We start from the raw sequence: 181318 nt of genomic DNA on the forward strand, positions 1-181318 counted from the left end.
CAATCTGCTTGCCTTTTTCCTTGGCTTCCTGTGCCAGCTTGATATCAAGAAACGCGGCACCTTGCTTTTTCCGGGCCATTTCACAGGCGGGTAGGGCAAGCATGCTTGTGAGCATCCAGGGTTGCATCTTGTTTACAGAGCTCAACGGAATTCCCCGTTCTGAAAGGGCGGCTTTGACACCATCCAGCTTGTCTGCGGGGATGACCTTTTCCAAGGTCGTTCCATCTGTGAACATCATCAGTTCCGGCGACTCGGCCATTACCTTCATTATGCCTTTGGGATCCAGAATTTCATCTGTTTCGATCACAATTGGATCGGCGGCACTATAAGCCGCTTGAGCCGCATCGGAGAGCTTCAGAACGCGCGGATCAGTCAGATGCATTGTGCCGTAAAGCCAGGAAGGTTTGATGCCGGGCTTTTCGATTTTCCAGAGGAGCCCATGGCCATTGGGTGTGGCGGCGGCCTCTTTGCGCAATGTTTCAAGTTTTGCAGGGTCCGATTTGGCCATTTCCTCTATCAGATTACTGCCCGCGCACGTTTCGTCCGCGCGGGCATAGCCAGCGCTGAAAACCACGGCGAAAAATGATGCCAGCAGAAGCCAGCTCAATCCCGCGCAAAGCCGCAACAAGGCATCGGCATAACGGTCAAATGGAGACGAAATATTATTGTCCATCAATAGTCTCAACTGCTTCAATCACGCGCGGGGATGCGCTTTGTCGTAAATTTCCATCAGGCGATCCGTATCGACGCCCGTATAGACCTGTGTTGTTGAAAGGCTGGCATGACCGAGCAGTTCCTGAATGGTCCGCAGATCACCGCCACGACCCAGCAAATGCGTTGCAAAGGAATGGCGTAGCGCATGTGGCGTTGCAGTATCAGGCAGGCCAAGCGCTCCACGCATTTTCTGCATATCGCGCTGGATTATGGCCGAATGCAGATCGCCGCCGCGCGCACCGCGAAACAGCGGCTTGCCTTCCTCCAAATCATAGGGGCAAAGCTTGCGATATTCCGCAATCGCCCGGTGTACAATCGGAAGCAGGGGAACCATGCGTGTCTTGCCGCCCTTTCCGGTAATGGGAATTGAGCGGGCATCGGGATCGGTCAATGCTCCACCATCCAATCCGAGCGCTTCGGAAATGCGCAGGCCACAGCCATAGAGCAGTGTCAGCACGGCGGCATTGCGGGCTGCGATCCATGGCTCTTCATTGAGCTGCCCGCCAATCTCGACAACGCGCCGTGCGTCGATTGTTGTTAGCGGCTTTGGCAGTGATTTGGGCTGTTTTGGCGCACGCATGGCGATGGAGGCCGCTGCATTGGCCATCCCCTGCTTTTCCAGATAGCGCAGGAAGGAGCGGATACCGGCAAGCCCGCGTCCGAGCGTGCGTGCGCCCGCACCATCATTGCGCCGCCGCGCCAGAAATGAGCGAAGATCGGCAATCCGTAATGTCGCCACGTCTTTCAGCGCCGGAGGTTCACCCAGATGGCCGGTGAGGAACTGAAAGAACTGCCGCGTGTCACGCTCATAGGCTTCAAGCGTATTGGTGGCGAGGCGGCGCGTGTTCTTGAGCGACTTCAGCCAGTTTTCGCGCGCATCGATCAGATCGGGGCGCGCGGAAATAAGAAACTGTTCGGTTTTCGGTTGGACACCCACGGCATCGCTCCTCGGCTTTGTTATGCGGACAATGGCATAGGAACCCTTACGAGAACGTTTCGCCTTGGTTTTATCCGGCGTTTGCTCTAATTCGGGCAGAACAGATTTTAAATGGATAGACCAATGGCAAAGTTGAATGATCCGGTTCAGTTGGCGGTGATCGGTGCGGCACATGGAACGCGCGGCGAACTCAGGGTAAAAACATTTACCGGCGACCCCATGGCGCTTGCCGATTATGGGCCGCTTTATGATGTGACCGGCAGGGCTTTCGAAGTGCTGGATATCCGTCCGTCCAAGACTGTCGTTGTCGTGCGTTTTCGCGGCGTCAATGACCGTAATATGGCCGAGGCACTGAATGGAACAACGCTGTTTATTGAGCGTTCGCAACTGCCGCAGGATCTGGACGAAGACGAATATTACCACTCGGATCTGATCGGGCTGGAAGCAATCGACGCAGATGGCAACAGGCATGGCAAGGTGTCGGCCATGTTTGATTTTGGTGGTGGCGATCTGCTGGAGCTTTCGATTCCGGGCAAACGTCCCATGCTGATCCCTTTCACATTGGCTGCTGTGCCGCAGGTTGACCTCAAGGCCGGACATATCGTTGTCGATCCTGCCGCCGCTGGTCTTCTTCCCGATGAGAATGAGGATGAGGAGCGCCGCCGTCAGCTTGGCGGTGAAGGCAAAGACAAGTCCTGATGGCCGGCTTTCGCGCAACTGTCCTGACGCTTTACCCTGAAATGTTCCCGGGACCACTTGGCATTTCGCTGGCAGGCAAAGCCTTGGCCGAGGGGGCATGGTCGCTCGAGACCGTACAAATACGCGATTATGCGACAGACAAGCACCGCATGGTCGATGATACGCCTGCGGGCGGCGGTGCGGGCATGGTGATGAAACCCGATGTACTGGGGCGTGCGGTTGATCAGGTGGCGGACGAGCGTCCGAAACTGTTCATGAGTCCGCGGGGCAAACCTTTGACACAGGCGCGTGTACGCGAACTTGCGGCAGGCCCGGGGGCAATCTTGCTCTGCGGACGTTTCGAGGGCGTGGATGAGCGTCTGATCGAAGGACGCGGCTTTGAAGAAGTCTCCATCGGCGATTATATTCTGTCTGGCGGCGAAACAGCGGCCATCGTCGTGCTGGATGCGATTGTCCGACTTTTGCCAGGTGTCATGGGCAATGTGCTTTCAGGTGAAACCGAGAGCTTTGAGACGGGACTGCTTGAGCATCCACACTACACCAAACCGCAGGAATGGGAGGGACGCCGTATTCCGGATGTGCTTCTTTCCGGCAATCACGGCGCTATCGATAAATGGCGGCGGGCCGAAGCTGAAAGACTGACGCGCGAGCGGCGGCCGGATCTTTGGGATAAAAAGAATCGGTAAAACAGGTGACAAAGCGGCTTTTATGGTGTAATTGCCCGCCAACTCGGAAAATCCGAAGTCTGTTTAATCAATGGATGGTGAATTCGCCCCTGTCTCTCGCGAGACATAGAAACGCGGCCAGGATGCTGCTTTCAAGTGTGGACGCTCTGACTGTTTGAACAATAAAAGGATAAGACAATGGCCGTCGATATTATTCGTCAGCTCGATCTCGAACAGAGAGCAAAAATCGAAGCCAAGCGCGTGCTTCCAGATTTCAAGCCAGGCGACACAGTTCGTGTCAATGTTCGTGTTACCGAAGGTACACGTACCCGCGTGCAGGCCTATGAAGGCGTTTGCATTGCCCGTAATGGCGCCGGCATCAATGAGAACTTCACAGTTCGCAAGATTTCCTATGGCGAAGGCGTAGAACGCGTATTCCCGATCATTTCACCGCTGGTCGAAGGTGTTGATATTGTTCGTCGCGGTAAGGTACGTCGTGCGAAGCTTTACTATCTGCGTGGTCTTACAGGTAAGGCTGCTCGTATCGTCGAGAAAAAAGACAACCGCAAGAACAAGACTTCAGTTCCTGCAACAGGCACTGCCGAAACAGTGACTGAAGCAACTGTTGCAAAGGCACCTGCTGCTGAATAAGCGCTATGCATGAATTTTGAAAAAGGCGGTCCTTGGGCCGCCTTTTTGTTTTTGAGCGTTTTTTCCTCGTGACTGCCGTTAGAAGAAACAGACATGCTTGCGGGGATTGACGCGCTGGTGACAAGGTGAAATCAGTTTGCCAACTATTTCACGACAAGGGGGACTCCGATGAACTTGCGTTCCATTTTTTCGGCCGTTTTTCTGGCAGCGATAACGCTGGCCATGCTTCCCATTTCCGCTTTCTCCGCTGATCTGCCTGATCTGGGCGGCAAAGAGGTGACTGTGGTTACGGAGAATGCCTATCCGCCGTTACAATTCGTCGATCCCAAGACCGGTAAGCCGGTGGGCTGGGAATATGATGCGATGAACGAAATCGCCAAGCGCCTCAACTTCAAGATCGAGTATCTCAATACAAGCTGGGATGCGATGATCCAGGCGGTGTCTGATAATCAATACCAGATCGGTATGACCGGCATAACTATCAATGACGAGCGCAAGCAGAAGGTGGATTTTTCCGAGCCCTATATGCGCTCTGAGCAGTTCATGCTGGTTCGCAGCGATGAGAAACGCTTCACGGACGCCAAGAGCTTTTCGGAGTCCAAGGATACGCTGGTCGGGGCACAGCCGGGAACGAGTAATTTCTATGTTGCCGTCTACAATGTCCTCGATGGCAATGAGCAGAATCCGCGTATCAAGTTGTTTGAAACATTCGGCGCAACCATTCAAGCGCTGAAAACCGGCGATGTTGATCTGGTCCTGACTGACAGCACCGCGGGCAAGGGCTATGTGGATGCATCCGGCGGTGCATTGAAGCTGATTGGCGGGCCGCTCGGTGCGGAAGATTTCGGCTTTATCTTTCCAAAAGGCTCCGATCTAGTCGCTCCGGTTAATGCGGCCATTGCTGCATTGAAGGCTGACGGCACATTCGACGCGCTGAACAAGAAGTGGTTTCTCGACTACAAGCTTGGTCAATAGGTGAGTATGCGTTCTTGAAGCCCGAAGCCGCATCACGCCCGGCGGAAAAGGCTGACTTTCCGTGGTGGCTCATTGTCGCCGCGGGGATCGCTATCGCCTTGGGCCTCGCTATTCTCATCAATCCGCTTTACGGGCAGGTTTTTTCAACCGTTGCGCAAGGCATCTGGATAACCGTCTGGGTGTCTATCGTTGCGTTCTTTCTTGCATCGGTGTTGGGGCTCGTTTTGGCCATTATGAGCCGGTCGGAATATATCGCCGTCCGGCAGATCGCGCGGTTTTATGTGGAGATCATGCGCGGTGTTCCACTGCTGGTGCTGTTGTTCTATATCGCTTTTGTCGGCGCCCCGGCCCTGGTCTATGCATGGAATTTCATAACGCACCCATTGCAAAATGCTGGCTACACTGAGCCGCTGCTGGTGCGGGATTTCTCCCTGCTCTGGCGTGCGATCATTGCGCTCGTTCTTGCCTATTCAGCCTTTCTTGCCGAGATTTTCCGCGCTGGCATTCAAGCTGTCGATGCAGGCCAGATCGAAGCAGCCAAGGCGCTCGGGCTTCGGCGCTTTCCGCGTTTCCGGCTGATTGTGATGCCGCAGGCGATCCGCACTATTTTGCCGCCTTACGGCAATGATTTCATCGCCATGGTGAAGGATTCATCGCTGGTATCGGTCCTCGGGGTTGTCGATATTACTCAGATGGGCAAGGTCTATGCCTCAGGGTCATTCCGCTTTTTTGAAACCTATTCTGTGGTCGCCTATATATATCTTATCTTGACCATCAGCCTTTCTTTGCTGTTGCGATGGGTTGAACGGCGTCTTGCGCAACGCAACCGGTGATTTCACCTGACAGGTAGCGGCGCATTGTCACTTTTCATGCTTGTTTCTTGACGTTGAGAGGCCTCAAGTGCATATGTCCACGAAATAATCGAAAAGACCCCACTGCCAGGATATCGCGATGATTGCGCCACGCACACTTTATGACAAGATCTGGGATGACCATTTGGTTGACAGTCAGGATGACGGCACCTGCCTTCTCTATATTGATCGCCACCTTGTGCATGAAGTCACCAGCCCGCAGGCCTTTGAAGGTTTGCGCTTGACCGGTCGCAAGGTTCGCCATCCGGAAAAGACGCTTGCCGTGGTTGATCATAATGTTCCGACCTCGCCGGATCGCATCAACGGCATCAAGAACGAAGAAAGCCGCATTCAGGTTGAAGCATTGGCGAAAAATGCTGCGGATTTCGGCGTCGAATATTATTCGGAAAAAGACATTCGTCAGGGCATCGTTCATATTATCGGGCCGGAACAGGGTTTCACCCTGCCTGGCATGACCATTGTCTGCGGCGATAGCCACACTTCGACCCATGGCGCGTTTGGCGCATTGGCCCATGGTATCGGCACGTCGGAAGTCGAGCACGTGCTCGCCACACAAACGCTGATTCAGTCAAAAGCCAAGAACATGCTGGTGCGTGTTGATGGCGTCCTTCCGGAGGGTGTGACAGCCAAGGATATTATTCTGGCCATCATCGGTGAAATCGGCACTGCCGGCGGCACGGGCTATGTCATCGAATATGCGGGCGAAGCCATTCGCGCATTGTCGATGGAAGGCCGCATGACCATCTGCAACATGTCGATTGAGGGTGGCGCACGCGCTGGCCTGATTGCGCCTGATGAGACGACATTCGCCTATGTGAAAGACAAGCCGCGCGCGCCCAAGGGCGAGCAGTTTGATCGTGCTGTGGAATATTGGAAGACTTTGCAGAGCGATGAGGGCGCGCATTTCGACAAGGTTGTTGTTCTGAATGCTGCTGATTTGCCGCCCATCGTTTCCTGGGGCTCATCACCGGAAGACGTCATCTCCGTCATGGGGGCTGTTCCAAACCCAGACGATATTGCGGATGAAACCAAGCGCTCCTCAAAATGGCGCGCTCTGGATTATATGGGCCTGAAGCCAGGTACTCCGATCACTGATATCAAGCTTGATCGCGTCTTCATCGGTTCATGCACCAATGGTCGTATCGAAGACCTTCGCGCTGTCGCCAAAGTTGTTGAAGGCCGCAAGGTCAGCCCAACTGTGGATGCGATGATTGTGCCAGGCTCTGGTCTGGTCAAGGAAATGGCGGAAGCCGAAGGTCTCGATAAGATTTTCAAGGAAGCAGGCTTTGACTGGCGCGAGCCGGGCTGCTCCATGTGCCTTGCCATGAATGATGATCGCCTGAAGCCAGGTGAGCGTTGCGCATCGACATCAAACCGCAATTTTGAAGGCCGTCAGGGCTTCAAGGGCCGCACACATCTCGTGTCGCCTGCCATGGCCGCCGCCGCTGCAATTGCCGGACATTTTGTCGATATTCGTGAGTGGAAGTAGGCCTACGGTAGCTTTCTCTCCATAGGGAGCAGGGTTGTTACTGCACAGGATTGGAATCCAATCGCTTCCCTCTCCGTCATCCTCGGGCTTGACCCGAGGACCCACTCTTACCTTCTGTGCGAGTATTAGGGGGCAAGCCCCTCCTCAACTAGTTCCTCGGGTCAAGCCCGAGGATGACGGAGAGGCGGGGGCTTTATGAAACGAATTACCGTCCCCGGTAGCTCGGCACGCCCTGATCCGGCAACCACAACCCTTCCGGCATCGGGCCCGTTTGCCAGAACACGTCAATGGGAATGCCGCCGCGTGGGTACCAGTAGCCGCCAATGCGCAGCCATAAGGGCTTGACGGTTTCAACAATGCGCTTGCCAATACTCACAGTGCAATCTTCGTGAAACGCGCCATGATTGCGGAAACTGCCCAAAAACAACTTGAGCGATTTGGACTCAAGCAATGTCTCGCCCGGCGCATAATCGATGACGAGATGACCGAAATCCGGCTGGCCCGTCACGGGGCAAAGCGAGGTGAATTCGGGGCAGGCGAAACGTGTGAGGAATAATGTTCCGGCCTGCGGGTTGGGAACTGCTTCCAGAATTGCCTCATCGGGATGCTGCGGCAGCTTCACATCCTTGCCCAACATGGTTGAGCTTTCTGCATAATGGCTCATGCTGCGACCCTCCGCGTTTCATACTCACCCTGATATTCGCAGCCTTCGCCGCAAGTATCGCGATAGACACCGATCTGCGCAAGGCTCGGCAACTCAGGATAGAAATGCCGCCACAGCCACATGGCGATGTTTTCCAGAGTTGGGGTTTCGAGCCCTTCGATCTCGTTCAGATAGCGATGGTCCAGCTTTTCCCGGGCAGTGCCGAAAGCGGTCTCGACCTGTCCAAGGTCGGCGATAAGACCGGTCCTTTTGTCAGGTTTTCCCTCAAGCGTCACACGCACGCGGAAACTATGTCCATGCAGTCGCGTATTGACGTGCCCGTCAGGAAAAACATGCGGCAAATGATGTGCCGCCTCAAACGTAAATTCGTTGAAGATTCTCATAAGTGCTCCATTAGCCTTGGCGCAATACAGGCGCCCGCAAAGTCAAACACGGCACCGAAAGGGTTTGCCCTATGGAAGACCGTTCATCTTATGTGTCTGCGTGCTCAGCCGCCAAAGCGGGTGGGCGAGGCAATAGGCCGCTGCAGATGCCACATGCGCGGCGGTTTGCGCCGGATCACCGATGACGTCAAGAGGTTGAAGGTAGAAATGCTCAAAGGAAAGCTGCTCGAAACGTGAAGGATGCGCCTCAATTTCCTTTTGCGGGAAGACCAGTTTCAGTTCATTGCCCCGCGTCTGTACCAGCGGCGCTGCCGCTTTTGGCGAGACGCAAATCCAGTCAATGCTGCCCGGGGCTTCCAGCGTGCCATTGGTCTCGATCCCGACCTCAAAGCCCCGTGCGTGGAATGCGTCGATGAGCGGCGCATCAAGTTGCAGCAGCGGTTCGCCGCCCGTGCATATGACATAGGGTTTGCCACCGACACCTTGCGGCCACTGGGCGGCAACAGCATCGGCAAGCGCGTCGGCAGTTTTGAATTTGCCGCCGCCCGGTCCATCAATGCCGATAAAATCCGTATCGCAAAACTGGCAGGTCGCCTTTTCGCGATCCCGTTCGAGACCAGACCATAGATTGCATCCGGCAAAGCGCATGAATACCGCTGCGCGGCCCGTATGATTGCCTTCGCCTTGCAAAGTCAGGTAGATTTCCTTGACAGCGTAGGTCACGCGGCCTCCGCCTTGAACTTCTGCCAGCCGCTTGACCGCAACTCGCAGGCGGGACATGTGCCGCAACCATAGCCCCAGTCATGACGCTTGCTTCTATCGCCGAGATAGCAGGTATGGCTGTTTTCAACGATCAGGCCGAGCAGTGATTGACCGCCAAGTTCTTGGGCCAGTGCAAATGTCTGCGCCTTGTCCAGCCACATGAGGGGTGTTTCGATGGTGATACGGCGATCCAGCCCCAGCGAAAGAGCCACTTGCTGGGCTTTTAGCGTGTCGTCGCGGCAATCAGGGTAGCCGGAATAATCTGTCTCGCACATGCCGCCGACGATCACCCGCAACCCACGCCGATAGGCCAATGCCGCCGCCAGTGTAAAGAAAAGCAGATTGCGTCCCGGAACGAATGTATTGGGCAGGCCATTTTCTGCCATTTCAATGGCAATGCTCTCAGTCATGGCTGAGCCGCCCAGCTGGCCGATAATGCCGGCGTCGAGCATATGGTCCTCGCCGAGTTGCAACGCCCATTCGGGAAATTGTTTGGTCAGCGCCGCACGGAATTCCTTGCGGACCTCAAGTTCAATTTTGTGGCGTTGGCCATAGTCGAAGCCGACAGTTTCAACGCGGTCAAACTGCGATAGTGCCCAAGCCAGACAGGTGGCGGAATCCTGTCCGCCGGAAAATAGAACGAGGGCGCCCCCAGAGCGCTGAGTCATATTCAATACCTTTCAAATGTGCGGGTGCCATACAGGCGCTGCGCATTTGAGGCAAATTAAATCTGTCCTTAGATCAGTCGGGGCAGCCGGGATGTCCGAGGATTGCGATCTCGTTGCGGTCCAGTCCGTAACGATAGCTCAAGCCCTTGATGACGATTGGTGCATCACAGCTCGTATTGGGGGCGGGTATGACACCCACGACCAGGTGATCGGCAGCAGGGTAAATAACAGAAGGTCCGCTGGCGCGTTTATAGACAGGTGTTGTGCGCCGCACATCCCGTCCGATCACGTCGGACTTTGCCGCTCTTGACCCGACGAAGATGATCTTTGGACCGCCCGCTTCCTGCATGATGACATTGCCATATTCATCGCCATAGGTATTGCCGTCAGCAAACGCGATACCCGGTAGACCCGACAGGACGGACAAGACCAGAAGTGATGTGCGCAGCATGAAGCAGACCTCAAGACAGGTGGCGGTTACATCAGCTTTAACCATTTGTTAACGATTGTCATCTGCCTGAATGGATTCAAATCGATTTTCATTCCGGGTTAAGGTTGACGCGAACGGCACAATCAACCAATCCTGAAGCACCCCGGCAACGGTAGGCAGTAATAAAGGGACGGAAGCGACAATGACCAAGAAAGCTCCAGACGAACACGCCATTGATATATCCCTGCTGCATTTGAACGATGCGCATGAATTTTCACCACTGCTTGCCAGCTACGCGCAAGCGCTGAAGCGTGGCGCACCGCGCCGCCCGGACGATTACTATGCTGAAAACCTCTTGCGCGACCGTGCCGCGGAGATTGCTGGTGCGCGGCTGGATGGCAAGCTGGTCGGGTTCGTTATTTTCTATGATCTTCCGGAACCGGTTTCAGGCATGCGGGCAGGGCAGGTGGACCATATTTATGTACATCATGATCATCGCGGCAAGGGTATCGCCAAGGCATTGATCGACGTGCTTGCCGACAAGGCGGAAGAGCGCGGCTGGACCAAGCTGTCCCTCAATGCGCCGCGTGTGCCGGAGGATGGCCGCAAGCTATACGAGCAGGTTGCAGCGCCTGCGGACTGGACGAGCTTCGTCATCCGCTTCGGCAATCAATAGTCGGCAAATAGAGGATGGAGTCGCTCCAACCTGTGAGCGACTCTTATCGTCGCAGATGAACTTGCCCATATTGCGCTGAATTCAACCGCGCTAGGGTAAATCTGGATAGACTCACTCAACTATTTTTAACGGCATTTTGATTGGTAAATCTGACCTTCGGATCGTCAATTTTCCGCGTTTAAACGATTGAATTTTATAGAAAAACCTTATTGACTTGCTATTCGGGCCAATTCGCCGCATGAGGGTTTTGAATGGGGCTTTGACGCAGTGCAAAAACCGCATTAAAACCCTTCTAAATTGGCTTTAACAGCCTTTCGGCCCTGCCCGCCTTTCTGTCATCCCTATGGCGTGGCTTTTCTCATTGGGGACGCTATGAGCAAGACAAATTTGCATGCAAACCGGCCTTTGTCGCCTCACTTGCAAATCTACAAACCAATCCCGACCATGGTCATGTCCATTGTCCACCGTATTACCGGTTGTGCGCTTTATTTCGGTACATTGCTGGTTGCCTGGTGGTTGATCGCAACCGCGACGAGCGAACAGCAGTTCGATATTGTTTCCATGGTCTATGGTTCCTGGATCGGCCTTCTGGTGCTTCTTGGCTACACCTGGGCGCTCATTCATCACATGATTGGCGGCATCCGCCATCTGATCTGGGATACAGGGCGTGGGCTGGAAAAAGACACCACGACGAAAATGGCATGGGCGTCGCTCATTGCATCCGTTCTGCTGACGGCCCTTGTCTGGGTCGCCGTATTCACACTGCGTTGAGGAGCTTTAGCAATGGCTGATATGCGCACGCCGCTTGCCAAAGTTCGCGGATTGGGTTCTGCGAAAGAAGGCACCGAACATTTCTGGCGTCAAAGGCTGACAGCAGTCGCAAACATTCCGCTGATGCTGTTTTTCATCGGCCTGATTGTTTCGCTGCATGGGGCAAGCTTTGAGGAAACCCGCGCGGCACTCTCACATCCGCTGACAGCGCTGGTTCTCATTCTGGTACTTTTGTCCGGCCTTTACCATATGCGCCTTGGAATGCAGGTCGTTATTGAGGACTATGTGCATGCAGAAGGCGCAAAGCTCGCCTGCATCATGCTCAATACCTTCTTCACCATCGCAGTCGGTGTTGTTTCGCTCTTTGCGATCCTCAAGCTGAGTTTCGGAGTTTAAGCTCTATTATGGCAACTACAGAAAACAAAGCCGCAAAGCCCTACACATTCGTTGACCACAAGTTCGATGTGGTTGTCGTCGGTGCTGGCGGCGCCGGTCTTCGCGCCACGCTTGGCATGGCCGAACAGGGCTTGAAAACAGCCTGTATTACCAAGGTATTCCCGACCCGTTCCCATACGGTTGCGGCGCAGGGCGGTATTGCCGCCTCGCTCAGCAATATGGGTGCAGACTCCTGGCAGTGGCATATGTTCGATACCGTCAAGGGTTCCGACTGGCTCGGCGATACCGATGCCATGGAATATCTGGCCCGCGAGGCACCAGCTGCGGTTTATGAGCTTGAGCATTATGGTGTGCCTTTCTCCCGTACCGAAGAAGGCAAGATTTACCAGCGTCCATTTGGCGGCCATATGATGAATTATGGCGACGGTCCGCCCGTGCAGCGTACTTGCGCTGCGGCAGACCGCACCGGTCATGCTATCCTGCACACGCTTTATGGCCAGTCATTGCGCCACAATGCGCAGTTCTTCATCGAATATTTCGCGCTTGATCTCATTCAGGATGAAGACGGCACGATTACTGGCGTTGTTGCTTGGAACCTTGATGACGGCACAATTCACCGCTTTGCCGCCAAGATGGTGGTCATGGCAACAGGCGGTTATGGCCGCTCTTATTTCTCCGCAACCTCGGCGCATACTTGCACTGGTGATGGTGGCGGCATGGTTGCCCGCGCTGGCTTGCCTTTGCAGGACATGGAATTTGTCCAGTTTCACCCGACCGGCATTTATGGCGCCGGCTGCCTGATTACTGAAGGTGCGCGCGGCGAGGGTGGCTATCTGGTCAATTCCGAAGGTGAGCGCTTCATGGAGCGTTATGCCCCTTCCGCAAAGGATCTTGCTTCCCGCGACGTGGTTTCCCGCTGCATGACGTTGGAAATTCGCGAAGGTCGCGGTGTCGGCAAGGACAAAGATCATATTTTCCTGCATCTGGATCATCTTGACCCTGCGGTTCTGCATGAGCGTCTGCCCGGTATTTCTGAATCGGCAAAGATTTTCGCCGGTGTCGACTTGACCCGCGAACCCATTCCGGTTCTGCCGACAGTTCACTACAACATGGGCGGGATTCCCACCAATTATTGGGGAGAGGCGCTCAATCCGACGCCGGAAAATCCGGATCGCATCCAGCCCGGTCTGATGGCTGTGGGCGAGGCCGGTTGCGCTTCGGTTCATGGTGCCAATCGGCTCGGCTCCAATTCGCTGATCGATCTGGTTGTGTTCGGTCGTGCCGCTGCCATTCGCGCGGGTCAGGTGATCGACCGCAATTCAAAAATCCCGGAAATTAACGAGGCCTCGGTCAAGAAGATCATGGATCGCTTTGACCGGCTGCGTCATGCCAATGGCGGAACGCCAACGGCTGTGCTGCGCGAGAAGATGCAAAGGACAATGCAGGAAGATGCTGCTGTGTTCCGCACATCGGACTCGCTGAAGTCCGGCGTCATCCGCATGGAGAAAATCTGGAGCGAGTTGCCTGACGTGAAGGTGACCGATAGGTCGATGATCTGGAATTCCGATCTGGTGGAAACGCTGGAGCTGGAAAACCTCATGGCCAATGCTCTGACCACAGTTGTTGCTGCGGAAGCCCGCAAGGAAAGCCGCGGCGCGCATGCGCATGAGGATTTTCCGAACCGCGATGATGTCAACTGGCGCAAGCACAGTCTTGCATGGCTGACGCCTGAGGGCAAAGTTACGCTCGGCTATCGTCCTGTCCACCTTGATCCGCTGGTCAAGGAAGAGGATGGCGGCATCAGCCTCGCCAAGATCGCGCCAAAAGCGCGCGTGTACTAAGGGAATAAGAGCATTATGGTTGAACTTGCACTTCCCAAAAATTCGAAGATGCAGCCCGGCAAGACCTGGGAGCGTCCGGCCGGTGCCAATAATTTGCGCGAATACCGGATTTACCGCTGGTCGCCGGATGATGGTGAAAACCCGCGCATCGATACATATTATGTCGATCTGGATGATTGCGGCCCGATGGTTCTTGATGGGCTGTTATGGATCAAGAACAAGATCGATCCGACGCTAACTTTGCGCCGCTCCTGCCGTGAAGGCATTTGCGGCTCATGTGCCATGAATATTGATGGTACAAACACACTCGCCTGCACCAAGGGTATGGATGAGATCAAAGGCGCAGTGAAGATTTATCCTTTGCCGCACTTGCCGGTGGTCAAGGATCTGGTTCCTGATTTGTCGAATTTCTATGCCCAGCATCGCTCGATTGAACCCTGGTTGAAAACCGTTTCGCCGGAGCCTGCAAAGGAATGGCTGCAAAGTCATGAAGACCGCGCCAAGCTGGACGGCCTTTACGAATGCATCCTTTGCGCGTGCTGCTCGACATCCTGCCCAAGCTATTGGTGGAATGGCGACCGCTATCTCGGCCCTGCTGTTCTCTTGCAGGCCTATCGCTGGCTGATTGACAGCCGTGACGAGGCAACAGGCGAACGCCTGGACAATCTGGAAGATCCTTTCCGGCTTTACCGTTGCCACACGATCATGAACTGCGCGCAAACATGCCCCAAGGGTCTGAACCCTGCCAAGGCAATTGCCGAAATCAAGAAGATGATGGTGGAGCGCCGAGTTTAACATAGCAACGGGCGCTAGAGCGCCCGTTCTTAATTTTATGCAATTTTTGATTTATCAGATCAAGCCAGCTTGGCGTCCAGCGTAACTTCAATTGCACCGAGTGCCTTTGAAAGCGGACAGGTTGCCTTAGCCTGACCGGCAAGCTTTGCAAATGTATCGGCGTCAATGCCGGGAACATCGCCGACAAGCGTCAAGGCGCTTTTGGTGATCTCAAAGCCGCCGCCCGCTGCAGGGCTGATGGAAACAACTGCCTTGGCATCGAGGTTGGCGGCCGGTGTGCCGTTCTCAGCCAGAAAATGCGAAAGCTGCATGGCAAAGCAGCCGGCATGGGCAGCAGCAAGCAGTTCTTCCGGATTGGTGCCTGATTTGCCGCTTTCATCTTCGAAGCGCGCCTTGAAATTATAGGGAAGAGCTTTCAGGGCACCACTTTGCGTGTCCAGCGTTCCTTTACCGTCTTTCAGCGCGCCCTGCCAAATTGCCGTTGCTTGTCTGTCCATGAGTGTCTCTCCCTCGTTGAGATATGTATCGGTGTACGTCCGTTAACGTGTAATATCTATCAGTGTTCCGTATCAAATCCATGGCGGCCCTACCTTGGCATAATATACAAATGGATATCCTCCCTGTAGAACGAAAAAATCAAACGGGATCTTGTAAATGCATATTCTTCTGGCTTTGCTTGGAATTGTCGGGGGCGGTCTTTTCTGGTGGTATCGTATGCGCACCTTGGGTGACGCAGCAAGTGATGTCATTGATACTGCCGGAAAGGCGCGTGGCTATCTGCGTCGCAGAAAGATACGCATTCAGCATGAACACTCGCCTTTGACGGCGATTGAGGATCCGGTTCTTGCTGCGGCAACGCTCATCTTCGCCATTGTTTGTGAAGATACTCCGATCACAGAAAAACACTACGAAGCCGTCCGGAATGCGATTATCGATATTTGCGATCCTGCCAAGGCAGATGAGGCCGTGATCTATGCAAAATGGGCTTCAAGCCAGATCGATGATGCGGTCACCGTCATCGAAAAGACCGCGCCACTTTTGCGGCAGAGGTTAAACGATATGGAAAAGCTTGAATTGATTGATATGGTAGGCAAAGCTGCGGCTGCTGTCACCGTTCCTCCCACTTACGGCCAGCGTGTCAAGAAGCTCAAACAAAAGCTTGGCCTTGAGGTCGACTGATCAATCGAGATAGGAAACTTCCCTTGAAACTGAAGAAACTTGGCCGGACGGATATTGACGTCACGGAAATCTGCCTCGGCACTATGACCTGGGGTGTACAAAACACTGAAGCCGATGCACACAACCAGATCGATTATGCTCTGGATGCGGGCGTCAATTTCATGGATACGGCGGAAGTCTATGCAATTCCATCCAGTCCCGAAACCTATGGTAAAACCGAGTCCTATATTGGCAGCTGGTTCAAGAAGACCGGTAAGCGTGATCGCTTTGTTCTGGCGACAAAGATTTCGGGTGGCGGCAATAGCTGGATTCGTGAAGGCAACAAGCCAAGCCGTGCCAGTGTGCGCGAAGCGGTGGAAGGCAGCCTGAAACGACTGCAGACCGATTATATCGATCTTTATCAGGTGCATTACGCCGCGCGCGGCCATTATCATTTCGGTACAGCATGGAAGTACGCGCCGCATACCCAAAACCAGACGGAGGTTCTCGATCAGATCGAAGATGCACTGCTTGGTCTTGGCGATATGGTCAAGGAAGGCAAGATCAGGCAGATCGGCCTTTCGAATGAAACCGCTTGGGGTATCGGTCAATGGCTGAAACTTGCGGAGCGCAGCGACTTGCCGCGTGTTGTCTCCGTGCAGAATGAATACAGTCTGATCCAGCGCGTGTTCGATCTCGACCTTGCCGAACTCAGTCACCATGAGGATGTGGGCCTATTGGCCTATTCATCGCTCGCTTCAGGTGTGCTCACCGGCAAATATCTGGATGGAAAAATTCCGGCGGGTACACGCGGTGCGATCCAGACCGGCGGGCTCTGGCGCAATAATGAGCATTCCGAGCCAGCGGTGCGCGCCTATGTGGAACTGGCGCGGAAACACGGCCTTGACGTGGCACAAATGGCCATTGCTTTCGCGCTCACCCGGCCATTCATGACTTCCGTGATCATTGGAGCAACTTCAATGGATCATCTGAAGACCGACATAGCTGCGGCCGATCTCAAGCTTTCGCCGGAAGTTCTGGCTGAAATCGAAACGATCTACCGGAAATATCCGCGCCCGCTTTAGGCGGCGACTGTAGTGCAAATGTTAAATCGACTGCCCCTGCAACAGTTTGGGGGCGGTCGGTGACAATCCCGCGGCTTGGCGGATGAAGAACCCCTTGAGCCGCGGCATGCGCTCGACAAGGCCGAGACCAAAATCACGCAAGGCGCGTATGGGTACATTGTCGTTGGAGAAGAGCCGGTTGAGAACGTCCGTGGTTACTCCCATCTGCACCGTATCGAAACGGCGCCATGTCTGGTAGCGCTCCAGCACTGCAATTGAGCCAATATCGAGGCCGAGCCGATCCGAATCGACGATCGTTTCGGCAAGGGCGGCGGCGTCCTTGAAGCCGAGATTAAGGCCCTGTCCGGCAATTGGGTGGATGCCGTGTGCCGCATCACCGACAAGCGCGAAACGGGGCTTTATGAAATCCCGAGCCAGCGTGAGGCTTAGCGGGAAAGCTTTGCGCGCACCTTCCACGCGCAATTCGCCAAGCTTCAAACCGAAGCGTTGTTCGAGTTCGGCATCAAATACGAATTCATCTTCCTTGACGAGCCGGTCAGCATCCGCAGTCCGCTCAGTCCAGACCAGCGACGAGCGATTGCCTTTCAGCGGCAGCACCGCGAAAGGGCCTGCGGGCAGGAAGTGCTCTTCCGCGCGGCCATTGTGCGGGCGCTCATGGGCGACTGTGCACACGATCCCGGACTGGCCGTATTCCCAATTGACCGTCTTGATGCCTGCCATATCGCGCAGGCGTGATTTCACGCCATCCGCCGCAATCAGCAGCCGTGCCTGCAATGATTCCTCATCGCCATAGCGGACCGTCAGACCGTTATCACCTTGCTCAAAGCCATGCACCGGCGCGCCTTCGATAAATACAATGCCCAGCTTGTCGGCCTTTTCTCGTAGCGAAGCATTCAGAAGCCGGTTTTCTACCATATGCGCAAATGGCTCTCCCGGTTCAATCTCGCCATCAAAGGTCAGGAATACGGGCCGAACTGGATCGGCGGTGCGTGAGTCCGTCACGACCATCTCATTGATCGGTTGAGCCTCCGGCAGGATACTCTGCCAGCATCCAAGCTTGTCCAGCATGCGGCTCGCCGCCGCCGCGATAGCCGATGCACGTGTATCATTACGCCAGACACCAGCGGGGGCTGCATCGATAACGGTCACTCCGAGATGCGGTGCAGAAGACTTCAGCGCGACAGCAGTGGCCATGCCGACATAACCTGCTCCGGCGATAATAATGTCTGTGCGGGTTGCGTCCATGATTGCCTCCGGATGGTGAATACTTGACTTGTCGGGCTGTTCCTGTTGCAAGCGATGAAACAGACGAACTGGAGATGTCCGATCATGTCCGAAGCATCCAAGTCAACAGCTATGACCGAGCTTCTGTCCATACTCGACCTTGAGACGCTTGAACACAACCTGTTTCGAGGTCGCAGCCCCCAGGTGGGCTGGCAGCGCGTTTTTGGCGGCCAGGTTATCGGACAGGCGCTTGTTGCAGCACAGCGCACCGTTGACCCGCTCCGGCACGTACATTCCCTGCATGGTTATTTCATGCGGGCGGGCGATCCCAAAGTGCCGATTATCTACGAGGTAGACCGTATCCGCGATGGTTCGAGCTTTACCACACGGCGCGTTGTGGCTATCCAGCACGGCCATGCCATCTTCTCTCTGGAAGCCTCATTCCAGATCGAGGAGGAAGGACTCGAGCACCAAAAGCCGAAACCGTTGGATGTTCCCGAACCGGAAAATCTCATCTCTGACAAAGATATGAAGGAGCAATATCTCCAGAACGCTCCCAAGATTATCCGGCAATATTGGGAGCAGGACCGGCCCATCGAGATCAAGCCGCTTTCGCTTCGGCATTATCTAACCCGCGATAAGCTCCCGCCCGAGCAGAGCGTGTGGATAAAGGCCACCGGTCCCGTGCCGGAAGATCGTGCGATACAGGCAGCGGTTCTTGCCTATCTTTCAGACATGACGCTGCTCGATACGTCGCTTTACGCGCATGGCCGTAATATTTTTGATCGGGATCTGCAGGTTGCCAGCCTCGACCACGCTATGTGGTTTCACAGGCCCTTCAGTTTCGATGATTGGATGCTCTATACCGCCGATAGTCCCAGTACATCGGGCGCCAGGGGCTTTAATCGTGGCGCACTTTATAGCCGTGACGGCACTTTAATCGCCTCTACCGCGCAGGAAGGCCTAATTCGTGTGCATAGTACGGAGTGAACTCTGATCGCTACCTGCTAATCGCCTAAATTTTAGGCACATTGCTGCATTGCACTGATATTGTAAGCCGAACTTAAAAAATATCTTTTTGATTTCAGTATATTAGAAGTATTTTTCGAATCTGGCACGGAACTTGAATACTCCTGAGCAGTCACCAATGGCCTATGGCCAGAGGCGATGGGTTCAACGCGGCTGCTGAGAGTTCAGATAATTCCATCTGAGGGGCACCGCGCAAAGCGCAGGGGTATAGTCAATGAAAATTGTGATGGCCATCATCAAGCCGTTCAAGTTGGACGAGGTGCGCGAAGCACTCACCGCTGTCGGCATCCAGGGCCTGACCGTCACTGAGGTGAAGGGTTACGGCCGCCAAAAGGGGCACACCGAAATTTATCGCGGCGCAGAATATGCCGTCAGCTTTCTTCCCAAACTGAAGGTGGAAGTCGCTGTCGCATCCGATCTCGTCGATACCGCCGTCGAAGCCATCACTGCCGCCGCCAAGACCGGCCAGATCGGTGACGGCAAGATTTTCGTTCTCAGCATCGAGCAGGCCGTCCGTATCCGCACGGGCGAGACCGACACCGAAGCGCTGTAAATTATTGGGGTTCAAGGAGAGCATAATGAAAATTCCAAACAGTTTAACCAAAGCGGCAGGCAGCTCCCTTCTGGGATCGCTGGCTTTGACCGCATTCGGCTCGCTGGCCGCTTTTGCGCAGGAAGCAGCGCCCGCCGCTCCTGAAGCTGCAGCTGCAGCCGTGGCGACAATCAACAAGGGCGACACCGCCTGGATGATGGTTGCCACAATCCTCGTCCTGTTCATGATCCTCCCGGGTCTTGCCCTGTTCTATGGCGGTCTTGTCCGCGCCAAAAACGTTCTGTCAGTGCTCATGCAGTGCACAGGTATCACGGCTGTCGTGATGATCATCTGGGTTGTCTATGGTTATTCTTTTGCGTTTGGCGGCAGCACCAGCCCTTATTGGGGCGGATTGGGCAAAATTTTCCTTGCCGGCGTTACCCCTGATTCTGCCGCTGCCACCTTCACCGATGGCGTCCAGATTCCGGAATTGGTTTTCATCTGCTTCCAGATGACATTCGCTTGTATCACTCCGGCGCTTATCGTCGGTGCCTTTGCTGAGCGTATCAAGTTCTCGGCGACCATCCTGTTCGTCGCGCTTTGGGTTACCTTCGTTTACTTCCCGATTGCACATATGGTCTGGGATGCAAACGGCCTGATCTTCGGCTGGGGCGCTCTTGATTTCGCGGGCGGTACGGTTGTTCACATCAACGCGGGTGTTGCAGGTCTGGTCGGCGCTATTGTCATCGGCAAGCGCGCAGGTCTTGGCCGCGATATGATGGCTCCGCACTCCATGCCGCTTACCATGATCGGTGCTGCAATTCTGTGGGTTGGCTGGTTCGGTTTCAATGCCGGTTCGGCGCTCGAAGCCAATGGCACAGCAGCGCTTGCCATGATCAATACCTTCACCGCAACAGCGGGTGCTATCGTAGCTTGGGTTGCCATTGAAGCCTTTGCTCGCAAGACAGCATCCATGCTCGGTGCAGCATCAGGTATTGTTGCCGGTCTGGTCGCAGTCACGCCAGCAGCGGGTACTATCGGACCGGTGGGCGCAATCGCCCTTGGCGCGATTGCCAGCGCGATCTGCTACTACATGGTCGCAGTGGTCAAGCCGAAGCTCGGTTATGATGACAGCCTCGATGTGTTCGGCGTGCATGGCATTGGCGGTATCGTCGGCGCTATCGGCACTGGTATCTTCACCAGCGCGGCCCTTGGCGGCACAGGTTTCGCCGATGGCGTAACAATGGGCAGCCAGGTCTTTGTACAGATCAAGGCAGTTGCCGTGACCATCGTATGGAGCGGTGTGGGTTCGTTCATCCTCTATAAGATCGTCGACGTGCTGGTTGGCCTGCGTCCAACGGCCGAAAACGAGTCTATCGGTCTCGACCTCACCTCACATGGTGAAGCTGCCTATCATAATTGATAGCTGCACCCATGGATTTCGAAAGGCCCGGTTTTCCGGGCCTTTTGTTTTGAGGTTAGACCTTCGTTGAATTTACCCGCCCGAACTTGATGTGCAGTCTTACGCGCGGAGGACTGCATGCCGGGCTATGTCTACATCCTTGCCAACCAGCAATATGGAACGCTGTATATCGGTGTGACGTCCGATCTCGTCGCGCGTGTTTACGATCATCGTGAACGCAGAACTCCCGGATTTGCATGGAAATATGGCTGCAAGCGTCTGGTCTGGTACGAAAAGCATGACCGGATTGTCGATGCAATTCAGCGGGAAAAATCCTTGAAACGCTGGTACCGGCAATGGAAGATAGAATTGATTGAAGGAATCAATCCAAATTGGGACGATTTGTAGAGATCAGCGAAGCACCTTCTCAATATCCAAAATCGAAAACGGGCATTCAAGATCGGTCCTCGGGTCAAGCCCGAGGATGACGGAAAGGGGCGTGCCAAGATCAGGGCGAGGCGAAGTCTCCGTCAGCATCCTCTGCTAACCTGACAATTTCCATGACATTCGCCCATGGTTAATAGCCCCTTAACCATCCACCCCGTAAGTTTGGAATCAGCTCCGTGGATTGCACAGCCACAGGGATAGACTCACGTGGGACCGGATTTCATGCGTCAAGGTTATTCAGCCTCTTATGCCATCGATGACGATAGGACTGGCTTCTACAGCCTTTTCCGCAGGCAGATAAATATTCTGATCGGCTTGGCGATCCTTTGTCTTGTCGCTTTGGCTGTCGGTAGTCTGGCAACTTGGAATGTGCTTGATCCAAGCTTCAGTCATGCCACGTCCAATCCCACGCAAAACGCCCTTGGTTATGCCGGAGCAGTGTTCTCCGATCTTGGAATGCAGTTTTTTGGCCTGTCGACAGTTGTTGCTCTGATGCCTGCCGTGTTCTGGGGTGGGTTGTTCATGACCGGTCGCGGTGTTGACCGCATGGCGCGGCGCGCTGTTGCCTGGTTCTGCGCGTCGCTGCTTGCTGCAGCCATGGCCGGTTGTTTTGCCATACCCGAAAGCTGGCCAATGCCCATTGGTCTTGGCGGCGTTCTGGGAGATATGGTTCTCAAGATTCCTGCTATTTTCACGGGCACTTTCCCGCGCGGTGGCCTTGCCATGATCCTGGTCGGTGTCCTTGCCGTTCCTACTTTATGGATATTTGCCTTTGCCAGCGGTCTTACCTATCGCGGCAGCGAGCCTGCCATTGCCAAAAAGACAACGCGTCACGTGGCCGAAGCCGATGACTTCGACGATGACGAGGATGAGGATGATGAGCGCGAAGGCGGAGGCTTGCTTGCTCTGGGTGCTGTCACGCATTTCTTTTACAGTACGCGTGCCTTGTTCCGCCGTCTCTCCGGCAGGGGCGCTGGAATCTATAATAGCGCGCGTAATATTGGCGCTCGCCATGATGATGGGTTTGATGACATTCCGGTGTCGCGTCAAAAAGTCAGCAATAATGGCGAACGCCGCGAGCCAGGCTTTTACAGCGCATCGCCGCAAATTGAAGCTCCGTCGATTGAAATCGACAATGATGATTTTGACAGCCAAGCTGACCGCTTTGATCCCTTGGCCTTCAGCGACGAAGATGAGGCCGTGGATGACTGGGCACCGCAGGCAGCCCCCGCCCGCCCGTCAGCGAAGCCCGCGACCCGCGTAGCAACCCCGGCGCCAGCTCCAAAGACTGGAGCGCGCATTCAGCGCGAGGCGCAAGCCTCGCTTATCAAATCTGATGGTTTTGAAATGCCACCGCTGCATTTCCTCAGCGAACCAAAGAATGTCGTGCGCAACCCCAGCCTTTCCAAAGAGGCATTGGAACAGAATGCGCGTCTTCTTGAAGGTGTCCTGGAGGATTTCGGTGTACGCGGCGAAATAATCCACGTCCGGCCTGGCCCGGTTGTCACGCTTTATGAGCTGGAGCCAGCACCTGGAATCAAATCCTCGCGCGTCATCACGCTTGCCGATGATATTGCTCGCTCCATGAGCGCGATCGCTGCTCGCGTTGCCGTTGTCCCGGGCCGCAATGCTATCGGCATTGAGCTGCCCAACCAGACACGTGAAATGGTTTATCTGCGCGAACTGCTGGCCAGCCGCGATTTTGAGCAGACCAAAACCAAGCTCGCACTGGCATTGGGCAAGACCATCAATGGCGAGCCGGTCATTGCAGACCTTGCCAAGATGCCGCATTTGCTCGTGGCTGGTACAACAGGCTCGGGTAAATCTGTCGCCATCAATACCATGATCCTCTCCTTGGTCTACCGGATGACGCCGGAACAATGCCGCCTGATCATGATTGATCCGAAAATGCTCGAACTTTCCATCTATGACGGCATTCCGCATCTGCTCACTCCGGTTGTTACCGACCCCAAGAAAGCCGTTGTGGCGCTCAAATGGACGGTCAAGGAGATGGAAGACCGCTATCGCAAAATGTCGAAAGTCGGTGTCCGCAATATTGACGGCTTTAACCAGCGCGTTGAGCAAGCCCGGCAGAAGGGCGAGCGCATTGCGCGCACGGTGCAGACCGGGTTTGACCGCGCCACCGGCGAGGCAGTCTATGAGACCGAAGAACTCGATCTGACCGCGATGCCCTATATTGTGGTCATCATCGACGAAATGGCCGACCTCATGATGGTTGCCGGCAAGGATATTGAAGGTGCCGTGCAGCGTCTGGCGCAGATGGCGCGTGCCGCCGGTATTCATGTGATCATGGCGACGCAGCGTCCGTCGGTCGATGTTATCACGGGTACGATCAAGGCCAACTTCCCGACGCGTATCTCCTTCCAGGTTACTTCCAAGATCGATTCGCGCACCATCCTTGGTGAGCAGGGCGGCGAGCAGCTGCTTGGCATGGGCGACATGCTCTACATGGCTGGTGGGGGACGCATTCAGCGCGTGCATGGACCATTTGTTGGTGACGATGAAGTTGAGAAAATCGTTCAGCACCTCAAATTACAGGGCGTGCCGGAATATCTCGATTCGATCACCGAGGAAGATGATGAGGACGATGGCGGGGCAGGACCTGCAGGAACGTCCAATCTTGAGGATTCCGATGACCCCTATGATCAGGCCGTCGCGGTCGTGCTGCGTGATAAAAAAGCTTCGACCAGCTATATCCAGCGCCGTCTTGGCATCGGCTATAATCGTGCTGCTTCGATTATTGAACGCATGGAAGAGGAGGGGCTTGTCGGCCCGGCCAATCATGCGGGCAAGCGTGAGATTCTCGTACCAACGCAGGATGATGATTTTTAACAGGCAAAAAGGCATTAAACTGCTGAGACTGCTTAAAAATTCAAACATAACGTAACGGCACATCATGCGTTATGGAACTGAGTCCTTCCAGTTCCTGTGGCAGTCCGGTGTTACGTGACGGAAATATGGAACCGGGTGCCGCAACCCGCCGTTTCTTAGCCATACTCAAGCCAAACTGATCGAGTATTGCTTAAGGCAAGATGACAGGAGACCCTAAACCCATGAAAACCATCACAGCATTGTTTCGCGTTGCAGGCCCGCTCGCACGGCGCGTTGTAGCTGCTTCGATACTTGGCGTGGGACTCCTTGCTGCACCGGCTCTTGCTCAGAATGCGGTGCCGGGCGCAGCCCAGCAGATTGCCAATCAGTTTTCGAGCGTTAAAACCCTGACGGGTGACTTTGTCCAGTTTGGCCCGCGCGGGGAGCAGACCGAGGGAACGTTCTATATAGAACGTCCGGGCAAGATACGTTTCAACTACAACAAACCATCACCGATTCGTGTCATTTCGGATGGCGAATCCGTTGTGATCAATAATCGCAAGCTCGACACATGGGATTTGGTCCCGCTGTCGAAGACGCCATTAAAGCTGCTTCTGAGCGATCAGATTAATTTGACCGGCAATACGGTCAAATCGGTCAAGGAAGAGCCCGATATGACAACGATCGTTCTTGGCGACAAATCAATCTTCGGTAATTCGACCATAACGATGATGTTTGATCCAAAGACTTTCGAACTGCGTCAATGGACTATCACCGATGCGCAGGGTCTCGATACGACAGTGATGATAACCAATGTCCGTACCGGTGTTCGCTTCGCCAAGGATATGTTTACAATTGACTACACCCGCATTGCGATGAAGAACAAATAAGGCTTGAACAGTCGTTCAAGCTGGCGATATCCGGTTCCAATCATCCGTAACTTGTTTTAGTCTTGCTGCTCATTCACCACCCGCGAGACTAATTTTCCATGCCTTTTTCCGTTGCTACCTGGAACATCAATTCGGTGCGCTTGCGCTTGCCGCTCGTTCTGCAATTTCTGCGCGATTATCAGCCTGACGTGCTGTGCCTGCAGGAAACCAAATGCCCCGACGATTTGTTTCCGCGGGAAGCTTTCCACATGGCCGGTTATGAACATATCGAAATCAGCGGCCAGAAAGGGTATCACGGGGTAGCAACGCTCTCCCGCCGTCCTTTGACAGAACCGGCACGTGTTGGTTTTTGCAATATCCCCGATTGCCGTCATTTGAGCACAGTTGTCACCGCGGGTTCAAAGCGGATGCGTATCCATAATTTCTATGTTCCGGCAGGCGGAGATGAACCCGATCCGGAGATCAATCCCAAGTTCAAGCACAAGCTCGGGTTCCTTGACGAGATGAAAGCGATGAATGCGGTCTATGGGGATGGCCATGCCTCATTGCTGGTGGGCGATCTCAACATCGCACCGCTTGAAACCGACGTCTGGTCGCATAAACAGTTGTTGAAGGTTGTAAGCCACACGCCCATCGAAACGGAAGGTCTGGAAGCCTTGCGCAAAAATGGCGGCTGGAGCGATCTGATGCGCCATCATATTCCACCCTCCGAGAAAATTTATACATGGTGGAGCTATAGGGCCGCCGATTGGGCGGCTGCGGATCGTGGCCGGAGACTGGATCATATTTGGGGATCGCCCGACCTTGAGGCCGATCTGAGAGACATCACAATCCTGCGCGAAGCACGTGGGTGGGAACGACCCTCCGACCACGTTCCGGTTATCGCGCGGTTTGATCTGGATTAATCCGATTTTGAGCAGGATTTCCGCGACCTGACATTCAATTCCACAAGATGCGGCGATTTTTGCCGAGAAAAGGTCGATTCTTGCTGAAGATTTTCAATCGTAGCGAGAAAAACAGTTGTGTAGAGGCGAGTTAGCTCTCGCCAAACAGCTTTTCATACTTGGAAATTTCGGCGATCATTTCGGTCAGATCTGAGGAAATCTGGTCGTGCAGCGCAGCGGCAATTTCCGGATATTCTTCAAGGATACGCCGGAACAATGAGCGGTTGAGACGGATGACCTCGGTTTCAGTGTCTGCCATTGCGCTGGTGAGGCGCTTGGTCTGGGCAATGATTGCCATTTCGCCAAGAACCGCTCCTGGCCCCACGGTTTTCAGAGCGACGCGACCGGAAGGACCTTCGCGGAACAAGGAAATCGTACCGCGATCAATGACATAGGCGCAATCAGCCGACTGACCCTCGCGGTAAAGCTCGCGGCCTTCCCGCAGGACAAGCCGCTCTGTTCCGAAGGCGAGCAGACGCAACTGGTCGCGCGTAAACGTGCCGAACAGCCCCACTGTCTCCAGAATGCGAATATCATCTTCAATTGCCATGCAATTACAGACATATACCTAGATTGACCCGATCGGCATCAAGGAATGAGCTTGTATCCCCCGCTTTCCGTGACGAGTATGGTTGAATTCGATGGATCCTGCTCGATTTTCTGCCGTAGTCTGTAAACATGCGTCTCCAACGTGTGCGTAGTCACCCCAGAGTTGTATCCCCAGACTTCCTCCAGAAGAATATCGCGTGTGATGACCTTGCCACCGGCGCGATACAAATATTTGATAATTGCGACTTCTTTTTCAGTCAGCCGGATTTTGCCGCCCTTTGCATCGATCAGCATTTTCTGGCCGGGCTTGAACGTATAGGGGCCAACAACGAAGGTAGCGTCTTCGCTCTGCTCATGCTGGCGCAGCTGCGCGCGAATGCGCGCCAGCAGTACAGCGAAGCGGAATGGCTTGGTGACATAATCATTGGCGCCGGATTCCAGGCCAAGAATCGTATCAGAATCAGTATCATGGCCGGTCAGCATGATCACCGGAGCCTTGAAACCGCCCTTTCGCAAAAGCTTGATGGCTTCACGTCCATCCATGTCCGGCAAGCCGACATCCATGATCAACAGGTCAACAACGCCATTGCGGGCGGCCTGTATGCCTTTAGTCGCATTGTCTTCCTGAACAATCTGAAACTCTTCATAAAGGCTCAGTTGCTCAACCAGAATGGCCCGCAGGTCTGCATCATCGTCGACGATTAGAATGGTACGTGCTGTCATGGGATCTCCCGCGGATGGAAAGAAGTCGTTGGAATTTAAGTCGAATTCTACAGGAAAGAAAGAGCATCGACTTGATATTGCTTATGCGGCGCATCAGTCTGACATAAAAATGCTTTTTATGAGGCAAGCATGCCACTAACCACTTTGAAGTATATCGATGTCCGCCCGCGCCCCGGCCACAAAAGCCAAGGCCAGCTGATTGCTGGCCCGATCGTCTTGCGTTGCGCACTTGGCAAGGGCGGTATTACATCGAGGAAACGTGAGGGCGATGGTGGAACTCCCTTGGCATCCATGCGGCTTCTTTATGGGTTTAAAAGACCGGATAAACAGGTGAGGGCTACGGCGCTATTGCGGCTTAACCCATTGAAAATAAACGATGGGTGGTGCGAGGTCAGCAGTGACCGCAACTATAATAGGCAAGTTCAGGTACCCTATAATGCGAGCCACGAAACCATGTGGCGCAAGGACGATCTGTACGATGTCTGTATTGTTCTTGACTGGAATATCCGGCCACGCAGAAGGGCCGGGGGCAGTGCGATATTCTTCCATCTGGCGCGGCCGGGCTATACACCAACTGAGGGCTGTATTGCTTTGAGTCGCGCAGATATGAACCGACTTTTGCCGCTTCTATCGGATAAAACAATCATTCGTGTGCTGCGTTAGGTTGGAAAACGCCAGACCGTGGTTTTCTTGATATCAGCGTCCTCAAGAACGCGCGTCACCGGAACCGAATAAACAGCCAATGGCTGAAGAGAACCCTTGGGAAAATAAGATCGCCCCGGATCGCCGACGATTACCTCGGCGCCGCGTGAAGCAAGTTTGACAAACCAGGGAAGAAGCAGGTCTGCCAAAGGCTTATCATAGAAAACATCGCCTGCCAGCACGACATCCCAACCCGCATCTGTGCCGATGAGATCAGCTATTTGCACGTCCATCACCACATCATTGGCAGCGGCGTTGAGGGAGATTGCGGGTTGAGTAAAAGGATCGATATCGCAGCAAAGAACATGTTTCGCATTGGCCATTGCAGCGGCGATACCAACCAAACCTGAGCCTGAAGCGAAATCAATAACCGAGCGGCCACTGACCATTTGCGGGTTATCAATTACATAGCGGGCGACACCTTGCCCGCCCGCCCATGCAAAGGCCCAAAATGGTGGCGGAAGCCCGATCGTTGCGAGTTCGTCTTCCGTGCGTTGCCATAGATCATGAGCTTCATCGGCGAGATGAAGCTTTATCTCCGGAACGTGGGGCGGTGATTGTATTGACGTATTTGCCAGTATGAATTGGCGGTAGCGTTCACTGGTTGGATCTAGCGCAGTCTCAGTGATCATTTGGGGGCTGGAACGAGACCACCCATCCGGCAAACTTCTTCCCACTCGTCCTCGGTAACCGGTTGCACGGAAAGCCGCATCGAAGTGACAAGTGCCATTTTCTCAAGCTTTGGATTGGCTTTGACGTCCTTAAGAGTCACCGGCTTTGGCATATCTTGAACCGCGCGGATATCAACGCAATCCCAGCGCGGATCATCAGTTGTCGAATCCGGATGGCTGAGTGCGCAAACTTCGACGATACCGACGACTTCGAGACCCTCATTGGAGTGATAGAAGAAGCCTTTATCGCCAATCTTCATGGCGCGCATATTATTGCGGGCGAGATAGTTGCGCACGCCGGTCCATTCTGTGCCCTTAGCACCTGCAGCTTTCTGCTTTTCCCACGACCATGCGTCGGGTTCTGATTTGTACAGCCAATATGCCATGTTGAAACCTATTTGTTGTCCGGATTCTTGATTGCCCAATTCCAAGGGCGGATATCGACAGAGGCGAAAAGTCCTGCCTTTGCATAGGGGTCATTGGCAGCTATCTGCTTTGCTGCCTCCAGATCGACAGAATCTACGACGACCAGACTGCCATTTGGCTTTGTGTCATCGCCCAGAAAAGGGCCGGCGAATTTTAGCTGATCACCAAGGCCATTCAGATAATCAAGATGCGCGGTCCGCGTATCAAGGCGCAATTGCAGGCTATCGGGCTTGTCGTTGCATAAAAACGCAAAAAGCATGGTTTTTCCTAGTCTTCATTCTTGAGTGGCCGAGAAAGCAGGGCTTCCATGGCCTCATCGACGGTTATGTCTTCAGCCAGGATTTTTGATACAGCTGAAATGATCGGGACATCGATAGCATGGCGCGCGGCGAGTTCAACTGCAATGGCGGCAGTTGCCACACCTTCTGCTAATGGTCGCCCCGTCAAGTCTTCGCCTTTGCCCAATGCAAGACCGTAAGAGTAATTGCGCGATTGCGGTGTCGAACAAGTCAGCATGAGATCGCCAAGCCCGGAGAGGCCCATGATAGTCTCGGATTTTGCCCCCAAGGCATGCCCGATCCGGCGCAGTTCAACGAAACCGCGCGTCACAAGCGCCGCCTGTGCGCTGGCACCATATCCCCTGCCTATAGCGGCACCGGCGGCGATAGCGAGGACGTTCTTCAGCGCTCCGCCGATCTCGACGCCCGTCACATCATCTGTGGAATAACAGCGGAAAGTTGTGCCCGACAGAGCGACGGCAATGCTGTCAGCCAGCGCTTGATTATGGGACGCGACGGTTACTGCGGTAGGCAACCCCTTTGCAACGTCACTTGCAAAGCTTGGCCCCGAAAGTATGCCAAGCGGATGACCGGGAAGTATTTGACCTGCCACCTGCGACATGAGAAGTCCGGTGGATCGGTCAATTCCCTTGGCGCAGATGATCAGCGGTGTAGACGCGGGAATGTGATCTTTAAGCTCGTTTAAAGCCGTCGAAAGTGCCTGCGCCGGAACAGCGCACAGAATATATTGTCCATGTGCTAGAGCGGTCCGGGCATTGTTGCTGGCTGTCAGTAATGGGTGGAGGGAGATGTTCGGCAAATGGGCATCATTGCGATGCGTGTTATTTATCGCTGCGACTGTGGTGGAATCACGGGCGTAAAGCACCACTGAGCTGCCATTGGATGCAGCCATTGTTCCAAGCGCCGTACCATAGGCGCCCCCGCCCAATACGGCGATTGGTGGCCGCTCATTCATGCCTTTGCTCCACGACGGCCGGCGCCGATCAGGGGTGCGGAATACATATCCAATGGCCAGCGTGAGCGCGGCGCAATATTGAGGGAATCGGGAGGTGTCTGGTTTGCCCGTTCGGCACCCGCCCATGCGATCATGGCCGCGTTATCTGTACATAGAGCCATTGGAGGAGCAATGAAACGAAAGCCATTCTTGTCGCAAAGCTGCTGGAGCACGCTGCGCAGAACCTTATTTGCGGCAACACCTCCGGCAACGACCAAAACAGGATGATCTACAACAGGAAATGTTTCGCGAAACCGCATAAGAGAGCGTGCAACGCGGTCGTCCAGCGTATCGGCCACGGCGGTCTGGAAAGCTGCGCAAATATCATTGACATCCGTTTGAGATAGCGGTTCCAGACTGGTGGCCAGTTGTCGCACGGCAGTTTTGAGGCCAGAGAAAGAAAAATCCAGGCGTTCTTCACCCTTCAACGGGCGCGGGAGGGAGAAACGCGTCGAATCGCCGAGCATTGCCGCCTTTTCAACCTCAGGTCCGCCCGGATAGGCGAGCCCGAGCATTTTGGCGGTTTTGTCGAATGCTTCACCAAGCGCATCGTCAATGGTCGTGCCAAGTCGCTCATAGTCTCCCAGTCCCTTGACCAGAACCATTTGCGTATGGCCGCCGGAAACGAGGAGCAAGAGATAGGGAAATTCAATGTTATCGGTCAGGCGAGGTGTCAGTGCATGACCTTCAAGATGATTGATTGCGTAAAATGGTTTTTGGCTTGCCAAGGCTATTGCCTTGCCGGTCATCAGTCCGACAATCAGTCCGCCAACAAGCCCTGGTCCCGCAGTTGCGGCTATGGCGTCAACATCGTTGAGCGTCAAATGCGCTTCGTGCAGTGCTTGTCCGATAAGCCGGTCGAGCACTTCAACGTGAGCACGTGCGGCAATTTCCGGCACGACACCGCCATAGGGCGCGTGCTCTTCGATTTGGCTTAAGACGACGTTTGAAAGAATAGTGCCATGGCCAAGCTCATCACGCTCGACAATGGCTGCCGCCGTCTCATCGCAGCTTGTTTCAATACCCAGAACCCGCATCGATATCCTTCGTCGCATTGCCCGTCGAATAAAAGCCCGTTAGTAGAGGCCATGAACATGGAACTCGCGTAACACGGACTGCGGCCAATGCAAACAAAAACGCTCAAGATCGGTACACGTGGGAGTGCTCTTGCGCTTGTGCAAGCCCAGGAGACACGCGACCGGTTGGTCAAAGCTCATGGTTTGAACGAGTCCGATATAGAGATCGTCGTTATCTCGACAAGTGGCGACCGGATTCAGGACAGGCCCCTGTCGGAAGTTGGCGGCAAAGGTCTTTTCACATTGGAGATTGAAGAACAGCTTGCCGATGGGCGTATTGATTTTGCTGTTCATTCATCGAAGGACATGCCGACATTCCTGCCCGAAGGGCTGCATCTGTCGGTGTTTCTTGAGCGTGAAGATCCCCGGGATGCTTTCATCGGACGGAACGTTAAATCGCTGGCCGACTTGCCCTTGGGCGCAATTGTGGGCTCTGCATCGCTTCGGCGTCAGGCATTGATCAAGCGCCTTCGGCCAGATCTGAAACTTGTCAATTTTCGCGGCAATGTGCAAACGCGCCTGCGCAAGCTTGCCGATGGAGAAGTTGACGCAACATTTCTGGCCTATGCAGGCTTAAAGCGCCTTGATCTTGGCCATGTCGTAACGGAGTTGATGGATTCCAGGGCTTTTCCCCCAGCACCAGGACAAGGTGCAATCACGGTCGAAAGCCGTATTGGCGATGACCGGATCGACAACCTGCTCGCTCCGATCAATCATCTGCCAACTTCGACTGCCCTGGCTTGCGAGCGTGCGTTCCTTGGCACTTTGGATGGTTCCTGCCGGACCCCGCTCGCAGGGCTTGCGACAATTTCGGGTGAGGCATTGCATTTCCATGGAATGATCTTGCTGCCTGACGGTAGCGAGGTTCATGAGGTTACCGGTGAGGGATCTGTTGCCGATGCCGCACAGATCGGACGCGATGCGGCGCTGCGTGTTCGGGAAATGGCGGGTGCTCATTTCTTTACGGATTGGCTCTGATATGAAATCTGTTTTGGTTACGCGGCCCGAACCCGGAGCAACCAGAACAGCCCAACGACTGGCCGATTTGGGCTTCCAGCCTCTGGTTTTACCGCTTAGTGCAATCAAACCTCTGCCAATACCACAAGTGTCCGGGCACTATGATGCCGTTGCATTTACCAGTGCGAACGCGTTGCGGCATGTGCGAGAAGAATTTCTTGCTACGCTTTATGACCTTCCCTGTTTTGCGGTTGGTAGCTCCACCGCGCAAATAGCTCGTGCAAAAGGTTTCAAACAGGTTCTTTCGGGAAACGGGGATGGGCTATCACTGGCTGCACAGATTAATAATTCAACGTCTGAAAACGCACGGATACTTTACCTTACCGGGCGAGTCAGGGCGCCTCAGTTTGAAGATATTCTGGGGCAGTCCGGTCGAAGGGTGATAGCAATTCCTGTCTATGACACGATTTTGAACCATTATGAGGCCGATTATTTGGCCCAGTTTTTCGAGCCATCGCCCGTCGATATTTGTCTACTCTATTCGAAAAGGGGTGCGTTGGCGCTTCTCGCCGTCATTGGCAAAGCGAATGCTCATCATCTATTTGAAAATGCACAGTTTTTATGTCTGTCTGACAATATAGCGCACATCGTTTCAGACCAGGGTTTCCGCCATGTCCACGTTGCTAGAGTGCAAGATGAAGCAGGATTATTTGAATTGCTGCATACTTGATCCCGCCTGTTAGCAGCCAAGCTTGTACGACGGGTGGTTTCATATGAGGAACTTCCTTGCTAGCTTTAGAGTTCAATCGAAGCATCTGTTCCTGAAGAGAGTTTCCATGGCCAAATCTACTGTTCCGCGTCATTCCAAAACGACCCGCAAATCGATGACGATCGAACTGGAGCCCTCTTCGATACAAAAGTCCGCCGTATCCCCAAAAAATGTGCCGGAGCCGGAACCCGTAGGCTTCGATCCAGCGGCTAAAGCAACTGCAGCAGCGGCAGTTGAAACGGTCGAACGAAAGGTAAGTGCAGAGCCGCCATCCTCAGTGCCAAATTTCGGTCGCGCTGATCCGGCGCCGGACAAAAATCCGCCAAGGATGAGTTCTGTCAGCGCCGCCCCGCCCCAAAAGTCGACCGACTCATTGGGGCGACTCGTTTCAGGTCTCATTGGCGGTGTCGTTGTTCTTGCCGGTGCTGCTGCGATGCAATGGGCTGGTATATTTCCCTCACCCAAGACAGACGTTTCCGCTTTAGAACAGCAGATCGCGCAGTTGCGGGATGCGCCGGCAAAACCTCTTGATGAAGCCAGTCAAACGGCGCTGAATGAGGCTTTGGCGAGCGCCAAGCAGGCAGCTGATCAGGTTGCTGGGCTAGCGGCAGAGTTGAGTTCGGTAAAACAGAGCCTTACTGAGATCCAAAACGGTGCTTCGCCTACGGGTGCTGCTGTCGACACCAGCGCTATCGATGCACGCATCGCGACTCTGGAAAAGGAAATCAGTGACAACAAGCAGCAGGCTGTTCAGGCTGATGGTGCGGCTGCGGGCGCAACAACAAGGCTTGACGCGCTCGAAGCGAAGGTCAATGACACGTCCGGACAAGCCAATATGGCGCTCGCAATGGCCGCAACGGGATTAAAGGCTGCCGTTGATCGAGGCGAGCCTTACAAAGCCGAGCTTGATACCTATCTGGCTGTTGCTCCGGCGGCAGGAGAGGTTGAATCGTTGCGGCCAGCAGAAACTAAAGGCATACCCACCGTCAATGCGCTGGCAAGCGAATTTGGCGATGTCGCCGCTAGGATTATATCAAGCACCCGCACTGTCGACCCCAATGCCGGAATTCTGGATCGTCTCTGGGCGAGTGCATCTGGTTTGGTCGAGGCGCGACCAGTCGGTATGGTTGAAGGCGAGGGCGCCGACGCGATATCGGCGCGTATAGAAGCTCATTTAAATGCCGGTGATCTGAGCGCTGCGATTGCTGAGTGGGAAAAACTCCCAGATGCAGCTAAAACGGCGTCTGCAGATTTTGGCAGCGCTATGAAGGCACGGCAGAATGCAAGCGCAGTGGTGTCAAAAGCCCTGTCCGATGCCCTGAGCGGCATCAAGACCTCGACCGGTCAGGAGTAAGAAGATCATGATGCGCATTCTGTTCTTCTTCATTGTCGTGTTGTTGCTGGGTGTCGGCTTTGCCTGGCTGGCAGATCGACCCGGCGATCTGGTTCTGACCTTCGCTGGCATGCAATATAAAGTCAGTCTTATGGTGGCAGCAACGAGCATTGTTGCTATTGTTGCCGGCGTCATGCTGAGCTGGTGGCTGGTGAAAAGCATCGTCACCTCGCCCTACGCCTTGCGGCGGCATTTCCGTGCGCGCAAACGCGACCGTGGTTATCAATCACTTTCCACAGGCCTCATTGCCGCCGGTGCAGGCGACGGCCAAACGGCACGCTTGATGATCAAGCAAGCGGAAAAGCTTCTCAATGTCGATCAGGAGCCATTGATCAAACTGCTGGATGCGCAAGCTGCAATGCTTGAAGGCCGCACTGATGATGCGCGAGCCAAGTTTGAAGCCATGTTGGATGATCCTGAGACGAAGTTGCTCGGTTTGCGAGGGCTTTATCTGGAAGCACAAAGATTGGGTGCACGTGATGCGTCCCGCCATTATGCCGAAGAGGCTGCCTTGCTGGCTCCCAACGTCGAGTGGGCGGCTACCGCAGCACTTGGTCAAAAAACCACCCATGGCGATTGGGATGGTGCTCTGTTGCTGCTCGACAAGCAGAAAGCGACCAAGCAGATCGACAAGGAAAAGGCCAAGCGTGAGCGCGCCGTCATCCTTGCCGCAAAGGCAATCGAGACATATGAGAGTGATCCGACGAATGCGAAGCCACTGGCCATAGAAGCAAACAAGCTGGCTCCGGATCTTGTTCCGGCGGCAATCGTTGCGGCCAAGGCGCTGTTTGCTCAAGGCGATTTGCGCAAGGGTTCGAAAATTCTTGAGTATACCTGGAAGCGGGAGCCGCATCCCGGCGTTGCAGATACCTATGTTCATGCCAGGGTGGGGGATTCACCGATCGATCGCTTAAAGCGCGCACGCCACTTAGCCGGGCTCTATCCGCATCATGCAGAATCCAATTTGGCAATTGCTCATGCTGCTCTTGGCGCTGGCGAACTCAAGGAAGCGCGTGAAGCTGCCGAAGCAGTTCTGCGCAGTACGCCTCGTGAAAGTGCTTATTTGCTGCTTGCGGATATTGAGGAAGCGCAGACCGGCGATCAAGGCCGTGTCCGGCAATGGCTGTCCCGCGCGGTAAAAGCGCCACGCGATCCCGCATGGACCGCCGATGGCTACGTCTCCGAGCGCTGGGCGCCAGCCTCCCCGGTAACGGGAAAGCTGGACGCGTTTGTGTGGAAAGTCCCGGTAGAACAAATTGGTCCTGTGATCGATGCGGGCGATGATTTTGACAAAGCGTTGGCGACGGAGCCGTCAAGACCGGAGCAGCCTACAATAGAGGCAAAACCGATTTTACCCCCACGCAAACAGGACACAAAATCGCAGCCGGTGGAGCTTCCTGAGGATCAGGACGTGGTGGATGCGGAAATTGTGCCGTTTGAGTCGCCAACACAACAAACTGCAAAGGCTTCGTTGGACAAATCTTCGGCGAATTCGGATTCGCCCCAGAGAATTGCATCGGTTCTGCCACGGCTGCCGGAGAAGCCAGAGGAATCTACTAGCGAGCCATTTGTTGGACCGGTACCGGATGATCCAGGTGTGAAACCGGAGTATAAATCATCGCAATCGAACAAGAAATTCAAGTTGTTCTGATGGTGGTAAAAGCCATCGGGTCTTGTTTGCGGCAAGATGCACAGTAGCGGGATAGGACGACTCGGGCTATCAATTGAAAAGTGATACCAAAGCGGAAAGACTCCCATAAATGCTTGATCGCCTTGTTACTTTTTTTAAAACCTTACCGTCCGGTGAAAGTGGCGCCGAGCATTTTTCAAAATCTGATCCCCGTCTTGCGGCCGCTGCCCTCCTTTTTCATGTCATGGATGCAGACGGTTCAAGCAGCAAAGAAGAACGCAAGCGCGTCTCACAACTCATATCCAATGCTTATGGGCTGAAGGGCGAGGCACTGAAGCGCCTTTTGAATGAGGGTGAGCAGGCCGATCAAGAGGCAGTTGATCTTTACAGCTTTACCAGCATCATAAAGCGCAATCTTGACGAGGATGCCCGGATCAAATTCATTGAGTTGATGTGGGAAGTTGTTTTTGCAGATGGGGTTGCCCATGAACTTGAGGACAATGTTGTCTGGCGGGTTGCCGAACTGATCGGCGTATCCACCCGAGATCGGGTTACCATGAAGCAACGTGCTGCAGTTCGAGCCGAACGGGATGTGCCCGAAGAATAGGACAAAAGCGGATGTTCCAGACAGAATGGATGGAAGCGGCGGGTCATACACAGCGCCCAAAAATCCTCGCAGTTCTGCATCAGGAAAGATCTAGCACTGGACGCGTCGGACAGCTGCTGCTGGAAGCCGGGTTTGTGTTGGATATCCGGCGCCCGCCGCTTGGCGATCCATTGCCGGATACTTTGGAAAATCACGCCGGCGCTGTTATTTTTGGCGGGCCAATGAGCGCCAACGATCCAGAAGAATATATAAGGCGGGAAACAGATTGGCTGTCGGTACCGTTGGCTGAGGAAAAGCCATTTCTTGGTATCTGCCTTGGGGCCCAAATGCTGTCCAATCACCTCGGTGGAAAAGTTTCCCCTCATCCCGACGGGCTGGTCGAAATAGGCTGGTACCCTTTGGAACCGACAGAGGCTGGCAGGACCCTTATGGACTGGCCATCCATGGTCTATCACTTTCATCGTGAAGGCTTTGAACTGCCAAAATCAGCCACTTTGCTGGCTACGGGCAACACCTATGCCAATCAGGCTTTCCGCTACGGCAAGAATGCCTGGGGCGTGCAGTTCCATGCGGAGTTGACGCGCGCCATGATGCAGCGCTGGGTGGTTCGCGGGTCGGAACGGTTTTCGCTTTGCGGCGCCCAGCAGGGCCGGGATCATCTGGAAGGCCGGATGATCCATGACGCTGTTCTAAAAGCTTGGCTACAACGCTTTTTAGGTATTGTTTTCGGCGCTCCGGTTGCTGCCTAAAAGCTTCAGGTCCTGCCTTGCAAGTTACGAGCCTTGCGAAGCTGCGGAAACCACCAAGCCCACAATCCGGCAACGGCAACAGTTCCAATTCCACCAAACACCACGGCTGGAATTGTTCCAATCATAGAGGCCATGATCCCTGCGCGGAATTCTCCCAATTCATTTGAGGCGCCGACAAACACCATATTCACGGCATTAACGCGGCCACGCACATTATCCGGTGTCCAGAGTTGAAGCAGCGTTTCGCGAATGTAAACGCTGACCATATCTGCCGCGCCCATCAATGCGAGAACCACTATGGAAAGCCAGGCAAGGTTTGACACGCCAAACATGATGGTGAGCAAGCCAAACAGGGCTACGAAGACAAACATGATAAGTCCGGCATGATCGCGGATGGGATGGCCTGTCAACCAGACAGCGGTCAGGATTGCGCCGATACCGGGTGCCGCACGCAGCATGCCCAGCCCCCATGGTCCGAGCTCCAGAATATCGCGCGCATAGACGGGCAATAGCGCTACAGCACCACCGAGCAAAACTGCAAAAAGATCCAGTGAAATGGCACCAAGGACGACTTTCTCTTTCCAGATGTAGTGGAAGCCTGCCAGCAGGGTTTGAAGAGATTTTTTCTCATTCAATGTATGTTGCGTGGGTTTAGGAATGGAGAATATGGCGAGGACGGAAATGAGCAACATGATGCAGGCGACGCCATATGCTGCCACAGGCGATATACCGTAGAGCAACCCTCCGGCGACGGGACCAACCAGCGTAGCGATTTGCCAAGCCGAGGAGTTCCATGAAACGGCGTTCGAGAATATCTCTGCAGGCACGAGATTGACGACAAGTGACGAAGAGGCAGGGCCGAGAAATGCCCGCCCGACGCCGAAACCAGCCAGCACGAGGAAAACATGCACAGGGCTGAAGCTGTGTGTCACGGTAAGCAAAAGCAACAGCGCAGCGCAGATTAACTCGACGCCGATCGACAATCCCATGATGAGGCGGCGCCCGAAACGGTCCGATGCAGCGCCGGTAACCAGAACCAGCAAGAGCGCTGGTGCGAACTGCACGAGCCCCACCATGCCAAGATGAAAGGGATCGCGTGTCAGATCATATATCTGCCAGCCAACAGACACACTGATGATCTGAATGGCAAATGAGCCAAAAAATCGTGAAAGCCAGTAAAGTGTGAAGGAGGAGTGGCGAAAGGCGGCGTAACGATCGTGAACCGCATCCGTTGCAGGAATGGTCATTTCGGTGAGGAAAACTCCGGGAGATGGGAATTTCTTCTAGAACAATTTACTGCGGAAGTAGAGAAAAAAGCGGCACTTTATATTGCAGAGTGAAAGTAAGTGGGAGCGAGCAGGTTTTACGCGGCTCGCTCCGGCAGGTTGTTAGTCTTTGCCGAGCAAAGATTTCCAAATAACTGCACCAATGGCAGCGCCAATGAGTGGGGCTACCCAGAAGAGCCAAAGCTGGCCGAGGGCCGCAGTTTCGGCAAACAGGGCCACGCCCGTGGAGCGGGCCGGATTGACTGAAGTGTTGCTGACAGGGATGGAAACCAGATGGATCAATGTCAGACCAAGGCCAATAGGAATTGGCGCGAAGCCTGCTGGAACGGAAGCAGAAGTTGCCCCCAGGATAATGATCAGAAAGAATGCCGTCAGCACGACTTCGGCCACAAGCACTGCTGTTAGTCCATAGCCGCCCGGTGAGAGCGTATCATATCCATTTGATGCAAAGCCCCCAGCGGCAAATCCGGCCTTCCCTGATGCAACAAGATAGAGCACGGCTGCCGCAGCGATTGCTCCAATTACCTGTGCTATCCAGTATGGGATCAGCTGTTTAACGTCGAAGCGACCGGCTATAGCCAGTCCAAGCGATACTGCCGGATTGAAATGCCCCCCTGAGATACCGCCGACCGCATAGGCCATGGTGAGAACGGTAAGACCAAAGGCCAATGCAACGCCTAGATAGCCGATACCAACGTCAGGTAGCCCGGCTGCCAGAACAGCACTGCCACAACCACCAAGAACTAGCCAGAATGTACCGAAGAATTCCGCTGATAGTCTATTTAGCATGGTAAACCCCCTAGATGAAAAAGGGCCGGATTGGCCCGAATCACACGCTCTATATTTATTCCTGTTTTTTTGGTTCAACAATATCTAGTGGGTTACCTTGGTAAATGGACCGGCTCTAGTCTTTCTAAGACAGTACACGACATGGAAATACTATGAGCGACCTTTGAACGAGCAACTGGGAAAATACGCCTGGCCATTGGCCTCTTGCTCGTAGGCCAGTCAATCGCTACATAACCTGTGACTTTCAGGAGAAACAGATGCTCGCTATCATCCGAACCATAGATCTTGCCCTCGATATCTATACCTGGATTCTTATTGCCAGCGCGATTTTTTCATGGCTTTACGCTTTTAACGTCATCAATTCGAGCAACAGATTCGTCGCTTCCATTGGCGATTTTCTCTATCGCGTGACCGAACCCGCCTTGCGCCCGATACGGCGGTTCCTCCCCGATCTCGGTGGGATCGATATTTCTCCCATAGTCCTGCTGTTGCTGATCTTCTTCATCCGTCAGCTGCTATGGACCACTATTGCGCCAATCCTGCTTTAAACAGTGACGAGCCAGTACTTTCGCAAGGAAGTTGACGGTCTAACGGTTTTTGTGCGGTTGACCCCAAAATCTGCAAAAGACGCAGTGGAGGGTGTGGAAACAACGGATGATGGCCGTGCGCATCTCAAGGTGCGGGTGCGGGCAGTTCCCGAAGATGGAAAGGCCAATGCAGCACTTATAAAGCTATTGGCAAAATGGCTAGATGTTGCACCGCGAAGTATCACGATTGTTGCAGGGGCAACGTCGCGGCTTAAACAAATCAGATTTGAAGGCGATCCGGGCAGCCTGATTGCCAAGCTGTCCGGTTCAATAAAACTCTAAATAGATTACGCAGTGCCAACTTTAGCGTTATGGCGCTCAATCGCTTCTCTGATCAACTGGCGTGCGGCATCTTCATCGCCCCAATCGCCGATCTTCACCCATTTGCCGGGCTCTAGATCCTTATAATGTTCAAAGAAATGTTGGATCTGCTTTAGCGTGATTTCCGGCAGGTCTGTGTAATTGTGGACCTTCTCGTAACGCAGCGTCAGATGCGGCGAAGGAACAGCAATGATCTTTTCGTCCTGGCCCTTATTGTCTTCCATGACAAGAACGCCAATCGGACGAACATTGATCACGCTTGTAGGCATCAATGCGCGGGTATTGCAGATAAGAACGTCGATGGGATCCCCATCATCCGATAATGTATGGGGTACGAAACCATAATTGCCTGGATAGGTCATGGGCGTGTGTAGAAAGCGATCGACGAAGAGCGCGCCGGAATCCTTATCCAGTTCATATTTGATAGGTTGACCGCCGACGGGGACTTCGATGATCACGTTAACGTCTTCAGGAGGATTGTTGCCGACAGGAATGGCATCGATGCGCATATTCTAGGAGTCCTTGTTGGTTTGGGAGTGCTGTACTGATTTTTGGCCCTTTGCGCAACAAGGCGCCGCCTTTTAGGTCGTCATCCAACCTATTCTTGCGACGATTGGGCGCAAAATCAGGATATATCGTAGTATGATTGATGCAGAGAGATGATTTTAACTCCAGACGAAAGCGCGCTTCTTGAGCATCTTGCCGTCGAAACATTCGACACCCTCAGCTACGTCACGGCCCCCCGCACCGTGATAGAACGAAACGGCAAGATCATTGTCCTCAAGCACCCAGATGACCATACCCTTAAGACCTTGGTCGCCCAAGCTGCGCCTTGCTGCGCCGAGCAATCGTGAGCCGAGACCGCAGCCTTGATATTCCGGACGGATGTAGAGTTCGTAAACCTCGCCCTTCTCCGGCAATTGGCGGGCGCGGTTAGGCCCGAGTGTTGCGTAACCGGCGACGACGCCCCCAATATCCGCCACCAGAATTTGCGTAGAGCGCTTGATGGCTCGTGCCCACCAATCTGCGCCTCTGCGTTCCAGCATGGTGTTAAGAGCGCGATGAGGAATGATGCCGATGTAGGCACCGCGCCAAGCAGCCAGATGAATGGCAGAAATTGCCACCGCATCAGCCAAACCGGCTTTTCTTATCTCGGTTACGTGCGTGCTCATGGCAAAGAGCATAAACCTGCGACACGCGATTCCGCAACGGCATTACGAACGATTTTTGGGAGCATCAAAAAGAAAAGCGGCGATAAACGCCGCTTTTCCAAAGTCTATAAGTTATGGCGATTAAGCTGCGCCGGCAGCCTTATTGCTCTTTTCGAAACGCTTGCGTTCATTCGGATCAAGGTAAAGCTTGCGCAAACGAATGGACTTCGGCGTAACTTCCATAAGTTCGTCATCCTGAATCCAAGACAGAGCGCGTTCGAGCGTCATGCGGATTGGCGGGGTGAGCTTGACGGCTTCGTCCTTGCCGGCAGCGCGGATATTGGTCAGCTTCTTGCCCTTGAGGATATTCACTTCAAGATCATTGTCGCGCGAATGGATGCCAATGATCATACCGGCATAGACCTTAACGCCTGCTTCGATAATCATCTGACCACGGTCTTCGAGGTTCCACATGGCGAATGCCACGGATTCACCCTGATCGTTGGAGATCAGAACGCCATTGTTGCGACCTGCGATTTCGCCCCGGAAAGGCTCATAGGCGCGGAACAGCCGGTTCATGATCGCGGTGCCGCGTGTATCTGTCAAAAGCTCTGACTGATAGCCAATGAGGCCGCGTGTCGGTGCGTAGAAAACCATCCGGACACGATTGCCGCCAGAGGGACGCAGCTCAACCATTTCGGCTTTGCGCTCTGACATCTTCTGAACAACCGTACCGGAATATTCTTCATCAACGTCGATCAGAACTTCTTCGATAGGCTCGAGCAGATTGCCTGCATCGTCCTTTTGCATCACAACGCGCGGGCGGGAAACACCAAGCTCAAAGCCTTCACGGCGCATGTTTTCGATGAGAACGGCGAGCTGCAATTCACCGCGACCGGATACGAAGAATGAGTCCTTTTCGCCCGATTCCTCGACCTTGAGCGCAACATTGCCTTCAGCTTCCTTCATCAGGCGATCACGAATGACGCGGCTGGTAACCTTGTCGCCTTCAGTGCCGGCGAGCGGGCTGTCGTTGACGATGAAGGACATGGTAACCGTTGGCGGATCGATAGGCTGCGCATGAAGCGGTTCGGTCACTTCAACAGCGCAGAAAGTATCAGCAACAGTTCCTTTTTGCAGACCGGCGATTGCAACGATGTCGCCCGCATGGGCTTCGTCAATCGATTGGCGCTCAAGACCACGGAAGGTCAAAATCTTTGAGATACGGCCGGTTTCGATCTGTGTGCCATCGCCGTGCAAAACCTTGACGGGCTGGTTGGACTTGACTGTACCGGAATGGATGCGGCCTGTGATAATGCGACCCAGGAACGGATCGGCTTCAAGGATTGTTCCGATCATCTTGAAAGGGCCTTCGCCAACGGTTGGCGCGGGCACATGATCAAGAACCATGTCAAACAAGGCGGATAGGCCCTGATCCTGCGGGCCTTCTGGATTTTTTGCCATCCAGCCATTGCGGCCTGAACCATAAAGGATCGGGAAATCAAGCTGTTCGTCAGTAGCGTCCAGTGCAGCAAAAAGATCGAAAACTTCGTTTACGACTTCTTCGTGACGTGCATCAGGACGGTCGATCTTGTTGATCGCTACGATTGGACGAAGCCCAACTTTCAAAGCCTTACCGACAACAAACTTTGTTTGTGGCATCGGACCTTCAGCCGCATCGACGAGAACGATGGCGCCATCGACCATCGAAAGAATACGTTCGACTTCACCACCGAAATCGGCGTGGCCAGGTGTATCAACGATGTTGATGCGGGAATCTTTCCAGACTACGGAAGTGGCCTTGGCGAGAATGGTGATCCCGCGTTCCTTTTCGATGTCGTTGGAGTCCATCATTCTTTCGGCAACGCGCTGATTATCGCGGAAGTTGCCGGACTGTTTCAATAGTTCGTCAACAAGCGTGGTTTTGCCATGGTCAACGTGTGCGATGATCGCGATGTTGCGCAGTTTCATGAGGTTCTCTTTGGAGGATTGTGGACGCAAAATTGCATGCGACGCTTTACATTTGCGCGCTCCATACATGTTTTTTCGCAATTGCGAAAGGGGGCGGCACAGGAATATGCCGCCCAGATCGCATTCCGCCTGTCTTTTTAGAGCAAGGTTCCGGACAGGATAACCAGCGCAATGCTGAAATAAATCACCAAACCCGTGACATCGACGAGCGTTGCGACAAAAGGTGCAGAAGCACTTGCCGGGTCAAAACCAAGCCTTTGCATAGCAAAAGGCAGCATCGAACCGACGAGCGAGCCGAAGGTCACGATACCGACCAGCGCAGCGCCGACAGTGGCGGCAACCAATTGCCAATGCTGGCCGTAATCATAAAGACCAAGCATTTGCCAAGCGGCAATACGTGCAACGCCGATCAAGCCCAAGAATGATCCGAGCACCAGTCCGGTTGGTATTTCGCGCAGGGCGACCCTCCACCAATCCTTCAGCCGCAGGTCCTGCAAGGCCAAGGCACGGATAAGCAGGGACGTAGCCTGAGAACCGGAATTACCGCCGGAACTCATGATCAGAGGAATAAACAGTGTTAAAACAACAGCCTTTTCCAGTTCACCCTCGAAATGCTGCATGGCGCTGGCCGTTAACATTTCGCCCAGGAGCAAAATCCCGAGCCAACCGGCACGCTTATGGATCATCTGAAAGAAGCCGATTTGCATGTAAGGCTTGTTCAAAGCCTCCATGCCGCCAAACTTCAGAGTATCCTCAGTCATCTCCTGCGTCATGGTATCAATGACGTCATCAACAGTAACGATTCCAATTACTTGATTGTTGTCGGTCACAACTGGCACGGCCAAAAGATCGTGCTTGCGGAATAGACGTGCAACATCTTCCTGATCGGTCAGCGGGGTAACCACGACAGGAGCAACATCGCGCCCAACGCTCAATATGGAAGCCTCGGGCTCACTGCTGATCAGCCGACGCAATGCTACAGTGCGAAGCAAAACTTTCGTTGCAGGATCAATAACATAGATCGCATATATTGTTTCGCGGGAACGCTCTACCTCGCGGATATGCTGCAGGGTTTGCGCAACGGTCCAGCTGGATGGCACGCTGACAAACTCCGTCGTCATCAGGCTACCCGCCGTATGGGGTGGGTACCGCAGGAGTTTGCGAAGCGCAGCGGTGGTTTCAGGCCCGAGACCAGCAGCAAGACGCGCCCGGTCTTCTGGTCCGAATTCCTGAAAAATGTCGGTAACCCGATCAATTGACATCTCATCAAGAATGTCCCGGGCTTTGGCGGCAGGCAGACTCTTGATGATTGCCGGTGCTGAATGCAGCTCGGGTTGATCAAGAATAAGCACGGCATGTTCAAGCGGCATATCATTGAAAGTATCAATGATATCAGTAAGTTCTAGTTCATTGAGAAGCTCGATCGCATCGGCTGCATGCATGGATGCGAGGCGCTGCGTGATGTTCAGGTCTGCGTTTACCGCATCCTGATGTACGAGGATGTTGTTCATTTTACTCGCCTTTCCGTCGATCCGCCGTCAAGGGGGATCAAGGCGAGCTGATTTCAAATCAGGCCAGGATCACCGCTGACGGCGCAAACAATCGACTACTGTCGTCGTTGGGCATGGAAGTAGATTCCTGGTTAAAACAAGCAGGCGCGGAATGCGGACCCTGCATGGCGTCATTTGGCTCCGCGGCAAGGGAAAGTCAACCCCGCATGAACATTGCTACCGAGCACAACCAAAACACACCAACAAATAGCAAAAATTGGGTAAGAATCGACGATTCTTCGGGAAAAATCGGTGAAACTCCAGCCATGGTCTGCCATTTGAGGAAATTCTCCTCGAAAAACGCCGGAAGAGCGTTGAACTGATCCGAATTTTATTGCGGGCTCGGAAAGAACGAGGTGAAATTTCCGTTCAGGCTTTCACTTTCACGTTCTGCGGGTCGTAAAGCGGTTCGATGTGCAACTCTGCCGCGAAACGTTCATTGGCAATGATGAGTTCATATTTGCCCTCCCGAAGGAAGTCGCCGGTAACGCCTTCATCATTTCGCACATACCCATATCCGACCGGTTTTCCGATCGTATATCCGAAGCCGCCGCTGGTGAGGTATCCGGCAAAGACTCCGTTGCGCAATATTGTTTCACGGCCAAGCAGCACAACATTGCTGTCTAAGACGGTAAAAGCCGCAAGGCATTTCTTCAGCGGTTTGGCATTGATGGCTTCGCTGGGAGCGCGGCCGATAAAATCGGTATTCTTGCGGAGCTTGACCGCCCAGCCAAGTCCGGCCTCAAAAGGGGAATCATTGGGTGTAATATCCGAGCCCCAGGCTCGGTACCCTTTTTCGAGGCGGAGCGATTCAATGGCGCGGTATCCGACAGGCCGGATACCGAACTCTTCGCCCGCTGACATGAGTGCGTCGAATACCGCTCCGGTTGCAGCAAGCGGTACATGTAATTCCCAGCCGAGCTCGCCGACATAGGTGATGCGCAATGCACGAATAATCGTTCCGGCTATTTCAATTTCGCGAACATGACCGAACGGAAAAGCGTTGTTGCTGACATCGGCACTGGTAACCTTTGCCAACACCTTCCGGGCCATTGGGCCCATAAGCGAAAGCGTCCCGTAATCTTCAGTTATGTCGGTAAGTTCTGCGTCGAGATCTTGGCCGATATGATCCCTGATCCAGGCAAAATCGTGGGTGCGGAAACCCGTTCCGGTGACGATGTAGAACTTGTCTTCGGCAAGCCGCGCGACAGTCAGATCGCACTCAATGCCGCCTCTGGTATTGAGGAGCTGGGTATAGGTGAGGCGGCCTGCGGGCCTGGAAACATCATTGGCGCAAATGTAATCCAGAGCCTTGGCGGCGTCCTTGCCTGAAAGTTCAAACTTGGCAAAGGATGATTGGTCGAAAATGCCCACCTTTTCCCGGACCAGCCGGTGTTCTTCGCCCACGGCGTCAAACCAGTTCTGGCGACCCATAGAATAGACGTCTTCGGAAGGCGCGCCTTCCGGCGCAAACCAGTTGGGGCGCTCCCAGCCAAGTTTTGAACCAAAGACGGCGCGATACTTTTTCAAACGTTCATAAAGCGGCGAAACAATAGCGGGACGGCCAGAGACATATTCCTCATGCGGGAAGCCGATTGTGTAATGCTTGCCATAGGCTTCCAGCGTCCTGTCCCGTACCCAAACCCGATTGCGATGAAGATTGGAGAAGCGGCGAATATCGACGGCCCACAGATCGAGCGGTGCTTCCCCATCGATCGCCCATTGCGCCAGAACCCAGCCTGCACCACCGCCGGAGGCAATGCCGAAAGCATTGAAGCCAGCGCCAACAAACATATTCGAGCATTCCGGTGCGACACCAAGGATGAAATTGCCATCCGGAGTGAAGCTTTCCGGTCCGTTGATCATTTGCTTGACGCCTGCCGTTTCCAGCGCCGGAATGCGTTCAATGGCTTGAAGCATATGTTGCTCAAAATGATCGAAATCATCATCAAACAAGCGGAACTGCCAGTCATTGGGCACGTCGCCTGTCATCCAGCTTTGCGGATTGGGCTCATAGCCGCCCATAACCAGTCCGCCGACCTCTTCCTTGAAGTAAGTGCGCCGATCCGGATCACGCAATGTCGGCGCGTCGGCAGCAAGCCCTTCGATCTTTTCAGTGATAATATATTGGTGTTTTACCGGCTGCAAAGGCACGTTGATACCTGCCATATCCCCGACCTGCCGAGCCCATTGCCCGGCGCAATTAATGACTTTTTCGCAAGCAATATCACCCTGGTCCGTCTTGACCTTCATGATCCTGTCGCCGTCCATTTCGAAGCCGGTAACCCTTATGTTCTCGATAATCCTGGCGCCATTCATCCGCGCGCCCTTGGCCAGCGACTGCGTGATATCCGAAGGACTGGCCTGCCCATCCGTTGGCAACCAGCTCGCACCGACGAGATCATCGACATTCAAAAGTGGCCACATTGCCTTGACTTCTTTCGGCGATAAAAGCTCCATATCCATACCGAAGCTGCCAGCCGTGGTTTTAAGCCGCTTGTATTCGGTCCAGCGGTCCTGATTGGTGGCAAGCCGAAGGCACCCGGTCATTTTCCACCCGGTCTCAAGTCCCGTTTCCGCAGCAAGCCGCTTGTACAGATCAACGGAGTATTTGAGAACGCGCGTTATGGATGCCGAGGAGCGCAGTTGACCGACCAGGCCAGCGGCATGCCATGTGGACCCGGATGTCAGCTGACCCATTTCGAGCAGAATAACATCAGCCTTGTGATCCTTGGCAAGATGGTAGGCTGTGGAGCAGCCAATAATGCCGCCGCCAATGATGACAATTTGAGCGTGGGAAGGAAGGGTCATGATGTGAGCACTCTGCTGTTTATTGCATATCGATATTGCGTGGTTCGTCCTTCGATAAGCTCAGGAGGGCTCACCATGAGGAAGGTCAAAGTGTTGCAACGAGAGCCGCCAGCGTTGTGCACTTCACGCCCTGCAAGCAAACCATCATGGTGAGCCGCGTCGAACCACGCACAACTAGGATTGCAGTTTGGAATTTATCCATAACTTGTCCGATACCTCTCCATTGCCTGGTCGAGCCGAAGCAGGTTTTCAGCCGTATAGGCGGCGTAATCAACGCCCGGTGCGCTGAGATGAAGTTCTGAAACCATGCTCCACATGGCTTCGCGCAGCAGAGAAGCGCATTGCATCGCTGCGTGAGAACGCTGGATTTCAGGGTCCGGCGGACCACTGAAATAGGCCTCGAGCAAGGCATTGGATTCTTCGCCGTCAAGTCCGGCATTTGATGCGAGGCCTGCAAGATCAAACATCGCTGTAGAGAACCCTGCATATTCAAAATCAATCAGCCACAGCCGCTCGCCATCATCGAGAATATTGGCGGGCAACAGGTCATTATGGCTGAAGATAATAGGCAGCGGTTTTTGTACGGCTTCCATTTCCTCGGCTATTTCGAGATAGGAGGGAAGCTCAGAGACGAACCGGCTTTTACCGACTTCGAGCGTACGGGCATAATCGCGAATTACATGAAATGCCCAGAACATGAAGCCGGGCCCTTGGATATATTCCGGCATGCTGGTGTGAAACTGCCGGATGAGCCGGGCAATACGTGGGATGTTTGCCCGCACATCATCGGCATTCCATGTTTTCGCACCAAGGAAGGCGGTGACCATAATGCCATCTTCCGCGTGGAACAGCTCAGGCGCGAAGCCAGCGCGATGTGCCGCCTGCGCCGTCATTGCCTCGCGGGTGCGAAATACATGATGAAAAGGATAATCCGTGCCGAAACGAACCACATACTTGCCCGTATCGTCCTCGACCACATAGCTTTCATTGCTGATGCCTCCCTTAAGCAGGGCAATGCTTATATCGCCTTTCCACAAGGGCAAGGCGGCAATCCGCGATTCCGCTAGCCTGTTATCGGCAAGGCTTGTCACAGATTTCATGCTATGCATCCGCTCCTCATTGCTCGCTGACGGAGCGCAAAGTGCAGTCAGGCAGACTCATCATGAGCAACGAACTTGTTTCATGGGATTGTGAGCTCTCCATGAACAGAACGGCTATTCAAGATGTACTGCGTAGCATCCCACTAACTGCTTTTTATTATTTGAGGATGCTTCCCCTCACGATGAGCCTGTCTAACCACGCTTCTTATTTGTCCAGGCAGGTTCCCGCATCCCAAGACGTCTGTCAACAGAATTATGTGGGATTTTGTGGTTTTTGTGACTGGTAATATGAAATTCTGTGATATTTATGCCTGTATTCTTACGTTTTCGTCAAAGGTTCGGTCATGAGTTCGAAACGGCGCGGTGAAATTAAACGCCTTTTGCAAGATGAGGGGACAATTTCGATTGCCGATCTTGCCTTGAAGCTGGGTGTTTCTCTTGAAACAATCCGGCGTGACGTGAAGCCCTTATATGATGAGGGCGCAATTACCCGCGTCCATGGAGCAATAGGCCTGCCGCTCCACCTTGGAGAGGCGCCATTTGAGCTGCGTATGCGAGAGAATGCCGATGCAAAGCGTGTGATCGCGCATTATGTGGCGCGCACCATCCAGAATGGCGAATCCATCATGCTGGATACTGGAACAACGACAAGCTTTCTCGCCCGTCAACTTCTGCAGCATCGCAATCTGACGGTGATTACCAATTCGTCCGATATTGCCCGCACTCTGGCAACGGTTAACGGAAACAGGGTTTTCATGGCCGGCGGGGAATTGCGCAGCGATAGTGGTGCTGCGTTCGGAGTATCCGCAATGGAATTTGTCAACCGGTTCAGTGTCAATCACGCCGTCATTTCCATAGGCGCAATCGATGCCTCGGGCGGCATTATGGACTATGATCTGGAGGAGGCAGAATTTGCGCGTACCGTGCTTTCGCGGGGCGCCCGCAAACTGGCGATTTCCGATGCCACAAAATTCGGGCGGCGCGGATTGGTCAAAGTGTGCGGTTTCGATGGGTTTGACGAGTTGGTGACGGATCGGGAGCCGCCCGCGGATATAGCCCAGGCTCTGGCTGATGCCGGGGCGATTTTGACCATAGCCGCGCGCCAATAGCTATCGAGCAAGAAACGGATTGGCTCTGGAACATTCGCAGCTATTCTTAAGCTGAGTCGGAGCGCGCCTATGTCCAAACTGCTGCTTAGCAAATCCATCCATACCAAGATCGGTCCAATGATTGCCATGGCTACCGGCGAAGCCCTGGTTCTGCTGGAATTTCACGACCGGCCGATCCTGCCTTATGAGTTGAAAGAGTTGCAGCAACGCTACGGCTATTCGATTGCCTCGGGAAGCAATGCCGTACTTGAACAGACACAAGCAGAATTGGACGCCTATTTCGATGGGGAATTGACAAAGTTTGAAACACCTTTGGTGTTGCCAGCCATGCCTTTCCAAAAACAGGTCTGGACGGCGCTGCAAGATATTCCCTACGGAGAAACCCGCACCTATGGCCGTATCGCTGGCGATCTCGGAAGGCCGAATGCGAGCCGGGCAGTCGGGGCGGCCAATGGACAAAACCGTTTGGCGATTATTATTCCCTGCCACCGCGTGATCGGAGCCGACGGCGCCCTGACCGGATATGGCGGGGGCAAACATCGCAAACGCTATTTGCTGGATCTGGAACACCGCGTAGCTGCGGGTATTTCCGGAAGCCCGGTGTTTCACCCGATTACTGCGCAAAGCAGTATGTTCTAGGATGGTGACGCCGCTATCTCTCTTTAGCGCGGAGAGATAGCGGCATATTAGAGCGGCGGCAAATCAGATATTTGCGCCGCCATCAATGACGAAGCTTGACCCCGTGATGAAGCGGCCCTCTTCACCTGCGAGAAAGGCTACCAGTCCGGCAATATCCTTCGCTTCGCCAAATTTCGGGATCGCCATTCGGGCGCGTTGGACTTCCGCATGATCGCCATTTGCGGGATTCATATCCGTATCGGTAGAACCCGGGTGGACGATATTGGCTGTGATTTCCCGCGGGCCAAGATCCCGCGCAAGCGCTTTAGTCAGGCCAATGAGTGCCGCCTTGCTGGTGGAATAGGCGATCAGCCCGGCGGAGGGAACGATCTCGGCAAGATTGCTGCCGATGGAAATGATGCGGCCGCCGGCGCCCATATGCACTGCTGCGGCCTTTGAGGCGACGAAGCTGGCGCGGACGTGAATGGACATAACCCGGTCAAATTCAGCCAGTTCCAGCTGGTCTACGGTGTCCATGGTGTAGACGCCCGCATTATTGACGAGGATATCGAGACGGCCAAGCTTGGCGTGGGCTTCGTTAACAGCGTTTTCGAGGGCCTTAACATCAAGGTTATCCGCTTTGATGGCGAGGGCGCGGCGGCCTAGCTTCTCGATAGCCTTGACAGTTTCATCGGCTTTTGCTGCGGCGCTGGTATAGGTGATGGCAATATCTGCCCCATCCTGTGCCAGTTTAAGCGCAATGGCTGCACCCATTCCCCGGCTTCCGCCAGTGATGAACGCTACTTTATTCTCGAGACGCGACATGGTATTTCCTTTTATGTAATGATCGATACATAATGCTTGTCACGGTTGCATCCAGAGGTCAAGTGATTTATGTATCGATCACTATAGAAAGGATTCCATCATGTCAGCGAAAGGCCGTCCGCGCGCATTTGACCGCGATGCTGCGCTTGAGCGCGCGATGCAGGTTTTCTGGAAACGGGGCTATGAGAGCGCCTCAATGGCTGACCTGACGGCGGCAATGGAAATCAATGCGCCCAGCCTTTACGCGGCATTTGGCAGCAAAGCCGATCTCTTCAAGGAGGCCGTGGAGCTTTATACCAACAAGATTGGGCAGCGCATAAAGAACGCCTTGCCCAATGCAGCCACCGCAAAGGAAGGCGTTGCCGACTTCCTCATGCAAACCGCAATATCGCATACGGACCCCGACCAGCCGCATGGATGCATGGTGGTGCTCGGTGCGCTGCATGGTGACGAGGCCGTGGGCACGCCGTGCTCTCTATTGCGCGAGCGCAGGCTCGACAATGTAACATTATTGCGCGGAAGGCTGGAGCGCGGCGTGCGTGAGGGTGAAATTGCAGCTTCCGTCGACCTTCAGCAAGTGGCTGAATTCTATGCAACCGTGCAGCACGGCATGTCGATTACGGCGCGTGATGGAGCCACATTGGAGCAATTGACCAAGACCGCCCAAGCTGCGATGGCGGCGTGGGAAGGTCTGGTCTCGGGGTGACCGGCATTAAGGGTGCATGATTGCTCCCTTGGTGATTTTGTCGACAGCTCTTTTTTCACCCCGCAATGCGATTCCCACCAGCTTGGCATTGTCTGGTTCGAAACGGCCGAACATTTCGCGGTTGGCAACGTCATTGCCGGTTGCAAACATCTCCTCGACATAGGCTGAGGTGGTTATGTTGCGTTCAAGTGAACGTCTGTGAATTTTCCGCAGCGTCTCTTGATCTGCAGCCAGCACCACCATGGGCTGGATTGCCATCGCATTATAGACATTTCCCGCGCCATCCCTATATGGTTCGCCAATGATGGCCGGATACTGGGCCGTAATGCCGCTTGTCAGAAAGGCTGCTACATTGAGCTTTTGCCAAGTGGCAAGGTCATCGCGCAGAACGATAACAATCTTGGTATCAGACATGAAATCAAACTCCATTCGTGGATATGCTGAAACGTCGGCCATAGCAGTCGGGGGAACTGAGGGTCTTGTACGTTTGTGCAACACGGGGAGCGATGGAATCCTTCAGGCGCCGCCCTCCCGAGGTATTGAAAGGATTGAAGCCCGTTTCTCTGGCCAGGGTTTCGAACCACACCGGCATGACACCTATGCGCTTGGATTAACCCTTTCAGGCGTTCAGACCTTCCGATATCGCGGCGCTTCGCGCTTCAGTCTGCCAGGCAATATTATCATTCTCCATCCCGATGAAGTGCATGATGGTGCGGCCGGAACCGATAGTGGCCTGAGCTACCGGATGCTGTATCTCCCGCCGGAACGCCTTATCGAAGCGGCGGATACATTGCGTTCCCTGCCATTCGTCGCCGATCCTGTGATTTCGGATGTAACATTCCAACGCTGTCTCTCCGAGGCTCTTTGTCAGATTGAAACAAGGTTGGATGACCTTCAGCTTGACGATCTTATCGGGCGGTTCGCTGAAGGACTTGGTCGTCATTCCGGCCAACAATCGCGCACATCGAACCGAATTGCGGTAAAAGCGGTTCTGCTATGCCGTGAATTTCTCCAGGACAATTGCGACCGCGTTGTTTCATCTGGAGAACTGGAAGCAATCTGTGGTCTTGATCGATATACGCTGGCCAGACATTTTCGCTGTCTTCTTGGCACAAGCCCGCATCGTTATCTCCTGATGCGTCGTCTGGACAAAGCCAAGGCGTGGCTATCGAAAGGTGCCAATCTTGCCGATGTGGCAGTGAGTTCCGGATTTGCCGACCAAGCCCATTTTACACGGCACTTCAAGAAGACCTTCGGCATAACGCCGGGTCATTGGAAAGGGCTTACATCCGCCGCCAGCCGACGCGTCGCAATTTGAATGAAGACAATTCATGCGCCGAAAGCAAAACGGGCGGCACAAGGCCACCCGTTTGCATTCAATAAGTGAAACTGCCGATTAGCTGGCAGCTTCTTCTTCGGCAGGTGTTTCTGCAGGTGCAGCAGCAGCTTCGGCGGCAGCGGCCTTGGCAGCTTCAGCGGCTTCTGCTTCAGCGGCAGCCTTTGCCTTCGCATCTTCTTCAGCCTGCTTGGCCATAGCAACGCGTTCCTGCGCCTTCTTGCCTGGCAGTGCCTTTTCAGGATTGCTGCGGGTGTCGCGCTTGGCGATACCAGCCTGATCAAGGAAGCGAAGAACGCGGTCTGTTGGCTGTGCGCCGTGACCGATCCAGTAGTTGATACGCTCTGCATCAAGCTTGACGCGATCGCCATCCTTGGGGAGCATCGGGTTCCATGAGCCGACGTTTTCGATGAAACGGCCGTCGCGTGGCGAACGGACGTCAGCAACGACGACGTGGTAGTAAGGGCGCTTCTTCGACCCTGCACGGGCCAGACGGATTTTCAATGGCATTGTTAGTCTCCTAGCTTTCTTTTCTGTTGCCGCAATTCCTGATGGAAAACCGAAATTCGCTTTTCCTGGGATTGCTTAGCTGCCGTTTTCTTTGGCAGCTGTTGTTTCGTGATGCCTGATCACTTCCTTGACGATGAAGTTCAGGAACTTCTCGGCAAAATCGGGGTCGAGGTCGGCAGACAGCGCCAGAGTGCGCAGTCGTTCGACCTGTTGTTTTTCGCGGTTCGGGTCAGCCGGAGCCAGACCGTTCTTCGCCTTGAGAACGCCAACCGCCTTGGTGCAGCGAAAGCGCTCTGCGAGCATGTGGATCAACGCGGCATCGATATTGTCGATGGATGCGCGCAGTTCGAGCAATTCTTTTGGCAGGGATGATGAGCTCATGATCAGCCTTTCTTCTTTGGAAAGCCGGGCAGACCGCCGCCACCGAGCCCTGGAAGCCGGGGTAATCCGCCTGGACCGCCGAGGCCACCTGGAAGACCACCAAGTCCGCCCGGTAGTCCGCCGCCCTTACCAAAACCTGCTGCCTCAGCCTGTTTCTGCAAGGCTTCAAGCTGCTTGGGATCCATTTTCGACAGATCGGGCATTCCTCCCATGCCGCCGAGCCCGCCAAGGCCCATCTTGGCGCCGAGACCGCCCATCATCTGCTTCATCATGCCGCCTTTGCCCTTGCCCATCGACTTCATCATGTCCGCCATCTGGCGATGCATTTTCAGAAGCTTATTGATATCGGCGGCATTGGTGCCGGAACCTTTGGCAATACGCTGCTTGCGCGAATGCTTGAGCATATCGGGATTGCTGCGTTCGGCCTTGGTCATGGAGGAAATGATTGCGAGCTGGCGTTTGAAGATGGAGTCGTCAAGACCGGCAGCGGCCATCTGATCCTTCATCTTGCCCATGCCGGGCATCATTCCCATGATGCCACCCATGCCGCCCATCTTCTGCATCTGGCCAATCTGGTCCGCCAGATCATTCAGATCGAATTTGCCGGACTGCATCTTCTTGGCCATCGCAGCGGCTTTTTCCGCATCGATGTTTTCAGCAGCTTTTTCGACCAGCGAAACAATGTCGCCCATGCCGAGAATACGATCAGCAATACGGCGGGGATAAAACTCCTCCAGCGCATCCATCTTTTCGCCGGTGGCGATCAGCTTGATGGGCTTGCCGGTGACAGCACGCATGGAGAGAGCAGCACCGCCGCGTCCATCGCCATCCATACGGGTAAGAACAAGACCGGTAATACCAACGCGCTCATCGAAGGAGCGGGCAAGATTAACAGCATCCTGACCGGTCAGCGCATCGGCCACCAGCAGGATTTCGTGCGGATTGGCCTTCTTTTTGATGTCGGCCATTTCGAGCATAAGCGGCTCGTCAATATGGGTTCGGCCAGCAGTATCGAGAATGACGACATCATGGCCGCCGAGCTTGGCAGCCTGTACGGCGCGCGCGGCGATCTCTACAGGTGTCTGACCAGCGATGATCGGCAACGTATCGACGCCAGTCTGAACACCAAGCTGACGCAGCTGTTCCTGGGCGGCAGGACGACGCGTATCGAGCGAAGCAAGCAGAACTTTCTTCTTGGAACGTTCTGTAAGGCGCTTGCCGATCTTGCCGGTTGTTGTGGTTTTACCGGAACCCTGCAGACCAACCATCATGATGACAACCGGAGCCGGGGCGTTCAGATCAATGGTGACGCCTTCGGCGCCCAGCATGTCCACCAGTTCGTCATGGACGATCTTGACGACCATCTGGCCGGGCTTGATGCTTTTCAGAATATCTGCGCCGACAGCCTTGGCACGAACCTTGTCAGTAAAAGAGCGGACGACATCGAGCGCAACGTCAGCTTCGAGCAGCGCACGGCGCACTTCGCGCAGGGCTGCCGAAACATCGGCATCCGATAGCGCGCCACGGCCTGTAAGGCCGTTCAAAATAGAACCTAAGCGTTCCTGTAAGCTCTCGAACATTCAAACTTTCCTTTATCCCTTCGAAGACCGTTCCCCGAAAGATAAGTACCAACCGCGCCATGGCAAAGAGCCACAAGCAAAATGACACCCGAGGGCGCAACGCGCTGTCGGGTGTTGACCTCCGGGATCGTTTGAACCCTTGCGGGGTCCCGGTTGGCTGCTCGGAGTTTATTGCTCGTCGCGGATTGATGCGCGGCTTAAACAGGAAATAGGAGGCGGAGTCAAGATGTTTGGCTCCAACTGGCGCTCAGGCGTTCTTTTTCAACCCGGCTGCTTTGCGCAAGGTTTCATCAATACGGCTTTGCCAGCCGGGACCGGTTGAGCGGTAATAGTCGAGCACGTCGGGGCTGAGGCGGATGGAAACCGGCATCTTGGGCGCAGCGGCAATGGGACGGCCGGGGCGGCGTTTGGTCAAAGACGTGATCAATACGGTATCAGGATCATCAAGAGCAGCCTTTGTCAGAGCGGCATCTTCTTCACGCGTAATGCTATCCATAGCGCGTTGTATACGGGCACGGTGAACCTTGCGCTCTTCCTCAGTCATAGTTTTGTGCATATTTCACCATTTCCGTTTTTGTTGATTTTCGAAGCGAAATAACCCTAATTTTCTCCCCACGCTCCGTGTAGGTCAGGGTAAAAAGTGTACCGCCAATAAATCCCAGCGCGACAATGCGCTCTTCACCATAAAACTCCCTGTCATCTACATGCTAAACTCAAAGTCGTAAGCTTTGGCGAAGGCCACACCATGCTTTCGCTGGTTGCTTCGGTTCTTTTCTTCGTCCCATTCCAGCCTACTCACAAAAATCGCTTTGGTCAATAATTATTGTATATACAAAAATACGATGAACTCGCGGTTATCAGAATAGATTATCACACTGAAAAGCAGTCAGACCCTTATCAATTAGTACAAGATCCAGAAGCGAAAAACCCCGCAAGCACAACCAAGGATTGTACTTTGTGCGGCCCAAGAAACAGTCTGTGCTTGGACCAAAAGTGTGTGCTTTTAGCCAAAACCGCCTGAAAACCGCCGAAACAAGCGTCATTTCCGGGGCTATGGTGCAATTCACCCAGATGACAGGACACGTGAAAAGTGGCAGATAGGCATGAGACGATTCAACTTTTAAGGAGATATCCATGGCATTTGTTGCCAAAAGCAGATTTTTTGCGGGCGTAGCGACCGCTCTTCTCGGCTTGGCCGGTACAGCGCATGCGGCCGCTCAATGTGGCAACAATTCGTCTGGTTTCCCCGAATGGATTCAGCAGTACAAGCAGGAAGCACAGGCGCAGGGTATTGGCAGCCGTGGCATCCGGGCGCTGGACAATGTTACTTATGCCAGCAAGACGATCAATGCCGACCGGAATATGAAGAGCTTCAAATATTCGCTCGACAAATTCATGCAGGTCCGTGGCGCGCAGACAATTGTCTCCCGTGGCAAGAAGCAGAAAGCCCAGAACGCGGCATTGTTTGATCGAATTGAACAGCGCTATGGCGTGCCTGCAGGTCCTCTTTTGGCCATATGGGGCATGGAAACAGGCTTCGGCGCTTATCTTGGCAGCCAGAATACGCTTTCCGCAGTCGCTACACTTGCCTATGACTGCCGCCGTCCTGACTATTTCCGCCCGCATCTGAATGCAGCGCTGCAACTCGTCGACAATGGTACCCTTTCTCCCGATGCAAAGGGCGCAATGCATGGCGAAATCGGCCAGACCCAGTTCCTGCCGCTCAACGTGTTGAAGTATGGAGCCGATGGTGACGGCAATGGCCGCATCGACATGGTGCGTTCCAAGGCCGATGCACTGGCTTCCACGGCAAACTTCCTGCGCGGTCATGGATGGCAAAAGGGTGCTGGATATCAGCCCGGACAGCCTAATTATTCGGCTATTCAAGGATGGAATGCCGCGAGCGTCTATCAGCAGGCAATCGCCATCATGGGTGCACAGATCGACGGCCAATAGCCATCGTCGGACCCTGTAGACCCGGTGCAAAGCGCCGGGTCTACCCAAGCAGAACGCTCCTCAAAGCCCAAGAGTCCAAACTGCAATGAACGACCATATTGATCAAAGTACCGAGAGCGATACATTCGATCTCGCGCCTATTTCATTGTGGCTGGAAGATTTCAGCGATGTCCGGACTCTTTTCGAAACGTGGCGCAAGGCCGGTATTACGGACGTCAAAGCCTACCTGCTGGAAGATGTTGCGCGTATTCGCGAATGTTCGCGTCGAATCCGTGTTCTCAAGGTCAACAGGAAGACGCTTTCGCTTTTTCAGGCAGAAAGTTTCGAAAGCCTGACAGCCAATCTTGGCTCCATCTTCCGCGATGACATGCTTCAGTCCCATGTTCAGGAACTGGCAGCGCTGTGGAATGGAGAGACAGAGTTCTCCAGTAATACGGTCAACTATACTTTGTCGGGAGGGCGGCTGGATATTCAGTTGCGAGGTGCGATACTGCCTGGCTACGAACAGACCTGGGAACGTGTTCTGCTTTCCATCGAGGATGTTACGGACCGGGAAGATGCGCGCCGTCAGCAGGTTGCCAGCAAGCAATATGCAGAAGGGCTGTTCGAACATTCTCCCGTTTCATTATGGGTCGAGGATTTCAGCCGCATAAAGAAGCTGCTGGATGAAGTGCGCGACCGGGGCATAACGGATTTTCGGATATTTACAGACGTTCATCCGGAGTTTGTCGGGCAGTGTGCCAGTGAAATCCGCGTCATTGATGTTAATCGCGAAACGCTGAAGCTTTTTCTGGCTCCGGACAAAATGACATTGCTGCGCCGTCTGCCGGACGTTTTTCGCGACGTCATGAACACCCATTTTCGCGAGCAACTCATAGAATTATGGAACGGCAATCTGTTTCACACTCGCGAGACAGTGAACTACGCGCTCGATGGTACGGAGCGTCATGTTCTTCTGCAGTTTTCAGTCCTGCCGGGACATGAACAGGATTGGTCGCTGGTTCAGATTTCACTGACGGATATTACCGCGCGCAAGAAAGCGGAAGCCTATCTGGAATATCTGGGCAAGCATGACGTGCTGACGAAGTTGCACAATCGTGCATTCTATGTCGACGAGTTGAACCGGCTTGAGCGACGCGAATTTTTCCCGGTTTCCATCATCATCCTGGACCTCAACGGTCTGAAAGCCGTTAATGATCAGTGGGGCCATGGGGTTGGCGATGGCCTGTTGCGGCGCATGGGCGAGGTGCTCGGCGAAGCAGTAAAGTCTCCTTCCTATGCGGCACGCATAGGCGGTGACGAATTTGCGGTGCTCCTGCCATCAATCGATGAGCTCGGTGTAGCCAGCATGGTCGATGAAATACGCAGCCTGATCGAGATCAACAACCAGTATTATTCGAACATTGTGTTGAAGGTCTCAATTGGATGGGCGACGAGCGCAATGGGAGAAAAGCTGGAAGCCGTTGCCAAAAGGGCTGATCTGCTAATGTATGAGGACAAGCACCAGCACTATACGAAAGCCGGGGACAGCCTTCCAAGCCGATCCCCGCGGAACGATTCTATTTGAACAAAAAAGGCTTTAATCTGTGTGGGCGAACAGTTTCGGGTAAGCACGGGGCTGGCAGCGCAGATATTGCGGTGGTGCAAATGTCTGGGCACCGAGTTTGGCTGCTGCGTGCCATGGCCAGCGCGGGTTATAGAGAATTGCGCGGGCAAGTCCGATCGCATCCGCATCTCCATTGGCGACAATCGCCTCGGCATGTTCCGCTTCGTTGATCAGACCCACAGCAATAGTTGTCATCCCGGTTTCCGCCTTGATCTTTCGAGCAAGATTGACCTGATAGCCAGGGCTCAGCATCATTTGCTGCAAGGGTGAGAGACCACCACTCGACACATGGATCGCCGCACAACCAAGTTTCTCCAGCGCCTTGGCAAAAGTTACGGTCATATCGGCATCCCATCCTCCTTCAACCCAATCGGTTGCTGAAACACGGATCCATACGGGCCTATCGGCAGGGAAGGCCGAACGAACCGCTTCAAATACTTCAAGCGGAAAGCGCATGCGATTTTCCAGGCTGCCGCCATACTCATCCTCACGCTTGTTAGAAAGCGGTGAAAGGAATTCGTGCAGTAGATAGCCATGGGCGCCGTGCACCTCAATGCCATCTATTCCCAGCCGGGCGGAACGCTCGGCAGCAGTTGCGAAGGCATCACGAATGCGCGCAAGCCCAGCCTTGTCCAATGCGACGGGTGCATCATATTCATCCAGATAAGGAATTGCTGATGGTGCTTCGGTTTTCCAGCCATCCGCATGATCGGGTGCTATTTGTTTGCCGCCCTTCCAGGGCAGATCAACCGATGCCTTGCGTCCCGCATGGGCCAGTTGTATCGCGACTGGCATGGGCGAATGTTCCCTTATCGCCAGCAATACTCGGGCGAGAGCAGCTTCGTTGTTGTCGTTATAAAGTCCAAGGTCCTTGTAGGATATGCGCCCTTCCGGGGTCACGGCGGTTGCTTCGGTGATCAACAAGCCCGCGCCTGACAAAGCGAGATTGCCCAGATGCATCATATGCCAATCCGCTGCGTTGCCGCCTTCGGATGAATATTGGCACATGGGAGCAATGATAATGCGGTTTGAAAGGTCTAGCGTACCCAAACGCAATGGCTGGAACAAATGGCTCATGATCGTACCTCGGGAGATTTTTCGGAAGGAGATAGCTGCCCTGCAAGATGATGGGAGTCTGCGGTTAATTCAAGTCACTCAAGGCGGCTCTCAACTGGAAGGGCCATAGACAATACGGTCGCGCCCCTGTTCCTTTGCCTGAAAAAGACATTGGTCAGCACTATCAACAAGCTGCTCGAGAGTTTGGCCGGACGTGTGAAATGCGACGCCAATACTGACGGTGACCGATACATCGCGCTCGCCTGCGCGCCGCGTAACAGCCCGGCAGCCGGCAAGTATCCTGTTGGCAACCCAGGCCGCCTGGCCATAATCCGCATCGGCGAGAAAAACGGCAAACTCCTCGCCGCCAAAGCGTGCGCCAACGTCGCGGCGCCCCATCATTCCACGAATTAATATGCCGATATCCAAAAGGATGTCGTCTCCCAGCGCATGTCCGTATCGGTCATTGACCTGTTTAAAGTGATCGACATCGACGTAGAGAATAGCGCCTGCACTCAAAACGGGATTGCCGGACTGAATGAAATGGTCCACGCGCAGGTAAAACTCATGCCGGGTGAAGAGCCCTGTCATCCCGTCCTTGCGAAAGGCTGTATCCAACTCACCGGTCATTTGTTTCAACCGGTGATTCCAACTGACGAGAAACGCGCAAAGAGGCCCGCCGACAGTGAGGACAATGAGGGTTGTGAGATAAATTGTCTTATCGAGCCGGTTGTAACCGCCAAGCAAAAAGAACGCTGCAGCCATGGCATCTGCCAGCACAGTGCCAATCACTACCATGACCAAAACTTGCATTACCGGCGACAGACCTGCAAATCGTGTCGACCAGAGATTATAAAACCGCATTTCCACCTTTCAGCATTCATGGGCAAGCATAGGCTTTAGCCATGAAGAAACCTTTCCGAAACAAGGTGAATGATTATTGTATAAATTTTGTATGCGATCTTGAATTACGGGCAAAAAAAGAGCCGGACTAAAAAGCCCGGCCTGAATTGTGAAGGTTAAAAACCTCCAGAGGGGAACAGCCATCGCGGCAAAATGGGAGGAGTACCGCGATGACTGATTGCTACATAAGCCTCTTTTTGCAGCGCAACAATCGCTATAAATGCATAGCTGCTATGCATTGCGGTGAAATTATAATCATTGAAGGTGCATTTCTGAGCAGGTGCAGCATAATTACCCAATAGAATGCCCGGCCAGGCAACGGTATTTCCTCAACAAAGACGCTGAAAGATTGCGAATTAACGCGATCATCCGGCTGTTGCGTGATAGGCATGCGACGGATGTCACGTTATGTCCTCACATACCGGCAAGGAGATCAGGTAAATGGCGATAAAATTCGCACAAAAGACAAGCGACACGAAAACTCCGCCGGAAAGCAAGGCGACGCCAAAGGCAAAGCCAGCGGAAAACGCTGAAATCCCGGCTATTGAAGTAAATAAGAGTGAAAACGGCACGGATCTTTTCGAAACCAAGGCCGAAACCTCCAAGCGTAAAAAGAAACGCTAAGCCGTATCCTTGAATAATAACCGATCGTTCACACTCCGTTCATGAGTGAAGGCGCACTCATAGGTTGTGGAATTCAAGGAGCATTCATGAAACGAATAATCTCAGCGATTGGTGCCGGTGTTGTAGCCGTCATTATCGGCTTTACTTCGGTGGTGTCATCTTACGCAGCACCTGTTGCGCCATCACAGGTTCAGGTCACCTCTCTCGTCGAAAAGGCGCAGTATCGCGAAAAGCGCAAGCACCGCGCCGAGAGACGCCATGATCGCCGTGATCGATATGATCGCTACGAGCGTCGCTCACATTATGACAACAGGCGCGAGCGCCGCTGGAATGGTCACCGTGGTTACCGCGAAAAGCGCCATGGCTATCGCCGCGGTCATGATGGCTGGTGGTATCCGCGCGCGGCCTTCATTATCCGCGCCTATTGATAGCTGGATAAAAACTAAAGATTGTTACTAAAGAGCGGCCTCGAAGGCCGCTTTTTTTAACTCTGCTCTGAAATCTCGGCGACACCGTTCTCTTCCGGGTCCGGTCTTAGAAAATCGCCTGTTTCAGGATTCATGATCCACAGTTCACCGGTGGAAATATCGAACCAGGCACCATGGAGTGTGAGCCGGCCCTTTTTCTCCAGAATATCCACGCAGGGAAAACTGCGAAGGTTTTTCAGGGAGTAGCGGATAGAGATGCGTTCCAGTGCGGTCTGGCGTTCGAAAGGCGTCATCAGCTCATTGGCAGCAACAGCTTCTGCAGCAGGAGCCACAAGGCTCATCCATTTGCCGATAAAATCGCCCGGCGACAATGGCTGGCTATCCGGATTGAGCGCAGCTTTGATACCCCCGCAACGGCCATGGCCCATGACGACAATATGCTTGACCTTCAGGCTCTGCACCGCAAATTCGAGTGCGGCCGAGGTGGAGTGATATTCGCCGTCGGGCGAATAGGGCGGCACGAGATTTGCCACATTGCGAACAACGAAGATTTCGCCTGGTGCCGTATCAAAGATGATTTCCGGGGCTGATCTCGAATCGCAACAGGCGATGACCAGGGTTTCGGGCGTCTGGCCTTGTTCTGCCAATTGCTTGTAGCGCATCGTCTCGTTGGAGAAGCGATGAGCCATGAAGTTGCGATAACCGGTGAGGAGTCTCTCGGGAAGCAGGGTCATGGGCATGCTCTAATCCTGATTGCTCAAAAATTCAATTGGGCTGGCACCAGCGGCTGGGTGCTAGAACAACAGATACCAGAATAATGCTGTTTCATCGTGGGTAGCAGGAATAGCGGAGTAAATGCCTGTGTCGAAACCACGCAGGATAAAGCCGTAACGCTGATAGAAAAGGCAGGCATCAACATTGTTATCCTGGGTTTCGAGCATAATTCCGGAAAGGTTGCGTGACCTTGCCCATTCCATTGCCGCGTCAAGCAGCATTCGCCCGATACCAGCCTTGCGGTGGCTTATATCCACCTTGATACTGTCAATAATCGCATAGCCGTTCCAATTCTCGCTGACGAGAAGCAGGCCCGCCGGCCGCTGATTGTTATAGGCAATGATGGCAACCTTGGTTTCGGCTCCAATATAGCTGGCGAGATCGTCAGGGTTGTCATGCTCGTAGCGTTTTACGCGCGGCTCTGCAGGAACAACTGTAAAATCAACGATGTTTTGGCTCGATGAAAGCAATAGGCGGGACTTAATATGAAATGACCCGTCAATTGCCTCCACATCATCAGCATGTGCTGCTGTGAGGTTCTTCAGCACGATTGTCATGACTTCAGGCCCTGATGCCCTTGGTAGGATGAGTCAGACGGCGCATTTGCACCATTGCCATTGGTGTAGAGAGGCTCGAGGCATCGGCTTCGAGCATGAGTTCGTCCGCGCCGCGCTTGGCAGATCGCGCCATGATCTCAAAAACAGAGGCGGTGGTTCGTTGCAGCACCTGTTCCAATTCGATTCCTGAAAGCATGCGGGCAAGGAACAAGGCAGAAGTCAGATCACCCAGGCCATTGGTCGGCCCGGTGACGAGGCGATGCTCGGCAAGAAGCGCGAGCGTGTGATTGATCAGAAGATTACCTGTTCCGCCTGCCAGCATGGGATGGGCTGACGTGACAAGCATTGTGGCGGGACCCGCGTGAAGCGCTGCCTGCATGACAGCCTTGTTATCAGGCAGATCGGCTCCGGCCAGCCACGCAAGCTCAAACCGATTGGGCGTCGAGATATCGGCCAGCGGCATAAGTTCGTCTCTAATAGCGATTGCTGTCGCCTCGGGAACATAGAGGCCTTTTTCATCACCGATCACGGGATCACAAAGATAAAGTACTTTCTTGTTTTTTTCCTTGATGGTTTTTACAAGACGGGCCACGGAAGAGGCCTGTGCAGCATTGCCAAGATAACCACTCATGATGCCGGTTATTTCGCCGAGCCAAGGCGCGCGTTCAAGATCTGCAATCAGGTCGTCGAACTGTTCGGCAGGCGGCACAATCCGCTTGGCCGGGCCATGTCCCGGATGCCATGGCAGGATGACGGTCGGGACGGCCCAAACGGGATGCCCCAGTGTCTCCAGCGCAAAAACAGCAGCGCGATTGCCCACCGAGCCGCGCACCACATGACTGGAAATGACGATGACGGCATTGGAAGATATAGCGGGATTATTCATTGGGTACTCATGCGCGAGTTGGGAAAAGGCGGCCTAGGCGGTCCATTTTACTAGCCGAAGAACGAGATCAAAAACCAGATAAACATGGCAATGACGACAAGCAATCCCAAAGCCCTGCCAATGCGTGTGCCGAGAACCTCGATAGGGTCGGAAGCATCGGCGTCCTTGGCCGAAAAATGGCCTTTGGTGCGATCAGTAAATGAAAGGCCGCTTGAAACGGTTTCATCTCCTACACGTTGCAGGATACGCTGCGCTTCCTTGCCCTGCTGATTGTCTTTTTTGCTGCCTGTCATGGTGGCCCCGTTGCTTCACACTCAGCATAGCGCTTTGCCAGTTCCTTTTGGAATAAAAAATGGCTAGGCTCGCACATATGCGGTCATGGCCGCTTGGGGACGAGTAGAAATTGGAGAGTGGACTATGCTGTATATGAGCTCATCGCTGGCACCCCGTCGCAAGGGACGGGTTCTTTCCGTCTTGGCACTGGTCTTGCTTGTCCCGCTGCTATCGGCCTGCGGATTCAACACGATCCCGACCAATGAAGAACGCGCCAAGGCAGCATGGAGCGATGTCCTGAACCAATATCAACGCCGAGCCGATCTGATCCCCAATCTCGTGGAAACCGTCAAAGGTTATGCCGCTCAGGAAAAGGACGTGCTGACCTCCGTGGTGGAGGCGCGTGCCAAAGCCACTTCGGTCCAGGTGTCGCCGGAGACATTGACCGATCCCAATGCGATGAAAGTATTCCAGGAGAATCAGGCTCAGCTGACCGGCGCGCTGTCGCGCCTGCTGGCTGTGGTCGAGAACTATCCTGACCTGAAATCCAACCAGAACTTCCTGGCCCTGCAATCGCAGCTTGAGGGTACGGAAAACCGCATTGCCGTTGCACGGCGCGATTATATCGAAGCGGTGCGGGTCTATAATACGGCGCTGAAAACCATGCCGACAATGATCTGGGCGTGGATATGGTTTACCGGCAATGAGCCTTATCAGACTTTCAACATCGAAGATTCGGCGAAGCAGACGCCTCAGGTGAAATTCTAGGCATTTGATGTGAGAGCAATGCGTCCGATAGCTGCCGGTGCCAGTCGCCTTTGGCTGGCTCTTGTTCTGCTGGCTGTCTTTTCCGTTCATGCCTTTGCAGCGGAGCTGCCAGCGCTGACCGGCCGTGTTGTTGACGGTGCAAATGTCATCGAGCCTGAAACTCGCGAAGCGATAACACGTCAGCTCGAAGCGTTTGAAACGAAATCCTCAGATCAGGTCGTCGTCGTGACAGTGCCTGATCTCGATGGTCAAGATATTGAATCCTACTCCAACCGGCTTTATCGCCATTGGGCACTCGGACAGAAGCAGGAAAATAACGGCGTCTTGCTCGTCGTTGCCCCGAATGACCGCAAGGTCAGGATAGAGGTCGGCTATGGTCTTGAAGGCACGCTGACCGACCTGTTGTCAAAGCTCATAATTGAGAACAGCATTATTCCCGGTTTTCGGTCCGGTGATTATTCCGGGGGAATAGCGCGCGGTGTCAATGATATAGTCCAGGTTCTTTCCGGTGATTCAGCCGAGCTTGAGGCTCGCGCCAAGCGCAATATCAAAGAGCCCAATACCGATATCGACTGGTTCATGGTGATCTTCATCACGGTATGGGTCATCATTTTCTTCGGCGGTTTCGGCATGGCGGTATTGGCCCCGGTTTTCGGGCAAAAGATCGGACCCGGCCAATATCGCTGGCTCGGAATGAATATCGATACAAGGCCATCAAGGCGCAATGGCGGTGGCGGCAGCGGGGGTTGGTCTTCCGGTGGTGGTGGCTGGTCGTCCGGCGGCGGTGGCGGTGGTGGTGGATTTTCGGGCGGCGGCGGTTCTTCCGGCGGCGGCGGCGCATCGGGGAGCTGGTAGATTGGCCTTAATCACAGACATTGATCACAAACGTATTGCCGAGGCGATCCGGTCTGCTGAAAGTCGCACGAGCGGCGAGATCTATGCCGTGGTTGCACGGCGGAGCGACAGCTACTTCTTCGTTGCCGGTTTTACTGCCGCATGCGGTATTTTACTCGCCGCCGTGATCGTCGCGCTTGCCGCACATTGGTACTGGTTCATCATACCGCTACCGACATTTGGCCTTGCCATTCTTGCCGCATTCCTGACCGCAGTGCTGGTGCTTTGGCTTGTGCCCGGCATAACGATGCTGCTCGTGCCGCGGCAGGTCCGATATCGCCGCGCGCATCAAAATGCCGTTCAGCAGTTTCTTGCGCGCAATGTTCACCTGACAACGGAGCGAACCGGCATATTGCTGTTTGTTTCACAGGCCGAGCGCTATGCGGAAGTGATTGCCGATGCCGGAATCAATGCCAAGGTTGGACAGGAAGAGTGGAACGGGATTGTCAGCCTGCTTACGGATCACGCAAAAAAAGGCGAAGTTGCATCAGGATTTCTTCAGGCGATTGAGAGAGCCGGTTTGCTGCTGGAGGAACATTTCCCGATTGGTCATGAAGATGTCAATGAACTCGATGATCATCTCGTCGAATTGTAATATTCTTGCGTGTCACGCTATTTTCACGTTTGCATGCAATTTGAGGTCGAAAAGCCTTATTTAATAGCTATGATTAGCCAGTTTTGAGAATTCAGGGGGGTATTTTATGGTTTCCAGCGAAAATTCCGCGAAGAAATCCGCACCGACGTCGAAAACTGCAAAGTCTGCAAACGCCAAAAACAAGGTCCGGCTCTTCGAGGAACTGCTGTTTGTGCGCGCTCCGGAAGAGGATCTGGCGGTCTATGATGCGGGTGCTCTGACAGCTTCTGCAAAGCTGGCAGAAGATGCGCTGAGGCGCTTCAAGTCGGGCAAACCCCTCATAGATATTTCCGATGGAAGTGCTGTTTCCCGTGATGGCCGCCCGATCACCGTCATCACACTGATCAATGACAATATGCCCTTCCTGCTCGACTCTGTCCTTGGCGAGATCAGCGAGAGGGTCAGCTCTGTCTATCTGGTGCTGCATCCGGTGATGGATGTGGACAAGAAGAGCGGTGCCGTTATCGGTGCCGCTGGTCCCGATAAGCCCGGCAAGGACGAAGCTCGCGTCTCGGTGATGCAGATCCATGTGCCTGCGCTGGACGCTCCGGCGCGTGAGATCATGCTGGCTGCGCTTAATCTTGTGCTCAAGCAGGTCCGGGAAGCGGTCAATGATCGCGGCGCGATGGCGGCTCGTCTTGACGATGCAATCGAGGCTTACAAGACCGGCAAAACACCGATGAAGAAAGCCGCCTGCGATGAGGCGGTCGAATTTCTCGAATGGTTACGCGACAATAATTTCACCTTTCTGGGTGTCCGCGAATATGATTATCAGGGCGATGGCAGCCAGGGCGAGCTGGAACGTTCGGGCAAGCCTGGCCTTGGCATTTTACGCGATCCGGATGTTCGCGTGCTCAAGCGTGGCAATCAGGGCGTAACCACCACGCCGCAGATCATTGCCTTTCTCACCGGCCCTGAGCCGCTGATTGTCACCAAGGCAAATACGAAGTCGCTGGTGCATCGCCGTGGTTATATGGATTATATCGGCGTCAAAACCTATGATGCGGAAGGCAAGGTCAGCGGCGAACTGCGTTTTGTCGGCCTGTTTACGTCAGGCGCCTATACGCGCTCCGTGCTGAAAATCCCCTATCTGCGCTCGAAGACCGAAAGCGTTATCAGCCGCCTTGGTTTCAACCGGGAAGATCATTCCGGCAAGCAGCTGATCAAGGTTCTTGAGGGCTATCCACGCGACGATCTTTTCCAGATCGACGTCAAGACACTGACCCGAAATGCCGAGATCATTCTTGCTCTGGGAGAGCGGCCGCGCGTGCGTGTTCTGCCACGCATTGATCCGTTTGGCCGATTCGCCTCGATCATTGTCTATGTCCCCCGTGAACGCTACGATTCTGTTGTCCGCGAAAAGATGGGGTCCTATTTTGCCGCGGTCTATGATGGGCATGTGTCGGCTTATTATCCGGCTTTTCCGGAAGGCAATCTGGCCCGCGTCCACTTTATCATAGGTCATGCGGAAAATGACTTCCCCAAGGTCAAACGCGAGGTGCTGGAAGAAAATGTCCGCGCTATCGTCCGCACCTGGGAGGATGCTGTTGCCGAGGTTGGCGACCGCACTGGCGCGGCGGAATTTACCACTCTGGCTGCGGCCTTCCCTGACAGCTACCGTGAAAACTTTTCACCGGAAGAAGCGCTTGTCGATGCCGGGCGTATTGCCGGGCTGACGCGCAACAATCCGCTGTTCGTGGATTTTTATCGCCATCGCACCGATGGTCCGGGCGCCGCTTCCTTGAAGATCTATCATTATGGTTCGGCGGTTGCGCTTTCGCAGCGCGTGCCTCTTCTTGAGAATATGGGCTTTCGCGTCATCAGCGAGCAGACTTTCGCTCTGCCCGCAGCCGATGGCAGCCCGCTCTTTGTCCATGATATGGAACTGACCAGCACATCTGAAATCCCAATCGATCTTGCTGATGATGGGGATCTGTTTGAGGAGGTTTTCCGCAGTATCTGGGATGGTGCCTCGGACAATGACGGCTATAACGCGCTGGCACTCACGGGACAGCTTTCATCACGCCAGATCATCATCCTGCGCGCCTATGGCCGCTATTTGCAGCAGGCCGGCATTCCCTATTCCCAGGATTTCATTGCAGCAACGCTGAACCGGTATCCGGCTATTGCCAAGCAGATTTTTGGTTTGTTCGACCAACGTTTCAATCCTGCGAAAAACAAGGCCGGAGCAACAAAATCCCAATCGGCGCAGCAAAAGCTTCGTGCTGCTATCGAAGAAGGCTTGCAGGGTGTGCCGAGCCTTGACGATGATCGCATTTTGCGGCGATTCCTCAACCTGATTGAATCGACATTGCGCACCAATGCCTTTGCGCCGGAAGAAAATGGCAGCGAACGCGTCACCCTGGCCTTCAAGCTTGATCCACGGGCTCTGGATGAATTGCCTGCGCCGCGGCCCTATCGCGAGATTTTCGTTTACGGCCCCGAGGTCGAGGGTGTGCACCTGCGCTTTGGCCCGGTTGCTCGTGGCGGTCTGCGCTGGTCGGATCGCGCTCAGGATTATCGCACCGAGGTTCTCGGACTGGTCAAGGCGCAGCAGGTCAAGAATGCCGTCATCGTGCCGGTTGGTGCCAAGGGCGGTTTTTATCCGAAGCGTCTGCCGACAGGAAGCGACCGCAATGCGATCTTCGAAGCAGGGCGCGCGGCCTATATTACCTTCATTTCGACATTGCTTTCCGTGACCGATAATCTGCAGGGCGAAACTGTCGTACCGCCGGAAAATGTCATCCGGCTTGATGGCGATGATCCTTATTTCGTCGTTGCTGCCGATAAGGGCACGGCAACTTTCTCCGATACGGCAAATGCAATCAGTCAAGCCCATGATTTCTGGCTGGACGATGCTTTCGCCTCTGGCGGCTCTGTCGGCTACGATCATAAGAAAATGGGTATTACCGCGCGCGGTGCCTGGGAAGCGGTCAAGCGCCATTTCCGTGAAATCGGCACTGATATCCAGACCACGCCATTCACGGTTGTTGGTGTCGGCGATATGTCGGGCGATGTGTTTGGCAATGGCATGCTGCTGTCGCCACAGATAAAGCTGATTGCCGCCTTCGATCACCGCGATATCTTCATCGATCCGGAACCGAATGTAAAAGCAACGCTGAAGGAGCGGCAGCGCCTGTTTGATCTGCCGCGTTCCAGCTGGCAGGATTTCGACAAGTCGAAGATTTCCGCTGGCGGCGGTGTATTCTCGCGTTCGCAAAAGTCCATTACGCTTTCCAAGGAAGCGGCAAAAGCCATTGGACTTGGCAAGACCACAGCGACACCATTTGAAATCATGACGGCTATCCTTAAAGCGCCGGTTGATTTGCTCTGGTTTGGCGGTATCGGCACCTATATCCGCTCCTCGCTCGAAACCGATGCGGAAGCTGGCGATCGTTCCAATGATGCCATCCGCATTACCGGCAGCGATGTTCGGGCCAAGGTTATCGGCGAAGGTGCCAATCTCGGCGTTACCCAGAAAGCACGTATCGAATTTGGCCTTTTGGGCGGCCGCTGCAATTCAGACGCCATCGATAATTCTGCCGGCGTCAATACGTCGGACGTTGAGGTCAATATCAAGATTGCATTGGCGCAGGCCATGCGCAGCGGCAAGCTGAAGCGTGACAAGCGCGATAAGGTGCTGGAATCCATGACCAATGAGGTCGGTTCTCTGGTGCTGCGTAATAATTACCTGCAAACACTCGCGCTTTCGCTGGCACAGCGGCGTGGTATTGTGGATCTTGCCTATCAGGCCCGTTTTATCACCGATCTGGAAGCGCAAAAGCTGCTCAACCGCAAGGTGGAAACCTTGCCGGAAGACAAGGCATTGCAGGAACGCCAGATCGAAGGCATTCCGCTAACCCGCGCCGAGCTTGGCGTGCTGTTGGCTTATGCCAAGATCGTGCTTTCGGACCAGCTTCTGGCCAGCGATCTGCCGGATGATCCTTATTTTGAGCGCGAGCTGATGGAGTATTTCCCCATCCAGATGAAGGAAGGCTTTGCCGACGAAATACGTACGCATCGCCTGCGCCGGGAAATCATTGCAACGCAGCTCGCCAATGATGTGATAAATCGGGGCGGACCGACCTTTGTCAGCCGGCTTTCGGACCTGACCGGCCAATCGGGGCCGGAAATCGTTCGTGCCTATGTCATCGTTCGCGATGGTTTTGAAGTGGACGGTCTGTTCGACGCCATTGATCGCCTGGATAATCTCATGCCGGGCGATGTGCAGAACGGGCTTTACGCCAAGGTTGCGCAGATGTTGAACTGGACGACAGCCTGGGTTTTGCGCAATCGCAAGAGTGCCGACCTTGGAGGCGCTATTGCTGAGATCAAGGCTGGTCGCAATGCGCTGTTGCCACGGCTCGACAAGCTTCTGCCAGTAACGATGATGGCACTCATTCGTGAAGATACGGCCAATAATGTTGCGCTTGGTGCGCCGCAGGCGCTTGCGGAACAGATGGCGCGTCTGGAAATTGCGCCGATCATCCCGGATATCGCAGCAGTGGCGCAGGCGGCCAATGTCGATATTGCCGCCGCGGCCAAAGCCTACTTCGATATTTCGGAAGCGTTCCGTATTGGCCGCATCGAGGATGCTGCACGCAGCGTATCTGTTGCTGATTATTATGATGGTCTGGCGCTTGCCCGGGCCACAGATCTGATCAGTCAGGCGCGGCGGGGCATTGCGGTGTCAGCACTGACCCAGCATGGCAAGAAGGCCGACCCAGCCAAGGAATGGCTGGCAAGCCGGGGTTCGCGTTTGGATGAAGTGCGCCAGCGCATGGCAAATATCGTCGAAACCGGTGATCTTACAGTGTCACGTCTGGCTGTCGCAGCGGGGCTGCTGTCTGATTTGTCGTGATTTGGAGGTGGCTATCTCCCCCTTTGTGGGGGAGAATGTGATTTCCGCATCTTAGCTCTTGCTAAGTGCTAGAAATTACAAGTGAGGGGATTGTGTCCATCGAACTATCCCCCCACTTGGATTTTCCAAGGATTTAACAAAGAGGCTAAATCCAGGAAAATCCTATCTCTCCCGCAAGGGGAGAGATAACCAGTGCCATAGATTTGCGAAGTTGATCTTCCGATCACCGGAGTCTGCATGGAACAAGCACCAAAACGCGGTATCTGGGGTTGGATGTTTTTCGACTGGGCGGCGCAGCCTTTTTTCACAGTTGTAACGACCTTTATCTTCGGGCCTTATTTCGTTTCGCGCATGGCTGCCGATCCTGCAATGGGGCAGGCAGCATGGGGTTATGGCATCGCTATTTCCGGCCTGTTCATCGCCATATTATCGCCGGTCCTCGGTTCAATTGCGGATCAGACCGGACGGCGCAAACCCTGGATCGGCTTTTTCGCTGCTGTCAAAATCCTGTCACTATGCATGCTATGGTTTGCCGAGCCGGGTTCAGGACTGATAGCACCGCTGTTTTTCTTTTCGCTGGCCTCCATTGCCGCCGAATTTTCCATCGTGTTCAACGATTCCATGATGCCGCGCCTGGTGGCGCAAAAAGACATTGGTCGTATTTCCAATATTGCCTGGGGTCTTGGCTATCTTGGCGGGATGATTGTGCTGATCTTTGTCGTGGCTTTCATGGCTGCCTCCCCGGAAACGGGAAAGACCCTTCTCGGGGCGAGCCCTATTTTCGGGCTTGATCCAAGTCTTTCCGAAGGGGATCGGGCCACCGGCCCCTTGGCGGCGCTCTGGTATCTGATTTTTATCCTGCCCATGTTTTTCTTTACGCCGGATTCCCTGAAGGACTTGCCAGCGGGCAGGGCCGTGCGCGCTGGTCTGAGCGAACTGAAATCCACCTTGAAGGAAGCAAGGCAGAGGCCGGGTATCGTGCGCTTTCTCGTCGGGCGCATGATCTATCAGGACGGCGTTAATGCGCTGATTGCCCTTGGCGGGGCCTTCGCTGCAACGATGTTTGGCTGGGTAACAGCGGAGATCGGGATTTTCGGGATTATCCTGAATGTCATGGCTATTTTCGGCTGCCTTGCCGCCAGCAAGTTTGACACAGTGTTCGGGTCAAAAACCGTGGTCATCGCATCGCTGATCTCGCTTACCATCGCGACGCTTGGGATTGTTTCGACCGGACCCGGCTATACGCTTTTTGGCTTGCTGCAATTGCCTGGTGTTGACACTGGTGGCCTGTTCGGTACGCCAGCGGAAAAAGCCTATATCGGTTTCGGACTGCTGATAGGCATCGCATTCGGGCCGGTGCAGGCTTCATCGCGCTCCTATATGGCGCGTAGTATTTCCGCTGACGAAGCGGGGCGGTATTTCGGCCTTTATGCATTGTCAGGAAGGGCGACAAGCTTTCTAGCGCCCTTCATGGTAGCGACCGTAACGGTGCTCAGTGGATCGCCACGTCTTGGCATGGCGATGATCATGATCTTTTTGCTCATCGGTCTGGCGATCCTTGCAAGAACGCCATATCCAGCCGCAAAGATCAGTGCCTGAAATGGCGCATGCCGGTAAAGACCATGGCGATGCCATGTTCATCTGCAGCGGCGATCACCTCATCATCGCGCATTGAACCGCCTGGCTGGATCACAGCCGTTGCACCAGCCGCGACAGCGGAAAGCAAACCATCGGCAAAGGGGAAGAAAGCGTCTGACGCAACGACCGAGCCTTTTGTAAGTGGCGTTGTGTGGCCTGCAGCCTCGGCAGCATCTTCCGCCTTGCGGGCAGCGATGCGGGCGCTATCCACGCGGCTCATCTGACCGGCGCCAATGCCGACCGCAGCGCCATCCTTCACATAGACAATCGCATTGGACTTCACGTGTTTGGCAATGCGGAAAGCCAATTTCAGGTCTGACATTTCGGCCTCGGTTGGAGCGCGTTTGGTGACGACCTTCAAATCAAGATCATCAACAACGCCACTGTCGCGGGACTGAACCAGAAGGCCGCCTGCGACCGTCTTGGCGCTGATGCCGCCAGCGCGCGGATCAGGCAGGCCGCCTGTCACAAGCAGCCGCAGGTTTTTCTTGGCCGCAACAATGCCCTGCGCTTCGGGCGTCGCATCAGGGGCGATAATGACCTCGGTGAATGTCTTGACGATCTCTTCAGCGGCATCCGCATCCAGCGTCTTGTTGAGCGCGACAATGCCGCCAAATGCGGAAACCGGATCGCAGGCGAGGGCCTTCAGATAGGCCTCCTTCAAGGTCGCGCCTTCAGCCACGCCGCATGGATTTGCATGTTTGATGATGGCAACGGCGGATGTACGGGCGGGATCAAACTCGGCAACCAGTTCAAACGCCGCGTCGGTATCATTGATATTGTTATAGGAGAGCTGCTTGCCCTGTAGCTGGGTTGCCGTGGCGACGCCCGGGCGCTTTTCGCCGGTGAGATAAAAACCAGCCGATTGATGTGGGTTTTCGCCGTAACGCATGACCGAATGGAGATGCCCGCCGATCGCGCGGCGTGATGGTGTTTCCGTCATCAGCGCTTCGGCAAACCAGCCGGAAATGGCTGCATCATAGGTGGCTGTGCGCGCATAGGCCTTGGCAGCAAGGCTCTGGCGGAAAGAATAGGGCAGCGAACCGTCATGCTTGTCCAGCATTGCAATGACCATGTCATAATCGCCGGTTTCGGTAACAACGCCGACATAGGCATGGTTCTTGGCGGCGGCGCGGATCATCGCAGGGCCGCCAATGTCGATATTTTCCACGATATTGGCATAGTCGGCACCGGAGTGGCGGACTTCTTCGAATGGGTAAAGATTGATAATCACGAGATCGATTTCGCCAATGCCGTGGGCCTTCATCGCCTCGACATGCTCGGGATCATCGCGCACCGCAAGCAGGCCGCCATGCACCTTGGGATGCAATGTCTTGACGCGGCCATCCATGATTTCGGGAAAATCAGTAATGTCGGAAACATCACGTACCGGAATGCCTTCGGCGGCAATCGCCTTGGATGTGCCGCCAGTCGAGAGGATCTCGACGCCATGACGATGCAGCGCATGAGCAAGCGCAGTCAGGCCTGTCTTGTCGGAAACGGAAATAAGCGCCCGCTTGACCGGATGGAGATTGGGAGCGGGAAAAGATTTCGCGGCGACGGCCATGGATTCGTCCTTAAATTTCGTAGGGGTCAATGGATTGGCTTGGCCGTTAGCACAGGCCGAGCCGGAATCCTACCTTTTTGCACAAGTTCACACGGGTGATTTGGAGGCTTTTTCTGTAGCGAAGGCCCCGAGAACGATAAGCCCCATGATTGCACCGGTCATGCAGGTTGCCCACCAGCCGCCATAAAAATAGCTGGCGGCGGCAATCGCTGATCCGCTCGAGCCAAGCAGAAAGACGATGGTCATATAGACCGCATTGAGCCGTCCGCGTGCCGCGTCATTCAATGAAAAGATAATGCGCTGGCTAAGAATCTGGTTGGTCTGAACTGCACTGTCGATGAAAATCGCGCAAAGTACCAATGCGGCAATTGAGATGGCAGTGCCTGCCCAGCCGGCAATCAAAAACCACAGGGTCAGCGTTACCATCGCGATAGCTGTACCTTGGCGGGTATAGCCACGATCTGCCAGCCTGCCAGCAATGGGCGCGGCAAGAGCACCGGCTGCGCCTGCCAATGCAAACAAAGCAATCTGGCGCTGACTATACCCGAACTGTTCGCTCAGAAGCAGCGGAATGCCAGTCCAGAACAAGTTGAAGCTGGCGAAAATGATCCCTTGGTAAAAGGCGCGCCGCTGCAAGGCTGGTGTCGTGATCAAAAGGTGCCACATGGATTTGATGATCGCACCATAGCGCATTCCACCCTGCGGCTGGCGTTGCGGCAGGGCAATACGCAGGAGCACAAGTACTGCCAGCATTGCGGCTGCCGATATCCAGAAGATGGCGCGCCAGCCAAATTCCGACGCTACCAGATTGGCCAGTGGCCGCGCCAACATGATGCCGGTCAAAAGGCCCGCCATCACGTTGCCGATAGTCCTGCCGCGTGAGGCAGCAGGAACAAGATGGGAGGCAAAGGGCACAAGCACCTGCGCACCACAGGCGAAAAAGCCGATGGCGAAGGATGAAATAAGAAAGGTGGTTGCAGAGCCGGACACTGCAGCGCCTGCAAGACCCAGCGCCGTGCCGCCGAGAGTGAGCAGCACGAGACGCCGGTTTTCGAACAGATCCGCGAGCGAGACGAGCAGCAGAAGTCCCGCGCCATAACCGAGCTGGGTTACCGTAACGATGAAGCCCGCCATCCCGCCGTGCAGATTGAGATCGTCGCTGATCAGTCCGATCAGTGCTTGAGCATAGTAGATGTTTCCAACCATCGCCCCGCAGGCGAAGGCAAACAGGAAGGTCAGGGCAGGCGACAAGCCGTTGGGCTCTGCCGCTGCCACTTCCGATTTATCAGATTGATCGGCGGGCTTGTTTGAATAGGCCATTATGTTCTCTCTGCCGGTGGCCTCCCTCCGCCGGACCTTTTTACTTGCTGAGGTAAGGTTCGATGAGGGATAGATCTGCCGCAGAAAGGCGATCAGATGCAGTGCGTGCCTGATGCCAATAAGGATAGATCAATGGTGGCTGGCTTACTCTGTCGAGGTTTGCGCGCTCATCGGCAGTCAACACCAGGTTGGCAGCTTTAAGATTATCTGCGAGCTGCGCGTCCGTTCTTGCGCCGATAATGAGAGATGTCACCCCCTTGCGACCAAGAAGCCATGCGAGTGCTACCTGCGCCGCCGAAACCTTATGGGCTTCAGCAATGCCAATCAGCACTTCAATGATATCATAAAGGCGTTCCTCGTTGCGGATAGGTGGTTCCCCCCAATTGGCAAGCTGACGCGTACCTTCCGGCGTAGGAGTGCCGCGGCGATACTTGCCCGAAAGCAATCCTCCGGCGAGCGGGCTCCAAACGAGTACACCAAGCTGCTGATCGAGTGTGGCTGGGATCAGTTCATATTCTGCGTCTCGCGATTCGAGACTGTAGTGAATTTGCTGACTAACCGGCGCGATGAATTTTTCCAGTGCGGCAACGCCCATAGCCTTCATCAGATGCCACGCAGAGAAGTTTGAGACACCAACATAACGAACCTTGCCCGAACGAACGAGTGTGTCCAGTGCTTCGAGGGTCTCGTCGAGCGGTGTCATACCGTCCCACTGGTGGAGTTGGTAAAGATCAATGTGATCTGTGCCGAGACGCTTCAGGCTCACTTCGGCAGCACGGATAAGATGATAGCGCGACAGGCCCGCATCGTTGATTTCCTCGCCCATGCGGAAACGCGCCTTGGTCGCAACGAGAACCCTATCGCGCTTGCCCTTTAAAGCTTGGCCAAGGATTTCCTCGGATGCGCCGTTCGAATAGATGTCAGCGGTGTCGAACAGATTGATGCCTGCATCGAGTGCCATATCGACCTGTCGCCTTGCACCCTCAAGATCCGTGTCGCCGGTTTTGGCAAAATTGCCTTTGCCGCCAAAAGTCATGGTTCCGAGGCTGAGCGAGGATACTTTAAGACCGGAACGGCCAAGCTGACGATACTCCATGATCGGCTCCTGATAATATATCTGAGAATGGGATTGTGCCGGAAAATGCGGCGATGGCGTTAAGTTCCGTATAGCCGATCAGCGGGCATTTGTCGCCTCTTGCTCATACAAGATTCGGTGAATTCGGATCAGCCGTAAACACCGAGGGTCGTGCGGGTAAATTGCCATTCAACTTCCGGGCGATTGGCAGCGTTGACTGAAAGCGTGATCTGCCGGGTTTTCACGGGTCCGCGAAAACCGGCAAAGAACAGCGAATCTTCGACGAAGGGCTGGATCGTCGATGAGAACATCCAGATGTCGTCATTATCGGCTTGCAGCACAATCAGGCCGTGATCATCCACGCTGACATTCACGGATGGATGCAGGTGAAAACGGATGACGATTTCTTCTGCTCCGGTGTGGCGCAAGGGATTGCGTCCGGCAGCAAAGAAACTGTCGATACCTTCGATCACGCTGCCATTGTGCGACAGAACAATCTGGCGCTCGTGGTAAATGCCAAAGGGGCGGACATAGCCATTGTGATTTGCAACAAAGCCAATCACGCCCGGTTTTTCAATCCGCTCAATATTGACCTTGCTCGGGCCCGCAATGATGGGCGTGCCGATCATCGTCGAAAGGCCGGATGTGTTGCTGAAGCGGCAGGACGATGTGTCGTTGATCGTTGCTGTCGAATGCGCTGCGGTGGAGCGTGCCAAGGGCCGGAACTCCGCCGGTCCGTAACGGTCTACACCGGCATTTACGATATAGCGACTGCGCCCGGAGGACATTTCAAAGGAAAGGCAACCCGCATGTGCGTCACGTGATGCCGTAACGGGCGGCGCAAGGCCAGTATCGGCAATGATGGTTGTCGAATCCATGGAAAGGCGTTCGTAACCGGAATGAGCGGCATGTATAAGCGGGAGGCCGCCAATGTCGTCGTGCCGTAACACGGCGATTACCCGTTCCGGCATGGTCGCGCCAACGCCATTGAAGAGCGCCAGGCTACCATCATGATGACGGAAGAAGCGCAATGCAGGCAGCATGCGCTCGATTGCTTCGATGAGCGCTTTAGGCGGCGCTTCCTGCCCGCTGGCATAGGTTTGGCGCAGGGGCAGCAGATCGGCCAGCAATTCCAGAATCGCCAGCGGATTGCGCGAGATATGACCGCCATCGGGTAATATCTGCCGAACAAGTTCCAATTCCAGATTGCGGCGAGCCGAGCGGCTGGTGCTTGAAGAGACGGGCAGGGCCAGAGCGGCAAGAGCCAAGGCGATGCGCGCACGCAGCTTTTCTTCGCCATCATCCATAACGGCGGCCATGGTGCGCAGATAACGCACCTGCATGGCAAGTGAGCGCATAAATTGGCGATAGGTGCGAAGTTCTGCACCGGCCAGAATAAGGTTGGAGTGCTGCAGCCAGGCTATGATGCGCTGGGCCGTGACCTCGGGTGCCCAGGCAGGTCCGCTGATCGAGCGGCCATGGGTGGTGATCCAGTCACTGAGAAGCGCGCGGGCATTTGCGGTTGCAAGTTCTGTACCTGCTGCACGCAGATTGCGGAGCCAGCCGAAATTATGCAGCGCAGCTTGCCAGGCGGCATTGGGTGGCTCGACAAGGAAGGGCGAGCGTCCGCCGGTCTCGACCACGCGGCCAGCAAGCGCGAAACGGCCATGGTAAAACTCTTCGGCGAGCTGCGGATCGGCAGGGCGTAAATCTTGCGGTGCTATGAGCACACGCTCGGGCGTAAAGCCGGTAAAACGCCAGCGGTAAAGCGGGCCCATACGCACACGTCTGCGAAAACGGCGCCAAAGCTGCGCTGTTGCAAGTCCCCATAGTTGCGGTGTTTCGCTCAACGCGACCATATTGTTATTGCTTCGAATTTGCCGACAGTCAGTAATTATGCGGCCAGAAGAGTTAAAATTTTAGTATTTTCGGCGAAAACGTGCTGCAAAGAAGCCGTCCATGCCGGAAAGGGCGGGATTTTCATTGGGCAGGTCCGCTGGCGTCGAGCGAACAAATCCCTCCGCCGTGATCAATTCCGCAAGGCCGCCGACCTCATCTTTCGTTACGGGCACGAGTTCAATGGCGGGGTTCTTTGCAAGAAGATCACGGGAAACAGTTTCACCCTCAAGCGGGTCGAGCGAGCAATTGGAAAACACGACAATCCCGCCCGGACGAACAATGGTCACCGCATGATCAAGCAGTCTCGCCTGAAGATTGGCAAGCTTGCGCACATCCTCCGGCGTTTTCGTCCAAGGCACATCCGGATGCCTGCGAACTGTGCCTGTCGAAGAGCACGGGGCATCAAGAAGAATGGCGTCGAATGGTTCTGCGGGATTATAAGCAGAAAGATTGGCTTCAACGGTTTCAGCTACCAAGCCCAAACGTTCAAGATTGCCGCGCAGACGCTTCAGCCGGTTGGCGGAAAGATCAAGCGCGGTAACATTAGCGCCTGCATGGGCCAATTGTGCTGTCTTGCCGCCGGGCGCTGCACAAAGGTCAGCAACGCGTTGGCCTTTAATATCGCCAAAGAGCTTGGCGGGAAGGCTGGCTGCGGTGTCCTGCACCCACCAATCGCCCTCCGTAAAACCGGGAAGTTCAGTCAGTGAGCCCTCAACGGTACCAAGCCGCACCGACCCTGTGGGCAGAGCAATGCCGCCTAGCTTTTCCGCCCACTCTGCGGGGTCACCCTTGACCGTCAGATCGATGGGAGGCTCCTTCGCCTGGATGTCGAGAATGGCTTTCGCCTTATCCTTGCCATAGGCGGAAATAAGTGTCTCTTCGAACCATTCTGGCACATTGCTGGCGCCCGCTTTGAATGTATCTTTCTCACGGGACAGGCGGCGCAAAACGGCATTGACCATTGAGGCAAAACGGCGATTGCGCGGATCATTATTCGCAGCGGTCACCGCAAGATCGACGGCAGCGCGATCGGGAATATCCAGATAAAGAATCTGGGCTGCTGCAACGTGGAGCAGATGTTTCAAGGCCACGGCATTTTCAGGCAATGGCCGGTCGATCATCTGGCCGATCGCTGTCTCGATCGTACCGCGGTTACGCAAGGCAGCACCGAGAATCGCCCGCACAAGCGAACGGTCCCGGTCTTCAAGCTCCATATATTGCGGATGGCCATTATGATTATCGGTCAGCCCGTCGAGCGACGTATGTTTTTCAATCACAGCCCCTAGAAGCCGCGTCGCGCATTGCCGGGCAGCAAGACCCGGACGGTCTTCAGCGTCGATATAATCTTTTGGCTTTTTACCGAATGGCCGTTTCGTACCGTGCTCCACACTCATGCCCATGGGCCTTTACGCCCACCGCCATTGCGGCCCCAGGGCGAAGGGCGGTCGTCCTCCACTTCGTCTTCTGCGGGAGCTTGAACGGGACGTCCCTGCTGCGGCGCAGGTTGAGCCTGGCGAAATTCCTGCACCATGGCTTCCAGCGCTGCAATACGATTTTCCGTGGCCGGATGGGTTGAAAACAGACTATCCGCGCCACGACCGCTCAAGGGGTTGATGATGAATAAGGGCGCGGAGGCAGGATTGCGCTCGGCATCCTCATTGACGATTTGTTTTGCGCCACGCGCGATCTTGTTCAGCGCAGAAGCAAGCCACAGAGGATTGCCGCAAATCTGCGCGCCGCGCCGGTCGGCCGCATATTCGCGCGTCCGGCTTATGGCCATCTGAACAATCATCGCAGCAAAGGGCGCAACAATCATGGCGATAATAATACCGATAAACCCGACAGGATTATTGTTCTGCTGGCGGTTGCCCCCAAAGAACATGGCGAAATTGCCAAGCATGGAAATGGCACCAGCCAGCGTAGCCGTGATGGTCATTATCAGTGTGTCGCGATGTTCTACATGGGCAAGTTCATGTGCCATGACCGCTGCGACTTCCTGCGGGGACAGGGCTTGCAGAAGACCGGTACTGGCCGCAACAGCGGCATTTTCAGGATTGCGCCCGGTCGCGAATGCGTTGGGCTGCGCATTCTGGATCAGGTAAACCTTTGGCATGGGCAGATTGGCGTTGGCTGCAAGATCGCGCACGATCCCGTAATATTCGGGCGCATTCGCCTCATCGACCTCGACAGCATGGTGCATCCGCAACACCATCTTGTCGGAATTCCAATAGCTGAAAAGGTTCATGACCGCAGCTACAACAAAGGCGATCATCATGCCGCCGGTTCCTCCGATGAGAAACCCTACGCCCATGAAGAGCGCTGTCATGAAGGCGAGGAGCATGCCTGTGCGCATTACGTTCATGATAAAAGTCTCTCTTCCAGTAACAGCAGGATAGTCAAGGTTATTCCTTTTATTGCGTTTATTCCGCCTATATGATGGGGTTTCGCATCGCAAGCTTCAATGATCAGTATATTCGGAATGAGTATAACATGACCCCGTCCAATTTTGGTGAACAGTCATCCACGCCACCGCAGGCCGATAATGACGACCAGCGCCCGCGTCCAAGTTTTGACCAATTGCCACCGGCAGCGCAACGGGCATTAAAGGAAGCTGAAGCGCGGCATGCGGCGGAAAAAGCTGCATCTGATCAGCCCCGCGAAATCGGCGGACGAGGTGGTAAGGATCCCGCCCGATTTGGCGATTGGGAGATCAAAGGCCGGACAATCGATTTTTAGATCGCCGGGCGCCCTCACGGACGCAAGATGGCGATCTATCCTTTTGTTTTAGCGTCGGATTACCCGAAAACCGGGATTCACTTTTCGGTCCGATGCTAGCGGATAATCTCGATTCCGAGCTTCTCTCGTCTTAGCCAGCGACCCAGCAGCAGCACAGAAGCGGCGGCCAAGCCGCTCAAAAGGCCTAGCCAGATTCCAACGCCCTGCATGCCCAGCCAGAAGGCAAAGGCTACGGATAGGGGCAGGCCAATCCCCCAATAGGCAATCGCGGCATAGACCATCGGAATAGTCGTATCATGCAGACCGCGCAACATGCCGCTGGCAACCGCCTGCGCGCCATCGAAAATCTGGAACAGGGCAGCCAGAGCCAGAAATGATATGGCCAAACCAATCACTTCGGCATTGGCCGGATTATGAATATCGATGAAGGCGCGGATGAGCTGTAAAGGTGCCAGTATCATCAACAGGGCGGTAAGCGCCATGAAACCTGTACCGGCAGTGAAGGCGACCCAGCCGGCTCTTTTAATTCCGTCGGAATCCTGCGCGCCATAGGCACGACCGACCCGCACGGTGGCCGCTTGCCCAAAGCCAAGCGGGACCATGAAACTTATGGATGCGATCTGAATGGCGATGGCATGCGCAGCAAGGGAGCTTGGCCCGATAATGCCCATGAGGAAAGCGGCAGCATTGAAGATTGTAACTTCAAAGCTCAGGATCGCAGCAATCGGCAGGCCCAATCGCATCAATTGCGCATAACGCGGCCAGTCGGCGCGCCAAAAGCGACCAAAAAGCCGATAGCGCCGGAACCGCCGATCAAGCGAAATAACGGCCACAAGGCCGGAAAACATCAGGACCGAGGAGAGAGCAGTCGCTATTCCTGAACCGATAATGCCCATCTTGGGAAATCCGAAATGGCCGAAAATTAGGGCATAGTTTGCCAGCGCGTTAAAACCAACGGCCAGGAAGGCGATGACCAACGCCCAGCCGGGACGCTCCAATGCGGCCATGAATGAGCGCAAGACGATATAGAAATAGAATGGCAGCACGGCCCATTGCAGCGCCCGAACATAAGTGCCGGCTTCCTGAGCCAAATCGGCATCCTGTCCCATTGCCAGAAGAATGGGTGTTGCGTTCCACAGAACAAGCCAAATCGGTATGGAAATGGTGACGCCGATCCACAAACCCTGCCGTACGGTGCGACGGATTTCCCGCACCGTAAACCGGTTACGCCCAAGCTCGCGTGCGATCATTGGCGTTGTTGCCGTCATGAGGCCCAGACCGAAAATCATCGGGACGTAATAGAGATTTGTACCAAGAGCACCTGCAGCCAGCGCATGCGGACCCAGCCAGCCCAGCATCATCACGTCGGTAGCGGTCATCGCGACCTGCGCGACATTGGTCAGGATGATGGGCCAACTCAAGGTGAGCATCGCCACAATTTCATCACGCCATGCATGCTGCGGCACGGCTTCTTGAGTTGTAACCACCGACATTGTTCAGTCTTTCAAAAGGGAATGCCTTTTTAAAAGGCGAGATGCACCATTTTCAGGCAAATCAGGTGGTATCATTATTAAAATCGGAAGCAAAGCACTTCCTCTGCAATCGCGAGTTGGTGTCGTTTAAACAGGTATCCGATTACAGTGATCTTATATTGACAATATGTAATTTAAAAAAAATCAATACCACGAAGTTGAAGCAGACAAATACCTTCAGAAAATGGCGATTGGGTCTTAAAAATCCAAGAGTACGCGCATTGATATCCTCTCGACTCGACAGTCTTTCTTTTGGCCATTTTGGTGATGTAGCACCGGTAGGCCAAGGTGTTGGTGAACTGCGCATCCATGAAGGGCCGGGATATCGGATTTATTTCCAGCGTAGAGGCGACGTGATTGTCATTCTGTTGTGTGGTGGCGATAAAAGTACTCAGGCATGAGACATCAAAATGGCGAAGCGTCTTGCAGAAGAGTGGAGCGAATAAATGGCCGAAAAACTTTACGACTATGATCCGGCAGAAGATCTTACTTCCGATCAAGCGGTTGCTGTTTTTATGACGGAGGCATTGGACACAAATGATGCTGCCTATATCGCGCATGCTCTCGGCGTCGTCGCGCGAGCAAAAGGGATGACTGGAATATCCAGGGAGACGGGACTTGCGCGCGAGCAGCTTTATCGTTCCTTGAGCGAAAATGGCAATCCTACCCTTGAAACAACACTTGCAGTTTTGAAGGCGCTCAATGTCGGGCTCACTGCCCATGTCAACAAATCTGCGCTATAGGGAACGCCCCGCAACAACCCCAAAAGGAAAGGGCCACCCTTGAAGGATGGCCCCGTAATTCCGTCTGGCCTAAGGGCCTATACCCGGTCGCGACCGGGCTGCTGTTTTCAACGGAGAGATGATCTCCGCAGAGTAGCATCAGACGCCTTGTGGCACATATCGAAATCACTAGACATCGGATCACCTCCTTTACGTTCGTTGAACACACGAAGAGAATGGGGTGGCTTTTGGCGGATTTCAAGAGAAAAATCATCCGTGTGCGCCGGTTCGATTGCAAATGGGCTTTCTGCAAGCTTCTTTGTCGAGGATTTTACCGCAAAACCGTTGGACAGTTTTCAGAAACCTGCTTAGAGCAAATCAGGTTTCGTATTTATGCAAGCACTGTTTCAGTGCCTGGAGGCAAGAAATGGCAGCTGAGCACCGGGCAGCGCGAATTATCCGCACCGTGATTGATCTGATCGAACCGCAATTTTCGGTCGAACTGTGGGATGGCACCCGTATTGGCGATAGTGCTGACGGGCCTGTGCTGGTGATCAATGACCCGATGACCGTGCGCCAGCTGGCACTCAAGCCGAACATTGGTTCCATTGTCGAATTGTGGGTTTCCGGTCAGATCGATGTAAAGAATGGCACATTGTTCGATCTTGTCGAGCGCGGGCCAAAGGGCAAGCTGAAAGAGAAGATCAAGGCATTGCCGAAATGGCAATTGTTAAAGGACATTCCTGCGCTGCTTTTGAGCGGCGGCAAGAGAGGATCATCCGGCCTCGGTGGCAAAAATCCCTATGTCAGTGGCTCGAATAAAGAGGCGATCACACATCACTATGATGTCTCGAACGCATTCTATCAGCTCTTCCTCGATGATCGCATGGTCTATACCTGTGCCTATTTCACGGACTGGAACAACACTATCGATCAGGCGCAAGCGGATAAGCTCGAACTGATCTGCCGCAAGCTGCGCCTGAAGCCCGGAGAGCGGCTTTTGGATATTGGTTGCGGCTGGGGTGCCATGCTGATCTATGCGGCCAAACATTACGGTATTACCGGCACAGGTGTTTCCCTGTCGGAGGCGCAGACGGCGCTGGCGCGGGAACGGATCAAGGCGGAAGGTCTTGAGGACAAGATTACGATCCATGTCAAATCCTATGAGGAATTGGCAAAGGACCCGCAAATGCGCTTTGACAAAATCTCGTCTATCGGCATGTTCGAAGCGGTTGGTATCGCGCATTACGATACTTATTATTCGAGCGTGCACAGGCTTTTGAAGCCGGGCGGGCTTTATTTGCACCACGCGATCACCCGTCGCATGAAGCGCAATAAAAAAGCCTTCGGTCGCAAGAGTGCAGAGCATCTGGCGCTGGTGAAGTATATTTTCCCGGGCGGCGAACTCGATCATCTTGGCATGACTGTCGAGAACCTTGAAGGTCATGGTTTCGAAGTGCATGATGCGGAAAATCTGCGCGAACATTATGGCAAAACCTGTCGCATATGGGCTGACCGGCTGCATGCACGCTTTGATGAAGCAATTGCCGAAGTAGGTGCACCCAAAGCCCGGCTCTGGCTGCTTTACCTCACCGGCTGCGCACTGGCATTCGAACGCGGGACCGTACAGATCAACCAGACATTGGCATCCAGACGCAAGCGCGGGATATCAGCCGTGCCGCAAACGCGGGCTGATTTATATAAATAGAAGGTAGGATAGACAAATCTACTTCTGGTTGTAGCGTGGCATGAGAACCATTTTTTGGGGTATTCATGCGCCTGCCGAGTTTTGCCTGTGTGTTCATCGGAGTCGCTTGTTCAGTCGTAACTACGACCGGCGCGCTCCCAGCCCCGATTTTACAAACGCCTGCAAAACCACAGCAATCCCCCTGGTTGGTGCTGTCTGCCAGAACAACTTGCAAACAGGTCAACTCCTGCGAGGAGGCCGTGCAGATATGGTGCGATGGATATGCCCGTGCCGATGCTGATGATGACGGCATTCCCTGTGAGAATATCTGTCATTCGAAAGAACAAGTTGACGAGATCAGGCGGCAGATCGGCTGCTGATTGGTTCACGGAATTTGTATGCGAATTGCTGCAAAACGCACAATGCGTGGTTCGCCCTCCTGAGCTTGTCGAAGGGCGAACCACGCACGATAATTCCTGCAGCCTAGCCCTTCTTGTTCTGGCGATTGGCAATCAGATCATCGACAACTGCCGGATCGGCGAGTGTCGACGTATCGCCAAGTGAGCCGAAATCATCCTCGGCGATCTTGCGCAAAATACGGCGCATGATCTTGCCGGAACGTGTTTTCGGCAGGCCCGGCGCAAACTGGATTTTGTCCGGCGAAGCGATAGGGCCGATTTCCTTGCGCACATGGGTGACGAGTTCCTTGCGCAATTCATCCGACCCTTCAAGGCCAGCCATCAAGGTCACATAGCAATAGATGCCTTGGCCCTTCAGATCGTGCGGATAGCCAACAACTGCCGCTTCCGACACCGTATCATGCGAGACCAGTGCCGACTCAACTTCTGCCGTACCCATGCGGTGGCCGGACACGTTGAGAACATCATCAACACGGCCTGTGATCCAGTAATAACCATCCTTGTCGCGGCGACAGCCGTCTCCGGTAAAGTACTTGCCCTTATAGGTGGAGAAATAGGCTTCGATGAAACGTTTGTGATCTCCATAAAGGGTGCGCATTTGACCCGGCCATGAATCGGTAATGCACAGATTGCCATCGGCTGCGCCCTCAACAACATCGCCTTCATTATCGACCAATTGTGGTTGCACGCCGAAGAACGGACGTGTTGCAGAGCCGGGCTTGAGGGCCGTTGCACCGGGAAGCGGCGTGATTAGGATACCGCCGGTTTCTGTCTGCCACCATGTATCCACGATGGGCGAACGCTTCTCGCCCACTACCTGATAATACCATTCCCATGCTTCCGGATTGATCGGTTCGCCGACGGAACCCAGAACGCGCAGGGATTTGCGCGACGTCTTCTTGACCGGCTCATCACCTGCGCCCATCAAGGCGCGCAAGGCGGTTGGGGCCGTGTAGAAAATATTGACCTTGTGCTTGTCGATAACTTCCCAGAAACGCGATACGGAAGGATAGTTGGGAACGCCTTCAAACATGAGGGTGGTCGCGCCATTGGCAAGCGGGCCATAGACGATATAGGAATGGCCCGTAACCCAGCCAACATCGGCGGTGCACCAGTAAATATCGCCCTCATGATAATCGAAGACATATTCATGCGTCATGGACGCGTAGACGAGATAGCCGCCTGTGGTATGCAGAACCCCTTTCGGCTTGCCCGTCGAGCCTGACGTATAAAGAATGAAAAGTGGATCTTCCGCCTTCATCTTTTCCGGTTTGCACTCGCCTTTCACCGAGGCGATTTCCTCGTGATACCAAAGGTCACGGCTGGTCGCCCAAGTCGTCTTGCCGCCGGTGCGGCGGACCACCAATACGTTCTTGACCATAACGTGATGCTTGGCAGCAATGTCGATCGCCTTATCCGTATTGTCTTTGAGCGGGATTGGCTTGCCGCCCCGCATACCCTCATCGGCGGTGATGACAAATGTCGATTCGCAGTCGATGATACGCCCGGCCAGAGCGTCAGGTGAGAAGCCGCCAAAGACCACGGAATGAACAGCGCCGATACGCGCGCAGGCCAGCATCGCATAGGAGGCCTCGGGGATCATCGGCATGTAGATGGTAACCCGGTCGCCCTTCTTGACGCCGTGCTTTTTCATCACATTGGCGAGCCGGCAAACCTGATCGTAAAGTTCGTTGTATGTGATCTTTTTGTCGAGATAGGGATTATCGCCTTCCCAGATGATTGCAACCTGATCGCCGCGCTTTTTCAGGTGCCGGTCAATACAATTATAGGCAACGTTGGTGACGCCATCCTCAAACCATTTGATCGAGACTTTTCCGGAAAATGAAGTATTCTTGACTTTCGTGTAAGGCTTGAACCAGTCGATACGCTTGCCATGCTTGCCCCAGAATTTCTCTGGATCCTTGATGCTCTGCTTGTACCAGCTGAGATAGGTATCATTGTCGATAAGCGCGTTCTTCTTCGCGCTGGCCAGCACGGGATATACCTTCTCGGACATTCATTTCCTCCAAACTGATCTGACGGGCCTCCACCCGGAAACCTTCCCGGGGGAAGGCATTTGATTTCATTATCACCATGCAAATTGCTGCGTAAATACAGCAAATGATATCTAACGAAGGCGTTCCGTCGCAGATGTGCGACAACGGGCCATTATTTGTGTGGGCACAGTTATTTTGCGGGCAAAGGACGGCCCCCAAAGATTGCCGAGCCAACGCGCACGGAAGTCGCGCCGAAACCAATGGCAACCTCATAATCTCCCGACATTCCCATGGATAGTTTTTCCACCTTTGCCTCTCCTGCGATTTTACGCAGCAGGGCAAAATGAGGTCCGGGATTTTCTTCAGCGGGGGGGATGCACATCAGTCCCTCAATCGCGAGGCCATGCACGTCGCGGCACCGCTGCACAAAAGCCACCGCTTCCTTGGGCTCGATACCAGCCTTTTGCGGCTCAGAGCCGGTATTGACCTGAACATATAGTTTGGGAAAGCGGTTTTGTTTCTTCATTTCAGTCGCCAGTGCTGCTGCGATCTTCTCACGGTCGACAGTCTCGATGACATCGAACAGCGCGACAGCATCCTCGCACTTGTTGGATTGCAGCGGCCCAATGAGATGGAGTTCAAGACCAGAAAACTCAGAGCGAACGGCTGGCCATTTGCCTTGTGCTTCCTGAACGCGGTTTTCTCCGAAGACGCGCTGACCTGCATCAAGCACGGGGCGTATTTCGTCCGCGCCGAAAGTCTTGGATACCGCTACCAGCTGTACCGAATCCATCTTGCGCCCGGCTTCAATGGAAGCTTTTCCTATTGCGGCACGAACGGCAAAAAGTTGATCAACAGCAGTCGACATGGCAGGTTCTGTTCCTATTTATATGGTTCGAGCCGGTTTTCGCCCGCCCGAAAGTCTCAAGTGGTTGACGGTTCACTTAATACGTGGTGAAGGTCCGCCCAACTAGGGTGTGCGAGATTCACGCCATGGTGGCCTGCAAATGGCACTTTTCTGTGCTTCCGGTACTCATGAACCAAAAGTTCACTCCGTTCCGGTTCTCGAAAACTACCATTTTCGGCTCACCCTGACCTGAACTTCGACGCACCCTAATCCAGTATCCTTTGCAAGAGAATCCCGTTCATGGCAACCGAACGTTACAACCCGCGTGTGGCAGAAAAGCACTGGCAGAAAGTTTGGGACGACGCCAAGCTCTTTGAAACCAGCAATGATGATCCGCGTGATCCTTATTACGTGCTGGAAATGTTTCCCTATCCATCGGGCCGTATCCACATGGGTCACGTGCGCAACTATGCCATGGGCGATGTTGTAGCGCGCTACAAACGTGCCAAAGGCTTCAATGTCCTGCACCCGATGGGCTGGGATGCTTTTGGCATGCCTGCCGAAAATGCAGCGATGCAGAACAAGGTTCACCCGAAAACCTGGACTTATCAGAATATCGATTCGATGCGCAAACAGTTGAAGTCCATGGGCCTGTCACTCGACTGGTCGCGTGAGTTCGCAACATGCGATGTTGAATATTATCACCGCCAGCAGATGCTTTTCCTCGATTTCGTTGAGAAGGGGCTCGTGACGCGCAAATCCTCCAAGGTCAATTGGGATCCGGAGGATATGACGGTGCTTGCCAATGAGCAGGTCATTGACGGACGCGGCTGGCGCTCCGGCGCTCTGGTTGAGCAACGTGAGTTGACGCAGTGGTTTTTCAAGATCACCGACTTCAACGAAGAATTGCTGAGCGCGCTGGACGGGCTGGACCAATGGCCGGACAAGGTGCGCCTGATGCAGCGCAACTGGATCGGCAAATCGGAAGGCATGCTGATCCGCTGGGCGCTGGATGAGACGTCAGCCACGTCCGAAGCTAGCGAGATCGAAGTCTATACGACCCGCCCCGATACGCTGTTCGGTGCCTCATTCATTGCGATTGCTGCGGATCATCCGCTGGCGAAAAAAGCCGCTGAGCACAATGCTGCTCTGGCGGAATTCAATGAGGAATGCCGCCGTGCGGGAACCTCCGTTGCTGCCTTGGAAACGGCTGAGAAGAAGGGTTTCGATACGGGCCTGCGCGTTGTCCATCCGCTGGATGCGAGTTGGACATTGCCGGTCTATGTCGCCAATTTCGTCCTGATGGACTATGGCACGGGCGCGATTTTCGGGTGTCCTTCCGGCGATCAGCGCGATCTGGATTTTGCCAATAAATATGGTTTGCCGGTGGTGCCGGTTGTCATGCCGAAGGATGCGGATGCTGCGACCTTCCAGGTAACAGAGACGGCCTATGTGGATGATGGCGTGATGATCAATTCACGTTTTCTGGATGGGTTGACACCTGCTGAGGCCTTTGACGAGGTTGCAAAAAAGCTGGAGAACCAGACAATCGGCAATCGCCCGCAAGGCGAACGCAAGGTCAATTTCCGTCTGCGCGACTGGGGTATTTCCCGCCAGCGTTACTGGGGATGCCCGATCCCCATGATCCATTGCGATGATTGCGGTGTGGTGCCTGTGCCAAAAGCTGATTTGCCGGTAAAGCTGCCGGATGACGTAGAATTTGACCGTCCCGGCAATCCGCTGGACCGTCATCCAACATGGCGTCATGTCAATTGCCCGAAATGCGGCAAGGCTGCGCGCCGCGAAACCGACACGATGGATACATTCGTCGACTCATCGTGGTATTTCGCACGCTTTACGGCGCCATGGGAAAATGAACCGACCAATCCGAAAATTGCCAATCATTGGCTGCCGGTCGATCAATATATTGGCGGCATCGAGCACGCCATTTTGCACTTGCTTTATTCGCGCTTCTTTACGCGGGCGATGAAAGTTGCCGGTCATCTGGACATTAGCGAGCCTTTCAAGGGTCTGTTCACCCAAGGCATGGTCGTGCACGAGACTTATAAGGGCAAGGAAGGCTGGGTTACTCCGGCTGAAATCAAACTGGAAGAAATCGATGGCAAGCGCCGCGCGGTCTTGCTTGCCACGGGCGAGGAAGTCGAAATCGGCTCGATCGAGAAAATGTCGAAGTCGAAGAAAAACGTCGTCGATCCAGATGATATTATTGCTTCCTACGGTGCTGATACAGCCCGATGGTTCATGCTGTCTGATTCACCGCCCGAACGCGATGTCATCTGGACAGAAGCGGGAGCAGAAGGCGCGCACCGTTTTGTGCAGCGCGTTTGGCGGCTGGTATCGGAGGCAGCAGAGAGCCTGAAAGGTGTGGCGCCAGTGGCAGCGACTGACGGTGACGCCTTGCAGATTTCCAAGGTGGCCCACCGGACAGTCAAGCTGGTTGGCGAAGACCTGGAGAAACTGGGCTTCAACAAAGCCGTGGCCCGTCTCTATGAGCTGGTGAATCTTTTGGCTGGTCCCTTGCAAAAAATTGCCGCAGGCGAAGCAGATGCTGCGTTGACCGGCGCTTGCCGTCAGGCCACGGAAATGCTGCTTTCGATGATTGCGCCGATGATGCCGCACTTGGCCGAAGAATGCTGGAAAGCGTTGGACGGGCAGGATTTGATTGCGCACCGTCCGTGGCCTCAGTTCGATCCGGCATTGATTGTCGAGAACGATGTCACCATGCCCGTGCAGATCAACGGAAAGAAGCGCGGGGATTTGACAATTGCCCGCGATGCGGATCAATTGACGGTCGAAAAGGCCGTGCTTGCACTTGATTTCGTGCAGACAGCGTTGAATGGCAATTCGCCGAAGAAAGTCATTATTGTACCGCAGAGGATCATCAATGTCGTTGTCTGATCGTTGGATGCAGGGCTTTAGCTCCAAGCGTTTGTTGTCCCTATGCGTTGTAGGATTGGCGCTGGTTGCCAGTGGCTGTCAGGTGCGCCCGCTTTATTCTGATGCCGGTCCTGCTGTTGGCAGCAGCGTCGGTGTCGATGGCAGCATGCGCTCCAAACTTGCGAGTGTTTCCATCAACCAGCCTGGCGACCGCGTTACGCAGGAGGTGCGGAACCATTTGATCTTCCTGTTTGCAGGTGGTGCTGGTCAGCCAGCAAGTCCCGCATATTCGCTGCAGCTCGGTGTGAGTTCGAAGGACCTTTCTCTGGCCCTTATCCAGAACGCGACCAATGATAAATCAGGCCAGCCGACGGCGGGCTTGATCCGCATGACCGGCACTTACATTTTGAAGCGGACGTCAGACGGGCAGGTTGTTGGTCAGGGAACGAGAATTGTGACGTCGAATTATGATTCGCCACGGCAGCGTTTTGCGGCCACCCGTGCAGCGCGCGACGCAAATAATCGTGCCGCACGTGAACTGGCCGAGGCACTGAACCTGAGTGTCGCACAGGACCTTTCCAAATTTTGATTTGAAAATCTCTTGCCTAACAAAACGCCCGCCTTGATTGAACAAGACGGGCGTTTTTGTATTTATAGATCAGATCAAACTAAGCGATGGATTGGCCTGTCTTTGCCCAATCGGCCAGGAATGTTTCGAGGCCCTTATCTGTCAGCGGGTGCTTGACCAACGCCTTCAAAGTGGCAGGCGGTGCTGTGACGACATCAGCGCCGATCAATGCCGCGCTCTTGACGTGGTTGACGGTGCGCACAGACGCAGCAAGAATTTCAGTCGGATAGTCGTAATTGTCATAGATGGTGCGGATTTCGGAGATCAGCTCCATGCCGTCAATGCCAATATCGTCAATACGGCCAATGAAGGGGGAGATGAAGCTTGCACCGGCCTTGGCAGCAAGAAGCGCCTGATTGGCGGAGAAGCACAGGGTGACGTTGACGAGATGACCGTCGGAGCGAAGCGCCTTGCAAGCGCGAAGGCCGTCAAGCGTCAGCGGAACCTTGATGCAGATATTGTCAGCGATCTTGGCGAGAACAGCAGCTTCCTTCATCATCTGCTCATATTCCACGGCAGCAACTTCTGCAGAGACAGGTCCCTTGACGATACTGCAGATTTCCTTGGTGACTTCGAGAATGCTGCGGCCGGATTTGAGAATGAGCGAAGGGTTCGTCGTAACGCCATCGACCAGTCCTAGGTCGTTAAGCTCGCGGATATCCTTAACATCGGCAGTATCGACAAAAAACTTCATTGGGGCATTCCTTCCTAATATGACAGCTGGTCTGGAGAGGAGATAGGATATATCTCCGGAAAGTGGCTTTTCTTTAGACCAAAGCCGCGTCAAGGTCACGCACATATGAGTGAAGATTCGCGCCTCCCGCAAAAAATCGTTCCGGTGCTCGTGCCTATGCCGGCAGAGCGGCCCTATAGCTATGCCGTGCCGGAGGGAATGGATGTAAAGCCGGGATCAATCGTACGTGTGCCGCTGGGCCCGCGCGAGGTCGCTGGCATTGTCACAAGTGATGTGACCGATGATATTTCCGCCAAGAAATTGCGGCCAATTTCGGAGCTTTTCGATTGCCCTCCTGTTGATGATGGCATGATGCGCTTTATGCGCTGGGCCACCGATTATACGATTTCGCCGCCGGGAATGGTGGCGCGCATGGTCTTGCGAGTTCCCGCTGCATTCGACCCCGAGCCGCACGTGCCGGGCTTGCGCTTTTCGGGCAGGGAGCCGGAGCGGATGACGGGGGCACGCGCCCGCGTTCTTGAGCTTGCCGAAGATGGCATGGTGTGGACCCGCACGGGCCTTGCCCATGCTGCCGGTGTTTCCGCTACCGTGATCGATGGCCTTCATACGGCTGGCGTGTTTGAGCAGGTGATGATCCCGCCGCGTCCCATCGTGGCTGCGCCGGATATCAATTATGCCAAAGCGGTTCTTTCCAGCGATCAGGCCGAAGCTGCTGACAGGCTCGCGGAAGCAGTATCGAGCAAGGACTTTTCGGTCACTCTGCTTGATGGCGTCACCGGCTCGGGCAAGACCGAAGTCTATTTCGAAGCGCTTGCCAAGGCGATCGAGCAGGGCAAGCAGGTGTTGATCCTTTTGCCGGAAATCGCGCTGACGCAGCAATTCCTCGATCGTTTCCACGACCGTTTCGGGACCAAGCCTGCGGAGTGGCATTCGGACCTTGCGCCAAAAACACGCGAGCGTGTCTGGCGGCAGGTGATGGAAGGACAGGTCCGCGTCGTTGCCGGGGCGCGGTCAGCGCTATTTCTGCCATTCAATGATCTCGGGCTGATCATTGTCGATGAAGAGCATGACTCTGCCTATAAGCAGGAAGACAGGGTGTTTTATAATGCCAGGGACATGGCTGTGGTGCGTGGGCATATCGGCAATTTTCCCGTGATTCTTGCCTCGGCAACACCGTCAATTGAAAGTCAGGTCAATGCGATGCAGGGCAAATATACCCGCATACGCCTGACCGGGCGTTATGCCGAGGCGGCGATGCCTAATCTACGCGCCATCGACATGCGAAAATCGCCGCCGCGTCCGGGCGGGTTTCTGTCGCCTGCACTGGTCGAGGCGGTCAATCAAACATTACAGCGCAAAGAGCAGTCGCTGCTCTTTCTCAATAGGCGCGGTTACGCACCTCTAACCCTTTGCAGGGTTTGCGGTCACCGTTTCCAATGTCCCTGTTGCTCCAGCTGGCTTGTCGAGCACAGGTTTCGCGGGCAGCTAGTCTGCCATCAATGCGGACATCATGAACCCAAGCCGGACGCATGTCCTTCCTGCGGGACGCTCGACCATCTTGTCGCCTGCGGGCCAGGGGTCGAGCGTATCGCGGAAGAAGCCGAAAAGACGTTTCCGGATGCACGGATTATCGTGCTGTCATCAGATTTGATGGGCGTGAAGCGCCTGCGGCTGGAGCTTGATGCCATTGCGCGCGGCGAGGCCGATATTGTGATTGGCACGCAGCTTGTCGCCAAGGGGCATAATTTCCCCAATATGACGCTGGTCGGTGTGGTCGATGCCGATCTCGGATTGGCCAATGGCGACCCGCGTGCTGCGGAACGTACTTTCCAACTCCTCAATCAGGTGACAGGCCGTGCCGGAAGAACGGGTAAGAAAAGTACCGGCCTGTTGCAAACCTATCAGCCTGATCATCCTGTGATGCGCGCGATCGTTTCGGGCGATGCCCAGGCTTTCTATGATCGGGAAATAGAAGAGCGGGAACGCTCTGGCCTTCCGCCGTTCGGACGGCTTGGAGCATTGATTATCTCCGCAGCCACAAGGCCGGAGGCAGAGGCGCATGCGCGCGCCCTGCGCCGCGCCGCGCCCACATCACAACAGATCAATGTTTTGGGCCCGGCAGAAGCGCCGTTGGCGCTGGTGCGGGGCCGTCATCGCTTCCGGTTGCTTATCCACGGCACACGCAAAGCGGACATTCAGGGCTTTATCCGCGCGATGCTGGGTGCCGGTCCAAAAGAAAGAGGGTCGATTAGGGTGCAGGTTGATATTGATCCGCAGAGTTTCCTATAAAACCCGTCATGGAGGGCTGCAAATGGCGCTTTTCTGCACTACCGTGCTCATGTACCCCAAAGTACATTCCGCTCCGTGGTTCGAAAATCACCATTTTCGCCGCCCCATGACAAGTTTTAACGCGGCGCTATAAGAGGGGCTGTTAGAGCATCGGACCGTCCGGTGATCTATAAGCGGTCGAGTTGTTTGTTTAGAAAAGGGTGCAAGAAATGGAATTTTACTGGCCGGCAAGTCAGGGGGAGTGGATGGCCTGGTTATCTGCGGCCATCACTGTGGCGTTCGGTATCATCCTGTTTTTTGCGCCGCGCATAGCCTTGAAAGTTTTGCGCCTCCAAACTGTTCCCGCGCATCCGGAAGCTCTTTCGGCGGTTCGTGGCCCGCTTGCCGGTTTTTATCTCGGCCTTGGCCTCTCCGCGCTGATTTTCTCGCAGCCCTTTTTGTGGATCGCTTTGGGCGTATCCTGGGGAATTACGCTTTTCGGTCGCCTGATCTCGATGATGTCAGATCGTGGCAATACGATTTACAACTGGGTAATGGTCATTATTGAACTGGCCCTTGCCACAGGTCCATTGCTCTTTGCTTTCGGCTTTATCGCATAGTCAGAAAGGCCAGAGTGGAATAGTTGACTCAAGATTATCCAGAGTTCAGGCAATTCTGATCGCCATTTTACCGGATTCCCGTGTTGCGAGTCCGGTATTCCTATGCTAGACGGCAATCAAATCTCGTCAGGGATGGCCTTCGGGTCATGTTCTGAGGTTAAAAAAATCAATAATGCCAAAGATTTGACCCGAAATCCCTTCAGGTCGCCCGATTTTTGGCCAAAACGCAGAGAGCTTGTCGTTCGTGGCAGAAACTTCGTCGCTCATTTCCGGTGTTGCCCAGCGCTATGCGGGTTCATTGTTTGATCTCGCACTGGAGGCAAACTCCGTTGCGCAGGTAGAGAAAGATCTCGGCAGGTTCGAGGCTCTTATCGATGGCAGTCCTGAACTGAAGCGTTTGATCGTCAGCCCGGTTTTCTCGTCAGGCGATCAGGTCAAGGCGATCTCCGCCATTCTGACCAAGGCCAAGATTAGCGGTCTCGTCAATAATTTCCTGCGTCTTGTCGCGCAGAACCGGCGCCTTTTCTCGGTGCCTGCCATGATCCAGTCATTCCGCCAGATCGCAACCGCCCATCGCGGTGAAGTTGCGGCGGACGTTACTTCCGCGCATGCCTTGACGGCGGCGCAGCAGACAGAATTGAAGGCCACGCTGAAAAGCGTCGCCGGCAAGGACGTGACAATCAATGTCACCATTGATCCGTCGATCCTTGGAGGTCTCATCGTCAAGTTGGGGTCCCGCCAGATCGACACTTCGCTTCGCACAAAACTTTCTTCGCTTAAGCTTGCACTGAAAGAGGTCGGCTGATGGACATCCGCGCCGCGGAAATTTCCGCAATCCTTAAAGATCAAATCAAGAATTTCGGCCAGGAGGCAGAAGTCTCCGAAGTTGGTCAGGTTCTGTCCGTCGGTGACGGTATTGCCCGCGTTTATGGTCTGGACAATGTTCAGGCCGGTGAAATGGTGGAGTTTCCTGACGGAACTCGCGGCATGGCCCTGAACCTTGAAAGCGACAATGTTGGTGTCGTTATTTTCGGTTCCGACCGTGACATCAAGGAAGGTGATACGGTCAAGCGCACAGGCGCGATCGTTGACGTTCCTGTCGGCAAGGAATTGCTCGGTCGCGTTGTTGACGCTCTGGGTAATCCAATCGACGGCAAGGGCCCAATCAAAGCCACTCAGCGTTCACGCGTTGACGTCAAGGCTCCTGGTATCATCCCACGCAAGTCGGTGCATGAGCCAATGTCGACCGGCCTCAAGGCTATCGATGCTCTGATCCCGGTTGGCCGTGGACAGCGCGAATTGGTCATCGGCGATCGCCAGACCGGCAAGACTGCAATCATTCTCGACACATTCCTTAACCAGAAGCCAGCGCATGATGCGGGCGACGAGAACCAGAAGCTGTATTGCGTTTATGTCGCTATCGGCCAGAAGCGTTCAACTGTTGCCCAGTTTGTGAAGATCCTTGAAGAGCGCGGCGCGCTTGAATATTCGATCATCGTTGCTGCAACTGCTTCTGATCCTGCACCAATGCAGTATCTGGCACCATTTGCCGGTTGCGCCATGGGTGAATATTTCCGTGATAACGGCATGCACGCTTTGATCGCCTATGACGATCTTTCCAAGCAGGCTGTTGCTTACCGCCAGATGTCGCTTTTGCTGCGTCGTCCTCCGGGCCGTGAAGCCTATCCAGGCGACGTTTTCTATCTGCATTCCCGTTTGCTAGAGCGTTCTGCCAAGCTCAACGACGAAAATGGCGCAGGTTCCCTGACCGCCCTTCCAGTCATCGAAACGCAGGCTAATGACGTGTCGGCCTATATTCCGACCAACGTGATTTCGATCACCGACGGTCAGATCTTCCTCGAAACCAACCTGTTCTATCAGGGTATCCGTCCAGCTGTTAACGTTGGTCTGTCGGTTTCCCGCGTTGGTTCTGCTGCGCAGATCAAGGCGATGAAGCAGGTAGCGGGTTCGATCAAGGGCGAGCTTTCGCAGTATCGTGAAATGGCTGCTTTCGCGCAGTTCGGTTCCGATCTCGATGCATCGACACAGCGCTTGCTTAATCGCGGCGCGCGTCTGACTGAGCTTTTGAAGCAGCCACAATTCTCGCCGCTCAAGACGGAAGAACAGGTTGCTGTGATTTTCGCCGGTGTTAACGGCTATCTCGACAAGCTTGCTGTCAATCAGGTCAGCAAGTTTGAACAAGGCTTGCTGACATGGCTGCGCACGGAACATAAGGATGTTCTGAGCACAATCGCATCAGAAAAGCAGATCAGCGACGACACCAAGGGCAAGCTTAAGGCAGCAGTTGATGCCTTTGCCAAGTCCTTCGCTTAACCACTGACGGGATGAACGGATGCCTTCGTTAAAGGATCTGAGAAACCGGATCGCCTCGGTCAAGGCGACGCAGAAAATCACCAAGGCGATGCAGATGGTCGCCGCGGCGAAGCTGCGTCGTGCGCAGGAAGCTGCGGAAGCCGCGCGCCCTTACTCGCAGCGTATGGCTGCGGTTTTGGCGAATATTGCTTCCAATGTGGATGGTGATGATGCCCCGGTACTGATGAGTGGAACCGGCAAGGACGATGTGCACCTGTTGATTGTCTGCACATCGGAACGCGGACTTTGCGGCGGTTTCAACTCGCAGATTGCGCGTTTGGCCCGTGACCATACCCGCCGCTTGCTTGCTGACGGCAAGACGGTGAAAATCATCACCGTTGGCAAGAAGGGCGCGGACATTCTGCGCCGCGATCTTGGCAAGCTTATCATCGATCACGTTAATCTGCGTGAAGTGAAGCAGGTTGGTTTCACCAATGCTGACGAGATCGGTCACAAGATCATCGGACTTTACAATGAAGGCGCTTTTGATGTCGCTACATTGTTCTATTCCGAGTTCAAGTCTGTGATTTCGCAGATTCCAACTGCACAGCAGCTGATTCCGGCCAGCGCCATTGGCGATGCCGAACCGGAAACCGCGGGCGATGCAGTCTATGAATATGAACCGGATCCGGCTGCCATTCTCGGCGACCTGATCCCACGCAATATTTCTGTCCAGGTTTTCCGCGCTCTCCTTGAAAACGCGGCATCGGAACAGGGTGCGCGTATGTCCGCCATGGACAACGCAACCCGCAACGCCGGTGACATGATCAACAAGCTGACAATGTCGTATAACCGCCAGCGTCAGGCCCAGATCACCAAAGAACTGATTGAAATCATTTCGGGCGCGGAAGCGCTCTAATCGCGAAGGTAAGGATCGATGGCAAAAGCAGCGACCCCGAAAACACCCGCAGCCGCAAAAGCAGCTGCACCCAAGGCAGCCGCTAAGCCAGCAGCGGCGAAGGCAGCTCCAAAGGCTGAAGCCAAGGCTGCACCTGCCGCCAAGGCAGCAGCAACGAAAGCTCCTGCAGCAAAGTCTGCCAAGGCGCCTTCGGCACCGAAGACTGCCCTGAAGGCAACCGGCGTTGTCGGTCGTGTCAGCCAGGTCATCGGCGCTGTGGTTGACGTTGCCTTTGATGGCGGCGTTCTGCCAAAGATCCTCAACGCGCTGGAAACCGACAATCTCGGCAATCGCCTGGTTCTGGAAGTTGCTCAGCACCTCGGTGAGAACACAGTTCGCACGATCGCCATGGACTCGACAGAAGGTCTGGTTCGCGGTCAGGTCGTATATGATACGGGTTCTGCGATCATGGTTCCGGTTGGACCTGAAACGCTCGGTCGTATCATGAACGTTATCGGTGAGCCGGTTGACGAAGCTGGCCCGATCAAGACAACTTTGACCCGCGCTATTCACCAGCCAGCGCCTGAATATGTTGATCAGTCAACAGAAGCTCAGATTCTGGTCACAGGCATCAAGGTTATCGATCTTCTCGCGCCTTATGCTCGTGGTGGTAAGATTGGTCTGTTCGGCGGTGCCGGCGTGGGCAAGACCGTTTTGATCATGGAATTGATCAACAACGTCGCCAAGGCGCATGGTGGTTACTCGGTATTTGCCGGTGTGGGTGAACGTACCCGCGAAGGTAACGATCTCTATCACGAAATGATTGAGTCCGGCGTGAACAAGGCTGGCGGCGGCGAAGGTTCCAAGGCCGCACTTGTTTACGGTCAGATGAATGAGCCACCAGGGGCACGTGCTCGTGTTGCTCTCTCCGGTCTGACAGTTGCGGAGCATTTCCGCGATGAAGGCCAGGACGTTCTGTTCTTCGTGGATAATATTTTCCGCTTCACGCAGGCTGGTTCGGAATTGTCGGCTTTGCTCGGACGCATTCCTTCTGCTGTGGGTTATCAGCCAACGCTGGCAACCGACATGGGTCAGATGCAGGAACGCATCACCACGACGCATAAGGGTTCGATCACTTCGGTTCAGGCCATTTACGTGCCCGCCGACGATTTGACCGATCCGGCGCCTGCGACATCCTTCGCGCATCTTGATGCGACGACAAACTTGAACCGTGCGATTTCCGAGAAGGGTATTTACCCGGCTGTGGATCCGCTCGACTCGACATCGCGCATGCTTGATCCGCTGATCGTTGGTGAAGAGCACTACCAGATTGCCCGTCAGGTGCAGTCAATTCTGCAGCGCTACAAGTCGCTTCAGGATATCATCGCCATTCTCGGCATGGACGAGCTTTCGGAAGAAGACAAGATTGCTGTGGCACGCGCCCGCAAGATCGAACGCTTCCTGTCGCAGCCGTTCTTCGTTGCTGAAATCTTCACCGGTTCGCCGGGCAAGCTGGTTGATCTGGCCGACACCATCAAGGGCTTCAAAGGCCTTTGCAATGGCGATTATGATCACCTGCCGGAAGCAGCATTCTACATGGTTGGCTCGATCGATGAGGCAATCGAAAAGGCACAGCGTCTGGCAGCAGAAGCAGCCTAATTCGGAAATGATGGCGGGCTACGGCCCGCCCTTTTCTGTCTAATTTGGCAATTTCTATTGGGAAACCTATTCCCGCGTTTTGCAATTGCTTGAACTGATCGGGTCTAAAGCAATACCAGCAAAAATGTGAAACGGTTTTGCGTCCGGAGTTGCGTAGGAACAAAGGCTTAGAGTGCAGTTTTGATCCATCAAGACGTCAAGCGCTCTAAATCACAGGAATTGAGTGGATATCATGGCTGAAGCCTTCCAGTTTGAACTCGTCTCGCCAGAACGCCTGCTTCTTTCGGAGCAAGTCATTGAAGTCGTTGTTCCGGGCACGGAAGGCTATATGACCGTCCTGGCTCATCATGCTCCATTGATGGCAACGATCAAGCCAGGCGTCGTCACAGTAAAGACACCTGATGGAAAGCCCGACAGCTATGTTGTTTTCGGCGGCTTTGTTGATGTGACGCCAGATGGCTGCATTCTTCTCGCGGAATCGGCGGTACACGTCACCGATATAAAGGCTGATGAACTGCAAAACCGCATCAAGGACGCCAAGGAAGACTTCGAAGATGCGACTACACGCGAAGAGAAGTCGCGTGCGGAAGATCTGCTCGGTCAGTTGACAACATTGCAGGAAGCCATCAAGGCAGCTTGAGTACTTCAGCATGAGCTATGATGATGAAGCGGGCATTGGCCCGCTTTTTTATTATGCTTTTTCGCGAGCCACGATGTCGCGAATCTACAGTGCCGTATTGCGTTTCTTGAAGCGTCTGCTGTTCGCCTTGGGTTGTGCGATAGGTACTGTCCGGCTCGCAGCCAATCACTTTGTCAGGCGGCATCTGACGATGAATAAACATCGACTTCGCCACTTGCGCGTGAATTGTCGCGCCATACGAGAGAAAGAACGGTTTCCTATTTAGACCGGAAAAGTCTTTAGCCTGGGTTTGCCGCCAAATGCTTGAACGCGGCGACAACCTCTTCATAGACGGCGCGCTTAAATGGAACGATCAAATCAGGCAATTGCGCCATTGGCTTCCATGCCCATTCGTCAAATTCGGGGGTATGTCCGCCGGGCGGCGGGTTGATGGCGATCTCGCTTTCGTCGCCTTCAAAGCGATAGGCAAACCACTTTTGTGTCTGGCCGCGATATTTGCCCTTAAGAGCAACACCCATCAGATGCGGTGGCAGATCATAATTGATCCAGTTTGGCGCTTCGGCGAGCAAAGATACGGACTTCATGCCGGTTTCTTCGTAGAGCTCGCGCAGCGCTGCCGGTTGCGAAGCTTCACCTGGATCAATGCCGCCTTGCGGCATTTGCCAAAGCTGGGTCTGCCCATCCATCTCGTCATTGGGTATGACGATACGATGACCGGCCCAGACAAGTCCTTCCTTGTTGAGCACCATGATGCCGACACAGGGGCGATAGGGCAGGGATTGTGGATCGACAGGCTTTTTGTTCTTGCTCATGCGGATGCTCCAGTGCGCGCGTTCGAGGAGTGCTAGCCCTTTTGCGGATCGCGGACAAGCGCCGATATGGGGACGATTTCTATGCCACGCGCCTTGGCTTCATTCGCCCATGCGGCGACTGCTTCAACAGTTACATCGAACGCCGAGCCAGTCGCAATCGCGGTGCCTTTGGCGCGTGCAATGCGTTCCAGTTCATCCAGTTTCTTCAGGATGCCGCCGCGCTCCTGCGTTGCATCAATTAACAAGTCTGCGGCAGCGTAGGGCGTGCCTTGCTGTGTGGCAATTGCATCTGCTTGGCTGCGGGCCGAGGTGCCGTCATCCAGATAAAGCAAGCCACGGCGGGTAATCTCCTGCATGACAGGTGTCATTGCAGCAGCCTCCGACGTGAAACGCGCGCCCATATAGTTCATGACGCCCGTGTAGTTGGTAATGCGTCCCATTGTCTTGTGCAGGTTCTCAATCGTGGCGGCGGGTTGTGCATCCACGGTCAGTGTATTGCGGCCGGGATTCACCCGCGGATAGTCGAAAGGCTCCAGAGGCAATTGCAACAATATTTCGTGGCCTTCCTGACGGCCTGCCTGCATCCAACGGCCCAGGCTATTGCCTTCAGGCGAGAAGGCCAAAGTTATTTCGGGCGGCAAGACACGGATAGCATTTTGAGAACCGGTCTGAGACAGGCCCAAACCGCCGATAATAATCGCCACACGCGCACCGCGCGCGCCTGACCACGGTCTTGCATAGGCATCAAGCGGACGACGCCCGTCTGGTGCAATGATCGGAAGCGGCCCTTGCGGGGACTGCTCGAGCAAATCCGGTTCTGGCAGATGCGCGGTTCGAGGGTCTTGGGCGCGTCGTGCCGGGTCACCAACGACAATGACCTTTGGTCCGCCCGCAACCTCATTGGATATATTGCCTGGCAACTGGTTGGAGATTGTTGTTTTCGGCAGGGTAGGTGAAATCGGCTCGGGAGTAGGAGCTTGCGTGGCAATGGGGATAGCTGGTTTTGCTTCAGGCCGCCGGAAGCCTTGATGGCTGGTATAGGAAATTACGGATGACGCAACCAGCATGAGCGTAAAAACAGTCGAGGGCAGTATCCATGACCCTGCCGTTTTATTGCCCGCTCTGACGTTCGGCCCTTTGCCGGTTCGCCCCAGCGGCCTGTTCAATTCTGAATTCACGCTTATTGGCCGGAAAAAGGGAGGAAGTGCTGGCAGCAAATGCTGCGATAAGGGAGGAAAGCGACCGGGCTAATCAAGGAAGCCCGGCCGCTTTTATCATATTAGTTGGGTACACCCTTTTTGGGGTCAGCAGGAAAGGCTGCATTGGCCTGTTCGCCGCGTAACAACTTCATTGCCTGTATGAGCTGCAGGTCGTCCTTTGCTTCCGGTGGAACATAAGGAATGGAACCGGAACCTTCTGCATCTTCCTGAGCGCCCTTGATATGGCCCTTCAGGCTTGATTCGCTCATTGGCTCAACTTTGCCTTTCAGCTCTTCCGGCAATGGCTGCTCAACCGTGATGTCCGGTATGATGCCCTTGCCCTGAATGGACTTGCCGGCAGGCGTGTAATAGAGCGCTGTTGTAAGGCGCAGCGCGCCATTCTCGCCAAGCGGGATAATCGTCTGGACCGAGCCCTTGCCGAACGAGCGCGTGCCAAGAATCGTACCACGGCGATGGTCCTGCAAGGCACCGGCAACGATCTCGGATGCACTGGCGGAGCCGCCATTGATAAGCACGATCAGCGGCTTGCCATCAGTCAAATCCCCTGCGCGGGCATCAAACCGGGTGATGTCCTGGGGATCACGGCCACGAGTCGAGACAACCTCACCCTTATCGAGGAAAGCATCCGAAACGGCGACCGCCTGATCGAGAAGACCGCCCGGATTCAGGCGAAGATCAAGAACAAAGCCTTTGAGCTTGTCCTTGGGGATCTTGCTCTGGATATCTTTGATGGCCTTTTGCAGATCGTCAAATGTCTGCTCGGTGAATGAAATCACCCGAACATAGCCAACATCATTCTCAACGCGAGATTTGACAGCCTGGACCTTAACCACGTCGCGAATGATCGTCAGCACGATCGGCTTGTCGGCACCCTGACGGATAAGCGTAAGTTCAATCGGGGTTTTAATCTCACCGCGCATCTTGTCGACAGCGTCGGTGAGCGTCAGTCCACGAACTTCAACGCCATCGATCTTTGAAATGTAATCGCCGGCAAGAACGCCTGCTTTTGCGGCTGGCGTGTCATCAATCGGTGCGATGACCTTGACCAGTTCGTTTTCCATGGTGACTTCGATGCCAAGACCGCCAAATTCACCCTTGGTCTGAACACGCATATCCTGCGCCTGTTCAGCATTCATGTAGGATGAGTGCGGATCAAGCGAGGTCAGCATGCCGTTAATGGCATTCTCGACTAGCTTCTTGTCATCCGGCGGCGTGACGTACTGGGCGCGGACACGCTCGAATATATCACCAAAAATTGATAGCTGTTTATAGGTGTCGTTGCCCGCAGCCTCTGCAGCGGTAGTGGGCAGGGCACCCTGCACAACAACCATTGCCGTAGCGCCCATCAGTGCTCCAGCCATGAGAAGCGATAGTCTACGTATCATTTGCGGTCCTTCCAGCAAGTCGATCCGCCCACCATGGAGCGGGATTAACAGGTTTTGTATCTTTCCGGAACTCAATGTAAAGCATTGGAGCTCCATTTCCCATCGGTACAGGTGCACTGCTCGCAATAAGTTGTTCGTTCATTACACCGACCGGCTCTCCTGCCAGAACAAACTGGTTCTGCGAGACATTGATTCTGGACATTCCCGCCAAAACGACATGATAGCCATTGCCGGCGTCAAGTATCAAGAGTTGACCATAAGATCGGAATGCGCCCGCATAAAGGACAACGGCATCCGCCGGAGCTGTTATTGTCGCTCCGGGGCTGGTTTCCAGCGTGTCTCCCTGAAGAGCGCCGCCAAGACCGTCATTATCGCCAAAGTGCTTAACGAGTTTGCCCGCCGCCGGCATGGCAAGCCGGCCTCGCAAGGAAGCAAAATTTTCCTGCGCAACCAGGCGGTTCTGATTTGCTGCAAATTCTTCGGCCCGTTTGCGGCTGGCTTCCAGCCTCTGCTGCTCTTCGCTGCTGGCCTCGGTGGCGGCTTTTTGCACCTCCGCCATATCTTTTTCCATAGAGGCGATAAGACCTTGCAGCGAAGTGGCGCGCTTGGCCAAATTCTCTGCCCGCTGTTTTTCAGCGGCAAGAGTTGCCTCGGAGGTTGTTTGCAGCTTTTGCTTTTCAGCCAACAGCAGGTCGAGCCGTTTCTTTTCCTCTGCCTGACTGGACAGCGCCGCGGTCAACCGGGCTTGCTCTTCTGAGATCGACGTCTTGATCCTGGTCAATTCTTTCAGATCAGCGATCAAGACTTCCGTCTGTTGGCGCATTTCAGGAACAACGGCGCCCAAAAGGACAGCGCTGCGCACAGATGCCAGAGCATCATCAGGGCGTACCAGCAGGGCTGGAGGCGGGCTTAGGCCCATTCTTTGCAAGGCGGCGAGAACTTCGGCCAAGGCGCCCCGGCGCTGCCGCAAGACCAGCCTTACGCCGTCCTCGCGCTCCCGCAGGCCGGTAAGCCGGTCCGTAAAGCTGGTTATATCTTCGCTAAGTTTTTTTTCCGTTTTCGCCGCCTGAATAAGAGCGGCCGTAATTGTCGTCTGGTCTTTTTTCAAACCCGATATTTCTTTATCGAGCGAAGCGACCTTGTCGGCCGAGAGCGATATTTGACTGGTCAGATCCTGAAGCTCTTTTGCGGTTTCCGCACGTTTTGCCTCGATTGAAGATTGCTCGGCTGGAGTGATCGCCGTCTGGGCACGGGTAGCTGGACTGAAAGCCATGGCGCAGGCAAGAATAACCACTCCGGAAATGTTTTTCCCCGAACCGATAAACGCTCTGGTTAGCTCAACTTTCATTACCTGTCCGGAATCAAGATGTTGTTTGAACCACTCTAGAAAGCTCCGCCTAATGAAGCATTAACCATGATGGGTTCGTATCGATAGCCCTTTATCTACTAGCAATCGGGATGGCGGAATTGCGGCGTTAAATAACGAGCCACATAGTTGCACGGCGAAAGGCCTGATTTTGTCCAATTAGAAGGGATGGAAATCGTTTCGACGTATCTATACATAGCAAATTATCGTATCGAGTGTGAACTGGTTCTGCCGCCAGCACTCTGCCGGTATTGTTTAATGGTTTCCCGATATGATCGAACTCACAATCATTGTTCCTGTATATAATGAGGCTGGCAATATTGGTTTGCTTGTCAAAGAGATCAGCGCCGTCATGGCCGATGGTCCGGCCCATGAAATCATTATCGTTGACGACGGTTCGACGGATGAATCAGCGAGCGAAGCCTTGCGCGCGGACGGCAAGGTTCGCGTGCTGCGGCACGAAAAGCGTGCTGGCAAATCGCGCGCATTGCTCAGCGGTTTTCAAGCCGCGAATGGTCGGTGGATTGCCACGCTGGATGGTGACGGCCAGAATGATCCTGCCGATATAAAGAAACTGTGGAGCCGTATAGAAGCATCACCCCCTGTGCTTTTTGCAGGTGTGCGCAAGCGTCGGAACGATGGTTTGATCAAACTTCTCACTTCTCGCTTTGCCAATTTCGTTCGCAAGCGTCTTCTGAAGGATGATTGCCGGGATGCGGGATGCGGTTTCAAAATCCTGCCGGCTGCCGCTGCGCGGCATTTTCCTTATTTTGATAATATGCATCGATTTATCCCGGCGCTGTCACGACGCGCCGGGATGCCTGTTGTCGAAGTCGATATAGAAGATCGGCCAAGGCTGGCTGGCGTTTCGAAATATGGTTTCTTTGATCGGGCCGCTGTTGCTTTTCTCGATACGGTTGGCGTGTTCTGGCTTATCCGCCGTTATTCTGATCCGGTACAGGTGACGGAGATGAAAAGCGCTGAAAGCTGAAAGTTCGCAACTCTCCGCTGAAGTTTCTGACTGGTGCGGTAACACGGGTAACTGGGCTCGCGGGTAAAGCATTGGCGGGTAATTGAGCGAGAAGATTTTCGGCCGGGGCATCATTACCCTGCCAGACAAGCACGACATCGCTGGCTGTACCCCGCTCGGGCGGCCAATGCAGGAGAACAGAGATATTGGCTGCATCATCCTGACGATTTGAGATGACTGTCGCCGGAGCCGGATTTTGACCGCGAATGGCGCTGCTGATCGCATCAAAAGGAAATGTGAATCGCGGCGTCCCGAAAAGCGCTACGCCGGCAAAGCCTAGCGGGGCGAGCACGAACATGCAGGCCGCCAGAATCAAGAGGTTGCGTGCCCCAAGAACTTGTGGGAAACGCAATGCAAGCAAGATCGCCGTTGGCGCCAGAATGGGTGCCATGTAACGCTGGGCTACCGAGTGATAATCGGCCAGCAATACCAGCAGTGCGAAAGCGCCCAGACCAATCAATATCGTGCGCAAGAGCAGTTTCCGCACGTCTTCATCGCCGTCGGCTGCCGGCCGCGGGTGATCCCGGGTTCTGCCGATGACATATACGGCAAAAGCCCATCCGGACCAAAGCGCAGCGGAAACAATAAGGCTAAGAAACCCATCCAGACCTATATGTGGCAGGTCGATCACATTGAGATAATCTACGGGTTGATTCAACTTTACCATACGCCCTGCCGTTGCAGTAAGCGGGGCATATAGTGAGGCGATAGCAACCGGAGCGAACGCCGCCACGAAGATCAGGATTGATATCCAGATTCGCCGGTTAAAAAGCTGGCGGCGGATAGATGATGTCAGGACCGCGGCGACCAGGAAGCTGATCAGAAATATAAAGAAATTATACTTGGCCAGTGCACCTATGGCAGCCCAAAGCCCGAACCACATATAGGCAACATTGCCTGCACCGGATCTCAGCAGCGCCAGAGAATGAATTATTCCAATCGCGGCAACGAGAACAAGAACGGTGTGCGCCGTCGTTTGTATCGACATCCATACGATTTGCGGCAGAAACGCCGAAGCTATAAGTGCCAATACGCCCGCCCGGTCCCCCGCCAGACGTCTTGCTGAATCAAATACCAGCCAATGATAAAGACCGAGCAATGATAGGCGCACAAGCGCAAGCGACAGCACCCAATTCCAACCTGTCAGCTCAAGCGCCAGCCGAACCAGCCAATTGTATAGCGGAGGGTGTGAATTGCCATATATCCATGAAAAATCGACAGCGCCGACAAACTGGGCTTCATCAATTTCCATGAAGCGGGATAGTAACAGGCGCACGGCCAGAAGAAGGATAATGTAAACTGCGATTGTGCGAGGCGCGCGGCGCGCAAACCACGCCCAATTTATTTCCGGCCCGTCAAGTGAGGCCAAGTTGAATTTCCGCCAAATCACTCCCAAACCCCACCGCTTGCTTATTGGGGTGGACTACTACGATAGATGGACAGGTGCAATCCCGCCTCGCGATCAAGTTGAATTTAAGTGTAGGTGGCTACCAAAAAGCCGCCAGTTTTACTGGCGGCTTTACTCGATTCAGGCCCGTCGTATGATACTTGCTATCAGCGACACAACAAGCAGAGCCAAGAACACATAGAATATAATCTGCGCAATACCCGCAGAAGCGCCTGCAATTCCGCCGAAACCCAAAGCACCCGCGACAAGCGCGATGATCAGAAAAATTACTGCATAATAAAGCATTGTCATCTCCCTTTATTGTTGAATCAGAAACGAAACAGAGTTCGTTTGGTTCCCGCAATATTCAGGGAGATTGTTTGCTTTCCTATGCTTTTGCCTTACTGCTTTCTTTGAAGAACAAAGCTTGAGTGATAAGCGCCTTTACCATGTCCGGATTAAATGGCTTGGTAACAAGAAAGGTTGGTTCGGGACGCTCGCCCGTGAGCAGGCGTTCTGGAAACGCAGTGATGAAGATTACGGGGACAGCGTCCTGGCTGAGGATGTCGTTGACAGCATCAATGCCCGAGCTGCCATCTGCCAACTGAATATCCGCCAATATCATGCTCGGTTGCGTCTCGGCATATAGCTTCAACGCTTCATCTTTGGTGCGGGCAATGCCTACGACCTTATGGCCCAGGCTTTCCACCATGTGCTCAATATCCATAGCGATCAAAGGTTCATCTTCGATGATAAGAATATCTGTTGCGATCTGCCTGGAGATGCCGACGGACGCCTCATCAAGAAGTGCGTAGAGTTCATCATCGGAAACGTCGAGAATTTCCATCGTTTCGGATTGGCTGAATCCTTCAAGGCTTATAAGCAAAAATGCCTGACGCGCCTTCGGGGCAATCGAGGTCAGATTTGCAGCGGCGTGTTTTTCCCAGCCATATTCCGACTGCATCTCCAAAGGCCGGACATTGACCGAGTTGAAGTGCTTGACCAGCAATTTGTAAAGACCAACCCGATCCGATCCCGCGTCGGGGAACAGGGAAACGTCGGTTATCAAAATTTCGAGCGTCGCTGCTACGTAAGCATCGCCTGAAGACTGCGAGCCAGTGATGGCACGGGCGAAGCGGCGGAGATAAGGCAGGTGGGGGGCTATCCGGGTGGATAATGACATTCGTGAGCGTTCCTGTTCAGGCGATATTGATCAGAATAGAAAGAGAGTTCCGTCCTACAACACTTATCCAAAAAAAAAGTTCCCCCGCTCGGAACTTTTTCTGCATTCAGACATTATCGGCATTAATGTGCCTATAGACATCGCGTCGACATATCAGCAAAGATTTAGCAATGAACGCAAAAATGAAAACGTCCCCTGCGCCCGCCAAGGCGCGTGTTCTTCGCCGCGATGCAAAAAATGCTGAAACGGAAATTGGTTTAAAGCTCAGGGCGCTATATGCGTCAGTACAAGAAGAAGAGATACCGGCGCGGTTTCTCGATCTTCTTGAAAAGCTCGACGAGGCTGAACGCCTGCATTCGCGATCCTCGAAGTAAGCGGGCCCTTGAATGGTACATGAATCGAAGGACTTCAAAAGAAATCTGATTGCCTCGTTGCCTAAATTGCGAGCCTTCGCGGTTTCGTTGATCGGCAACCCTGACAGAGCAGACGATCTCGTTCAGGACACGATTATGAAGGCGTGGGCCAAGCAGGATTCGTTTGAGCTTGGCACCAACATCAAGGCGTGGCTTTTCACAATCCTGCGTAATGAGTTCTATAGTCAGATGCGCAAACGCGGTCGAGAAGTGCAGGATTCAGACGGGATTTTCACGGAACAATTATCGGTTCACCCTGCGCAATACGGGTCCTTGGATCTGCAGGATTTCCGAAAGGCTTTGGAAAAACTTCCCGATGATCAACGCGAAGCAATCATTCTGGTTGGAGCCTCTGGGTTTTCCTATGAGGAAGCCGCTGAAATCTGCGGATGTGCCGTCGGAACGATCAAAAGCCGCGTCAGCCGTGCCCGAACCCGGCTGCAGGAACTTCTGGAAATTGAGGGGGAGGTCGACTACGGCCCGGACGCGATCGCTACACAGGTTACTTCAAACAAGTTCGCCTGATGAATTGCCTTTGCTCGACGATTGATCGTTTGCAGAGCCACTGAGCGAAGCGACTGCCCGTATAATCTGGCTTCTGCCGTAAGGTTTTCCCACAACAGGGGTACCTGCGAATTCGGCAATACCACTCAGATCGGCATCATAGGCGCTGGTGAACAGGAGAGGTACGTCGCGCGTCCGAAGCAATGAGGCGGCTTTAAGGGAGGACACACCACGGGCTTCTACTTCAAGTATTGCGAGATCGCATATTTGACCGCTATTTATCCAGCTCATCAATTGGTCGATCGTAGAAACAACATGAACGGATTTGGCGCCGCACTCTTCTGCGATTCGTTCAAGTTCCAATCCTATCAAATATTCGTCTTCGAGCACCAAAAGGCGTTTGCCAGCCAATTCCATATTCCAATACTCCAATTTGGAGTTGGTTATGGGGCTGGCTTGACAGTTCTGTCATTTAACAAAGACATATCAATTGCGAAGAAAGCTCATATGAATTTTTGAAGGCATGCTAGGGTCCGGACCCTAGCTTGCGCCCAACAAAAACCGGACAAACAATGAAAAATAATGGAGCATCGACGGTAAGACAGTATCCTTGCGAAAGGTGCCCTTTACAAAATTATCCGCATTTCCAGCAGCACGAAAAAGACGAAGTCGAGTTTCTGTCCGGGTTCAAGATGGGCGAGCTGGTTGCCGATGTCGGCACGACCGTACTTGGCGAGGGCAGAAGCAGCGCGCATCTCTTCACCGTCCTTTCCGGCTGGGCGTTCCGGTATAAAACTCTCGAAGATGGCCGCCGGCAAATTCTGAATTATGTGTTGCCGGGCGACCTGATTGGCCTGCAAGGCTCGTTGATGAAAGAAATGCAACATTCAGTCGAGGCGTTATCGCCCTTGGTGATGTGCATGTTTCAGCGAGACAAACTGCCAGCCCTGTTTCAAAGTTATCCAACAATCGCCTACGACATTACCTGGTTAGCCTCACGCGAGGAGCAGATGCTTGATGAGATATTGCTAAGCGTTGGCCGCCGGTCGGCGCTCGAACGGGCAGCCTATCTTTTCGCATTCATATATCAGCGCGCCAAATCGGTCGGAATGGTGAAAAACAACACGCTGATGGTGCCGCTTCGCCAGCAGCATGTTGCCGATACTTTGGGTCTATCAATTGTTCACACGAATAAGACCTTGAAGAAACTTGCAGCCAAAGGCGCATTGCGTTGGCTTGATCGGGGTTGTGAAGTCATTGATCATCAAATTCTTCTGGATATTGCCAAATGGCAGGGGTTACCGCCTGCACCCCGGCCTTATATCTAAGGGCACCTCCATTTCAGAGGGTGGCGGCACCGGTTTCAGGCTTCTCCGCGTTTAATTGATCCAGAGCAAGTTCAATATCACGCAGATTCCTGGTGACTCCGTCATCGGGGTCCATCCCGCCCTCAGTGGCCGCTCTCTGCAGTCCGCGGGCTTCCGACAGAAGTTCTTCCAACTTTGCAATTTTTTGGACTTTGCTAAGGCCCGCGTCCGATAGAATGTCGTTTGCGTTGAGCATTTTGTCCTCCTTGTAATGGCAGATTAAAAACGAATGGGGTGATTAAATGTTCCGTGCGAGGAACAATGCCAACGTGGCGGCGTTGAAGTCGTTGGATATATAACTTAGTGAAGTAGGGGCGCCTTTCAGACGGGCTGTCACGTGGGATATGAAGTTGACCGACACTTCCGAGAGTAATTTTCTGTTCCTGGCGGAATCGTCGCGTCGTGAGGTTCTTTCTACGCTCCGGCCTATAGGCAAAGATGATAGCGATCTGGACAATCTAACGGAGCTGGCATTATCGATTTTCAATGTTGATGGGGCGCGCTTGTCTCTGGTGGACAGCGATCAAAGCCACGTTTTGTCTTTTTGCGGGCTCGTGGGTAATATCGATATATGGACGCTCGAGGCGCATTCAATTGCTGCATCGGAACCATGTTTCGTTGTTCCGGATGCTTCCGGGGATGTGCGGTTTGCTGAAACCAGCGCGGTCGTACAGGCACCGCGCATAAGGTTTCTGGCTATTGCGCCAATTCATGTAGCAAATGAGCGTGTCGGCACTCTAAGCATTCTGTCGCTCAAGCCGCATTCCGAATTTACCCATGAGCAGCAACAAAAATTGATACAATTGGCCCGTCTGGCGGGATCGCTTATGGAGTTGAAGCGCAACTCCCGCCTTGATGAAACCGCTGTCAAAAAACTGCACCTCGAAGAAGATCGCAATGCCATGGCGCTGGAGGTGGGAAACGTCGGCAGTTGGGTTTGGGATTTGAAAACCGGAATCTTTACCGGCAATAAGATGGCTTATTCCATGCTGGGCTTGAGCGAAGACAGCCCCGTTACAGGCGAGGACGTTTTCCGGGCAATGCATCCGGATGATTTTCCAATGATGAAGTCGTCAATCACCCGCGCTCTGGCACATGACCAGGATTATGCGGGAGAATTCCGCGCCGCCTCTTCAGGCCAATGGCTACTGGGTCGAGGACGGATCTTTGAACGCGATGAATCAGGCCGCCCTACTGTTGCTGTCGGTGTAAACATCAACATAACCGCGACAAAAAATGCTGCCGAGAAAACACGGCTCTTGCTTCGTGAGCTCAATCATCGCGTCAAGAATACTTTGGCCATGCTGCAATCACTGGCACGCCAGACCTTAAATCGGACAGCTGACCCAGCCGAATTCATGGAAGCCTTCTCAGGTCGGCTGCGCGCCATTTCTGAAGCGCACACGCTTTTGTCCGACCGCGAATGGAGTGGAATCAACCTCGTCGATTTGATCACGAGACAGGTTGAACCCTATGCGATCTACGATGCCGGTCAAATGGTGCTGGTTGGCGAAGATGTCATCCTGCCGCCTGATCACGCCTTGGGTCTGGGTATTGCCCTGCATGAGCTTGCGACGAACGCGGCCAAGCATGGTGCGTTCTCAGTGGCCGGGGGCCAGGTGCGCATCTCTTGGGAGATTGAGCAGGGACTGGACGGATCACGCGTGATTATTCACTGGATAGAAGCGGGCGGGCCGCCCGTAGCCACACCTGCGACACGTGGACTGGGCGAGCGTCTCATTGAGCGGAGCCTTGATAAGGTGATATCGAGCAGCGTCAGGTTAAGTTACTCGGAAAGCGGCATGGAGGCGATTATCTCCATGCCCATCAAGGATAATTCAGTCCCTGAGTTCCTCTGATACATCGCGGCGGCGCCGTTGCCGTGTTTTGGGTTTTTTCCCGAGCATCGACAGACCGCCAAAAGCAAGCACGGGTAGCGCCAGCATCAGCAAGCCACGTGAACGCAGGAGCATTGGTGCAGCAGCGATGGCAGCGACAGTCAATAGGGCTGTTGTGTCGGTTTTTGCCCGGTCACGCTGGCGTTTTCGAATGACGGCGTCGGATATTTTCATGATGATATACAAGATGATCGCCACGGCGACTGCGCCCCCGCCAATATAAAGGGCAGCCCGCAATTCACCGAAACGATCCGACAAGGCAATATAGGCTGCGACCAGCAAAAAGACGGCACCGATGGCGCCGAATATTCCGATAATGCTCAGGAAGATTGCGCTTCGCTTGACGCGACTGAGGGTCAGGCCAATCTCACCGGCGGCGAGACTGGTCAAAAAAGGAGTTAGCAGTTTCAACATGATCAGCGACGTGACATCAAAGCGAGAAGAAAGCCGACTCCAGCTGCCACTGCTATAGATGTCAGCGGTTTGTCGCGGATAGTTTCGGCCAACTGATCTTCAATGTCCAAAGCTTGCGATTTCAGTTCTTCGAACACTTCCTCGCCGCGCACCCTGGCTGTTTCAAAGGAATTTGCAGCATTGGCGCGCGCATCTTTGGTCGAATTTTTACCGATTTTTGCAAGCGTTGCAGCAATATTGGCAATATCTTCCTTCAGCGCCGCGACCTGCGCCTGCAAATCAGGGTTGGTTTCGGTGGCATCATCGACTGCTTTTTTAATTTTCGAGGAAACTGTGGCCATACGATAACTCCTTGGAAAATAGATGCATATGATTTCGAAACGTTGCTCGAAACTATTTGTTCCATGCGAAACCGGCCACCGCAAGCGGCGATGACCGGGCCGTTATCGCAAAGCAACTGCTTTTATTATTCGGCAGTGCCCCGTAACAGAATTTTCTCGCTGTCGGCCTTATAGGCTTCTGGGGTGTAAGCGGGCTGCGCCTCCAGTTCCTTTTTTGTGAAGGGCGTGAAAACCGAGATTTTGCCGCTGTCATCGGCAAGCAAATCGAGATTTTCAATGGAGACGGCGATAGGTTTTTTGCCCAGGCCCAGAAATCCTCCCACATCCACTACAAAGGCCTCGATTTGACCGTCCGGTGTCATCAGCGCGTCACCAACACTTCCAAGTGTTTCGTCTTCCGGTCCATAAACCGCCGAGCCGATCAGCTTATCGGCGCTCATTGCACTTGAAGGCACCGCTTTCAGGGCGCTGCGAAGTTTAGCGGGTGACTTTTTTATGTCTTGTTCCGTCGCGTTGATGGCTGGTTCAGGCGCCTTGGCGGGATCCGAGGCGCCATCTGTCAGCAATACGGAGCGGTCATAGGCAGGAGCTTTTTCCAGCTCTTCTTTGCTCGCGGCGATTACCAACCACCGTTTATTATCCGGCTTTTCCGCCCATGAAAGCTGATCGAGACTTACCGCCACTTCTTTCTGGCCGACGCCGAGAAATCCGCCCACAGCAATGACGGCACTTTCAGCGCGCCCTTCAGGATTGAGCACAACATCTTTGATCTCGCCAATGGAAGCCGCATCGTCATTCGAACTATTATAGACCGTCTGACCGATAAGACCGGCGGTCAATACCTGCCCTGGGGCCGCTACAAGATATCGATCCTGTGCGGGTGCTGCCACGATTGGTTGGCCAAATATGTCGGAGCCATCCTGTGCTGCTGCCGTGATAGTGAGAGCCACCACTATGGCAGAACTGGAGATAAGTCGTTTTAACATTCATGTTCCTTTGCACCGGAAGGGAAAACACCAGCCCATGGGGAGCTGGTGTTTTTGTAAATGACTGAATTTGAATGGTTTTATGAAAGATAGCCCATCAGCCAAAGAATAATGATTATTGGAAGCGGCAGGCCGATAAGCCAAAGTAAAGCGCCACGCATCATGGGTTTAATCTCCTTTTCGTTTATATCAGATACGGCCCATCAGCAGCAGAACCAGTAATATTACCAGAACGATGCCAAGAAGACCGGAAGGGCCATAACCCCAATTGCGTGCATGGGGCCAAGTGGGAAACACGCCAATCAATGCAAGGATGAGGATGACGACAAGAATTGTTGTTAGCGACATGTTCAAACCCTCCGATTTATTCTTCGGATAATAAACACCGCGACAGCGAATTTCGTTCCAAACCTTTGCAGTTAAAGATGAAACGCCGATGCCGATGCAACCAATTTGCTCAGGCGGCGTTGGAGTGGCGGGATTTAATGGAGAGGTGCGTTCTATGCATTTTGGATTAGGGGTATTTCATGCCTTCTGAAGATTTCAGCGGGCGGTCGCCGCGTGCCGTGGAGCGCGTGACGAGAAAGTCTGTCTCTTCACCAGCAATTGTTGGAGTGGATACCCGAGCGCAGTTTCCACCAATTATCGTCGCCATAGCTATTGTTGCAGCGCTTTATCTGGCCAGTGATGTCTTTGTGCCATTGGCATTGGCATTGCTTCTGACATTTGCTCTTTCGCCGCTGGTAACGCGGTTGCATCGTAACGGCATACCAAAAGCCGCGGCTGTCATCAGCGTGGTTGTCACGGCCTTTATGGTGATTGCCATATTTGTCGGAATTGTCGTGAGCCAGCTAACGGTTTTGGCGCAGAACCTGCCAAGCTATCAGTATAATATCGAAACAAAGATCCGGACGATCAAGGATGCTCAATCTGGTAACAGCATCTTCGACCGCGGCGCCCGCATGTTCAAAAAATTCAGTGAAGAGATCGGGCGATCGGATGAAGTGGAGCGTTTTCCCGTCGACAATGGCCCTGACAGTCGGGACCAGGCACGCAAACCACCGGAAAATGTCGAAGTACAAAATCAGGAAATCGGCACTCCACTGAAAGCACAAGATCCGAACAAGCCTGTGCCCGTCGAAATCCGTTATCCTCCGCCTGATCCGCTGAGCCTTTTGCAGACATTTGCCGGACCGTTGATTCAGCCATTGGCAACCATCGGTATCGTGATTGTCGTGGTTATCTTCATGCTCATGCGCCGGGAAGATTTGCGGGATCGCTTCATAAAGCTGGTCGGAGCAAGTGATATTCACCGAACGACGACAGCACTGCACGATGCCGGCAAACGTGTGGGGCAATATTTGCTGATGCAGCTTATCATCAATATCAGTTTTGGCGTGCCGATTGGGATCGGGCTATGGCTGATAGGTATTCCCAATCCGATGTTGTGGGGCATGCTGGCAATTGTCTTGCGGTTTGTGCCCTATATCGGTCCCATTATGGCGGCGTTTTTCCCCTTAATGCTATCGCTTGCCGTTGATCCGGGATGGATGCTGCTGGTCTGGACCGCAGCCCTTTTCATCGTGCTTGAGCTGATCAGCAATAATATTATGGAGCCATTGCTCTATGGGTCGAAGACGGGCCTTTCGCCCGTTGCCATTCTCATGGCGGCAATCGTGTGGACATGGATTTGGGGACCTATCGGTCTTATTCTTTCGACGCCGTTGACCGTGTGTCTTGTGGTCCTCGGCAGGCATGTGCCGAAGTTTGAGTTTCTAGATGTGCTGCTTGGCAACGAGCCTGTGCTTCTGCCACCACAGCAATTGTATCAACGATTGCTGTCGGGGGACCCCGATGAGGCAACAGAGAAAGCGGAGGAATACCTCCAGTCAAACTCCATCGTTGATTATTATTCCTCTGTGGCCGTTCCTGCACTTCTGTTGGCCGAACATGATCGCGGGCGCGGGGTGCTGGATGCTCCCAGACGCAATCGCGTTGCGCAAAGCATGGTGTTTCTCGTTGAAAACCTGTCTGACTATCATGAAATTCTCGAAGAAGAGATCAAGGTAGATGAGCAAGCCAAAACCGCCAAGGCAAAGACTAAAAAGGTAGAACCGACCAAACCAAAGACCATCATATCGGCTGGCGGACGCGGCAATCTGGACGACGCTGCCGCTGTTATTATGGGTGATATCCTTGAGCGCAATGATTGTGAGGTTGACGACATCACCCATGACGAGCTCGAGGCTGCGAATATCGCCAAGCTCGAACTTGCCGGTGTGAGCGCTATCTGCATCAGCTACCTTAACACCTCATCCATTGCCCATGCGCGATATTTGATACGGCGGATCAGGCGGCGGAACGCACGAATAAAAATCATAATCGGTTTTTGGGGTGAGGATGCCGAAAATGTGGACGCTGCAAAGATTGTCGGCTCCACACGCAACTGCATTTTTGCCTCTTCGATCGAGGATGCGATCGGCGAACTATGTTCCTGAGCCGTCGTTTTATGTATTTCTTTTTCGGGACGGATTTCAGCGGAACCAAGATATAGCTGCAGCGTTTCTCACAAGCTGATCGAGCCTTTGATCGGTAACATAAGACCCGGTGCCTGTTCCCCCGTGGGCGCCGGGTCGTTCGTTATTCGAATATTTTATCTATTTATATCAATAGCTTAATTGATTCTCTCTGGGAACAATCCTGCGTGATGCCCGTTTAGTGATGTAGTTGAAAAAGCTTTCAGGGAGTATCCAATGGGTAGTACTAGCGACAAGATTTCCGGCGCGGCCAACAAGATGGCCGGTAATGTAAAACAGGCAGCCGGCAAGGCCACTGATTCCAAGAAGATGGAGGCTGAGGGAAAGGCGCAGGAGCTGAAAGGCGATGTGCAATCAGCCAAGGGTAAGGCAAAAGACGCCGTTAAGAAGGTCGTCGACAAGGCTTGATAGTCCAAGAATGTGAAAAGTTTAACCGGTCCGCTTTTGGGCCGTTTGCTTTTTGCGCCAGACTCTGCCGATGCTGTTTCAACACAAATATAATCAAGGGAACCGTGGATGATATTACATGTAGGGTGCGAGCTAACATTTGAGTTCACGCAGGAAACACCCCTTGTAGCGATATTGAATGTCCATCATTCGCGTTTTGACGATCTGGAAGGTATCGAAACTTTTCAGACAAACTTTGATTCAACGATCACAGGCTATCACGATCAATTCGGTAATTGGTGCAACCGCATTGTCGCTATGCCAGGCACCTTTATCTGTTCTACGAATGCTCTTGTGCGGGATAGCGGGTTGCCGGACCCTGTTGTGCTGGATGCTGTCCAACATCGCGTACAGGACCTGCCGGATGAAACGCTCGTATATCTCATGGGTAGCCGATACTGCGAAACCGATCTGCTGAGTGACGAGGCCTGGCGCTTGTTTGGCAATACGCCGGAGGGATGGCAGAGGGTGCAGGCTGTCTGCGACTTTGTGCACAACCATATCACCTTTGGCTATGAGTTTTCCAATCCGACCCGCACAGCTTCGTCTGGCTATTATGAAGGGCGTGGTGTTTGCCGTGATTTTACCCATTTGGCCGTTGCATTTTGCCGGTGCCTGAACATTCCAACCCGCTACTGCACCGGCTATATCACCGATATCGGCGTGCCGCCGCCGCATGCCGAGATGGATTTTTGTGCCTGGATGGAAGTTTATCTTGGCGGTGCCTGGCACGCATTTGATCCGCGCAACAATAAGCCTCGTATCGGCCGGATAAAGGTAGCGCATGGCCGAGACGCGGCAGACGTGCCTTTGACCAATATTTTTGGCCCGAATTTGCTGACGAAGTTCAAGGTATGGGCGAAGGAAGCCCGCTAGATCGCCGGACGTCCTCATGGACTCAACATGGCGATCTATCCTTTTATTTTAGCATCGGATTATCCGAAAACCTGGATCCCGCTTTTCGGTCCGATGCTTTAATGCGCAACCTTATCGCTATCTAATTGTTTTACTGGATCGACGGGCAATAATTCCAGGAGCACAAAATGAGTCAGCGAGCTATTGATTTCGTTAATAACTGGATTGAAGCTAATATCGATACCAACAAGCCAGTTGATATGGAGCATCACGATCGTCGCCCTCAGCGTCTCGCGGAACGTTGTGCTGCCGATGCTGAGGCTGCGGGTATCACCGAAGCTGAGATCAAGGATGGTTTGGGTGATCTCGAAGTATGCATGATTGCCGCGGTCGACAGGGTTGCACTGGCTAAATCTGAGAAATAGGTCCGATCAGCGTTCTATGCGTGTGGAAAGGATGATTGACGACATCGTTCTTTCGACGCCTTCCAATGCGCCGATTTCGTCGAGCAACCTGTCCAGTTCCTGGATTGATGGGGCCTCAACAATAACAATCATATCGAACTGCCCGCTAACCGAATGCAGGGTTCTGACCCATGGTATTTTGCGCAACGAAGCTTCGACCCGTACAGCAAATTTGGGCAAGGCAGTGACCAGCACATGCGCCTTGACCAAATTCTGCTGATATTCCGGCGATAGCTGGACGCTGTATCCGCGGATCATTCCCCGATTTTCGAGCCGTTCGATGCGACTTTGCACTGTGGTGCGTGACAGCCCGAGCTTACGCGCAAGGTCGGCTGTGGAGGCCCGGGCGTTTTCCCGGAGCAGGGAAAGCAGGGCATGATCAGCTTGGGTCAGCATAATGACAAATCCACTCGGCATATTAGTTAAACTTAAGAGTTATATCGTCAGTATATACACTGCATTTCGCCGAGCAATATGAGAAAATTCCGAAAGGTTTATGCATATTCAGGGGAATCACATGAAAGAGATCGTCGTTGTAGGGGCAGGCAAAATCGGAGGAACGATTGCCAATTTGCTGAGCGAGACAGGGGAATATCACGTAACTGTCGTTGATCGCGCGCAGACACAATTGGATGCACTTGAAGTTTCAGCGCATGTGGCTACCAGCTGTATTGAAATTGCTGAAGCGGGCGTGCTTGAAAAAGTGCTGGACGGCAAGTTCGCTGTTCTGAGCGCGGCACCGTTCCATCTGACCACACGCATCGCTGAAGCCGCTGCCAAATCCGGCGTCCACTATCTCGATCTGACGGAAGACGTTGCCAGCACGCGCATTGTCAAGCAATTGGCGACAACAGCAAAGACTGCGTTCATTCCGCAATGTGGTCTCGCGCCCGGGTTTATCTCCATCGTTGCCAATGATCTGGCCAAGCGCTTCGATACGCTAGAAAGCGTTCGCATGCGCGTTGGCGCGCTGCCGCAATATCCATCCAACGCGCTCAACTATAATCTTACCTGGTCGACGGATGGCGTGATCAATGAATATTGCGAGCCATGTGAAGCGATTGTCGACGGTGAACTGACCGAAGTTCCACCGCTTGAAGAGCGCGAAGAATTTTCGCTCGATGGCGTAACCTACGAGGCATTCAACACATCGGGCGGACTTGGCACATTGTGCGAGAGTCTCTTGGGCAAGGTGCGTACGCTCAATTATCGTACGATCCGCTATCCCGGCCATGCCGCCATCATGAAGGCGTTGCTGAACGATCTCGGACTGCGCGATCGCCGGGATGTTTTCAAGGACATTCTTGAAAACGCCTTGCCATCAACCACGCAGGACGTGGTTGTGATCTTCGTAACGGTCAGCGGCCGCAAGAAGGGTCGTCTGTTGCAGGAAACCTATGCAAACAAGGTCTATAGCGGCCATATCGGATCGCAGCTTTATAGCGGTATCCAGATCACCACAGCATCGGCCATTTGCGCTGTTGTGGACATGCTTGCGAAGGGTGACCTGCCACAGCAGGGCTTCATCAAACAGGAAGACATCGCACTTGATGCATTTCTGGCTAACCGTTTCGGCAAGGCCTATGCCCAGACCGAGACTGCCGGGCGTCTCGTTGCCTAATAGTATTTGAGATCAAATAGATCGCCACCGCCTTCGCGGTGGCGATTGAATTGCGTGGTTTAACTATGCCCACTCGCCATTGCGCATAACGGGAACAGTCGAGCCATCCTTATGGATGCCATCCACATCGATTTCTCCAGATCCAATCATCCAGTCGATATGAATAAGGCTCTTATTTCCGCCCTTTGATGCTATCTCCTCCGGACTCAACGTTCCGCCATTGATGAAGCATTTCGAGTAGCATTGACCGAGTGCTATATGGCTTGCAGCATTTTCATCGAACAGCGTGTTGAAGAACAGCAGCCCTGAAGCAGAAATCGGCGAAGAATGCGGGACAAGCGCCACTTCACCGAGGCGGCGGGCACCTTCATCCGTACCGAGAATTTTATTGAATACTTCCTCGCCGCGTGTCGCCTTGGCTTCGACGATCTTTCCAGCTTCAAAGCGAACCTGAATATTTTCGATCAAAGTACCCTGATATGACAATGGTTTGGTGCTGGATACGTGACCGTCAACCCGAAGAGCATGCGGGGTGGTGAATACTTCTTCGGTCGGAATATTCGGATTGCAGGTGATGCCATTCTTGGCCCTTGAAGCGCCACCTTGCCATTCATGTTCATCGGCCAGCCCTACGGTCAGATCTGTGCCGGGGCCTTTGAAGTTTAGGGAAGCAAAGTTCAGGCCGTTCAGCCACTCCCTGCGCTTGAGCAATGCGGCATTGTGGTCGCGCCAGGCGCTGACCGGATCATCAATATCCACACGGGAAGCAGAGAAAATGGCATCGGCAAGCATTATGACAGCCGTATCGGGTTCCTGATCGGGAAAAACCTGCTTAGCCCAAGAGGGGTTTGGATAGGAGACGATGTTCCAGTTAACGTCGAAGCCAGTGATTTTTTCCAGCGCTGGTTGATAGGCTTTCGATTGCGCCCTGTTCGCCCGCGCGACTTTCTCGGGATCTTCTGCCGATAACAACATGGGATTATCGCCAGAAATGGCGAGGCGCGCCGTATTGGCAGAAAACGCTTTTGCCATCCCTTCGTAAAGCCAGCCCGCAGAATGGTCGAAACTATCCTCTGGCGCGTTGCGATAACGCATCAGCGTTGTTTCTTCGTCATTGTAAAAGGTCGTGACCAATCCCGCGCCTGCCTTATAGGCATGCTCAGTGATGCGGCGAACAAGAGGAAGGGCGGCAAGCGGTGCTGTGATCAAAAGGTCCTGTCCCGGCTGCAATTGCAAACCGATTTTCACGGCAACCTCGCCCAGCCGATCGAGTTTGACTGGGTCGATGGAAGGGATCTTTTGAGATGAATTCATAATATACCCATGCGGTTAAAAAGTTTGCGTCAACATAAAGCGGGTTTACCGCCCTCTTCAAGTCGGTAGTGTGGATTTATTCAGCCCACACGCCGGACTGATTTCTCAAGCATTTTGTTTGAGAAAATTGGCAAACCGGGATTCAAAATCCGGATGCCACCGCGAAAGCGGCGGACGGTTTTGGATAATATCATTTGCTGCCCAGAGAATTCGCTTCTCGTCTAAAGCGCGAGTAACGTCATTATCAGGGCACAGAATGTAAAAGTCGCCAGCCGCCACGCTCTCCAGCATGAAATCAACTGTCTGTTCCGGTGTCCACGCGCCAGCGGGTTTCTCAACGCGGTCGCCCTTTGTAAGGGCCGTATAAACAAAGCCCGGAATGAACAGATGTGCAGTTACGTGACAGTCTTTCGTGTTACGTAACTCGTGTTGCAACGCCTCCGTAAAGGTCTTTACCCCTGATTTGGAAACGTTATAGGCGGGGTCACCCGGTGGAGTGGTTATGCCTTGTTTCGATCCCGTGTTGATAATCAAACCCGGTGTCTGACGCTTGATCATTGACGGGCCGAATATCTGACAGCCGTGAACAACGGCCATCAAATTGGTTGCAATAATGCGATCCCAATTGCTGCCGTCGAAGACGCTGCTTCCAGGTTGGATGCCGGCATTGTTCATTAAAATGTCGGTCTGGCCGAATTTCTCATCGACAATCTGTTTCAAATTCCGCAGATCGTCGGGCCGTGTCACGTCTGTAGCAACTGCGATGACGGCATCCGGATGAGCTGGCTGCAAATCTGCAACTTCCCGACACGCCTGCTCCAACCTCTCTCCGCCCAGATCGGCAATGGCAACCTTCATTCCCAAACCGGCAAAACGCTTTGCCGCCGCCAGACCGATACCCGAGGCCCCTCCAGTAATTACGGCAACACTGGACGGGGATAAAGCGGGATGGTTCATGACAGTCGTCCTCAAATGCGTTGCGAAATGAAGGAGCTTTTCAAGGCGTTGAACTTACGAGGCCATCAGCCGAAATTGGGCACACGCAGATAATGAGGAAGCGGGGTTATTGGTTCCTTGGGCAGGCGGCTTTCTGGCGACACCCGCGTCTCAGGCTTGATAACTGCCTTTGCAGACTTCAGACGCCGGGCCTCAATGATTTCTCTTTCCGAACTCTCTCCCATTGAAAGTGCTTTCAAAAGGATCATTCGCGCTTCGTCGACTATCGACGACTGATTTTCATTGAGGGCGATGTCGAGTATAACGCGCCGGAAATCTGTAAGCTCGATCGGTTTTCCTGCGGCTGCGCGCTGCCGTGCAGCATTCTCTTTATCGATCAGAGCATAAAGTTTTTCTCGCAGATCGGCTCCCACATTTTCATACTGCATGGCGATATCGGGAGCTACGGCGGCCAGTTTTTGCTTCTGCCGTTCGCGGTGCCGTCTCTGTCGTTCTGCGTTGCTCAGTGCCATGTATGAATGTCTACGCCGTTAACAAACGAATCACTTACCCCACCTGTGATAGGCCTGCATGCCGTAACGGGCAAGATTCAGGAGGTGTTACGCACAAATCTGTTGCCCAATAAAGTGTGGTTAAATGTTACGTAACGTTTGAAAACATTGAATTTTTTGTCGAAAATTTATGCTGAACAAATTGTTAGGAACCTTGCTCGTATTCTTGCTCACGAATCAATGCAAACGCGGCAAATGCCGTTCGGGAATAAGCGAGCATGCAAAAAGTTAACCCTGCTACGAATTGCCAGATAATCCCTTTTCCGATGACGAAGAGACTAGCTACGGTTCGCGAAGTTGCGGCCACGCTGAAGGAAAAAAACGGTCGCCAAGCTGAAGCCTATCGAAACAAGGTCGCTGATGGCCTGTTCGAACATCTGGCTCGGATCGGCCTTTCCGAAGACGAGCAGGATGAAGAAGTTGGGGCGTTTTTCAGCGCGGTGGAGCTGGAAATGTTCCAGATGTACGATCCAAGCGGCATTTATGGAGACCGCTCCGTTTATTGACAAGGTGCGCCCGTCCCAGGGCGCTATACAATTTGCTTTTGGCCTTGCAATACATGAAAATGCTGCATGACAAGCGAACAGAGATGCTATGTGCACACCGACAAGAAAAGCGACGGCAAATGGTATTATGTCGTCGTTATCGATGGTGAGACAGGTGCCTTGATGGGGCCGCACGATACCGAAGACCAAGCTCTCGCTGCTGGCCAGAAAGATCTGGAAAATCTTAGTATCAATGATGATGAATAGCCCGTTTGCAGCCGGGCGAGCATTCCAAACTCGCCGGGCTCTATCTGTCAGCCAATGCTGTTAATTTGGGCTTGTGGAAAGCTTGTCGAAATCCTCATCCAGCCGTTTAAGCGCTGTGGTTACGACGCGCCGTCTGTCTGCGACCCAAGCTTCTTGCGAGGCGATTTTTTCTTTGGCCGTTTTGATCATCCGCGCCATTTCCTTGGGCTGCGGCCCGCCGCTAGTGGCTCGATTCCTAACGATTGCGACTGGGTCGAGCGTTGCTCGAAACTCTTCCTCGTTCATAGGGAGCTGGTCTGAAAAGCTCGATCCCTTGACAGCTTCCTTGTAGATTCGCTGCGCATCGGCATAGGGGAAGTCGAGTGGCTTGATATTTTGTGATTTGGCAAAATCCACGATCTCGGACGCAAAGTGATGCCCGACGCGGAAAGGCAGTTTATATTTGCGCATCAAAACATCCGCGAGTTCTTGCGAAGCAGTCCAGTCGCTGTTCAGCTCTTCAAGGGAACGGTTCGGGTCGATCACGAGCGAGCCGAGTATTTTTTCCCAACCTTCCAGCGCTTTGATCGCGCTTTCGACAATTTCTGTGTTGGCATCCTCGTCTTTTGCATCCGGCATGCCGGGCGTAATGTTGTGCGCTTGGATAATGGGTCCCATAGCCAATGTCACTGCGGTGGAAGCAGCTTGCCTTGTGGAATTGAGAATTCCAGGATTGCGCTTCTGGGGCATCGCGCTGGACACATATGTGTTGCCTCCCCCTGTTTGCAGCAATATCCACGGGCGGGGCTGCGCATATTGCGTCATGATATCTTCAATGAACTGTCCGGTATGGAGTGCGATACTTGTAACGATCGCTCCAACTTCGACCGGTTCATCTACCGGGGATATTTGTGAGGCGTCATATGCATTGTCAACGACGCCACTGAAGCCGAGATAATCCGCCATTCGGGTTCGATTGAGTGGCCAGCTTGTGCCGTTCAGTACGGTGGTTCCCATCGGGCTTCTGTCAACACGGGCATAGGCTTCCCTGATACGCTGAGCATCTCGCTCCAGACCTGCTGCATGGCCAAGCAGGTAGTGTCCGAAACTATTGGGTTGCGCCGCGACGCCGTTGGTATAGTTGGGTACGATCGTATCGACATGGCGCTCTGCAAGATCAACGAGGGCGCTTGTTGTTTTATCCAGCTGATGTGCAAGTCTTAGTAGATCATCCCGCATGATGGCGGCCCTGTAGGTCGAATGCATATCCTGGCTCGAACGCCCGGCATGGATTAACGTGACCTCCGGGCCTGCTGCTTCAATGAGCAAAGGCTCAAATGAGATTACGGTTGAGGGCCGCTTTGCTCCAGGTTGAGCCCCATCTGCAAGGACCTTCTTCAGCCCGGCGGCGATCTTTGGCGTGAGGTCTTTGTCGAGCAATCCTTCGTCGGATTTGATAATGATCGTCGCCTTGTTGATCATGCCCAACCAGAAGAATTCGTCCCTCGGTGGTTGTTCTGCAGCGATTGCAACGCCGCTATGAACACTCGCAACCAATGTCAGTGCATAAAGAAGTGTTTTCATGATACCTCCCAGCGCCTGCGGCGATACCAAAGGGAATGGCACACCGCAGGACTTTTATTACATGGACAAGCGATCAAACTGAATAATCAGTTTGCCAAGACCAGTGCTTCTTCTTCGGCCAGTTCGCCGTTAAGCGCCTGGGCCAGTTTGTCTTTGTCGAGCTCGCCTTCCCAACGCGCTACGACAATCGTTGCAACGGCATTGCCAACAAGGTTGGTCAAGGCACGGCATTCTGACATGAAGCGATCAATACCCAGGATTAGCGCCATGCCAGCAACGGGAACCGCCGGCACAACAGAAAGCGTCGCCGCAAGGGTAATAAAGCCGGCACCGGTTATACCGGCAGCGCCTTTGGAACTCAGCATGGCGACGAGCAAAAGCAGAATTTGATCCGACATGCTCAAATGGATGTTTGTTGCTTGAGCAATGAACAGGGCCGCCAGGGTCATATAAATGTTTGTGCCGTCCAGATTGAAAGAATAGCCGGTCGGGATAACGAGGCCGACCACAGACTTCTTGCAACCCGCCTTTTCCATCTTGGCCATAAGGGTTGGCAGCGCTGCTTCCGAAGAGCTGGTACCAAGCACCAGCAAGAGCTCTTCCTTGATGTAGCGGATCAGAGCCAAAATGGAAAAACCATTATACCAGGCAACCGCGCCGAGAATGACAAGCACGAACAGGAGTGATGTCAAATAGAATGTGCCGATCAACATGATCAAATTGGCGACAGACCCGATGCCATATTTCCCGATGGTGAACGCCATTGCTCCGAATGCGCCAATGGGGGCTGCCTTCATCAAGATGGCAACGAGTTTGAAGATCGGTGCCGAAAGCGTCAGAAGAAAGTTGGTGACTGGCTCGGCTTTCTCACCGACCATGGCAAGCGAAAGACCAAACAGCACCGAGAAGAACAGCACCTGCAGAATATCGCCGGATGCGAAAGCGCCGACGATCGTGGTCGGAATGATATTGTTCAGGAATCCAATGATGCTCTGCTCATGCGCCTGCTGCGTGTAGGTTGCAACCGCTTTTGGATCAAGCGAGGCAGGATCAATATTCATGCCTGCACCGGGTTGAACAACATTGGCAACGACCAGTCCGACGATCAAGGCAAGCGTCGAAAACGTCAGAAAGTAGATCATGGCCTTGCCAGCAACGCGGCCGACTTTCTTAAGATCGCTCATACCGGCAATGCCGGTGGATACGGTCAGAAAAATGACAGGGGCGATGATCATTTTTACCAGCTTGATGAAAGCATCGCCAAGCGGTTTCATACTGGTTCCAAGGTCAGGATAATAATGCCCAAGCGCGATGCCGATGGCGATTGCGACAAGTACCTGAAAATATAAATGGCTATAGATCGGAGCCTTTTTTGATGGCTGCAGGCCAGCATTGGCCGTGGTTAGTGTCACCGGACTCATGACTTCCTCCATGATGCGAGCCTCGTCTGACAGGACCAACCTGCTAGCCTCCCAGGCTCAATTACAGACGGACCGGCCGTCTGCAGCCATGGAATGCAAATGGCGTGCCAGTTATTTTTAATTCTATAACTATTTGAAATTAATGCATTTTTTATTCATAAGCTTCGACTCCGCCTCAAATTGTGTGGTATGCCGCACAGATTCATTGTATTTTGTGCGGATACATGCACACCTATGTTCATGGATGATCATCCACAAAAGGCCTCTGAAATCCTCACCCCGACAGCGCGATCTGGTTGGGCCAGCAAGGCTGTTCTAGCCACCTTTGCTGTAATCATAATTTTTGCGGCGCTTTTCGTGGCGGGCAATATTGGCCGCGAACGCGGGTATCAGATCGTGATGGACCGTGCGAAAAGCACAGCTGAATTAAATGCAGTTCTCCTGCGCACCGTGCTCGAAAAGCAAAGAGCGGTTCCTTTTGTCCTGTCCCAAGACAGGGATGTTATGAGTGCGCTTTCCATTCGCAGTGAGAGCCAGCTCCAACGTCTCAATCATAAATTTGAAAGCCTTATCGGTGGCACCGGATCTGCTGTAATTTACCTGCTTGATGCAAATGGATTGGCAATCGCTGCGAGCAACTGGAACGAGCCGATCAGTTTCGTCGGAACCAATTACAGTTTTCGGCCCTATTACACACGCGCCATCAGAAATGGCAGCGCAGAACATTACGCTCTTGGCACTGTCAGCAAGCGGCCGGGACTTTATATTTCAAAGCGCATTGATAGTTCAAACGGCCCGTTAGGTGTCATTGTTGTCAAACTGGAGTTTGATGAAATCGAAGCGGACTGGCGCCGCAACAGCGATCCGACCTTGGTGGTTGATCAACGCGGTATCGTGCTGGTCACAAGCTTTCCCGACTGGCGTTTTATGACAGAAAGTGTCATCCCCGCCGAGCGAATGGGGCCGCTTCGCGAGAGCCTGCAATTTGGCGGCGCGCCATTGGAGCCGCTGGATATTTCTCCGCCCATGCCAACGGTGCAGCCGGATATTGTTCAAGCCAGGTTGCCGGGCGCCCCGTCCCGAAGAGAATTCGTACGGGTTCAAACCTCGGTTCCGACCACGAGTTGGAAATTGCAATCATTGACGCCTGCCGCACCAACGGTGACCGAGTCTGTCCGTACCGCTCAGTTGATTACACTGCTCTTTCTTGCTCCCTTGCTGGGTCTCACTGCTTTTATTCTTCGCCGGCGCGGACTGGCATTGCGCCGGGCGCACGAACAGGAAGTGGCGAGGGTTGAACTTGAGCGCCGTGTTGCTGCCCGCACTGCGGATTTGAGTGCGGCGCATGCCGAGCTGGTCATGCAGGCGGAAGAACGTCAAAAGACGGAAACAAAACTCCAGTCCGTCCAATTGGAGCTTGTGCAGGCGAACCGCCTGGCAATTCTCGGTCAGGTGACTGCAGGGGTGGCGCATGAGATTAACCAGCCTGTGGCGGCCATTCGATCCTATGCTGATAATGCGGCAACGTTTTTGGGGCGCAATCAGGTCGATTCCGCCAAAGACAATTTGAAGGCTATTGCCGGGCTGACGGAACGCATCGGAAGTATCACCGACGAACTCAGGACCTTTTCCCGCAAAGGCACGGGAGATTCTGGGCCTGTCAGTGTCAGTGATATCATCGAAGGTGCAATGCTGCTTCTCGGAAGCAGATTTCGCCAGCGTGCCGGACAAATCCTGACTGAAATGCCCCCTCCCGAAGTGAAGGTCTATGGCAACCGCATCCGCCTCGAACAAGTTCTGATCAATCTCATGCAAAATGCGCTGGAAGCGACCGAAGGTGGACCCGCCAGCAAGATCAGCGTGCGCTATTCCATTGACGAAGACGAACTGCGATTGATTGTTGCTGATAATGGTCCCGGAATACCCGATTCAATCATGCAGATGCTCTTTACACCCTTCAACACGTCCAAGGATCGGGGCCTGGGGCTTGGGCTGGTGATCTGCCATGACATTGTCGCGGAGTATGGGGGGCGCATCGAGGTTGAAAGCAGCTCTGCCGGGACCGAGTTCACCGTGCATCTGAAAAAGGTGGTCTGACCATGGATTCAAATCATATTGCCTTTGTTGAAGATGATGACGACCTGCGTGCTGCAAATTGCCAGACGCTTGAACTGGCAGGCTTCAACGTGCAGCCCTTTCCCAATGCAATGCTCGCTTTGCGATTCCTGACGCCGGACTTTCCGGGTGTCGTCGTGACCGATGTGAGGATGCCTCACATTGACGGGCTTGAATTGTTTCGCCGTTTGCGTGAAATGGATTCTGATCTGCCCGTCATCCTTATAACCGGACATGGTGATATCGATATGGCTGTCGAGGCGATCCATAAGGGCGCCTATGATTTTATCGCCAAGCCCTATCCAGCCGATCGCCTTGTGCAAAGCATAATGCGAGCATTGGAGAAACGCCGGCTCGTCATGGAGAACCGCGAATTGCGTTTGGCGGTGGAAAACACGAATGAATCACTGCCGCTGATCGGTCAAACGCCCGTTATGCAAAACCTTCGAAAGACCCTGCGCCATGTGGCAGGTGCCGATGTAGACGTATTGATTGCCGGTGAAACAGGGACGGGAAAAGAGGTTGTTGCCGGACTTTTGCATGAATGGAGCAGGCGCAAACAGGGGAACTTCGTTGCGCTGAACTGCGGGGCTTTGCCGGAAACAGTCATAGAAAGCGAATTGTTTGGCCACGAAGCCGGAGCTTTCACGGGGGCTCAAAAGAAGCGTGTTGGCCGCATCGAGCACTCTAGCGGCGGAACCTTGTTTCTCGATGAGATTGAGAGCATGCCTCTTTCAACGCAGGTAAAACTTCTACGCGTTTTGGAAAGCCGGGAAATTACACCGCTTGGCACCAACGAACACCGGCCCGTCGATTTGCGCGTGGTGGCCGCGGCCAAGGTTGACCTTGGGAGCGCCGACCAGCGCGTCAATTTTCGCGAGGATTTGTTCTACAGGCTCAATGTCGTGACTGTTTCAATTCCTCCGCTGCGTGAGCGGCGCGATGATATCATGCTTCTGTTTACCCATTTTCTGCATCGCGCTTCGGCAAGATTCAAAACAGATGTGCCAGAGATCACAGCCGCGCAGCGCTCCTATCTCATGCAACATGACTGGCCCGGAAATGTGCGCGAGCTGGTGCATTTTGCCGAACGTGCTGCACTTGGTCTTGATGGTATTGAAACAACAAAATCAGATATTGAAAGCGACGGTTCAAGTTTGCCGCAAGCCATGGAACGATATGAGGCGCGGCTTATCCAGCAAGCATTGGCAGCCAATGGCGGGGATGTGCGCTCCACGATCCAGACGCTCGGTATCCCGCGCAAAACTTTCTACGACAAGCTGCAGCGTCACGGGATTGACCGATCCGATTACGTCTCAAGCAAGTGATAAGCGAGTTCTCTGAACGCGCCTGCTAGCGCAATGTAAATGGCGGAGAGGGAGGGATTTGAACCCCCGATGGAGTTGCCCCCATGCCGCATTTCGAGTGCGGTGCTTTCAACCACTCAGCCACCTCTCCGCATATAGGATCCACGTAAAGACCCGTATTTTTAGTGCTGCGATGCCCCAAAGGGCTTGGCTTGAGCGTGCGACGCGCTAGATAGCGGGCAAAGCGCGCAGATACAAGAGCAATTTTGCGTTAAATTTCTTGACTCCGCCTCGCTCCTGATCTTATAAGCGCGCAACGACTGGCGTGGGGGATTCTCCGCGCCGTTTGTTTTTGAATTCGGGTGCCTTCGTTCTTATGGATAAAAGTGCCTTTCGATCAATCTGTCACGACTGACAAAAAGACGGTTATTGCCGGGAAACTGGCAGAAAACCGAACCGAACGCCGAAAGGGCACAAAATGTTCGCAGTCATCAAGACCGGTGGTAAGCAGTATCGCGTTGCCGCCAATGACCTACTCAAGGTCGAAAAAGTTTCCGGCAATGCCGGCGATATCGTACAGTTCGCAGAAGTTCTGATGGTTGGCGTCGGTGCTGACGCAACAATCGGCGCTCCTGTAGTCAGCGGCGCGCTGGTCACAGCCGAAGTCGTTGAACAGGGCCGCGCACGCAAGGTTATTGCCTTCAAGAAGCGCCGTCGCCAGAATTCGAAGCGTACACGCGGTCATCGTCAGGAATTGACAACGATCCGTATCGCTGAGATTCTTACCGGTGGTGCCAAGCCTTCGAAGACTGCCGCTGAAAAGCCGGCCAACAAGAAGCCTGCAAAGGCTGAAGTTGCTGCTGCTGACGCGACAGAGACCAAAGCCGCCCCAAAGGCCAAAGCTGCGCCCAAGAAGGCTGCTGCCAAGGCTGAGAAGCCCGCTTCGGGCGAATAAGAACAGGTTTAAAGGAGCAATCCCATGGCACACAAAAAAGCTGGTGGTTCGTCACGCAACGGTCGTGATTCAGAATCAAAGCGCCTTGGCGTAAAGAAGTTCGGCGGCGAGCGCGTGCTTGCTGGCAACATTCTCGTTCGTCAACGCGGCACCAAATGGCACCCCGGTGTCAATGTTGGTCTTGGTAAGGACCACACTCTGTTTGCGCTTGAAGCAGGCACAGTTTCTTTCCGTACCAAAGCCAACGGCCGTAGTTTCGTGTCGATCGTCACCCCGATCGCCGAAGCAGCAGAATAGCCGGTCATGCTTGAAGCACCGGCGTCCCATCGGACCCGGTGAAAAAATGGCAATCGCCAAAAGATCAAAGGGAGATGGGGCACTACCCGTCTCCCTTTTCGTATCTGGAGGAATGAAAAATGGTTGCTGATATACTTGAAGAAGAAGATGAACGGCTGGATCTGATAGACTGTCCGGTTCTCGTTACGGACCGCCTTATCTTGCGGGCGCCTCATATTGAGGACGTGGACGCAATTGCCAATCTTGCCGATAATCTGCGCGTGGCAGAAATGCTGTCACGCATGCCGCACCCCTACACGAAAGCCCATGCGGTTGATTTCGTGCGCCGCGCCAATGCGGGCGAGATTGGCAAATGCGTCTATGCCATTACCCTTGCTCAAAATGGAACCTTCGTTGGTTGTTGCGGAATCAATTATCGACGTGGCGCCAGCAAGGATGAACTGGAAATAGGCTACTGGCTTGGTGAGCCGCATTGGGGCAAGGGTTATGCGACCGAAGCTGCTCATGCGCTGGTGGATCTGGTGTTCCGCGCAACGCAGGTCGAAAAGCTTTACGCTTCGTGCCGTGTGTCGAACATTGCATCGCGCCGGGTGCTCTATAAGAGCGGATTCCAGTATACGAATACTGGTATGATGGATTCCATCAATGCGGGCAATGTTCCAGTGGAGCGCTATATGCTCGACAGACGTACCTGGATTGGTCTTCGGAGTTGGACTTCCTAACGCCCTGGATGAAGTAAGATGGTGCTGGAGGTATTTTCGACCTCCAGCACTGACAATAAAAACTCAACGCGCTGGTCCCCGAATGCTCAAACTGACGGGAACTGGCCAGTTTTATTCTCGCTGGAATTGCTGTATTGCCTGCAAGCGACACAAAAGGACTGAATTTCCATGAAGTTTCTCGATCAGGCGAAAGTCTATATCCGCTCCGGCGACGGTGGTGCCGGTTCGGTATCTTTTCGCCGTGAAAAATTCCTGGAATTTGGTGGCCCTGATGGCGGGGATGGAGGTCGCGGTGGCGATGTATGGGCCGAAGCCGTCGATGGCTTGAATACATTGATCGACTATCGCTATCAGCAGCATTTCAAGGCCAAGACAGGCATGCACGGCATGGGCCGGGACATGACCGGCGGCAAGGGCGCGGATGTCGTTTTGAAAGTGCCGGTCGGCACGCAGATTTTCGAAAATGACAATGAAACGCTGATCGTCGATTTCACGGTGGTGGGGCAGCGCTATCGTCTGGCCAAGGGCGGTAATGGCGGCTTTGGCAATGCGCATTTCAAAACCTCAACCAATCAGGCTCCACGACGTGCCAATCCCGGTCTAGAGGGTGAGGAGCGTAATCTTTGGCTCCGGCTTAAGCTCATTGCCGATGCTGGATTGCTGGGCAAGCCCAATGCGGGCAAGTCGACATTCCTTGCCAGTGTCACAGCTGCCAAACCCAAGATCGCCGACTACCCGTTTACAACGCTCCATCCCAATTTGGGGGTCGCGCGGGTTGACGCTCGCGAGTTTGTTATTGCCGATATTCCCGGTTTGATCGAAGGCGCTCATGAAGGTGTAGGGATCGGCGACCGGTTCCTTGGTCACGTGGAGAGGACACGTGTCCTTTTGCACCTGGTCTCAGCTCAGGAAGAAAATGTTGCCGAGGCCTACAAGACTGTGCGCAATGAATTGAAAGCCTATGGCGGAGGACTGGCGGAAAAGCTGGAAATCGTTGCCTTGAGCCAAATCGATACATTGGACGCCGCAGCACGCAAAAAGAAGATTGCCGCGCTGAAGAAAGCATCCGGTGTTGAGCCGATGCTCTTGTCTTCAGTCAGCCGCGAGGGCGTCGAGCAAGTCTTGCGGGCATTGTCAGCGATTATTCTTGAATCGCGAAAATCAGAAGCGCCTGTAGAGGTCGATAACCGCTACAAATATTGAGTATCGCAATGTCTGTGAAATCCACACAACACAGCAGTGATAATGAGCATGGCGCAGCGGGCGCTTCGCCAACGCTGCGGAACTATCGGCGTATTGTTGTGAAAATCGGTTCGGCATTGCTTGTCGACCGGACCAGCGGATTGAAGAGGCCGTGGCTGGAAAGCCTGGGCGCGGATGTTGCCGCGCTTGCCGCTTCGGGCGTGGAAGTGATGATCGTCTCATCGGGTGCCATCGCTCTTGGACGTAATGTGCTGGGTCTGCCAAAAGGCGCGTTGCGGCTGGAAGAAAGTCAAGCAGCCGCCGCAGCCGGACAGATCGAACTTGCCAAGGCCTATGCCGAGGTCCTGAGTGGTCACAGTTTGCGGGCAGGGCAAATCCTTCTTACGCTGGCTGATACGGAAGAGCGGCGCCGCTATCTTAATGCACGTGCGACTCTCAGCACATTGTTACGATTGAAGGCCGTGCCTGTGATCAATGAGAATGACACGGTTGCCACAACGGAAATCCGTTATGGCGACAATGACCGGCTTGCGGCGCGTGTTGCAACGATGATGAGCGCAGATTTGCTGATCCTGCTTTCGGATATTGATGGGCTCTATACGGCTCCGCCGCATCAGAACCCTGACGCGCAATTCATACCAATGGTTGAGGCGATTACGCCCGATATCGAAGCCATGGCGGGAGCCGCAGCTTCCGAATATTCGCGTGGCGGCATGAAAACCAAGCTTGATGCGGGCAAGATTGCAAATGCTGCGGGCACGGCGATGATCATCGCTTCGGGCACGCGGTTGAACCCGCTTGCGGCCATTGACGGTGGCGAACGCTCGACTTTATTCCGGGCAAGCACATCACCGGTAAATGCCTGGAAAACATGGATTTCCGGCAATCTGGAGCCATCAGGCCGACTGGTGATCGACGATGGGGCTCTGGTGGCATTGAAATCAGGCAAATCGCTGTTGTCGGCAGGGGTTCGCGAGGTTTACGGACAATTCATGCGCGGTGATACTGTTGCCGTCGTGGGGCCCGATGGCAAAGAGGCGGCACGGGGGCTGATTGCCTATGATGCGGCAGATGCCGTAAAAATTGCTGGCCGCAAGACGAGCGAGATTGCGGAAATATTGGGTTATGATGCCCGCTCAGCGATGATACACCGCGATGATCTGGTGGTGCGCGCAGCAAAACAGCTTGCTGTTGCGAAGGAGTAGAACATGTTGACACGTACAGGTGCAAACACTCCAGAGGCTGAAGCCATTGTTGAATTGATGGCAGAGACAGGCCGCAAGGCACGAGCGGCTGCGCGTCCATTGGCTATAGCATCGCCGGAAGTCAAAACGGCTGCGCTCTTGGCAATGGCGGATTGCATTGAACGCCGCAAAGCGGAAATTCTTCAAGCCAACGAGCAGGATATGACCAATGGCGCAGCTGCGGGAATGACGCCTGCGCTGCTTGACCGGCTCAAGCTTGATGACAAACGGATCAGTGGTATCGCCGACAGTATCCGTGTCATTGCCGACTTGGCTGATCCTGTCGGTCAGGTTATTGCAGAGTGGGACCGCCCGAATGGTTTGCATATTGAGCGTGTCCGTACTCCGCTCGGCGTTATCGGCGTCATCTATGAAAGCAGACCGAATGTTACAGCGGATGCTGGAGCGCTGTGTTTAAAGTCCGGCAATGCCGTAATTTTGCGTGGCGGCTCGGATTCAGTGCATTCCTCACGGGCGATCCATGCGGCCCTTTCAGAGGGGTTGGAGTTGTCGGGTTTGCCGCGCGACGCAATCCAACTCGTATCGACAACCGATCGTAGCGCCGTTGGAGAGATGCTCAAAGGGCTTGATGGCAATCTCGACGTAATCATCCCACGTGGCGGAAAGAGCCTTGTTGCAAGAGTGCAGGCAGAGGCACGTGTTCCGGTTTTTGCGCATCTGGAGGGGCTCTGCCACGTCTATATTGATGGATCGGCCGACCTTAATCTGGCGCGCAAGATTGTTGTGAATGCTAAAATGCGCCGGACAGGCGTTTGCGGATCCGCGGAGACGCTTCTGGTCGACCGGCTCATTGCACCGACTTATCTCACGCCGCTATTGAATGATCTTGTTGAAGCGGGCTGCGAAATTCGCGGAGACGAGCAGGTGACCAAGCTTTACGGCAAAGCGAAAGTTGCGACGGAAGCGGATTGGTCAACTGAATATCTGGATGCGATCATTTCCGTGAAACTGGTCGATGGTATTGAGGGCGCGCTGGATCATATAAATCGCTATTCATCGCATCACACGGAAGCGGTCATCGCCGAAGATGAAAGTGTCGTGGAGCGGTTCTTCAATGAAATCGACTCAGCGATTCTGTTGCACAATGCATCGACGCAATTTGCCGATGGCGGTGAGTTCGGCATGGGTGCAGAAATCGGTATCGCCACCGGCAAGATGCATGCGCGGGGTCCTGTTGGAGTTGAACAACTGACTTCATTCAAATATCTCGTCCGCGGCACGGGTCAGATACGTCCGTGATATTTACACCGGCGAGTATCCCCGGCATTAGCGATGCGCATCTGCGTATGCCATTTGTTGAAAAGGGTATGGCTGTCGGCTTGTTCGGTGGATCGTTCAATCCCCCGCATGCGGGTCACGCGCTTGTCGCAGAAATCGCGATGCGCAGGCTCAAACTCGATCAGCTCTGGTGGATTGTCACGCCGGGAAATCCCCTGAAGGACAAGCGGGAACTAGCGCCGCTCTCCGATCGCCTGGAAAAATGTGAAGCGTTGATTCATGATCCCCGGGTGAAGGTCACGGCATTTGAAGCGGCTCACCACATTCGTTACACGGCGGATACGCTGGCTTTGATAAAACTGCGGAATCCCGGCGTGCATTTCGTATGGATAATGGGTGCGGATAGTCTGGCGGACTTTCATCATTGGCAGCGATGGCAGCAAATTGCCACGACATTTCCGATTGCCGTTATTGATCGCCCCGGATCAACGCTCGCATTTCTGTCGTCGCGCATGGCCAAGACATTTGATTACGCCCGTATCGACGAGGATGATGCGCCCATTCTCGCGCGAGCTCAAGCGCCGGCGTGGACGTTCATTCATGGGCCAAGGTCATTGCTTTCATCCACTGAAATACGCAACGGGAATATGAAAACAGGCGGCTAAAAGAACCTGTTGCGGGTTAGATCAAGATGACGTCTTGAAACTGCCATGCGACTCTGCCTATCTTATACGTGTGCAGTGAGTTTAGTAGCTGCGGCGCGTTGTTCTTAAAGGGAAAGGAATTACACTGAGAACAGCAATTCAAAAGAAGGAAGCTTTGGCTCCTTCAACGGCAGAGATCAGCGGTATCAATACCGTCGCTCGTGCCCTCAAATCAGTGCTTGATAGTCTCGATGACTCCAAGGCTGAACAAATTGTCCCCATCGACCTTCGCGGCAAATCTGTCATCGCTGACCATATGGTCATCGCGTCCGGACGATCGCATCGCCATGTCACGGCCGTTGCGGATCAGCTCCTTCGGACTCTGAAAGAGAACGGATATGGCAATAATGCCAAGGTTGAAGGTCTTACCAGCGGTGATTGGGTGCTGATCGACACGGGCGATATCATCATCCATATTTTCCGCCCCGAAGTGCGGGAGTTCTACAACATCGAAAAGATGTGGCAGGCTCCGGAACTTGACGGTGAAACCGTACACTAGCGCCGAATAGCTCTGGTGTTTTTTTAGCCGGCGAAAGGTCCGGTTGAGCAGTTTTAGGTCTGCCGGACTGGAGTATCATGCGTATCAGTGTGTTTGCCGTGGGCCGCATGAAGTCCGGTCCGGAACGTGAGCTGGCGGACCGCTATCTCGACCGGTTCAAAAAGACAGGCGCTTCATTGGGCCTCGAATTTTCGTCTGTGACGGAAATAGTGGAAAGCCGTGCGCAGCAGGCAGACCTGCGAAAACAGGAAGAGTCTGCTCAGTTATTGAAAGCTCTTGATGCTGGTGGTGTGTTGGTGCTTCTCGACGAACGCGGAAAAACCATGGCGTCTGAGGTATTTGCGTCCAGCATCGCGAAATTTCGCGATGAGGGGAAACGGCAGCTGCTGCTGGCGATTGGCGGGCCGGATGGTCATGATGCTGCGTTGAGGGAGCGTGCGGACCTCGTTCTCGCGCTCGGTGCCATGACTTGGCCGCACCAAATCGTCCGTATTCTTGTCGCCGAACAACTTTATCGGGCCACAACAATACTTTCAGGTCACCCGTATCACCGCGTTTAAGCGCGGGATTTTGAGTAAAAACGTTACAAATAAGTAATTCAGCCATCATTCATCTGAGCACTTCATAATAGGCGCTCTTGATCATTACAAAAATATAATGATCTCAAAGCTTTTCGAACGAACCACTCCTGTCCATTTCTTGATAGTATCAATCGAGGTGGAGTGCTTCATCTGCGAAGAAGGTGGAATGGGTCGATGACTAAAATTGCCAAGGTGACCGGTCATGAGAAGCCAACGCTGGAAGACTCGAACGTAACGTTTATCCCAGGCGCGGTTCCCCCAGGACGCAAGAAAAAGCGCTCGCGTCTTTGGATGTGGTTGCCCGTCGCTATCCTTGCAACAGGCGCCGGTTACTATGCATGGACGTCTTACAGTGCTTCCACATCAACAACCGCTGTGATCACCCAACCCGTTGTGAGAGCCGACATCGAGAACGCAGTCACTGCTGTTGGCACGCTGGATTCGATTAAGTCAGTCGATGCTGGTGCGCAGGTTTCTGGTCAGTTGAAAGCTCTGCATGTCGAAATCGGTGACAAGGTAACCCAGAATGAACTGATTGGTGAGATCGATCCGGCAACCATTCAAAACCGGATTGAGATCGATCAGGCGGAGCTTGCCAACCTACAAGCGCAACTCGTGTCAAAAAAGGCTCAGCTTGTGCTGAAACAGGCAAATATCGAACGGCAGCGTAACTTGGTGGCAACCCGCTCAGTCTCGCAATCGACGCTCGATCAGGCTGTTGCTGATCTGGCGACGGCGGAGGCTGATGTGAATGCGCTTGAAGCGCAAATCCGAAAGCAACAGGCGACCCTGGACGGCGATCAGGTCGATCTCGGCTATACGAAGATTTATGCGCCAATGGCTGGAACCATCGCAGCCGTGCCGGTCAAGGAGGGGCAGACGCTGAACGCCAGCCAGACAGCGCCGACTATTGTGACAATCGCCGATCTTTCTACGATGACGGTCAAGGCACAGGTCTCAGAAGCTGATGTCAGCAAACTCAAGCTGGGAATGGACGCGTATTTCACACTGCTCGGGCAACCGGGCAAACGATATACCGGCAAGCTTCGCCAGATACAGCCTACGCCTGACATTGAAAACAACGTCGTGCTTTACTATGCGCTATTCGACGTGCCCAATATTGATGGCGACCTTATGATTTCAATGAGCGCACAGGTCTTCTTCCTGCAATCAGCGGCGAAAGATGTGCTGGTGGTTCCGAGCTCGGCAATTCGCGTGAAAAAAGGTTCCAGCGCGGCTGCGGATGACAAACGCCAGTTCGAGGTCAGCGTCGTTGATGCCTCCGGAAAAACATCCACACGCGATGTTGAAGTTGGCATTCGCAATCGCGTGAATGTGGAGATCAAGAGCGGCCTGAAGGAAGGCGATCTTGTTGTTGTCGGTCAGGCAAGCGATTCCACCAATGCCGCAAACGGTTCCGGCAATCGCTCGCAGCGCGGCCAACGCATGCCACGGATGTTCTAGATATGACAGCGCTCATATCGCTCAAGGACATCAGCAAAACCTACTATAATGGCGACCTTTCAGTCGAGGTTCTGCATGGCATCTCACTCGATATAGAGGCGGGCGAGTTCGTTGCCATTATCGGGCAGTCCGGGTCGGGCAAATCAACGCTGATGAATATTCTGGGCTGTTTGGATCAGCCGACCAGGGGCAGTTATCAGCTGGATGGAGAGAGTGTTTCGGGGTTTGAGCCAGATGAACTGGCCGGATTGCGGCGACGAACCTTTGGCTTCGTTTTCCAAAGCTATAATTTGATTCCCACTGCCAGTGCGCAAGAAAACGTTGAAGTGCCCGCAGTCTATGCCGGTGCTTCGGCACAAGACCGGCACGATAGGGCGGAAGCGCTGCTGAACACACTCAACCTGGGTGATCGGTTGGATCACAGGCCGAACCAACTGTCCGGTGGACAGCAGCAGCGCGTTTCGATTGCACGGGCTTTGATGAATGGCGGGAGGATCATTCTGGCAGATGAGCCAACCGGCGCTTTGGATAGCCAAAGTGGCGAAGAGGTCATGGCGCTGTTGCGAAAAATGAACGAGAGCGGCCACACGATTATTGTTATTACCCATTCGCGAGAAGTGGCCGAGCAGGCGGATCGTTTAATCGAACTGCGTGACGGACACGTCGTCTCTGATCGTACCAAAAAAGGACGCAGCAATCCTGAAGCGGCTTTTGGTTTGAAGCAGAAGGCGGTTGATGGGGTTGCCGCGATCGCAGACGTATCCGAAGCAATCAAGATGGCGGTTCGCGCTTTGCGCGCAAATCTGTTTCGCACAATTCTCACCCTGCTGGGCATTGTGATCGGAGTCGGCTCAGTGGTGGCAATGCTGGCGATTGGCACGGGGGCCCAAAACTCGGTTCTGGACCGCATTTCATCAATGGGTTCAAACCTGCTGGTTGTGCGACCGAACATGGCGAATTTTCGCGGGGGGCAGGGCGGCAGCATTGTAACGCTGGTTCCGGCCGATGCCGATGCAATTCTGGACGTTCCAAATGTGTCATTCGCCGTTCCTGAAATGACCAGTACAGTGACTGTTCGTTATGGGAATGTTGATTATCAGACGTCAGCCAATGGGACAGTTCCGCAATTTACCGATGCCAAATCATGGAAAGTCGGAGCGGGGGAGTTCATCAATCAACAGGATATGACCAATTATGCGCCGGTGGCCGTACTTGGCCAAACGGTCGCCAAGACGCTCTTTCCGGACGGTGAAAGCCCGCTCGGAAAATATGTCCTCGTCAGCAAAATCCCTTTCCAGATCATTGGTGTCATGAGTGAAATGGGAGCAGGGCCGGGCGGAAATGATCAGGATGATACGATTATCGTGCCGCTGACGACGGGTAGCACGCGGCTATTCGGCCAACGGAATGTGCGCTCTATCACTGTGCAGGTTAAAGATGGGTCGCTCATAGACGCCACGCAAACGACTATCCAGCAATTGCTGGATGAGCGTCACAAAAAGCAGGACACGCAAATTACCAATATGGCTTCAATTCGTGAGGCTGTGACAGAGACTTCGAATACGCTGAAATTGTTTCTTGGCGCCGTGGCGGCCATTTCGCTTCTGGTAGGCGGAATTGGCGTGATGAACATCATGCTCGTCAGCGTCAGTGAACGGACGCGCGAGATTGGGGTGCGTATGGCTACGGGCGCGCGACAGCGCGATATTCTGCTCCAGTTCATCATAGAAGCGCTGGTCGTTTCGGCGGTAGGCGGAGCCATTGGCGTTGTAGCGGGCCTTGGCACAGGAGTTCTGGCAAAGCTGATGGGCGCGCCCATCAGCTTCACCGTTGGGCCAGTTGCGCTGGCCTTTGCCTGTTCGTTTCTCACGGGTCTGGTCTTTGGTTATCTGCCGGCCAGAAACGCCTCCAAGCTACAGCCGGCGGTTGCCTTGAGTTCAGAATAGATCAGGAAAAGCGGCTCGCTTCACTGTGAACCAGATCGGAAATAAAACCTGATACTGCGGTTATGCGGCGAAGCGTACGCACTGACTCGTGATAGGAAAGCCAATAGGAGCGGCGGATTTTTCGTTCTGGCATAATGGCTACCAGTTCTTCATGCTCGCGCGCGATAAAAGTATGAAGAATGCCGATCCCAGCACCAGCCTTGACCGCTTCGACCTGCCCCAAAGCACTCGATATCTCAAAACCGGGGTGCCATTCGCGGGTAATTTCCGGCGCATAATTCAGTGACTGGCTGATCACCAGATCATCGACATAGCCGACCAGTCGGTGCTGGGGTAGTTCTTCGATTGATTGGGGTGCGGGATGGGCGGCTAGATAAGCGCGGCTGGCATAGAGGCACAGACTGTAATCGACGAGTTTTCTTGCGACCAGACGACCCTGGTCGGGACGGTCCACGGTAATTGCAATATCGGCTTCCCGCCGTGACAGTGAGAAAGAACGTGGAACCGGAACAAGCTGAATCTTGAGATCCGGATAATTCGCCGTTAGCCGGGCAAGCCGCGGTGCCAGGAAAGTTACGCCAAATCCGTCCGGCGCGCCGATGCGAACTGAACCGGATATGGCCACGTCAGCATCTCCGAGGGAAGAGCGCGCAGCCAGCATTTCCGCTTCCATACGCTCGCCTGAAAGAAGAAACTCTTCTCCCGCGCGCGTCAGTTCGCAACCATTTGTGCGTCTGGTCAGCAGCTTGGTGTTGAGCGCTGTCTCCAGAGCCGTTAGTCGCCTTGCTACCGTCGCGTGGTTGACGCCCAGCCTTTTCGCTGCGCCGAGTATCTGGCCTGAACGTGCTACGCTCAGGAAAATGCGGACATCATCCCAGTTCATCAACCACCTCCTAATGTATCTTACATTGTTTTTTGCACAACGGATGCGCTTCTGCACGTCTTGCATTTAACATTTTGAAGCGCCTATGATGCCGCATACGAAGATCATCAAAGGGAGGTTGCTCGCAATGCGCGAAGTTGGACATTTTATCGGTGGCAAGCATGTCGCTGGCACAAGCGGTCGCACGACCGAAATTTTTCAGCCCATGGATGGTACAATTCAGGGAACGGTTGCACTGGCCACTCCGGCCGAAGTACGCGCAGCCGTGGAAAACGCCAAAGCAGCTCAGCCTGCATGGGCAGCAACCAATCCGCAGCGCCGCGTTCGTGTCATGCGCAAGTTTCTTGAACTTGTTGAAGCGGAATACGACTCATTGGCTGAACTCCTTGCCCGCGAACATGGCAAGACCATCCCTGATGCCAAAGGCGATATCCAGCGCGGTCTGGAAGTTGTTGAAGTTTGCCTGGGTGCGGCTCACATGCTCAAGGGCGAATTTTCCGACAGTGCAGGCACTGGCATTGATGTATATTCGATGCGTCAACCGCTTGGCGTCGTTGCAGGCATAACACCCTTCAACTTCCCGGCGATGATCCCGCTGTGGAAAGCTGGCCCCGCCATTGTCTCGGGTAACGCATTCGTCCTGAAGCCTTCAGAGCGTGATCCCGGCGTGCCGATGCGCCTTGCCGAACTCTTTATCGAAGCTGGATTGCCCGCAGGCATTTTCAACGTTGTCAATGGCGACAAGGAAGCCGTGGACACGCTGCTCGACGACCCGGACATCAAAGCAGTTGGCTTTGTCGGATCCACGCCGATTGCTCAATATATTTACAGCCGTGCCACGGCAAATGGTAAGCGTGCACAGTGCTTCGGCGGCGCCAAGAACCATATGATCATCATGCCCGATGCTGATATGGATCAGACAGTGGATGCGCTGATCGGTGCAGGTTATGGCTCGGCTGGCGAGCGCTGCATGGCGATTTCGGTTGCGGTTCCAGTGGGCAAGGAAACAGCAGACCGTCTCGTTGCAAAGCTTATTCCACGCGTTGAGGCTCTGAAGGTCGGGCCGTCTACTGACCTGACGGCAGATTACGGTCCAGTTGTAACGAAACAGGCGCTTGAGCGTATCCAGGGCTATGTTGATCTTGGCGTGAAAGAAGGCGCGAACCTCGTCGTTGATGGGCGCGGCTTCAAGATGCAGGGTTATGAAAATGGCTACTATATGGGTGGCTGCCTCTTCGACAATGTGACGCCTGACATGCGCATCTACAAGGAGGAAATCTTTGGGCCGGTGCTCGGTATTGTCCGCGCCGACACTTACGAAGATGCACTTCGTCTGCCTAACGAGCATGAATATGGCAATGGCGTCGCTATCTTCACCCGCGATGGCGATGCGGCGCGTGATTTTGCATCACGTGTGCAAGTCGGCATGGTCGGTATTAATGTGCCGATCCCGGTTCCAATTGCCTATTATACATTCGGTGGCTGGAAAGGTTCAGGCTTTGGTGATTTGAACCAGCATGGTCCGGACGCATTCCGGTTCTATACCAAGACAAAGACGGTCACATCTCGTTGGCCTTCGGGCGTCAAGGATGGCGCGGAATTTGTTATTCCAACAATGAATTAAGCTGTTCTGCTGGAACAGTATCAAGCCGCCTGCAATTTTGCCGGCGGCTTTTTTTATGGTGCAAGTACCCTGAGATGTTCGATCAGCTTGCTTGCCGCATCTTCGGCACGTTCCGGATTGCGGTTGATGATCGCTTCAATCAGCGCTTTATGCGCTGCGACTGACTGTTGCAGTCCGCCGGGTCGTTGCAGGCGAAACCAGAAACGCCGGCTATGGGTTTGCAAGGGCGAGGCAAGGCGGGCTGCAAATGGATTTCCAGCGGCCTGACCCAATACAGTGTCGAACGTCTTATCGGCTGTCAAAAACCCGGCAACATCCTCCGAGCTCACCGCTTTGCTCATCGCATCGGAGGCTTCTCTTAACCTGCGGTGATGCAACTGCGCACCAAATTGCGCTGCACCGCGTGCCAACACGCGTTCTATCCCTTCACGGGCATCGAGAACTTTGGAAAAATCCTGCGGATTCAGTTCGGCAATCGCTATCCCTGAGCGGGGTCTGATTTCCATCAACCCTTCCCATGCAAGCTTCTGCACCGCTTCCCGAACAGGTGTGCGCCCCATTCCCGTTATATCGGTTAGCGCACGTTCGTTGACGATCGCGCCGGGCTCAAGGCTGAGCATGACGATCATTTCTTCAATCTGCCGGTACGCCAGTTCTGCGAGGCTTTCACCTGATTGGACGGGTGTATGTGCAGTGGTTTGAAACATGTGCAAGGATCTTTCAATGAAACGATTGACAGTAATGCATCCTACAGATATATTTCTGATATATCAACAAGGAGTATGATCATGTGGTCAGGTGTTCTTCCCGCAGTTACCAGCAAATTCACCGATGATGATAGGCTTGATCACGGCGAAATGGAACGTTGCTTCTCCCTGTTGATGGAGGCTGGCTGCGATGGTCTGATTGTTGCCGGTTCGCTTGGCGAAGGCCCTATGCTTAGCCATGATGAAAAACTTGAAGTTCTGAAAATAGCGCAAGGTGTAGCCAAGGGTAAGCCGGTTCTACTCACAATCAATGAGGCCGCGACCCGCGACGGGGCAGCTCTTGCAAAACGCGCTGCCAAGGCAGGTGCAGACGGGTTGATGCTTGTTCCAAGCCCCATCTATCATACCGACCCGGAAGAGACGGTCACCACATTGAAAGCCGTTGCGGCTGCGGGCGATCTTCCAGTGATGATTTATTCAAATCGTATCGCCTATCGCGTCGACGTTACCAGCGCGATCTTGTCCGAGCTTGCTTCGGATGATCATTTTGTTGCGATCAAAGAGTCATCAGACGACATTCGCCGCACGACGGACATTATCAATGAGTTCGGCACACGTTTCGATCTGTTCACGGGTGTCGATAATCTTGCTTTTGAGGCATTGACTGCTGGTGCTGTTGGCTGGGTTGCAGGTCTCGTAACGGCCTTCCCGAAAGAAACAGTAGCCATCTACAAGCTTGTGCTCGCGGGGCGTTACGCTGAGGCGCTGGAAATCTATCGTTGGTTCCGCCCGCTTCTGGATCTCGATGTTTCAACCTATCTTGTGCAGAATATCAAGCTGGCAGAAGTGCTGGAGATTGGAACGAATGATCGTGTACGCTTGCCGCGTCAACCTCTGCGCGGAGAACGCCGAGCATCCGTTGAAAAGACAGTGAGAGATGCGATAGCTTCACGTCCAGCGTTGCCGTCGCTTTGAGTTTCGTGTCACTTTATTGATCATGCCAAGAGACAATATCGATATTCTGATTATCGGCGCCGGTATTGTCGGTGTAGCGACAGCAGCTATTCTTGCAGAGAGTGGCCGCAAAGTACTCGTCGTCGACCGTCAGGGTATTTGCGAAGGAACAAGCTCCGGCAATGCCGGAGCTTTGGCTTTTTCGGATATATTGCCGATGGCCTCGAAGGGCGTGCTTGCAAAAGTCCCTGGCTGGCTTATGGACCCGCTTGGTCCATTTACTATCCGCCCGTCATACCTCCCAAAACTTTTGCCTTGGTTGTATCGATTCTGGCGGGCCAGCAGCGCCGACATGCTTGAGCATACAGTACAGGCGCAAGGGGCGATGATGCGTCTCGCTGAGCCTGAGATGCTCGGGCTGATGCAGCGCGCCGGTCTCGGCCGGATGGTCCGTGAAGATGGTTCATTGGAGCTTTACGAGAGTGAAGATGAACTGAATGCGTCGTTATCCGGATGGAGTGCGAGACGCGCTGCCGGGATTGCCTTTGAGCATTTGCGGGGCAGTCAGTTGCGAGAGTGTCAGCCGGGCCTTTCCCCCCGGTTCATTGCCGGAACGTTTGTGCCTGGGTGGAAGACCGTCAGCGACCCAAAACATGTCGGTGAAGGTCTGTGGAATTATGCGCAGCGGAATGGTGCTATTTTTTACCAAGGGGAAGTTGCCTCAATAAGTGCAGGAGAGCAGGGCGCAATTGCGCATTTTGCCGATGGGCGCACAATCAATGCTGCCAAGATCGTGGTTGCTGCAGGAGCCTGGTCACATCATCTGGCCCAAAATCTTGGTGATCGGATTCCGCTGGAAACGGAGCGTGGGTACAATACGACGCTGCCCGTTGGCGCCTTCGATCTGAAACGGCAATTGATCTTTTCCGGGCATGGGTTTGTGGTTACTCCGCTGGAAACAGGTGTGCGTGTTGGCGGTGCTGTGGAGCTGGGCGGCTTGAAATTGCCACCCAATTACAAGCGCGCTGAAATCATGTTGAGTAAAGCTGAGCAATTCATGCCGGGATTGCAATCAAAGGGTGGGCGTCAATGGATGGGATACCGGCCTTCGACGCCAGATTCACTTCCTGTTATAGGTACTTCCCGATTGACGGATGATGTTCTCTACGCTTTTGGGCATGGCCATCTCGGACTTACCCAATCTGGGGTAACAGCCCGGCTGATCAGCGATCTGATTGGTGGTCATGCTTCCTCTATATCGATTGCCCCTTACAGTCCCAAACGCTTCAGGAGTTAGCTCAGATGGTACGTCATTCATTCTTCTGTATAGATGGCCATACTTGCGGAAATCCAGTTCGGCTGGTGGCTGGCGGTGGCCCAAACCTGACGGGCGCATCAATGATGGAAAAGCGCGCGCATTTTCTCAGCGAATTTGACTGGATCAGAACCGGTTTGATGTTTGAGCCTCGCGGACACGACATGATGTCGGGCTCGATACTCTATCCTCCAACACGGGATGATTGCGATATCGCTATCCTGTTTATCGAAACATCCGGATGCCTTCCCATGTGCGGTCACGGAACGATCGGGACCGTGACCATGGCGATCGAGCATGGACTGGTTACTCCAAAAGTGCCGGGTATTTTGCGGCTGGACACGCCCGCTGGTCTTGTCGTCGCCGAATATACACAAGAGGGGCAATATGTAACGAGCGTGCGAATCACCAACGTACCTGCCTTCCTTTATGAGGAGGGTTTGGAAGTCGAGTGTCCGGATCTGGGGACGCTCCTTGTCGATGTGGCTTATGGAGGAAACTTTTACGCCATCGTAGAACCTCAGGCCAATTATAGGGATATGGCTGATTACAGGGCGCTGGATCTGATCGGGTGGAGTCCTGTGTTGCGGGAGCGCTTGAATGAGCGTTACACATTCGTTCATCCGCAGAATCCCGGGATCAATACACTCAGCCACATCCTGTGGACCGGAGCCCCGATTCATCCGGAGGCTCATGCGCGGAATGCTGTTTTTTACGGCGACAAAGCGATTGATCGCTCACCCTGCGGCACGGGCACATCAGCGCGCATGGCGCAGCTTGCGGCCAAGGGAAAACTCAAGCCGGGCGATGATTTTGTGCACGAATCTATCATAGGCTCATTGTTTCATGGGAGGGTTGAAGAGGCGGTGACAGTGGGAGAAAAGCCAGCGATTGTTCCATCCGTGGCGGGATGGGCGCGCATGACCGGCTACAATACAATTTTTATAGATGACCGGGACCCGTTTGCCCACGGTTTTGTGGTGAAGTAACGCTTTTCGCTGCATTGCAAAATTATCGCTCATGTGGTGATTTCTGCTAAAATGGACGGATACGCTGTAAAAAACGCCAAGGATTGGGGCAAATTTGGTGCAAAATTCTGGAGAATCTGTGCCAGCAAATATAAAGTGTGTGGCGGGTCGCAAAAAAGCATTTGCTTTCTGTATTGCACGCGCTAGGTGTAATAATGTTGGGGCAACAGTAACCGGATAAAAAAACCGGACAAGAAACTTCCCAATAAAACGAGGGGTATCGTTGCAATGGAGTATTTCATCCAGCAATCGATCAATGGGTTGACGCTTGGTTCAATTTACGGCCTGATCGCCATTGGTTACACGATGGTCTATGGGATCATCGGTATGATTAATTTCGCCCATGGCGATGTATTCATGCTTGGCGCCTTTATGGCGATGATTGTTTTTCTTGCATTAACAACATTTATCGGTGGCGTTCCGGTTGTGCTGGCGCTGTTATTGATGATGCTTGTCGCCATGCTGTTGACCGGCCTTTGGAGCTGGACAATCGAGCGATTAGCTTATCGGCCCTTGCGCGGTTCCTTCCGGCTGGCACCATTGATCACCGCTATCGGCATGTCGATTGCGCTGTCCAATTTTGTGCAGGTTACACAGGGCCCTCGCAACAAGCCAATTCCACCGCTGGTCAATGGCGGCATTATAATTCCTGGTACCGATATCAGCATTGCTTACAAGCAGATGGTGATCATCATTGTTACCGCAATCCTTTTGGTTGCCTTCTGGTACCTCGTTAACAAGACGACGCTAGGCAGAGCCCAGCGCTCCTGTGAGCAGGACCGCAAGATGGCCGCCTTGCTTGGCATTGACGTTGATAAAACAATTTCCATGACATTCGTGATGGGCGCGATGCTCGCAGCTGTCGCTGGTACGCTATACCTGATGTTCTATGGCGTTATTTCCTTCACGGACGGCTTTACGCCCGGTGTAAAGGCTTTCACGGCGGCTGTTCTTGGCGGTATCGGCTCTTTGCCGGGTGCGGTGATCGGCGGACTACTGATTGGCCTGATTGAGGCTCTCTGGTCGGCCTATTTTTCTATCGACTACAAGGATGTTGCGGCATTCTCGATCCTGGCGATCGTTCTGATCTTCCTGCCGTCGGGCATTCTCGGCCGGCCCGAAGTCGAAAAGGTTTAAGCATATGGCCGATGTACAAACGTCTAACCCGGAATCTAATTTCGCCAAAGCGGTGAAAGAAGGACTGGTCGCTGCCGCCCTTGCCTTGGGATTGTTCCTTCTCATTGTCGGCTTTCGCACGGATCAGAATATTCGCAATGAGCTTGTGCTAAACCAGCGTTGGGGTCTGCTTGCGATATTTGTTCTGGTTGCTGGTGTCGGCCGGTTTCTGCTGACGGCATATGTCACGCCCTGGAATGCAGCACGCGCGCTGAGCAAGCGAACCGTTGCGGCAAAAGAGGCAAAAGAACAGTCTGCCTTTCGCAAGAGCTTTCCCAAAATTGGTCTTGCGCTGCTGTTTGTCTATCCATTTTTGGTGATCGGAACGCTCGCGCTTTATAATGGCTCGATGATGGGCGGACTGCAGGGCTCGCTCAAATATGTCGACAATTTCGGTATCCAGATTCTCATCTACGTCATGCTGGCATGGGGTCTGAACATTGTTATCGGACTGGCCGGGCTGCTGGATCTTGGCTATGTCGCCTTCTATGCGGTCGGGGCGTATTCCTACGCGCTGCTGTCGTCGCATTTTGGTCTGTCATTCTGGCTTCTCTTGCCCATGGCAGGTATCTTCGCTGCATTGTGGGGTATCGTGCTGGGCTTTCCGGTCCTGCGCCTGCGCGGCGACTATCTTGCCATCGTGACCCTGGCCTTCGGTGAAATCATTCGCCTTGTGCTGATCAACTGGACCGTCGTTACCAAGGGCACATTCGGTATTTCCGGTATCGCCAAGGCAACATTGTTCGGCATTCCGTTCACGCCCGGACCCGGTGGCTTCGCCAATTTGCTCGGCCTGCCCAATTCCGGCGTCTATTACAAAATATTCCTCTATTACCTGATCCTGCTTCTGGCACTTTTGACGGCCTGGGTGACCATACGCCTGCGCCGCATGCCGATCGGTCGCGCATGGGAAGCTTTGCGCGAGGACGAAATCGCCTGCCGCTCGCTCGGTATCAATACCACGACCACCAAGCTGACGGCCTTTGCCACAGGCGCAATGTTCGGCGGTTTTGCCGGATCGTTCTTCGCCGCGCGTCAGGGCTTTGTCAGCCCGGAAAGTTTCGTCTTCCTCGAATCTGCAATTATTCTGGCGATTGTGGTTCTGGGCGGCATGGGTTCGCTCGTCGGTATCGCGATTGCTGCTGCTGTCATGATCGGCGGTACGGAACTATTGCGCGAGCTTGAATTCCTCAAGCACATTTTCGGCAATGATTTTACGCCGGAGCTCTACCGCATGCTGTTGTTCGGTTTGGCCATGATTGTGGTCATGGTGTGGAAGCCGCGAGGTTTCGTGGGGAACCGTGAACCAAGTGCATTCCTGCACAAACGAAAACTGGTATCGAGCGAATTCACCAAAGAAGGGCACGGCTGATGGTTTCGGAAGTGCAAAAAAATAACAACGCAATTTTGCGTGTAGAGCGCCTGTCAATGAAGTTTGGTGGCCTGATCGCCATCAACGATCTGAACTTCGAGGCCAAGCGCGGTGCCATCACCGCACTGATCGGCCCCAACGGAGCAGGCAAGACAACGGTCTTCAACTGCATCACCGGCTTCTACAAGCCGACTGAAGGCATGTTGACCATGACCCGCCAGAATGGTGAGGAATATCTGCTTGAACGCATGGCGGATTTTGTCATTACCAAGAAGGCGAAAGTGGCGCGTACTTTCCAGAATATCCGGCTGTTTTCCGGCCTGACTGTTCTGGAGAATCTGCTCGTTGCCCAGCACAATCCTTTGATGCTGTCATCGGGCTATACGATACTCGGGTTGCTCGGCTTTCCGACCTACAAAAAGGCCGCGGCTGACGCGATTGAGAAAGCCAGGTTCTGGCTGGAAAAGATCAATCTTGTGGATCGAGCCGATGATCCTGCTGGCGATCTTCCCTATGGTGCGCAGCGCCGTCTGGAAATTGCGCGTGCCATGTGCACCGAACCGGAATTGCTTTGCCTTGATGAGCCAGCTGCTGGCCTCAATGCACGTGAATCGGCTGAGCTTAACAAGCTTCTGCTCGACATTCGCGACGAGACAGGCACATCCATCCTTTTGATCGAGCACGATATGTCGGTTGTGATGGAAATTTCCGATCATGTCGTCGTGCTCGAATATGGCACCAAGATTTCTGACGGCACGCCGGATAGCGTGAAGAACGATCCAAAGGTTATTGCGGCCTATCTCGGCGTTGAAGACGAAGAAATCGTCGAGATGCTTGAGCAGGCAGAAGCTGCTGGTGTTGACGATCTGACTGCTGCCGTCGATCTCATGTCGAGCGAAGCTATTCATGAATTGGAAGAAACCCATCCGGATGCGGCGGCTGTCAGCCTCGTTACCATGGGACCGGCTCGCCCGGCAAAACCCGCAGCAGCGAAAAAACAGTCTGTAGCCAAGCCGGCACGGACAACGGCGTCCACGGCGACGGGAACTTCAGAAGCCAAGCCAGCAGCGAAGAAAACGCCAGTGAAAGCTGCACCAGCCAAAGCTGAACCAGCAAAACCCGTCGCTACAAGGCCCGCTGCACCCAAGAAAGCCGCCCCCGCTGCAGCAGCACCAGCGGCTGCAAAAAAGCCTGCACCAAAGGCGCCAGCCAAAGCTGCGGCTTCGGCCTCACAGATCAAGGCAGGCGCGACAGCCAATGCGCTGGCGGCACCACGTGGCGGGAAAGCCGACAGATTGATCGATATCAAGGGCATTGGGCCGGTTAATGAGCGCAAGCTCAACGAGCACGGCATATTTCACTTCGATCAGATTGCTTCCTGGAAGAAAGCGGATGTTATTGCGGCCGAGGCCTATCTGGCATTTGACGGGCGCATTGCTCGCGAAGACTGGATTGGCCAAGCCAAGGCCATGGCCAAGGCAAGCCAAAAGAAACCGGCACCCAAGAAGAGCGGAGGAGCTGAATAATGGCGGAGAATAAAGCTCTTCTCAGCATCGAGAATGTCGAGACCTATTATGGCAATATCCGTGCGCTGAGCGGTGTGACCGTTCATGCGGATGCGGGTGAGATCGTCACGCTGATCGGCGCCAATGGCGCAGGCAAATCAACGCTGATGATGACGATTTTCGGCATGCCCCGCGCGCGCTCGGGCCGCATCATGTTCGATGGCAAGGATATCACGCAGTTGCCAACGCATGAGATCGCAAGGCTGCGCATTGCACAATCTCCTGAAGGCAGACGGATTTTCCCGCGCATGACCGTGCAGGAAAATCTGCAGATGGGTGCCAGTCTCGACAAGCTGGAATATTTCGATGAGGACGTGCGCAAGGTCTTCGACCTGTTTCCGCGTCTCAAGGAACGTATCAATCAACGTGGCGGAACGCTTTCGGGTGGTGAGCAGCAGATGCTCGCCATTGGCCGCGCGCTGATGGCCCGGCCCCGGCTGCTGCTGTTGGATGAACCTTCGCTTGGCCTGGCTCCCCTGATCATCAAGCATATTTTCGAGGCGATCAAGGAACTCAACAAGACAACCGGCCTGACCGTGTTTCTGGTCGAGCAGAATGCCTTTGGTGCGTTGAAGCTTGCCGACCGCGGTTATGTGATGGTCAACGGCATTGTGACGATGAGCGGCGCGAGCAAGGACCTTCTGGCCAATCCGGAAGTGCGGGCGGCCTATCTCGAAGGCGGGCGTCACTGACAAGACAAGACGGCTCAAAAGGGCCGCAAGGAGAACTTCGCCATGCAGGGCATATTATACGAAGAACCTTCCATCTGGCTGTTCATTCTGGTCACCTGCGTCATGGGTGGCTGGGCCGCATGGATGGCTGGACGGGCTTGCGCCAAGACGTGGCGGCCAATCGCTATCCTTGTCTTCTACATGCTGCTGCTGGGCGTCGGTGTACGCTTCATCCATTTTGCCCTTTTCGGCGGCACAATGGTCACGCTGCACTATTACATCATCGACACTATCGTTCTCATCATCATCGGAACACTGGGGTATAAGTACACAAGAACAAACCAGATGGTGAGGCAATATCACTGGCTCTACGAAAAAGTTTCTCCTTTCAATTGGAAGGAAAGAACAGGAGCCTGATCTATCCCGCTGATGCGAAATGAATCAGCGTGACAACCGCCGGAAAATCGGCAAATGTAGTCTTAAGCGATGCCAAAAATCGTCGCGAGGGGTTTGGTAAGTACCTAGAAAAAGGGGAGTTTTCAAATGAAGAAGTCACTGTTTTCAGGCGTTGCATTCGCTGCGATGCTCGCTCTGAGCAGCAACGCCTATGCTGACCTTCTAATCGGTGTTGGTGGCCCAATGACCGGCCCGAATGCTGCATTTGGTGCGCAGCTGCAGAAGGGCGCAGAGGCAGCCGTTGCGGCAATCAATGCCGCTGGCGGCGTAAATGGCGAGCAGATCAAGCTTTCGCTCGGCGATGACGTTTCCGATCCAAAGCAGGGTATTTCAGTTGCCAATAAATTTGTTGCAGACGGCGTGAAGTTTGTTGTCGGTCACTTCAACTCCGGCGTTTCAATCCCGGCTTCTGAAGTTTACGCGGAAAACGGCATTCTGGAAATCACACCAGCTGCAACCAACCCGGTATTCACTGAACGCGGTCTGTGGAACACATTCCGTACATGCGGTCGTGATGACCAGCAGGGCGTCGTTGCCGGCGGTTACATTGCCGAAAAGTTCAAGGATGCCAAAATCGCTGTCGTTCATGACAAGACACCATATGGCCAGGGTCTTGCTGACGAAACCAAGAAGACACTGAATGCAAAGGGTGTAACCGAAGCCCTTTATGAAGGTGTCAATGTTGGCGACAAGGATTTCTCCGCGCTTATCGCCAAGGCGAAACAAGCTGGTGTAACTGTTCTTTATTGGGGCGGTCTGCACACGGAAGCTGGTCTGATCATTCGCCAGCTCGCCGATCAGGGCCTGAAAGTTACATTCATTTCCGGTGACGGCATCGTGTCGAACGAATTGGCTTCAATTGCTGGTGATGCAGTTGCAGGCACGTTGAATACGTTCGGTCCAGATCCAAGCAAGGATCCTGCAAACAAGGAACTCGTTGAGAAATTCCGCGCACAGGGCTTCGAACCAGAAGCTTACACGCTGTATTCCTACGCAGCGACGCAGGTTATTGCCGCAGCAGCAACACTTGCCAAGTCCAATGATCCTGAAACCGTCGCCAAGACGATGAAGGAAAAGGGACCATTCAAGACTGTGCTCGGTGATATTGCTTTCGACGAAAAGGGCGATCCAAAGCTTCCAGGCTACGTCATGTACGAATGGAAGAAGGGCGAAGACGGCAAGTATACCTATACACAGCAGTAATTTTCCTGCTTTTGATATTAGCGAATGCCCGGTCTTGTACCGGGCATTTTGCTATTGGAAATTTCCTCTTCCTGTGATCAATATGTATTGTTTGCACTGCAGCAATCTTTCAGCCGCTTTAAAAACCTCAAATCAATTTTGATTTGCTTCTCGTCCGGAGTTTTCATTTTGCCCATCAAGAAAATCCTCGTCGCCAATCGATCAGAAATTGCCATCCGCGTATTCCGTGCGGCCAATGAGCTTGGCATGAAAACCGTGGCGATATGGGCGGAAGAGGACAAGCTTGCCTTGCACCGGTTCAAGGCCGATGAATCCTATCAAGTTGGTCGTGGTCCGCATCTGGCAAAGGATATGGGGCCGATCGAGAGTTATCTGTCGATTGAAGAAATAATTCGCGTAGCGCGGCTGTCGGGTGCTGATGCAATCCACCCTGGCTACGGACTTTTGTCAGAAAGCCCGGAATTTGCTGATGCGTGCGCAGAAGCCGGCATAACATTTATCGGCCCAAAGCCTGAAACCATGCGCCGCCTTGGCAATAAGGTTGCTGCCCGCAATCTGGCAATTGAAATTGGTGTCCCGGTTGTGCCTGCAACGGAACCTTTGCCGGAAGACATGGATACCATCAAGGAGATGGCGGAGAAGATCGGCTATCCGGTGATGCTCAAAGCTTCTTGGGGCGGCGGCGGTCGCGGCATGCGGGCCATCTTCAAGCCGGAGGATATTGCCCGTGAAGTCACCGAAGGCAAACGCGAAGCCAAAGCAGCCTTTGGCAAAGACGAAGTTTATCTGGAAAAACTGGTCCAGCGCGCCAGACACGTTGAAGTACAGATATTGGGCGACACGCATGGAAATGCGGTTCATCTGTTCGAACGCGACTGCTCGATTCAGAGACGTAACCAGAAAGTGGTTGAACGTGCCCCAGCGCCTTATCTCAGCGAGGAACAGCGCAAGGAGATCGCCGATTACGGCCTGAAGATCGCCAAGGAGACGGCCTATATCGGTGCTGGAACCATCGAATTTCTGATGGATGCAGATACCAATGAATTCTATTTCATCGAAGTGAATCCGCGTATTCAGGTCGAACACACGGTTACTGAAGAAGTAACCGGTATTGATATTGTCAAAGCGCAGATCCGTATTCTTGAGGGCGCAACGATTGGTACGCCGGAATCCGGGGTTCCTGCCCAAAAAGATATCCGGCTAAATGGTCATGCTTTGCAATGCCGCATCACAACGGAAGATCCGGAGCAGAATTTCATTCCCGACTATGGCCGTATCACTGCCTATCGCGGGGCAACGGGCTTCGGCATACGTCTTGATGGTGGAACTGCCTATTCCGGCGCGGTCATCACACGCTTCTATGACCCGCTGCTCGAGAAGATAACCGCCTGGTCTCCAACCGCTGAGGAAACCATCCACCGCATGCATCGTGCCTTGCGGGAGTTCCGCATTCGCGGTGTTGCAACGAACCTGACATTTCTAGAAGCAATCATTACCCACCCCAAGTTCACGGATAATACTTACACAACGAAGTTTATCGACACGACGCCAGAACTGTTTGAGCAAGTTAAACGTCAGGACCGTGCGACCAAGCTTCTGACCTACCTTGCTGATGTGACTGTGAACGGCCATCCAGAAACCAAGGGACGGGCAGTCCCGCCTGCCGAGGCAGCATTGCCGCGCGTTCCATTTATCGAAACGCCTATTCCGGATGGGACAAAACAGCTTCTTGATCAGTTAGGGCCGAAAAAATTCGCGGAATGGATGCGCAACGAAAAACGCGTCTTGTTCACCGATACCACCATGCGCGACGGCCATCAGTCGTTGCTTGCTACACGTATGCGCACCTATGATATTGCGCGTGTTGCAGGCACTTATGCGCGCGCTCTGCCACAACTTTTCTCACTGGAATGTTGGGGCGGCGCGACGTTTGATGTGTCAATGCGGTTTTTGACGGAAGATCCTTGGGAGCGGCTGGCGGAAATCCGTGAGCAGGCGCCAAACATCCTGCTCCAGATGTTGCTGCGGGGAGCCAATGGGGTTGGCTATAAAAGTTACCCGGATAATGTTGTAAAGTATTTTGTCCAACAGGCCGCACGCGGTGGAATTGATGTATTCCGCGTTTTCGACAGTTTGAACTGGGTCGAAAACATGCGTGTGAGCATGGATGCAGTGCTGGAGGAGAACAAGCTTTGTGAGGCCGCGATCTGCTACACGGGCGATATTCTAAACTCCGCCCGACCGAAATATGATCTCAAATATTATGTTGATCTGGCACAGCAGGTGGAGAAGGCCGGAGCGCATATCATAGCGGTCAAGGACATGGCTGGTCTATTGAAGCCAGGCGCTGCCAAGGTGCTTTTCAAGGCTTTGCGAGAAGCTACGGACTTGCCATTACACTTCCATACCCATGACACGTCCGGCATTGCCGCGGCCACTGTTCTGGCGGCGGTGGATGCTGGCGTCGATGTGGTCGATGCCGCTATGGATGCGCTTTCAGGGAATACTTCACAGCCTTGCCTTGGCTCCATTGTGGAAGCGCTGAAAGGAACGGAACGTGATCCGGGTCTTGATCCAGAATGGATTCGCCGGATTTCGTTCTATTGGGAAGCCGTGCGCACGCAATATGCCGCATTTGAGAGTGACTTGAAGGGGCCTGCCTCGGAAGTCTATCTGCACGAAATGCCGGGTGGCCAGTTTACCAATCTCAAAGAACAGGCCCGCTCGCTTGGCTTGGAAACGCGCTGGCACGAAGTCGCGCAAGCCTATGCGGACGTCAACCAGATGTTTGGCGATATCGTCAAAGTGACGCCGTCATCGAAGGTTGTTGGTGATATGGCTTTGATGATGGTGAGCCAGGATCTTTCGGTCGAAGACGTGAAGAATCCGGAGAAGGATATTTCTTTTCCCGACTCCGTTGTTTCGATGATGCGCGGTGATCTGGGCCAACCGCCACAAGGCTGGCCAAAGGAAATCCAAAAAAAGATATTGAAGGACGAGAAGCCTTTTACCGAGCGTCCCGGTGCGTTGCTGGCGGCTGCGGATCTTGCTGCGGAACGCAAGGAAATCGAAGAGAAGCTGGAGCGCAAAATCAGCGATCAGGAATTTGCGTCCTATCTGATGTATCCCAAAGTGTTCACTGATTTTGCTGTGACGCACAATACATATGGTCCAACCAGCGTCTTGCCAACGCCTGTCTATTTTTATGGTCTGGGACAGGAAGAGGAAGTCTTTCTTACCATTGAACGTGGGAAGACCCTGGTTGTGCGCAATCAAGCCGTGGGCGAGACGGATGAAAAGGGCATGCGCACGGTCTTCTTTGAGATGAATGGCCAACCGCGGCGCGTCAAAGTTCCTGACAGAACCCACGGGGCAAGCGGTGCCGGCGTAAGACGTAAGGCAGAACTTACCAATGAGAAGCATGTTGGCGCGCCAATGCCGGGCATTGTATCGACTGTTGGTGTCTCGGCAGGCCAGAAAATTAATGCGGGTGACGTTCTTCTATCGATTGAAGCGATGAAGATGGAAACTGCACTGCGTGCGGAGCGTGACGGGGTGGTCGCAGAAGTGCTTGTTCGTTCAGGCGATCAAATCGATGCAAAGGACCTTATGATCGTCTATGAATGAGTCGGTTTGCGCAGAATTCATCTCAATTTTGTTCATATATGATCAAAAAGAGTGATTTGACAGGAAATTAAATCGATTTAAAAATTCGGGCGACCGCAATTTTCGTATGGCAGTGAAATCAATGGATGCTTCTGTTTATCGCAAACGTGCCGTATATGGCCGTTGGGCTGTTGCCTGCGCGTTTTTCTTCAATGGTTTCCTCGTCGGCAGTTGGGCACCACAAATACCAGTATTCATGACGCGTTTGAATATTAGCGAATTTACGCTCGGTCTGATGATATTGATTTTCGGAGTTGGCGCGCTCGTTGCCATGCCTTGGTGCGGCTATCTGATAGGCAGGTTTGGTTCGCGTGCCGTGGTTAAAGGCTTTGCCTTCTTTTGTTCGTTTTCGCTTCTTCTGGTTGCCTTAGCGCCGAATCTCATCACCGCAGCACCGGCGCTCTTCCTTTTTGGTGCCGTCATTGGCGCCATGGATGTTGCGATGAATGCCAATGCAGTTGAGGTCGAAAAACAACTATCGCGTGCCGTCATGTCATCCTCGCATGGTTTTTGGAGTCTTGGCGGTTTTGCGGGAGGTGCTCTCGGCGGCTTCCTCATCGAAGCGCAGGGACATTTGATCCACGCAATTGTGGTGACGGCGATTGCAATTGTTCTGGGACTGGTGGCGTTCCGGCATATGATCACTGAAGATAAACCGGTCGTTCATGAAAAGCAGAAGCTCTCCTTCCCCACCAATCCGCTGATTTATCTTATTGGACTGATGGCCTTGTTCTCCATGGTCCCTGAGGGATCGGTTCTCGACTGGGCCGCCCTCTATCTGCAGCAGGAAAAAGGGGCGGATATAGCAACCGCCGGACTCGCATTCGCTGCATTCTCGGGCACAATGTCAATTATGAGGTTCCTTGGCGATGGCGTGCGTAACCGTTTTGGCGCTGTGAGAACCTTGCGCATCTCCGCTCTCATTGGCGCTTCCGGACTTTTGGTCGCGAGCATTGCACCGACGCCATGGATAGCAATTCTCGCCTTTGCATTTTCGGGCCTCGGCATTGCAAATATGGTACCGATCGCCTTTTCCGCCGCAGGCAATCAACCGGGCACATCATCCGGCATAGCGCTTAGCATGGTAACGCTGATGGGCTATTCGGGAATATTGGTTGCGCCTTCAGCGATCGGATTCGTCGGTGGACGCACAGGTTTCGGCCCTATCTATATGGTGCTTGCCGCGCTGCTCATCGTCGTTTTTCTGATGGCTAACCTTGCCGCTACCGCCGATCGGGCAAAGAATTAGAGCAAGTTTGTTTATGAAACCTCGCCAAAAACTGCTCTAGGCGGCTGGCGTTTTGCGCTGAATGAGGAAGTCAGTAACCCGTCTGCCAGGCTTCTTCTTCTTCAAGCCAATATTCATTTCCGGCGCAAGCTCATCTGAAAGGTCGAGTGTTTCGTGTTCGCCGATTGCGTCGAAATGTTCTTCAAGCCAGTCTTCGGCCGCTGCCCGGCCAAGATCGCGAAGATATTCGAGAAATGCCCATTCCGCATTGATTTTGGATGAGGCCGAAAGGCCTGCCAATGCTTCGTCCGCATCAATCCTGTGCATGCGAATGTTGCGGTATTCCCCATGCTCGATTCTGCCCGCTTTGATCAGCGAGTTGACAAAGGCAATTGAGCGGAACTCCCGTAGAAGCGCGGCATTGAAGGTAATCTCGTCAATGCGATCGGTAATATCGCGGGCCGTCTGCGGTGTTCCCCTGCGCTCGATAGGATTGATCTGGATCAGGAGTACATCTTCACTGGCGCCGGAATAGAAAAACGGAAACAAGGCCGGGTTGCCACCATAACCACCATCCCAATAGGGTTGGCCGTCAATTTCCACAGCCTGGAAAATATAGGGAAGACATGCGGATGCCATGATGACATCGGCATTGAGCTCACTCTGTGAGAAAACCCGCAATCGTCCGCTTTCGACATTCGTCGCAGAAATGAAAAGCTTAAGCGCCGAACAGGCTTTCACCCGTTCGAAGTCTATTTCTTTCTCCACCAGATCGCGAAGCGGGTTCAGATTGAGCGGATTGTATTCATAAGGCGAGAACATCCGGGTGATATTCTCGAAAATATTGTAACCAATGCCGTTTTCGACAGACCAATTGCCGAAGAAGACATCCCATGGCGTGCGTTGCACAGGGCTGAAGCGCCCGCTACGACCAACCGCCCGCCAGAACTCGTGAAGCTTGGCCCGCGCGCCTTCGGGACCATTTTGTGACCATCCGTCGGCAAGTGCTACGGCATTCATGGCACCGGCGCTGGTGCCGGAGATGCCTTCAATAGTCAGCCGGCCGTCTTCAAGAATGCGATCAAGAACGCCCCAGGTGAAGGCCCCGTGAGAACCGCCACCCTGTAAGGCAACATTGATGGTTTTGGGCTTGGCCATTATGCAGCAGTCCAACCGCCATCGACAGATATAGATGTTCCTGTAATCTGTGCGGCGGCATCACTGGCCAGAAACACGACTGTAGCACCGATCTGGTCTACCGTCGCAAACTCCTTGGTTGCCTGTTTCTCAAGCATAACGTCGCGAATAACGGTTTCACGATCCATGTTATGCGCTTTCATTTGGTCGGGAATCTGCGCTTCGACTAAAGGAGTAAGTACATAACCGGGGCAAATCGCATTGCTGGTGATATGCTGTTCAGCAACTTCGAGCGCGACAGTCTTGGTAAAGCCGATGACACCATGTTTGGCAGCAACATAGGCGGATTTGAAAGGCGAGGCACGCAGCCCGTGAGCGGATGCGATATTGATGATCCGGCCCCAGCCAGCCTTCTTCATATGGGGTAAGGCGGCGGCAGTGGTGTGGAAGGCAGATGTCAGATTGATCGCAATGATGGCATCCCATTTTTCAACGGGGAATTCATCGACCGGGGCAACAAACTGAATACCAGCATTATTTACCAGCACATCGACAGTGCCAAATTTCTCGGCTGATTTTTCGACCAGCGCGCGGCAGTCGGCGCCATTGGACATGTCGGCCTCGATATAAACAACACCAGTTGAGTATCTTTCGGCAAGTTCCTGGGCGAGTGCATGGTCTTCTGGCCGGTCGGTAAACGAATTTATCACGACATTATAACCCGCCGCCGCAAGCGCATGTGCTGCCCCAAGGCCAATGCCTGAATTCGAACCGGTAATAATAGCTGTCTTTTTGGCCATGATTTAAGCTTCCTGAACTGCAATAGGTTTCTGCGACCCGTGCGGGGAATATATTGCATTGCAGCAAAATTACTAGATTGCGATCATGAACACTTTGTCATGCGGTTTTTTTGCCAGCCATTGGGGCAATAGGCTAATGTTGCTTGGTGTTGACAAATGGCCGTGTCTGCGCCACCTGAACAGCATCTTTGGAGCTTGATGATGTCCGACTATATTTCGCAACCTTTTGCCCGGCGCTCGTCGATTGGTGTCGATGTGGGCGGCGTTATGGTTGGCGGCGGTGCCCCGGTTGTCGTTCAGTCCATGACAAACACCGATACAGCGGATGTGGATGGAACTGTTGCACAGGTTGCCGCGCTATCACGTGCGGGTTCGCAGATTGTGCGCATTACGGTAGATCGTGATGAATCCGCTGCGGCTGTTCCACGTATTCGGGAGAGACTCGATCGGCTTGGCTTGAATGTGCCACTTGTCGGGGATTTTCATTATATCGGGCATAAATTACTGGCCGATCATCCGGCGTGTGCCGAAGCATTGGCAAAATACCGGATCAATCCCGGAAATGTGGGCTTTAAAGATAAGAAAGATGCGCAATTCGGTGCCATTATCGAAATGGCAGTCCGCTATGACAAGCCTGTGCGTATTGGCGTTAATTGGGGATCGCTCGATCAGGAACTGCTCACAGTCCTGATGGATAAAAACAGTGAGGCAGGTTCGCCGCTGACAGCCGAAGCCGTTGTGCGCGAGGCGATTGTCCAGTCTGCCTTGATCTCATCGCAATTGGCGGAAGAAATTGGTTTGCCGCGCTCAAAGATCATTCTTTCGGCGAAGGTGAGCCAAGTCCAGGATTTGATTGCTGTCTACGCTGAGCTGGCACGCCGATGTGACCATGCATTGCATTTGGGGCTAACTGAAGCTGGCATGGGAACAAAGGGCATAGTGGCTTCATCAGCCGCCATGGGCATTCTCTTGCAGCAGGGTATTGGCGATACGATACGCATTTCATTGACACCCGAGCCTGGCGGAGACCGTACGCGGGAAGTACAGGTGGCGCAGGAACTGCTGCAAACCATGGGCTTTCGTCAGTTTATTCCCATCGTTGCTGCCTGTCCCGGCTGCGGCCGCACAACGTCAACAGTATTTCAGGAGCTGGCGCAGTCTATTCAAAGCGATATCCGGACAAACATGCCGATCTGGCGCGAGAAATATCCCGGCGTTGAAGCTTTGAATGTGGCCGTCATGGGCTGCATCGTCAATGGTCCTGGCGAATCCAAAATGGCTGATATTGGAATATCGTTGCCCGGAACCGGTGAAACACCATCCGCACCAGTGTTTGTCGATGGCAAGAAAGTTGCGACACTACGTGGTGCAGGCATCGCTCAAGAATTCCAGAAAATGGTTGCAGATTATATCGAAAATCGATTTGGACAGGGCAGCCAGGCCGCCGAATAGCAAGGCTGCTAGTTCTTCCGCTCGGCAATAAAGCGCGCTGCTTCCTTTAAAAGCCCGGCCTTCTCGCCGAAAGGTTCAAGCAAAAGCTGCGCTTGCTCGACAAGACCTGATAGCTGGCGCTTCGTCCATTCGATCCCATGAATGGAAACAAGTGTGGCTTTGCCGGCTGCCACATCCTTCCCTGTCGCCTTACCCATATTGCCAGCATCTGAAGTCACGTCCAGCAGGTCGTCGGCAAGTTGGAATGCCAGGCCGATAGCAGAGCCATATTCGGCAAGGCGTTCGCGCTCGCGCTGGTCAGCATTGCCAATAATGGCACCAGCTTCACACGCAAACCTGATAAGGGCTCCGGTTTTCATTGCTTGAAGCCGAATGATACCCTGCTCATCAGGCTTCACTTTTTCAGCTTCCAAATCAAGCGTCTGACCGCCTGTCATGCCGCCAATTCCTGCGGAACGCGCCAGCTCTGTTATGAGCGAGAGGCGCGCCTGAGCGCTGATTTCGGTTGCCTCGCTTGCGACGAGTTCAAAGGCATAAGTCAGAAGGCTGTCACCGGCAAGTATCGCTGCGGCTTCATCAAATTTACGATGAACAGTGGGCTGTCCCCGGCGCAAATCATCATTGTCCATAGCAGGCAGATCGTCGTGAACGAGCGAATAGCTGTGGATGCATTCCAGCGCTCCTGCAACCCGCAAAGCCGCCGAATTGTCGGCGCCAAACAATGCTGCGCTTTCCATGACCAGAAAAGGCCGAAGCCGTTTTCCGCCGTTGAGAACCCCATGTCTCATTGCCGCGAGCAATCTTGGTGGGCGCGTAATCTCACCGCTCTGCGGACGGTCGGATAAGAGCTCTGACAGCAACATCTCCACAGATGCTGCCCGTTGCTGCAAACTTAGCTGAAAAAGTGAGAAATCATTATCGTGCATGGTTGCCCAATGACCAATAAATGGTCTTTTGGTCAAGCATGAGATAAATTTTCTGCTCAATTGGCAAATGCTATGCAGATTCTTGCAGAAAGAATTCCCTTCTTCTTCCCGATGCTCTATGTCCGTGGTGGCAATTCAAGCGGAAGGTCTACGTGGCAAGGGTTTTGGTCAGAAACAAGCGGGGCAGGGGATATCTTGTCGATCCGGGACGCTCGCCTTTAGGGCGCATCATGCGCTATGTGATTCTGATCGGCATTGTATTGGTGATGCTGCCTTTAATTCTGCTGTGTTTGTACAGATTGCCCTTTGTCCATCCGATTTCCACCTTGATGGTCAAAGACCTCGTGACGTTCTCCGGTTATGACCGTCAGTGGGTTTCCATTGACGATATATCGCCAACCCTCGTCAATTCAGTTATGATGTCCGAGGATGCCAAGTTCTGCTCGCATGCCGGTGTTGATTGGGACGCATTAAATTCGGTCGTGTCCGATACAATCGATGGGGAGCAAACGCGAGGCGCTTCGACCATTCCAATGCAAACTGCGAAAAACCTGTTCTTGTGGAACAGCCGCTCATTTATTCGCAAAGGGCTGGAAGTTCCGCTGGCAGTCATGACAGATCTGATACTGCCTAAACGGCGCTTGATGGAGATTTACCTCAATATTGCAGAGTGGGGGCCGGGGATTTACGGAATAGAGGCTGCGGCACAGCACCATTTCAATACCAGCGCCGCAAAACTATCTGCACGTCAGGCCGCCTATCTCGCGGTCACGCTTCCTAATCCTATTATGCGAAACCCGGCTAAACCTGGCCGTGGCTTGCAAATGCTGGCAAGGGTGAATGAGCGGCGCGCGCGGGCCGCAGGAGCCTATGTCGGATGCATCGGTTAGGCGTCAATAGCGGTCAAATGCCTCGTTTAACAGCTTCATGACAAAAAATATGAGACTCATGCTGGTCAAAAGCTCTTTGGCGGTGTATAGCCCAGCCGAACTTTCCGGATTTTTGTCCATTGTGACAGGCTCAGTTGGGCCAGTGCCGGATTTTGACTGATTACTGGAGCTGGAACAATGGCTGTACCTAAACGAAAAACTTCTCCGTCGAAGCGCGGCATGCGCCGTTCCGCTGACGCGTTGAAGGCACCGACTTACGTCGAAGACAAGAATTCAGGCGAACTGCGTCGCCCGCATCACGTCGATCTAAAGACCGGCATGTATCGTGGCCGTCAGGTTTTGACGCCTAAAGAAGGCTGATCTTTCCTTCGAAAGCATGCTAAAAGGACCGGCCATGTGCCGGTCCTTTTATTTTGGGGCCAGCGGCTTTTGTGGGAGATTGCTTCGTGATTTCAAATATACCGTTGATGATCGTGCCGCTCATTGTTTTCAATCTGGTTATTGCCGGATTGGCTGGCATTGGTGGCGCTGATCCTTGGGCTACCCAGCTTTATTCAATGCAGATGCTGTCAGGTGGCAATTGGGTCATGACGCTCGGCGACCTGATGATCGTTTTGTCGCTCGCGCTTCTGTTCTTTGAGATCATGAAGTCAACGCGCACGAGCAATGCCTCAGTTGTCGATCATCTGCTCTCTACATTTGTGTTTGTGGCGTTTCTCGTAGAGTTTTTGCTCGTGCCAAGCGCTTCGCACTCACTCTTCTTCATTCTTATGGCGATGGCGTTTTTTGATATTCTTGCGGGCTTCACCGTATCTCTTCGGTCAGCGGGCCGCGACGTGAATTTTCGCTAGAAGCGGCTACTTCAGCTCTATTTCAATGAAGGCGTATTCGCCTTCATTGGCGTTTACAACATCGTGTTCCACGCCCTCGGATCGAAAATAGGGAACGCCCTTCTTCATCTCGGCTATTGATTCTCCGTCTTTGGTGAGGAGTTTCACTTTTCCGTCCATCAATGGCACGACAACGTAGTCATGGCCATGACGATGCCAGCCGGTATTATCCCCAATGTCAAACCGATATTCGGTTACAATGACTTTTTCATTATCGATGAAAACGGTTGCTTTGGCTGACCCGGTCATTCTTCCTCCCGCACGTGCTTTGAAAATTATTTGTCGAGAGAATCCAGTTTGCGCTGCATCGCTGCGATCTGCTCTTTTAGTTCATTCAACCCGGATGTATCGGCCGGTTTCTCAGTGGCGGAACTTTCGTCCGCCTCAACCGCATTCGTGGACTTGTTGAGCGGAAACGGGGTGAACATCTTCATCGCGTGCTGCAGCATCTCAGTGTTCCGGCGCACCTGCTCCTCGACCAGTTTAATCGGCGTGCTGACATTCATCATATCAATCGGCGACTTGCCAAAAGCGGTTGTCAGCTGTTCCCGCATGCGCTCCTGTTCCTTGGCAAAGGCAGACATGGATTGTTCGAGGAAAGTTGGAAGTACGACCTGCATCTGGTCGCCGTAGTATGCAATCAGCTGGCGAAGAAAAGGGATGGGAAGCATGTTCTGCCCATCCTTGTTTTCCAATTCAAAAATGATCTGGGTCAGGACGGAATGAGTAATGTCCTCACCTGTCTTGGCGTCTTGCACCGTGAAATCCTCATTACGCTTAACCATGCCAGCCAGGTCCTCAAGCGTCACGTAAGTGCTTGTGCCGGTGTTGTAGAGACGTCGATTAGCGTATTTCTTGATGATGATTTCGCCGGTCTTCGCTGCCATTACTTAACTCCCCAAGCATATCCCATTGCCGAACTCACGCGCCAGCTTGACGGTAGAAATAAAGGATAGGGGCAAAGCGCATCATTTCAAAGTGTTTTGTGCACTGCATACAACCGGTTACACCCAAACTTATGCTGCACTGCGGGAAGGATAAATCTACTTCTAGCTGGATTGGGCCTTGTCAAATGTACGAAGGGAGGGAATTCTGTTCGGCAGAAGTATTTTGAATTGAGCATTAAAAAATGAGGAAACGTTTATGACCCAATCCATCGTTATCGCCAGTGCAGCGCGCACCCCGGTAGGCTCTTTCAATGGTGCATTTGCCAATGTGCCCGCGCATGAGCTGGGGGCAGCGGTTATCAAAGAGGTGCTCAGCCGCGCTGGGGTTGATGGTGCAGACGTGGATGAAGTGATCATGGGTCAGGTTCTTGGCGCGGGCGAAGGGCAAAATCCGGCGCGGCAGGCCGCGATGGAAGCAGGAATCCCGCAGGAGGCTACAGCTTGGGGGTTGAACCAGCTTTGTGGCTCCGGTTTGCGGGCTGTCGCCTTGGGCATGCAGCAAATCGCCACCGGCGATGCCAACATCATTGTCGCTGGCGGACAGGAATCCATGTCGATGGCGCCCCATTGCGCCCATTTGCGCGGAGGCGTCAAAATGGGCGACTTCAAGATGATCGACACCATGATCAAGGACGGTTTGACTGACGCGTTTCATGGCTATCACATGGGCATTACTGCGGAAAACATCGCCCGGAAATGGCAGTTGACGCGGGAGGAGCAGGATAATTTCGCCTTGGCCTCTCAACACAAGGCTGAGGCTGCGCAAAAAGCCGGACGATTCAAGGATGAAATCGTGCCCTTCACCATCAAGACCCGCAAGGGCGATGTGGTCGTTGCCGATGATGAGTATATTCGTCACGGCGCAACGCTGGAGTCGCTGTCGAAGCTGCGCCCGGCCTTCGATAAAGAGGGAACAGTCACCGCCGGTAATGCATCGGGGCTGAATGATGGTGCCGCGGCTGTTGTCCTCATGAGCGAGGACGAGGCAAAGCGCCGTGGCATCACGCCATTGGCGCGCATTGTTTCTTGGGCAACGGCAGGTGTTGATCCGGCCATTATGGGAACAGGGCCAATTCCGGCCTCACGCAAAGCACTGGAAAAGGCTGGCTGGAAGGCAGAAGACCTTGATCTTGTAGAAGCAAACGAAGCCTTTGCGGCCCAAGCCTGCGCGGTCAATAAGGATCTGGGTTTCAACCCGGATATCGTCAACGTCAATGGTGGGGCGATCGCTATAGGCCATCCAATTGGTGCCTCCGGTGCGCGTGTGTTGAATACATTGCTTTTTGAATTGAAGCGGCGCAACGGGACCAAGGGTCTTGCCACACTTTGCATTGGCGGCGGTATGGGCGTCGCTCTCTGCGTCGAACGCATCAAGGAATAAACCAAATTTTGCCGGCTCTGCGCTTAGCGGGGTCGGCGTTTCTGCGGTGCGTCGTGCACTTCACACTTGTGATTTATTGACTGCATTTACGAGAGATTATTTCAGGGAGGGGAAACATGACAAAAACAGCTATCGTAACCGGTGGTACGCGCGGTATTGGTGCTGCAATCAGCATCGCTTTGAAAGATGCAGGCTACAAAGTCGCAGCAAGCTATGCAAGCAATGATGAAGCGGCAAAAAAATTCAGTGATGAAACCGGTATAGCGACCTATAAATGGGATGTGTCGAGTTACGAAGAATGTACAGCCGGTATTGCCAAGGTGGAGGCCGATCTGGGACCCATTTCGGTGCTCGTAAATAACGCCGGTATCACGCGCGACGCTATGTTTCACAAGCTCACACCAGGGCAGTGGACGGATGTCATCAATACCAATCTGAATGGCCTGTTTAATATGACTCATCCGCTCTGGACGGGGATGAGAGACCGCAAATTTGGACGCATCATCAACATATCGTCGATCAACGGGCAAAAGGGTCAGGCTGGACAGGTCAATTATTCGGCTGCCAAGGCGGGCGATATAGGATTTACAAAGGCACTGGCACAAGAGGGTGCACGGGCTGGCATTACTGTCAATGCGATCTGTCCCGGTTACATCGGAACGGAAATGGTGCGTGCAATTGATGAAAAGGTTTTAAACGAGCGCATCATCCCGCAGATTCCGGTCGGTCGTCTTGGCGAGCCTGAAGAGGTGGCGCGCTGTGTTGTTTTCCTGGCCTCAGACGAATCCGGTTTCATAACCGGCTCAACGCTCTCAGCCAATGGCGGACAATATCTGAGCTAAGACCGTTTTTACTGCAGGCGCTCTGCCGGCTGGAGAATACAGTCGGCAGAGGTGCTTGACTCTTGGTAAAAACTGATAATTCGCGGCGATGCGCAAAAGTTAATTTTTTTGCGCGATGTGGGCCTCCAACAAGTTGAGTGATTCAGCATGTAGTGATTATGCTTGGAAAAAATCTATATATCGCCGTGAACAAATCGGGAATATGAGCCTAAAGCTGATTCGTAGCCGATTCGTTCTGCTCGCGTTCTATTTCTTAACGGTATATTCCGTGAATCGATTAATGATTGTTTATCTGGATTGAGCCACTTACGTTCTGTAGATGCTGAGAATGCTGTTTGGATGAACGCCAAACTTTGGTTTGCTCATTTGGGCGGTACTGGATTGTAGTTGATGAACCTTATGCCCAAGACCGAACTGCCTCTCACACTGACTGGCCGCGATGTTACGGCAGTTTTGGGGCCCACAAACACTGGCAAGACTCATCTTGCGATTGAGCGCCTGCTCGCGCACCGATCCGGTATGATCGGTTTGCCGCTGCGGCTTTTGGCGCGCGAGGTTTATAATCGTGTCGTGGAGCGAGCAGGCATTGCCAATGTCGCGCTGATTACCGGCGAAGAAAAAATCAGTCCGCCTGGCGCCCGTTATTCAGTTTGCACCGTAGAGGCCATGCCGCGCCATACGGATATGGATTTTGTTGCCATTGACGAAGTTCAGCTTGCCAACGATCTTGAGCGTGGCCACATTTTCACGGATCGCATTCTGCATCTCCGCGGGCGTCAGGAAACAATCCTCCTGGGCGCTGCAACGATGCGTGGCATTCTAGAGAAGCTTTTGCCGGGCATATCCGTGGTTACACGGCCAAGATTGTCCAATCTCGCCTATTCCGGTTCGAAAAAGATTACCCGCCTGCCACCGCGCACGGCGATTGTGGCTTTCGCGGCGGAAGAAGTCTATTCAATCGCGGAATTGATCCGGCGGCAGAATGGTGGCGCTGCGGTGGTCATGGGAACGCTAAGCCCACGAACGAGAAACAAGCAGGTGGAGCTTTATCAGTCCGGGGATGTGGACTATCTGGTGGCAACCGATGCCATTGGCATGGGGCTCAATCTCGACGTGGACCACGTTGCGTTTGCACAGGACCGGAAATTTGATGGATATCAGTTCCGCGATCTTTCACCGGCAGAAATCGGTCAGATAGCCGGGCGAGCCGGGCGCCATTTGCGTGACGGAACATTTGGCGTGACGGGCCATGTGTCAGGTTTCTCCGAAGCGCTTGTTCAACGTGTTGAATCCCATGCTTTCGATGCAGTGAAGATTTTGCAGTGGCGGAGTGCTCGTTTTGACTATTCCAGCCTCGATGCGCTGAAGCGCTCCATTGACACTCCGGCACCGATTGATGGTCTGACCAGAGCTCTTCCGGCGGTTGACCAGCAAGCTTTGGAGTTTCTTTCGCGTGATCCCGATATTGCTCCACTCGCAAATGCGCCCGAACGTGTAGCACTTTTATGGGACGCCTGCGCCTTGCCGGATTATCGCAAGATTGCACCGGCGCAACACGCTGACATCATTGCGTCCGTATATACTGATCTTGTTGAAAAAGGTCATGTGAACGAAAATTATATGGCAGAAGAGGTTCGGCGCGCTGATTCCATTGATGGCGATATCGACGCTCTTTCGCGGCGTATAGCCCAGATCAGAACGTGGACATTTGTGTCTCATCGACCCGGTTGGCTGGCAGATCAGGCACATTGGCAAGAAAAGACGCGTGAAATTGAGGACAGATTATCCGATGCACTGCATGAACGGTTGACGAAACGCTTCGTAGACCGCAGGACAAGCGTGCTTATGAGGCGCCTGAGAGAGAATACAATGCTAGAAGCCGAAATTAGCCCTGCCGGGGACGTTGTTGTCGAGGGGCACCATGTTGGACGATTAGACGGGTTCCGTTTCACTGCGGATGCTCAAGATGATGGAGCGGACGCCAAGGCGATCAAAGCTGCAGCGCAAAAAGCGCTGGCGGCAGAGTTCGAAAATCGCGCTGAGCGGTTTTCGGCATCCGCCAATGGCGATTTTGCTTTGGCGTCAGATGGGACGCTGCGCTGGATCGGTGCGACTATTGCTTCCGTTGTATCCGGAGAGCAAGCGCTCAAGCCGCGCGCCGTATTGCTGGCTGATGAGCAGCTCACTGGCCCGGCTCGCGACAAGGTTGCCGCGCGGGTTGATCGCTTTCTCAACCACCATATAGACACGGTGTTAAAGCCGCTTGTTGATCTTGCCAATGCGGATGCGCTGGTCGGAATCACGAAAGGTCTTGCCTTCCGGCTGGTCGAAAACTTCGGTGTTTTGCAGCGCCGCGATGTTGCAGAAGAAGTTCGCGGGTTGGATCAGGACTCCCGGGCAGCCCTGCGCCGTCTCGGCGTGCGCTTCGGGGCGTATCACGTATTCTTGCCGGCTCTACTTAAACCGGCTCCCGCTGGTCTCTTGACGCTGCTCTGGGCGCTCAAAGAAGATGCCAAGGACCGTCCCGGGTATGGCGACGTCGTTCAGGTATTGTCCGCAGGCAGAACCTCTGTGGTGACCGATGCAAGCTTTGATCCCGCATTCTATCGTCTGGCAGGATATAGATTGCTTGGTCGCAGAGCTGTCCGCATCGACATCCTTGAACGTCTGGCGGATCTCATCCGTCCTGCGCTGGCCTGGAAGCCCGGCACGGGCACTCGTCCCGATGGCGCCTATGACGGATCACGCTTTCTGGTAATCCCAGCCATGATGTCGATCCTCGGTGCAACTGCCGATGATATGGAGGAGATCCTCAAAAATCTTGGCTATCGTCAGGAAGCCGTTGAACCTTCGATTGTTGCTGCCAAATTGGCGGAGCTAGAAGCGGTCGCAAGTGCTGCACCAACGAAAGAGACTGCAGTGCCTGCTGCAGAACCGGTTGGTCCGGGGTTTGCAAATGCGCCAGTGGTGCAAGCTGTAGCCAAACCATCCCAGCCGACTGCTGAAACAGCAACGCCAGCGGTGCCGGAAGAAGCACCAAAGCCAATTCTCTTGTGGCGTCAGGCACGTTTCGATAATCGCAATAATCGTGGAAATCACGAGAAACGCGATCATCAGCGCGGTGGGCAAGCACGAAACGGCCAATCTGAGCAGAGAGCTGCCCAGCCCAACCGCCCGGCTGCGCCGCAGAATGAACGTGGTGAACGCAAGGAACATTTCCGGGGCAAAGGCAAGCCCGCAGGCAATGAGCGCTTTAAACAGGATGGCGCGAAACATGGCGGAAAACCACAGGGACAACATAAGGCTCCAACCAAGCGTCCCGAGCGTGAGGAACGTCCAGTTAAAATCGACATGGACTCGCCTTTTGCCAAGCTGCTCGCTTTGAAGGAACAAATGAAAAAATAAAATGATGGCAGAGGCCGATAACGAAGGAAAGAAAGGACGGCGCATTGATAAATGGCTGTTCTTTGCGCGGGTGGTAAAATCCCGCTCCCTTGCGGCCAAGCTGGTATCCAGCGGGAATGTCCGTCTAAACAAAGTGAAAATTGATCAGCCATCGCAGAATGTCAAAGTAAGCGATGTGCTGACAATTTCCTTGGACCGTCGTGTCCTGGTTTATGAAGTTGTTGCGGGTGGAGAAAGGCGCGGGCCAGCTGAAGAGGCGAAGAAACTCTACAGGGATCTGTCTCCGCCGCCCATGCCGAAAGAAATTAGCCGTCTGGACGCTTTGCCAAAGCGTGATGCCGGCAGCGGCCGACCAACAAAAAGGGAGCGCCGGCAAGTTGATCGTTTGATGCAGGGCAAAAACGATGATTCCAACTCATAATGTGGCCAACGTTTAATCGAAATAAATTTTCTCGGTTTTGACCTAAGTAGAGTACACTATACCGATAATACACCATTCGCCGGGAATGAATTGCTTGTTTGCGCTTGTTGAAGATGCGAACAATGCGATCAAAGGCTCGCCGGTAAACCAACGCCCGCGTTCTGGTGCCGCAGTCTTGTTCTTACCTCTTGTCAGTTTGGCAGCAAATCGTTACCTCACGATTGTACCCCGCTGATCGTGGTGTCTTCTGGAGCCAGTAAATGACTTATGTTGTGACCGACAATTGCATCCGCTGCAAATATATGGATTGCGTTGAGGTCTGTCCGGTCGACTGTTTTTATGAAGGTGAAAACATGCTCGTCATTCACCCGGACGAATGTATTGACTGCGGTGTTTGTGAACCTGAATGTCCAGCGGAAGCCATCAAGCCGGACACTGAGCCAGGTTTGGACAGCTGGTTGCAGCTGAATGCCGAGTATTCCGAGAAGTGGCCCAATATCTCCACAAAGGGCGACGCCCCGTCGGATGCCAAGGAAATGGACGGTGTGGCGGGCAAATTCGAGAAATTCTTTTCTCCGGAGCCCGGCGAAGGCGATTAATAGCCCAGGAATCAGACTTGGCTAAACTGGAGTTGGTGCAATAAGCAAGGCTTTGAGCCCCATTTTTTGAGCAATTGCAGCAAAAATTTGATTCTACGCGGTTTTCATGTTATGGTGCTGAAATATGTTGATCATTGGACGTCAATTTCGTGGCGCTAAAGTATAAATCACCACTTGGCTAGATTTTTTTCGGACGCAACAGTTCAGGGTATGCTTGTTTGTCATTCAGCCCAACTGATCCGTCCGGATTGCTTTTGCGCGACACTATTGACGACCGACAAACCGGGTTCCGGTTTCCAGTGGTTGGTTTAACCGGTGCGTTTTGCCGGGCGCAGCAGGGAGTAATGAAGCGCATGACAGTAGTTCCGCAGAAAAAAGCCGCCCAGCGTATTGGATTTAAAACGGGCGAATTTATTGTATATCCGGCACACGGCGTTGGTCAAATTGTCAATATTGAAGAACAGGAAGTTGCGGGCCACAAGCTTGAACTGTTTGTTATTGATTTCCAGAAAGACAAGATGCGTCTGAAAGTGCCAGTTGCCAAAGCAACAGCCATCGGCATGCGGAAACTTTCTGAAACTGATTATGTAGAGCGCGCATTGAAGGTCGTCCAGGGACGGGCCCGTATCAAGCGCACCATGTGGTCTCGCCGCGCGCAGGAATATGATGCGAAAATCAATTCAGGCGATTTGATTTCGATTTCGGAAGTTGTGCGTGATCTATTCCGTGCCGACAATCAGCCGGAACAGTCTTATTCAGAACGCCAGCTTTACGAGGCAGCACTTGATCGCATGGCTCGTGAAATTTCCGCCGTCAACAAGATGTCAGAAACCGAAGCTGTCCGTCTTATCGAGGTAAATCTCGCTAAGGGTCCTAAGCGCGGTGCTAAGGCAGATGATGCTGAGGCAGAAGTTGAAGCAGATGTAGTTGCTGAAGACGAGCAGGAAGAGGCAGCATAAGAGCTGTCTTTCTCGCCAAAATACAGCCCGGCAGCGATGCCGGGCTTTTTATTATTCGCTGATAAGCTTCACCTTGTCGCCGACGGATACGGTTCCGCCGGGCGGCATGGCGTTGATCAGGCGAAAGAGGTCAAGCTTGCGGTCTGTACCCAGGATTTTACTTGAAAGTGATGAAAGAGTATCGCCCGGCTTTACTGTCACAACGCGGATGCGTAAAGGCTTTATGGCGGCTTTCTCTTCAGGCGTCAGGAGCTTGAAGCTCTGAACAACCGTTTGCGAGGCGGGTATTAGCGCTGAGCTTCCTGCTGGAGCCGCAGTCAGGAAGCGATAAATGCGATTACCGGCATTGATCACGAAAATATCAAACTCCCAGCGATCGGCCTTTGCCTTGGCGCTGGCCGCAGGCATGCCGTTAAAGGTCGTAGCGGTAACGCTGGCGTCGACAAGCCCGGTCACCCAGCCGCTGCGCATGTAGTCGGTCATTGACGGATTGCCGGATATTTGTGTCCCATCAAACCGGACGGCTACTTCTCCCGGGCCCGTCGCCATAACGGCATCGGCGCTGTTGTCGATGGTGAAGCCTTCAGGAACAGTGAAGCTCACGCCCAGAAGTGGATGGACGAAATTGCGGCCCCGCACATAGCCTTCTTCCGGCGTATCGCCATATAGGATGCCGTCTATACCCTGCAGGAACGATTCGCGGTCGGTCGTGCCAACGCCGGGGGCACCGATACGGCGGGCATGCCCACGCGCAAGTTCAATTCGCTGCGGTGCCGAGGGGTGGCTGGCAAGGAAATCGAGGCTGGCATCGGTAGCGCCAGACACGTTACGGAAATCAGCATAGGAAGCCATGGATTGCAGGAAACGTGGCGCAGCAAATGGATCATAACCCGCTTCGCCAATCATCTTGATGCCGATCGCGTCGGCCTGAAGTTCCTGATTGCGTGAAAACTGCGCCATCCGCAGCTTGCCGCGGATCAAGGCTTCCTGTCCGGCGGTGTCGCCCTGCAGAACTTCCGATACGACGCGTCCGGCAATAACGGCTTCCTGTTCGCGCTGCTGGCGCTCTATACCGTGATTGGCGATTACGTGGCCCATTTCGTGAGCAATCACGGCGGACAGCTCCGCGCTGTCATTGGCGAGGGCGAGGAGGCCGCGGGTGACATAAAGATACCCGCCCGGCAAGGCAAAGGCATTGATGTTGGGCGAGTTGAGAATCGTTATGCGATAGGTGTGGGTCGGGTTGTCCGAAACCGTTGTCAGATTGCCAACGACTTTGGCGACCATGCGCTCCAGTTTTGCATCCTTATACTCGCCGCCATAGGTCGCGAGAATACGGGGATGCTGCTCAGCGCTAAGTTTGGCGAGCCGGTCGTTCTTATTAACATTGTCTACCGTGACCGGGTTCGATGACGGGCCAAGCGCCGCATCTTCCTTGCTAATATTCAGCACTTGGCAACCTGAGAGAAAGGCAAGCATCAGCATGAGCTGCGCCGGCTTTCTGCCCTGCTTAGCTGCTTGAAACCATCCTGTATTCAAGGGAGACGTGTGCGAACCCAGAATCATATCCTTTTTGTATTAAGCGCCAGGAGACTCGTATGTCTTTGTTCTTGCTAGCCCGATGTGCGGCCCGGAGCAAGAATTTCATTGTTTTCCTGACCGGGGCAAGGCGTCGAAAATATGTCAAAGACCAGACTCTTTGCTACCGAGGTAATTTCGCAACAGGGCATGGCCATCGTCTGACAGAAGATCCTTGGCCGGGCCGGAAGCAGCAATGTGCCCATTATCAACGAAGATCAGCGTCGATGCCAGCCGCAAAGCGTCGTCGGGATGATGCGTGACCATGATAATTGTCATTCCGGTTTCTTTTTGAAGATTCTCAATAAGTTCCAGCATTTCGTGACGCAAAGCAGGGCCAAGGGAAGCGAAAGCTTCATCCAGAAGCAATACGGGACGGTTGCGCACCAATGCGCGGGCGATTGCCACGCGCTGACGTTCTCCCCCGGAAAGAGCCTCGGGCTTCCTTCCCTCTTTTCCGGCAAGCCCGACTTTCCGAATCGCTGCCTGAATTTCCACTTTGTCGACTTCATCAAGCCTCAAATCCGAACGGCGGCCCAATCCGACATTGGACATCACATCCAGATGGGAAAAAAGATTATTGTCCTGAAACACCATGGAGACTGGACGGAGCGATGGCGGAAGACTGGTCACGTCAACCTCATTGATTAGTACCGAGCCACCAACGGGCTTCTCGAACCCGGCGATGAGATTAAGCAGCGTCGATTTTCCCGATCCGCTCGGGCCGATGACGGCGGTTATTGTGGAGGCTTGAATGGACACATCAAAGTGCATTGCCATGTCCCCATAGTCGAAACGCACGGCGTTGAGACGAACAGAGACGCCATTTGTCTTTGCGGGCTTAGCCATTTGCACTGCTGTCCCTTTTGGCCAGTCGAATTGCGCCTCTATCGGCGATGATCATGAGAATGAGGCACAGCGCAGCAAGAATTAGTGCCAACCCGGCGGCGTCGGCGGTACGATAGCTTCCCATGCGTTGCAACAGCAAATAGGGCAGGGTCAGAACGGTGTCGTTGCCAAACAGGGCAATTGTTCCGAGATCACCGAGGGACAAAGCCATGGCAAACGCAAAGGCAATGCCGAGCGGATGTTTTAAAATTGGCCAATCGATAATTCGGAGCCGGCTCCAACCCGCAATGCCCAATTGCTCGCACAGTCTGTTGTGGCGGCTTGCCGCTGTATCCCATGACGGTCGAAGAATCCGGAACGCAAAAGGGATGGCCATAGCGGCATTGACGCATATTACCATGAAGGGTGCGAGGCTGAATGGATCGACAAAGTGGCGGGAAAGAATGAACCATCCCGCACCAATGATGATAGGCGGCACCACTATGATCAAGCTCGCGCCAAGATCAAGCGAGCGCTCAAATACTCCAGCTCTGGCGTAGCGCCGCCGGGTTGCCAAAAACTCCCGCGCAATCACAAGACTAAGCGAAATTATTAGTGAAAGTGCGGCGGCGATTGCACCAAGAACAAGACTGGTGACAATTGCGCGCCAGACGGCCGTTTCGGACAGGAGACGGGTAATATCTGCCGACAAGCCGGAAATGACAGTGCCTGCCATGGGCAAGGCGACGAACAGAAAACCGGATATAATCAGAACAATGTTCCATAGTCTTTGCGGCAATGAAGGCATGTCGAAGCGGCGGGTCGTGGTACGCAAGCTGAAGCCTTCTTCTGTCGGACGCCCAGCGAGCGATAGAAGGCCGAGCACGATAATTGTCAGGCAAAGCTGAAGAAGCGTCAGGGACACCGCTCTGGCTATATCAAAATCGAAATGAAGCGACTGGTATATTGCAACTTCGAGTGTCGTGGCGCGAGGCCCTCCGCCGAGTGTCAGCACCACGGTGAATGAAGTAATGCACAGCATGAAGATCAAGCCAGCTACACCCGATATACTGCGTAAAATGACCGGCCATTCGATTAATTTGAACTGTGTCCAGTTGCTCATCCCCAATTGTGAGGAGAGTTTCCAATAATCTTCGGGAATGGAATCCAGACCTGAGAGAATGAGCCGTGTGGCCAATGGCAAATTGAAAAATACATGGGTGAGAAGAATGCCCGTCAGCCCGTAAATATCGGGAACCAAATCAAGCCCCAGCCATCCGAGGATAGCAGCCAGCAAACCGTTTCGTCCGTAAATGCTGGTGACACCGAGCACGGCAACGAGCGCTGGCAGCGCCAGAGGCAAGGCAAACAGACGCAGGAGCATTGCGCGTCCCGGAAAGCTCTGCTGTGCATGCAGTGCACGGGCAAGTGGGATGGCAAAGCCGACAGAAAGCACCATGGAAAGGAGCGCTTGAAGGATTGTGAAGCGTGCAATCCGCCAAATGTAGCTGTCAAAAGTAGCAAAGCCCTCCGTGCTTCCACGGAAAGCTTCAATGGCGAGACTGAGGAGAGAGCCGCCCGCCAATATGCCCAGAAAGGCGAGAGCGAGACCTCCCGCCAAGGGTTTCATCGAAGAGGCGGCCATCTATGCTACTTGCTCATGGCTTCAAGCCACTCGTCGATCCAGGCTTTGCGATTTTTCGCCACTTCTTCAGATGTGAAAGTCAGTGTCTTTGCTGGCTTTACCAATGTGTCAAAGGCTGGATTGAGCGGATTTGAGGTTTTAGCTGCAGGATACATCCAATTGTTTTCGGGAATGGTATCCTGAAATGCTGTGCCGGTAACAAATGTCAAAAACTGCGCAGCAAGCGGGTTCTTGGCTCCGTTTACAGTTTGCGCTGCAACCTCGACCTGCAGGTAATGTCCTTCATCGAAGGATGCTGCCTTGTACCGATCGGTTTTGTCCGCGATCAGATGATAAGCGGGCGACGTAGTATAGGAAAGCACCATGGGCGCTTCACCTTTGGTAAAAAGCCCATAGGCTTCTGACCAGCCGGGCGTGACGGTTAAAACGCGATCCTTGAGTTTGGCCCAGGCTTCACCGGCCTTGTCGCCGTAAACTGATTTCATCCATAATACGAGACCAAGGCCCGGCGTAGACGTGCGGGGATCTTCAATAACGATCTTCTGCTTCGGATCGCCCTCAACCAAATCCTTCAGACTAACCGGTGCGTCTTTGACTTTCTCTGTGTCATAAATGACAGCGAAGTAGCCATAATCATAGGGAACGAAAATGCTGTCCTTGAAGCCGCCAGGAATGTCGATAGCAGTCGTATCGATGCCATGCGGCGCAAAAAGTCCGGTTTGCTGAGCTTCAAAAGTCAGGTTCGTATCCAGACCGAGAACAATATCCGCCTTTGTCGATGCGCCTTCAAGCTTCAGACGGTTAAGCAGCGCAACGCCATCGGCGACTGCTACAAAGTCAACAGTACAGGTGCATTGCTTCTCAAAGGCTTCTTTGACTTTTGGCCCTGGCCCCCATTCAGAGGTAAAGCTTTCATAGGTGTAGACTGTCAGCTTGCCATCCGCATTTGCTGGGCTGGAAAGGCCAAATGCCAATGCGCTGGAAACAAGGGCAAATTTCATAAATTCGAGTGGCTGCATAGGCGCCTCCTAAAGTTGAATTTCAAAAGGATAGGTGCGCCGGCTTGTGAAGCCGCATCTAATCCCTCCGCCGGTACAAACCGGATCAGGTTCCGCGGGTTGACTGGATTGGTTCCAGTCTCTCAGCCTGTTGATGCAGGCACCCCGTTAGAGCAAGGCCAGATTAGTGACTGTGTCCTGCCAACGCAAGCGCCCATCGCCTAGCTGGTTGTTTTTGTTATGCCTTCCCCTTGCCACGCCCGCTTTCCGCGTCTGGCTATTGCTTGGTGGGAAAGACGGGCGGTCATCGAAGCGCGTCTTTGT

At 53.8% G+C, this 181318-nt stretch carries 178 protein-coding genes, 1 tRNA gene, 1 pseudogene and 1 riboswitch (1 of these 181 running past the window's edge); of the genes and pseudogenes, 102 read left to right on the forward strand and 78 right to left on the reverse strand.

Going from position 1 to position 181318, the window contains the following annotated elements; translation table 11 throughout:
- Positions 1-673 carry the 5' portion of a TraB/GumN family protein gene (locus ACTJI9_RS12135; protein WP_440808257.1) on the reverse strand. Its footprint begins 389 nt before the window's first position, so the window shows 673 of its 1062 coding nt (coding positions 1-673); the start codon lies at positions 671-673; its stop codon lies off the left edge, out of view.
- 21 nt (positions 674-694) lie between these two features.
- A complete protein-coding gene (locus ACTJI9_RS12140; RefSeq protein WP_115054430.1) occupies positions 695-1651 on the reverse strand; it encodes a tyrosine-type recombinase/integrase in 957 nt (318 codons plus the stop codon).
- A 123-nt stretch (positions 1652-1774) separates the two neighbouring features.
- Here ACTJI9_RS12140 and rimM point away from each other — a divergent pair, with 123 nt between their 5' ends.
- The 6 genes from rimM (at position 1775) to leuC (ending at position 7002) form a co-directional block, all read left to right on the forward strand.
- On the forward strand, positions 1775-2350 hold the full coding sequence (rimM, locus tag ACTJI9_RS12145; RefSeq protein ID WP_307281301.1) for a ribosome maturation factor RimM: 576 nt from the start codon (positions 1775-1777) through the stop codon (positions 2348-2350).
- Positions 2350-3036, forward strand: a complete 687-nt coding sequence (trmD, locus tag ACTJI9_RS12150) for a tRNA (guanosine(37)-N1)-methyltransferase TrmD (RefSeq protein ID WP_440808259.1) — start codon at positions 2350-2352, stop codon at positions 3034-3036. The genes rimM and trmD overlap by 1 nt, the downstream gene beginning before the upstream one ends.
- A gap of 177 nt (positions 3037-3213) precedes the next feature.
- On the forward strand, positions 3214-3666 hold the full coding sequence (gene rplS / locus ACTJI9_RS12155; protein WP_115054427.1) for a 50S ribosomal protein L19: 453 nt from the start codon (positions 3214-3216) through the stop codon (positions 3664-3666).
- A gap of 222 nt (positions 3667-3888) precedes the next feature.
- Positions 3889-4641 carry a transporter substrate-binding domain-containing protein gene (locus tag ACTJI9_RS12160; protein WP_435530123.1) on the forward strand — a complete coding sequence of 251 codons (753 nt, stop codon included), beginning with the start codon at positions 3889-3891 and terminating at the stop codon, positions 4639-4641.
- Between the two features lie 14 nt (positions 4642-4655).
- A complete protein-coding gene (locus ACTJI9_RS12165) occupies positions 4656-5474 on the forward strand; it encodes an amino acid ABC transporter permease (protein ID WP_307281292.1) in 819 nt (272 codons plus the stop codon).
- 118 nt (positions 5475-5592) lie between these two features.
- Entirely contained in the window at positions 5593-7002 is a 1410-nt protein-coding gene (leuC, locus tag ACTJI9_RS12170; protein ID WP_115054424.1) for a 3-isopropylmalate dehydratase large subunit, read from the forward strand.
- A 205-nt stretch (positions 7003-7207) separates the two neighbouring features.
- On the opposite strand, the gene queF is transcribed toward leuC, so the two are convergent.
- From queF to ACTJI9_RS12195, 5 genes are all read right to left on the reverse strand, one after another.
- On the reverse strand, positions 7208-7639 hold the full coding sequence (gene queF, locus ACTJI9_RS12175; RefSeq protein ID WP_370878842.1) for a preQ(1) synthase: 432 nt from the start codon (positions 7637-7639) through the stop codon (positions 7208-7210).
- A 23-nt stretch (positions 7640-7662) separates the two neighbouring features.
- On the reverse strand, positions 7663-8049 hold the full coding sequence (locus tag ACTJI9_RS12180) for a 6-pyruvoyl trahydropterin synthase family protein (protein WP_115054422.1): 387 nt from the start codon (positions 8047-8049) through the stop codon (positions 7663-7665).
- Positions 8050-8118: 69 nt separating this feature from the next.
- Positions 8119-8772, reverse strand: coding sequence for a 7-carboxy-7-deazaguanine synthase (gene queE / locus ACTJI9_RS12185; protein WP_440808263.1), 654 nt, complete (start codon positions 8770-8772; stop codon positions 8119-8121).
- Positions 8769-9479: a 7-cyano-7-deazaguanine synthase QueC gene (gene queC / locus ACTJI9_RS12190; RefSeq protein WP_440808265.1), complete on the reverse strand. Its 711-nt coding sequence runs from the start codon at positions 9477-9479 to the stop codon at positions 8769-8771. The genes queE and queC overlap by 4 nt, the downstream gene beginning before the upstream one ends.
- A 73-nt stretch (positions 9480-9552) precedes the next feature.
- Positions 9553-9930 carry a hypothetical protein gene (locus ACTJI9_RS12195; protein WP_440808268.1) on the reverse strand — a complete coding sequence of 126 codons (378 nt, stop codon included), beginning with the start codon at positions 9928-9930 and terminating at the stop codon, positions 9553-9555.
- A gap of 181 nt (positions 9931-10111) precedes the next feature.
- Here ACTJI9_RS12195 and ACTJI9_RS12200 point away from each other — a divergent pair, with 181 nt between their 5' ends.
- The 5 genes from ACTJI9_RS12200 (at position 10112) to ACTJI9_RS12220 (ending at position 14388) form a co-directional block, all read left to right on the forward strand.
- The gene (locus tag ACTJI9_RS12200) at positions 10112-10585 is read left to right on the forward strand and encodes a GNAT family N-acetyltransferase (protein ID WP_115054418.1); all 474 of its coding nucleotides are present in this window, start codon (positions 10112-10114) and stop codon (positions 10583-10585) included.
- A 372-nt stretch (positions 10586-10957) separates the two neighbouring features.
- A complete protein-coding gene (sdhC, locus tag ACTJI9_RS12205) occupies positions 10958-11356 on the forward strand; it encodes a succinate dehydrogenase, cytochrome b556 subunit (RefSeq protein ID WP_307281276.1) in 399 nt (132 codons plus the stop codon).
- A gap of 12 nt (positions 11357-11368) precedes the next feature.
- On the forward strand, positions 11369-11752 hold the full coding sequence (gene sdhD, locus ACTJI9_RS12210) for a succinate dehydrogenase, hydrophobic membrane anchor protein (RefSeq protein ID WP_115054416.1): 384 nt from the start codon (positions 11369-11371) through the stop codon (positions 11750-11752).
- Positions 11753-11760: 8 nt separating this feature from the next.
- Positions 11761-13593, forward strand: a complete 1833-nt coding sequence (gene sdhA, locus ACTJI9_RS12215; RefSeq protein ID WP_440808273.1) for a succinate dehydrogenase flavoprotein subunit — start codon at positions 11761-11763, stop codon at positions 13591-13593.
- A gap of 15 nt (positions 13594-13608) precedes the next feature.
- Entirely contained in the window at positions 13609-14388 is a 780-nt protein-coding gene (locus ACTJI9_RS12220; RefSeq protein WP_115054414.1) for a succinate dehydrogenase iron-sulfur subunit, read from the forward strand.
- 59 nt (positions 14389-14447) lie between these two features.
- On the opposite strand, the gene ACTJI9_RS12225 is transcribed toward ACTJI9_RS12220, so the two are convergent.
- Positions 14448-14885 carry an OsmC family protein gene (locus ACTJI9_RS12225; RefSeq protein ID WP_115054413.1) on the reverse strand — a complete coding sequence of 146 codons (438 nt, stop codon included), beginning with the start codon at positions 14883-14885 and terminating at the stop codon, positions 14448-14450.
- Between the two features lie 157 nt (positions 14886-15042).
- On the opposite strand from ACTJI9_RS12225, the gene ACTJI9_RS12230 reads away from it, so the two are divergent.
- Together ACTJI9_RS12230 and ACTJI9_RS12235 are read left to right on the forward strand one after the other, a co-directional pair.
- The gene (locus ACTJI9_RS12230; protein WP_115054412.1) at positions 15043-15567 is read left to right on the forward strand and encodes a hypothetical protein; all 525 of its coding nucleotides are present in this window, start codon (positions 15043-15045) and stop codon (positions 15565-15567) included.
- A gap of 23 nt (positions 15568-15590) precedes the next feature.
- Positions 15591-16631 carry an aldo/keto reductase gene (locus tag ACTJI9_RS12235; RefSeq protein WP_336440368.1) on the forward strand — a complete coding sequence of 347 codons (1041 nt, stop codon included), beginning with the start codon at positions 15591-15593 and terminating at the stop codon, positions 16629-16631.
- Between the two features lie 21 nt (positions 16632-16652).
- Here ACTJI9_RS12235 and ACTJI9_RS12240 read toward each other — a convergent pair whose 3' ends face one another.
- Entirely contained in the window at positions 16653-17876 is a 1224-nt protein-coding gene (locus ACTJI9_RS12240) for a ubiquinone biosynthesis hydroxylase (protein WP_440808277.1), read from the reverse strand.
- A gap of 84 nt (positions 17877-17960) precedes the next feature.
- Between ACTJI9_RS12240 and tesB the strand changes: the two genes are divergently transcribed.
- The 7 genes from tesB (at position 17961) to ACTJI9_RS12275 (ending at position 25892) form a co-directional block, all read left to right on the forward strand.
- A complete protein-coding gene (tesB, locus tag ACTJI9_RS12245; RefSeq protein ID WP_440808279.1) occupies positions 17961-18845 on the forward strand; it encodes an acyl-CoA thioesterase II in 885 nt (294 codons plus the stop codon).
- 253 nt (positions 18846-19098) lie between these two features.
- Complete coding sequence (locus tag ACTJI9_RS12250; RefSeq protein WP_008122182.1) at positions 19099-19437, forward strand: P-II family nitrogen regulator; 339 nt, start codon at positions 19099-19101, stop codon at positions 19435-19437.
- A gap of 25 nt (positions 19438-19462) precedes the next feature.
- On the forward strand, positions 19463-20839 hold the full coding sequence (locus ACTJI9_RS12255; protein WP_115054409.1) for an ammonium transporter: 1377 nt from the start codon (positions 19463-19465) through the stop codon (positions 20837-20839).
- Positions 20840-20956: 117 nt separating this feature from the next.
- On the forward strand, positions 20957-21226 hold the full coding sequence (locus ACTJI9_RS12260; RefSeq protein ID WP_440808283.1) for a GIY-YIG nuclease family protein: 270 nt from the start codon (positions 20957-20959) through the stop codon (positions 21224-21226).
- Between the two features lie 261 nt (positions 21227-21487).
- Positions 21488-24118, forward strand: coding sequence for a DNA translocase FtsK (locus ACTJI9_RS12265; protein ID WP_440808286.1), 2631 nt, complete (start codon positions 21488-21490; stop codon positions 24116-24118).
- A 221-nt stretch (positions 24119-24339) separates the two neighbouring features.
- On the forward strand, positions 24340-24987 hold the full coding sequence (locus ACTJI9_RS12270; RefSeq protein WP_115054407.1) for an outer membrane lipoprotein carrier protein LolA: 648 nt from the start codon (positions 24340-24342) through the stop codon (positions 24985-24987).
- Positions 24988-25085: 98 nt separating this feature from the next.
- Positions 25086-25892 (forward strand): exodeoxyribonuclease III, encoded by an 807-nt coding sequence (locus ACTJI9_RS12275; RefSeq protein ID WP_115054406.1) that lies wholly within the window; start codon positions 25086-25088, stop codon positions 25890-25892.
- 130 nt (positions 25893-26022) lie between these two features.
- Here the strand turns inward: ACTJI9_RS12275 and ACTJI9_RS12280 are convergent, their stop codons facing one another.
- Together ACTJI9_RS12280 and ACTJI9_RS12285 are read right to left on the reverse strand one after the other, a co-directional pair.
- Positions 26023-26481, reverse strand: coding sequence for a cyclic nucleotide-binding domain-containing protein (locus ACTJI9_RS12280; RefSeq protein ID WP_115054405.1), 459 nt, complete (start codon positions 26479-26481; stop codon positions 26023-26025).
- A 38-nt stretch (positions 26482-26519) separates the two neighbouring features.
- The gene (locus ACTJI9_RS12285; protein WP_008122166.1) at positions 26520-27203 is read right to left on the reverse strand and encodes a response regulator transcription factor; all 684 of its coding nucleotides are present in this window, start codon (positions 27201-27203) and stop codon (positions 26520-26522) included.
- 129 nt (positions 27204-27332) lie between these two features.
- On the opposite strand from ACTJI9_RS12285, the gene ACTJI9_RS12290 reads away from it, so the two are divergent.
- A complete protein-coding gene (locus ACTJI9_RS12290; protein ID WP_354343211.1) occupies positions 27333-27866 on the forward strand; it encodes a L,D-transpeptidase family protein in 534 nt (177 codons plus the stop codon).
- Here the strand turns inward: ACTJI9_RS12290 and ACTJI9_RS12295 are convergent.
- Genes ACTJI9_RS12295 through tsaD form a run of 5 tightly spaced genes read right to left on the reverse strand, consistent with a single transcriptional unit; the run spans position 27863 to position 31332 of the window.
- On the reverse strand, positions 27863-28537 hold the full coding sequence (locus ACTJI9_RS12295) for a class I SAM-dependent methyltransferase (RefSeq protein WP_440808291.1): 675 nt from the start codon (positions 28535-28537) through the stop codon (positions 27863-27865). The two genes, ACTJI9_RS12290 and ACTJI9_RS12295, sit on opposite strands and share 4 nt — an antisense overlap.
- On the reverse strand, positions 28534-28962 hold the full coding sequence (locus ACTJI9_RS12300) for an EVE domain-containing protein (protein ID WP_115054402.1): 429 nt from the start codon (positions 28960-28962) through the stop codon (positions 28534-28536). The genes ACTJI9_RS12295 and ACTJI9_RS12300 overlap by 4 nt, the downstream gene beginning before the upstream one ends.
- A gap of 8 nt (positions 28963-28970) precedes the next feature.
- The gene (locus ACTJI9_RS12305; protein WP_336440373.1) at positions 28971-29261 is read right to left on the reverse strand and encodes a YciI-like protein; all 291 of its coding nucleotides are present in this window, start codon (positions 29259-29261) and stop codon (positions 28971-28973) included.
- Between the two features lie 8 nt (positions 29262-29269).
- Positions 29270-30256 carry an NAD(P)H-dependent glycerol-3-phosphate dehydrogenase gene (locus ACTJI9_RS12310; RefSeq protein ID WP_440808294.1) on the reverse strand — a complete coding sequence of 329 codons (987 nt, stop codon included), beginning with the start codon at positions 30254-30256 and terminating at the stop codon, positions 29270-29272.
- Entirely contained in the window at positions 30253-31332 is a 1080-nt protein-coding gene (gene tsaD / locus ACTJI9_RS12315) for a tRNA (adenosine(37)-N6)-threonylcarbamoyltransferase complex transferase subunit TsaD (RefSeq protein WP_440808298.1), read from the reverse strand. The genes ACTJI9_RS12310 and tsaD overlap by 4 nt, the downstream gene beginning before the upstream one ends.
- 87 nt (positions 31333-31419) lie before the next feature.
- On the opposite strand from tsaD, the gene hemC reads away from it, so the two are divergent.
- The 6 genes from hemC to ACTJI9_RS12345 all read left to right on the forward strand — a co-directional run bounded on the left by hemC (position 31420) and on the right by ACTJI9_RS12345 (position 37476).
- A complete protein-coding gene (gene hemC / locus ACTJI9_RS12320) occupies positions 31420-32349 on the forward strand; it encodes a hydroxymethylbilane synthase (RefSeq protein WP_115054398.1) in 930 nt (309 codons plus the stop codon).
- Position 32350: 1 nt separating this feature from the next.
- Positions 32351-33058 carry a uroporphyrinogen-III synthase gene (locus ACTJI9_RS12325; protein ID WP_440808301.1) on the forward strand — a complete coding sequence of 236 codons (708 nt, stop codon included), beginning with the start codon at positions 32351-32353 and terminating at the stop codon, positions 33056-33058.
- A gap of 106 nt (positions 33059-33164) precedes the next feature.
- A complete protein-coding gene (locus tag ACTJI9_RS12330; RefSeq protein WP_440808304.1) occupies positions 33165-34451 on the forward strand; it encodes a COG4223 family protein in 1287 nt (428 codons plus the stop codon).
- 7 nt (positions 34452-34458) lie between these two features.
- Positions 34459-36141 carry a heme biosynthesis HemY N-terminal domain-containing protein gene (locus ACTJI9_RS12335; protein ID WP_440808306.1) on the forward strand — a complete coding sequence of 561 codons (1683 nt, stop codon included), beginning with the start codon at positions 34459-34461 and terminating at the stop codon, positions 36139-36141.
- Between the two features lie 109 nt (positions 36142-36250).
- On the forward strand, positions 36251-36727 hold the full coding sequence (locus ACTJI9_RS12340; protein ID WP_115054394.1) for a TerB family tellurite resistance protein: 477 nt from the start codon (positions 36251-36253) through the stop codon (positions 36725-36727).
- A gap of 11 nt (positions 36728-36738) precedes the next feature.
- The gene (locus tag ACTJI9_RS12345) at positions 36739-37476 is read left to right on the forward strand and encodes a glutamine amidotransferase (RefSeq protein WP_115054393.1); all 738 of its coding nucleotides are present in this window, start codon (positions 36739-36741) and stop codon (positions 37474-37476) included.
- A gap of 5 nt (positions 37477-37481) precedes the next feature.
- Here ACTJI9_RS12345 and ACTJI9_RS12350 read toward each other — a convergent pair whose 3' ends face one another.
- On the reverse strand, positions 37482-38723 hold the full coding sequence (locus tag ACTJI9_RS12350; RefSeq protein ID WP_115054392.1) for an MFS transporter: 1242 nt from the start codon (positions 38721-38723) through the stop codon (positions 37482-37484).
- Positions 38724-38864: 141 nt separating this feature from the next.
- Positions 38865-39551, reverse strand: a complete 687-nt coding sequence (gene aqpZ, locus ACTJI9_RS12355; RefSeq protein WP_115054391.1) for an aquaporin Z — start codon at positions 39549-39551, stop codon at positions 38865-38867.
- 257 nt (positions 39552-39808) lie between these two features.
- On the opposite strand from aqpZ, the gene ACTJI9_RS12360 reads away from it, so the two are divergent.
- Entirely contained in the window at positions 39809-40099 is a 291-nt protein-coding gene (locus ACTJI9_RS12360) for a YggT family protein (protein WP_115054390.1), read from the forward strand.
- 3 nt (positions 40100-40102) lie between these two features.
- The gene (locus ACTJI9_RS12365; protein WP_115054389.1) at positions 40103-40420 is read left to right on the forward strand and encodes a DUF167 family protein; all 318 of its coding nucleotides are present in this window, start codon (positions 40103-40105) and stop codon (positions 40418-40420) included.
- A gap of 5 nt (positions 40421-40425) precedes the next feature.
- Here the strand turns inward: ACTJI9_RS12365 and ppa are convergent, their stop codons facing one another.
- The 6 genes from ppa to ACTJI9_RS12395 form a co-directional block, all read right to left on the reverse strand.
- Positions 40426-40968 (reverse strand): inorganic diphosphatase, encoded by a 543-nt coding sequence (ppa, locus tag ACTJI9_RS12370; protein ID WP_115054388.1) that lies wholly within the window; start codon positions 40966-40968, stop codon positions 40426-40428.
- Between the two features lie 156 nt (positions 40969-41124).
- Positions 41125-41631 carry an N-acetyltransferase family protein gene (locus ACTJI9_RS12375; RefSeq protein WP_440808309.1) on the reverse strand — a complete coding sequence of 169 codons (507 nt, stop codon included), beginning with the start codon at positions 41629-41631 and terminating at the stop codon, positions 41125-41127.
- A gap of 120 nt (positions 41632-41751) precedes the next feature.
- On the reverse strand, positions 41752-43581 hold the full coding sequence (typA, locus tag ACTJI9_RS12380; protein ID WP_440808312.1) for a translational GTPase TypA: 1830 nt from the start codon (positions 43579-43581) through the stop codon (positions 41752-41754).
- Positions 43582-43718: 137 nt separating this feature from the next.
- Complete coding sequence (mgtE, locus tag ACTJI9_RS12385) at positions 43719-45092, reverse strand: magnesium transporter (protein WP_440808314.1); 1374 nt, start codon at positions 45090-45092, stop codon at positions 43719-43721.
- 408 nt (positions 45093-45500) lie between these two features.
- Complete coding sequence (locus tag ACTJI9_RS12390) at positions 45501-47942, reverse strand: GcvT family protein (RefSeq protein ID WP_440808317.1); 2442 nt, start codon at positions 47940-47942, stop codon at positions 45501-45503.
- A 194-nt stretch (positions 47943-48136) separates the two neighbouring features.
- The gene (locus tag ACTJI9_RS12395; protein WP_440808320.1) at positions 48137-49042 is read right to left on the reverse strand and encodes a phosphotransferase; all 906 of its coding nucleotides are present in this window, start codon (positions 49040-49042) and stop codon (positions 48137-48139) included.
- Positions 49043-49386: 344 nt separating this feature from the next.
- Between ACTJI9_RS12395 and ACTJI9_RS12400 the strand changes: the two genes are divergently transcribed.
- Both ACTJI9_RS12400 and ACTJI9_RS12405 read left to right on the forward strand, forming a co-directional pair.
- On the forward strand, positions 49387-50151 hold the full coding sequence (locus ACTJI9_RS12400) for a DeoR/GlpR family DNA-binding transcription regulator (RefSeq protein ID WP_307281202.1): 765 nt from the start codon (positions 49387-49389) through the stop codon (positions 50149-50151).
- A 69-nt stretch (positions 50152-50220) separates the two neighbouring features.
- Positions 50221-50790 (forward strand): methylated-DNA--[protein]-cysteine S-methyltransferase, encoded by a 570-nt coding sequence (locus ACTJI9_RS12405; RefSeq protein ID WP_354343227.1) that lies wholly within the window; start codon positions 50221-50223, stop codon positions 50788-50790.
- A gap of 63 nt (positions 50791-50853) precedes the next feature.
- Here ACTJI9_RS12405 and ACTJI9_RS12410 read toward each other — a convergent pair whose 3' ends face one another.
- Positions 50854-51594 carry a 3-oxoacyl-ACP reductase family protein gene (locus ACTJI9_RS12410; RefSeq protein WP_115054383.1) on the reverse strand — a complete coding sequence of 247 codons (741 nt, stop codon included), beginning with the start codon at positions 51592-51594 and terminating at the stop codon, positions 50854-50856.
- A 100-nt stretch (positions 51595-51694) separates the two neighbouring features.
- Here ACTJI9_RS12410 and ACTJI9_RS12415 point away from each other — a divergent pair, with 100 nt between their 5' ends.
- Positions 51695-52300, forward strand: coding sequence for a TetR/AcrR family transcriptional regulator (locus ACTJI9_RS12415; RefSeq protein WP_440808324.1), 606 nt, complete (start codon positions 51695-51697; stop codon positions 52298-52300).
- A gap of 6 nt (positions 52301-52306) precedes the next feature.
- Here the strand turns inward: ACTJI9_RS12415 and ACTJI9_RS12420 are convergent, their stop codons facing one another.
- Positions 52307-52714: a DUF2000 family protein gene (locus ACTJI9_RS12420; RefSeq protein ID WP_440808327.1), complete on the reverse strand. Its 408-nt coding sequence runs from the start codon at positions 52712-52714 to the stop codon at positions 52307-52309.
- Between ACTJI9_RS12420 and ACTJI9_RS12425 the strand changes: the two genes are divergently transcribed.
- Positions 52713-53618 (forward strand): AraC family transcriptional regulator, encoded by a 906-nt coding sequence (locus ACTJI9_RS12425; protein WP_440808328.1) that lies wholly within the window; start codon positions 52713-52715, stop codon positions 53616-53618. The two genes, ACTJI9_RS12420 and ACTJI9_RS12425, sit on opposite strands and share 2 nt — an antisense overlap.
- A gap of 78 nt (positions 53619-53696) precedes the next feature.
- Here ACTJI9_RS12425 and rpsP read toward each other — a convergent pair whose 3' ends face one another.
- From rpsP to ACTJI9_RS12450, 5 genes are all read right to left on the reverse strand, one after another.
- Positions 53697-54146 (reverse strand): 30S ribosomal protein S16, encoded by a 450-nt coding sequence (rpsP, locus tag ACTJI9_RS12430; RefSeq protein ID WP_115054379.1) that lies wholly within the window; start codon positions 54144-54146, stop codon positions 53697-53699.
- 75 nt (positions 54147-54221) lie between these two features.
- On the reverse strand, positions 54222-54527 hold the full coding sequence (locus ACTJI9_RS12435; RefSeq protein WP_115054378.1) for a chorismate mutase: 306 nt from the start codon (positions 54525-54527) through the stop codon (positions 54222-54224).
- A gap of 2 nt (positions 54528-54529) precedes the next feature.
- Positions 54530-56107 carry a signal recognition particle protein gene (ffh, locus tag ACTJI9_RS12440; RefSeq protein ID WP_336440388.1) on the reverse strand — a complete coding sequence of 526 codons (1578 nt, stop codon included), beginning with the start codon at positions 56105-56107 and terminating at the stop codon, positions 54530-54532.
- A gap of 247 nt (positions 56108-56354) precedes the next feature.
- Positions 56355-56663 (reverse strand): BrnA antitoxin family protein, encoded by a 309-nt coding sequence (locus ACTJI9_RS12445; RefSeq protein ID WP_440808332.1) that lies wholly within the window; start codon positions 56661-56663, stop codon positions 56355-56357.
- Positions 56644-56778, reverse strand: a complete 135-nt coding sequence (locus tag ACTJI9_RS12450; protein ID WP_440808482.1) for a BrnT family toxin — start codon at positions 56776-56778, stop codon at positions 56644-56646. Before ACTJI9_RS12450 ends, ACTJI9_RS12445 begins: the two co-directional genes overlap by 20 nt.
- A 463-nt stretch (positions 56779-57241) precedes the next feature.
- Here ACTJI9_RS12450 and ACTJI9_RS12455 point away from each other — a divergent pair, with 463 nt between their 5' ends.
- Together ACTJI9_RS12455 and ACTJI9_RS12460 are read left to right on the forward strand one after the other, a co-directional pair.
- On the forward strand, positions 57242-58063 hold the full coding sequence (locus ACTJI9_RS12455; protein ID WP_115054375.1) for a lytic murein transglycosylase: 822 nt from the start codon (positions 57242-57244) through the stop codon (positions 58061-58063).
- 85 nt (positions 58064-58148) lie between these two features.
- Positions 58149-59630 carry a sensor domain-containing diguanylate cyclase gene (locus tag ACTJI9_RS12460; RefSeq protein WP_307281180.1) on the forward strand — a complete coding sequence of 494 codons (1482 nt, stop codon included), beginning with the start codon at positions 58149-58151 and terminating at the stop codon, positions 59628-59630.
- A gap of 12 nt (positions 59631-59642) precedes the next feature.
- Here the strand turns inward: ACTJI9_RS12460 and ACTJI9_RS12465 are convergent, their stop codons facing one another.
- On the reverse strand, positions 59643-60746 hold the full coding sequence (locus ACTJI9_RS12465) for an oxidoreductase (RefSeq protein ID WP_115054373.1): 1104 nt from the start codon (positions 60744-60746) through the stop codon (positions 59643-59645).
- A gap of 90 nt (positions 60747-60836) precedes the next feature.
- Entirely contained in the window at positions 60837-61589 is a 753-nt protein-coding gene (locus ACTJI9_RS12470; RefSeq protein WP_440808337.1) for a GGDEF domain-containing protein, read from the reverse strand.
- A 480-nt stretch (positions 61590-62069) separates the two neighbouring features.
- On the opposite strand from ACTJI9_RS12470, the gene ACTJI9_RS12475 reads away from it, so the two are divergent.
- Together ACTJI9_RS12475 and ACTJI9_RS12480 are read left to right on the forward strand one after the other, a co-directional pair.
- Positions 62070-62252, forward strand: a complete 183-nt coding sequence (locus tag ACTJI9_RS12475) for a hypothetical protein (RefSeq protein WP_440808340.1) — start codon at positions 62070-62072, stop codon at positions 62250-62252.
- A 326-nt stretch (positions 62253-62578) separates the two neighbouring features.
- Positions 62579-62662 (forward strand): annotated as a pseudogene (locus tag ACTJI9_RS12480) (BA14K family protein); the annotation flags it as partial.
- 74 nt (positions 62663-62736) lie between these two features.
- Here ACTJI9_RS12480 and ACTJI9_RS12485 read toward each other — a convergent pair.
- From ACTJI9_RS12485 to ACTJI9_RS12500, 4 genes are read right to left on the reverse strand one after another with little or no spacing between them, the layout of a single operon-like run.
- Positions 62737-63414, reverse strand: coding sequence for a carbonic anhydrase (locus tag ACTJI9_RS12485; protein WP_115054775.1), 678 nt, complete (start codon positions 63412-63414; stop codon positions 62737-62739).
- Between the two features lie 60 nt (positions 63415-63474).
- Positions 63475-64011 carry a GNAT family N-acetyltransferase gene (locus tag ACTJI9_RS12490; protein WP_440808342.1) on the reverse strand — a complete coding sequence of 179 codons (537 nt, stop codon included), beginning with the start codon at positions 64009-64011 and terminating at the stop codon, positions 63475-63477.
- A 4-nt stretch (positions 64012-64015) separates the two neighbouring features.
- Positions 64016-64897, reverse strand: a complete 882-nt coding sequence (pdxY, locus tag ACTJI9_RS12495) for a pyridoxal kinase PdxY (RefSeq protein ID WP_115054367.1) — start codon at positions 64895-64897, stop codon at positions 64016-64018.
- Between the two features lie 50 nt (positions 64898-64947).
- Positions 64948-65190, reverse strand: coding sequence for a hypothetical protein (locus ACTJI9_RS12500; protein WP_115054366.1), 243 nt, complete (start codon positions 65188-65190; stop codon positions 64948-64950).
- Positions 65191-65323: 133 nt separating this feature from the next.
- Here ACTJI9_RS12500 and ACTJI9_RS12505 point away from each other — a divergent pair, with 133 nt between their 5' ends.
- The 5 genes from ACTJI9_RS12505 (at position 65324) to ACTJI9_RS12525 (ending at position 73926) form a co-directional block, all read left to right on the forward strand.
- Positions 65324-65938: a LemA family protein gene (locus tag ACTJI9_RS12505; RefSeq protein ID WP_440808485.1), complete on the forward strand. Its 615-nt coding sequence runs from the start codon at positions 65324-65326 to the stop codon at positions 65936-65938.
- Between the two features lie 18 nt (positions 65939-65956).
- Entirely contained in the window at positions 65957-66793 is an 837-nt protein-coding gene (locus tag ACTJI9_RS12510) for a TPM domain-containing protein (protein WP_115054365.1), read from the forward strand.
- Position 66794: 1 nt separating this feature from the next.
- A complete protein-coding gene (locus tag ACTJI9_RS12515; RefSeq protein WP_115054364.1) occupies positions 66795-67427 on the forward strand; it encodes a TPM domain-containing protein in 633 nt (210 codons plus the stop codon).
- A 106-nt stretch (positions 67428-67533) separates the two neighbouring features.
- Positions 67534-72327, forward strand: coding sequence for an NAD-glutamate dehydrogenase (locus tag ACTJI9_RS12520; RefSeq protein ID WP_440808346.1), 4794 nt, complete (start codon positions 67534-67536; stop codon positions 72325-72327).
- A gap of 237 nt (positions 72328-72564) precedes the next feature.
- Positions 72565-73926 (forward strand): MFS transporter, encoded by a 1362-nt coding sequence (locus ACTJI9_RS12525; RefSeq protein ID WP_440808348.1) that lies wholly within the window; start codon positions 72565-72567, stop codon positions 73924-73926.
- On the opposite strand, the gene purH is transcribed toward ACTJI9_RS12525, so the two are convergent.
- The 6 genes from purH to htpX all read right to left on the reverse strand — a co-directional run bounded on the left by purH (position 73916) and on the right by htpX (position 82188).
- Positions 73916-75532, reverse strand: coding sequence for a bifunctional phosphoribosylaminoimidazolecarboxamide formyltransferase/IMP cyclohydrolase (gene purH / locus ACTJI9_RS12530; protein ID WP_307281147.1), 1617 nt, complete (start codon positions 75530-75532; stop codon positions 73916-73918). The genes ACTJI9_RS12525 and purH overlap by 11 nt on opposite strands.
- A gap of 87 nt (positions 75533-75619) precedes the next feature.
- Positions 75620-76852, reverse strand: a complete 1233-nt coding sequence (locus tag ACTJI9_RS12535; RefSeq protein WP_336440400.1) for an MFS transporter — start codon at positions 76850-76852, stop codon at positions 75620-75622.
- 40 nt (positions 76853-76892) lie between these two features.
- On the reverse strand, positions 76893-77948 hold the full coding sequence (locus ACTJI9_RS12540; protein WP_440808351.1) for an aldo/keto reductase: 1056 nt from the start codon (positions 77946-77948) through the stop codon (positions 76893-76895).
- A gap of 128 nt (positions 77949-78076) precedes the next feature.
- Positions 78077-79786: a heparinase II/III family protein gene (locus ACTJI9_RS12545; RefSeq protein WP_115054358.1), complete on the reverse strand. Its 1710-nt coding sequence runs from the start codon at positions 79784-79786 to the stop codon at positions 78077-78079.
- Positions 79787-79846: 60 nt separating this feature from the next.
- Positions 79847-81220, reverse strand: coding sequence for an RsmB/NOP family class I SAM-dependent RNA methyltransferase (locus ACTJI9_RS12550; protein WP_440808354.1), 1374 nt, complete (start codon positions 81218-81220; stop codon positions 79847-79849).
- The gene (htpX, locus tag ACTJI9_RS12555; protein ID WP_440808356.1) at positions 81217-82188 is read right to left on the reverse strand and encodes a zinc metalloprotease HtpX; all 972 of its coding nucleotides are present in this window, start codon (positions 82186-82188) and stop codon (positions 81217-81219) included. The genes ACTJI9_RS12550 and htpX overlap by 4 nt, the downstream gene beginning before the upstream one ends.
- Before the next feature lie 128 nt (positions 82189-82316).
- Between htpX and ACTJI9_RS12560 the strand changes: the two genes are divergently transcribed.
- Positions 82317-82562: a DUF1674 domain-containing protein gene (locus tag ACTJI9_RS12560; protein WP_115054356.1), complete on the forward strand. Its 246-nt coding sequence runs from the start codon at positions 82317-82319 to the stop codon at positions 82560-82562.
- Positions 82563-82657: 95 nt separating this feature from the next.
- On the opposite strand, the gene ACTJI9_RS12565 is transcribed toward ACTJI9_RS12560, so the two are convergent.
- Positions 82658-84055: an MATE family efflux transporter gene (locus ACTJI9_RS12565; protein WP_354343256.1), complete on the reverse strand. Its 1398-nt coding sequence runs from the start codon at positions 84053-84055 to the stop codon at positions 82658-82660.
- Between ACTJI9_RS12565 and ACTJI9_RS12570 the strand changes: the two genes are divergently transcribed.
- The 3 genes from ACTJI9_RS12570 to ACTJI9_RS12580 all read left to right on the forward strand — a co-directional run bounded on the left by ACTJI9_RS12570 (position 84055) and on the right by ACTJI9_RS12580 (position 86524).
- On the forward strand, positions 84055-84495 hold the full coding sequence (locus ACTJI9_RS12570; protein ID WP_440808360.1) for a type II toxin-antitoxin system RelE/ParE family toxin: 441 nt from the start codon (positions 84055-84057) through the stop codon (positions 84493-84495). The genes ACTJI9_RS12565 and ACTJI9_RS12570 overlap by 1 nt on opposite strands.
- A gap of 45 nt (positions 84496-84540) precedes the next feature.
- Positions 84541-84837, forward strand: coding sequence for an addiction module antidote protein (locus ACTJI9_RS12575; RefSeq protein ID WP_115054353.1), 297 nt, complete (start codon positions 84541-84543; stop codon positions 84835-84837).
- 406 nt (positions 84838-85243) lie between these two features.
- On the forward strand, positions 85244-86524 hold the full coding sequence (locus ACTJI9_RS12580; RefSeq protein ID WP_440808363.1) for a class I SAM-dependent methyltransferase: 1281 nt from the start codon (positions 85244-85246) through the stop codon (positions 86522-86524).
- A 462-nt stretch (positions 86525-86986) separates the two neighbouring features.
- On the opposite strand, the gene acs is transcribed toward ACTJI9_RS12580, so the two are convergent.
- Positions 86987-88939 (reverse strand): acetate--CoA ligase, encoded by a 1953-nt coding sequence (acs, locus tag ACTJI9_RS12585; RefSeq protein WP_115054350.1) that lies wholly within the window; start codon positions 88937-88939, stop codon positions 86987-86989.
- Positions 88940-89109: 170 nt separating this feature from the next.
- Entirely contained in the window at positions 89110-89787 is a 678-nt protein-coding gene (locus tag ACTJI9_RS12590; protein WP_115054349.1) for a YggS family pyridoxal phosphate-dependent enzyme, read from the reverse strand.
- Positions 89788-90066: 279 nt separating this feature from the next.
- On the opposite strand from ACTJI9_RS12590, the gene leuS reads away from it, so the two are divergent.
- Together leuS and ACTJI9_RS12600 are read left to right on the forward strand one after the other, a co-directional pair.
- The gene (leuS, locus tag ACTJI9_RS12595) at positions 90067-92685 is read left to right on the forward strand and encodes a leucine--tRNA ligase (protein ID WP_307281115.1); all 2619 of its coding nucleotides are present in this window, start codon (positions 90067-90069) and stop codon (positions 92683-92685) included.
- Positions 92672-93253: an LPS assembly lipoprotein LptE gene (locus tag ACTJI9_RS12600; RefSeq protein ID WP_440808366.1), complete on the forward strand. Its 582-nt coding sequence runs from the start codon at positions 92672-92674 to the stop codon at positions 93251-93253. Before leuS ends, ACTJI9_RS12600 begins: the two co-directional genes overlap by 14 nt.
- 79 nt (positions 93254-93332) lie before the next feature.
- On the opposite strand, the gene fsa is transcribed toward ACTJI9_RS12600, so the two are convergent.
- Entirely contained in the window at positions 93333-93986 is a 654-nt protein-coding gene (fsa, locus tag ACTJI9_RS12605) for a fructose-6-phosphate aldolase (RefSeq protein WP_115054346.1), read from the reverse strand.
- 105 nt (positions 93987-94091) lie between these two features.
- On the opposite strand from fsa, the gene ACTJI9_RS12610 reads away from it, so the two are divergent.
- The 7 genes from ACTJI9_RS12610 to ACTJI9_RS12640 all read left to right on the forward strand — a co-directional run bounded on the left by ACTJI9_RS12610 (position 94092) and on the right by ACTJI9_RS12640 (position 102384).
- On the forward strand, positions 94092-96275 hold the full coding sequence (locus ACTJI9_RS12610; RefSeq protein WP_440808369.1) for a primosomal protein N': 2184 nt from the start codon (positions 94092-94094) through the stop codon (positions 96273-96275).
- Positions 96276-96484: 209 nt separating this feature from the next.
- The gene (locus tag ACTJI9_RS12615; protein WP_440808370.1) at positions 96485-96874 is read left to right on the forward strand and encodes an AGROH133_08824 family phage infection protein; all 390 of its coding nucleotides are present in this window, start codon (positions 96485-96487) and stop codon (positions 96872-96874) included.
- Between the two features lie 244 nt (positions 96875-97118).
- The gene (locus ACTJI9_RS12620; RefSeq protein WP_336440411.1) at positions 97119-97679 is read left to right on the forward strand and encodes a F0F1 ATP synthase subunit delta; all 561 of its coding nucleotides are present in this window, start codon (positions 97119-97121) and stop codon (positions 97677-97679) included.
- A complete protein-coding gene (gene atpA / locus ACTJI9_RS12625) occupies positions 97679-99208 on the forward strand; it encodes a F0F1 ATP synthase subunit alpha (RefSeq protein WP_115054344.1) in 1530 nt (509 codons plus the stop codon). Before ACTJI9_RS12620 ends, atpA begins: the two co-directional genes overlap by 1 nt.
- Positions 99209-99227: 19 nt before the next feature.
- Positions 99228-100106, forward strand: coding sequence for a F0F1 ATP synthase subunit gamma (locus ACTJI9_RS12630; RefSeq protein ID WP_115054343.1), 879 nt, complete (start codon positions 99228-99230; stop codon positions 100104-100106).
- Between the two features lie 18 nt (positions 100107-100124).
- Positions 100125-101744, forward strand: coding sequence for a F0F1 ATP synthase subunit beta (atpD, locus tag ACTJI9_RS12635; protein WP_307281103.1), 1620 nt, complete (start codon positions 100125-100127; stop codon positions 101742-101744).
- Between the two features lie 232 nt (positions 101745-101976).
- Positions 101977-102384 carry a F0F1 ATP synthase subunit epsilon gene (locus ACTJI9_RS12640; RefSeq protein ID WP_115054341.1) on the forward strand — a complete coding sequence of 136 codons (408 nt, stop codon included), beginning with the start codon at positions 101977-101979 and terminating at the stop codon, positions 102382-102384.
- A gap of 278 nt (positions 102385-102662) precedes the next feature.
- Here ACTJI9_RS12640 and ACTJI9_RS12645 read toward each other — a convergent pair whose 3' ends face one another.
- From ACTJI9_RS12645 to ACTJI9_RS12660, 4 genes are all read right to left on the reverse strand, one after another.
- Positions 102663-103196 (reverse strand): RNA pyrophosphohydrolase, encoded by a 534-nt coding sequence (locus ACTJI9_RS12645; RefSeq protein ID WP_336440412.1) that lies wholly within the window; start codon positions 103194-103196, stop codon positions 102663-102665.
- Between the two features lie 32 nt (positions 103197-103228).
- The gene (locus tag ACTJI9_RS12650) at positions 103229-104380 is read right to left on the reverse strand and encodes a divergent polysaccharide deacetylase family protein (RefSeq protein WP_435530124.1); all 1152 of its coding nucleotides are present in this window, start codon (positions 104378-104380) and stop codon (positions 103229-103231) included.
- 95 nt (positions 104381-104475) lie between these two features.
- Positions 104476-105801, reverse strand: coding sequence for a S41 family peptidase (locus tag ACTJI9_RS12655; protein ID WP_115054338.1), 1326 nt, complete (start codon positions 105799-105801; stop codon positions 104476-104478).
- Positions 105791-107149, reverse strand: coding sequence for a murein hydrolase activator EnvC family protein (locus ACTJI9_RS12660; protein ID WP_440808375.1), 1359 nt, complete (start codon positions 107147-107149; stop codon positions 105791-105793). Before ACTJI9_RS12660 ends, ACTJI9_RS12655 begins: the two co-directional genes overlap by 11 nt.
- A gap of 289 nt (positions 107150-107438) precedes the next feature.
- Between ACTJI9_RS12660 and ACTJI9_RS12665 the strand changes: the two genes are divergently transcribed.
- Entirely contained in the window at positions 107439-108158 is a 720-nt protein-coding gene (locus ACTJI9_RS12665) for a glycosyltransferase (RefSeq protein ID WP_115054336.1), read from the forward strand.
- On the opposite strand, the gene ACTJI9_RS12670 is transcribed toward ACTJI9_RS12665, so the two are convergent.
- The 3 genes from ACTJI9_RS12670 to ACTJI9_RS12680 form a co-directional block, all read right to left on the reverse strand.
- Positions 108100-109566: a glycosyltransferase family 39 protein gene (locus ACTJI9_RS12670; protein ID WP_440808377.1), complete on the reverse strand. Its 1467-nt coding sequence runs from the start codon at positions 109564-109566 to the stop codon at positions 108100-108102. The genes ACTJI9_RS12665 and ACTJI9_RS12670 overlap by 59 nt on opposite strands.
- 159 nt (positions 109567-109725) lie before the next feature.
- Positions 109726-109890, reverse strand: coding sequence for a DUF1328 domain-containing protein (locus ACTJI9_RS12675; RefSeq protein WP_115054334.1), 165 nt, complete (start codon positions 109888-109890; stop codon positions 109726-109728).
- An 82-nt stretch (positions 109891-109972) separates the two neighbouring features.
- Positions 109973-110767 carry a response regulator gene (locus ACTJI9_RS12680; RefSeq protein WP_115054333.1) on the reverse strand — a complete coding sequence of 265 codons (795 nt, stop codon included), beginning with the start codon at positions 110765-110767 and terminating at the stop codon, positions 109973-109975.
- Between the two features lie 182 nt (positions 110768-110949).
- On the opposite strand from ACTJI9_RS12680, the gene ACTJI9_RS12685 reads away from it, so the two are divergent.
- Together ACTJI9_RS12685 and ACTJI9_RS12690 are read left to right on the forward strand one after the other, a co-directional pair.
- Positions 110950-111141: a NepR family anti-sigma factor gene (locus ACTJI9_RS12685; RefSeq protein WP_370878741.1), complete on the forward strand. Its 192-nt coding sequence runs from the start codon at positions 110950-110952 to the stop codon at positions 111139-111141.
- A gap of 12 nt (positions 111142-111153) precedes the next feature.
- On the forward strand, positions 111154-111705 hold the full coding sequence (locus ACTJI9_RS12690; protein ID WP_115054331.1) for an RNA polymerase sigma factor: 552 nt from the start codon (positions 111154-111156) through the stop codon (positions 111703-111705).
- Here the strand turns inward: ACTJI9_RS12690 and ACTJI9_RS12695 are convergent.
- A complete protein-coding gene (locus ACTJI9_RS12695; RefSeq protein WP_307281082.1) occupies positions 111688-112101 on the reverse strand; it encodes a hypothetical protein in 414 nt (137 codons plus the stop codon). The genes ACTJI9_RS12690 and ACTJI9_RS12695 overlap by 18 nt on opposite strands.
- Before the next feature lie 155 nt (positions 112102-112256).
- Between ACTJI9_RS12695 and ACTJI9_RS12700 the strand changes: the two genes are divergently transcribed.
- A complete protein-coding gene (locus ACTJI9_RS12700) occupies positions 112257-113012 on the forward strand; it encodes a Crp/Fnr family transcriptional regulator (protein ID WP_307281080.1) in 756 nt (251 codons plus the stop codon).
- A 13-nt stretch (positions 113013-113025) separates the two neighbouring features.
- Here ACTJI9_RS12700 and ACTJI9_RS12705 read toward each other — a convergent pair whose 3' ends face one another.
- Positions 113026-113247, reverse strand: coding sequence for a hypothetical protein (locus ACTJI9_RS12705; protein ID WP_115054328.1), 222 nt, complete (start codon positions 113245-113247; stop codon positions 113026-113028).
- Between the two features lie 154 nt (positions 113248-113401).
- Here ACTJI9_RS12705 and ACTJI9_RS12710 point away from each other — a divergent pair, with 154 nt between their 5' ends.
- Positions 113402-114910, forward strand: a complete 1509-nt coding sequence (locus ACTJI9_RS12710; RefSeq protein WP_354343280.1) for a sensor histidine kinase — start codon at positions 113402-113404, stop codon at positions 114908-114910.
- Here the strand turns inward: ACTJI9_RS12710 and ACTJI9_RS12715 are convergent.
- The 4 genes from ACTJI9_RS12715 to ACTJI9_RS12730 form a co-directional block, all read right to left on the reverse strand.
- Entirely contained in the window at positions 114890-115363 is a 474-nt protein-coding gene (locus tag ACTJI9_RS12715; protein WP_440808382.1) for a hypothetical protein, read from the reverse strand. The genes ACTJI9_RS12710 and ACTJI9_RS12715 overlap by 21 nt on opposite strands.
- 2 nt (positions 115364-115365) lie before the next feature.
- Positions 115366-115704, reverse strand: a complete 339-nt coding sequence (locus ACTJI9_RS12720) for a DUF883 family protein (protein WP_115054325.1) — start codon at positions 115702-115704, stop codon at positions 115366-115368.
- 125 nt (positions 115705-115829) lie between these two features.
- A complete protein-coding gene (locus tag ACTJI9_RS12725) occupies positions 115830-116690 on the reverse strand; it encodes a PRC-barrel domain-containing protein (RefSeq protein WP_115054324.1) in 861 nt (286 codons plus the stop codon).
- Positions 116691-116879: 189 nt separating this feature from the next.
- Positions 116880-117038: a DUF3309 domain-containing protein gene (locus ACTJI9_RS12730; RefSeq protein ID WP_115054323.1), complete on the reverse strand. Its 159-nt coding sequence runs from the start codon at positions 117036-117038 to the stop codon at positions 116880-116882.
- A gap of 179 nt (positions 117039-117217) precedes the next feature.
- On the opposite strand from ACTJI9_RS12730, the gene ACTJI9_RS12735 reads away from it, so the two are divergent.
- The 4 genes from ACTJI9_RS12735 to ACTJI9_RS12750 all read left to right on the forward strand — a co-directional run bounded on the left by ACTJI9_RS12735 (position 117218) and on the right by ACTJI9_RS12750 (position 120954).
- Positions 117218-119188, forward strand: a complete 1971-nt coding sequence (locus ACTJI9_RS12735) for an AI-2E family transporter (protein ID WP_115054322.1) — start codon at positions 117218-117220, stop codon at positions 119186-119188.
- Between the two features lie 255 nt (positions 119189-119443).
- A complete protein-coding gene (locus ACTJI9_RS12740; RefSeq protein WP_440808387.1) occupies positions 119444-119635 on the forward strand; it encodes a CsbD family protein in 192 nt (63 codons plus the stop codon).
- Positions 119636-119743: 108 nt separating this feature from the next.
- Positions 119744-120550, forward strand: a complete 807-nt coding sequence (locus ACTJI9_RS12745; protein ID WP_115054320.1) for a transglutaminase-like domain-containing protein — start codon at positions 119744-119746, stop codon at positions 120548-120550.
- A 167-nt stretch (positions 120551-120717) separates the two neighbouring features.
- Complete coding sequence (locus tag ACTJI9_RS12750) at positions 120718-120954, forward strand: DUF768 domain-containing protein (protein WP_115054319.1); 237 nt, start codon at positions 120718-120720, stop codon at positions 120952-120954.
- A gap of 6 nt (positions 120955-120960) precedes the next feature.
- Here ACTJI9_RS12750 and ACTJI9_RS12755 read toward each other — a convergent pair whose 3' ends face one another.
- Complete coding sequence (locus ACTJI9_RS12755) at positions 120961-121389, reverse strand: Lrp/AsnC family transcriptional regulator (protein ID WP_115054318.1); 429 nt, start codon at positions 121387-121389, stop codon at positions 120961-120963.
- Positions 121390-121510: 121 nt separating this feature from the next.
- On the opposite strand from ACTJI9_RS12755, the gene ACTJI9_RS12760 reads away from it, so the two are divergent.
- Complete coding sequence (locus tag ACTJI9_RS12760) at positions 121511-122614, forward strand: saccharopine dehydrogenase family protein (protein ID WP_115054769.1); 1104 nt, start codon at positions 121511-121513, stop codon at positions 122612-122614.
- A gap of 63 nt (positions 122615-122677) precedes the next feature.
- Here ACTJI9_RS12760 and ACTJI9_RS12765 read toward each other — a convergent pair whose 3' ends face one another.
- The 3 genes from ACTJI9_RS12765 to ACTJI9_RS12775 form a co-directional block, all read right to left on the reverse strand.
- Complete coding sequence (locus ACTJI9_RS12765; protein ID WP_440808391.1) at positions 122678-123928, reverse strand: aminopeptidase; 1251 nt, start codon at positions 123926-123928, stop codon at positions 122678-122680.
- A 105-nt stretch (positions 123929-124033) separates the two neighbouring features.
- On the reverse strand, positions 124034-124885 hold the full coding sequence (locus ACTJI9_RS12770; protein ID WP_440808392.1) for an SDR family NAD(P)-dependent oxidoreductase: 852 nt from the start codon (positions 124883-124885) through the stop codon (positions 124034-124036).
- Between the two features lie 65 nt (positions 124886-124950).
- Complete coding sequence (locus ACTJI9_RS12775; protein ID WP_440808394.1) at positions 124951-125397, reverse strand: hypothetical protein; 447 nt, start codon at positions 125395-125397, stop codon at positions 124951-124953.
- 257 nt (positions 125398-125654) lie between these two features.
- Here ACTJI9_RS12775 and ACTJI9_RS12780 point away from each other — a divergent pair, with 257 nt between their 5' ends.
- Together ACTJI9_RS12780 and ACTJI9_RS12785 are read left to right on the forward strand one after the other, a co-directional pair.
- Entirely contained in the window at positions 125655-125942 is a 288-nt protein-coding gene (locus ACTJI9_RS12780) for a DUF6074 family protein (RefSeq protein WP_115054314.1), read from the forward strand.
- A 66-nt stretch (positions 125943-126008) separates the two neighbouring features.
- Positions 126009-126188 (forward strand): hypothetical protein, encoded by a 180-nt coding sequence (locus ACTJI9_RS12785; protein ID WP_115054313.1) that lies wholly within the window; start codon positions 126009-126011, stop codon positions 126186-126188.
- A 60-nt stretch (positions 126189-126248) separates the two neighbouring features.
- On the opposite strand, the gene ACTJI9_RS12790 is transcribed toward ACTJI9_RS12785, so the two are convergent.
- Both ACTJI9_RS12790 and ACTJI9_RS12795 read right to left on the reverse strand, forming a co-directional pair.
- Positions 126249-127751 carry an argininosuccinate lyase gene (locus ACTJI9_RS12790; protein ID WP_440808398.1) on the reverse strand — a complete coding sequence of 501 codons (1503 nt, stop codon included), beginning with the start codon at positions 127749-127751 and terminating at the stop codon, positions 126249-126251.
- A gap of 86 nt (positions 127752-127837) precedes the next feature.
- Positions 127838-129172 carry a dicarboxylate/amino acid:cation symporter gene (locus ACTJI9_RS12795; RefSeq protein WP_115054311.1) on the reverse strand — a complete coding sequence of 445 codons (1335 nt, stop codon included), beginning with the start codon at positions 129170-129172 and terminating at the stop codon, positions 127838-127840.
- Between the two features lie 240 nt (positions 129173-129412).
- Here ACTJI9_RS12795 and ACTJI9_RS12800 point away from each other — a divergent pair, with 240 nt between their 5' ends.
- Positions 129413-131269, forward strand: coding sequence for a sensor histidine kinase (locus tag ACTJI9_RS12800; RefSeq protein WP_440808401.1), 1857 nt, complete (start codon positions 129413-129415; stop codon positions 131267-131269).
- A 2-nt stretch (positions 131270-131271) separates the two neighbouring features.
- Positions 131272-132615 carry a sigma-54-dependent transcriptional regulator gene (locus ACTJI9_RS12805; RefSeq protein ID WP_440808404.1) on the forward strand — a complete coding sequence of 448 codons (1344 nt, stop codon included), beginning with the start codon at positions 131272-131274 and terminating at the stop codon, positions 132613-132615.
- A gap of 40 nt (positions 132616-132655) precedes the next feature.
- On the opposite strand, the gene ACTJI9_RS12810 is transcribed toward ACTJI9_RS12805, so the two are convergent.
- Positions 132656-132745, reverse strand: a tRNA-Ser gene (locus ACTJI9_RS12810).
- A 327-nt stretch (positions 132746-133072) separates the two neighbouring features.
- On the opposite strand from ACTJI9_RS12810, the gene rplU reads away from it, so the two are divergent.
- From rplU to ACTJI9_RS12865, 11 genes are all read left to right on the forward strand, one after another.
- Positions 133073-133549 carry a 50S ribosomal protein L21 gene (rplU, locus tag ACTJI9_RS12815; protein ID WP_008121909.1) on the forward strand — a complete coding sequence of 159 codons (477 nt, stop codon included), beginning with the start codon at positions 133073-133075 and terminating at the stop codon, positions 133547-133549.
- A 24-nt stretch (positions 133550-133573) separates the two neighbouring features.
- The gene (gene rpmA, locus ACTJI9_RS12820) at positions 133574-133846 is read left to right on the forward strand and encodes a 50S ribosomal protein L27 (protein WP_115054309.1); all 273 of its coding nucleotides are present in this window, start codon (positions 133574-133576) and stop codon (positions 133844-133846) included.
- Positions 133847-133965: 119 nt separating this feature from the next.
- A complete protein-coding gene (locus tag ACTJI9_RS12825) occupies positions 133966-134568 on the forward strand; it encodes a GNAT family N-acetyltransferase (RefSeq protein ID WP_440808408.1) in 603 nt (200 codons plus the stop codon).
- A 168-nt stretch (positions 134569-134736) separates the two neighbouring features.
- The gene (gene obgE / locus ACTJI9_RS12830) at positions 134737-135771 is read left to right on the forward strand and encodes a GTPase ObgE (protein WP_115054307.1); all 1035 of its coding nucleotides are present in this window, start codon (positions 134737-134739) and stop codon (positions 135769-135771) included.
- Positions 135772-135779: 8 nt separating this feature from the next.
- Positions 135780-136976 carry a glutamate 5-kinase gene (gene proB / locus ACTJI9_RS12835; protein WP_440808412.1) on the forward strand — a complete coding sequence of 399 codons (1197 nt, stop codon included), beginning with the start codon at positions 135780-135782 and terminating at the stop codon, positions 136974-136976.
- 3 nt (positions 136977-136979) lie between these two features.
- Positions 136980-138275 carry a glutamate-5-semialdehyde dehydrogenase gene (locus tag ACTJI9_RS12840; protein WP_337354242.1) on the forward strand — a complete coding sequence of 432 codons (1296 nt, stop codon included), beginning with the start codon at positions 136980-136982 and terminating at the stop codon, positions 138273-138275.
- Positions 138276-138322: 47 nt separating this feature from the next.
- A complete protein-coding gene (locus ACTJI9_RS12845; protein ID WP_115054766.1) occupies positions 138323-138919 on the forward strand; it encodes a nicotinate-nucleotide adenylyltransferase in 597 nt (198 codons plus the stop codon).
- A 154-nt stretch (positions 138920-139073) separates the two neighbouring features.
- Positions 139074-139457, forward strand: a complete 384-nt coding sequence (gene rsfS / locus ACTJI9_RS12850; protein ID WP_115054305.1) for a ribosome silencing factor — start codon at positions 139074-139076, stop codon at positions 139455-139457.
- Between the two features lie 77 nt (positions 139458-139534).
- A complete protein-coding gene (rlmH, locus tag ACTJI9_RS12855; protein WP_337354243.1) occupies positions 139535-140017 on the forward strand; it encodes a 23S rRNA (pseudouridine(1915)-N(3))-methyltransferase RlmH in 483 nt (160 codons plus the stop codon).
- Positions 140018-140212: 195 nt separating this feature from the next.
- The gene (gene macA, locus ACTJI9_RS12860) at positions 140213-141502 is read left to right on the forward strand and encodes a macrolide transporter subunit MacA (protein ID WP_440808417.1); all 1290 of its coding nucleotides are present in this window, start codon (positions 140213-140215) and stop codon (positions 141500-141502) included.
- Positions 141503-141504: 2 nt separating this feature from the next.
- Positions 141505-143448, forward strand: a complete 1944-nt coding sequence (locus ACTJI9_RS12865) for a MacB family efflux pump subunit (protein ID WP_440808420.1) — start codon at positions 141505-141507, stop codon at positions 143446-143448.
- Position 143449: 1 nt separating this feature from the next.
- Here ACTJI9_RS12865 and ACTJI9_RS12870 read toward each other — a convergent pair whose 3' ends face one another.
- On the reverse strand, positions 143450-144331 hold the full coding sequence (locus ACTJI9_RS12870) for a LysR substrate-binding domain-containing protein (RefSeq protein WP_115054301.1): 882 nt from the start codon (positions 144329-144331) through the stop codon (positions 143450-143452).
- 127 nt (positions 144332-144458) lie between these two features.
- On the opposite strand from ACTJI9_RS12870, the gene ACTJI9_RS12875 reads away from it, so the two are divergent.
- Positions 144459-145955 carry a CoA-acylating methylmalonate-semialdehyde dehydrogenase gene (locus ACTJI9_RS12875; protein WP_115054765.1) on the forward strand — a complete coding sequence of 499 codons (1497 nt, stop codon included), beginning with the start codon at positions 144459-144461 and terminating at the stop codon, positions 145953-145955.
- Between the two features lie 53 nt (positions 145956-146008).
- Here the strand turns inward: ACTJI9_RS12875 and ACTJI9_RS12880 are convergent, their stop codons facing one another.
- Complete coding sequence (locus ACTJI9_RS12880) at positions 146009-146662, reverse strand: GntR family transcriptional regulator (protein ID WP_440808422.1); 654 nt, start codon at positions 146660-146662, stop codon at positions 146009-146011.
- Between the two features lie 81 nt (positions 146663-146743).
- On the opposite strand from ACTJI9_RS12880, the gene ACTJI9_RS12885 reads away from it, so the two are divergent.
- From ACTJI9_RS12885 to ACTJI9_RS12935, 11 genes are all read left to right on the forward strand, one after another.
- Entirely contained in the window at positions 146744-147637 is an 894-nt protein-coding gene (locus tag ACTJI9_RS12885) for a dihydrodipicolinate synthase family protein (RefSeq protein ID WP_115054299.1), read from the forward strand.
- Between the two features lie 22 nt (positions 147638-147659).
- Complete coding sequence (locus ACTJI9_RS12890) at positions 147660-148913, forward strand: NAD(P)/FAD-dependent oxidoreductase (protein ID WP_440808488.1); 1254 nt, start codon at positions 147660-147662, stop codon at positions 148911-148913.
- A gap of 5 nt (positions 148914-148918) precedes the next feature.
- Positions 148919-149920 carry a 4-hydroxyproline epimerase gene (locus ACTJI9_RS12895; RefSeq protein ID WP_440808426.1) on the forward strand — a complete coding sequence of 334 codons (1002 nt, stop codon included), beginning with the start codon at positions 148919-148921 and terminating at the stop codon, positions 149918-149920.
- A 267-nt stretch (positions 149921-150187) separates the two neighbouring features.
- Positions 150188-151096, forward strand: coding sequence for a branched-chain amino acid ABC transporter permease (locus ACTJI9_RS12900; protein ID WP_115054296.1), 909 nt, complete (start codon positions 150188-150190; stop codon positions 151094-151096).
- A gap of 4 nt (positions 151097-151100) precedes the next feature.
- On the forward strand, positions 151101-152507 hold the full coding sequence (livM, locus tag ACTJI9_RS12905; RefSeq protein ID WP_307281012.1) for a high-affinity branched-chain amino acid ABC transporter permease LivM: 1407 nt from the start codon (positions 151101-151103) through the stop codon (positions 152505-152507).
- Complete coding sequence (locus ACTJI9_RS12910) at positions 152507-154033, forward strand: ATP-binding cassette domain-containing protein (protein ID WP_440808430.1); 1527 nt, start codon at positions 152507-152509, stop codon at positions 154031-154033. Before livM ends, ACTJI9_RS12910 begins: the two co-directional genes overlap by 1 nt.
- Complete coding sequence (locus ACTJI9_RS12915) at positions 154033-154764, forward strand: ABC transporter ATP-binding protein (RefSeq protein WP_115054293.1); 732 nt, start codon at positions 154033-154035, stop codon at positions 154762-154764. The genes ACTJI9_RS12910 and ACTJI9_RS12915 overlap by 1 nt, the downstream gene beginning before the upstream one ends.
- A 42-nt stretch (positions 154765-154806) precedes the next feature.
- A complete protein-coding gene (locus ACTJI9_RS12920) occupies positions 154807-155160 on the forward strand; it encodes a DUF6867 family protein (RefSeq protein ID WP_115054292.1) in 354 nt (117 codons plus the stop codon).
- Positions 155161-155286: 126 nt separating this feature from the next.
- A complete protein-coding gene (locus ACTJI9_RS12925) occupies positions 155287-156402 on the forward strand; it encodes a branched-chain amino acid ABC transporter substrate-binding protein (RefSeq protein WP_115054291.1) in 1116 nt (371 codons plus the stop codon).
- 168 nt (positions 156403-156570) lie between these two features.
- The gene (gene pyc / locus ACTJI9_RS12930) at positions 156571-160029 is read left to right on the forward strand and encodes a pyruvate carboxylase (RefSeq protein ID WP_440808435.1); all 3459 of its coding nucleotides are present in this window, start codon (positions 156571-156573) and stop codon (positions 160027-160029) included.
- Positions 160030-160150: 121 nt separating this feature from the next.
- Complete coding sequence (locus ACTJI9_RS12935; RefSeq protein WP_162802614.1) at positions 160151-161317, forward strand: MFS transporter; 1167 nt, start codon at positions 160151-160153, stop codon at positions 161315-161317.
- Between the two features lie 36 nt (positions 161318-161353).
- On the opposite strand, the gene ACTJI9_RS12940 is transcribed toward ACTJI9_RS12935, so the two are convergent.
- Positions 161354-162454, reverse strand: a complete 1101-nt coding sequence (locus tag ACTJI9_RS12940) for a patatin-like phospholipase family protein (protein WP_440808436.1) — start codon at positions 162452-162454, stop codon at positions 161354-161356.
- Entirely contained in the window at positions 162454-163233 is a 780-nt protein-coding gene (locus tag ACTJI9_RS12945; protein ID WP_440808439.1) for a 3-hydroxybutyrate dehydrogenase, read from the reverse strand. The genes ACTJI9_RS12940 and ACTJI9_RS12945 overlap by 1 nt, the downstream gene beginning before the upstream one ends.
- Positions 163234-163434: 201 nt before the next feature.
- On the opposite strand from ACTJI9_RS12945, the gene ispG reads away from it, so the two are divergent.
- A complete protein-coding gene (gene ispG, locus ACTJI9_RS12950) occupies positions 163435-164685 on the forward strand; it encodes a flavodoxin-dependent (E)-4-hydroxy-3-methylbut-2-enyl-diphosphate synthase (protein ID WP_163025355.1) in 1251 nt (416 codons plus the stop codon).
- Positions 164686-164693: 8 nt separating this feature from the next.
- Here the strand turns inward: ispG and ACTJI9_RS12955 are convergent, their stop codons facing one another.
- Positions 164694-165611 carry a polyprenyl synthetase family protein gene (locus ACTJI9_RS12955; protein ID WP_440808441.1) on the reverse strand — a complete coding sequence of 306 codons (918 nt, stop codon included), beginning with the start codon at positions 165609-165611 and terminating at the stop codon, positions 164694-164696.
- A gap of 230 nt (positions 165612-165841) precedes the next feature.
- Here ACTJI9_RS12955 and mtgA point away from each other — a divergent pair, with 230 nt between their 5' ends.
- The 3 genes from mtgA to ACTJI9_RS12970 all read left to right on the forward strand — a co-directional run bounded on the left by mtgA (position 165842) and on the right by ACTJI9_RS12970 (position 167352).
- The gene (gene mtgA / locus ACTJI9_RS12960) at positions 165842-166501 is read left to right on the forward strand and encodes a monofunctional biosynthetic peptidoglycan transglycosylase (RefSeq protein WP_162802612.1); all 660 of its coding nucleotides are present in this window, start codon (positions 165842-165844) and stop codon (positions 166499-166501) included.
- Positions 166502-166678: 177 nt separating this feature from the next.
- Positions 166679-166861 carry a 50S ribosomal protein L32 gene (rpmF, locus tag ACTJI9_RS12965; protein ID WP_008121851.1) on the forward strand — a complete coding sequence of 61 codons (183 nt, stop codon included), beginning with the start codon at positions 166679-166681 and terminating at the stop codon, positions 166859-166861.
- An 86-nt stretch (positions 166862-166947) separates the two neighbouring features.
- On the forward strand, positions 166948-167352 hold the full coding sequence (locus tag ACTJI9_RS12970; protein ID WP_115054288.1) for a hypothetical protein: 405 nt from the start codon (positions 166948-166950) through the stop codon (positions 167350-167352).
- 6 nt (positions 167353-167358) lie between these two features.
- Here ACTJI9_RS12970 and ACTJI9_RS12975 read toward each other — a convergent pair whose 3' ends face one another.
- Positions 167359-167640 (reverse strand): cupin domain-containing protein, encoded by a 282-nt coding sequence (locus ACTJI9_RS12975; protein ID WP_336440437.1) that lies wholly within the window; start codon positions 167638-167640, stop codon positions 167359-167361.
- A 26-nt stretch (positions 167641-167666) separates the two neighbouring features.
- Entirely contained in the window at positions 167667-168278 is a 612-nt protein-coding gene (phaR, locus tag ACTJI9_RS12980) for a polyhydroxyalkanoate synthesis repressor PhaR (protein WP_337354249.1), read from the reverse strand.
- Between the two features lie 256 nt (positions 168279-168534).
- Here phaR and ACTJI9_RS12985 point away from each other — a divergent pair, with 256 nt between their 5' ends.
- From ACTJI9_RS12985 to ACTJI9_RS13010, 6 genes are all read left to right on the forward strand, one after another.
- Complete coding sequence (locus tag ACTJI9_RS12985) at positions 168535-169719, forward strand: acetyl-CoA C-acetyltransferase (protein ID WP_115054285.1); 1185 nt, start codon at positions 168535-168537, stop codon at positions 169717-169719.
- A 116-nt stretch (positions 169720-169835) separates the two neighbouring features.
- The gene (locus ACTJI9_RS12990; protein ID WP_440808446.1) at positions 169836-170561 is read left to right on the forward strand and encodes a beta-ketoacyl-ACP reductase; all 726 of its coding nucleotides are present in this window, start codon (positions 169836-169838) and stop codon (positions 170559-170561) included.
- A 390-nt stretch (positions 170562-170951) separates the two neighbouring features.
- Positions 170952-173966 (forward strand): helicase-related protein, encoded by a 3015-nt coding sequence (locus tag ACTJI9_RS12995; RefSeq protein ID WP_440808448.1) that lies wholly within the window; start codon positions 170952-170954, stop codon positions 173964-173966.
- A 4-nt stretch (positions 173967-173970) separates the two neighbouring features.
- Entirely contained in the window at positions 173971-174387 is a 417-nt protein-coding gene (locus ACTJI9_RS13000) for an RNA-binding S4 domain-containing protein (protein ID WP_115054759.1), read from the forward strand.
- Positions 174388-174647: 260 nt separating this feature from the next.
- The gene (fdxA, locus tag ACTJI9_RS13005; RefSeq protein WP_115054282.1) at positions 174648-174986 is read left to right on the forward strand and encodes a ferredoxin FdxA; all 339 of its coding nucleotides are present in this window, start codon (positions 174648-174650) and stop codon (positions 174984-174986) included.
- Positions 174987-175330: 344 nt separating this feature from the next.
- Positions 175331-175945: a CarD family transcriptional regulator gene (locus ACTJI9_RS13010; RefSeq protein ID WP_336440439.1), complete on the forward strand. Its 615-nt coding sequence runs from the start codon at positions 175331-175333 to the stop codon at positions 175943-175945.
- Between the two features lie 51 nt (positions 175946-175996).
- Here ACTJI9_RS13010 and ACTJI9_RS13015 read toward each other — a convergent pair whose 3' ends face one another.
- The 4 genes from ACTJI9_RS13015 to thiB form a co-directional block, all read right to left on the reverse strand.
- Positions 175997-177430 (reverse strand): M48 family metalloprotease, encoded by a 1434-nt coding sequence (locus ACTJI9_RS13015; RefSeq protein WP_307280939.1) that lies wholly within the window; start codon positions 177428-177430, stop codon positions 175997-175999.
- Between the two features lie 198 nt (positions 177431-177628).
- Entirely contained in the window at positions 177629-178372 is a 744-nt protein-coding gene (thiQ, locus tag ACTJI9_RS13020; RefSeq protein WP_440808451.1) for a thiamine ABC transporter ATP-binding protein, read from the reverse strand.
- Positions 178365-179996: a thiamine/thiamine pyrophosphate ABC transporter permease gene (gene thiP / locus ACTJI9_RS13025; RefSeq protein WP_440808453.1), complete on the reverse strand. Its 1632-nt coding sequence runs from the start codon at positions 179994-179996 to the stop codon at positions 178365-178367. Before thiP ends, thiQ begins: the two co-directional genes overlap by 8 nt.
- 5 nt (positions 179997-180001) lie before the next feature.
- Entirely contained in the window at positions 180002-181015 is a 1014-nt protein-coding gene (thiB, locus tag ACTJI9_RS13030; RefSeq protein WP_440808454.1) for a thiamine ABC transporter substrate binding subunit, read from the reverse strand.
- Between the two features lie 45 nt (positions 181016-181060).
- Positions 181061-181172: riboswitch (TPP riboswitch) on the reverse strand.
- Between the last annotated feature and the right edge of the window lie 146 nt (positions 181173-181318).

It is taken from the genome of Phyllobacterium sp. 22552 (genome assembly GCF_052044585.1).
GTDB classification, from domain to species: Bacteria; Pseudomonadota; Alphaproteobacteria; order Rhizobiales; family Rhizobiaceae; genus Phyllobacterium; species Phyllobacterium ifriqiyense.

Bases quoted from the DNA above. Each gene is read 5' to 3' on its own strand.
- ACTJI9_RS12945 (WP_440808439.1), bottom strand. From the start codon at position 163,233: ATGGCCAAAAAGACAGCTATTATTACCGGTTCGAATTCAGGCATTGGC.
- atpD (WP_307281103.1), top strand. From the start codon at position 100,125: ATGGCAAAAGCAGCGACCCCGAAAACACCCGCAGCCGCAAAAGCAGCT.
- ACTJI9_RS12540 (WP_440808351.1), bottom strand. From the start codon at position 77,948: ATGGAGTATCGTCAGCTTGGCCGTTCCGGTCTTAAAGTATCCTCGCTC.
- thiP (WP_440808453.1), bottom strand. From the start codon at position 179,996: ATGGCCGCCTCTTCGATGAAACCCTTGGCGGGAGGTCTCGCTCTCGCC.
- ACTJI9_RS12805 (WP_440808404.1), top strand. From the start codon at position 131,272: ATGGATTCAAATCATATTGCCTTTGTTGAAGATGATGACGACCTGCGT.
- ACTJI9_RS12665 (WP_115054336.1), top strand. From the start codon at position 107,439: ATGATCGAACTCACAATCATTGTTCCTGTATATAATGAGGCTGGCAAT.
- ACTJI9_RS12720 (WP_115054325.1), bottom strand. From the start codon at position 115,704: ATGGCCACAGTTTCCTCGAAAATTAAAAAAGCAGTCGATGATGCCACC.
- ACTJI9_RS12260 (WP_440808283.1), top strand. From the start codon at position 20,957: ATGCCGGGCTATGTCTACATCCTTGCCAACCAGCAATATGGAACGCTG.
- ACTJI9_RS12990 (WP_440808446.1), top strand. From the start codon at position 169,836: ATGACAAAAACAGCTATCGTAACCGGTGGTACGCGCGGTATTGGTGCT.
- ACTJI9_RS12360 (WP_115054390.1), top strand. From the start codon at position 39,809: ATGCTCGCTATCATCCGAACCATAGATCTTGCCCTCGATATCTATACC.
- rpmF (WP_008121851.1), top strand. From the start codon at position 166,679: ATGGCTGTACCTAAACGAAAAACTTCTCCGTCGAAGCGCGGCATGCGC.
- ACTJI9_RS12550 (WP_440808354.1), bottom strand. From the start codon at position 81,220: ATGAGTGTGGAGCACGGTACGAAACGGCCATTCGGTAAAAAGCCAAAA.
- ACTJI9_RS12160 (WP_435530123.1), top strand. From the start codon at position 3,889: ATGCTTCCCATTTCCGCTTTCTCCGCTGATCTGCCTGATCTGGGCGGC.
- ACTJI9_RS12630 (WP_115054343.1), top strand. From the start codon at position 99,228: ATGCCTTCGTTAAAGGATCTGAGAAACCGGATCGCCTCGGTCAAGGCG.
- ACTJI9_RS12880 (WP_440808422.1), bottom strand. From the start codon at position 146,662: ATGTTTCAAACCACTGCACATACACCCGTCCAATCAGGTGAAAGCCTC.
- ACTJI9_RS12225 (WP_115054413.1), bottom strand. From the start codon at position 14,885: ATGGACAGACAAGCAACGGCAATTTGGCAGGGCGCGCTGAAAGACGGT.
- fdxA (WP_115054282.1), top strand. From the start codon at position 174,648: ATGACTTATGTTGTGACCGACAATTGCATCCGCTGCAAATATATGGAT.
- ACTJI9_RS12300 (WP_115054402.1), bottom strand. From the start codon at position 28,962: ATGGCATATTGGCTGTACAAATCAGAACCCGACGCATGGTCGTGGGAA.
- ACTJI9_RS12680 (WP_115054333.1), bottom strand. From the start codon at position 110,767: ATGTCATTATCCACCCGGATAGCCCCCCACCTGCCTTATCTCCGCCGC.
- ACTJI9_RS12290 (WP_354343211.1), top strand. From the start codon at position 27,333: ATGCCACTAACCACTTTGAAGTATATCGATGTCCGCCCGCGCCCCGGC.
- ACTJI9_RS12340 (WP_115054394.1), top strand. From the start codon at position 36,251: ATGCTTGATCGCCTTGTTACTTTTTTTAAAACCTTACCGTCCGGTGAA.
- phaR (WP_337354249.1), bottom strand. From the start codon at position 168,278: ATGGCAGCGAAGACCGGCGAAATCATCATCAAGAAATACGCTAATCGA.
- ACTJI9_RS12435 (WP_115054378.1), bottom strand. From the start codon at position 54,527: ATGAGCTCATCATCCCTGCCAAAAGAATTGCTCGAACTGCGCGCATCC.
- ACTJI9_RS12760 (WP_115054769.1), top strand. From the start codon at position 121,511: ATGAAAGAGATCGTCGTTGTAGGGGCAGGCAAAATCGGAGGAACGATT.
- ACTJI9_RS12865 (WP_440808420.1), top strand. From the start codon at position 141,505: ATGACAGCGCTCATATCGCTCAAGGACATCAGCAAAACCTACTATAAT.
- proB (WP_440808412.1), top strand. From the start codon at position 135,780: ATGTCTGTGAAATCCACACAACACAGCAGTGATAATGAGCATGGCGCA.
- ACTJI9_RS12610 (WP_440808369.1), top strand. From the start codon at position 94,092: ATGAGTGAAGATTCGCGCCTCCCGCAAAAAATCGTTCCGGTGCTCGTG.
- ACTJI9_RS12825 (WP_440808408.1), top strand. From the start codon at position 133,966: ATGGTTGCTGATATACTTGAAGAAGAAGATGAACGGCTGGATCTGATA.
- ACTJI9_RS12220 (WP_115054414.1), top strand. From the start codon at position 13,609: ATGGTTGAACTTGCACTTCCCAAAAATTCGAAGATGCAGCCCGGCAAG.
- ACTJI9_RS12790 (WP_440808398.1), bottom strand. From the start codon at position 127,751: ATGAAAACACTTCTTTATGCACTGACATTGGTTGCGAGTGTTCATAGC.
- ACTJI9_RS12275 (WP_115054406.1), top strand. From the start codon at position 25,086: ATGCCTTTTTCCGTTGCTACCTGGAACATCAATTCGGTGCGCTTGCGC.
- ACTJI9_RS12765 (WP_440808391.1), bottom strand. From the start codon at position 123,928: ATGAATTCATCTCAAAAGATCCCTTCCATCGACCCAGTCAAACTCGAT.
- ACTJI9_RS12675 (WP_115054334.1), bottom strand. From the start codon at position 109,890: ATGCTTTATTATGCAGTAATTTTTCTGATCATCGCGCTTGTCGCGGGT.
- ACTJI9_RS12325 (WP_440808301.1), top strand. From the start codon at position 32,351: ATGAAATCTGTTTTGGTTACGCGGCCCGAACCCGGAGCAACCAGAACA.
- leuS (WP_307281115.1), top strand. From the start codon at position 90,067: ATGGCAACCGAACGTTACAACCCGCGTGTGGCAGAAAAGCACTGGCAG.
- ACTJI9_RS12535 (WP_336440400.1), bottom strand. From the start codon at position 76,852: ATGGCCTATTCAAACAAGCCCGCCGATCAATCTGATAAATCGGAAGTG.
- sdhC (WP_307281276.1), top strand. From the start codon at position 10,958: ATGAGCAAGACAAATTTGCATGCAAACCGGCCTTTGTCGCCTCACTTG.
- rpmA (WP_115054309.1), top strand. From the start codon at position 133,574: ATGGCACACAAAAAAGCTGGTGGTTCGTCACGCAACGGTCGTGATTCA.
- ACTJI9_RS12600 (WP_440808366.1), top strand. From the start codon at position 92,672: ATGTCGTTGTCTGATCGTTGGATGCAGGGCTTTAGCTCCAAGCGTTTG.
- ACTJI9_RS12690 (WP_115054331.1), top strand. From the start codon at position 111,154: ATGGTACATGAATCGAAGGACTTCAAAAGAAATCTGATTGCCTCGTTG.
- ACTJI9_RS12875 (WP_115054765.1), top strand. From the start codon at position 144,459: ATGCGCGAAGTTGGACATTTTATCGGTGGCAAGCATGTCGCTGGCACA.
- ACTJI9_RS12310 (WP_440808294.1), bottom strand. From the start codon at position 30,256: ATGAATGAGCGGCCACCAATCGCCGTATTGGGCGGGGGCGCCTATGGT.
- ispG (WP_163025355.1), top strand. From the start codon at position 163,435: ATGTCCGACTATATTTCGCAACCTTTTGCCCGGCGCTCGTCGATTGGT.
- ACTJI9_RS12425 (WP_440808328.1), top strand. From the start codon at position 52,713: ATGAAATCAAACTCCATTCGTGGATATGCTGAAACGTCGGCCATAGCA.
- ACTJI9_RS12510 (WP_115054365.1), top strand. From the start codon at position 65,957: ATGCGTCCGATAGCTGCCGGTGCCAGTCGCCTTTGGCTGGCTCTTGTT.
- ACTJI9_RS12420 (WP_440808327.1), bottom strand. From the start codon at position 52,714: ATGTCTGATACCAAGATTGTTATCGTTCTGCGCGATGACCTTGCCACT.
- ACTJI9_RS12520 (WP_440808346.1), top strand. From the start codon at position 67,534: ATGGTTTCCAGCGAAAATTCCGCGAAGAAATCCGCACCGACGTCGAAA.
- ACTJI9_RS12935 (WP_162802614.1), top strand. From the start codon at position 160,151: ATGGATGCTTCTGTTTATCGCAAACGTGCCGTATATGGCCGTTGGGCT.
- ACTJI9_RS12800 (WP_440808401.1), top strand. From the start codon at position 129,413: ATGGATGATCATCCACAAAAGGCCTCTGAAATCCTCACCCCGACAGCG.
- thiQ (WP_440808451.1), bottom strand. From the start codon at position 178,372: ATGGCTAAGCCCGCAAAGACAAATGGCGTCTCTGTTCGTCTCAACGCC.
- ACTJI9_RS12715 (WP_440808382.1), bottom strand. From the start codon at position 115,363: ATGTTGAAACTGCTAACTCCTTTTTTGACCAGTCTCGCCGCCGGTGAG.
- ACTJI9_RS12745 (WP_115054320.1), top strand. From the start codon at position 119,744: ATGATATTACATGTAGGGTGCGAGCTAACATTTGAGTTCACGCAGGAA.
- ACTJI9_RS12270 (WP_115054407.1), top strand. From the start codon at position 24,340: ATGAAAACCATCACAGCATTGTTTCGCGTTGCAGGCCCGCTCGCACGG.
- macA (WP_440808417.1), top strand. From the start codon at position 140,213: ATGACTAAAATTGCCAAGGTGACCGGTCATGAGAAGCCAACGCTGGAA.
- ACTJI9_RS12920 (WP_115054292.1), top strand. From the start codon at position 154,807: ATGCAGGGCATATTATACGAAGAACCTTCCATCTGGCTGTTCATTCTG.
- hemC (WP_115054398.1), top strand. From the start codon at position 31,420: ATGCAAACAAAAACGCTCAAGATCGGTACACGTGGGAGTGCTCTTGCG.
- ACTJI9_RS12700 (WP_307281080.1), top strand. From the start codon at position 112,257: ATGAAAAATAATGGAGCATCGACGGTAAGACAGTATCCTTGCGAAAGG.
- ACTJI9_RS12255 (WP_115054409.1), top strand. From the start codon at position 19,463: ATGAAAATTCCAAACAGTTTAACCAAAGCGGCAGGCAGCTCCCTTCTG.
- queF (WP_370878842.1), bottom strand. From the start codon at position 7,639: ATGTTGGGCAAGGATGTGAAGCTGCCGCAGCATCCCGATGAGGCAATT.
- ACTJI9_RS12285 (WP_008122166.1), bottom strand. From the start codon at position 27,203: ATGACAGCACGTACCATTCTAATCGTCGACGATGATGCAGACCTGCGG.
- sdhA (WP_440808273.1), top strand. From the start codon at position 11,761: ATGGCAACTACAGAAAACAAAGCCGCAAAGCCCTACACATTCGTTGAC.
- thiB (WP_440808454.1), bottom strand. From the start codon at position 181,015: ATGCAGCCACTCGAATTTATGAAATTTGCCCTTGTTTCCAGCGCATTG.
- htpX (WP_440808356.1), bottom strand. From the start codon at position 82,188: ATGAACGTAATGCGCACAGGCATGCTCCTCGCCTTCATGACAGCGCTC.
- mtgA (WP_162802612.1), top strand. From the start codon at position 165,842: ATGCGCTATGTGATTCTGATCGGCATTGTATTGGTGATGCTGCCTTTA.
- rpsP (WP_115054379.1), bottom strand. From the start codon at position 54,146: ATGCCATTGAAAATCCGTCTGGCCCGTGCAGGGTCGAAGAAGCGCCCT.
- ACTJI9_RS12925 (WP_115054291.1), top strand. From the start codon at position 155,287: ATGAAGAAGTCACTGTTTTCAGGCGTTGCATTCGCTGCGATGCTCGCT.
- ACTJI9_RS12915 (WP_115054293.1), top strand. From the start codon at position 154,033: ATGGCGGAGAATAAAGCTCTTCTCAGCATCGAGAATGTCGAGACCTAT.
- livM (WP_307281012.1), top strand. From the start codon at position 151,101: ATGGCCGATGTACAAACGTCTAACCCGGAATCTAATTTCGCCAAAGCG.
- ACTJI9_RS12750 (WP_115054319.1), top strand. From the start codon at position 120,718: ATGAGTCAGCGAGCTATTGATTTCGTTAATAACTGGATTGAAGCTAAT.
- ACTJI9_RS12655 (WP_115054338.1), bottom strand. From the start codon at position 105,801: ATGATACGTAGACTATCGCTTCTCATGGCTGGAGCACTGATGGGCGCT.
- ACTJI9_RS12910 (WP_440808430.1), top strand. From the start codon at position 152,507: ATGGTTTCGGAAGTGCAAAAAAATAACAACGCAATTTTGCGTGTAGAG.
- sdhD (WP_115054416.1), top strand. From the start codon at position 11,369: ATGGCTGATATGCGCACGCCGCTTGCCAAAGTTCGCGGATTGGGTTCT.
- ACTJI9_RS12885 (WP_115054299.1), top strand. From the start codon at position 146,744: ATGTGGTCAGGTGTTCTTCCCGCAGTTACCAGCAAATTCACCGATGAT.
- aqpZ (WP_115054391.1), bottom strand. From the start codon at position 39,551: ATGCTAAATAGACTATCAGCGGAATTCTTCGGTACATTCTGGCTAGTT.
- pdxY (WP_115054367.1), bottom strand. From the start codon at position 64,897: ATGAATAATCCCGCTATATCTTCCAATGCCGTCATCGTCATTTCCAGT.
- ACTJI9_RS12305 (WP_336440373.1), bottom strand. From the start codon at position 29,261: ATGCTTTTTGCGTTTTTATGCAACGACAAGCCCGATAGCCTGCAATTG.
- rplU (WP_008121909.1), top strand. From the start codon at position 133,073: ATGTTCGCAGTCATCAAGACCGGTGGTAAGCAGTATCGCGTTGCCGCC.
- ACTJI9_RS12695 (WP_307281082.1), bottom strand. From the start codon at position 112,101: ATGGAATTGGCTGGCAAACGCCTTTTGGTGCTCGAAGACGAATATTTG.
- ACTJI9_RS12390 (WP_440808317.1), bottom strand. From the start codon at position 47,942: ATGACCCTTCCTTCCCACGCTCAAATTGTCATCATTGGCGGCGGCATT.
- ACTJI9_RS12890 (WP_440808488.1), top strand. From the start codon at position 147,660: ATGCCAAGAGACAATATCGATATTCTGATTATCGGCGCCGGTATTGTC.
- ACTJI9_RS12330 (WP_440808304.1), top strand. From the start codon at position 33,165: ATGGCCAAATCTACTGTTCCGCGTCATTCCAAAACGACCCGCAAATCG.
- ACTJI9_RS12645 (WP_336440412.1), bottom strand. From the start codon at position 103,196: ATGAGCAAGAACAAAAAGCCTGTCGATCCACAATCCCTGCCCTATCGC.
- ACTJI9_RS12940 (WP_440808436.1), bottom strand. From the start codon at position 162,454: ATGGCCAAGCCCAAAACCATCAATGTTGCCTTACAGGGTGGCGGTTCT.
- rlmH (WP_337354243.1), top strand. From the start codon at position 139,535: ATGCGTATCAGTGTGTTTGCCGTGGGCCGCATGAAGTCCGGTCCGGAA.
- ACTJI9_RS12705 (WP_115054328.1), bottom strand. From the start codon at position 113,247: ATGCTCAACGCAAACGACATTCTATCGGACGCGGGCCTTAGCAAAGTC.
- ACTJI9_RS12230 (WP_115054412.1), top strand. From the start codon at position 15,043: ATGCATATTCTTCTGGCTTTGCTTGGAATTGTCGGGGGCGGTCTTTTC.
- queC (WP_440808265.1), bottom strand. From the start codon at position 9,479: ATGACTCAGCGCTCTGGGGGCGCCCTCGTTCTATTTTCCGGCGGACAG.
- ACTJI9_RS12995 (WP_440808448.1), top strand. From the start codon at position 170,952: ATGAACCTTATGCCCAAGACCGAACTGCCTCTCACACTGACTGGCCGC.
- ACTJI9_RS12985 (WP_115054285.1), top strand. From the start codon at position 168,535: ATGACCCAATCCATCGTTATCGCCAGTGCAGCGCGCACCCCGGTAGGC.
- ACTJI9_RS12505 (WP_440808485.1), top strand. From the start codon at position 65,324: ATGAGCTCATCGCTGGCACCCCGTCGCAAGGGACGGGTTCTTTCCGTC.
- purH (WP_307281147.1), bottom strand. From the start codon at position 75,532: ATGGCCGTCGCCGCGAAATCTTTTCCCGCTCCCAATCTCCATCCGGTC.
- ACTJI9_RS12575 (WP_115054353.1), top strand. From the start codon at position 84,541: ATGGCCGAAAAACTTTACGACTATGATCCGGCAGAAGATCTTACTTCC.
- ACTJI9_RS13015 (WP_307280939.1), bottom strand. From the start codon at position 177,430: ATGCTGATGCTTGCCTTTCTCTCAGGTTGCCAAGTGCTGAATATTAGC.
- trmD (WP_440808259.1), top strand. From the start codon at position 2,350: ATGGCCGGCTTTCGCGCAACTGTCCTGACGCTTTACCCTGAAATGTTC.
- fsa (WP_115054346.1), bottom strand. From the start codon at position 93,986: ATGAAGTTTTTTGTCGATACTGCCGATGTTAAGGATATCCGCGAGCTT.
- ACTJI9_RS12280 (WP_115054405.1), bottom strand. From the start codon at position 26,481: ATGGCAATTGAAGATGATATTCGCATTCTGGAGACAGTGGGGCTGTTC.
- ACTJI9_RS12460 (WP_307281180.1), top strand. From the start codon at position 58,149: ATGAACGACCATATTGATCAAAGTACCGAGAGCGATACATTCGATCTC.
- obgE (WP_115054307.1), top strand. From the start codon at position 134,737: ATGAAGTTTCTCGATCAGGCGAAAGTCTATATCCGCTCCGGCGACGGT.
- ACTJI9_RS12725 (WP_115054324.1), bottom strand. From the start codon at position 116,690: ATGTTAAAACGACTTATCTCCAGTTCTGCCATAGTGGTGGCTCTCACT.
- ACTJI9_RS12455 (WP_115054375.1), top strand. From the start codon at position 57,242: ATGGCATTTGTTGCCAAAAGCAGATTTTTTGCGGGCGTAGCGACCGCT.
- ACTJI9_RS12490 (WP_440808342.1), bottom strand. From the start codon at position 64,011: ATGACAATCGTGCTGAAGAACCTCACAGCAGCACATGCTGATGATGTG.
- rimM (WP_307281301.1), top strand. From the start codon at position 1,775: ATGGCAAAGTTGAATGATCCGGTTCAGTTGGCGGTGATCGGTGCGGCA.
- ACTJI9_RS12895 (WP_440808426.1), top strand. From the start codon at position 148,919: ATGGTACGTCATTCATTCTTCTGTATAGATGGCCATACTTGCGGAAAT.
- ACTJI9_RS12465 (WP_115054373.1), bottom strand. From the start codon at position 60,746: ATGAGCCATTTGTTCCAGCCATTGCGTTTGGGTACGCTAGACCTTTCA.
- ACTJI9_RS12755 (WP_115054318.1), bottom strand. From the start codon at position 121,389: ATGCTGACCCAAGCTGATCATGCCCTGCTTTCCCTGCTCCGGGAAAAC.
- ACTJI9_RS12840 (WP_337354242.1), top strand. From the start codon at position 136,980: ATGTTGACACGTACAGGTGCAAACACTCCAGAGGCTGAAGCCATTGTT.
- ACTJI9_RS12195 (WP_440808268.1), bottom strand. From the start codon at position 9,930: ATGCTGCGCACATCACTTCTGGTCTTGTCCGTCCTGTCGGGTCTACCG.
- tesB (WP_440808279.1), top strand. From the start codon at position 17,961: ATGTCCGAAGCATCCAAGTCAACAGCTATGACCGAGCTTCTGTCCATA.
- ACTJI9_RS12870 (WP_115054301.1), bottom strand. From the start codon at position 144,331: ATGAACTGGGATGATGTCCGCATTTTCCTGAGCGTAGCACGTTCAGGC.
- ACTJI9_RS12295 (WP_440808291.1), bottom strand. From the start codon at position 28,537: ATGATCACTGAGACTGCGCTAGATCCAACCAGTGAACGCTACCGCCAA.
- ACTJI9_RS12785 (WP_115054313.1), top strand. From the start codon at position 126,009: ATGACAAGCGAACAGAGATGCTATGTGCACACCGACAAGAAAAGCGAC.
- ACTJI9_RS12395 (WP_440808320.1), bottom strand. From the start codon at position 49,042: ATGAAATCTGTGACAAGCCTTGCCGATAACAGGCTAGCGGAATCGCGG.
- ACTJI9_RS12975 (WP_336440437.1), bottom strand. From the start codon at position 167,640: ATGACCGGGTCAGCCAAAGCAACCGTTTTCATCGATAATGAAAAAGTC.
- ACTJI9_RS12740 (WP_440808387.1), top strand. From the start codon at position 119,444: ATGGGTAGTACTAGCGACAAGATTTCCGGCGCGGCCAACAAGATGGCC.
- ACTJI9_RS12615 (WP_440808370.1), top strand. From the start codon at position 96,485: ATGGAATTTTACTGGCCGGCAAGTCAGGGGGAGTGGATGGCCTGGTTA.
- ACTJI9_RS12525 (WP_440808348.1), top strand. From the start codon at position 72,565: ATGGAACAAGCACCAAAACGCGGTATCTGGGGTTGGATGTTTTTCGAC.
- ACTJI9_RS12845 (WP_115054766.1), top strand. From the start codon at position 138,323: ATGCCATTTGTTGAAAAGGGTATGGCTGTCGGCTTGTTCGGTGGATCG.
- ACTJI9_RS12350 (WP_115054392.1), bottom strand. From the start codon at position 38,723: ATGACCATTCCTGCAACGGATGCGGTTCACGATCGTTACGCCGCCTTT.
- ACTJI9_RS12265 (WP_440808286.1), top strand. From the start codon at position 21,488: ATGCGTCAAGGTTATTCAGCCTCTTATGCCATCGATGACGATAGGACT.
- atpA (WP_115054344.1), top strand. From the start codon at position 97,679: ATGGACATCCGCGCCGCGGAAATTTCCGCAATCCTTAAAGATCAAATC.
- ACTJI9_RS12415 (WP_440808324.1), top strand. From the start codon at position 51,695: ATGTCAGCGAAAGGCCGTCCGCGCGCATTTGACCGCGATGCTGCGCTT.
- typA (WP_440808312.1), bottom strand. From the start codon at position 43,581: ATGAAACTGCGCAACATCGCGATCATCGCACACGTTGACCATGGCAAA.
- ACTJI9_RS12485 (WP_115054775.1), bottom strand. From the start codon at position 63,414: ATGACCCTGCTTCCCGAGAGACTCCTCACCGGTTATCGCAACTTCATG.
- ACTJI9_RS12770 (WP_440808392.1), bottom strand. From the start codon at position 124,885: ATGAACCATCCCGCTTTATCCCCGTCCAGTGTTGCCGTAATTACTGGA.
- ACTJI9_RS12335 (WP_440808306.1), top strand. From the start codon at position 34,459: ATGATGCGCATTCTGTTCTTCTTCATTGTCGTGTTGTTGCTGGGTGTC.
- acs (WP_115054350.1), bottom strand. From the start codon at position 88,939: ATGTCCGAGAAGGTATATCCCGTGCTGGCCAGCGCGAAGAAGAACGCG.
- ACTJI9_RS12685 (WP_370878741.1), top strand. From the start codon at position 110,950: ATGAAAACGTCCCCTGCGCCCGCCAAGGCGCGTGTTCTTCGCCGCGAT.
- ACTJI9_RS12410 (WP_115054383.1), bottom strand. From the start codon at position 51,594: ATGTCGCGTCTCGAGAATAAAGTAGCGTTCATCACTGGCGGAAGCCGG.
- ACTJI9_RS12405 (WP_354343227.1), top strand. From the start codon at position 50,221: ATGTCCAAACTGCTGCTTAGCAAATCCATCCATACCAAGATCGGTCCA.
- ACTJI9_RS12375 (WP_440808309.1), bottom strand. From the start codon at position 41,631: ATGAGCACGCACGTAACCGAGATAAGAAAAGCCGGTTTGGCTGATGCG.
- ACTJI9_RS12780 (WP_115054314.1), top strand. From the start codon at position 125,655: ATGCAAAAAGTTAACCCTGCTACGAATTGCCAGATAATCCCTTTTCCG.
- ACTJI9_RS12735 (WP_115054322.1), top strand. From the start codon at position 117,218: ATGCCTTCTGAAGATTTCAGCGGGCGGTCGCCGCGTGCCGTGGAGCGC.
- ffh (WP_336440388.1), bottom strand. From the start codon at position 56,107: ATGTTCGAGAGCTTACAGGAACGCTTAGGTTCTATTTTGAACGGCCTT.
- tsaD (WP_440808298.1), bottom strand. From the start codon at position 31,332: ATGCGGGTTCTGGGTATTGAAACAAGCTGCGATGAGACGGCGGCAGCC.
- ACTJI9_RS12580 (WP_440808363.1), top strand. From the start codon at position 85,244: ATGGCAGCTGAGCACCGGGCAGCGCGAATTATCCGCACCGTGATTGAT.
- ACTJI9_RS12240 (WP_440808277.1), bottom strand. From the start codon at position 17,876: ATGGACGCAACCCGCACAGACATTATTATCGCCGGAGCAGGTTATGTC.
- ACTJI9_RS12470 (WP_440808337.1), bottom strand. From the start codon at position 61,589: ATGCGGTTTTATAATCTCTGGTCGACACGATTTGCAGGTCTGTCGCCG.
- ACTJI9_RS12730 (WP_115054323.1), bottom strand. From the start codon at position 117,038: ATGTCGCTAACAACAATTCTTGTCGTCATCCTCATCCTTGCATTGATT.
- ACTJI9_RS12345 (WP_115054393.1), top strand. From the start codon at position 36,739: ATGTTCCAGACAGAATGGATGGAAGCGGCGGGTCATACACAGCGCCCA.
- ppa (WP_115054388.1), bottom strand. From the start codon at position 40,968: ATGCGCATCGATGCCATTCCTGTCGGCAACAATCCTCCTGAAGACGTT.
- ACTJI9_RS12545 (WP_115054358.1), bottom strand. From the start codon at position 79,786: ATGGTCGCGTTGAGCGAAACACCGCAACTATGGGGACTTGCAACAGCG.
- ACTJI9_RS12500 (WP_115054366.1), bottom strand. From the start codon at position 65,190: ATGACAGGCAGCAAAAAAGACAATCAGCAGGGCAAGGAAGCGCAGCGT.
- ACTJI9_RS12660 (WP_440808375.1), bottom strand. From the start codon at position 107,149: ATGAAAGTTGAGCTAACCAGAGCGTTTATCGGTTCGGGGAAAAACATT.
- leuC (WP_115054424.1), top strand. From the start codon at position 5,593: ATGATTGCGCCACGCACACTTTATGACAAGATCTGGGATGACCATTTG.
- ACTJI9_RS12795 (WP_115054311.1), bottom strand. From the start codon at position 129,172: ATGAGTCCGGTGACACTAACCACGGCCAATGCTGGCCTGCAGCCATCA.
- ACTJI9_RS12565 (WP_354343256.1), bottom strand. From the start codon at position 84,055: ATGTCGGTGGTTACAACTCAAGAAGCCGTGCCGCAGCATGCATGGCGT.
- ACTJI9_RS13010 (WP_336440439.1), top strand. From the start codon at position 175,331: ATGAAGCGCATGACAGTAGTTCCGCAGAAAAAAGCCGCCCAGCGTATT.
- ACTJI9_RS13000 (WP_115054759.1), top strand. From the start codon at position 173,971: ATGGCAGAGGCCGATAACGAAGGAAAGAAAGGACGGCGCATTGATAAA.
- ACTJI9_RS12775 (WP_440808394.1), bottom strand. From the start codon at position 125,397: ATGGCACTGAGCAACGCAGAACGACAGAGACGGCACCGCGAACGGCAG.
- ACTJI9_RS12640 (WP_115054341.1), top strand. From the start codon at position 101,977: ATGGCTGAAGCCTTCCAGTTTGAACTCGTCTCGCCAGAACGCCTGCTT.
- ACTJI9_RS12590 (WP_115054349.1), bottom strand. From the start codon at position 89,787: ATGTCGACTGCTGTTGATCAACTTTTTGCCGTTCGTGCCGCAATAGGA.
- ACTJI9_RS12400 (WP_307281202.1), top strand. From the start codon at position 49,387: ATGAGTTCGAAACGGCGCGGTGAAATTAAACGCCTTTTGCAAGATGAG.
- ACTJI9_RS12180 (WP_115054422.1), bottom strand. From the start codon at position 8,049: ATGAGAATCTTCAACGAATTTACGTTTGAGGCGGCACATCATTTGCCG.
- ACTJI9_RS12200 (WP_115054418.1), top strand. From the start codon at position 10,112: ATGACCAAGAAAGCTCCAGACGAACACGCCATTGATATATCCCTGCTG.
- ACTJI9_RS12475 (WP_440808340.1), top strand. From the start codon at position 62,070: ATGGCGATAAAATTCGCACAAAAGACAAGCGACACGAAAACTCCGCCG.
- ACTJI9_RS12955 (WP_440808441.1), bottom strand. From the start codon at position 165,611: ATGCACGATAATGATTTCTCACTTTTTCAGCTAAGTTTGCAGCAACGG.
- ACTJI9_RS12445 (WP_440808332.1), bottom strand. From the start codon at position 56,663: ATGCACAAAACTATGACTGAGGAAGAGCGCAAGGTTCACCGTGCCCGT.
- rplS (WP_115054427.1), top strand. From the start codon at position 3,214: ATGGCCGTCGATATTATTCGTCAGCTCGATCTCGAACAGAGAGCAAAA.
- ACTJI9_RS12900 (WP_115054296.1), top strand. From the start codon at position 150,188: ATGGAGTATTTCATCCAGCAATCGATCAATGGGTTGACGCTTGGTTCA.
- mgtE (WP_440808314.1), bottom strand. From the start codon at position 45,092: ATGAACAACATCCTCGTACATCAGGATGCGGTAAACGCAGACCTGAAC.
- ACTJI9_RS12250 (WP_008122182.1), top strand. From the start codon at position 19,099: ATGAAAATTGTGATGGCCATCATCAAGCCGTTCAAGTTGGACGAGGTG.
- ACTJI9_RS12560 (WP_115054356.1), top strand. From the start codon at position 82,317: ATGACCCCGTCCAATTTTGGTGAACAGTCATCCACGCCACCGCAGGCC.